Below are 228,897 nucleotides of genomic sequence, written 5' to 3' on the forward strand. Positions count from 1 at the left end.
ACGACACCACCAGCAAGATCAGCAGCGACAAGTCAAGATCACAGTACGACCGTTACGAAAGATCGAGGCTAGTCCCCGGCCGGCCTCCTCGGTCATTTCACGGAGCGTAGGCAGTCTGATGCTCTATGTCACTCACCCGAGCGAGCTAGGTGTGGATGCTCTCGCCGGGTGCTCGCGACCTCGCCGTCGGTCGGCCTGCCGAGGAGTCCGAGGTGGCGTTCGGGCAGTGGGCGGAGTTGGACGAGGCGTTCGCCAGGTAGCGAGCACTCCGAGCTACCGAGGGAACCTCAGCTCGCCGCCAGGACCCGTTCAAACGTGGCGCAGCCTGCCGGTTCCCAGGTCGGCTTGCCCCCGGGCAGACCGAGCCTGCCGTTCTGTCCGATTGCGATCAGGCCCAGGGCGCGCAGGACAGCCCAGCCACGGGCCCGGGTGATGGTCGCTTCGTCGGCCTGCTCATAGGCGTCGAAGAACCGACTCGCCGCGCCGGCAGGCAACAGGATCCAGGCGGCTGAAAGATCGGTCGCGGGATCGCCTGCGCACATCTCGCCGAAGTCGATCACCCCAGCGAGCATCCCGTCCCGGACGACCACGTTCGCCGGATGCAAGTCACCATGCAGCCGGAGCGGCGCGCCCTGCCAGGGCGAACATCGGCAGCCACGTCTGCTCCGTGTGCAGCAGAGCCGGCGCTCGCTCGGTGCGTGGCAAGCGCACGGCCAGCTCCTCCCCGAGGCGCCACAGTTGGTTATCCCAGCCTCCGCTGACGTCACGCAGCTCTAGGTCCGCGAGATCCGGGTGCTGATCCCGCAGCAGCGCACGCACCAGGTCCTGCTCGAACTTCAACTCTTTCATTTGATGATCCTCTGATCACTGGCATGCGCAGGCACGCTAGCCCGGAGCTTTCGTCTGTCCCGACCGCGTCGACGTCCGGGCATGGGTAGAACCCCGATTGTCTTGTTCGCCTGGAGGGATAGAGACCTCAGCAATCCCGGAGGTGGCATGGCCGAGGGGTGGCACGGCTGGATCGGTACGTTCGCTGGCGTGGCCCTCATCACGGTGGCCGTACTGCCGTTGGCCGCGCTGGCGGTGTGGGCTCTGGCACGCCGTCGGAGTGTCACCGGCACCACGCCGGCGTGGGTGTGGCGCACGTCGCTGGCCGAGGTCGGCATCGTCTACGGGACCGTGCCGTGGGTATGGATGATCCTGTTGCCGGGCAGCCAGGCCGGCGCCGTCCCCGGTCGGGTGAGCCAGCCTGGTACCGCTGCGCGACCTGCTCACGATGACGACGGGCCAGGTCGTCGGCAACCTGCTGGTGTTCGCGCGCTGGGGTTCCTCGCCCGCTGCGGTTCGCGGCGCTGGCGTCGGTACCGCGGATCCTGGCGCTCGCGGCGGGCTGCTCGGTCCTGGTCGAGGCCGCGCAGCACGTCCTGCGGCTGGACCGGGTGTCCTCCGTGGACGGCTTACTGCTCAACACCGCTGGCGCCGGGCTGGCCGCGCTGGCGTCGCGCCGCTGGTGGCGCGCTACGGCCAGAGCGTCGTCAGATCGACCTCGATCGGCCCCGGTACCGGGACGCTGAGCCGCCCGCGGTACGCCGGTCAGCGGCCCTGGGCGGTGGCCGAGGCGTACAGGCAGACGGTCGCGGCGGGCGGTCAGGTTGAGGCTCTCGGCCCGACCGTGTTCGGCCCCGACGAAACCGAGCCGGCGGCCGCGGCCGAGGCGCCGACGTCGAGGCCCGGTCGTCAGATCCGGTGCGACGCCCGACGCGCCATCACACAAATACCGGACAGCGAGAAACGTCGGTTCCGCGAGTGACCAACTTAGTGACGACACCCATGCAACCCCGACCCACGAGTGGACGTCGACGGACGATAAATCCTCATCGTGTCTCCCGCAGGAGCAGATCCCACGAGTAGTCAATTGCGTTGACACGGAAGAGGTCACTGGTTCAATCCCAGAATCGCCCAGCCCACATGAAGGCCCCTGATCCACGGAGTCAGGGGCGCGACGCCGGCCTCGATTGCCGACTACGAGCGGGTCGACCTCGCCCCGCTCCCCGAGGCCGACGCGCTGGAGCTGGTGCGGCTGCTCGCCGACGGCCTTCGTCGTTCCAGAGAACGGTTGCTCCGCAACTGCTTGTGTGCTCGAACCCCGAACGCCACGCCGCCCGCGTCCCTCCCTCAAGAATCCCGCGACCCTTCGGGGGTCCGGCAGATGCTCTGTCCCTTTTCCCCAATGGGTCTCATTTTAAATGACGTGATATTTCGGAACGCGTCGGAGGAAATTCCGGGAGCCGCGCTGCATCTCGCGTGGGTTCAGGAGCTTGAGGACGAGTCGCGCGATGTCGTCCGAGGTTTGCTGGCGCTCAATACATACGCTGTCGCCCACGTCCAGTGGGCTCAAGCCGTCATCACGGATTCGGATCACATTGAGACCAGCGGCGATGAGACGGCTCGTCTTGCGGCGGTCGTGGTCGTCTCGGCCGCGGTGCCAGTACGCGCCGTCGTACTCGATCACGAGTCGGAGCTCAGGGACGACGATGTCAACCTCGACGATCGGGCGGGGCAGGCCATCGTGCAGCCTGAGCCGGCGCGCGTCAATGTCAACGGGAAGGTGCTTGCGCAGAGCCCGCTCCAGGGCGATCTCAATGCTCGAGCGGCTCCGCATCGCGCCTTTCGGAGGCCTGGGACCGACCTTCACATACTCCTGGCAGCCCTGGGTGACGTATTTCATCCCCCGCCGGTCGTGCCATGGCTGCCCGTCCGGTGTCGGTAGCAGGCGGGCATCGATTCGGTGCCGCGTCCCGCGTTCAAGGTCAACGAGCACGCTCGGGCCATCGCCATGCTGCTCGCCGGAGATGTCCGAAACGCGATCGGAGTCGGAGAGGATCTCCTCGACCGGCGCCGACCAGAAGATGTCGGCCCCTTGCTTGAGGAAGATCCGGCCCTGTTCGCGCATGCCACGGGGGACCCCTGGGAGAAAGATCAAGCTGATCTCCCTCATCCACCGCGTACGGTCGCCGGGAGCGATGGGCCAGACGAGGTCGTAGCCCACCTGCGCGGGATCGGCGAGGACGTCCGGCCTGCCGAGCACCTGCACGCGGCTCGTCAGCCACCGCCCATCCTCCATCGGCCCGCACCCCCGTTGATCGCCTGCTTCGAGGTCGTCGGGCAGTGGAGCCCTGTTACACGGTTGGCGTGGACCTGTGTGGCGGCTCGCGCGAAGATGACGAGCTGGGGAGCTGAACCGGCGGCTCTGTGCAGCGCGGTGATCGCGTCGCCGTTCACTAAGCGCGTTGAGCTGTCCGCCCGCGGGGTCGAACGCTGCGGTCACCGCTTGGTGTACGGGTGGCAAACTAGTCGGCGCCGCGGAGTATTTGCTCACTTTCGGCGAGTAGCTGCGCGATCGCCTGGGACTCCGCTGCAGCCCCGGCAGACCGATCGGCTTCCTCACGCGAATCATGCAGATCCAAAGTCGACGGGCCTCCGCTGAGCCGCCTCCGGAGCAGCTCTTCCTCTCGCTCCTGGTGAATCCGAGCCTTCAGACTACCTTCAATATCCCTCTGCTGTTGATCTACAGACTGCGCCGCCAGGAGAATCCTGCCAAGGTTCAGGTGCACTTGGTCTAGAGCGTCATTCTCCAGTCCAATCGTTCTGAGTGCCTCGTGGGCTACTCCCGAAAGAGATGGATATGCGGAAGCTCGCTTCGCGTCATCAAGACGCTCGGCAACGGAGACAGTCCTCCGGATCGCCGACCATAGAATTAGCGAGACCCGCCTACCTGGGTCGACGGTGCCATCGCGCCAGGCGGCCACGTCGTTGATAGCTTCCGCAATCTGACACAGCCGCCAGCCGCGTGTGTCGTCCGGCGTGACACGCACGTACACCTCGCACCTGTCCCTGTTGATGGCATGCGCTGCGCTGATCGCACTTGAAAGCCAAAGGATTAGTGTTGCAAGGCACCAAACTGACGCTAGCCCGATTGCACCGCCGACTATGAAACGTGCGATTACCCATCCAGTTGACGGTGCCGTTGCCGCAGACCAAGTCGCGACCAGCAGTCCGGCGGTTATGGCGCTGGACGCAGCGCCGATCCGTGCCGCTTTGCTGATCTGTCCCCGAATATCTCCCCTCGACGTGATCACGTATCTGCCGAGCGGATTAGCGACGATATACCACTCCTCGCTCGCGTTCGAGTTGCGAAACCGGACGAGCGAGAGCTCTGCTTTCGATCCGCCAAGGGCGGAGTTGCTGTGTGCATCGCGCTTCGGCGACACTCCACCTCCCGCGATCAGGGCATGAGAACGCGGTGAACCCTACCCGCAGTACCGACGCCGCCCTCGGCCCGGCGCTGGAGGCCACGGCTGCAGGTCGGGTCCCTGGTGTACGCAGAGGGGCCCTTTCGTAACCGGGTGTCAGACTCTCGCGTGCCGCGCGGCGGGTGCGATGAGCTGGTCGACGGTCAGCCACGGCCTGTGCCTGTGGATCATCCGGTGGCAGTTGCTGCACAGCAGGGCGATGTCGCCGCAGGGGAACGCCCCGCAGCGGTCACCTCGGCCCACGAGAGGATTGGGCCTATGGACGAGCAGTGGCTCACCCGGGTCCAGCAGCTACGTCGCTGGACGCGCGGTGGGGAGCGAGCACCTCACAAGCCGCTGCTGCTCCTGTTCATGCTCGGTCGCCTGCAGAGGGGGCTGACCGGACCGGTGACCTTCATAGACATCGAGGGCCCACTGGCGGCGCTGCTGCGCGACTTCGGTCCGGCCCGCGCCAGCTACCACCCCGAGTTCCCGTTCCACCACCTGACCAGCGACGGCCTGTGGGTAATCAGCGACGCCGCCGGCAAGGACGCGCGTCCCCTGGGCACGGCGGCCGGCAGGTTGCGCTCCGCCGGCGCCGCTGGCCAGGTCGAGGCGGAGTTTGAGCGTGCCCTGATCGCCGACCCGGTCTTGCTGGCCGCGGTCGTGCGGGCGCTCCTGGACGCCAATTTCGCACCCTCTCTGCACGAGGACCTCCTCGCTCGTACCGGCCTCGCGCTCGAGGTCGCAGAGACAGCCGCAGGGCCGGCCGGCCGCCGTCGTGACGCAACCTTTCGGGACCGCATCCTCATCGCCTACGAATGCCGGTGCGCGATCTGTGGCTACGACGGCTGGATCGACGGCGAGGTCATCGGACTGGACGCCGCCCACGTGCGGTGGTGGGCCATCGGCGGTCCTGACAGCGTGGATAACGGCCTGGCCCTCTGCGCGCTGCACCACCGGCTATTCGATCGGGGCGTGCTCGGTCTCGCCGATGACGGCACGGTCATGGTGTCGCAGCTATTCGTCGGCCGTGCACCCGCGGCCCAGGCCCACGTGGTGTCCCTGGCCGGCGCTCAGCTGTACTCCCCGCAGCCGGGACACCCGGCGGTCGCGTCGACACATAGGAGCTGGCACAGCGCCCAGGTCTTCCGCGGGCCGGCCCGGCTGGCGGCGTAGCGGGCCCTGACCGCGACCCGGCTCGGTAGGCATCAGGGCGTGGGCGGCTCCCCGGCGATGACATTTCAATGGGGCCTGGACCGTGGCCGAAACGGTCTGGTGTGGAACAGACGTGGCACTTCCAGCGCATCGAGCCGCTGCAACTGGGAGGATGGCGAACAACCGGGGGAGGCTCAGCGGATCATGACGACGGTTTTGGCGGTGGACCGGCCACGAGACACGCGCCCTGCGTATGGCCCTGCGGCTCAGCGTGCGCGCGTTCGCGGAGCACCTCGGCGTGGCTGTTCGCACCGTCTCGAAATGGAGTCCGGCACCGTCGGCGCCCTGCCGCGGCCGGACACCCAAGCGGTTCTCGACACTGCCCTCAGCCGTGCTGACCGTGCGGCGCAGGAGCGGTTCGCGTTGCTCTGCCGGTCAGGTCGGCATAACAACGGGACAACACCCCCGATTCTGCGGGCCCAGCCCGCTCCGGCGCCCGGCTGCCGCCGGCACGGCCGATCACATCCCAGAACTCCTCGTTCACCTGCGGGAGCAGTGGCACGCGCTGGTCCGCACGGACAACCTCCTCGGACCTCGGTTCGCGCTTGCCGGCGTCCTCGATCAACTCGCGATCATTCAAGAGCTTCTCCGCATGACGACGCGAACTCACCGGGCGGAACTCGTGACGCTCGCCGGAACGTATGCCGAGTCCGCAGCCTGGTTGTACGAGGACGCCGGACAGATGCCGTCGGCTGCGCTCTGGGTCGGGCGAGCGATGGAGTGGGCGCACGAGGCCTCAGACGACCGGCTTCTCGCCATCTGACCACTGCCCGTCAGCGGGCTGACGCGCTCGGTCCGCCCGATGCTGATGGCGTCGAAGGCCCCTTCGCCTGCACCGTCAGCCGGGCTGGTGGCTTCTGGGCGGACACCCACTTCGCCCTGCACGAGCCCCAGCCGACGCTCCAACTCGCGAACCAGGCCATCGCGGCCTTCGAAGCGACACCGCCAGCGCAGCGCAACGTCGGCTCAGAACGGATGGTGCGCTGCGAGCAGGTCAAGGCGCACCTGGCGCTCGGCGAGTTCGACGGCGCCGCCGAGGTCTTCCAGCCGGTCCTCGAGACCGCCGTCGAACACCGTGTTGGGCCGCTATTGCGCCGAGTTGCAGATATCGCCAGTACAGCCCAGCACACCAGCACACACACGAACGAGCTCCGCGCCATCTTCGAAGGCGCAACCGACTTCATCCAGCTTCCCGCACCCGACGCACCCCGAAGCCTTTCATGACCACCGCCGACGACCGCATGATCAACCATTGGTGGTGGCGCCCCGGCTGGAGCATCGGCCGCGCCTTCTACACATGGCACGTCACCTTCGACGAGGGCTCAGCGATACCGAAGCTCGCCGACCGGTACCGGCCAACACTGCAGCAGTTCCCGGGACTCGATGTGCTGCGCACCGACCAACTGCATCTCACGATGCAGGGCCTCGGGTTCGTCGGCGAGGTTCCGGAGGCGGACGTCGCAGCCATCGTCGAGGCCACCCGCCCGGAGCTGGCCGCTCTACCGCCGCGCGTCGCCGAAGCCGGGCCGGCCTATGCCGACTCAGAGACGGTGCAGGTGGCGATCCACCCCGCCGACGAGGTGGCGGAGGTTCGCGCCGCGCTGCGCCGGGGCATCGCCGCAGTCTGGGGGGCGGACAACGTGCCCGAAGACGCCGACAGCTTCCGGCCGCACGTCACCTTTGCCTATTCGAACAGCGACAACGATCGGTTCGAGATCGCCGGTGCCCTCGATAGAATCGGCCCGCTCACGACGAAGGCCACGGTCGGACGGTTGTCGCTGATCCGCCTGCATCGCGACAACCAGGCATACGAATGGACTGAGATCGCCGAGGTGAAGGTCGGTAGGTGACCAATGGCGCGCCCTCGCCCCGCACCGCCGCCTTACGCCTGTCGCATTGCTGCTCAACGCGAACTCGGTGCCGCCGCATGAGCACCCACGAGACTGAGATCGCCGCGATGCAGCGGGCCATCGCGATCTCCGCGCTCGGCATGGGTTCGACGAGACCTGTGGGCTGCGTGATCCTCGACCGGGACGGGACGCCGGTCGGAGAGGGATACCACCGGCGCAAGGGCGAGGCCCACGCCGAGGTCAACGCGCGCGCCGCCGCAGGGCTGAAAGCCACCGGCGGTACTGATCTGGGTTCGTCACACCGAGGAACTACCTGACCCGCCCGTAATTCGCCTTATCCCAAAACCCGCAGATCGAGCGTCGCTCGCCCTGCCCGCAGAGGGCACCACCGCGTGATCGGCGCCGTCGCAGCCGCCACCGGCATGCAGCCGGGCACCGGCGCCACTGCCGCAGCGAAGACCGGCGCGGGGCAGCTCTACGCGGCCGCCGCTCGTACGACACGACGGGGCAGGTGGGCCCGCTGACCTCCGCCGACCACCATTTCGGGGATCACCGCTGCGGCTACCGGCCCGGGTCGCCGCGACCGCGTCGCCCAGGGGCATGGCCACCTGCAGCGTGGGCGATGCTCGCCATCGCGCACGGCCACCGCACCAGCGGGCGGCATGAGGTGCAGTACCCATCCCGGCGGCACTGGTGCGTGCCGAGGGTCCGCTGCACCGCGCCGGGCTGCGCTGCCAGGAACCGGGCGGCGGCGTCGATGCAAGCCGCCACGCTCGCCGTCATCTCACTGTCTGCGTGCATGTCGACTCCGATGGCTCGTGGTGGAAACCGGTCGGCGCGAAGGAGTGGTAAGGGAGGCCGTTCCGCGCCGACCGGAGCTCAGAAGGTCCGCAGGACCGCGGCCGGGTCGTCGAGCCAGACCCCGTGCTTCCGGTCCGGGGTGACGACGAGCCCGAGCCGCTCCCAGCCCGGACGGCCCGCGCCGGCCCAGACCCGGTGGGCGTCCTCGACGTCGGCCCAGATCCGGCGCGGCCCGCCCTGCCGGACCACCCGCAGGCCCCGGGCGTCGGCCGGCTCGACCTCACTCCACGACCCGTCCGCCGCGCTGACCCGCCAACCGTCCAGGCCAGGGCCGTACCGCGTCACGCCGACAACCGGCGAGCGCCCGGCGCTCGCGAGGAACCACGGCACCAGCGCCGTCCACGGATCGGGGTCGACGAACGTGACCGACTCGGCGACCGGACCCGCGCGCTCCCCCGGCGGAGGCGACGGGGCGACGTCGCCGTCACGTGCCGGCATGAACCCGGCCCACCGCGCAAGGAAACGCCCCTCCAGCCGGTCGGGATACCGGCGCAGCAGCACCAGGCTCCCGGCCTGACTCCCGACCTTGACGTCCACCAGCACCAGCCCGCCGTCCGTCAACTGCTCGGCCCAGGCCCACGGCACGGTAGGCACGGAGCAGGTCGCGACGATCCGGTCGAACCGGCCATGCCCCGGCAAACCGAAGCGGCCGTCGGCCGCGACGAGGGTCGGCGCGTACCCGAGCGCGGCGAGCCGCTCCCGAGCCGCGGCGACGAGACCGACACCAATGTCCACCGAGAACACCGACTCGGCACCCAGCCGGTGGCACAGCAGCGCGGCGTTGTAGCCGGTGCCCGTGCCGATCTCCAGCACCCGGTGACCGTCGCCGACGTCGAGCGCGTCGAGCATCCGCACCATCAGCGCGGGCTTGGTCGAGGACGACACCACCGACAGGCGGCCCAACCCGTCCGGCAGCAGCTCGGTGACCAGCGGGGCATCCGCGTAGACCGCGTTGAGCCAGCGGGCGTCGGCGGCGGTGACCGCGACCCAGTCGCCGTCGCGTTGGACGTAGTGGCGGGGCACGAACACGTGCCGCGGCGTCTCCTCGACCGCCGCGAGCCAGCGGGTGTCCCCGACGGTTGTCGTCGCGGCGACCGCCTTCGCCAGCGCCGAGCTTTGCGCCTGCCAGCCGGTCACGGCGTCCGCCCTGCCATCAGGAGGTCCGCGATGGCCGCGGTGATCGGCGCGCCGATCGCGTCCTCGATCCACCCGTACTGGCCGTTCGCGTTGCACTCGAGGAACACCCACCCGCCGTCGGGGGTGACGACGAGGTCGAACGCCCCGTACGCCAGCCCGAACTCCCGGCAGTACCGCACCAGGCCATGCCGCACGTCGTCGGGAAGGGCAGGCCGGCTGTAGGCGAGGTCGCAGTAGGCGGCCCGCCAGTCCACGCGGGTCTCGGCGGACCCGGCGTGGATGCCCGCGGTGAAGATGCGCTCGCCGACTACCACGACCCGCGCCTCGTGGGCCTTGGACACCCACCGCTGGAACTGGTGGGTGGTGATCTCCACGCCGCGAAGGTCGGCCAGATCCGCCTCACCAAGCAGGTGCGTGAACACCGTCGCCCGCCGCGCAGCCTCCACCACCGACGGCGCCCCGAGCGCCTTGTTCACGACCGCTCCCCCACGCGCGAACCGCCGCACCGCCTCGGCATCGTTCGTGATCAGCGTGTGCGGCACCGCCAGCCCGCACCGCACAGCCGCAACGAGCTGTGCCGGTTTGACCGCCGCGTCGGCCACCCGCGCCGGGTGGTTGACCCACAGGACCGGCAGGCTCCCGAGCACCCCGCCGAGCCCGAGCTTCCCCTCCGTGGAGGCCCACTGCCGCTCCACCGGCGTCAGGCTCGACGGCAGCCCGAACGCCGACGACGAGCGATACCAGACCGACCGCACATCCCCGAGCCGCACGACCCGATCCCGCACTCGCAGCGTGCCGTCCCACGCGGCACTCGCGAGGTCGGCGTCGAGCCGGACGGTGTCCGGGAACCAGGCGGTGTCGAGCCGGACCACCGGCACCTCTCGCCGCCCGAGCTCGCGAACCATCCGGTCCGCCGTCGGGTCCCGCTCCGGCGCCAGGACGAGGACCGTCATCAGTCGTTGTCCCAGTCCTCGGAGCTGGGCCCGTCCTCGCCGTCGGTGCTCGACGTCGTGGACGCGGACGGGTCGCCCCAAACGGTGTCGATCAGCGGACAGCCGGTTGCGTCGACCGCGAGCTGGCGGTCGTGGTCGTACATCCATGAGGGAACGACGCGGCCGGGACCGGCGGGGCGGGCGCGGCGCAGGCACCACGGGCGGAGGCCGATGGGTGAGGGGGCGTCCACACCGGACGGGACGAGTGTGGAGCCGGCTAAAGGGAAGCGGGAGTTGGTGGGAGCGAGCAGGTCGCGCTGGTGGGTCATCGGCTTGTCCTCTCTATGGCTGCAACAAGAGCATCGGGCTCCTGGAGCTGCGGAAAGAGGGCACACCGGCGGGCATCCTGGGGCATTCTGTAGTCGTGCCCTCACCGAGGGCGGCCGATAGGCTCGCGCAATGGGAGGCGCCATGGAGCGGAACTTCGAATTGCGCGCGCTGCGGGAGTCACACCCTTCGCCCACGTTCGCCGGCGAACCCATGAGCCGATCCGAACTCGCGGAGGCGGTGAACGCAGAGCTGTGGCGAGCCACAGGCCGCCGCTTTGCCCTCGACGCCCACACCCTCGCCCGCTACGAACGCGGTGCCGTCCGGTGGCCGAACGCCGCATACCGCTCCGCCCTGCGTGCCGTCCTCGGCGCCTCGAATGACGCGGAACTCGGGTTCATGCCGACGCGGCGAGGAGCAAGCGCATCAGCCGAGAATCCGGTTCGCGCAGCAGTGGAAGCCGCCGAAGAATCTGCCGAACTGGACCGCCGCGACTTCGCGCGGGCCGGGTTCGCAGCCTTGGTGACAGGGGTGAACGTCGGACAGCGGGATCCGCTCGACTACGACGAGGAACTCCGGGGCCTCCAAGCGATTGACGTCAATCGCGGGCCGGAAGAGCCGATCATCAACGTCGCGACGCTCCTCCGAAGCATTACCAACGACCTGCGGACGTCGCGCGGCACAGATCGGGCCGCACTCCTCCGCGTCGCGGCACGAGCGGCTGAGTTCGCCGGCTTCCTGCACCGAGACCTGGGCGAACCCGACCGAAGCCTGTTCTGGCACGACAGGGCGATGGACTGGGCGCAGGAGAACCATGACCAACCAATGCAGGCCTACGTCCTCCTGAGGAAAGCCCAGGCTGCGTACGACGGGCGAGATGCGGCGCGAATGCTCGGCCTCGCCCGCGCGGCTCGACGGTTCGAGCGTGTCCTTTCCACAGGTCTCAAGGCCGAGATCCTCCAGCAGGAGGCACGCGGCGAGGCGATGCTGGGTCTCTCCGACCACGGCATCCGGGCGAAGCTCGACGAGGCCAAAGACCTTTTGGCTGGCCCTCGCTCCGAGGAGCCTCATGATGCGCCCGGGAGCCGCTACAGCGGCGCGCTGCTCGACCTGCAGATCGCCGTGTGCCTCACCGAGGCAGGACATCCCCGCCACGCCGTCGGGGCCTACCGCGCATTCCTGAGCAGCCACGACTCGTCGACACGCGACCGGGCGTATTTCTCGACCTTGATGGCGACTGCCCTGGCGCTCTCGGGCGAACCTGACGAGGCGGCCGTGACGGTTTGCGCTGCGCTGGCGGTCGCGATCAAGACAGGATCGCGACGAACCATCCGTGAAGCGAACAACGTGGCAGCCGTCCTGCGGCCATGGCGCAACCGGAGCACGGTCCGCGATCTCGACGCTGCCCTAGCCGACGCGGTCAGTCCGTGAACCAGCAAACGGTCCTGCCGATCACCGCGTGCTGCCACTCCTGCGTCTGCCGCTCGAGGTAAGCGGGGTCGTCGTGCACCGCGAAGCCGTGCTGAGCACCGTCGACCTCCATCAGCTCGTGGCGGGTAGTCAGAGTGGCCGCAGCCGATCGAGACGACTCGACCGGGATGAAGGTGTCGTGTGTGCCGTGCACCAGCAGCGTCGGCGCCTTTACCTGCGCCAGCTCGGCACGGGCATCCACCCAGAACACCTCGTTCAGCAAAGCCCGGCCCAGCTTGAACGACGGCGAGTGCGCGATGTAGCCATCCTCGGTCAACTGGTCGGCGGAAGCGCTGTCGATGCGGTTGCCCGACCAGTAGTCCTTGTCGTCGACGAACCGCTTCTTGTAGTCGAGCAGAGGGTTGAACAGAACGAGCCGCTCGATCAGCTGCGGGTGCCGAGCTGCGAGCATCGCGCAGATCCCGCCGGAGAAGCTGGCGCCGACGACTCCCACGGCCGGCACGCCCGTCTCGGGGATGAGGTATTCGGCTACGGCCCGCACGTCGTTGCCCACCCCAGCAAGCGTGAGGTCCTCCTGCCGGCCGCCACTCATGCCGTGACCACGAAGGTCGAACCGCACGGACGCGACGCCGGCGGCTGCCAGGGCATTCGCGAGCCTGCCGTAGAAGCCGGCCTCCTCCCGCGTGACTCCGCCGCCGTGGACGAGAACAACACCGGCCGCTGGTCGCTCTGGGATCAGCACGGTTGCCGACAGCTCGATCCCGTCCAGGGACCTGATCACCGCGCTCGCGTTGGAGATCGTCACAGCTCCATGGTGCCGCCCCCGGGCCGCGGGGACATGATCTATCGGGTCTCGACCCCGGCGCTGCCAGCGCAGGGTCTTGCCATCCACCGCCAGCACACGGCGCCGACGAGCCAGAGCTGTCCCGACGCACAAGCGCCGCACGAGCGCACCGATCGCGGCGTCGAACCGGTCGGGCTCGACCTTGCTCGAGCACGCGACGGATGGTCGACTCCGACGGGCACCGCCGCTCGGTTCCCAGCGCGGCTGCGACCTTGCCCGGCACGTCGGCGACCCACTCGGCGACCGCGACGAACGAGCGTGCTCCGGCGACGACCGCGCACACCGCCGCGCTGAGCACGACGACCAGTCCGTGACGGACCCCGCGCCGCTTGCGCCGATCAACCCCCCAGCCAGTACTTCTCGCGGGCCGGGGGCGAGTTCGACCGAATCGGGTAACCCCAGCTCGCCCACCTGGTCAGCAACAGCAGCGATCGACAAAGATGCAGACGCGGGCACAGCTCTCTCCGATGATCAAGCTTGGTGTGAGAACCCCAAGATCACCACCAGACGCCCGTACCTCCGCCCGCGTGTCGCCGCAGCTCAGCGCCTCCTCACCGCGACTTTGCCGACCCCCTGCGTTTGGTCCCACGCCAAGCTCGCACACCGGGCGTGCTGACGCCCGCCCGGGCTGGGGATGCTGCAGCGCTGCCGTCATAGACCGATGGATTCCCGGGGCTGGTTGAGTGCAGCGATACGAATTCGTGCGCCGACATCCTCGTCCGGCTCGACTGCCCGCTTGGAGGCGACGATCCGGTCTATGCGCTCGTCATCGGCCTGTGGGCGCCCGTTCAACCGACGCCACCCGATCACCCCGCCGAGGGCGTCGAGCGTCGGCTTGAGCAGGTTGTCGAGGTCCCAGGCGTCGTTGCGGGTGCGCGGCGGCGGGAGCCGGAACTCGATCTCGACTGCGAAGCGGGTCCCGTCCGGTACGTGGCGTGTCCCGACCGCCGCGGCCACCGCGTCCCGCCACGCAGCTTCTGCCGCCGTCGCGAAGGTGGCTGGCCGCGCCGCCACCGCCACGTCGATGACCGAAAGAGCGCTGACGGCGTCGCTGGAGGGATCAGAGGGCGCGGCCGCCGACCGCCCACCGGAGCCGATCAGTAGCGCGGCTCGGCGCAGGGTCGCGCGGATATGTTCCTCGCGCCGCGACCTTTCGGCCGGATCCGGGTGCTGTAGCGCCTGTCGGCTTGGGTGGTAGGTCGAGATCGCCTCGATCCCGCGGGCCCGGATCAACGCGCCGTGCCTGCCGCTGAACAGCTGCCAGGCGGCCTGGGCGTCCTTACCAGCCAGCAGCACCACTCGAAGGCCCGGCATGAGCGCGATCAGCCGACGCAGCGGCTCGACCCCTTCGGCGAGCTGAGTTCTCGAAGGGGTGTCGTTGATGTACCACGGGTAGGCGTTCCACGGGACGACGTCCGCCGGGTCAATCCCGGCCTCGGCGAAGAATCCGCACTGCCGCTCCGCGGTCTGGTCGTCGTTCTCCACCGACAAGAACCCCGACCCCTGCACCCCGGCGGCCATCGGTCCCGGGTCACGCAGGATCGCTAATACAGGCGCGTGCACACCGCGGTACATCGGCGCCACATACGGCGGCCTCCCGGCCGCGGCCTGGGCGCCCAGCTCGTCGACCATGCGGTTAATCGGCTCGATGTGCGTCGCGTACCGATCGCGCCATTGCTCGGCCCGGTAGGCCGGTTCACGCATCCGACGTACCATCGCGAACGCCTCCCCCTCCGCACCTCGGCGGCGGCCAACACCGAGCCCGGGCAGCGTATCGGTAAACCACCCGTACCGGACGAGAACGGACAGCCAGCTGGTCGAGGGCCGCCCGGCCGCGCTCGACCCTGCGCGGCCGAGCTGACCTTGCACCAGCAGATACGTCGAAGGACGCGTGACTTGTACCAGGCAGGACGAACGATCACGAACGAGGAACGAAGCGACGCCCTGCTGCTCTGGGAGTACCACCGACTTGACCACGAGCTGCGACCGTGTGACGCCGCAATTGGCCTCGGGAGCCACGACCTCGGCGTAGCGACATACACCGCCGAGCTGTACCACCGCGGGATGTTCCCCGTAGTCGTCTTTTCTGGCGGTTCGACCCGAACGACACAACACCGGCTTCCACGCGGAGAGGCTGTCCACTACAGGGAGCGCGCCCTGGAACTCGATGTTCCCGAGGCCGCGATCCTCCTGGACCCTCACGCCACGAACACGGGCGCGAACATCATGAATTCGCGGGCGCTCCTCGAAGCCGCAGGCTACCGGCCCCGCTCCCTCTTACTGATCTCGAAGCCGTACGCAGAGCGCCGGACGTTCGCAACGGCGCGGAAGCTATGGCCTGAGATCGACGTCATCTGCGCGTCCATGCCAGTTGGATTCGACGAGTATGTCCGCAGCATCGGCAATGAACGCTTGGTCGTCGACATGATGATCGGTGACCTCCAGCGGATCATCGAGTATCCGGCGCGCGGCTTCACCATCCCGCAGGAGGTGTCCGCCGAGGTGATTGCCGCCTACGACCGCCTCTACGCCGCGGGCTTCGTCAGCCGAGCGGTGCCCCCGGCGTGAACCAGCGGACCGTCTTGTCGATCACGGCCTGCTGCCACTCCTGCGTCTGAGGCTCGAGGCGCTTAGTGGTCATCGCAGTTCCTCTCACTCGATGGGTTCGTGTCGCTCACCGGGCAAACAGCGTGCGCAGCCAACGGGAGCTGGGCCGGCGTCCTGGCTGCACGCGCCTGCCGGACCGCTGCTCCGGGCGGGAAGGTCCGGCCACCTCAGCGGCACAGGACGGACACGGCTTTCCCTCGGGCGCCGCCATCGGCGCCGGAGTGATGAAGCCACCGCAGACAGCGCGCAGCACACCGTTGTCCGCGCGAGCGGCATGCCCATCGGCGACGTGGTGGGTCAGCTGGTCGGCGAACTGATCGGTGACCGGCGTCGTCCAGTGCGGGCTCATCGTCTGGCAGGCCGGACGTCGGCTGCTTCGCGTCCCGGCCTGAGCCGCCGACGCTCGCGAGCCTTGCGGGCGATGGCCGCCACCGAGCACGGCCAACGCGCAGGCCGACTCGAACACCCGCCACACAGACCGCTCGGCAACGGTTGATGGCGAGCCAGCGTCCGCTCCCACCCGCCGACCTGCATCGCAACAAACCGAACCGCAACATCAATCGCGGTCACGGCGTCCTTGCTGCTCCTCATCAACGAACGCCTCGTTCCGCTCTACGGCGCATCGGCCGGATACGTGCACCGAGGAACCGGCCGACGCAAGGGAGGTCGGGCGCGCATCCCGCGCCGTCCGGTGTCACGCGACCAACACCCGAGGACGCAGGGTCAGCTCGGCGATCATCGGCCGTCCTCAGGGGTGGCAGTTGGCACGCGATCAATCGTCGAGCGGCTGGCCTCTTGCCGGAACGGTCCAATGTGGAACGGACGTGGCACTTCCAGCGCACCGAGCCCGGCAAGCTGGAAGGATTGAGCAGGACCGGGGAGGCTCAGCGGATCATGACAACGGTTCGGCGGTGGACCGGCCACGAGACACGCGCCCTGCGTATGGCCCCGCGGCTCAGCGTGCGCGCGTTCGCGGAGCACCTCGGCGTCGCTGTTCGCACCGTCTCGAAATGGGAGTCCGGCACCGTCGGCGCCCTGCCGCGGCCGGACACCCAAGCGGTTCTCGACACTGCCCTCAGCCGTGCTGACCGTGCGGCGCAGGAGCGGTTCGCGTTGCTCTGCCGGTCAGGTCGGCATAACAACGGGGACAACACCCCCGATTCTGCGGGCCCAGCCCGCTCCGGCGCCCGGCTGCCGCCCGGCGCGGCCGATCACATCCCAGAACTCCTCGTTCACCTGCGGGAGCAGTGGCACGCGCTGGTCCGCACGGACAACCTCCTCGGACCCAGGTTCGCGCTCGCCGGCGTCCTCGATCAACTCGCGATCATCCAAGAGCTTCTCCCCATGACGACGCGAACTCACCGGGCGGAACTCGTGACGCTCGCCGGAACGTATGCCGAGTCCGCAGCCTGGTTGTACGAGGACGCCGGACAGATGCCGTCGGCTGCGCTCTGGGTCGGGCGGGCGATGGAGTGGGCGCACGAGGCCTCAGACGACCGGCTTCTCGCCTGGGCACTCTTCCGCCGGAGCCAGCATGCGGCCGCCGACCGCGACGGCCAGCGGACGCTGAACCTCGCTCGCGCCGCGGGCAGGAACGCCACCGCACTGTCCGGTCCGATGCGCGCAGCGATCGTTCAGCAGGAGGCGCACGGGCACGCTCTGGAAGGCGAGGAGCTGATGACCCACCGCGCGCTCGACGACGCACACCGGTGGGCGGCCGACGATGCGGCTGGCGACGCCCGAGGAGGCCACGGCTCGTTCTGCACGGCCGAGTACCTCGAACTGCAGCGCGCCAGTTGCTGGTCTGCGCTTGGCCGACCCGAACGGTCGATCCAGCTGTTCGAGGCCGTCATCCCCACCCTGCCTGCGGTCTACCGCCGAGACCGCGGGGTCGCTCACGGCCGTCTGGCCTACGCGTACATGTGCGCCGGTCAGGTGGAAGGCGCCGCAGAGAGCGGCCGCGACGCGCTGGCGATCGCGCGCAGCTCCGGGTCGATGCGTACGGAGCAGGCCGTCGCGAAACTGGGTCGGCAGCTCGTGCGGCACCGCCGCCTTGCGCCTGTCGCACTGCTGCTCGACGAACTCGGTGCCGCCGCATGAGCACCCACGAGACCGAGATCGCCGCGATGCAGCGAGCCATCACGATCTCCGCGCTGGGCCTCGGCTCGACGAGCCCCAACCCACCCGTGGGCTGCGTGATCCTCGACCGGGACGGGATGCCGGTCGGAGAGGGATACCACCGGCGCAAGGGCGAGGCCCACGCCGAGGTCAACGCACTCGCCGCCGCAGGGCCGAAGGCCGCCGGCGGGACAGCCGTCGTCACCCTGGAGCCCTGCAACCACTACGGCCGCACTCCCCCATGCCACCACGCAATCCTCGACGCGGGCATCGTGCGCGTCATGATCGCGGTGATCGATCCGACGTCCCGGGGGGAGGGCGGAGCCGCGCGCCTTCGAGAAGCTGGGGTCGATGTGGAGGTTGGCCTCCTCGCCGACGAAGCACTCGTCGTCCTCGGGGTTTGGTTGGATGCGCTGACGTCGGGGCGGCCCCGCGTTCGATGGGTCTACGAGAGCGGACCGGACGGCCCGCGCCCCTGGCCTGAGGAGCTGCTTTCGCGGACTGGCCTGCGCGCCGGCAGCGACGCTGTGCTCCACTCGGACGGCCGCGTCGAAGAGGGGATCTCTGGAGCACACGGACCCGGCGCCTTCGCTCTCCCGCACTCGGTCGCGGTCGACGACGCCGCCGGGGCCCTCAATGCGCTCTACGCCGGAGGCGTGCGCTCGCTTGTGCTCCACAGTGGCGCCGAACTCGCCGAACGCTTCCTCAAGCAGCAGCTCGTCGACGGGGTCGACGTGTTCCTCCCGGTGTCGGACCCGTCTGCGCGGGCGCAGCCAGATCCGCCACTGCCGCCTGGGTTCGAGATCCGCACCGTGACACGGCTCGCCTCCAGTCTCGTCCTGCATGCTGAGCGGGCCGAGCCAACCAACCAGTGACCGACACACACCGGCATGCGGTGCGGCTATGTGCAGGCAGTTTCGGCACCTGCTCCCCGAGTTCTGATCCAGTGTGGACGGAGCAATGCTCATGACTTGTGGATCGGCCTCGGGTTGGATGCGAAGGTGCCTTCCCGCGTGATCGACTTCTGGTCATCGAGCAGGCCGGCGCGTCGGGCCGATGAGTTTGCCGGTTACCTGAAGTCTTCCTTGTGACAAGCCCGCCCCCGTCTGCGGATCAGGAAACGCCGGATCCCGGTGTCATGGAGGAGAGATGGAGGCCAGGATGAACAACCCGATTCGGCTGTACATGTCGATGTCGCTCGACGGCTATATCGCCGGCCCGGACGATCGGCCAGGGCAGGAGCTCGGACGCGACGGTGGACGGCTCTTCAACTGGCTCGACGACCGGGAGTCCGACGGTCCGAGCGGCCAGGTCTACCGCGAAGCGCTGGCGACCGGCGCGGTGATCTCCGGCCGTCGGACCTTCGAACTCGCCGGGCGCTGGCAGGGCGATCACCACGACGGCGTGCCGATCTTCGTACTCACCCACCAGGTGGATGACGGGGACGTGCCACCCGGCCACGCGCGTTTCGTCACCGATGTCGAGGACTGCGCCCGTCAGGCTCGCGCAGCCGCAGGGAACCGGCCGGTCATGGTCCATGGGGCGGGGGCGGCCCAAGCACTTCTCCGAGCCGGGCAGGTGGACGAGATGGAGATCCACCTGGTTCCGGTCCTCCTCGGGGACGGTCGACGGCTGTTCGACCACCTGGGTAGCGATCACATCGAACTCGACCTCGTCCGACGGCTCGAGGATCGAGACGTTACGCATCTCCGCTACCGGGTGCATCGACCCGAGGAGGCCGCGTGAAGACGCTCTTCGTCAGCTACCGCGTCACCGACCTGGACCGCTCGCTCGGTTTCTACACCGCCTTGGGCTACGCCGAACTGGGCAGGGTCGAGGTCGGCGACGGGGCTCGCCTCGTGATCCTCAAGTTTCCCGACGAACCGGCGGCCTCGCTCGAACTGGTCCACCGCCCCGACGACGGACCGGTCGACGTGGGCAGCGGTTTCGACCACCTCGCGATCCAGGTGGAGAGGCTCGCCACCACTTTGGAGACGCTGACCGAAGCCGGCCTGAGGCCCGAACCCCTCCAGCACCCGGGCGGCCCTCACGGCCCGAAGACGTCGTGGCTCACGGACCCGGATGGTTACCGGATCGAGTTGGTGGAGTGGCCGTCCGGACATTCCGACGGCCTCACCGCAGCAGACTTCGCCTGAGGCGCCACAGTCTGCGGACTGATGAAGCTTCCCCTCGGCGCGACCGCGGCGCAACGCGAAGCGACATCCCACCCCCCACGGCGACAGCGTGGCTGGTGCTGGGGGCGATCGCGGAGTCGGCTGTGCTTGCACGCCTGCGTCGGGACGCGCGGACCGGTCCGATCCCCGACGGGTCGGCAGGCGCCGCCTCAGTCGACGTTCCGGGTCAGCGGGTCGTCGCCTCGCCCGCGCGCACTCCACCGCCGCGCTTCGCGCCCTTGCGCCGGGCGAACGTGGAGAACACGGCGATCTCGTCCCGGAAGTACCGCCGCAGGAGCACGAGCACGAGCGCCGTCGCGAGGATCCCGGCGAGGGCGGCCAGCACCACTGTGAGGAGGCTGTACCCGAGGGGTCGCACCGCCTCGGTCACGCCGTAGACGGCCAGGAACGCGGCCACTGCGGTGGGCACGTGCTTGAGGTACATCCGCAGGACCGTGCCCACCAGCCCGTCGGCGACCCGGCCGGAGAAGTGCAGCATCACCAAGAAGTGCAGGACGATCGCGACCGAGGCGCCGACAGCGACGCCGTTCACGCCCCACTGCGCCCCGATCGCGCAGCCGACCACCACCTCGGCCGCGTACATCCACTGCCGCCACGCCCCCCGGTAGACCGCACCGGTGGCCCTGGTCAGCGAACCGCTGATCTTGTATGAGGCTCGCGGAAGCAGCACCACCGCGAACACCTGCAGCGGCACCACCACTGCCGACCAACCCTCGCCCAGCACGAGCTGCACCACCTCGGGCGCTAGCACGAACATCAGCACGCTTGCGGGCACCGTCACGAGCGCGACGAGCGACGCCGCCCGCACGTAGGCGTACTGCAGCCGGGCCCCGTCGTCGCGCACCTTCGACATCGCCGGGAACAGCGCCTTGTCCACCGCGCTGCCGATCACGTTGGCGGGCTGCGAGAGCAGGCCGTACGCCCGGTGATAGATGCCCAGGGGCGACGGCCCGAGCATGTTCGCCACGATGAACTTGTCGGAGTTCAGCGCGAACCAGTTGCCGACCTGCGACAGCGAGTAGCCCGACCCGAAGCCGACGAGCCCCCGGATGCTGCGCCATATCGCCACCGGTCCCGCCGGGCGCACCGACGGGCGGGCGAGCCAGAGGTACCCGACCGCGGTGACGAGGGCCGCTGCGATCTGCCCCCACACGATGGACACTGCTCCGTGGCCCTGCACGGCAAGCAGCACACTCACGCCGATGGTGGCCGGACCGAAGGCGATCACGTCGACCACAGCCATCGACCGGAACTGCAACCGCCGCTGCAGGAGCCCGAGCGGCACCGCCGAAACGCCGGCGAGGACCAGGGCCAGCGTCAGGAGCCGGAGCAGGGTGGAGTCGGGGGGCAGCCCGACGAGCACGTTGAACACCGGCGTCATGAGGTGGAGCAGCCCCGCGAGCAGCAGCGACAGGACCACCGAGAACGCGAAGGCCGCCGAGACCTCCGCATCGGTCAGCGTGCGGCGCTGCACCAGCGCCGGGCCCACGCCGAGCTGGCTCACGAGCTGGGTCAGCCCCACCACCAATGCCGCGGCGGTGGCCGAACCGAACTCGGCCGGGGTGAGCAGGCGCGCCAGCAGCACCATCGACACGATCTGGAGCAGGGCCTGGCTCACCGTGCCGGTGAAGATCCAGACGAACCCGCGAACGGTGCGTGTGGTGAGGGACGGCGTCGCCGGTCCCTCGGGAGGGCCGGGACGCTCCGCGCTCATCACACGCGCCCGCGCCGTTGCGTCGCCAGGAACCGGAGGGCCGCGGTCCTGAGGCGGCGCACCTTTCGGTTCGAGGACACCCTGTTCCGCGCGATCGTGGCCGGGCGCGCGCCCAGGAAGTAGCCGTACCAGGCCATCTGGGTCACCACGCGCCGGACGCCGTCGGTGGGGCGCGGCGGTCGCAGCAGGTCCTCGACCGGCAGGCCCGTGACGGCGGGGTGGAACGCTGAGTTGCCCACGCCGTCGCCCACCAGGAGCACCCGGTCGGGCTGGTCGTAGGAGGCGCCGAGCCCTTCCGGAACGCCACGGAAGGTGTACGACGCCGTGACACCCGGGTCCGGATCGCGGCGGTCCTGCAGGAACTCCAGGTCGAGCACACGGAACCCGGCCCGGGGGTCGGACACGAGGTTCTGCGGCGACAGATCGAGCACGAACATGCCGCGCTCGTGCAGCGCCGCGGCGAACTGCGCCAGCGCCCGGGACGCCGCCGGCCGCAGCTGGGCGGTGTTGCGCATGAGGGGAAGGCGGCGCAGGACGTGGCTCCTGTCGTCCTCGTACAGCGGCGTCAGGATCCAGTTGGCCCCGTGCTCCAGCAGACCCGGGACGAGTGGCAGGTCGCTCAGCTCGGTGCGGGCGCGCAGCTCGCGCTCGAAGTAGCGGGACGCTCCGGGCCGGAAGATCTTGCAGACGCTCGGCCCGTGTACGGGGTGGTCCACCACGAACACCCTGGCCCGCCGCGAGAGCCCGGCGGGGCTGAGCGCGCGCACGACCGGGAACGGCACTGTGCACGCGTCGAGCAGGTCGCGCACCTTCTTCTCCAGCCGCTCCGCGAACTCCGGGTCGCCCAGCACGTCGAGGTAGTCCAGCGCCTGCAGCGCGTTGTCGGAGGAGTGCAGCGGGTTGTACTGCTCGGCCTCGCTGAGATCGCGCAGGAGGTGATCCCTGACCTGCGCCTTCGCCGCGGGGATGCGCAGGTTGGGCGCCCACCCGTCCTCGTCGGCTGCGAACCGCGGCGCCACGTCGTACCCGATGACGAACGCGGCGGGCGGCCCCCCGCTGAGCGCCCACGGCCCGCGTTCCCAGTTGCCGCCGCGCAGCGCGTGGCTCGAGACCTCGCGCTGCGCGGGGTCGAGTGTGACCACGTCGAGCACCTCGAAGCCCCGGCGGTCCAGCTCCACCGCGATCTCGGCACTGTGCTCCTCCGCGCGCTCCCGCACCACGAAGACCGCGAGCCCGCGCCACACGGGGTCGATCTCGGGCGGGGTCGCGAAGAAGCGGTCCCGGATCCACCGGTTGCCGGACTTGAGACGCTCCAGGGCGTCGAGGGGCGGGCGCAGGCCGGAGTCGTGCAGGTGCCGGTCCAGCTCCTCGAGGGTGGCCGCCGCGTCTGTGCCGAGCTGCGCCGCGAGGCCGGTGAGGACGGCCCCGTAGTCGTGGTCCGACAGCCTGGGGTCGCCCTCGGCGCCCGGGCCGCTCGCCAGCCCGGAGGAGTACCCCTTGTGGTAGACGGCGTGATAGGCGAGCGAGCGGAAGTGGCGGAGGGGATCCGGCACCCGGTACCCGCCCGGCAGCTCCACCGCGGTCGCGAGCACCTCCCGGGCGAACCGCGGCGGGTAGTACGGGATCTCGCGGAAGTCCGAGCCCGGGAGCCCGCTGACCGAGTAGAGATCGAACTTCTGGCTGGTCCCGCGCGCGGGCCGGTCGACGAGCAGCGTCTGTACGAACTCGAGATCCTCGTCGGCGACGAGGATGTCGACGTCCTCATCGGACTCCACGTTCGGCAGCGTGTCGAACCAGCGCAGCACGACGTAGGAGACGTCCCGTTGGCGAAGGCGCTCGAAGAATGCGTCCAGGGTCAGGTCCGGGACGAGGTACCGGCGAGCAGTGTTCGACCCGATGAGGCGGTGGCGGGCGCGCGTACGCATCTCGCGAGAACGTCGCGCGGCCGCCTCCCGAGTAGCGCGCCGGATGGCGTCGAGGCGCCGCAATGGGCTGACTCGGCCGTCGCTTTCCGCACCGATGACTACTGTTTCCGTCACCATTCCGCCGATCTGTTCGCCACTCGGTCAGGGGTTGTGTCGCTCGAAGGGCAGCTCACGTAAGGGCGAAGTGATCTCGAACACAGGATGTACGAGGGGTTAACGCCGAACGGCGTGATTGCGAGCCTCGGCACGAAGTGTGGTCGCTGTGAAGAGGAGACGAGCATGCACCTGGTACCCGCTCCCCCTCGCGTCGTGCTCCTCGGCCCCGTCGATCTCGCTGTGACCGCCACAGTGGTCGCGCTGCAGGCGCAGGGGCTCAATGCCGAACGGCTCTCCACAGTGGACCCGCCCCTCGTCCTCAAGCGACTGACCGGGTCCGCGCCGGGCATCCTGCTCATCGACATCGACAAGTGGAAGGTCGCCAGCACCGTCCGCACCGCAGTCGCTTCCGGTTGGACCGTCATCGTGCTCGGAGGGGACGCCGACCGGGAGCGCGTCGCCGGTGCCATCGCCGCCGGCGCGGCCGCATGGGTGCCGAAGAGCGCCTCATTCACGAGGCTCCTCGGGTTCGTGCGCAGCGCGACCACCGCCGAGCCGCTCATGCGGGACGAGGAGCGGGCCGACTGGCTCGCCCTGCACCGGAGCACGCAGGCGGTGGTGTCGGACCAGGTGCAGCGGCTCGAGCAGCTCAGCTCGCGGGAGCGAGAGGTGCTGCTGCACCTGGTCGAGGGGCACCGTGCGTCCGAGATCTGCGTCATGCTGTACCTCTCGATCTCGACCGTTCGCACGCACATCCGGTCGATCCTCTGCAAGCTGGACGTCAACTCCCAGGCGCAGGCGGTGGAGGTCTACACGCAGACCGTCCGCCTCTGGCCGCGCTACGCCGCGAGCCCGAAGAGGTACGCGTAGAACGCCACGGTCATGGCGCACAGCAGGAGGACGGCGACGATCTGCCACCGTCGCCGCCTCCACCCCGGGCGGTTGGTCAGGCGCCGGCGGGCCTTCCTCCACCACGACGAGCTGGGCCGTCTCCTCGGCAGCGCCGCCATCGTTCCCCTGGACATTCAGTACGCGCCGCGGCTGTGCAGCACGGCACCGACCGTCTTCCAGAGGATCGAGGCGTCGAGCGCCAGCGTCCAGTTCTCGACATAACGCAGGTCGAGGCGCACCGACTCCTCCCACGAGAGGTCGCTGCGGCCGCTGACCTGCCAGAGCCCGGTCATCCCCGGCCGCACGAGCAGGCGCCGCCGGGCGTCCGGTCCGTAGCTCGCCACCTCGGTGGGGAGCGGCGGACGTGGGCCCACCAGCGACATCGTGCCGCTGAGCACGTTGAACAGCTGGGGCAGCTCGTCGAGGGAGTACTTCCGCAGCACCCGCCCGATCGGGGTGATGCGCGGGTCGGCCCGCATCTTGAACAGCGGGCCCGCCCCCTCGTTCTCCGCCGAGAGCGCCGCCACCCGCGTGTCGGCGTCGACGACCATCGACCGGAACTTGACCATCCCGAACGTCCGGCCGTTCACCCCCACCCGGGTCTGCCGGTAGAACACCGGGCCGCCGTCGAGCCGCACCGCCGCCGCGACGAGCGCGAGGATCGGCAGCGTCAGGAGCAGCAGGACGGCGGCTCCGGCGCGGTCGACGGCGTCCTTCAGGAGCCGGGCCCCGCCGGTGAACCGCGGCTGGCTGAGCCGGAGCATCGGCAGGCCGTCGACCGGGGTGATGTGCAGCCGGGGCCCGGCGATCTCCATCAGACCCGGGTCGACGGCGAGGTCGACGGGAGAGCCTTCGAGCTGCCAGGCGAGCCGCTGGAGGCGGCCGGGTCCCCACCCGGGCGCGGGTGCGACGGCGACGATGCGGTGACCGCCCACCCGGGCCTCACGGCTGACCGCGTCGAGATCGCCGAGCACCGGGACACCCGCAATCGTCGACCCGGTTCCCGATGCGCTTCCCGCCGGGAGGCACGCCCCGGTGACGCGCCACCCGAAGTGCGGGTCGCGGCGCGTGCGGCGGACCAGGTCGGCGACGGCCTGCTCGCTCCCGACGGCCAGCACCGGCACGAGGCAGTTGCCGTGGACGCGCTCGCGGTGCAGCAGCTTGCGCAGCCCGTAGCGGGCGAGGAGGCAGAGGGCGCCGAAGAGTGGCACCACGCCGAAGACCCACGGACGGGCGGAGGAGATCTGCAGAGCGAGGGCCACCAGGCCGAGCACACCCGCGGCACCGACCAGCGCCCGGTACAGGCGCCGGAACTCGGCCGTGCCGGCACCGAGCACCCGCCCGTCCCACGCCCGCACAGACACGAGCGCGAGCACGATCAACAGCCCGGTCGCAAGCCCGGTGATGATCGAGGCGCGTCGCGCATCGCTCGCCGTCAACGGCCCGAGCCCGATCCCGGCGAGGACACAGAGGACGAGGAGTGTGAGGTCGGAGACGACGATCACGGACCGGTAGGTCCGTTCCCACCGGTCCACGCCGTGCGTCGCCTCGGCGGGTGGAACGGGCCGTGCGCCGATTCCGGTGCCGAGCGGTGCCGCATTGGCGGAGAGGGCGCTCGCCGGTTCGGCATTGCCCAGATCGTGTCGCGTGGACATGCAGGCTCCTGCGTTTCAGGGGGGCGGGCCGAGGGCGGGGCGAAAGGGAAGAACATCGACTCGCCGCCGACCACCTCTGTCGGCGCGAGGTGCCGCTCGGCAAGCGACGGCGCCCCGTTACGCGCTTTCCGCAAGCGCAACATGAACTCGTCAACCGTGATGAGTCGATTGCCTAATGGCTAACAGGTGAACATCCGGCGCTGAGTAACCAGTGGCTGCCGCGGAGAACTGGCAGCGGATCGACGTGAGGCGGCGGATGTGGGTGCACGGCAAGGGATGAGCAGCGCGAGTAGCCGCGCCGGAGCCGGGACGGCCGAGGCAGCCGCATGACGCTCCCGGACTACCTGCGGGTCCTGCGGGACCGCTGGCTGATCATCCTGACTGTGGTGATGATCGGCGGTCTGGCCGCCGGTGGCTCGTGGTCTCTCCGTCCACAGGAGTACACCGCGTCGCTCACGATGTACGTCTCGGCGCAGACGGCAGACACGACGAGCTCCGCATACCAGGGCGCCCAGCTGTCCGAGCAGCGCATCACCTCCTACATCGAGGTGATCAACAGCGAACTGCTGCGCGAGGACGTGGCCGGCTACCTCGGCACCGACGACCTCGGCGAGATCGTGGCGTCGAGCAACCCGAACTCGGTGCTCATCCGGGTGGTGGTCACGCACGTCTCCCCGCAGCACGCCGCCGACGTCGCCAATGCGGTGGGGAGCGTCTTCCCCCGCCTGGTCGACCAGCTGGAGCGGCCCGCGAGCCCGGCCGCGATCGCTCCCGTGTCGGTGCGCGTGATGAAGCCGGCGTCGGTGCCCGTGCGGGCGTCGTCGGTGAGCCTCCCGGTGACGCTGGCCATCGGCCTGCTGGGCGGGCTCGCGCTCGGCATCGGAGCGGCAGTGGCTCGCAACGCCCTGGACCGCTCGGTCACCTCCACCGAGCAGCTGCGACAGGCGACGGACGCGCCCAGCCTCGGCACCGTCGCCTACGACGGGGACGTCCCGAAGCGCCCGCTCACCGTGCACGAGGACCCGCAGTCACCGCGGTCCGAGGCATTCCGGGCGCTGCGGACCAACCTGCGGTTCGTCGACGTCGACAACCCGCGCAGCGTCATCGTCGTCACGAGCTCGGTGGCAGGCGAGGGCAAGACCAACACCCTCGCGAATCTCGGGATCGCGCTCGCCTCAGCAGGCCACAAGGTCGTGGTGGTCGAGGCCGACCTCCGCCGCCCCAAGCTGTCCGAGACTCTCGGTCTGGACAACGCCGTCGGTGTCACCAGTGTCCTGTCCGGACAGTTACAGATCGAGCAGGTCATCCAGCGCGGGCCCGGCGGAGTCGATCTGCTCTCCAGCGGTCCGCTGCCGCCGAACCCGAGCGAGATCCTCGCCTCGCGACAGATGCAGACGCTGATCGGCGAGCTCAGGGCGTTGTACGACACGGTGTTGATCGACACCCCGCCGGTGCTCCCGGTCACCGACGCCGCGGCGGTCGCCCCCGCCACCGACGGCGTGATCCTGGTCTGCCGGTACCGCTCGACCACCCGCGACCAGGTGTCGACCGCCCGCGGCGCCCTCAAGTCCGTGTCCGCATCGCTGCTGGGGACGGTCTTGACGATGGCGCCGAGCCGCGGCCCGCAGGCCTACCAGCAGTACCGAAGCTACGAGCGCGACGAGCGGGCCGTGGTGCGGGTCAGCCCGGGCGGCGCGAAGCTCCCGGTCACGCCGCTGCGCCCCACCGTGATCGACGGCGAGGGCGCCGCGCCGCGCAACGGAGCAAGCCGGCCGCGGCCGAGCCCCACGCCCCGTCCGCGGTGACACCCCGCCGGGAGGCCCAGCCAAGCACGGACCACGGCTCGTCTGGAGAACACATGCAGATCGACTACCTGGTTGGCGGACTCAGGATCTCGCTGGGGCCCGACACGATGACTCCCGGACCGGCGAACCACATCGAGAACGCCGTCGGCGCGCTGCGCGCACTCGGCCACGACGTGTCGCTGTACCTCTCGAGCGCCCAGCCGGTGCTCTCGCGGTTCGCCTCCGTCGGCGAGGGCACGGCGGGCGGGTCCCGGGTGCCGCCTCTTGCCGGCGACGCCGTCCGGCTCGGGGCGAGCGCGCTGAACTCGGCGCGGGTCGCGGCGTGGTCGGCCTCGTCCACAGCGGACATCGTGTACGAGCGGGCCGCCGTCCTGACCGACCTGTCCGCGGCGCACCGGAGAGCACGGCCGGGCGGGGCCGTGCGGGTCGTCGAGTCGAACGGGATCTTCTCGCGGGAGACGGCGCACGACCGCAACGCCCTGGCGGCCGAAGGCCTGGCGCGGCGCATCGAGCGTCGTCTCTACCAAAAAGCCGACGTGGTCGTCGCCGTCTCGGAGAACCTGGCCGCCGAACTGCGCGAGTACGCGGCGCTGCCTGACAACAAGCTCCTGGTCGTGCCGAACGGGGTACCGCCGGAGGTCGCCGACCTGCCGCGCCGCACACCCCGCCGGATCATCGGATTCGCCGGCGCCGTGATCGACTGGCAGAACCTCGAGAACCTCGTCCACGCGTTCGCCCGGGTCCGCGCGACGCTGGAGGACGGCGCCGAGTGGCGGGTGCACATCGTCGGCGACGGGCCCGCCCTACCCGCGCTCCACGAGGCCGTCCGCGCCGACGGCATCGGGGACGCCGTGCAGTTCCTGCCCCGGATGTCGCGCACCGACCTCTACGACGAGATGTCCTCGTGGTCGGTCGGCGTCGCGCTGCACCGGCCGTCGTCGAGCCGGACGATGTACCACAGCCCGCTCAAGTTGTACGAGTACGCCGGACTGGGGTTGGCCTGCCTGGTCAGCGCGTCCCCCGACGCGGCTCGGCTGCAGGAGGCGGGCGCCGCGATCACCGTGGTCGAGCCGACCGCCGACGGCATCGCCGCCGCGCTGCACGAGATCATGCGGGCCGGGCAGGTTGACCCCGACGTCGCCCACGCACGTGCTGCATCGGTGCGGCAGGGCCACGGCTGGACCACCCGGATGGAGTCCGTGCTGCAGCGCGTCGAGGAGATCGCCGCGCCGGGGATCAGGTTCGTCCGGCCATGAGCGAGCGGGGCGTGCCGCCGGCGTCCGGTGTGGACACCTGGGCGCCGGTCCCGACGGTCGAGGTGGCCGGGATCAAGGTCGCCGACGCGAGCGTGGAGCAGATCCTCGCGGACGTCCGCCGCGCGGTCCTGGCCGAAGACCGGTCTCCGCAGGTCTACTTCGCGCTCCACGTCGGGGGGCTGAAGCTGGCCTCAGTGGGTGCGTACGTGCAGGCGATGAACTCGGCGCGGATGACCTACGCGGACGGGATGTCCGTTGTGCTGCTCGCGAAGCTCGGCGGCGCACGGCAGATCGAACGCGCCGGCACCACTGACATCGGCGTCCCGATCATCGAGGCGGCTCAGCAGGCGCTCGGACGGCCGCTGCGGGTGGCGCTGATCGGCGGGCCTCCCGGCCTCGCCGAGTCCGCGGGCGAGGCGCTCCGCGAGCGCACGGGATGCGAGGTCTGCCTGACCGCCGAGGGGTACTCCGCCGACTTCGGACCGGTGCTCGCCGAGATCCGCGACCTCGCGCCCGACCTGCTCGTTGTCGGGATGGGCATGCCGACCGAGGCCCATTGGGTCGTGGAGAACCTCCCGGAGATCACCGCCTCGCTGGTGGTGACCTGCGGCGGGTGGATGGGCTTCCTCGTCGGCCAGGAGAGGCGCGCTCCGGTCGCGCTGCAGCGCGCCGGCCTCGAGTGGACCTACCGCCTCGCGCAGGACCCCCGCCGGCTCGTGCGCAGGTACCTCGGCGGCGCCTTCGTCTGGCTCCGCCTCGCGGTGGCGCTGCGCACCGCCGTGATCCGCGGCGTCCCGAGCTTCTGGACGATCCGATCGTAGGGCTGTGGCGTGGCGACTGGTGAGCGGTGGGGGACGACCTCGGCCGACGGCGACGGCGACGGCGCCGCCCCGGCCGGGCCGGACGGCACGTCGGACGACGCGATGGACCGGCGAGCGCGCGCGGTGGGCCGGCTCGTGGCGTGGTACCCGGTCGGCTGGGTGCTGGGGCTCGCGCCCGCGTTCTGGCCGGTCATGGCGGTCGTCGCGCTCGGCGCGGTGTGGCGGACGCGCCTGGACAGGATCTCCAAGGCGCTAGTCGTCCTGCTGATCAGCCTGCTGCTCTCGGTCGGCGTGGGTCTCGTCGCGGGGTACGGGTCCCTGGACCGCGTGGTCGGCTACGCCGCCAACGTCGCGGTGTGGGTCGGCGTGCTCGGCTGCGTCTGCCTCCTCGGCCACGCATCACTCGTGCACCGGACGGCGTTCGTGCGCGCGGCGGCGGTGATGGGCGTCAGCCACACCGTGATCTCCCTCGGGGCCCTCGTGCTCTACCCGACCAGCCTGCCGCTGCCGCTGACCTCGTCGATCGCCGGGAGCCTGCCGGACGGGATCCGCGCGTTCGTCAGCAACAAGCTCGTGGACGAGAGCTGGCTCCACGGCGTGGTGTTTCGGACGATCGGCACGATGGGCCGCCCGACGTGGTCGGGCGCGGTGTCGGCGCTGACGGTCCTGCTGCTCGCCCACCGGTTCGCTGCGAAGTCGCCGCGCGGCAAGGCGCTCGCGGTGCTGGGGATGCTCCTGGCGACGGTCAACGTCTACTACTCGTTCAGCCGCGCCACGGAGATCGCGCTCGTCGTCGCCGTCCTGTACGCGCTGTGCCGCATCGTGTGGCGGCTCCCCGCGTTCGGCCCGCTGATCGCACTGGCCGGCCTGTTCGTGACGAGCGTGCTCGCCCTGGCGAACTGGTCGACGCTGGTGGCCGGACTGGTGGAGGTGGAGAGCGCGCGCGAGGGCTCGTCGGAGACGCGGGGCGCGATCTACGCGGCGACGATCGAGCGGATCGCCGAGCTGCCGTTGCCGGTGCTGGGGTACGGCCTCAAACCCCGGCAGGACGGTCTGGTGGCGAGCGTCGCGACGCACAGCACCTACCTCGGCCTCGTCTTCAGAGCGGGCCTCATCGGGTTGGTCGCGTTCCTCGTGATCCTCGTGCTTTGCTGGAGGTACTGCGGTCGCTCAGAGAGTCCGATACCCCGCGCGATCGTCCTCGTCATCGGGCTGTGGTGCATCCTTGAGGACTTCGACCCCGGCCACCTGGTGCCGGTCTTCCTCGTGGCGGCGCTCTGCCTCGCGTCGACGGGGGCCACCCGGCCCTCGGAGGAACCACCTCGCGGCATACCGGAGCCGCCCCCGGTGATCAGCGCGGTCGGCGCCGGCCTGATTGGAGGTCGAGGATCGGATGAGCGATAGCCGAGCGCGGCGGCGTGCCGACGGTACCGCCCGCAGTCCTCGCAGGCGCCCAGGCCCACGGAGTACCGCCCGCAGTACCGCCCGCAGGAGTGGGCCTTCCGTCGCGCTGAGCGTCGCAGCGCTCCTGGCCGTGTCCGCGGTCGGTTGCGTCTCCACCCCCGGCCCGCCGTCGCAGCCGCAGGGCGCCGACACCGGACTGGCGAAACTGGTGCAGTGCGCGAACGACGGCCAGGATGCCGCGCTGCTGAACGCCACGATCCAGAGCAGCGCGGCGGGTGCCGACATCGCGATCTTCGGCACCTGCTCGCTCACGGAGCCCGTCGAGCTGCGTGGCGGCCGCTCCTACCACGGGCCGGGACGCGACGGCGCGGTCCTGCGGCAGGCCGACGGGGCGAACCTGCCCTACCTCCTCGCCTCGGACAGCTTCGTGGACTCCGCCGACACGACCGGTCGCCCAGTCACTCTGCGCGGGCTCTCGCTGGACGGCAACCGCGAGGGGAACGCCGGTTCGACCACCGACGGCATCGTCGTCCGATCCTGGCAGACCGGCCTCGAGGACCTGCGCATCCGCGACTTCTCCGGGTCCGGCATCCGCATCACGAACATCGGTGAAGGCGGCAAGCCGACGAGCGGCACGCAGGTCAACGGCAGGATCGCCAACAACTTCATCGACGACTCCGGCGTCAGCGGCGTGTACGTGGAAGACGGCGGCAACGCGGTGACGGACTGGCAGCTGCTGGACAACTGGATCGCCGGTTCCGCGGGCAACGCGATCCACCTGGAGAACGCGGCCGGCTGGATGGTCTCCCGCAACCACCTCTACGGAGTCGGTCGCGACGGGATCCGGGCGAACCGCGCCCACGGCACGACGATCAGCGACAACTACATCGAGGGCTTCGGCGAGGGCGCGGCGGGCGACTGGCACGGCATCTCCGTGAGCGCGCAGGGCTCGGCAGGGTCGACCATCGTCGGGAACCGCGTGTTCATGGTCAAGGGGCAGCAGCCGGGGTCGACCTACCGCTACATCCACGTCGACTCGAAGGGCGACGGCGCTGCGCTCGTCGCGGTGAGCGCGAACGTCGTCCGCGGGGACGGCAGCCCCGAGGGGGTCGGGCTCTCGTACACGAAGGGCGGCGGCGGAGGGCTGGCGGTCGCCTCCTCCGGCAACGCCGTCGCCGAGGTGGCGACGACGCTGGACGTCGGCGATGGGGTGACGGTCGGCGCCGGCTCCTGACGCCGGCCGCGCCCGTCAGTCCTCCGAGGTGAGTGCTGCGACAGGGCGCGCAGAGCGGCCGATGCCGATCCATCTCAGGGACGCGCGGCGCAGGACGTCCGGGTCGAGCAGGTTGCGCGTGTCCACGATGATCGGAGCGGCGACCGCATCGGCGATGCGGGACCAGTCGAGCGTCCGGAACTCGGCCCACTCCGTGAGGACCACGACGGCCTCGGCGTCCTTCGCCGCCAGGTACGGGTCGTCCACAACGGTCAGCAGCGAGCGGTCGATCCGCGTCGTGTCGGCGGTGATCCCGGGGTCATAGGCCACCAGGTCCGCGCCGGCCTGCTTGAGCAGCGCCGCCACACCCAGCGCCGGCGAATCGCGAAGATCGTCGGTACCGGCCTTGAACGTCAGACCCAACAGCGCCAGCCGCTTGCGGGTCAGCGAACCCGCCCGCTTACCCGTCACCGCGGTACGGACCTTGTCCACCATCCGCTGGAACTGCCGCGTGTTCGTATCGATCGTCGCCCGCAACAACCGGAACTCGAAATCCGCCGAATCCGCCACCTGCAACAGAGCATGCGTGTCCTTCGGCAGACACGAACCACCCCACCCCGGACCCGGCGACAGGAACGACTGCCCGATCCGCCGGTCATAACCGATGCCCTCGGTCACATCCGCCACATCCGCGTCCAACCGCTCACACAGTTCGGCAAGCGCATTCACATACGACAGCTTCATCGCCAGGAAGCAGTTCGCCGCATACTTGATCATCTCTGCGCTCGCAGCGCTCGTCAGCACCGTCGGCGCACCCAGACGCGCGTACACGGCCGCCACTCGCTCCGCCGCGTCCTGACCGGTGTTCGAACCCACCACGATCCGGTCGGGGTGCAGGAAGTCGTGGACCGCCGAGCCCTCACGGAGGAACTCGGGGTTGCTCACCACGCCGACGTCTGCGCGCTCCAGCAACTCGGCGGTGCGGTCCGCGGTCCCGACCGGCACTGTCGACTTGTTGACGACGACGCATCCCCGAGGTAGTGCGTCACGCGTCTCCTCGATCACGGCCTCGACGGCGGCGAGGTCGGCGATCCCGCCCACCCCCATCGGCGTGGGCACGCACAGGAACATGACCTCGACAGGCGTCCCCTCGCAGGCGAGCTCGTCCAGCGCGGTGCGAGCGCCCACGACGAACGACAGCCGTCCCGCGGCCACACCCTCACTCACCAGCTCCGCGAGGCCGTCCTCGCGGATCCCGATCTCGCCGTTGCGAAGGCGCTCCACCTTGACCTCGTCGACGTCGGCGCAGACCACGCGGTGACCGAGCGACGCCAGGCACGCCCCCGTCGTCAGACCCACATAACCCGTGCCGATCACGGCGATACGACGTACGTACATAGGTTGCAGCTCCTCGGCTACTGGGAAACGGGGTGCGTTCAACCGACGGGCCGCCACGCTGCCCCGCACGTGATGTCTCTGTGGGCGACATGCCGCCGTTATCGCGGTATTGCGCCGGTCATCAGGGTTGATGAGCTGCGTGTTCGGTCACCTGCCGCTGCGCTCCGCGATGCCGAGGGCGTATTCGGGCCACCATTCGCCCTCAGCCGGATCACCGGGGCGGCACGGCCCGTCGGACACCCCCGGACTCGTGATCCACAGCAGGGCCTCGACGCGGGGGTCACCGGTCTGTGTGGTCGGTGGATTGCCGAGCGCGGACTGCTGCGGATTGCACGCTGACGCCGACTCCTCCGTGGTGGAGCCGTCGGCGGGGCCGTTCCGGCTCGTGTCGATCACGAACGGCTTCCCGTCGACCAGGTCGGCCAGCTGGGATCCGACCGAGGTGCTCTCCTCGGTGGACTGAGTGCCGCCGACGTTCACGCTGAACCCGTGCGCGTCCGCGATTCCGCTGCTGCGCAGGCCCGCGGCGAGCCCGTCGAGGTCGGTGCCCGGCTCGACCGGGCCGGCGTCGAGGTAGACGGTGGCACCCGCGGACCCGAGGATGGCCACCGCGTCGCTGAGCAGCCCGTATGCCCGTTCCCGAGCGGCGGAATCGGAACAGGCGAGCGCGCGCGGCACGGCGCCCGGCTCGAGCACCACAGTGGACGACGCGTCCCCCAGACCGCCGACGAGCCCCGCGAGCCAGGCGTGGTACACGTCGGGGTCCGCGGCACACGGGTCATCCGCCAGGGCGGAGGCGACGAGGAGCGGCCGCTTCCGGGCATCAGAGGCACGCCCCACGTACTCCAGCACGTCCCCCGCGATCTGGTCCGGATCGCCGACGGGCCGGAACGGCAGGGGCTGCTCGGCGATCTTACGGAGCTGCTCGGCGTCGGCCGTGCGGCCCGCCGACGACCATTCGCGCACCTGCGCAGCGGCCGCGCTGTCGGGATCGACGAAGAAATCCGTCGTGCCCGGAGTGGCCCCCGGCGATACCAGCTCCGGCTCCGGCTCCGGCCCGGTGGACGCCGCACAGCCGCCGGCCACCAGGACGGTGAGGGCAGCGGTGACGGCGACGAGCGCCGCCCGCGGACGCGATCTCATCGACTCTCCCGAATATGTCGATCCAGTGTCGATCCGAGTGGATGCGTTCATGCCGGGCGCAGGGCGACCACCCACGCGGCGACCGCGCGACCCTCGCTGATCGTCCACTGCTGGTTACCAGTCGCGCCCGCTGCCGGCTGCGGGCGGTACGCCTGCGACGCGATCTGCGCCCCGGTGCTCTGCCACGACAGCGTCCAGCCCGTCGGCGGCGTCGTCAGCGGCGTGGTGCCGTTGGCACCGAGCCCACCGATCAGCACCGCCCCCGGCGAGACCGTGGTCACCCCGGGCACGGCGACGGACGTGCCTGTCGAGCTGAGGTTCGTGGCGCTCGAGACCGCGCTGTCGAACGGGTTCGCGGTGTCGACACCCGTGTACCGGGTGACGCCGCCGTTCCACTTCTCGGCCGACGAGATCGTCCACGTCCAGCTCGTGCCCGCGGCGTCCGCCGCCGTCAGGACCCGGTAGTACCCGAACAGCGACGCCTCGGCCGGACGCAGCTGCGGCACGAACGACGTCCATCCTGCGGGCGCGCCCGAGACCGTCGGCCGGTTGTCCACAGTGAACGTCGCGATCAGGAGATCACCCGCACTCGCGCCCGCCGGCTTGGTCAGCGTCACCGACGTGGTCGCGGGCACCGACACCGCCGTGGTCGATCCCGCCTCCGCGATGCCGGCCGAGGACTGCTGGATGGTGACGACCTGGCTGACGGGGGTGCTGCTCCCGACCGAACTGGTCGCCGTCAGCGACACCGTGTACTCGCCTGCGGCGGCGAAGGTGTGCGACGGGTTCTGCTGGGTGGTCGTGGTGCCGTCACCGAAGTCCCACGACCAGGTGGCCGGGGCGCCCGTCGACGTGTCCGTGAACTGCACCGTCAACGGGTCGGACGGCGACGGGGGCGCGGCCGTGAAGGAGGCCACCGGAGCCTCGGGCCCGGGCGGGCCACCCGGCCGCAGCGCCGTGACCCAAGCGGCGACGGCACGTCCCTCGCTGATGGTCCACACCTGCGCCCCGGTCGGGCCGGGGGTCGGCAGCGAGCGGTACGCCTGCGACGCGGCCTGGGCACCGGTGCTCTGCCACGACAGCGTCCAGCCGCTCGGCGGTGTCGTCAGCGGCGAGGTGCCGTTCGCACCCAGGCCGCCGACCAGCATCGCCCCCGGCGTCGCCGTGGTGACACCGGGCACGCTCACCGACGTGGCCGACGGGCTGAGGTTCGTCGCGCTCGACACCGGCGTGTCGAACGGGTCGGTCGTGTCGACACCGGTGTAACGGGTGATGCCGCCGTTCCACTTCTGCGCCGCCGAGAGCGTCCACGTCCAGCTGGTCGCCGCCGCGTCGGCCTGGGTCACCACGCGGCAGTAGCCGAACAGCGAGGCCTCGGCGGGCCGCAGCGCGGGTACGAACGACGTCCATCCCTGCGGCGCGCCCGCCACCGTCGGCCGGTTGTCCGCGGTGAACGTCGCCAGAAGGACGTCCCCGGGCGCGGCACCCGCAGGCTTCGTCAGCGTGACCGATGTGGTCGCCGGAAGCGACACCGCCGTCGTTGACCCCGCTTCCGCGATTCCCGTGCCCTGCGCGGTCGCGTTCATGACGTGCGTCACCGGATCGCTGCTGCCGAGGGCGTTGGTCGCGATCAACGTGACCGTGTACTCGCCCGCGGCGAACTCGTGCGAGGGGTTCTGCTCGGTCGAGGTGCTGCCATCACCGAAGTCCCACGCCCACGACGTCGGCCTCTGCGTGGAGGTGTCGGTGAACTGCACGGCGAGCGGCGCGATTCCGGACGTCGGAGCCGCGGCGAACCCGGCCGTCGGCGGCGACGTCGGGGGCGCCTCGTCCACCGTGACGACCTGGGTCACCGGCAGGCCGGATCCCGAACCGTTGGTCGCGGTCAGTGACACGCTGTACTCGCCGGTAGCGGCGTAGGTGTGCGAGGGGTTCTGCTCGGTCGAACTGGTGCCGTCACCGAAGTCCCACGCCCACGACGCCGGGTTCTGGGTGGAGGTGTCGGTGAACTGCACGGTCGCCGGGTCCTCGGCGGAAGGGGTCGCCGTGAAGCTCGCGGTCGGCACCGGAGTCACCGGGTCCAGCGTGACGGTCTGCACCAACGGTGGGCTGCTACCTGCCGCGTTGGTGGCCGTCAGGCTCACGGTGTACTGCCCCGCCGCGGCGTAGATGTGGGTCGGGTTCTGCTCGGTCGACGTCGCACCGTCGCCGAAGTCCCACGCCCACGACGTCGGCGTGCCCGTCGACGCGTCGATGAACTGCACGACCAGCGGGTTGCTGCTGGTCGGGGACACCGCGGAGAAGCCCGCGGTCGGCGCCGGCGCGGGCGCCGTCACGGTGACGACTTGGGTCACCGGGGCACTGCTGCCCGTCGCGTTCGTCGCGGTCAGCAACACCGTGTACTGGCCCGCGGCCGCGTACGTGTGCGCGGGGTTCTCCTCGGTCGAGGTGGTGCCGTCACCGAAGTTCCACGCCCACGAGGCGGGGTTCTGCGAGGACGTGTCGCTGAACTGAACGGTCAGCGGGTCCTCCACGGACGGCGCCGCGGTGAAGCCGGCCGTCGGGGCGCTCGCGGCGGGCGTGCCCAGCGACATCTCCGAGTGGTAGTAGCGCCGGGCGAACTGGTCGCTTGCGATCGCCACCAACCCGGTGGTCGCGTTGACCGGGTCCTTCATGGTGCTGACGTTGTTGATCAGCGCGCCAGAGGCGCTCATGAGCGTGCTGCCCCTGCCCGGGGCGAACGAGATGTTGTTCAGCGGCGCGCTCTTGTAGTAGACGGACCCGCCGCTCTCGGTGGACTGCATCACGAACAGCAGTCCGTTCGTGGTGTCGAGCGCGAGCTGCGGGCGGGTCAGGCCGTCGCCGACCGACGCCGACTGCGCGCTCGTCCAGACCCCGGTGCTGCTGCGGGAGAGCACGACGAGGCTCGGGTCGCTGTTCGGGTCGCTGCTGCTGTCACCCCGCGACGTCTTCACGGCGGCGTGCACGCGGCCCTGATCGTCGCCCGAGATGCTCTTGAGGTTGATGTGGTCGTCGGCCATCCGGGTGCCGGCGAGCGGCGACTCGACGGCCCAAGCCGTGTCGGGGTCGCTGTCGAGGTGCACGGCGAACCGGAACGTGCTCGACGCCTGATCCGACCACATGACGCCGATCTTCCCGGACATGCTGACGAGCGCCGAGATGTCGTCGGCGGCCACGTCGGTGTCGGCACCGGTGATACGGAAGGGCGCGGTCCAGGTGGTGTCGGAGGTGGTGGAGTGCGCCACGTAGACCTTCGAGCTGCGCGTGAAGGTGATCCACAGCCGGCTCAGGCTGTCCTGGTCGATCGTGGCCGACTCGGTGCCCCCCGAGCCGGCGGGGGTGACCGGGTAACCCGCGTCGCGCGAGTAGGTGCGCGAGCCGGCGTCGTAGGAGTAGCGGTACAGGCGCACCTGGCCGCTGGTGCCGCTGGTGCGGCTGATGACGTACAGCTTGCCGTCGGTCCACAGCGCATCGCCGGTGCTCGACGCGCGCTCGTCGATCACGGTGCCGGTGTCGCGCCACGTGTGGTCCGGCTCGAGCTCGTACACGTTGACCGTGCCCGCCGGGGTGACCATCAGCGCCCACCAGGACCCGGCGTTGTACCAGAGCTTGCTCTGCGGCTTGTCCGCCGTCGCAGCGGTGGCGCCGCTGCCGTACTGGTGGCCCGGGTAGCTCGTCGGCGTCCCGGGCGCGGCCTGGGCGGAGGTGGCTCCCAGCGGCACCAAGCCGGCCACGAGGGCGACGAGCACGCCGAGTCTGGCCAGGCTGCGCCAGCACGACGCCCGCCGCGTCCGCGGCTCGCTCGACGACGGACCGCGGCCGGGCAGGGGAGCGGATCCCGCACCTCGCGGGATGGAGATCGGCATGGTGCGAGGACCTTCCGTCCGAGGCTGAAGCGTCCCTCGATCCGGGGAGAGGGAGCCTGTCCGCCTGGTCGCGCACCCATCGACCGTCGTTACCTGAACTCATCAGTCCTAATGAAATGACCGCTGAGCGTGAAACACGCCGGTAACCAGCAGCGAAAACGCTCCGGGTCGGGACCGAGCGGCATCAGAGTCGAGCCTCGGCCCGGTGTTCAAGGAACCAGCGGTAGGTGCTCTCGATCCCCTCGCGCAGCGGGATCCGCGGCTCCCAGCCGAGCGCGCGCAGCCGCGTGACGTCGAGCAGCTTCCGCGGCGTCCCGTCCGGCCGCGAGGTGTCCTGCACGATCTCGCCGGCGAACCCGACGACGTCGGCGACCGTCTCGGCGAGCTCCCTGATCGTGACGTCCTCGCCGACGCCGACGTTGATCGTCTCCGGCTCGTCGTAAACGTCGAGCAGGTGCACGACCGCCCGGCCGAGGTCGTCGACGTGGAGGAACTCGCGCCGCGGCGTGCCGCTCCCCCACAGCACGACACTGTCCGCGCCGCTCTCCACCGCCTCGTGGAACCGCCGGAGCAGCGCCGGGAGCACGTGCGAGTTCTCGGGGTCGAAGTTGTCGCCGGGCCCGTACAGGTTCGTCGGCATCGCCGAGATCCACCGCACCCCGTACTGCCGCCGGTGCGCCTGCACCTGCATGATCCCCGCGATCTTCGCGATCGCGTACGCGTCGTTCGTCGGCTCCAGCGCCCCGGTGAGCAGGCTCGACTCGCGGATGGGCTGCTCGGCGAACTTCGGGTAGATGCACGACGACCCGAGGAACAGCAGTCGCTGCACACCTGCGGCGTGCGCCGCGTCCATCACGTTGACCTGGATCTGCAGGTTCTCGGAGAGGAACTCAGCGGGGTAGGTGTTGTTGGCGACGATCCCGCCGACCCGCGCCGCCGCAAGCACGACCGCGTCCGGCCGCGTCGAGAGCAGGTAGTCGAACGTCGCCGCGCGGTCGCGCAGGTCCACCTCTGACGACCGTGCCCCGACGAGGTCCGAAAACCCCGCCGCCGAGAGCGCCCTCCAGATCGCCGATCCGGCCAGGCCGCGGTGCCCCGCGATGTGCACCCGCGCGCTGCGGTCGAGCGCCTCGTTCGTGGCCACCAGTTGGATCCTCTCATCGGGCATCCGTTGCCCGCCGATGAGACCACAGAGACCTGCCACCCCTTCGCCCTCATCAGGATTGGTGACGTTGGCTACACCGAGGTAACCGTTCGTAACGGCGGTCTCCGGGGGCCCGATGACGGGATGCGCACGGCGCAACTGGACTCCCCACCAGTAGCGCAAATCCCCCGTGCCACTGCACCGGCGAGGAGCCATCTCGTGACGATCCATGACATCCGCGCGACCCGCGACGCGCACCGTCTCGAACTCCTCGACTTGATCCCGACGCCGCGCGCCCAGACGTCCACAGTGGACGTGCCCGTTGTGGGGCCCCACGGCGGGCCGCTGCGCGTGCTCGCGATCGGCATCAACTTCGGCCCCGAGCACACCGGCATTGCGCCGTACACCACGCAGCTGTGCGAGTACCTGGTGGAACGCGGGGCCTCGGTCTCCATGTTCACCGGGGTGCCGCATTACCCGGGCTGGATCGTCGACCCCTCCTGCCGCTGGCGCCTGCGTCGGGTGGAGAGGAGGGGCCGGTTCGAGGTACGTCGGCTCCGCCATTACGTGCCGAAGAAACAGACCGCCCTCCGTCGCGCGGCCTACGAGCTGACCTTCGCGCTCCAGGTCGCCCTGCAGCAGCCGAAGGCGCGCCCGGACATCGTCCTCGCCGTGGTCCCGTCCCTGCTAAGTGCGGTCGCGGCGCAGCGCATCGCCGCGCGGGCCGGCGTGCCGCTCGTCGTGTGGGTGCAGGACCTCATGGGCCGGGCAGCCGCACAGTCCGGGATGGATGGCGGAGCGAAAGTGGCCGGCGTCGTGGCCGCGATCGAGAAGCGCGTGCTCCGGCACGCGGACCAGGTGCTGGTCCTCAACTCGCACTTCGCTGAGTACGTCCAGTCCATCGGCGTCGACTCCAGCAAGGTCACCGTTCAGCCCAACTGGACGCACGTGGCCGAGCCGACCGGAGCCAACCGTGAGCAGACGAGGGCACGGCTCGGCTGGCACCCCGATGAGACCATCGTCCTGCACACCGGCAACATGGGCCTGAAGCAGGACTTGGAGAACGTCATCGCGGCGGCGCGACTGGTCGACGAGCGCGGAACGCGCAGCGTCCGGTTCGTGTTGATGGGCGACGGCAGTCAGCGCGAATCCCTGCAGCGGCTGGCTGAAGGCGTCGCAGCCGTCGAGTTCCTGCCACCCGTTCCCTCCGAGGAATACGCCGACATCCTCGCCGCTGCGGACGTCCTGCTGGTCAATGAGCGCGCGTCCTCAGTGGACATGAGCCTGCCGAGCAAGCTAACCTCCTACCTTCGAGCCGGGCGCCCGGTGATCTCAGCGTCGCCCGCGGAAGGCGGGACCGCCGCCGAGGTCAAGCGCTCCGGGGGCGGGCTCGTTGTGGAGCCGGGGAGCCCGCAATCGCTGCTCGACACGGTCGAAAGGCTCGCAACGGATCCTCAGTCGGCGCGCCTCATGGGCCAGCGCGGACGTCTCTATGCTGCGGAGAACCTCGACGCCCAGCGTGCGCTCCGCGCGCTGCTTGGCGCTCTGGGACCGCACCCCGCGGGCGCCAGGGAGCGCGTAGACGCCGCCTGACCGATCGCCCACTGCTGACCTCCTTCGACATATGCGTGGGCCGATGCATTCCAGGTAGTTAGCCCTCACCCATGCACGTCGCACACCCGAGACGCGATCCGGGCCCGCGGCAGACCGACATTCTCGACCACAACCCGAACATCGTGCTCATCTGGGGGTGGCGGGAGAGACGACGGCTCGAACCTAGCCGCGATTCGCGACCGAGGCTGGGTTTGCTGTACGACATGCTCGCTGCCGCGCTTCCCAACACGGATTTCATCGTCGCTCGCCCGACCCGGCCCCGGGACCCAGCAAGTTGGATGCCAAACCAGATCTCTATGCGGGACGCCATCCAGGCGCAGGTGGAGGCGCGCAGTTGGTACGTCGTCCACCCGGTTACCGAGGACGGATCACCGGCACCGGCTACGTAGGCGTGACGACCGGCGAGGGCAACTCGGACATCCGCATCAGCGCCGATCCGATGCACCGGAGCTACGCCGGGCACGCCCACCTAGCGGCCCGCCTCGCTGGGCATCTCCGAGCCTTAGGAGCGGGCTGGCCCAACTGTCGCGGAGCGTTCGTCGCTGGCTGAGTTTCGCGCCGACCCGTACGACCGCCACGAGGGCGGCGTAGTAGTAGAACACCCGCACCCCAGCGCGCAGGTTGTACTGCAGCAGGTCCAATACGAACAAGGCCGCCAGCCCGATGCCGGCGACCTGCAGCAGCACCCGCCCGGCTCCCGGGGCCTTCTCCGCGAGCCGCTGCATTGCACTGAGCGCTAACGCGGCGGTGAACAAGACCCCCACCAACGCAGCCCAGCCGTGCAGCGCTAACTCGCCGATCCCGCTGAACGGCGTGTACTGGTTCAGCCGCAGCAGTGGTCCAATCCGACCCCAGTCGGTCATGCTGCCGGGCAGGGGGTTCAAGCTGATTCCCAGCGACCCCTCGGGCAGGAGCAACCCCGAGGTACCCAGGTGCCCAGCGAGCGGGACTGCAAACAGCACATTGCCGAATGCCGCCGCAAGATCGAATCGGACGAGCAGCCCCGGGTCGCCCGCCAACTGCTCAGCGAAGGGGATCAGACCGGCGCCACGGTTCGAGCGGACCGCGAGCGGCAACTGCAAGAGCATCGGGGTGACCGCGACAACGGCCAGCGCGGCTGGGAGCCGGAGCTTCCGGCGGGTCCCGTCAGGAGCGCGCTGCTGGAGGTACGCGAACAGCAGCAGGATCGGAATCAACGCGAGCGCGCGTGTCCCGATCGCGAACAGGAGCAACACGTACCCAAGCAGCAGCGTGAACGCCAGCAGCCTAGCTCTCCCACGGCGAGCGTCAAAGAGGATGAACGCGAGCAGGCCAACAGCAGCGGGAGCGGTTGCGCTGCCCAGGCTCGTGTAGGTCTGTGCCCCGACCGTGCTCAGATACACCGAACGCGAAACGAGCCCAGACGGTCCATATGCGGCGACCAGCATCGCGGCGGGGAGGAGCGCCGCCAGGATCAATACGACACTGCGGACCTTTGCCACAGCAGCGGCCGCGCCGAGCGGGGCCGGATTCTCGTCCGGCGTCACGGGGCGGAGCACTATCCCGCCCGCGAACACGGCGAGGCTAGCCACGGTGAAGATCGAAGCAGCGCCAGCGTAGATGCTGTCGCTTGTTGGCATCGAGGCCGACACCGCCGCCACAGCTTGGATTTCGCGGTAGAAGAGGAAGCCTGCGACACCGACGAGGTTCAGCGCTCCGACGATCACCGCGGGCAGTGGCACAACAAGCCCGGAGCGGCGCCGCAGCAGGGTCACCTGCAGCCAGGTAATCGCCCCGACCACTCCGAGCACGGCCGTGTACTCGAGTACCTGCGTTCCGGCGGAGGACCCAGCAACGACGGCCAGAAAGGCACCTACACCTCCGGCCGCAACAGCCACGCCGGCTCCGAAGGCAAGCCCTCCGAGTCTGACAATCGTCGATGACGTCACTTCCGCACCGCGCTATCGCCGTCCGGCTGCAGCTGGTTACTCGCGGTATCGAGATTGCCAGGACTTGTGGGCGGCGCTGAGGGCTGCGTCGATGCCACGGCCGTGCTCGGCGACGTGCAGGCCAACCTCGACACGCTCCTCCGAGCACGGATGACACCAACCTGACCGAATTCGGCAGCCCCTCGACACACTGCAGGGGCCGCTCCTCGCGATCGCGGAGGCCGTAGCCGTAGCCGTAGCCGTAGCCGTAGCCGTAGCCGTAGCCGTAGCCGTAGCCGTAGCCGTAGCCGTAGCCGTAGCCGTAGCCGTAGCCGTAGCCGTAGCCGTAGCCGTAGCCGTAGCCGTAGCCGTAGCCGTAGCGATCGCCGCCGACTACGATTCGCCAGCATAGCCCGGTTCACTGTAATCATTCTCCACTATACATGTAACGTCAGCGAGCGCTGAATCTGCACCGGCCCACCGCAGCGCTTACACCTTCCCGGAATACGCAGAACCCACTTCAATGCGTGCCGAACGAAGACGAATCGCGCGAATCCTTAACAGTAGTGCGGCGCATCCGCTAAGATACGCTCCCGTCGCACCGACTGACGCGCCAACCGCCCCGCCAAAATGCGCACCAAGCACAACACCCAGCAGTAGAGCGAACGTCACAGCCGTCTCGGTAATCCCCACGAACCACTCATCGCCCCATGAATGAAGAAACCCCTGCAATATCGCGGCTATGCTCGATGCAAGAATCCCTAGACAAAATATCTGCAACGGTACGACTGCGGCCAAGTAGTCGGAACCAAGTGACCACACGACAGCCTGCTCCGCCATCAGCGAGAGGCCCGCGAGGCCGCATGCCATTACGGTAAGCAAGCTCAGGCATGCAATACCCAAACTTCGCATGCCTCGCCCATCACTTCGGGTTGCATACGGAATGACAAGCGTGCTCAATACACCGGCCAGTAGGCGAAGCGGGCCCATTATTCGAGCCGGAACGCTATATATCCCTCCCGCAAGCCCTCCACTAGCTGCTGTCACGAGCGAAACATCTAACACCCGGGCTTGACCGGACGCGGTATACAGCCAGAATGGGCGAGCTTCGACGATCACCTGCTTGAAGCTAGAGCGACCCCCAGGTTTCACACAGGGCAAAATGAGACCTGCCGTCGCAATAGCACCTATCGCGCTACCTGACGCCAGTCCTATGCAGAAGGCCTCCAAGGGAGGAACTCCGATCACCGCAACGGCGACCATCGCCGCAAGAGCGAGCCCTCTCCGTATCAGCATTGACGCGGCATTAATTGTCGTCCGGCCGTCGGCGGTCGCTATGGCCAATAGTGTTTCCGAGTACTTCTCGGTCGACGCCCATACCGCCAATAGCGTGGTCACCGCCAACCCGTCGATGAAGAGTGACGCTACCGCGATTCCGGCTATCAGCAGAACTCCCACTAGAATCGCCAACGACAGCGCCAACCGGACCGCCGCGCGAACTCGCGGATCAGTGAGATCACGGGCACGAGTTCTCGTGAGATATGGGCCTAATCCGAGATCCAGACCTCCTGCAACGGCGAAAGTCAGGCCCATCATTGCCGATCCCAGTCCTAGTCCTTCAGGGCCAGCCCACCGGGCGAGAAGGACGAGGTTTGCCGCTTGAAGGCCGGCGCCGACCAGCCGACTAGCTAACAACCACGAAAAGTCAATCGAGAGCCTACGACTCATTCCTCACGGACCTAGCTACTCGGAACTACGGGTGAAGTGCTGCACGTATCGGTCTGTAGCTTTCTTCCATGAAAGCCGTTCTAAGCACGCGATACGCCCGTTCTCAGCGATCGTGCGCATCAGATCGGCTCGACCCGCCGCTCGAAGTCCTCGGGCCATTCCGTCCACATCCGGCTCGAACAGGTAAATCTCGCGACCGTGTTCAAATATCGAGGATATCTGTGCAGCTTTGCTGACCAGCACGGGAGCCCCGAGGACCATTGCCTCAACGATAGACTGACCATAGGATTCCCATCGAGCGGGATGCACAACTGCATCTGCCTGACGGTAGAACTCCCAACGGTCGGCGCCCCGAAGTTCATCGCCGACATTAATCCATTGCGCAAGGCCTAATCCAGCAACGATTGCACAAAGCCGCGCCTTGTCTCCACGATGATCTGGCCCTCGCATTTCAATTGTTGGACGTTCTGTAGGCGATATCTCTGCGAGCGCGCGCACCAAGATATCAAGGCCTTTGTGGTGGATATCGAATCGACCCATCCATGCAATGTATCCACCACCGCCTTCCCACTGAACGTTGCCGATCTCCCGTACACCGGTTGGTGCCACTAGAAGGTGAGCGTTCGGCGCTATGTCAACGACGCCCTGGACCTCACCCTCGAAGAATACGTGGACTGCAGACGCTCTCTCGAGTAGTCTCCTCTCAAACCGCGTCCGCACCTTCCCCCACCGAAGATTGTGGCGAATTTCTGGGGCATACACTCCGTGGGCGAGAACCACATACGGAATCCGGCATCGGTTGGCAAGCCAACCAGCAATTAGATTTGATGTGGTCCAACCCTCATGAATGATTAAGGTGTCGCCTTCAGTTAGGTGCTGCGACAAGCCGACTGGGATCATTGATTGTCGGCCTGACCCAAGATGCCGTATGGAAGTGAGGCTGAGATTTTCATTTCCCGCTAGCCTTGGAATGTGCCCAGCCGTCGGGGTTAACACGCGTGTGTGTGAGCTGAGGCCAGCGAGGGCCTCAATCCACATTTCGCGTGAAGGGTTGACTCCGCCGGTGGAGTAGGTTGCCGGCCTTGCGTAATAGTCAATATATCGGCCGAGGGGACGCTGCACATTACGAGATTTCGGAGTGGCATGCCGGGCGGCCCAAGGTAGCCAAGACGGTTCCGCCCACCTCCTCGACCTAACGTGGGGCGTCTTAGAGACTATCGGCAGCTGGCTGACTATCCAACGCAATCGGCTTTTCAGGCGACCCATACGCAGCACTATAAATTCGCCTCCGCATAGATGGTCTCCAGTAGGTCACATACAGCGCGGATGTTAAAGTCGCGGCGCACAGCATCTCTGCTCCGCATTGCTGCCAGCGCCCAGCGGTCCGCGGAAGACAGTATCTCTTGGACCGAGAGCGATAGCTCTTCGGCGCTATGCCCCGTTACGAATGCCGGATCTGCTTTTCGAAGTGAGGACGCCAATCCATTCGATTCCGTGACTACCACTGGCAATCCAACAGACATCGCTTCGAGTACAGCCATCGGAAATGGCTCGTTCTCGCTCGGCAAGACGCACACCTGCGCCTTACGCAGCCTTGAAGCCACGCTTCCCGGCGCAACGGCACCTTCGTACGAGATAGCGTTTCGATAAGGTGAGGCTGCTATTTGATTGCGCACATTCTCCAGGTCGCCTCCATCCGGTCCGACGATAGTGAACCGGGCCTTCACGTACCCACTCAGCAGCCTCTCTGCCATCGCAACAAACTCTGGAACCCTCTTTCGAGGATGTATTCTTCCGCAGTAGAGCACTTCGGGATGGTCATCCTGCGGCCAAACCGCCTGTTCACTTCGTTCAGCCAAGCCGTTAGGCACCCGCATCAAGTTGTGCTGCCGAGGCGAGAGTTCCCGCAAGTTGTCTGCCTCTGCATCCGTCAAGTACAAATGTGCTGCAGCATTGCGGAATATAGCCTTCATCGGGATATCGGATAGGCGACTAAGTATCCGCTTGTCGGGCTTTACCATGCCGTGTGTCTGAATCACTACGCGCTTGCCCATGATTCGACACAAGATGGCAGCAGGGAAAGTCAAGAGATCGCGAGATAGGTGCAGGTGGACGACGTCATACTTGTGAAGGCTGCGAATCAAGCACGCCATAAGCGACGGACTAAACAGTGTAGCAAAACTCTTGCTTCGCCCTAACCTGTAGGCTCGTCTCGCATATACACCGACGCCGGGAACCCGTGCTTCGGCTTTACCGTCCCATCCAGTGTAGAGGTCCACTCGGTTCCCTCGCTGTGCCAGCGCGGCCGCCTGTGCCGTTGCAACGCTGAGGGGACCGCCATATTCGCCGCGTTCACTTAGGTACGCGACGATGTGAGCGATCCTCATACCCCCGTCTCCGAGTCAGCGCTGATAAATCGCTTACCGACGACGTTGCCCGTGGGGATTCCGAACATACTCCCTGCGGGCACAACTCCGTGAACAACTGTATTGGGAAGCACCAGTGCAGACGTTTCTATCACGCTTCCGGCTAGGATGACTGCCCTAGAGGTGAGCCAGGCTCCGTCATGAACTGTGATAGGCGCGCTCGTCGTCGCCATATCAGTCCGGAAGGCGTGACTGCCCGTAGTGATCAGCACTTCCTGCGACACTACGACGTCACTGCCGATCGACAAGGGGGCACGGTTGTGCAACCAAGCACCTTCGCCAATCCAAGTGCGATCTCCTACCCGGAGCTTCCACGGGAACTTTACTCGCACCCGCGGCCTGATCACTACGTCGGAGCCGATCTCTGCGCCAAAGAACCGAAGCGCCGCAACGCGAACACGCGAGCTCGGCTGCAGGGAGTTCGTGACAAGAAGCCATTGAGCCAACCACCAGAGGTAAACAAATGGCCGCGCGCGTCCCCATCCTTTCCCCTCACCTGGCGCATTCCTCAGGTTTATTACTGGAGACATTCCTTCGCTCATGGGTCTATCCATATCCTAGATGATTCGCGTCGACCGGAGCTCGTTTGTGACGGAGGCGCGCCGGACTAATCCAGCCTGCCTGCCGCGCCGAGCGCGATCTCTAGATCCGCATCCACCATGATCTTGGCAATGTCCGGAGTCAGCGTTCTTGGCTTCCATCCGAGCTCATGTGCAGCTTTCGCTGCATCACCGATCAGCGCATCTACTTCCGAGGGTCGTAGATAACGTTCATCGAAGCGGACATACTTTTCCCAATCGAGTCCGGCGTGCTCGAAGGCGAATCCGACGAAATCCCGGACCGTATACGCAGTACCGGTCGCGACGACGAAGTCACTCGGCTCGTCTGCCTGCAGCATCAACCACATCGCCTCGACGTACTCCTTGGCGTACCCCCAGTCCCGCACTGCATCGAGGTTCCCGAGGTACAGCTCGGTGTCGAGGCCGGCCTTGATCCGCCCCACCGCCCGCGTGATCTTCCGCGTCACGAAGGTCTCGCCGCGGCGGGGCGACTCGTGGTTGAACAAGATCCCGTTCACCGCGAACATGCCGTAGGCCTCGCGGTAGTTGCGGGTCATCCAGTACCCATAGACCTTCGCCGCGCCGTATGGGCTGCGCGGCCAGAACGGGGTGTTCTCATCCTGTGGCGGCGGGGTCGCCCCGAACATCTCCGAGCTGGACGCCTGGTAGAAGCGGCAGTCCAGGCCGATCATGCGGATCGCTTCGAGGATCCGGGTGGTGCCGGTGCCCGTGGTGTCCCCGGTGAACTCGGGTTCGTCGAAGCTCACGCGCACGTGTGACTGGGCGGCAAGGTGGTAGACCTCGTCGGGCTGGATCTTCTGCAGCAGGGTGACCAGACGGGAGCCGTCGGTGAGATCACCGTAGTGGAGGAAGAACCGCACACCTTCGAGGTGAGGGTCCTGGTAGATCTGCTCCAGGCGGCCGGTGTTGAAGGTCGAGGCGCGACGGATGAGGCCGTGGACCTCGTACCCCTTCTCCAGGAGCAGTTCGGCGAGGTACGAGCCGTCCTGGCCGGTGACGCCGGTGATCAGGGCTTTCTTCATCAATTTCCCAGGGGAGCCGTGGCGTACGTCCGCGTTGCGCGGCCGACGCCGATCCAGGTGAGCGACGCGCGGCGCAGGACGTCCGGGTCGAGGAGATTGCGAGTGTCGATGACGGTCGGGGCAGCCAGGCCCTCGGCCACGCGCGACCAGTCGAGGCTGCGGAACTCGGGCCATTCCGTGAGCACCACAACGGCCTCGGCGTCCTTGGCTGCGCTGTAGGGATCGTCCACGACGTTGAGGAGCGAGTCATCGATCGCGGCTTGGGCGGCGATGATGCCCGGGTCGTAGCCGACCAGCTCCGCACCCGCCTGCTTCAACAGCGCCGCCACCGCCAGCGCCGGCGAGTCGCGCAGGTCGTCCGTGCCGGCCTTGAACGTCAGCCCAAACAGCGCGAGCCGCTTCTTCGACAGCGAGCCGTCCCGCTTTCCCGTGACAGCCTTGCGGATCTTGTCCACCATCCGCTGGAACTGGCGGGTGTTGGTGTCGATCGTCGCGCGCAGGAGCCGGAACTCGAAGTCCGCCGCGTCCGCCACCTGCAGCAGCGCGTGCGTGTCCTTGGGAAGGCAGGAGCCGCCCCAGCCCGGACCCGGCGACAGGAAGGCCTGGCCGATGCGCTTGTCATAACCGATGCCCTCGGTCACGTCCGCGATGTCGGCGTCCAGGCGCTCGCACAGCTCAGCCATGGCGTTGACGTAGGAGAGCTTCATCGCGAGAAAGCAGTTGGCCGCGTACTTGATCATCTCGGCGCTCGCCGAGTCCGTGAGGACGGTGGGGGCGCCGAGGCGGGCGTAGAGGGCGGCCACGCGTTCGGCGGCGTCCTGCTTGCTCGAGCCGACGACGATTCGGTCGGGGTTGAGGAAGTCGCGCACCGCGGAGCCTTCACGAAGGAACTCCGGGTTGCTTACGACGCCGACGTCGTCGCGCTCCAGCAGTTCGGCCGTGCGCGCCGCGGTGCCCACCGGCACCGTCGACTTGTTGACGACCACGCAACCCGGCGGCAGGACCGCTCGGGTCTCCTCGATCACGGCCTCCACGGCGTTGAGGTCGGCGACGCCGCCCACGCCCATCGGAGTGGGGACGCAGAGGAACATCACCTCGACCGGGGGGCCGTCGGCCTCGAGCTCCTTGAGCGCGGTGCCCGCGCCGACGACGAACGAGAGCCGGCCGGCGGCGACGCCCTCGTTGACGAGCTCGGCGAGCCCGTCTTCGCGGATGCCGATGTCACCGGCCCGCAGCCGCTCGACCTTGATCGCGTCGACGTCGGCGCACACCACCCGGTGGCCCAGCGACGCCAGGCAGGCGCCGGTCGTCAACCCGACATAACCGGTACCCATCACAGCTATGCGACGTGCGAACACAGGACGCAGCCCCCTCGGCTACTCGGTGGTCCGGCCCTCCCCCGTTGGGCCGGTGATTCATCTGCGCGGAGCGCGGCGCGCCCCGGTAGTGCCGGCGGCCTAGCGGCCGTGGCGGAGGGTCGTGCTCGAGCGCCTCGGCGTGCCGGGCGGGATCGTTGGGTTGGGGTGGGACGTGGGTAGCGGGCGGTGCCCGTTGTTCGCGGTGGGCGGCGGCGCGGGCACCACCGGTTGGTCGGTCCGGTAGTACGCGTTGTACTGCGCGTACGCGCGCGGGCCGGTGCTCGGCACCATCGTGAACACGGTGCCCAGCAGCGGCGCGGAGACGGCGTCGAGGGCTTCGGCTGCCGCCACCACCTGTGAGCGGGTCGTCTGCTTGAAGCGGCAGACGAGGATCGCGCCGTCGGTCGCCGGGGCGACGGCCGCCGCGTCGGTCACGGGCAGCAGCGGCGGCGTGTCGATGAGGATCACGTCGTACTGCTCCCGCAGCTCGCCGAGCATCGCCTCCATGTGGCGCGATGCCAGCAGCTCGCTCGGGTTGGGCGGGAGCTGGCCGCTGGCCAGCACGTCGAACACCCCACCCCACGGCTGGATCACCTGCTCGGCACGCACCCGGCCCGACAGCACACTCGTGAGCCCGGCCGTGCGCTCGAGACCGAGGAGGTCGGCCGCCTTCGGCCGCCGCAGGTCGGCCTCGATCACGAGCACCCGGCTGCCCGCCGAGGCCAGCGCGATGGCGAGGTTCACGATCGTCGTGGTCTTGCCCTCGCTCGGCATCGAGCTGGTCACGACGAGGACCTTGCGCGGTTTGTCGACGTCGACGAACTGCAGGTTCGTGCGCAGCTGCCGGAACGCCTCCGACCGCGGTGACTGCGGGTCCTCGTGCACCGTGAGCGGGCGCCTCGGCACCTGCGGGTCGTGCGCGATCGTGCCCAGGTTGGGAGCGCCGGCCGCGTCCCGGAGGTCGTCGGGCGACTTCACGGACGTGTCGAGGGCGTTGCGGGCCAGCGCAGCGCCGACGCCGACGGCGAGGCCGGCGAGCAGGCCGAGCGCGAGCGTTACCGACATCCCGGTGGACGACGGGCTGATCGGCACCGCGGCCGGCTGCACCACGCGGACCGCCACGGCCTGCGGCGCACCCGGCACGACCGGGCGTTCCAGCTCGTCGACCAGGCCCGTGAACACCCTGCCGACCGTGTTGGCCAGCTCCGCGGCGCGTTCGGGGTTCTCGTCGACCACCGCGACGTCGATGAGCACCGAGTCGAGGGCGCTCGTCGCCGTGATCCGCCCGGCGAGCGTCTCGGGCGTCACGGCGAGACCCAGCTGCCGGATCACGTCCTCGCTGACGCGCCTGCTGCTGACCAGCTCGACGTACGACGTGACGCGCTGCTGCGAGAGCTGCGCCCCCTGGTAGGCGGCGCTCGTCGTGTCACCACTCTGCGACGACACGTACATCGTCAGCCGCGCCGTGTACTCGGCCGGGCGGACGAAGAACGCGGCAGCGGCCCCTGCGAGCCCCAGCACGACGGCGATCAGCAGGACGAGCCATTGCTCGCGGAGCACCCGCAAGTAGTCCTGGATCGTCACCGGCCGCCTCCGTTCGTGCTGGTCATCATGCGTCCGGACGGCAGCGGGCGGACGGCGACGCACCGGGACGGGTTCAAGGAACACCAAACGTGACAACCCCGGACGATCACGGCGGAGACTCCCCGAGCAAGTCGCGTGGGTTGCGCTGGGCGTATACCGCTATACCATCCGTACGAACGGCGTCCCACAGTTCGGCCGAGCGCGTCTCGTCGAGGTATACGACCGATTGGGTGCCTTCCCTGCCAAGGCCCCGCACGGGGGCACCGACGAACGTCATGCCGTCGGGGCGCATCCCGCGCATCTCGACGCCGAGCTCGCGGATGCCGCCGTTGCTGAGAGTGTCATCGACGCTGACGGAGCGGCTGACGGCGTCGAGCAGCCGGTAGAGCTGCACCGGGTCGGCGAGCATGCCGCCGGAGACTGCCTTGCTGAGCAGCGCCCGCATGGCGTTCTGCTGCCGCTGGGCCCGGTCGATGTCGCCGCGCGGCAGGTCGTAGCGCTGGCGGACGTAGGCCAGCGCGGCGGCGCCGTCCAGGTGGTTCAGGCCCTGGTGGAACTCGACGCCGTTGTTGCTCGTGGCTCCGGCCACCCGCACGTCGATGCCGCCGACGGCGTCGACCATGGACTGGAAGCCGGCGAAGTCGATCACCGCGAAGTGGTCGACGCGGACGCCGGTCAGTTGCTCGACGGTCTGGATGAGCAACGGCGGTCCGCCGAACGCGTACGCGGCGTTGATCTTGTTCTGGCCGTGACCGGGGATGTCCACCCAGCTGTCGCGGGGGATGGACACCACCGAGGCGCCGGTGCGCTGCGGGTCGAACTTCGCGAGCATCAGGACGTCGCTGCGTTGGGATCCCGCGTCGACGCCCGGCTCCGCCGCCTCGCCCGTCGTCGGCTCCGCGGAACGCGAGTCGGTGCCGACGAGGAGGAACGTCAACGCTTCCGTATCGGCCGGACGGGTGGCGGTGTCAAGACCACGGAACGTGTCAGGCAGACGCGTGACGTTGTTACCCAAACTTTCGGTGACGACGTAAACCGCACCAGCGGCTACGGCCAATAGGAGCAGCGCCGATACCGCCAATCCGAGCAGTACCCGCCGGCCGCTGCGGCGCCGGGCCGTCTGCATCGCGATGCCGTGTGGATCTGTCGGATCGTCGAAAACGAGCAGGTCAGAGCCCTCCGGCTCTGTCGGCGCCACTCGCCTCGAGCTGTCTTGCCGCTCGCTCATCCGCCCCGATCCGCTGGAGTTCGTCCGACTGCCGTCGTGTTGATTTCGCACGGGCCGGGAAGTCGTTACAGATTGTGTCATGCCTCATCAGGACTGATGAGATCTCACCTAGTCGGGTAACGGGCAGTAGGCGGGTGCCGACGAAGGGGCGACAGACTCCCCCTTCGGGTGATCCCGCGCCGTGCTCCCCCCAGACAACGGCGTTGCTGCTGGGATCGCCGTCCTCTCCAGGAGAACGACCCCCGTGTCCACGCACTCCCGCATGCCCTCTGCGGCTGCGCTCCCCTCGCTGCCGCGCCCCCGGCTTCCCCAGCCTCCGGTCGCCCCCGCCGGCCCCGTCATCCCGGCGCCGCGGCCGCCGTACGAGCCGTGGCAGAACCGGTACGCCGTCGCGGTCGCGGTCACCGATGCGGTCCTGCTCGTGCTCTGCGTCGGCGTGGGCATCGCGTACGGCGTCGTCACGCTCGAAGAAGGCGCCGCCCTCGACGCCCACGTCGCCACCGGGCTCATCACGGCGGGGCTGCTGCTCGCCGGACTGGTGTCCGTCCGGGCCTGGGAGCCGCGCATCCTCGGCGCCGGCTCCGGCGAGCTGCAGCGGCTCGTCCGCGCCGTCGCCGGCAGCGCCGTCCTACTCGCCCTCGGCGGCCTCCTGCTGCAGGTCGACTCGATGCGGCCGTGGGTGTTCGTCTGGCTGCCGATCTACGGGGGGTTCGGCCTGGTCTGCCGGTATGCGCTGCGCCGGTGGCTGCACCACCAGCGCGGCCGCGGCCACCTGCTGCTGCCGGTGCTCGTCGTCGGGAGCCACGAGGCCGCCGCCGACCTGATCCGGCGCACCCGCCGCGACCGGCACTTCGGCTGGGACGTCGCAGGCGCCTGCACGCCGACGGGCACCGGCCCGTACGGCGCCACCCACGTGGAGGGGGTGCCGGTCGTCGGCGACCTGTCGTCTGTCGTCGGGGCGGTGCGCGAGACGGGCTACCGCGTCGTCGCCGTGGCGCCGTCGCCGGGGTGGGGACCGCGGCGGCTGCACGAGCTGGCCTGGCAGCTCGAAGGCACGAACACCGAGCTGGCCGTGAACCCCGGGCTGATGGAGATCGCGGGCCCGCGCATGCACATCGCGCCCGTCGACGGGCTGCCGCTCGTCCGGCTCACGCAGCCGCGGTTCACCGGCGGCAGGCGGGTGCTCAAGAACGCCGTGGACCGGGTGGGCGCCGCGTGCGCGCTGCTCGCCATCTCCCCGCTGCTGCTCGCGATCGCGCTGGCCGTGCGCTTCGACGGCGGACCGGCCTTCTACCTGCAGGAACGGGTCGGCGTCGGGGGCAAGCGGTTCCGGATGGTCAAGTTCCGGTCGATGCGGGTGAACGCCGACCGCGAGGTCGCCGCGCTCGCCGCGCACAACGAGGGCGCCGGGCCGCTGTTCAAGATGCGAACCGACCCGCGCGTCACCCGCATCGGCGCCGTTCTGCGCCGCTACTCGCTCGACGAGCTTCCGCAGCTGTTCAACGTGCTCACCGGCTCGATGTCGCTCGTCGGCCCCCGCCCGCCACTGCCCCGCGAGGTCGAGGCGTACGCCGACGATGCTCGGCGCCGGCTGCTCGTCCGGCCCGGCATGACGGGGCTGTGGCAGGTGAGCGGGCGCAGCGAGCTGTCGTGGGAGGAGACCGTGCGGCTCGACCTGCGCTACGTCGAGAACTGGTCGGTGACGCTCGACCTCGCGATCCTCTGGAAGACCGTCAACGCCGTGGTGCGCGGGCGCGGGGCCTACTGACCTGCTCGCTGACCTGCTCGCGGGACGCCGAGGCCGGTTCGCCGTAGCGAACCGGCCCGGCTTTCGATCCCCGCTATCGGGTCCACCAGCCCCAGCGTGGCCGCACCACCACCAGCACAGCGCGGTCCTGACGCGGCGAGTCCGTCACCACCTCCACGTACGCGGCACCACACGCACCGGCGATCACCGGCGCGGCCGCGCGCAGGTCCTGCTGGGTGGTGCCGGCCCGCAGCCACACCCGCACGAGCACGCCATCACCCCGCACCCGGGCGCTGACCAGCCAGGGCGGCCGGCCCGAGCGGTCCGTCACCCCGGCCTGGACCAGCCCGGACCGCACCCGGTGCGGCACCACCAGCACCTGCCCCAGCGCGACCACCGCCCGCCGGACCACCGGCACCACCACGACGACGATCCCGAGTATCACCAGGACGATCCCGGCCACCGTGCTCCCGGCTGCCAGCCACCCGGCCACGAGCAACGCGGCGAGCGCCAGTTCGGCGCGCCAACGGACGAGTACCGCGACCAACCCCGGCCGCCTCCGCGGAGCGGGCAGCAGCCGCCGCAGGTCGTCGTCGGTGGTCAAGACACACCGACGTGCCGACCGGCGATGATCCGGCCGTCGCCGTCGCAGTCCCCGCACATGCGGGCGCCGACGATGCCCGCACCCCCACACGACCCGCAGACGGACACCAGGTCCCAGCGCGGATCGCGGTAACTGCGGTGGAAACGGCGTGGCCGGCGCACCTGCCAGCCGCGGGCGATGGCATCGATGTCGGGGTCCCGGAAGGCCCGGCGGTCGACGGCATCCAACAGGAACATCAGGATCGCTGGAAGTCTTCCTTGGCGAGGTTTACCCTTCATAAGGCTCTGACCTGCCTTCACCTGTGGTCGCACACGGGACGGACGACGAGCTGGGCCAGTCGGTGTTGCAGCACCGGCTGGCGTCCGCGAGGAGCCACGAGCTACTCGCCTTCGGGACGGCGTCGGTCTTCGGGTCGGCGCCTTCCTGGTTTCGAGGCATCGCCGAGACTCTGGTGGGCCGTCGGGGGAACCACCCCCCTTCTGGGTTGGGCGCGGCTGACAGCACCGCCACGTACGGGTTGGTCGCTGGACAACACGCCGAGAATGCTTGCCCCGCGCCATGTACGCGGGTCTAGTCTCACCTGGCATCTACCAGTTAGCAAGGCAGAGACCCCCGACGCGCGCAATTACGGCATGGAGGAAGACCAGTGGGGGTAGTACACGAGCCCAACCCGACAGCAGCTCGTCGGGAGCTGGCGCTCTACTTTCGCACCGTCCGTGAGCAGCGAAAACGAGGTCTGGACGAGCTCGCCGAGTACCTCGCGGTGTCCGAGGCGCAGGCATCCCGCCTCGACAAAGGGGCCCGCGGCCTGCGTCCCGGTGACGTGCGCAGGCTGGCCACGTGGTACGAGCTGCCCAACACCGAACGTGATCGACTACTGGCACTTGCCACTGAGAGCCGCAAGCGAGGCTGGTGGCAGCAGGTGGACCTGCCAGAGTCGTACCGCACGTTGATCGGCATGGAGCAGGCCGCAGACACGATCAACGAGTACTGCCACAGCACGATCCCAGGCCTCCTACAGACTCGGGACTACGCTCGCGCCGCATCTGCGGGCAACGCACCCGACCTGAGCCCTGAGCAGATCGAGATGGCCGTCGACGTCCGTATGCGCCGCCAGGAAGTGCTCGAGCGCGAGCAGGCACCGAGATTGTGGGTGGTCATCGACGAAGCGGCACTTGCGCGAACGACCGGGGGCCCAGCTGTGATGCGCGAGCAGTTCGAACATCTGATCTCGGCGACGCTCCGACCGGGGATCACCGTTCAGATCATCGATTTCGAATACGGCACGCACCCAGGTCACAGTCACTTCATCCTGGTCCGCACGGGCGGCGTGCTGCCCAACCTCGTGTACCTCGAGACGCTGGGACGCGCGGACTCCACGTCGGACAGCGATATCGCACGCTATCGCAGGGTCTGGGAACACCTCACCGCTCTGGCATTGAGCCCGCGCGAGTCGCGCGACCGCATCGAGCGGTACGTCAAGCGGTTAGCGCCTTGACTCTCGCCACAGGTGCGAGCGTTTCTGCAGTATCAGCGAGTTAGACCATCTGACTGCGGCTAACCAATTGACCAATCGCGCGCGCCACGCGGATGCGTGGTGATATGGAACCTCACATGGCACTGTGGTCGAGGGGTAGCCGTAGTTCCTGGGGAGTTCAATGCCGGAGTCCGAGCTACAATGGATCAAGGCGAGCAGCAGCTGGGGCGTAGATGCCTGCGTCGAACTCGCTGCCGACGGCGATCTGGTCGCCGTGCGGCACTCCAGGAATCCCCAGGTAGTGATCCACTACAGCCCTGCCGAGTTCGCCGCCTTCCTCCAGGGTGCAAAGGACGGTGAGTTCGACCATTTGCTCGCCGCGGAACCCGCACGAGTCAACCGCCCGCCCGCACCCGGTTCCGCGGCGGCGCGATGACGTCCACGATCGTCGAGACCGCGTCCAGGATCAGCATGGCCGCTTCGTGGTGCGCCTCCTGCGGTTTCCCCATCGGGTCCGGGATCCGGTCGGCGTCCGGCAGGCTCGGCGGCGAGACTCCCCGCCGCTGACGCACCGCCCCCACCAGCGCGTGCGCCCGCGCCACCGGGTCCGCAGGCAACGCGGCCTGGTCGACCTCCAACGCAAGCCGCGCGAACTCGCGCACGCTGAAGCTCGTGCTGAGCGCGCCGGGCTCGCATTCGATCACCGCCGAGCGGTGGCGGACGTTGGCGCCGAGCACCAGGTGCGCACTGCTGGCCATCTCCGGACGGAGCTGCCGGGCGACGAACCGGTCGGCGGCGGCGAGGTGCAGCCCCCACGGCGACAGCTCGTGGCGGATGCTGGGGTGGATCGCGGAGCCGGCCACCCCTTGCACCCCGGCGCTGCTGACGTCGAACGCGGCGGCCGCCCGGCCACCGAGGCGACCGATCAGCAGGTGCCGGGTGAGGATCTCGGCGAACGGGGACCTGCAGATGTTGCCGGTGCAGACGTAGAGCAGCCGAAACCCGGCCTGCGGCGGCGCCTCCACGTATCCCACCCGACCATCTTCCCGGTCCGGACGCCCGCGTGCTCCATTCGGGGTTGACGCCTACCCCGAACGTCCTCGTCAACGCTGGGTATCCGGTGCGTGAGTCAGCTCGCGCGGCGGCGCGTCTCGCGGTAGAGCGCGACGGCCTGCTGCTGGGAGTTGACCTCCAGCTTCACCAGGATCGAGCGAATGTGCGTCCGCACGGTGCTCATCGCCAGGACCGCCTCGACCGCGATGGCCGCCGCCTTCTGCCCGCGCTCCAGGCGCTGGAGCACCTCGAACTCGCGTTCGGTGAGCCGGTCCAGCGCACGCCTGCCGGCGTCGATCTCCACGAGCGTGGTCCGATGGATGTCGAACCACTGTGCCCGCTCGTCCGCGGACATGCCGCCGCCGTCGGCCGCGACGGCTACCGCGTGGAGCAGGTCGGGGAAGGACGCACTGCGTGGCACCAGCGCTACCGCACCGGCCGCGACAGCGGCGGCCGCTCGCTGCGGCTCGGTGGGCCGGAACACCGCGATCGGGCGCCAGCCACCCTGCGCCGCCGCCGCGACGATCCTGGGCCCGCCGGGGCCGTCGACGTTCACGACCGCCACGCCCCCGGCGCCGGGAGCAAGCGGCAGCGGGTCGTCCGCGCAATGGCCGGTGGCGACGAACCCGTGTGCCCGCAACGCGGGGGTGACGGAAGTCGTGACCAGATCGGAGGGTCCCACCACGAGCACTTGCACCGCCGTCTGCGCTGCAACCTGCACTGCCGTCATCTATCCCCGCGCTTCCAGCGACTCGAGCGGATCCTGTCGCCGACCTGCTCGTTTGGAAGGTGCGCCGTGTTAGCGGGGGCCTGGCCGGATGGTCAGGCTGCATACTGCATGGTCACGCGGCGTGGTCAGGCGGCGCTGGCGCCCAGCCACGGCTCCCACGCCGGCAGCGGCTCGATCGCCAGCACGAGGATGCCCCCGGCCGCGCGGTCGGGTGCCCGCGGCACGGACGCGAGAGACCAGCCCAGCTCCTCGAGCAGCCGGTCGGCCTTCTTCGAGTTGCAGCCCCGGCAGGCGGCGACACAGTTGTCCCAGTCGTGGCTGCCGCCCCGGCTGCGTGGGATGACGTGGTCGATCGTGTCGGCGCGCTTGGTGCAGTACGCGCAGCGCCGCCCGTCACGCCGCAGCACGCCCGCCCTCGTCATCGGGACGGCGCGGCGGTACGGCACGCGGACGTAGCGGGAGAGGCGCATCACCGACGGCGCAGGAACCGTGAGGTTCTCCGAGTGGAAGGCGGCACCACTGATGGTGGCTTCGACGCACTCGGCCTTGCCGGTGAGCATCAGGACGATGGCGCGCTTGGCGGTGACGACCGCTAGCGGCTCGAATGTGGCGTTGAGCAGCAGGACCCTGGACCCCGTCGGGATCACGCTCGGTGCTGGCGCGATCCCCAGTACCGCCCCTGGCTCGGAGTCGGCACCGTTGGGGTCGGGTTGTCGATGCTTCACACGACCACCTCCCTGCGCAGATTCGACCATAGCGAGGAAGGTTTGCGCGAGTGTGATAGGGGCCTCCGACACCCGATGTTCAACCTTCCGAGCAGCGCCCTACCGTCGCCGCGACCCCACGGTGGTCGGATCCCGCGAGCGCTGGACGTGCAGTGTTGTCGCCGCACCAGCCCCCTGTGACCAGCACGTGGTCGATGCGCGGGAACAGCAGCCTCCACTGGCCCACCGACGTCGGCCCGGTCCAGTCGTTGCGCATTGCGTCGACGAGTCCCCCGCCTGCGAGCAGGCGGTTGTAGTCGCCGGTGCGGTCGGGCGTGTTGAGGTCACCGACCACCACCACCGGCAGCCGCTCGGCTGCCACCCGCTGCGCGAGCACGTCGACGAGCCTGCTGTGTTCCGGCGCCGTGGTCTGGAAGGCGCCCTCCGTGGCGTACCAGGGGCGCGGGACGTGCACCGCGTAGAGCACGAAGGGGCCGGCGGGGCCGGCGACCTCCGCCCGCACGCCCGCTAGGTCCGGGCCGGTGAACTCCGTCACGCGGAACGGCAATCGGCTGTAGACGGCGACCCCAGGCCGGTTCCCGTCCCAGAAGCGGTACGGAAAGGCCACGGACAGCGGAGCGGCCAGCCCGTCGTTCATCTCCGAGACCACGAGGACGTCCGGCGCGAGCCCGACCAGTGTGGCGGCGTCGCCCGCGCGTCCGACGTTGGCGCCGACCACCCGCACCGCACTCCCGGGCGCGACCCGGCCGGCGTCGGCGGGCGTCCACGGGAGCACGACCGCTACCGCCGCGAGCACGATCATGGACGCCGCGAGCGCGCGGAGCGGCAACGAGCGCCGCCGGACGAGCGCCGCGAGCAGGGCGACGGCGGCGAGCGCCGGGAGCAGCGTCCAGCCGAGGTCGGAGAGCCAGCCGAGAGCATCGCGGGCGGCGAACCACAGCCACGGCACGAGCGCGAGGGTCGCGGCGGAGCCGAGCCGGATGGCCCTCGTGACCGCGGTCGGCGGCGCGTTCGGGGCCACGACGCAAACCTTAAGCGCCCCCGCAAGGGCCCCCGGCAGCATCCTCGGGCGAGGGTCCTCGGCGAGCGCGGGTCGGCGCTCGGTGGGAGTGCTGGCCACACCCCCCATGCGCCAGGAGACATGGTCGTTTGGCGCGGCGCCCCACGGCAGGGTTCTCACCAGCACAGATGAGAACCAGCCAGGAGCCGTGATGAACCAGCCCGCCTACTCCGTCCCCGATGCCTACGCCGACTTCACACCCCCTCCGCCGCCCCGCCGGTCCGCGGGCAAGATCGCGACGGCGGTCGGCGGCGCCATCGTCGCGCTGGCCGGCCTTGGCGTCGGCGTCTGGTACCTGCTCGCACCCGCGACGCTCGACACGGCGAAGGTCGAGGCCGAGATCGTGCGCGCCACCGTGGCCCTCGGGCTCACACCGACGGGCGTGCGGTGCCCCGGCAGCATCCCTGTTGCGACAGACCGCGTCGACACTTGCTCCGCCACGCTGGAGGGCCAGCAGGTCACCTACACGGTGAAGCAGAAGGACGACGAGGGCAACGTCAACATCAACAGCAGCGGCTTCGTGGTGGTGTCGCAGGTCGAGGCGCTGCTGCGCGAGCAGGTCGGTTCGCAGGCGGGCGTCGAGGTCGTCGCGGAGTGCGCAGGCGGGAGCCGCGTGGTGGTCGGCGGGCCCGGCACCACAGTGGACTGCACCGTGGCCGACGCAGCGAACCCCTCCGACTACGCGGAGTTCACCGGCACGGTGAAGGACGACCAGGGCACGGTCGACTTCGGCTGAGCCCCACCCCCACACGCTAGGAAAGCCACTTTCATTGCGCCAGACGCAGTGAAAGTGGCTTTCCTTGCGTTTCGGTTCGGGTTACGTGCGCGAGCGGCTCTGGATCATGCTCTCAGCAACGCGGTCGACACGCTCCACAGCCGATCGGCACGATCGCGGTCGAGAGCCCACGCCTTGACGCCGTGCGGGTGGTCGGCGAGATCGGCGTCGTTCGGGACCCGGTAGGCCTCCTGACAGTCGTCGAGGTAGTGACCTCCGGAATGGGCGAGTTGCCCGGCGACCGCCGCCACCATGCTCGTCGCCGCACCCTGCTCGACGGTCTTGTACGCGAAGACGCCTGCAGCCTCGGCCGCTGCGAGTGACTCCTTCTGGCGCCGGGTGAAGTTCCGCTGCAGGCCGGTGGCGACGCCACCCGGATTGGCGCTGTTGGCGACGATGCCGTCGCGAGCCCACCGCTGCGTCGCCCCGACGGCGAACAGGGAGTTGGCGGTCTTCGACTGCGCGTAGGCGATCTGGGGGTCGTAGTCGCGCCGCTCGAAGTGCAGGTCGTCGAAGTCGACGTCGGCGCGCATGTGCGCGGTCGAGCTCACCGCCACGATCCGGGCCTCACCTCGATCGGCGGCGCCCTCGGCGAGGGCGCGATGCAGACCGGTCGCCAGGGCGAAGTGCCCGAGGTGATTGGTCGCGAACTGCAGTTCCCACCCCTCCGACGTCCGCTCGAGGCCCCCGGTGACCACGCCGGCGTTGGCGAGCAGAAGGTGCAGCGGCCCGGTCCAGGAGTCGACGAACCGCGCGACCGACGGGCGGTCGGCGAGATCGAGGACTGCCACCGGAGGGGGTGGCGCTCCGACGGACCTCGCGATGGCGCGGGCAGCAGCAGCGCCGGCGCGGACGTCCCGCACCGCGAGTGTGACCTCCGCACCGGCCGCGACCAGAGCGCGGGCCGACTCGACCCCGAGGCCGGACGAGGCACCAGTCACGACCGCGCGGAGGCCGGACAGATCATGTCCCTCCAGCACGTCTGCCGCGGTGCTCGACGCGGTGAACGGTGTGGTGATGAGGCTGGGTGTCGTCACACTTCGACTATACGCACGCTACAAACTCTGCATAGTTCGACAAGTGCGCCTAGGATCTGGCGATGGTCGGTTCGGAGGGACAGGGCGGCGAAGCTGGGCGTCGTGATCATGTGCTGGAGTCCGCGTTGCACACCTTCGCCCGCTTCGGCTACCGGAAGACGTCGATGGAGGAGATCGCCCGCGAGGCTCAGATCTCACGGCCCGGCTTGTACTTCCTGTTCTCCTCGAAGCAGGAGCTGTTTCGGGCCGCGGCGACGCGAGCCCTGGAGTGCGACCTCGCCGCAGTCGAACGGGTGCTCGCGGAGTCGGAGCGACCTTTGCGGAGTCGCGTCGTCGACGCGTTCGACCGGTGGGCAGGCCGCTACGTCGGGCCGGCGCGCGACGTGATGGCCGTCATCGATCACAACCCCGACCTGCTTGGCAGGATCGTCGAGACGGCCCCGGCACGGTTTCGAGAGTTGATCACCGACGCGATCGCGCAGGTCGCGGACCGGCAGTCGGCGGCGGACATCGCGCAGACACTGATCAGCACCTCGCTAGGATTGAAATACCAGGCAGACACCCACGCTTGCTATCTCGCGCGCCTCGCTGTCGCGGTTCGCCTGCTCGTGCCCCAATGAGCCCGACGCGTAGAGGTGGCTCGTCGCTATGCGAGTGGCTCTCCAACCCGCGCATTCCCGCGCAACTCAGCTCTGCCCCCTGCGCGCGACTCGGCGGCTGAGCCAGTGAGCCGTTGCCAACTGGACGATGGGTTGGTCAGGGCGTGTTCGGCGTGGCGTGACCCACGAACGGGTGAAGCTCCTAGTAGACGGGCGATTGCCTAGATCAATCCGCCTCACCAGGAGCTTCACGTGCTGTCCTACCCGTCCGGGATGTCCGTTCGCGGCAGTTCAAACCCTCATGATCACCAGCGCGTGATCAGGTTGGCAAAGGCTCAGTTACCGCTCCCGGACTGCGTAGGTCAGGTGGGTCACCCGCTGCGTCGGCTCCGCGCGGACCTGCTCCAGGGCCACGCGGCCCGCGTCCACGCCCTCGAACAGGCGGATTCCGGAGCCGAACAGCACGGGTGAGAGCGCGATCGAGAACTCGTCGATCAGGCCGGCGTTCACGTACTCCAGAATCGTTGCGCCGCCGCCTGCGATGCGGACGTCTCGGTCGCGGGCGGCCTCGCGGGCCTGGTCGAGCGCGGGCTCGATGCCGTCGTTGACGAAGTGGAAGGTGGTCCCACCCGGCCGCTCCCAGGGGTCACGCTTCTCGTGCGTCACGACGAAGACCGGCGTGTGGAACGGCGCCTCCTCCGGCCACCCCTGCTCGCCGGCGTCGAACATGCGCTTGCCCATCACGCTCGCGCCGGTGCGCTCGAACGTCTCCCGCACGATGTCGTTGTCGCGCCCTTCCTCGCCGCCCTCGCCGAGCTTCAGGTTCTCCCGGAAGAACCGCTGCGGGAATATCCACTGCTGCAGTTCCATCCACTGCTGCCCCATCAAATCATCGAGGGACTCGGGGGCGATGAAACCGTCCAGCGACATCGACACGCTGAAGAACACCTTTCCGGCCATCAGCCCTCACCTCCTTTCCGAACGATCTCGGTGACGTAGGCAGCCAGGTTGCTCAGGGTCTGCTGGCCGCCCTCGATCGCGTGGTACTTCTCGACCGCCTCGTCGCGCAGCTCCTTGGTGGGGAACACCGTGTGCATCTCGATCCGGGTCGCCGCGCCGTCGGGCGCGAACGTGAGGACCGACTCGAAGGCGTTCGGGTCGCCGCGGGACTCACCGTGGAGCAGCGCGATCCGCTCCGGCGGGGCGATCTCGGTCCACGAGATCCACTCCTGGTAGTCCGTCCCGTCCGGTCCGTGCATCACGAAGTCCCACTCCCCGCCGACGCGGAACTCGAACGCCCGCGTGGTGGTGGTGAACCCCTCCGGTCCCCACCATCGCGACAGGTGCCGGACTTCGGTGAACGCCTCGAACACCAGCTCCCGTGGGGCGTCGATGACCCGGGAGATCACGATCTCCCGGTCGGCCGTCGCCGGCTCCGCCCGCGTTTCTTGCCTTGCCCCTGCCATCGGTCATTCCTCCTGCCGTGCCTGCTTGAGGTCCTGCACGTAGGTGTCCAGCCGGTCGAAACTCTCGTTCCAGAACCGCTCGAACCCGCCGGTCCACTCGTGGACCGGCCGCAGCCCGCGGGCGTCCAGGCCGTACAGGCGCTGCTTGCCTGCCTTGCGGTCCCGCACCAGCCCCACCTCCCGGAGCACCCGCAAGTGTTTGGACGCCCCCGGCTGGCTCATCCCCAGCTCCTGGGCCAACTCGGTCACCGGCCACTCACCCGCCCGCAGCAGTACCAGGATCTCCCGGCGCTGCGGCTCGGCGATCGCGTTGAAGACGTCCGACGTCGTCGCTGCTCGTGCCATGGGCGCAATCATATGCCGATATCGGTATGCGTCAAGCCGGAGGAATCAGGCGGGTCTTGTCAGATGACGATCGTGACCCTTGTCAGCGGCTGCGGGCCTGCGACCAGGCGGTGGCCCGCGAGGTGTTCCCCAAGACCCGCGAGCAGCGGTGCAGGTGGCACTCGCTCAGCGCGTGGCGTCCAAGGCCGCCAGGACGTCGGCCACCAGGTCGCCGGGGTCCTCGCAGCCCGCAGAGAAGCGCACCAGGCCGGGGGCTACCGCGTCCCCCCAGCGTTCGCGGCGGTCGGCCGAGCTGCGCAGGCCACCGAAGCTCGTGGCTGAGCCGACCAGCCGGGACGCCTGGAGGAACGCCCCCACCTCGGCCTCCGACGGGAACGTGAACCGCAGCACCCCGTTCCAGCGCCGCATCTGCTTCACGGCCACTGCGTGGGCGGGGTCGTCCGGCCGGCCGGGCCAGCGGACGTCGGTCACGGCCGGATGGTCGAGAAGCGCCTCGACCAGCGCGGCGGCGTTCTCCGCCTGGCGGGCGAGTCGCAGGTCGAGGGTGCCGAGCCCGCGGAGGGCGAGCCACGTCTCCATCGGTCCCGGCACCGCCCCGCCCCGCGCCCTGGCTTCCCGCAGCCGGGCAGCGAGGTCCGGGTCGCGGGCCGTGACGTGCCCGAGCACGACGTCGCCGTGGCCGGACAGGGCCTTGGTGTCGCTCGCGACGGCGAGGTCGGCGCCGAGCGCGAGCGGCTGCTGGCCCAGCGGCGTCGCGGTCGTGTTGTCGACGGCCAGCAGCGCACCCGCCTCGCGGGCCGCGGCCGCCGCCGCCGCGATGTCGGCGACGTCCAGGCCCGGGTTGGACGGCGTCTCCAGCAGCACGAGCGCGGCGCCGTCGAGGACCTCTGGGGTCAGCTCGGCGGTGGTCGGCACCTCCCGGACCTCGACGCCGAGCGGCGCCAGCTCGCCGTGGGCGAGCGCCCGGGCGAGGTAGTAGCCGTCCGACGGCAGGACCAGCGCCCCGGACCGGGCGGTCAGCCGCAGCACCGCCGCGATCGCCGCCATCCCGGACGCGAACACCACACACTCGCCGCCGTCCAGGGCGCCGACCGCGTCCTCCAGCGCACGCCAGGTGGGGTTGTCCGCCCGGCCGTAGTAGTCGGTGGGCAGGGGGTCGCCGGGGACGCCGAGGTGGAACGTCGAGGACAGCACGGGGCCGGGGTGCATGGGTGCGCCGAGGGCGGGCGGGAGGTGCCCACCGTGGACGCAGCGGGTGCCGTCCCCCGCCCGCCCGACGTCGCCCTCGCTCATTCCGGACGGGGGGCGCGGGTGATGAGCTCCTTGCCCATCTCCGCCGCCGACAGGCCTTCGTGGCAGACGCGGCGCACGGCGTCGGCGATCGGCAGCTCGACGCCGTGCCGCTCGGCCAGCGCGCAGATCGACGAGCACGACTTCACGCCCTCCGCCACCTGCCCGTGGTTGGCCGCCTCGGCCTGGGCCAGCGACTCGCCGCGGCCGAGGTGCTCGCCGAACGTCCGGTTGCGCGAGAGCGGTGACGTGCACGTGGCGACGAGGTCGCCGAGCCCGGCCAGCCCGGCGAACGTCATCGGGTCGGCGCCGAGCGCGACACCCAGCCGGGCGGTCTCGGCGAGCCCGCGGGTGATCAGCGAGGCCCTGGTGTTGTCGCCGAAGCCCATGCCCGTCGCGATCCCGCAGGCGAGCGCGATGACGTTCTTGCCCGCGCCCCCCAGCTCGCAGCCGATGACGTCGGTGTTGGTGTAGGTGCGGAAGTAGTCGGTGGTGCACGCCTGCTGGAGCGCGACGGCGCGATCGTGGTCGGCGCAGGCGATCACCGTGGCCGTCGGCTCCTCCTCGGCGATCTCGCGGGCGAGGTTGGGCCCGGAGACCACCGCGATCTGGTCCGTCGGCACGGAGGCGACCTCGCTGATCACCTCGCTCATCCGCTGCAGCGTGCCCAGCTCTACCCCTTTTGCGAGGCTCACGATGGTGCGGCCGGGCGGCAGCAGCGGACGCCAGGCAGCAAGGTTGGCCCGCAGCGTCTGTGACGGCACGGCGAGCACCACCGCGTCGGCGCCGTCGAGCGCTTCCTCCGCGTGGACTGTGGCCGTGAGCTGCGAGGGAAGCGTGATGCCTGGCAGGAACTCGGGGTTGGTGCGGTGCTCATTGATCGCCGTCGCCACCTCCTCGCGGCGGGCCAGCAACCGGACCTCCCGGCCGGCGTCGGCGAGCACCTTTCCGAAGACCGTTCCCCACGAGCCTGCGCCCAGTACGGCGATGCGACGGACGTCGCCGGTCATGAAGCCGTCCCGCGGCGGAAGAAGTCGGAGGGTGCGGGTTCGTCGCGGACGTCGGAGAGCAGGTCGCGCACGCGGCCCATCAGCAAGTCGGTCACCTCTCGCAGCAGGTCCGCGTCCACCGGCTTGCCCCGGTAGGCGGAGAGATCGACGGGTGGCCCGCAGCGCACGGTGATCGGCTTGCGCGGGAGTGGTCGGAACTTGCGGTTGTAGCCGTCGAGCACCTCACGCGTGCCCCAGTGCACCGCAGGCACCACGGGCACGTCCGCCGAGATCGCCAGCCGGGCCACGCCGGTGCGGGCGAGCATCGGCCAGCCCTCCGGATCGCGGGTGATCGTGCCCTCCGGGTAGATCACGACGGCCTTGCCCTCCTGCAGCGCGCGCGTGGCGTCGCGCAGGCTCTGCTGGGCGTCGGTCGACGCCCGGTAGACGGCGATCTGTCCGCTGCCGGTGAGCACCTGCTTCAGCAGCGGGACCTTCCAGAGGCTGTGCTTCGCGAGGAACCGCGGCACCCGGCGGGCCGTGTACACCAACACCCCCGAGTAGAGCGGGTCGAGGTGCGAGACGTGGTTGGCCACCACCAGCACGCCCCCGTCGGCGGGGATGTGCGGCCTGCCCTCGTACCGCGCGCGCCCGAGCAGCCACGCGAGCGGATAGACGACCGCCACCGCGAGGTTGAACCAGAACCCGCCCTTCTCACGCCTTTCCACGCATTCCTCCGCTCCCCTTGAACGCCGAGAGTCTTCCTTGCCCAGCCGCCACCGGTCCACCACAGGGTGCCGGAGTGCACGATGGTCAGGTGGGCTTGATGATGCCGACCGCGGACCTTGTGGTGCCGGTCAAACCTCTCGCCGTGGCCAAGTCCCGGCTCCGTGGCGCCGCCGATCACGGTATCGGCGCGCAGCGGGCGCACGCGCGACTAGCGATGGCGCTCGCGCGCGACACGATCGCGGCAGTTCGCGCCGCCGAAGGTGTCCGCCACCTGATCGTCGTCAGCTCCGACCCGGTGGTGGCCGCCGAGTTGGGCGTCTTCGGCGTGGAGGTGATCCCGGACGGGCCGGTGCCCGGCCTGAACTCCGCGTACGAGCGGGGGGCCGCGCTCGTACGCAAACGCGACCCGGCCGCCGTCGTCGGGGCGCTGCAGGCCGATCTCCCCGCCCTGCGCCCCGCCGAGCTCGACGCCGCGATCGCCGCGGCGCTCACGCTCTTCCGCGCCGGGGCGCAGCGCGCGTTCTCCCCCGACGCCGAGGGCACCGGCACCACGTTCCTGCTGGCCGCGGCGGGTGTGCCGCTCGACCCGCGGTTCGGGGTGAGCTCGGCGCAGCACCACGAGGAGTCGGGCGCCTGCCGGCTGCGCGGCGAGTGGCCGGGCCTGCTCCAGGACGTCGACACCGCCGACGACCTGCGCGCAGCCGCCGACCTGGGGCTCGGGGAGCACACACGCCAGGTCATGGCCCCGACCGTCTGTATCAAGCCGGGCTGACAGGCGGTGACGGCCCGACAACCCCTCGGTGAACCCAAGGGATTGTTCTCAGAGCAGTTGGGTGGCGGTCGGACCGTTGTCGGCGGCGGTGGGCGACAATCAGGCTTGTGGGTGACGATGCGAGGACAACCCCGGAGCCGGGCTCCCGCGAGCCCGCAACCCCCAGGCGCACGGCGCGGACGCGGCGGGCACCGCAGCCGTCCACGCGACGGGTGGCCGCCGCGGCCCGCCCGACGAGCGCCACCAGCGCGGCGGCGAAGGACGCCGAGCCGAAGAGCGGCGCTGCGCAGGGCACCGCCAAATCCGGCATCGGGAAACCCGGCACCCGAAAATCCGATGCAGCGAAATCCAACACCGCGACATCCCGCACCGTGACGTCCGACACTGTGACGTCCGACACCGCGACATCCGGCAATGCGACGTCCGGCAATGCGACGTCCGGCAATGGCACTGCGGCCGACACCGCGACCCGGCGCCCCGTCGGGCAGCCCGGACCTACCGCGGCACCCACTCGCGCGCGCACGGCCAACCCGCTCACGCAGCCGGCGTCATCCGCTGCTGCTGTGGTTCCCGTGAGCCCGCCCGCGCGGACCCCCGCGCCCGTGTCCGAGCTGCCCGACGACCGCTACATCAACCGCGAGCTGTCCTGGCTCGACTTCAACGCCCGCGTGCTGGCCCTCGCCGAGGACCCCAGCCAGCCGCTGCTGGAGCGGGCGAAGTTCCTCGCGATCTTCGCCTCGAACCTCGACGAGTTCTACATGGTCCGGGTGGCGGGGCTGAAGCGCCGCGACGAGACCGGCCTCGCCGTCCGAAGCGCCGACGGCCTCACCCCGCGCGAGCAGCTCGCCCGGATCGCGGACCGCACGCAGGCGATCTCCGAGGCCCAGGCCCGCGTGTTCCTCGACCACGTGAAGCCCGAGCTGGAGGAGGAGGGCATCTGCATCCTGCGGTGGAGCGACCTCACCGAGCAGCAGCGCGCCCGCCTCTCGGCGTACTTCTCCGCGCAGGTGTTCCCGGTCCTCACGCCGCTGGCGGTCGATCCGGCCCACCCGTTCCCCTACATCTCCGGCCTCTCGCTCAACCTGGCCGTCACCGTCCGCGACCCGGACGGGCGCACGGAGCGGTTCGCGCGCGTCAAGGTGCCGAACAACGTGCCGCGGCTCGTGCGGGTCGAGTCCGGCGACGAGAGCGTCACGTTCCTGCCGATCGAGGACCTCATCTCCGCCCACCTGCACGAGCTGTTCACGGGCGTCGAGGTGGCCGAGGTGCACGCGTTCCGCGTGACGCGCAACGCCGACCTGGAGGTGGAGGAGGACCGCGACGAGGACCTCCTCCAGTCCCTGGAACGCGAGCTGGCCCGTCGCCGGTTCGGGCCGCCGGTGCGGCTCGAGGTCACCGACACGATGAGCGATCACGTGCTCGAACTGCTCCTGCGCGAGCTCGACGTCGACCCGCACGACGTCGTGACGGTGCCGGGGCTGCTCGACCTCACCGCGCTGTGGGCCGTGCACGCCGTGGACCGGCCCGACCTCAAGGACGAGACGTGGGTGCCGGCCACGCACCCGGCGTTCGCGGATCGGGAGACCCCGAGGAGCGTTTTCGCCACCCTCCGCGAGGGCGACGTGCTCGTGCACCACCCCTACGACTCGTTCTCCACGAGCGTGCAGCGGTTCATCGAGCAGGCCGCCGCCGACCCGAACGTGCTCGCGATCAAGCAGACGCTCTACCGCACGTCCGGCGACTCCCCCATCGTCGACGCCCTGATCGACGCCGCCGCCGCCGGCAAGCAGGTCGTGACGCTGGTCGAGGTCAAGGCGCGGTTCGACGAGCAGGCCAACATCCGCTGGGCGCGCGAGCTGGAGAAGGCGGGGGTGCACGTCGTCTACGGGCTCGTAGGGCTGAAGACGCACTGCAAGACCTTGCTCGTGGTGCGCCAGGAGGGCTCCACGATCCGCCGCTACTGCCACATCGGCACCGGCAACTACAACCCGAAGACCGCCCGCCTCTACGAGGACATCGGCGTCCTCACCGCCGACCCGACGATCGGCGCCGACCTCACCGACCTGTTCAACTCCCTCACCGGCTACTCCCGGCAGACGTCCTACAGGAGCCTGCTCGTCGCCCCGTACGGCGTGCGGCGCGGCATCGTCCGGCGGATCGAGGACGAGATCGAGGCCCACCGCGCCGGCCGGCCTGCCGGCGTCCGGATCAAGGTCAACTCGCTCGTCGACGAGCAGGTGATCGACGCGCTCTACCGGGCGTCACAGGCGGGTGTGCCGGTGGACCTCGTGGTACGCGGGATCTGCGCGCTCCGGCCGGGGCGGCCTGGGCTCTCGGAGAACATCCACGTGCGCTCGATCCTCGGGCGCTTCCTGGAGCACTCCCGGATCTTCCACTTCGTCTCCGCCGAGGAGTACTGGATCGGCAGCGCCGACATGATGCACCGCAACCTCGACCGCCGGGTCGAGGTGCTGCTCCGGGTGGCCGACCCGCGGCTGGCCAAGCAGCTCGGCGACGTGTTCGACTCCGCGCTCGACCCGGCCACCCGCTGCTGGACCCTGCACGCCGACGGGTCGTGGGAGCCGTCGCCGCCGCCGGACGCCGACGTCCCGCACGTGCGCGACCACCAGGCCGAGATGATGTTGCGGCACGCAGCCACGGCCGTGGCGGAACCCGAATGACCGGACCGAAAATGACCGGACCGAACTCGCGTACGGTCGAGCCCGGCTCTGTCGACGTGCTGGCGGCCGGGGCCGTGCTCTACCGCAGGCGGAACGACGGCGTCGAGCTCGCGCTGGTGCACCGCCCGCGCTACGACGACTGGTCGTTCCCGAAGGGCAAGCTCGACAGTGGCGAGACCATGCCGTTCGCCGCCGTCCGCGAGGTCAAGGAGGAGACGGGCCACGACTGCAGGCTCGCCGCGATCCTCGGCGACGTCCGGTACGCGGTGGCCGACGGCGGCAAGCTCGTGCGCTACTGGGAGGCCGAGTCGCGCGGCGGCGAGTTCACCCCCGGCGACGAGACCGACGAGCTGCGCTGGCTCGATCCCGGCGCGGCGGCGGAACTGCTGTCCTACCAGCACGACGTGGCGGTGCTCGACCGGTTCACCGAGCTGGGCCCGCTCGTCTCGGTGGTCGCGCTCGTGCGGCACGCCAAGGCCGGCAGCCGCAGCCAGTGGGAGGGCGACGACGACCTGCGCCCGCTGTCGGGCTCCGGCCGCGAGCAGGCGCAGCAGCTCGCCCGGCTGCTGCCGCTCTTCGGGCCGGAACGGATCGGGACCGCGCCTCCGCTGCGCTGCCGGCAGACCATCGAACCGCTGGCGGAGGCGCTCGGGCTCCCGATCGCCGAGGAGCCGCGGTTCAGCGAGAAGAACTACTGGAACGAACCGGCCGAAGCGCTCGCGCGCCTGCGACAGATCGCCGCCGAACCGCGCGTCACCGTTCTGTCGAGCCAGGGCGGGGTGATCCCGGACCTCGTCGCCACCCTCGTCGGCGCGGCAGACCTCCCCGGCATCGACCTGAGCGACATCCATGCCCGCAAGGGCAGCACGTGGCTCCTGACGTTCGGGCCGGAGGCGCGGCTGCGGTCGGCGGACTACTACGAGCGCCCCACCGGCTGAACCCGACCCGCACCGGGACGGCGGCCGCCTGAAGAGCAGCGAGGACGAACTGCGCGTTCCGCGTCGGCAACGACGGGTGTGGGGGCGGCGACCTCAGCCGCGGCTCGGGCCTCGTCGGCCTCCAGGGCCGCGGCAGCCGGGCCTACTTCTTGGACTTCGCCTTTTTCGGCTTCTCCGGCTTCTCCAGCTTCACGACCTTGCCCTTCGCGGCCTTCGGCTTCTCCACACTCGCCGCCTTGGCCTGCTTCTCCTGCTTCTCCTGCTTGCCGGCCGTGCCGTTCTTCCCGGCGAACGAGGTGGCGACCTTCGCCTTCCGCGGCTCGGCCGGAGCCTCGGCCACGATGGTCAGGGCAGGGGCGGACGCGGCAGGCGTGGACACTGCGGCGTCGGTCTGCGGGGAACGGCGCGCCGGGCGGGGAGCCGGAGCACCGCCGCCACCCACGGCCGCACGGAAGCCCGCGCCCGGCCGGAACGCCGGGACGGTGGTTGCGGGGACGTCGACGGTCTCGCCGGTGCGCGGGTTGCGGCCCAGACGAGCGGCCCTGGCCCGGCCCTCGAACACGCCGAAGCCGGTGAGCGTGACCGAGTCACCCGATCGCACGGTGTCCACGATTGTCTCGAGCAGTCCGTCCACGGCGGTCGCAGCGGTGCGCCGATCGCCTAGGCGCTCCGCCAGCGCATCCACGAGCTGGGTCTTGTTCATATGTGGACGGTAGATTGCCCCGCTCGCCCGATGCCAGGAGGCTCGCCCCCGTCCCCCACCCCAGGTGCCAGGAACGCCACATATGGGGAAGTTCACCGGTCCGGCCGGATGGGCGCTGGTAGCCGCCTAGCCAAGGGATGGGCGCGTGCCTGGTCACGAAGCGTGACTCTTCTCGGCCGACACGCGTGCTGAATTCCGATCAGCTCCCGTCTATGGTCGCCTTCATTGGTGGGAATTTCCCCACCTGCCGCGACGCTCCCTCAGCGTTCCTCGCGAATCGTCGCCGCAATGTGCGTCGTGTCCGGGCTCGCGCTGTTCCGGTGCGGTCCGTCGACGCAACCCGGCCGGAGAACATGACTGCACTCCGGCCGTGGCGCACGTGGCCTACACCCGAAAGATCACCGACCTGGACGACCTCGGCGGTGTCGACTACGCGGCCCACCTGTTCCAGCCGTTCATCGAGTCGGAGTACGCGGTGCGCCTCACGGTGATCGGGCAGTGCTTCCTTGCCGTGCGGATCAATGCCGGGTCGGAGCGCGCCGCCACCGATTGGCGCTCGGACTACGACAACCTCAGTTATGAGGTGATCGACCTGCCGCCGAGTGTGGCGGCGGGGGTGTCGGCATACATGAAGATGTCCGGGTTGCAGTACGGCGCGTGGGACTTCCTCGCTCAGCAGGACGGGACGTACGTGGCGCTGGAAATCAACCCGGAGGGGAACTACTCGTGGATCGAGGAGGCGACGCCGCTACCGATCAGCGCGTCGATCGCCTCGTTCCTGACCGGAGAGGACCACCCGTGATCGTGGACGCCGGCGACGTCGCGCTGCGGCTCAAACGCCTGGCCGACGAGCTGGAGGAGAAGGGGCGGTTGCGCGACCCCGCGTGGCGGCGGGCGTTCCTGGCGGTGCGCCGCCACGTGTTCGTGCCTCGCTTCTGGCGCGACGAGGAACCGGGCGCGTTCCCCGCCCGCTGGCGGATGATCGACAACGCGACCGTGGATCATCCGGAGTGGCTGGACGCGGTGTACAGCGACCGCACCCTCGCCACCGAACTCACCGGGATTCCCGCGAAGGGTGCGCCGGGGATGCACCCGCAGGTCACCAGCTCGACCACGATGCCCAGCCTCGTCATGGCGATGTTGGAAGCCCTCGACGTGCACGACGGCATGGACGTACTGGAGATCGGCACCGGCACCGGGTACAACGCGGCGTTGCTGTGCGAGCGGCTCGGCGAGGCGCACGTGACCACGATCGACGTCGGCCCGGAACTCACCGCGTTGGCGAGTGTGCGGCTGGATGCGCACGACTACCACCCGCACGTCGTGACCGGCGATGGCGCCGAGGGTGTGTCGGATCGTGCCCCGTTTGATCGGATCGTGGCGACCTGCGGGCTGGATGCGGTGCCGCAAGCGTGGATTGACCAGACCCGCGACGGCGGCAAGCTCCTCGTGAACGTGCTCGGCCCGTGGAACGCGTTTGCGATGGTTCTGCTCACCGTGCACGGCGACACCGCGTCCGGGCCGTTCCTGGCCCAGTCGGGCGGGTTCATGCCGCGCCGGACCGACCCCGAGCGGGCACACGACTACACCGTGGCTGTGCAGCGGGTCGCGTCCGGCCCGGTCGATGAGTGGTACAGCATGCTCGACCCGCAGACGCTCTACACCGATCCGACGTTCGGGTTGATCGCGCAAACCAAGCTCGCCGGGGTCGGCAGCCGACAGATCTACGTGGACGACAGCGAGAACCTCGGTACCGAGATGGCAACCGGCGACGGGACGTCGTGGGCCGTGGTGCACCACAACCGTCACGGTGAGCGCGGCTTCCACGCGTCTCAGGCGGGGCGACGGCGGCTCTGGGATGAGATCGAGGCACTGCACCGCGAGTGGCTTGGTCACGGCCGACCTGCCCACGACCGGTATGGCCTCACCGTCGGCGGCGAGGCGCCGCCGGTCTTGTGGTTGGACGGACCCGACGGCCCGCAGTCGTTCTGACTCAGAACTTCGAGTAGGGGCACAGACGGCCCGCCCCCGTTCTGAGGAGGCGGGCCGTTTTCCGTGTCCGGCCCTACCTGGACGCCGGAATGTGGCTTTCCAGGCATTCGGGACGCCATGCCCCGGGCCGGGCGGGCGTCAGCTCGTTGTCGGCAGCCTGCGCGGGCGGGTCGTCTCGAAGGTCGCGATGTCGTCCGCGTGGCGCAGCGTGAGGCCGATGTCGTCGAGGCCCTCGAGCAGCCGCCAGCGCGTGTAGTCGTCGATCAGGAACGGCACGGTGAGGTCGCGGGCGTGCACCGTCTTCTCCGTCAGGTCGACGGTCACCTCGGTGCCAGGGTCGTTCTCCAGCAGCTTCCACAGCAGCTCGACGTCGGGCTGGGCCACCTCCGCGGCCAGCAGCCCGGCCTTCGCGGAGTTGCCACGGAAGATGTCGCCGAAGCGGGAGGCGATGACAGCCCGGAAGCCGTAGTCCATCAGCGCCCACACGGCGTGCTCACGGGAGGAGCCGGTGCCGAAGTCCGGGCCGGCGACGAGCACGGAGCCGCGGGAGAACGGCTCGATGTTGAGGATGAAGTCGGGCTGCTGGCGCCAGGCGTGGAACAGCCCGTCGTCGAAGCCCGTGCGCGTGACCCGCTTGAGGTAGACGGCCGGGATGATCTGGTCGGTGTCGACGTTGGAGCGGCGCAGCGGGACGCCGATGCCGGTGTGCGTGCTGAACGGATCCATCAGGCGCTCCCATCCGCGAGGTCCTCGGGGGACGACAGGGTGCCGCGCACGGCCGTCGCCGCGGCGACGAGCGGGGACACCAGGTGCGTGCGGCCACCCTTGCCCTGGCGGCCTTCGAAGTTGCGGTTCGACGTGGACGCGCTGCGCTCGCCTGGCGCGAGCTGGTCGGGGTTCATCCCGAGGCACATCGAGCAGCCCGCCGAGCGCCACTCGGCGCCGGCGTCGCGGAACACGGCGTCGAGGCCCTCCTCCTCGGCCTGGAACCGCACCCGCATCGAGCCCGGCACCACCAGCATCCGGACGCCGTCGGCGACCTTGCGGCCCTTGATCACGCCGGCCGCGGCCCGCAGGTCCTCGATGCGCCCGTTGGTGCACGATCCGACGAACACGGTGTCGACCGCCACCTCGCGCAGCGGCGTGCCCGCCTCCAGGCCCATGTAGGCCAGCGCCTTCTCGGCGGCGACGCGCTCGTGCTCGTCGACGATCCGCGCTGGGTCGGGCACCCGCTCACCGAGCGGGACGCCCTGGCCGGGGTTGGTGCCCCAAGTGACGAACGGGGTGAGCGCGTCGCCGTCGATGTGGACCTCGGCGTCGAACGTGGCGTCGGCGTCGGTGCGCAGCTCACGCCACGCTGCGACGGCCTCGTCCCACGCCGCGCCGCTGGGCGCGCGGTCGCGCCCCTTCAAGTACGCGAACGTGGTCTCGTCCGGCGCGATCATGCCGGCGCGCGCTCCCGCCTCGATCGACATGTTGCAGATCGTCATCCGGGCTTCCATCGAGAGGTTCTCGATGACGTTGCCGCGGTACTCGATCACGTAGCCCTGGCCGCCGCCGGTGCTGATCTGCGCGATCATCGCCAGCACGACGTCCTTGCTGGTGACGCCCGGGCGGAGAGTGCCGTCCGCGGAGTTCACGTTGACGGCCATCGTGCGGAAGCGCTTGAGCGGCAGCGTCTGCGTGGCGAGCACGTGCTCCACCTCGGACGTGCCGATCCCGAACGCGAGCGCGCCGAACGCGCCGTGTGTGGAGGTGTGGCTGTCGCCACAGACGACCGTGGTGCCCGGCTGTGTGAGCCCGAGCTGGGGGCCGACGACGTGCACGATGCCCTGCTCGGCATGGTTCATCGGGTAGAGCGGCACACCGAACTCGGCGCAGTTCTTGCGCAGCGTCTCCACCTGGGTGCGGGAAACCGGGTCCGCGATAGGCAGTTCGACGTCGGTGGTGGGGACGTTGTGGTCCTCCGTGGCGAGTGTGAGGTCCGGCCTGCGCACCGGGCGGCCCGCGAGCCGGAGCCCGTCGAACGCCTGCGGACTCGTGACCTCGTGCACCAGGTGCAGGTCGATGTAGAGCAGGTCGGGCTCGCTGCCCTTGCCGCGCCGGACCAGGTGCAGGTCCCAGACCTTCTCCGCCAGCGTGCGTGATGCTCCCACTGCCGGCCTCCTCGCTGGACGTCTCAGATGTCGGGAAGTTAGTATCGCCTTGTGAGACAGCATAGCAGCGGCATCGGCGTCCTGGACAAGGCAGTGGGTGTGCTCCGCGCCGCTGCGGCCGAGCCGTGCGGTCTCGCCGAGCTGTGCGAGCGCACCGGCCTCCCGAGGGCGACCGCCCACCGCCTCGCCGTCGGCCTCGAGGTGCACGGCCTGCTGCACCGTGGCGCGGACGGGCGGTGGCGGCCGGGCCCCACCCTCGCCGAACTGGCGGCGGGCGGCGTCGACCCGCTGCTCGAGGCGGCGAGCCACGTACTGCCGCGGCTGCGCGACATCACCGGGGAGAGTGTGCAGCTCTACCGGCGCGACGGCATCCAGCGCGTCTGCGTGGCGACCGCCGAGCCGAGCAGCGGCCTGCGCGACACCGTGCCGGTCGGCACCCGGCTGCCGATGACCGCGGGCTCCGGAGCCAAGGTCCTCGCGGCGTGGGCCGAGCCTGCGGTGCAGCGCGCGGTGCTTGCCGACGCCACGTTCGGTGAGCGCGTGCTCGTCGACGTGCGCAGGCGCGGCTGGGCGCAGAGCGTGGCCGAGCGGGAGTCCGGGGTGGCGAGCGTCTCAGCTCCGGTACGAGACGGCGCAGGTCAGGTCGTCGCCGCCGTGTCGGTGTCCGGCCCGGTCGACCGAATCGGACGCCGGCCGGGCGTACGCTGGGCTGCGGACCTCCTTGCCGCGGCCGAGGCCCTGCAGCACCGACTGTGACCGTTCGGCGCCCCGGCGAGCAACACCCGCCTGAACGACGGAGTGTCTTGCCGCTAACGTGACCTCAGCTCTGTCCGATCATCACCGAGAGTCGTCGAGCACTGAGACGGGGGACGGCGTTGAGCTATCTGCTCGGCATCGACGTGGGTACCACGCGCACAGCAGCCGCGATCGCGCGGCTGGGCGCGCACCCGGGCGAGACCGAGATCGTCAACTTGGGTGACCGCGCGAGCGCCGTTCCGTCGGTGCTCTACGTCGACGACGACGGCACCATCGTCGTGGGCGAGGCCGCCGAGCGGCGCGCCGTCACCGACCCCGACCACGTGGCGCGGGAGTTCAAGCGCCGGATCGGCGACCCCACCCCGGTGGTCGTCGGGGGCCGCTCCTGGGCCCCCGAGGAGCTGTCGGCGCGGCTGGTCCGCTGGGTCGTCGACCGGGTCACGCAGCGCGAGGGCGGGCGCCCGGCGCGCATCGCCGTGACCCACCCGGCATCCTGGGGCGGCCACAAGAAGGAGCGCTTCGGCAGCGCGCTAGCGGCGCAGGGCATCCCCGTCACGTTCCTCGCCGAGCCGCAGGCGGCTGCGCTGCACTACGCCGCGGCCGAGCGGGTGGAACCGGGATCCACCATCGCGGTCTACGACTTCGGCGGCGGCACGTTCGACGCGGCCGTCGTGCACAAGGACGGCCAGACGTTCAGCCTGCTGGGCCGCCCGGAGGGCGTGGAGCGGCTCGGCGGCATCGACTTCGACGAGGTCGTGTTCGAGCACGTCCTGCAGGGTCTGCCGGAGGCCTTCGAGGGCCTCGACGAGAACGACCCCGCCGTGCTCTCGGCCGTCGCGAGGATCCGGCGCGAGTGCACGGAGGCCAAGGAGGCGCTCAGCAGCGACACCGAGGTGGCCATCCCGGTGTTCACGCCCGCGGGCCAGGGTTCGGTGCGGCTGCACCGCAGCGAGTTCGAGGCCGCCATCCGGCCGCAGGTCGAGGAGACCGTCGACGCGCTGCGCAACGCCATCGCGTCCGCGGGGCTCGAGCCCGCGCAGCTGTCGGCGGTGCTGCTGGTGGGCGGTTCCTCCCGCATCCCGCTCGTCGGCCAGCTCGTCTCGGAGCAGCTGGGCAGGCCGGTCGCGGTCGACGCGGACCCGAAGAACGCCATCGCCATGGGCGCGGTGCTCTCGCTCACGCAGATGGGCACCACGGGCAACGGGCCGATGGCCCCGCAGGTGCCCGCCCCGCGGGTCGGCGGGTCGGCCCGGTTCCCCGTCACCGCGGCGGCACCGCCCTTCGGAGCGGCCCCGTTCGGCACGGCCGCAGGCGCGCAGATGAGCTCCGGAATGCCGCCGGTGCCGGGCCAGCAGGGCGGTGGCGGATACGCGCCGTCCGCGACGGGCACGCACCGGCCTGTCGCCTACGACTCCGGTCCCACCAGTGTCGCCACGCCGCCCACTCAGAAAATGGGAGGCGCGTCGGGCGGTCGGGCAGGCGTCCCGCCCCCGCCCCCGCCGCGACCTGGGTACGGCGAGCCGGAGTACGGCGGCGACCCCTACGAGTACGACCACGCGCCGGAGCCGGCCCCCGGTGGGCGCAGCCCGGCGTTGCTGGTGAGCGTCGGAGGCGCCGCGGCGGCGGTGGCCGTGATCGCCGCGGCGTTCCTGTTGCCGTCGAACTCGCCGGTGCGGGCCGACGCAGCCACACCGCTGGGCAACCCGGCAGCCCCGTCGCAGGTGGTGCAGCAACCGAACCCGGACTCGACGGGCGATCCGTCCGCCCCGGAGACGACGCGGGGGAGCCGTCCGGCACCCGTGCAGCCCACGCGGCCCGCGGCCCCGTCGGCGACCACGGCCCCGCCGGTGACCGCTACTACGCCTCCGGAGACGACCACGCCGCCCGCGGTGACCACCACCACTCCCCCGGCAGCGACCACACCCCCTCCGACGGAGGCGCCGCCGACGACGACGGAGCCAACAGCGGGTCAGCCAGGCCCGGACGGAGCCCCGCCGCCTGCTGCGTTCGGGCCCCCCCGCACCCAAGGCCCGCCGCGCTGATCCACACCGAGGACGCCGGTGCCGCTCGACGCGGTGCCGGCGTTCTTCGTTGTCGCGTCGTTTCAGCAGATCAGCAGATACGAAAAATCCCGTTCCGGCGAACCGGAACGGGATTTCGTTGTAGCCCCGACGGGATTTGAACCCGCGCTACCGCCTTGAGAGGGCGGCGTCCTAGGCCGCTAGACGACGGGGCCATCAGAAACGCTGTATGAGCTTATCAGACCGGATCTGGTGCGTTTCCGCTGGGGTACCAGGACTCGAACCTAGACTAACTGAACCAGAATCAGTCGTGCTGCCAATTACACCATACCCCAAGGGTTCACGTGCATCCGGGTTCCAACTCGTGGAACCGGTGACCGTGCCCTGCGGAGAACACTCTAGCCGAGGCCTCCGGCGCGCTCCAAACCGGCCCTCAGGCGCGCAAGCGACCGCTCACGGCCCAGCAACTCCATCGACTCGTACAGGGGCGGCGACACCGTACGGCCGCTCACAGCCACCCGAACGGGCGCGAACGCCTTGCGCGGCTTGAGCCCCAGCCCGTCGATGAGGGCCTCCTTGAGGGCGTTCTCGATGCTCTCCGTGGACCACTCCGGGAGCGCGTCGAGGCCGGTCAGGGCCGCTTCCAGCACCGGGGCGGCGTCGGCGCCGAGGTTCTTCTCAGCGGCATCGGCCTCCGGGGCGAAGCCCTCCTCGGGCACGAACAGGAAGCGCAGCATGCGGGCGGCGTCCGACAGCACGACGCTGCGCTCCTGCACGAGCGGGGCCGCCGCCGAGAGCAGGGCCCGCTGGTCGTCGGTGAGAGTGCCTGCGATCACACCCTCGGCCTCGAGGTAGGGCTCGACGCGGCGCGCGAACTCCTCGACGGGCATCGCGCGCAGGTGCGCGGCATTGATGGCCTCGGCCTTCTTGAGGTCGAACCGAGCGGTATTGCTCGACACCCTCGTGACGTCGAACGCGGCCACCATCTCGTCCATGCTGAACACATCGCGGTCGTCGGCGATGGACCAGCCGAGCAGTGCGAGGTAGTTGAGCAGCCCTTCCGGCAGGAATCCGCGCTCGCGGTACAGAAAGAGGTTGGACTGCGGGTCGCGTTTGGAGAGCTTGCGGTTGCCCTCGCCCGTGACCAGCGGGAGGTGCCCGTAGCGGAACGGGCCGGTGCCGATACCCACCCGCTGCAGCGCCTCGAGCAGGGCGATCTGCCGCGGCGTGGAGGAGAGCAGGTCCTCGCCGCGCAGCACGTCGGTGATGCCCATCAGGGCGTCGTCGACGGGGTTGGTGAGCGGGTAGAGCGGCGTGCCGTCGCCGCGCGCGAGCACGAAGTCGGGCACCGAGCCGGCCCGGAACGTCACCTCACCCCGCACGAGGTCGGTGAACGAGATGTCGCGATCGGGCATCCGCAGCCGGTACACCGGCGCCTTGCCTCCGGCGCGATACGCGGCGCGCTGCTCGTCGGTGAGGTCGCGGTCGGCGTTGTCGTAGCCGAGCTTCGGGTCCCGCCCCGCGGCGCGGTGGCGGGCCTCGATCTCCTCCGCCGTCGAGTACGACTCGTATACCTCGCCGGCGTCGATCAGCCGCCGCAGCGCGTCGGCGTAGATATCGCGGCGCTCGCTCTGCCGGTACGGGCCGTGGTCGCCGCCCACCTCGGGGCCCTCGTCCCAGTCGAGACCCAGCCAGCGCAGGGCGTCGAGCAGGGCGGCGTAGGACTCGGCGCTGTCGCGGGTCGCGTCGGTGTCCTCGATCCGGAACACGAACCGGCCACCGTTGTGGCGGGCGTGCGCCCAGTTGAACAGGGCGGTGCGGATCAGGCCGACGTGGGGCGTGCCCGTCGGCGACGGGGCGAACCGCACCCTGACGTCGTTCGCTGCGTTCATGATGCGAGCCAGCCTATCGGGGGCTTTCCCCGCACCGGGCACCGGCGCTAGAATTCAACACATGTTGAACAGCGAGCGCACGACCTGCCTCGTCGTCGGCGGCGGCCCTGCGGGGCTCGTCCTCGGCCTTCTCATGGCCCGGGCCGGGGTCGAGGTCACGGTCCTCGAGAAGCACTCCGACTTCCTGCGTGACTTCCGCGGCGACACCGTGCACGCATCCACCCTCACGCTGCTCGACGAGCTCGGGCTCGGCGAGCGCTTCGCCGCGCTGCCGCAGCGCCGCATGGAGCGCGCCCAGGTGCAGCTCGACGAGGGCGTCGCACAGATCGCCGACATGTCCCGGCTGCCCGGAGCGCACCAGCACATCGCGCTGGTGCCGCAATGGGACTTCCTCGACCTCATCGCCGACGCGGCCGAGGAGGAGCCCACCTTCACCCTCCGCCGCAACGCCGAGGCCGTCGGGCTCCTCCACGACGGATCCCGCGTCAGCGGAGTGCGCTACCGCGACCGCACCGACGGCAGCGAGCACGAGCTGCGCGCAAGCCTCACGGTTGCCGCCGACGGGCGGGGTTCGGCCGTCCGGGCGGCGGCGGGGCTGACGCCGCGGTCGTTCGGCGTGCCGATGGACGTGTGGTGGTTCCGGCTGCCGCGCCACGAAAGCGACCCGGTCGGCGGGGTCGCGCGCGTCACCGGCGGCCAGTTCATGGTGCTGATCGACCGCGGCGACTACTGGCAGTGCGCGTTCCTGATCAGCAAGGGCAGCGACGCGGCGATGCGCGCTGCCGGCATCGTGCGGTTCCGCGAGCGGATCGCGGCGCTGCTGCCGTGGATGGCCGACCGGCTCGACGCCCTCGCCTCCCTCGACGACGTGAAGTTGCTGGACGTGAAGCTGGAACGGCTGCGCACCTGGCACCAGGACGGGCTGCTGCTGATCGGCGACGCGGCCCACGCGATGTCGCCGGTGGGCGGCGTCGGGATCAACCTCGCCGTCGCCGACGCCGTGGCGGCCGCCCGCATCCTCGGCCCCGCCCTGCGGTCCGGCGGGATCGTGCCGCGCTCGCTCCTGCGGCAGGTGCAGCGGCGGCGCTGGTGGCCGACGGTCGTGATCCAGGGCGGCCAGCGGCTCGCCCACCGGGCCGTGCTCGGCGGGCGCACCGCGGACGCCGACGCGCTACTGGCCCCGGCACGGGACCTGCCGCCCGTCGGGTTGGGGTCGGTCGGCGACCAGCCGGCCCCGCTTTCGGAGCTGCCGCTCCCCCTGCGGATGCTGCAGCGCTTCCCGGTGCTGCGGGGAGTGCCCGCCCGCCTGATCGCGATCGGCCCGCTGCCGGAGCACGCGCCCGACTGGGCGAGACGGGCGCCCGACCGAGCGACCTCCTGACCGCCGAGATCAGCGGCGGTGCTCGGAGTACTGGTTCAGGAGCGAACGACCTCCTCGTTCTCGCGCACAGCCCTGCTCGCGGTCATTACGGGCGATTCCGGACAGCCGCGTTAACCAGGCTCGACGACCCCACACTGCCCGACCCGGTGGAAGCCGACCCGCTCGTAGACCCGGGTCGCGGTGTCGTCGCCCGCCGCGAGGAACACCACCCGGGCACCGGCCCCCCGCGCCGCGGTGGCCAGCAGCGCCGTGACCGCCGCCCCGATCCCACGCCCACGCGCGCGCTGCGCCGTGCCGATCCCGACCAGCTCCGCCACGTCCCCGGCGCGCTGCACCGAGCCCGCGGCGACCGGCCCGTCGGCGTCGGTGACGAGCAGCCGGGCCACCGAGCCCGCAGCCAGGTCCGCGCGCAACGAGGCAAGCTGGCCGCCCGACACCGCCCCGGGGACCGGTGCCCCGAACGCCGCAGCAGCCACGGCGTTCACGGCATCCGCCGCGCTCGCCAGGTCACCGTCGGCGGGGCCGAGCAGCCGCGCCGAGCAGCCGGGCGGGAGCGGAGCGGGCTCCGGATCGCGATCGAGCACGAGCAGCGGGCACACATGCACCGGCAGGCCGGACGCTGCCACCGCGGCCGTCATCGTCGGGGCCTGCGCCAGCACCCACTCGAAGGCCTCCGGGATCCCGAGCGCGCGCTGGCGGGCCCGCATCCGCTCCACGTCCGCGGCCACGACCGGGGCGCCGCCGGGAACCGGGCGCGCGTAGAGCGGCCAGCCGGGGCCGTTGCGGGTGAACAAGCGCAACGGCCCGTCGTCGACCGCGGTGGCCCACTGCCTCGGCACCGCGTCGCAGAACTCGTCGATCTCCCTGAGCACGTCCACATCGGGAGATCCTGCTCGCGTCAGCGGGCGGCGGCGACCGCGTTCCGCTCACGCAGCGCGGCGAAGGCGAGCGCGTCGACCAGCGCCAGCCACGACGCCTCGACCACGTTGCTGTGCACACCGACCGTCGTCCAGGAACCCGACGGGCCGGTGGACGCCAGCAGCACGCGCGTCACGGCGTCCGTGCCGTAGCTGTCGGAACGGCCGGTCGTGAGGATGCGGACCTTGTAGTCGGACAGCTCCACCTGCGACAGCCACGGGCACGACGGCGTGAGCGCCGCCCGCAGCGCCGCGTCGAGCGCGTTGACCGGGCCGTTGCCCTCCGCCGTCGCGATCTGGCGCTGCCCGTCCGGGAGCACCACGCGGACTGTCGCCTCCGCGACGACCGCGGCGTCCGCTCCGTGCTCGATGATCACGCGGTAGGACTCCAGCGCGAACGGGACGCGCGCGCCGTCGCCCATCGCCGAGCGCATGAGCAGCTCCAGCGAGGCCTCCGCGGCCTCGAACGACCAGCCTTCCGCCTCGCGCTCCTTCACCGTCGCCACCACGGACGACACCGCGTCGGGATGGCCGGCCAGGTCGAGGCCGAGCTCGGAACCCTTGAGCTCGACGCTCGCCCGGCCGGCCATCTCGGTGACCAGCACCCGCTGCCCGTTGCCCACGACCTTCGGGTCCATGTGGTTGTAGAGCTCCGGGTCCACCTTGATCGCACTCGCGTGCAGCCCCGCCTTGTGGGCGAACGCCGACGTCCCGACATATGCCTGGTGGGTGTCGGGAGCGATGTTGGCGATCTCCGCCAACGCGTGCGAGGTGCGGGTCAGCTCGCCGAACGCGCCGTCCGGTAGGACGGGCATGCCCAGCTTGGTCACCAGGTTCCCGACGACGGCGAACAGGTCGGCGTTGCCGGCCCGCTCGCCGTAGCCGTTGGCGGTGCACTGCACGTGCGTCGCGCCGGCCTGCACGGCCGTGACCGAGTTGGCCACCGCCGAGCCTGTGTCGTCCTGGCAGTGGATGCCGAGGCGGTAGCCGGTGCGCGCGGCCACCTCGGTCACCACCTCGGCGATGCCCAGCGGGAGCATGCCGCCGTTCGTGTCGCACAGCACCGCGACGTCGGCGCCCGCCGTCACGCCCGCCTCCAGCACACGCAGCGCCGTGTCCGGGTCGAACCGGTAGCCGTCGAAGAAGTGCTCGGCGTCGAGGAACACCCGCCTGCCCTCGCCGCGCAGGAACGCGACGGTGTCGGCCACCATCGCGCAGTTCTCGTCGACGTCGGTGCGCAGCGCCCGCTCGATATGGCGCCGGTCGGACTTCGCGACGAGCGTGACCACCGGCGCCTGGCTGTCCAGCAGGGCCTTGACCTGCGGATCGGCAGCCGCGGTCGTCCCGGCCTTGCGGGTGGCCCCGAAGGCGACCAGGGCGGCGTGCCTCAGCCGCAGCTCCCCGGCCGCCGCGCGCGCGAAGAACTCGGTGTCCTTCGGCAGCGCGCCCGGCCAGCCACCCTCGATGAACCCGACGCCCAGCGCGTCGAGGTGGCGGGCGACGGCGAGCTTGTCGGCGACGGAGTAGCTGATCCCCTCCCGCTGGGCGCCGTCGCGCAACGTCGTGTCGTAGACGTGGAACGCGTCTCCGAGCGGGGTTCCGGCCGGTTCGGTGCGGGACATCCGGGGGGCTCCTGGGTTCGACGGGCGTGATCGGGCAACAAAAAAGACCCCCCGCGGATGCGAGAGGTCTGCGCGTCGGCTGTGGAACTGTTAGCCGACGCGCCTGTCGATAATGATCACGCAGAGGTGCTGCACGAGGCCGAGCATGCCACGCCGGTCCCAGAAGGTCACGCGACGCTCCCGGATGGTGGGACGTAGGCCCCTCCCCAGGGTCAGGAAAGCCACATTCAGGTCCTGGGGTTCCTGAATGTGGCTTTCCTGATCTTCGCACCGAGCACTAGCTACTCGGGGTGCCTGCGTGGCTGCTCACCAGGGCCGCCAGGCGGTCGCCGATCGACTGGGTGTGGCCCGTGGCGCTGTGGTCGCGGGTGGCCAGGTCGAACGCCACCGCGGCCTCGATGCGGCGGGCCGCGTCGCGGTTGCCCAGGTGGTCGAGCAACAGCGCAACCGAGAGCACCGCGGCCGTCGGGTCGGCGATGCCCTGCCCGGCGATGTCCGGCGCGCTGCCGTGCACCGGCTCGAACATGCTCGGGTTGCGCCGGCTCACGTCCAGGTTGCCGCTGGCGGCGAGCCCGATGCCGCCGGTCACGGCGGCCGCGAGGTCGGTGAGGATGTCGCCGAACAGGTTGTCGGTGACGATCACGTCGAACCGGCCCGGGTCGGTGACCATGTGGATCGTGGTGGCGTCGATGTGCTGGTAGGCCACCGCGACCTCTGGGTGCTCCAGCGACACCTCCTCCACCAGCCGCGACCACAGCCGTCCGGAGTAGGTCAGCACGTTGGTCTTGTGCACCAGCGTGAGGTGCTTGCGCGGCCGGCGCGCGGCCCTCGCGAACGCGTCGCGCACCACCCGCTCGACGCCGAACGCGGTGTTGACACTCACCTCGGTGGCGATCTCCTGCGGGGTGTCCTTGCGAAGAAGGCCGCCGGTGCCGACGTAAGGGCCCTCGGTGCCTTCGCGCACGACAACCATGTCGATCTCGGAGTTGCCGGCGAGCGGTCCGCGCACGCCGGGGTAGAGCCGCGCCGGACGCAGGTTGACGTGGTGGTCGAGCTCGAAGCGCAGCCGCAGCAGCAGCCCGCGCTCAAGGATCCCGCTGGGCACCGACGGGTCGCCGACGGCGCCGAGCAGGATCGCGTCGTGCTCCTGCAGCTCGGTGAGCACCGATTCGGGGAGCAGCTCTCCCGTGGAGTGCCAGCGCGCGGCACCCAGGTCGTAGGTCGTGGTCTCCACGCCGGGCGAGACCTCGTTGAGAACCTTGAGAGCCTCGTCGATGACCTCCGGCCCGATGCCGTCGCCCGGAATGACCGCAAGGCGCATTGCCGATGTCCCCTCTCCATGGCTCCGAAGCAGCCGGGCGCACGTTACCCGCTGCGACGGCGCCGCTCCGCCGTCCACCACCCGATCGCGGTCACCCGCTGAGGTGGAAGTACTGCAGAGGTGCGCCGGCGGATCTCCATCCGGGCGCGACGCACCCCCAAGTGGGCCATTGTGCCGCCCCCTCTGACCGGCCCGGACGCCACCCCGCCCGTGGTCCGGGACGAACCGCCGCAACGGGACAACCGAGGGTCACAGGTGGAGCTCCGATTCCCGGTCCGGACGGACCGGGTGCATGCGGTGACAGCGGGGTGGCCCCGCTGATGCCCAACGTCAGCGGGGCCACCCCGCTGACGTTTCCGGGCTCCCCTGCGGCCGGCCCGTCAGGGGCCAGCCCTCAATCGGTTCGTGGCGCGCGCCGCCGCCCGGGCCGGCTCCCAGATGGCTGCGCACGAGGTGCAGCTCCGCCGCCTCCCACCCCTGGCCCGAGAAGCCCTCCAACGCCTCGACCACCGGCCGCAGGTCCGTCGCCTCGCGCGTCCTGGCCAGGGTGAGGTGCGGGCGGTAGGGCCGCGTCTCGACGGCCAGACGGGCCCGTCGGGCGGCGGCCTGCACCGACGCGGCGAGCCGGCGCAGCGGGTCGACGTCGCCGCGCACGCGCGTCCACAGCACCCGGTCCCCGAACCGCCCCGCCGACGCGAACGACAGGGTGAGCGGGGGGTGCCGGGTCGCGGCCCGCCCGAGCCGCGGCACGAGGTCCTCCCGCTCGCGGTCGCCGACCTCGCCGAGGAACGCCAGCGTCAGATGCCACTGCTCGGGCGGGGTCCAGCGCAGCTCGGGATGCTCGGCCCGCACGCCGCCCGTCGCGGCCACGAGTTCCTCGACGGCGACCGCAGGCGGGGTCAGCGCCACGAACAGCCGCACGTCACCGCCTCCGCGGCGGGACCGGGATGCGGGCTAGGTCTGCGGCCACGACCATGTCGCCGCCGTACACCGCGGCCGCCTCCTCGGCGAACCGCTCCGACTCGGGGTAACGCTGCGAGAAGTGGGTGAGCACGAGCCGGCGCACCCCGCACGCCGCGGCCACCTCCGCAGCCTGGCGCGCGGTGAGGTGGCCGTACTCGCGGGCGAGCGCCTCGTCCTCGGCGAGGAACGTCGACTCGATCACCAGCATGTCGACGCCGTCGGCGAGCGCGTAGACGGCGTCGCAAAGCCGGGTGTCCATCACGAACGCGAACTTCTGGCCCGGGCGCGCCTCGCTCACCTCGTCGAGCAGCACCGTCCGGCCGTCCACGTCCAGTCGCCCGGCCTGCTGCAGCCTGCCGACGTCGGGCCCACGGACGCCGCGGCGCTCCAGTTGCCCGGGCAGCATCCGCCGCCCGTCCGGCTCGACGAAGCGGTAGCCGAACGCCTCGACGGGATGGTCGAGCCGCCGCGCCTCCAGCACCCCGGCCGGCATGACCGCCACCGGCCCGTCCGCCTTCACCGGCTCCTCACGCAGGTCCGCGACCTCCCGATACGCGGTGGCATACCGCAGCCGGGCGAACCAGTGCGCACCCGACGCCGGGTAGTGCGCGTGCACGGGGTGCGCGACGCGGTCGAGCGAGAGCCGCTGCACTACGCCGGGCACGCCGAGGCAGTGGTCGCCGTGGAAGTGCGTGAGGCAGATGCGGGTGACCGCGCTGCTCGCCACCCCCGCGAACAGCATCTGCCGCTGAGTGCCCTCACCGGGGTCGAACAGCAGGCCCTCGGCGTCCCAGCGCAGCAGGTAGCCGTTGTGGTTGCGGTGCCGGGTCGGCGCCTGGCTCGCCGTGCCGAGCACGACGAGCTCGCGCGCCGACACGTGCCCTCACCCACCCCGCGGGCTGCCGTCCCCCGTGTCTCAGTCGTCGAAGGAGATCAGCCGCGTGGTCCTCGCGCCGACCGACGCGCCGATCGGCTCCAGCACGGCCGGGTCGACCGGCCGGTCCACGCGGAGCAGCATGATGGCGTCCCTGCCGTCGGTGGTCTGGCTGATCTGGGCCGCCTCGATGTTGACCGCGGCCTCGCCGAGCAGCGAGCCGACGCGGCCCATCACACCCGGACGGTCGGCGTACTCGAGGAGCACCACCTCGCCCTCGGCACGCAGGTCGAAGTGGCGGCCGTTGACCTCGACGAGCTTCTGCACCAGCGCCCGCCCTGTCAGGGTGCCGGAGACGGTGATCGACTCGCCGTCGGGCATCGCGGCACGCAGCTGCACGACGCTGCGGTGGTTCTCGCTCTCCGGCGCGGTGGTCAGCTCCACGGTGACACCGCGCTCGGCCGCGAGGGCGGGGGTGTTGACGAACGTGACCTGGTCCTCCACGACGTGGGTGAACACGCCGCGCAGCGCCGCGAGCTGCAGCACGGACACGTCCTCCGCTGCGAGCTCACCGGCCACGTCGACGGTGACCGACGTGGGCACCCGCCCGGCCAGGGCGTGCAGCACGGTGCCGAGCTTCTGCACCAGCGGGAGCCACGGCCGCACCTCCTCGCCGACCACGCCGCCGACCTGGACGTTCACCGCGTCCGGCACGAACTCGCCTGCCAGCGCGAGCTGCACGGACTTCGCGACGTCGGTGCCCGCGCGGTCCTGCGCCTCGTCGGTGGATGCGCCGAGGTGCGGGGTGACGACCACCTGCGGCAGCTCGAACAGTGGGCTGGCGGTGGTTGGCTCGGTGAGATAGACGTCGACACCGGCCCCGCCCACGTGGCCGCTGCGCACGGCGTCGGCGAGCGCGTCCTCGTCCACCAGGCCGCCGCGGGCGGCGTTGACGATGAGCACACCGGGCTTCGTGAGGGCGAGCTGGTCCTTGCCGATGAGCCCGAGCGTCTCCGGCGTCTTCGGCAGGTGGATGGAGATCGCGTCGGCGCGGCGCAGCAGGCCTTCGAGGTCGGTGAGCTCGATGCCGAGCTGCGCGGCGCGCGCCGGGGCGACGTAGGGGTCGTAGGCGATGAGCGTGACGCCGAACCCGGCGAGCCGCTGCGCGACGAGCTGCCCGATCTTGCCGAGGCCGACGACACCGATCGTCTTGCCGTTGAGCTCGGTACCGGTGAACGAGCTGCGCTTCCACTGGCCCTGGCGCAGGCTCGCGTCGGCCGCGGGGATGTGGCGCGCGGTGGCCATCAGCAGTGCGACGGCGTGCTCGGCGGCGGACACGATGTTGGAGGTCGGCGCGTTCACCACCATCACACCGCGGGCGGTGGCAGCGGGGACGTCGACGTTGTCGAGCCCGACGCCGGCGCGGGCCACGACCTTGAGCCGGGTGGACGCGGCCAGCGCCTCGGCGTCGACCTTGGTGGCGGAGCGCACGAGGAGAGCGTCGGCGTCGACGATCGCGGCCAGCAGCGCGGGACGGTCGGTGCCGTCCACGTGGCGGATCTCGACCTCGTCACCGAGCATGGCCACCGCGGACGGCGCGAGCTTCTCGGCGAGCAGTACGACAGGGCGGGTGGCGACGGTGCTCACGGCGGTTGCACTGCTCCCGGATCGGCGGCTGGTTCCGTCCTCGATCGTAGATGCGCAGCTCGGCCGGGGTCCCGGCGGCGTGGGCGGGGCGACACACGAACCGGACGAAAGCACCCGCACGGGCGCTCCCTAATCCGGCGACTCGGGCGCACGAATGCCGCGACTCGCGGGTGAACGGCCGCGAGTCGCCGTGTTCGGGTGCGCGAGTCGCTGGATTTGTGTCCCTGTGTCGCGAAGTTCTGCCGGGCAGGCGGGATCAGTGGGCAGGCGGGATCAGTGGGCAGGCGGGATCAGACGGTCGCGGCCCGCATCAGCCCGGCCAGCAGCTCGAAGGACCGGAACCAGCCGGGCCGGTCCACCACGGGGCACGTCACGATCAGCTCGTCCGCGTCGGCGCGGGCCGCGAAGTCCTCCAGGTAGCGGGCGACCTCGTCGGGAGTGCCTGCGGCGGTGTACCGCGTCATCGACCGGATCTCCTCCCCCGCCGGCAGCTCCAGGACGGCCTCGGCCTCGTCGTCGGTGAGTGTGTGGCCGCCACGGCTGACGAACAGCTTCACGCGGTTGCGCTGGACGGCGCGCACCCGCTCGGCGGCCTCCTCGGCGGAGTCGGCCGCGATCACGTTCACGCCCGCCATCACGTGCGGTGCCGAGAGCTGCCGCGAGGGCCGGAACTCGCGGCGGTAGAGCGCGACGGCCTGTTCGAGGGCCTGCGGGGCGAAGTGTGAGGCGAACACGTACGGCAACCCGAGTGCGGCGGCGACCTGCGCCCCGTAGAGCGAGGAGCCGAGGATGTAGAGCGGCACGGCAGTGCCGGCGCCCGGGTAGGCCTGGACACCAGGGACGGCGCTCTCGCCGGACAGGTACGCCTGCAGCTCCTGCACGTCCTGCGGGAACCGGTCGGCGGCCGCGGGGTCGCGGCGGAGTGCGGTCACGGTCTGCTGGTCGGTGCCCGGAGCGCGGCCGAGGCCGAGCTCGATGCGGCCGGGGTGGAAGGTCGCGAGTGTGCCGAACTGCTCGGCGATGACGAGCGGCGAGTGGTTGGGCAGCATGATGCCGCCGGAACCGAGCGTGATCCGCTCCGTCTGGCCGGCCACGTGCGCGATCACCACGCTCGTCGCCGAGGACGCGATCGCGCGCATGTTGTGGTGCTCGGCGTACCAGATGCGCCGGAACCCCCATTCCTCGGCGCGCTGGGCGAGCGTGACGGTCGCGTCGAGCCCGTCCTTGATCGTCTCCCCCTCCCCCACGGTGGCGAGATCGAGGATCGACAACGGCAAGGGCAGGGACACAGCGCAGACCTCTCGCTCGGGGGACAGTCCCTCCAACGTCCCGGCTCCCCGCCTTCTTCCGCTCAAACGCGCGAACGGCGCCCCGTCCCCGCGAGGTGGACGAGCGCCGTTCGTGCGGTGCTGCTCAGAAGGGATCAGACGCGGCTCAGGTGGCCTTACTGCCCACCCAGCTCATCAGGCCACGCAGCTTCTCCCCGACCTGCTCGATCGGGTGCTCCTGGCCCTGCTTCTGCAGGCGGTTGAAGGTGGGACGCCCGTTGTCGTCCTCGGCCACCCACTCCCGCGCGAAGCGCCCGTCCTGGATCTCGGCGAGGATCTGCTTCATCTCCTCCTTCACCGCGGGCGTGATGACACGCGGGCCGCGGGTGAGGTCGCCGTACTCGGCGGTGTCGGAGATCGAGAAGCGCTCGTTGGCGATGCCGCCCTCGTACATGAGGTCGACGATCAGCTTGAGCTCGTGGAGGCACTCGAAGTACGCGATCTCCGGGGCGTAACCGGCCTCGGTGAGCACCTCGAAACCGGTCTGGACGAGCGCCGCGGCACCGCCGCAGAGCACGGCCTGCTCGCCGAAGAGGTCGGTCTCGGTCTCCTCCTTGAACGTGGTCTCGATGACGCCCGCGCGAGCGCCGCCGATGGCCGCGGCGTAGGAGAGGGCGAGCGCCTTGGCGTTGCCGCTCGGGTCCTGCTCGACGGCGATGAGCGCGGGCACGCCCTTGCCGTCGACGAACTGCCGCCGCACCAGGTGGCCGGGTCCCTTCGGCGCCACCATCGCCACGTCGACGTCCGCCGGGGGCTTGATCAGCTCGTAGCGGATGTTGAAGCCGTGGCCGAAGAAGATCGCGTCGCCCGGCTTGAGGTTGGGCGCGATGTCGTCGGTGTAGATGAACCGCTGCTTGGTGTCGGGCGCCAGGATCATGATCAGGTCGGCCTCGGCGGACGCCTCGGAAGGCGTGACGACCCGCAGGCCCTCGTCGGCGGCCTTCTGCCGCGACTTCGAGCCCTCGGGCAGCCCGATCCGCACGTCGACGCCCGAGTCACGCAGCGACAGCGCGTGCGCGTGCCCCTGGCTGCCGTAGCCGATCACAGCGACCTTGCGGCCCTGGATGATCGACAGATCGGCGTCGTCGTCGTAGTAGATGTTCACGCTCATGACGGGTCGCGCATTCCTCTCGGTGGTTTCTCGAACCCGGGACTTCTCTAACGGACGGCGGCCGCGGTGATCGACCGGGGCCCGCGGCCGACGGCCACCATCCCGGACTGCACCATTTCGCGGATGCCGAAGGGCTCGAGGTTCTTCAACAGCGCGCCGAGCTTCTCGGCGGTGCCGGTGGCTTCGATGGTGAGGGCTTCCGGCGTGACGTCGACGGCCTTGGCCCGGAACAGGTTGACGATCTCCAGCACCTGGCTCCGCACCGCGGGGTCGGCCCTGACCTTCACCAGCAGCAGTTCCCGCTGCACCGAGGCGGCCGACTCCAGCTCGACGATCTTGATGACGTGCACCAGCTTGTTGAGCTGCTTGGTGACCTGCTCCAGCGGGAAGTCGTCGACGGCCACGACGATCGTCATGCGCGACACGTCCGGGTGCTCGGTCGGTCCGACGGCGAGCGACTCGATGTTGAACCCGCGGCGCGAGAACAGCCCGGAGACCCGGGCGAGCACGCCGGGCTTGTCCTCGACCAGGACCGACAGGGTGTGCCGCACCATCATGATCGTCCACCCTGCCCCATGGCCTCCGCGGCGACCGCGCCGGTACCGGCGTCGTCAGCTGCGATCTCGTCACCCTCGAACAGCGGCCGGATGTTGCGGGCCGCCATGATGTGGTCGTTGCCGGTGCCGGCCGCGACCATCGGCCAAACCTGCGCATCCGCCCCGACCACGAAGTCGATCACGACCGGACGGTCGTTGATCTCCATCGCCTGGTGGATCACGCGGTCGACGTCGGCCTTGGACTCCGCGCGCAGCCCCAGGCAGCCCATCGCCTCGGCGAGAAGCTTGAAGTCGGGGATGTGGTGCTTGTGCGTGCCGAGGTCGGTGTTGGAGTAGCGCTCCTGGTAGAAGAGGTTCTGCCACTGCCGCACCATGCCGAGGTTGCCGTTGTTGATGATGGCGACCTTGATAGGAATGCCCTCGATGGCACAGGTTGCGAGCTCCTGGTTGGTCATCTGGAAGCAGCCGTCGCCGTCGATGCACCACACGACGGTGTCCGGGCGGCCCATCTTCGCCCCCATCGCGGCGGGCACCGCGAAGCCCATCGTGCCGAGCCCGCCGGAGTTGAGCCACGAGCGCGGCTTCTCGTACTTGATGAACTGCGCGGCCCACATCTGGTGCTGACCCACGCCCGCGGCGTACACGGCGTCGGGGCCGGCGATCTGCCCGATCCGCTCGATGACGTACTCCGGCGAGAGGGAGCCGTCAGCAGGCCAGTCGTAGCCCAGCGGGTAGGTCTTGCGCAGCTCGTCGAGCTGGGCCCACCACGCCGTGAGGTCCGCGGTGCCCGACGCCCGCTCGGCGCGCACGGCCTCGGTCAGCTCGACGATGACCTCCTTGCAGTCGCCCACGATCGGGACGTCAGCGCGGCGGTTCTTCGAGATCTCGGCCGGGTCGATGTCGGCGTGGACGACGGCGGCGTGCGTGGCGAACGTCGAGAGCTGGCCGGTGACGCGGTCGTCGAAACGCGCCCCGAGCGCCACCAGCAGGTCGGCCCGCTGCATGGCCGCCACCGCGGCGACCGTGCCGTGCATGCCTGGCATCCCGACGTGCTGCGGGTGGCTGTCCGGGAACGCGCCGCGGGCCATCAGCGTGGTGACGACCGGGATGTTGGTGAGCTCGGCCAGCTGCTTGAGCTCCTCCCATGCCCTGGCCTTGAGCACACCCCCGCCGACGTAGAGCACCGGGTGCTTGGCCGCGCACATGAGCCGCGCGGCCTCGCGGATCTGCTTCCCGTGCGGCCGGGTCGTCGGCCGGTAACCGGGCAGCTTCATCTCCGGCGGCCAGGAGAACGTGGTCTGCTCCTGCAGCACGTCCTTCGGGATGTCCACCAGCACCGGGCCGGGTCGGCCCGTGGACGCCAGGTGGAACGCCTCCATGATCGCGCGCGGGATCTCCGTCGCGTCGGTCACGAGCATGTTGTGCTTGGTGATCGGCATGGTGATGCCGGTGATGTCGGCTTCCTGGAACGCGTCGGTGCCGATCAGGGCGCGCGACTGCTGCCCCGTGATCGCGACGAGCGGGATCGAGTCCATGTGCGCGTCGGCGATCGGCGTCACGAGGTTCGTGGCGCCCGGCCCCGAAGTCGCCATACAGACCCCGACCTCGCCCGTGGCCTGCGCGTACCCCGTGGCGGCGTGGCCTGCGCCCTGCTCGTGGCGCACGAGCACGTGCCGCACCTTGGTGGAGTCGAGCAGCGGGTCGTAGGCCGGGAGGATCGTGCCGCCCGGGATGCCGAAGACGACCTCGCAGCCCACCTCCTCGAGCGAACGCACGAGCGACTGGGCGCCGGTCATGGGCACCCCGTCGATGCGCGGCGCGGTGGCCCCGGTGTCTACGCGCTGGGCTCCGTCGACGCGGGACGGCGCGCTCGGGGACTGGCGACCCGGAGGCGGCGCCGGCTTCGGCGCCTGCGGCCCGGGAACCGGGCCGGAACGAGGCGTTGCGGTGGTCATCTGCTTGTCAGCTCCGCGGGGAGGTGGGGGTCCGGACATGAAAAAACCCCCGGCCGCCGGGTAGGCGGAACAGGGGTGGCGCGTCGACGACCGAGGGCTGCTCAGGCGTGGACGCGCCTGATAAGTACGAGCACCCGGACAGCGGACATGCCAGCGACGCTAGCCGCCGGATCGAGCGCGCGTCAATTTCCTGGGATCTGAGTACCAGATCGTGGGACGGGATCGGTCGGCCTCGCCGTCGCGGCACAGGCCGGCAAGGTTGCCGACCCGTGCAGACTCGAGGTCTCCAGATCATCTCCGGGCGTCGTCCCTCCGGGGCGGACGCGCCGCCCCCGCACGGGGGTGGCTCAACATGCCTGCAGTCCGTCGAACCTCGCACCGTTCGCGTACTGGTGGGCCACCGTGCCGTTCGGAGGCACGATGAGACATGCGCTGTCGAACCAGAACGCGATAAGTCGGCATTTGTTCCCCCTGCTCGCAGGCACAATGCCCAGAAAGCACTCAGTCCATCTGAGCGAATCGCGGATCGACAGCCGGGTCTCCGCCTTCGCTGACATCCAGGTCGTGCACTGTCCGCAGGAGATCATCGAACTCGGCTCGGTCGATTACCGTGAGCCATTCGGGTTCGAACGTGCCCTCCTCGGCGGATGTGTGCCGCCGCCGCACCCAGTTCACGAGGACGTGACGTGGTCCCACAGAGACGACGCTCCCAGGGTGATCGGGGCGCAACGGGACCGCTGCACGGATGTCCTCCGTGGGAGGCGCCCACTTCACCAGCTGACCCTCTTCCACGCTGTCACTATCACCCCCAGTCGCGCGCACCCAGACCCCGACTCGCGCGCATTCACGCCCCGACTCGCGCACTGCGGTGACCGAGTTGCGGACGGTCAGTGCGCCGTCCCCGACATCGACAGCACCGCCGCGCGTCTGAGTGATCACAGGTTCCTCCGAATCGGTCCGGACTAGAACGGAACCTCGACATCGAGAAGGCCCCTGCCCTTGGCCCGGCGGGACACGGTGCGGCAGAACTCGACGGCGTCGAGCTCGAACTCGGGGCCACCGCTCCCGAACGTCCAGCGGCCGCCGGCCGGACCGGTGAGGGTCAGGGTGCAGCCGCCGCCGTGACGGCCCGCCCACTCGGCGACGACGTCGGCGACGATCACGCCGTCGTGGTCGGGCGTGAGCACGAGGTCGCGCCCGGTGGCCCGGGCGACGTCGATCCGGTGCATCCAGGTGTCGCGGGTGAGGATCGTGTCGAGGAGGAAGCCGACCGTCCAGTGCTCCAGAACGCCGCGGATCTCTATCGGGCCCGGCATCGGCGCCTCGCGCACCTCGACGGGCGCGGCGGCGCGGCCCCTAGCTGCGAGCGGCCCGGCCTCGGCGTACCGGTCCACGATCTCGGCAGGGCTCATGTCCCGCCGTTCCTCGACCTGCAGGCCGGTGAGCGCGTCGATGAAGACACCCCCTCGCCGCGCCGCCTCCTGGTTCTGGCGTTGCTGCTCCTCCGGTGAGGCCGCCATCTCGGCCATGCCCAGGTTGTGCGCGGCCACCTCGCGGACGTCCCACGCGGTGCAGTCGGTGCGCCGCGTCCAGTCCTCCGGTGTGAGCTCGCGCAGGAGGTCGAGCAGGCGCCCGTACTCGGTGGCGGCCAGGCGCATGGCGCGCTCGTGGTCGAGGGCGGAGCGGCGTGGGGCGTACACGTCGGCGTTGGTCATCGGTCCTCCTCCGGGAGGTTCTGGGAGTCACGAGGCAGATGGAGCTCGTTTGCGTACATCTCGACGGCGCGGTCGATGAGCCGGGCCCATCGTGTGCCGCCCGGGTCGTTGGCCCACTGCTGGTCGACCAGCCCGCCGAAGAGCGCCACGAAGAGGTCGACGTCGGCGCCGTCGGTGATGCCGATCGCCGCGAGGCGGACGTGGAGCCGCTCCAGCACGCGCACGGCCGGGGCGTAGCTCTCCGGGCTCGGGGCGAAGTCCGGGATGGTGCGCAGGTTCATCAGCTGGTGACGGGCGAGGTCGGCGACCGCGAAGTCGAAGAACCTGCGCGCGAACATCCGCAGGGCGGCCCGCGGCTCGCTGGGCACTGAGGGCTCATCCGCGTCGACGAGCTGCTCGAACTCGGTCCACGCCTGGCCGAACATCGCGTCGTAGATCGCGTGCTTCGAGTCGAAGTGCGAGTACAGCGACGGCGCCCGCATTCCCACCCGCGCCGCCACCTCGCGCAGCGTCAACGCGGCGATCCCGTGCTCGCGCGCCACCTCCCAGGCGGCACTCAGGATCTCGGTACGCGCACCCTCACGCCGTTTGGTCCGCCAACTCGGCGTAGCTTCCCCTAACACGATTAGGAGTGTGGATTGGGTCACCACCGTTGTCAACGGCCTGCCGGACCGGAATGCGACGATGGCCCGGTGAGCACGCCCGCTCCTGACGCCACCGAGGGCCCCGCCCCGCAAGCCGTCTTCCGGATCTCCCCGCTCGTCGTGCTGGTCGCGCTGACATTCACGGTCTGCGCCACGCCCTTCGCGGGCGGCGCCCCGTTCTTCTGGCTCGTCTACCTCATCCCGATCGGGATCATCATCTGGACGCTGCGCGTGCGCACCACGGTCGACGCGGAGACCGTGGCCGTACGGCGGGTGGTCGGGGGGCGGCGCGTACCGTGGTCGGAGATCAGCTCGCTGCGCCTGCGCGACCGTGCCAGGGTCAGCGCGGTGCTGACCGACGGTGGCGAGCTACCGCTCCCGGCCGTCCACGTCCGCGACCTGCCCCAGCTCGCCGCCGCCAGTGGCGGCAGGCTGCCCGATCCGGCTGGAGAGTGACCTGATGCCGGCCCTCCGTTCCCGTGTGACCACCCATGGCCGCAACGCCGCGGGAGCGCGTTCGCTCTGGCGCGCCACCGGCATGGGCGACGACGACTTCGGCAAGCCGATCGTCGCCATCGCCAACTCCTACACGCAGTTCGTGCCCGGCCACGTGCACCTCAAGGACCTCGGCGACCTCGTCGCGGAGGCGATCCGCGAGGCAGGCGGCGTGCCCCGGGAGTTCCACACGATCGCCGTCGACGACGGCATCGCCATGGGCCACGGCGGAATGCTCTACTCGCTGCCGTCGCGCGAGGTGATCGCCGACGCCGTCGAGTACATGGTCAACGGGCACGCGGCCGACGCGTTGGTCTGCATCTCCAACTGCGACAAGATCACGCCGGGCATGCTCAACGCGGCGATGCGGCTCAACATCCCCACGGTGTTCGTCTCGGGCGGGCCGATGGAGGCCGGCAAGGCCGTGGTCGTCGACGGCGTGGCGCAGGCGCCCACCGACCTGATCACGGCGATCTCCGCGTCCGCGTCGCCGCAGGTCGACGAGGCAGGCCTCGAGCTCGTCGAACGCTCCGCGTGCCCCACGTGCGGCTCGTGCTCCGGCATGTTCACCGCCAACTCGATGAACTGCCTCACCGAGGCGCTCGGGCTCGCGCTGCCCGGCAACGGCTCCACACTCGCCACCCACGCCGCGCGCCGCGAGCTGTTCCTGGAGGCCGGCCGCACGGTGATGGCGCTCGCGAAGCGCTGGTACGGCGAGGACGACGCCTCGGTGCTGCCGCGGTCGATCGCCAACCGCAAGGCGTTCGAGAACGCGATGGCGCTCGACGTCGCGATGGGCGGCTCCACCAACACGGTGCTGCACATCCTCGCCGCGGCGCAGGAGGGCGAGATCGACTTCACCCTGGCCGACATCGACGCGCTGTCGCGGCGGGTTGCGTGCCTGAGCAAGGTCTCGCCGAACTCGAACTACCACATGGAGGACGTGCACCGGGCCGGCGGCATCCCGGCGATCCTCGGCGAGCTGTGGCGGGGCGGGCTGCTCAACGAGGACGTGCACACGGTGCACTCGCCGTCGATGGAGGCGTGGCTCTCGGAGTGGGACATCCGCTCCGGCACCCCCTCGGACCGGGCGATCGACCTCTTCCACGCGGCCCCCGGCGGCGTGCGCACCACGGAGGCGTTCTCCACCGAGAACCGCTGGTCGTCACTCGACACCGACGCCGCGGGCGGCTGCATCCGCGACGTCGAGCACGCCTACACCGCCGACGGCGGGCTCGCCGTGCTGCGCGGCAACATCGCCCCCGACGGCGCCGTGATCAAGACGGCAGGCATCCCCGAGGACATCTGGCGCTTCTCCGGGCCCGCCCGGGTCGTCGAGAGCCAGGAGGAGGCCGTGTCAGTCATCCTCTCGAAGCAGATTCAGCCCGGTGACGTGCTCGTCGTGCGCTACGAAGGCCCGGCAGGCGGGCCCGGGATGCAGGAGATGCTGCACCCCACGGCGTTCCTCAAGGGCGCGGGCCTGGGCGCGAAGTGCGCGCTGATCACCGACGGCCGGTTCTCCGGCGGGTCGAGCGGCATCTCCGTGGGCCACATCTCGCCGGAGGCCGCCGCGGGCGGCGTGATCGGCCTGATCGAGGACGGCGACACCGTGCTGATCGACGTCCGGTCGCGCACGCTGGAGGTGCAGGTCGCAGACGAGGTGCTGGCCGAGCGGCGCGCCAAGATGGACGCGTCCGAGCGGCCGTGGCAGCCGAAGGACCGCGACCGCCCGGTGAGCAAGGCGCTGCGCGCCTACGCGGCTTTGGCGACGAGCGCACACACGGGAGCGGTCCGCCGGGTCCCGTAGCGACTCGCTCATCTGGAGCCGCTCGTCCGGCCGCTACCCGCCGACTCTTGCCGGCTGGAACTCGTGGAGGCCGTCGTCGCCCTCGACGCCCTGGCCAACCGCAGGAGCGGAGGTGACGGCGACGGTCCGCCGGGCCCTCGCCCGGCCACGAGATTCACACCAGATCCCCTAATCCAAGATGGAACAGCCCTCGTGTCCATCTCACGGTCTCCCGGCGCGTAAATGCCACGCGCCCGGCTCAGGCGCGTCATCGGTCGTCGCTGTGGTGGGGGATGTCGTGCAGGAGGTGTCCGGCGAACTGGTGTGCCTCGTCAACCAGGCCCCGCAGATGGTCGCTGGTGATGCGGTAGACCATCCGGCGGCCGTCGCGCCGGGCGTGGACCAGGCCGGCGAGGCGTAACCGCCCGAGGTGCTGCGACACCGAGGACCGGGATGCGGTGACCTGGGCGGTGAGGGTGGTCACGTCCTGCTCGCCGTCGGCCAGCAGCCGCAGCAGGTGCAGGCGGGTGGGATCGGCCAGATGTCGCAGGACATCCGCGGCGAGCACGAACTGCTCGCCCGTTGTTTGCTTTCGCACAGGGCTCGCATCTGCCATGTCGTTGCGCGCGCGCATGGTTGCATAATGCCTCTGAGCTGTGCATCCTGGCAACATGGGACACCCCCACGAGCTCCCGGACTCGCATCACGGCGAACAGCAGCACGGGCACGGGCACGGGCACGGGCATCAGCAAGGTGTGCGGGCGTGGGTGTCGTCGATCTTCCGACCGCACAGCCACGATGCCGCTGACTCGGTCGACTCTGCGCTGGAGTCCAGCGCCGACGGGATCCGCGCAGTGAAGATCAGCCTTCTTGCGCTCGGTGTCACCGCGGTCGCGCAGCTCGTCGTCGTGTTCCTTTCCGGGTCGAGCGCCCTGCTCGCCGACACGATCCACAACTTCTCCGACGCGCTCACCGCCGTCCCGCTGTGGGTCGCCTTCGCCCTCGGGCGCCGGGCGGCGACGCGGCGATACACCTACGGATACGGCCGCGCCGAGGATCTCGCCGGAGTCTTCATCGTCGCGATGATCGCGCTGTCAGCGGTGCTGGCCGGCTACGAGTCGGTGCGCAAACTGATCGACCCGCAGCCGATGACCAACGTGGGCATCGTGCTCGCCGCGGGCGTCATCGGGTTCCTCGGCAACGAGCTCGTCGCGATCTACCGGATCCAGGTCGGGCGCAGGATCGGCTCCGCGGCGCTCGTCGCCGACGGTGTGCACGCCCGGACCGACGGGTTCGCCTCACTCGCTGTGGTAGCCGCCGCCCTGGGTGTGATGGCGGGGTTCCCACTGGCGGACCCGATCGTCGGCATCGTGATCACCGTGGCCATCCTGTTCGTGCTGCGTGGGGCGGTGACGGACATCTACCGCAGGTTGATGGATGCCGTTGATCCCGCGTTGGTCGACCAGGCCGAGGCAGCTCTGCAGGCGGCGCCAGGGGTCGTCGCCGTCGAGTCGCTGCAGCTGCGGTGGACCGGCCACCGCATCCGCGCCGAGGCCGGCGTCGTCGTGGACCCCGACCTCACCCTCGTCCAGGCCCACGACATCGCCCACGAAGTGCAGCACCGCCTCCTGCACGACGTCCCGAAGCTGATGACTGCCACGGTGCACGTCAGCCCCCGGGACACGCTCGGCCACGACCACCACGCCGGTCTGTCTCATCACCCCATCGCCCTGGACAGGGGAGCCGTGTCTGCACCGCTACCGTGACGTCACGGCCGGAGCACCGCGTGGAATCGGTAGGCGTAGTGGATCGATCCGTAGAACTGCACCCGCAGCCCGGACCGGGCCGCGACCTGGCTGAGCTCCGGGAAGTCGTACCACGCACCGAGACGTTTGCGTACCAGTTCGCTGCCGAACCCCAGGAGAGCCGTGGGCAAGGAACGGCGCCTCCCTCCCGTCATATCGCCCCGCGCGTAGGCGAACCGCATCCGTGACCACGGGATACCGCTGATGATGATGGCGCCCCGCGCAGAGAGCATGGTCAGCGCGTTGTCGACGTGATCGGCTAGCTGTGTAGGGCTCCAATACTGCGCGACCTGACTGGAGAAGATCAAGTCGAACTCGTCGTTCGACCGATACGACGGACCGTCGGCGTGCACCAACTCAACGCCGGGGTCGGTTTCGTGGAAGACACCCAGCATCCGCTCGGAGAAGTCGACACCCACGTAGCGGTCGCACTTGTCGAACGCGAGGTGCCGGTGCAGCGCTCCATTGCCGCACCCGATCTCCAACACCCGCGCGGGGAAGGGGTCGGGAAACAGCAGCCGCAGCTCCTCCGCGTACTCGCGATAGTGAGCATCATCCTCTCGGACGTATTGCGGGGTCGTCTTGTCCGCCCAATAGGATTGCCAACGCTCACCCATGATCGTCATGAATCGCTCCTCCACCAGCGCCGTTGGCCGGGCCGCCCGACACATGACCACCCGGTCCCGAGCCCCCGCCTGTGACCTCTCAGGACGCGGAGGCAGGACCACGCAGTCGATCGTCGCTCGAGGACCGGTCCACCCGTCCTCGCTTCGCATGTGGCCTGTTCGCTGACACGACGAGCCGCGACGAGCCGATGCGGGGCGACCTCCTGACCTGCATCTACGAGGAGGACGTTACGAGAGCCAGTGTCAAGACGAGCACAACCGTGAGTAAAGGAGTGGCAAAACAACACTGGCGGGTGATCGGCGATGCTGCCGTCGCCCCCGATGCAGAAACATCTCGTCCAAACGCAGGAGGGAGCCCGGGCATGCGCCGACGCCTCGTGCAGTTCACCGTCGCGGCAGCGGTGCTGGCCGTGGGACTGTTCGGACTTCCGCTCGCCGTCGCCATCGGGCAGGACGCAGAGGCGAACGAACTCCGTCACCTCGAGCGGGTCGCCGAAGCCACCGCACTGGCCGTCGCGACGGACGTCTTCGAGGGTCAGGTCCCCAGCGGTCTTCCCGATCAGGCTGACGACGTCGAACTCGCGCTCTACGACCATCACGGCGCCCTCATCCTGGGCAGTGGCCCGCCCAAGCCGGGACCGCACGTTCAGCGGGCGATGACCGCGCAAGTCAGCGCCGGAGAAGCCGGGGATGCCCTCGTCGTGGCCGTGCCGGTCACGCACGATCGCGACGTCATCGGTGTGGTCCGCGCCGCCACCCCCGCGCTGGCTGTCGCCCGCACCGTGTGGCTGGCGTGGCTGGCGATGGCCGCGCTCGCCGCGACCGCGGTCGGCGCGGTCTACATCGTCGCGAGGAGGCAGGCCCGCACGATCGCCCGGCCGCTGGAGGACCTGTCCCGCGCCGCCCACCGCCTAGGCGACGGGGACTTCAGCGCCCGAGCGGCACCGGCGGCGATCCCCGAGATCGACTCGGTCGGCGACTCCCTGAACTCCACCGCCAGACGGCTCGGAGACCTCGTGCAACGAGAACGCTCCTTCTCCGCGGACGCCTCTCACCAGCTGCGCACACCGCTTGCCGGGCTCCGGCTCGAACTGGAGGCAGCGCTCGACAGCCGCCGCGCCGACGTGACGCCCGCGCTCCTCTCCGCCATCGCCGCGGTCGACCGGCTGGAACAAACCATCGAGAAGTTGCTCGCCCTGGCGAGGGACGACCGGCGCGACGTCGAGCCGATCGACGTGCACAGCGTTCTCGACGAGATCGAGCACGACTGGCTCCGCCGCCCGGCCACCGCGCAGCGCCCCCTACGCATCACGATCGACCCGCAGGCACCCCCGTGCGTGGCGTCGGGCACCGCGGTGCGGCAGGTGCTCGCCGTGCTGCTCGACAACGCCGCCGCGCACGGGGGCGGCGCGGTCACTGTGACCGCCCGCGACGCAGGCGAGGTCTTGGCCATCGACGTATCCGATCAAGGATCGGGCGTGACCGTTCCGGAGTCCGACCTGTTCGTGCGCCGAGCAGACACCGCCCGAGGCCACGGCATCGGGCTCGCGCTGGCGCGCAGCCTCGCCGAAGCCGAAGGCGGCCGCCTCTGGCTCACCAGCGCACATCCCGCCACGTTCACCCTGCTCCTCCCCGGCGCAGACAGCACAGCGGGCCGGGAGCGAGCGCTGTCAATAGCGGCAGATCAGGCTGACTGGTCCAACAAGCGGTAGCGTGCCCGCGCACCGTGACGATCTCCGCGACCGCGCCCCGCTAAGCAGTCTCCCCTAGCTTCCGCCGCAGCCCGGCGATATGGACGTCCAGCGCGGGGGTCGACCCGAATCAGTGCTCGTCCCACGCCTCGGCCATCAGCGTTGCGCGGCTCAACGCGGTTCCGGGGCCCGTCGAGCAGCCGGGCGAGCAGGTCGAACTCCTTCGCCCGCAGAACCAACTCGGGGCCCGCCACAACCGCACGCTGGCGGGCAAGATCGCCGACCGGCTCAGCTGCGTCTCCACCGCGCCGCTCCGACGACACGCTGCACGGCATCGACGTGATCGGCAACGTCGTCTCCGGCTGCGGGTTCTCGTCCCCTCGACCACGGCATCTACGTCAGCCACCCGGGCGGCACGGTGGCCAAGAACATCTCCTGCCGGAAACGCCGGGTTCGGGATCCGCCCGGACAGCCCCATGATCGCGCAGGCACCAGCGCGGACGCGTTCGGCATCGACATCGCCGGCAGCCCCCGGCCCCGCGGCGCCGCCGTGGACCATCGGGGTCTACGAGCAGTGACTCGGCGCCCAACCGGGCGATGTCCCATCGGTTGTGGCGCTTGGAGCGACCCGGTCAGCGCGAGATCGTCGGACACATCCGCCCCTGGCGAAACATCAACCTCACGAAGGTGTGACCGTGGTTGCAGAATCATCGGTGCCGTGGGGGCCGATTCGGGGAAGGGGTGGTAATGGTGAGGCGAGATAGCTTGGTGCGCACGATGGCTGCGGTGGGCGCCGCGATCGTGCTGGGAGGCTGTTCAGGTAACAACGCCGGCCAACCGCCCGCAGCCGGCGGCGGGCAGAGCATGGCCGCGCAGCCCGGCGCGTCGCAGCCAGTCCAGAGCAGTGAGGCCGACTGGAAGCCGGTCGCCGACGCCCTGGGCCGCTCCGGTCAGCTGGCTTCCGCGAACACCGTCTACCGGGTGAGCTTCCCCCGGCGCGACCTGTCGGTGGCCTCGCAGGGGGTGCCTGTCAAGGCGGGGCTGGCGTTGGGCTCCTACGCGGCATTCGCCCGCTACGGCAACGGGACGACGATGGCGATGGGTGACCTGGTGGTCACCGAGGAGGAACTGCCGAAGGTCACCGACGCGCTTCAGCAGAACGGGATCGCGCAGACCGCGGTGCACAAACACCTGCTCGAGCACACCCCGCCGGTGTGGTGGACCCACTTCGACGCCGAAGGTGCGGACCCGGGCGCGATCGCCCGAGGCCTCAAGGCCGCGCTGGACACCACGGACACTCCGCCGGCGGCCCCAGCCGCCCCGCCGGGGCCGATCGACCTGGGCACCGCCGCCATCGACACGGCATTGGGCGCCAAGGGCACCAACGACGGCGGCATCTACAAGTTCACCTTCGCCCGCAACGGCGGGGTGAGCATGCACGGCATGGCCCTGCCCCCGGCGATGGGGGTCACCACCGCGCTCAACTTCCAACCGACCGGTGGCGGGAAGGCCGCCATCAACGGCGACTTCGCCATGACCGCCGACGAGGTGCAGAAGGTGATCCAGGCGCTGCGTGCGGGCGGGATCGACATCGTCGAGCTGCACAATCACGCCTTCGACGACGACCCGCGACTGTTCTACATGCATTTCTGGGCCAACGACGACGCCGCCAAGCTTGCTCAGGCGCTGCATACGGCCGTCGCCGCCCAGAACGTCGCACCGGCGAGCTGACCTTAGACCTCGCCAGCACTACCGGCGCCGGTTGGCGCTGGGCTGGTGAGCGCCTCATGGTTTCCGAGCCGGTGGTGAGGGTCAGGAACTTCGGTGGTCAGTACAGGTAGATGTCGACGAGGAGAGCGCCGAGGCAGCCGAGCAAAGCCACGAGCGCGAGCCGGCGGCCGGGTTCGGTCCGCAGCGGCCCGAGGCCGAGCAGCACGGCCAACGCGGCGAGGGTGAACACGCCGGAGCCGGTGTCCTGCCAGCTGACCGGGAAGACCGGGATGGGCGCGTCGACGAAGAACTGGTTCGCGGCGGTGGCACGGAGGATCGCATTCCATGCCACCGGGCCGGCAATGGCGCCGGCCGCGGTGGTGAGCAGCACACCCGGGCTGCGCTCGCGGCCGATCAGCGCGACGAGCAGGACAGCGAGTAGCGCGGACAGCGCCGCGCCGTAGGCGATGACACCCCAGGGCAGCATCGGGGGCCCTCCAACCGTGGTCGTAGTTGATGGCATCCGGTGTGAGCGGGTTGGGCCGCGACGCCGCGATGCTAAGGGGGATCATGTGACCGGCAGTCCGGCGAGGCTCGCGAGGAGGCCGAGGGCGGCGCACACGCCGAGTGTCCGCAGCACCGACCAGCGGGCGGCGAAGAGGAGCGCCGCTGCCACGGCGGGTGTCGTGGCCGCCCGCGGCGGTCAGCGCCGGGATCCGCCGGGAGGCGAGCCAGCCCAGCAGTGCCGCGGCGGCGATGACGATCGAGAACGGCACCCCGAACGCGGCAAGCGCGACGAACGCCGCGACCGCGAGGCCAATGAGCACCGGGTGGTGCAGGGCCCGGCGCCCGACCCGGATCACGGCCTGGACGACGATCGGGACGACGCGGCGCCGAGCCGGGTGAACAGGGCCGCGACGGCGGTGGCCGCCGAACCCCACATAGAGCGCCGACAGCCCGAGCAGCGCGAACAGGCCGGGTAGCACGAACAGGACCCCGGCGACCAGCCCACCGCGCAGCCCGTTTGAGCAGCCACACGACGTAGATCGCGAGCTGGTGGGCCTCCGGGCCGGGCAGCAGCATGTAGTAACTTAGCGCGTGCAGGAACCGGCGCTGCCCGATCCACCGGTGCTCGTCCACCAGCGCTCGCTGCATGACGGCGATCTGCCCGGCTGCCCGCCGAAGGTCTGCAGTGAGATCGCGAACCAGGCACGCACCGCTGCGCCGAACGGGACCACGTCCGCTCCGCGGCCGGCGGGTGCCCGGTTGGCCCAGCCGGGTCGGCGGTCCGCGGGGGTGCGGTGGCCGGCGCATCGTTGGGCCGCTGCGGCATGTCTGCTCATGCTGGTGCGGGGTCAGGCGGGGGGTCGGCCGAGCAGCGTCGCGCGGCGGTAGTACTCGTAGAGGCCGTCGAACACTGGCCCGGTGATGGCCAGGACCGCCGGGTCGTCGAGGGTCATCGACAGCCCGCGCAGCACGACGTCAAGCCCTGCCGCCTCGGGGGCGTCGAAGCGGTCGTCCTCGATGTCGGCCTCGTGCACCGCCTCGGCCAGCTTCCACAGCACCGGATCGTCCAGCTCGTAGCGGCGCAGGATCGTCTCGAACGTGCAGTCCGGCCCATGGTGGGACAACTCCACCCCACGCATGTCGAACGCGGTCGCATCACGGGGCACCTCGAGCGGGTCCGCCACGAACACGAACTCCGCCTCCGGGTCGATAAACCGGCGGATCAGCCACGCACCCGCCGCCCGATCGATGTGCACCCCGCGCCGGGTCGCCCACCTCATACCAGCTCACCACGCTGGTCGGCGATCACGGCCGCGAGCGCACGCACGGCAGCACGCGCGGTCTCCTTCTGCTCCGGCGGGAAGTAGTCGCGCCGCTCGATCCTGCGCAGCTCACCACGCAACCGCCGCAACACGCCCGCGCGATCAGCAACCGGGCCGATCCGGGCGGCGTCGGCCTCTTGCTCGACCGCGGCGTACTCCATGGCTCGCGCCGCCTGCATCTGCTCGGCCAGCCGGCGCTCCTGCCCCCTCGAGGACGGCACTGCGGTCCACAGCACCGCGCTGCCACCCGCCTGCTCCACGTCGTCTGCCACCCACTCCAACTGCTCCCGGGTCCGCGCATCGGTCGGCAGCGCCACCACGCCGTCCCCGATCTGCGCCACCCCGAGCCGCTTCAACTTCCGCCATATCGCGATCCGCGGCGTCGAGGGCTCCCGCGGTACCCGATAGCACAGCAGAACCCACTCGCCGGCCGCTGGAGCTGTCGCCCCATCACTCATCTCGCCACCTTCCCAGGTTACAATGTAACCACGGTTGCACATCGATCGGAAGGACGCATGCCGGGGTGCCGCCAGACCGGCGGCGGGCTCGCGCGCTAGCGCGCGTTGCTAGGGGCTCGGCGCTGGCAGCTGATCAGCGCGACGAGCACGACAGCGAGCACCGGGAACGGCGCCGCACCATCGTTCGATGACGGCTTCCCGCTCCGCGCCGAGTCGGCCCACCTCAAATCAGCTCACCGCTCTCGTCACGGCTGTGCCTCCTGCCCCAGAGGTTCAGATCGTGATCACATTGACGGCGAGCGCGCACAACGTGGCCAGCGCGCGGACCTGGCGGTAGCGGCCGGCGTCGGCCGGTACCCGCAGGTCGGCGTAGACGCTCAACAACACGAAGACCAGGACAGGGGCGGCCCAGTCGTTGGCCGAGAAGCCCGGCAGCCCATCGTCGTTGAGCGGGCCCATGTTCGCCGAGAGCCGCCACACGGCCACCGCGGCCCCCGACAACACGCCGGCGGCGACCGCGTCCAACCACTCCGCGCGCGGAAAGCGCCACAACCCCACCGCGAGCACCAGCACGACGGTAACGGCGGCGGTGAACAGAATGTGCAGGACGCTGAAGATCATCGCCGGCCGGCCTCGTCGCCGGTGGCCGCGTCGAACTGACGACGGCACCAGGCGTAGAGGGCATCGTAGATGAACATGCCATGCGCCAGCAGCTGATGGTCGTCGGCCTCGACGTCCAGCCCCCCGACGCCCAATGCCAGCAGCCCGACCCCCAGCGGGTCAGTGTGGAGGTCACAGGCGATGCCGGCGGCATGCACGATCTTCGCCAGCCGAACCAGCGCCGGATCCTCCTCGAGGTGATAGGCGGCGATGAGCGTCTCCAACGTGCACAAGTGGCCACCGCCAGGCAGCGGCAGGTGTGAGTAGTCGGCGCCGCAGGTATCGAACGAGTTGCCCTTCAACAATCCCGCCACCTCCAGCACGTTGGCCTCGGGCACGCATTGGAAGACCGCGTCACGGTCGATGAAGCAGCGGATCAGCCACATGCAGGCGATCCGGTCGGTTGCGGGACGGGCCGGGGTGACCCAGTTCATCGGCTCTCCTTCCGCACGCCCGGCACCCTTCGCCGGACTATGATGCAACCATGGTTACACGAATCGCAGCCGTCGGGCCTGCTAGCCGGCCGCCGCTGGGCTGGGGTGACCGATGAGGGTCGCCCGACCCGGCCCCGACGTGCGGCACTGGTGGCGGCGACCTCGGGGGCTGCTGGTCGGTGCCGGTTCGTTGGTCGTGGCAGTGGCGATAGCGGTGGTGGTGGCATTCGTCGTGAACGGCGTGGGTTCGCAACTGCCGCCGCGTTCGGCGCTGCCGCAGCGGATCACCGGTCAGGTGCCGCTGCCCGGCGATGGATCACGCTTCGACTACGCCAGCGTGGACCCCGGGCGAGGGCTGCTGTTCATCGCGCACCTGGGCGCGAGTGAGGTGATCGAGGTCGACCTGCGCGCGCACCGCGTCGTTCGCACGATCCCCAACCTGCCCCAGGTCCACGGCGTGCTCGTCGTGCCCGCGCTGCACCGGATCTACGCCACCGCGACCGGCGCCAACCAGGTGGTCGGACTCGACGAGGACACCGGCGCCGTCGTGACCCGGTCTCCGACCGGCGACTACCCCGACGGGCTCGCGTTCGACCAGCGCCGCGCCGCGATCTGGACCACCAACGAGACCGGCGGGACGGAGACCGTGATCGACGCTGCCACCGGGAACGGCCGCGGCAATGTGGACCTGGGCGGGGAGGTCGGCAACGTGGTCTACGACCCGGCCGCTGATCAAATGTGGGTGGCCGTGCAGGGCCGCAACGACATGGCCGCGATCGACCCGGCCACGCTCACCGTCACCCACCGGATCCCACTACCCGGCTGCGACCACCCCCACGGCCTGACCATCGACCCGGGCAACCGGCTGGGCTTCGTGGCCTGCGATGGCAACGCCGCCCTGCTCACCGTCGACCTCACCACCGGGCAGACCCTCGGCAGCAGTCCCGTCGGCCCACAGCCGGATGTGCTGGCCTACGACCAGACCACCCACCGGCTCTACGTCGCCGCCGAAACCGGCTGGGTCGTGATCCTCGACCTACGCGATCGTCAACTGATCGTGGTCGGGTCCGATCACCTCGCCGACGGCGCGCACGTAGTCGCCGTCGATGAGCTCACCCACCGCAGTTACTACCCCGTACCGGCCGGCGCGGACGGGCACCCCGCCCTCTTGGAGGCAGAGCCTCTCCGGTAGCCCGGCGACATCCGTCGCACCTGGTGAGGGCGCTCACGTCGATCTGCCCGCTGGCCTATGGCGTCGCGGCAACCGACGGGGACTCACTGAGCACGATATGGCCGGGCGCAGACCATCACCGTGCCGTAAGTTCGGAGGCGTTGATGCCGTAGAAGCCTGGCCGGGCTGGGAGTTCTCACCCAGATCCTTCGTCACAATTTCGAAGGCGCGCGAGGTCAGGCTTTATTGATCGAGATGTCGACCGGCCCCGATCCGGGCGCCGTCCATTGATGCGGTGATGGGGAGACGGCCGTGACCGAGACCGCCGATGCGATCGATCTAGATCTGTATCCCAATGAGGCCTCCGATCTCGCGGTCGTGCCGGGCGGGCTGGTGGCTCTCTACGACCAGACCTTCGTGACCGTGCTCGACGAGGGCGTGATCGAGGAGTCGATCGCGATCCTCGGCCATCGTGGCGACGATCCCGTCGAGGGTTGGGAAGCACAGCGGCTGCGGCTCTCAGCCACCGTCCACGCCGGGCGCACCGAGGACGCCGAGGCATGCGACTTCTACGGCGACCACCTGTACGTCTTCGGCTCACACTTCGGCTCCAAGGACGGCCCACTGGAGGCGCGGCGGGCCTGGGTCGCGCGCCTTGCGAAGGCCGACCTGCCGGCAGCGTTCGCAGGCAAGCAGTCGCCGGTCGAGATCGCCCGCAACCGTTTCACCCTGCACCGCGCCATCAACGACCGGCTCCGCGAGTCCGGACTGGCCCTGCGCGAACTCGGGCCGCGGGCGCGCGAACGGCTCATCCTCCGCACCATCGAGCGGGCCGAGAAGAAGCAGAAGGCGTGGGCCGGCCGGGTCCGCATGGACGACCAGCCGATCAACATCGAGGGCATCTGCTTCCTGGCCGACGGCACGCTGCTACTCGGCCTGCGCTACCCGGTCACGGCGGGGGGCGAGCCGATCCTCGTCGAACTCATCGACATCGAGGCCTTTTTCGCTGACCCCGGCGCGCCGCCGGCACTCGGTGCGGTCTGGACCCTCGAGTGCGAGGGCAGCCCGGACGACCCGGTAGGGATACGCGCGCTGCACCGCAGCCCCGACGACCGGGTCCACGCAATCGTCGGCAGCCTCGACGCGCTCGGCAAGGACAGCGCTCTCGTCGCCGACCACCCTGCTGCCGGTCAGGCGCACTGCGAGCACTGGGCGATGCGGCTGCCCGAGCACCGCGGGGGCGGCGGCGTCGAATGCCGCAAGATTCACTCCTTCCCGGGCGAACGGAGCGTCGAAGGCCTGGCCAAGATGCCGTCCGGGCCGTTCCTGTACGTCGTCGACCGCGACCACAACGTGCACCTACGCTTCCTGCTGGCCGAGGACTAGGTTCTGGACGAGGCGGTCAAGAAACACCCTAGCCTTGTCGGAACGCCAACATGGCTCGAACGCATGTTCGCGGAAGCGGACGTCCGGTTGGCGCGCCAGGCTCAGCGCGTCCGCAGCAGCACGTACACCAGCACGCCGACCGCGATGCCGAAGACCATCGCGAGCACGCCCCACGACGCCGGGCGCCGGTGCCATGCCCTGCCGTTGTCGAGGGCGATCCGGCCCGGGCCGGTCAGGACGAGCGCCGCTGCGCCCAGCCCGAGCACCACGTCGAACTCGACGGCGTTCACTCCGGCCGCCGACGTGAGGAAGTAGCCGCTGCTCAGCTTGACCAGCACGGCGTTGATCTTGATCGCGAGCAGCCCGGCCGCCGCGAACGGCGTGACGACACCGAGCACGACGAACGCCCCCGCCACGAGCTCCGCGATCCCGCCCGCCCAGGACAGCGTGGTGGCCTGCTGGTAGCCGTAGGTCTGCAGGGAAGCCGCGAACCCGCCCACGCCGGGGCCGCCCCACAGCCCGAACACCTTCTGCATGCCGTGGGCGAAGAACGTGCCGCCGATCGCGAAGCGCAGGAGCAGCAGTCCGAAGTCGGTGGCGCCGTTCCACGCGAGCGGCCGGAGGTTGGGGCGCGTCGGGGTCGGCTCGGTCGAGCCGAATCCGCCGCTGCCGGAGCCGGGAAGGATCGACGTCGGCTGGTCGCTCATGGGCCGGAGGGTAGCGGTGCCCGGCGATGTCCGCCCCCTTCCGCGCGGCCGGTCGACGATCAGTAGCCCCCCTCCACCAGGTTCGGCGGGCGCTCGCCGCGGGCGTAGGCCGCGATCTGCTCGGCCCCCACCTGGTACGCGCGGCGCAGCCCGCCCGGGACGCTCCCGCCGATGTGCGGGCAGAGGAACAGGCCGGGGGCGGCCCAGAGCGGGTGGTCGGCCGGCAGCGGTTCGGGATCGGTGACGTCCAGCGCTGCGCGCAACCGCCCGCTCGTCAGCTCGGCGGTGATGGCGCCGGTGTCGGCTACGGGCCCGCGCGCCGCGTTGACCAGCAGCGACCCGTCCGGCATCGCCGCGAGGAAGGCCGCGTCGACCAGGCCGCGCGTCTCGTCGGTCAGGGGGACGATCACCACGCAGGCGTCGTGGTCGGGCAGGAGGTCGTGCACCTCGTCGATGCCGTGTACACCCGGCCGCGCCCGGCGCCCGACGAGCGTGGTCTGCACGTCGAACGGCGCCAGCCGGCGCACGGTCTGCTCGGCGACGTCCCCGGCCCCGACGATCAGCACGCGCTTGCCGGCGAGCTCCTCCGTGCGGTGGTAGTCCCAGCGCCGCGCGTCCTGAGCCCGGACGAACTGCGGGAAGTGCCGGTAGACGGCCACCAGAGCCCCGACGATCCACTCGGCGGTGGCGCCGCCGTGCGCGCCCCGGCAGTCCGACAGCGCGACGCCGTCGGGGAGCCGCCCGACCCACGCCTCCGCGCCCGCGGTGAGCAACTGCACCAGCCTCAGCTCGGGGAGCCGCTGCACCACCGGCATCGCCGCGGGCCCGGCGAGAAACGGGGGGATGAGCACCTGCGCCCGCGTGGCCGCGTCGGGCAGGTCACGCTCCGGGTCGTACCGCACGACCTCGATGCCCTCGACGTCCGCCAGAGCCGCGGCGCCCTCCTCGTCCGGGACCAAAACCACGATGTCGCCCATGTGCCGGGACGCTACTCACCGGCCGCTCACCCGGGGCCGCCTAACCTGGCGGGTGTGGGAGGACGGGTGCGGCGCGCGGCCGCCGCGGCGTTGCTCGGGCTGCTGCTCGCCGGCTGCGCCACGTTCCCGGACGAGGGCCCGCGCCAGTGGCGGGAGCAGCTGCAGGGCATGGGCGAGCTGGGCGGGCCGCCGGTCGTGCCCGATCCGCCGACGCCCCCACCCGCCGCGCCGCCCGGCGGTCAGGCCGGGCAGTCCGGGCAGGCACCCCCGCCGCCGACGGGGTGCACGGACCCGGATCCACAGGTCGTCGCGACATGCCTGGGGCCGGTCGGCGCCATCGCGGTGCTACCGGACAGCGTCACCGCGCTGGTCGCCGAGCGCACCACCGGCCGCATCCTGCGCGTGCGCCGCGGGGTCGAGCCGGAGCTGGTCACGACCGTGCCGGTGGACGCGACCGGCGGCGGCGGGCTGACCGGCCTCGTACTCTCGCCGTCCTACATCGAGGACCAGCTCCTCTACGCCTACGTCACGACCCCCCAGGACAACCGCGTCGTCCGGATCGCCCCACGTGAGGGACCAAAGCCGGTGCTCGCCGGCATCCCGAGGGGCACGACGAACAACGCGGGCGCGCTCGCCGTCGACGTCGACGGTTCGCTATTGGTGGCCACGGGCGACGCCGGGAACCCGCAGCCCCCCGGACTCGCAGGCAAGCTCCTGCGCATCAACACCCTCGGCCGCCCCTCGAGCGGCAACCCGGTACCCGGCTCCCCCGTGCTCAGCACCGGCCTGCACTCGCCGGGCGGCATCTGCATCGACCCGGTCACGACGGCCACGTGGGTCACCGACCGCGCCGGCACCCAGGACGTGCTGCACCTCGTCGTCCCAGGACCGCTGCCCCCACCGGCGTGGACGTGGCCGGACCGGCCGGGCGTGGCGGGCTGCATGGCGCAGCCGGGGCTCATCGCCGTCGCGCAGACGGGCGCGGCGTCCCTGTTCGTGCTGCGCCCCAACGAGCGCGGCGTGTTCACCGGCACCCCGGAGACCCTGCTGACCGGCACGTACGGTCGGCTCTCGGCCGCCGCACCCGCCCCCGACGGCCTGCTGTGGCTCGGCACGGTCAACAAGGCGGGTGGGCAGCCGGTGCCCAGCGACGACCGCGTGATCCGCATTCAGCCGCCTGCCGGTGGCGGCCAGAGCCGCGCCTAGGAGCCTCAGCAGGAGTTCAGGGGCAAGGACACGCACAGCCCCGCCCGCAACGCTGCAAAGCCACTCTCGTGCCAACCGGTGGCGTGAAAGTGGCTTTGCAGCAATCAAGCCAGATACAGCAGTCAGCTGCAGCGTTCGATGATCAGCTCACGCACGCGCTTCGCGTCGGCCTTGCCGCCGGTGGCCTTCATGACCGCCCCGACGATCGCCCCCGCCGCCTGCACCTTGCCGCCGCGGATCTTCTCCACGACGTCCGGCTGCGCCGCGAGCGCCGCGTCGACCGCCTCGACGAGCGCGCCCTCGTCGGACACCACTGCGAGACCGCGAGCCTTCACGACGTCGTCCGGCTCACCCTCGCCGGCCAGCACCCCGTCGACGACCTGCCGCGCGAGCTTGTTGTTCAGCTCGCCGGAGGCCACGAGCGCGATCACCCGGGCCACCTGCTCGGGTGTGATCGGCAGCCCCGCGAGCTCCACGCCGCGGGCGTTGGCCTGCTGGGCCAGGTACGCCACCCACCACGAGCGGGCCTCGCCCGCGGGCGCACCCGCCACGACCGTGGCCTCGATGAGGTCGAGCGCACCGGCGTTGACCAGGTCGCGCAGCTCCTCGTCCGACAGCGACCAGTCGCTCTGGAGCCGCCCGCGCCGCTCCCACGGGAGCTCGGGAAGCGTGCCGCGCAGCTCCTCGACCCACTCGGCGGGCGGGGCGATCGGCACCAGATCGGGCTCCGGGAAGTACCGGTAGTCCTCCGCGGTCTCCTTGCGGCGGCCGGGCCGTGTGGTGCCCGTGGCCTCCTCGAAGTGCCGCGTCTCCTGGACGACGCGCTCGCCCGCGAGCAGCACACCAGCCTGCCGCGCCATCTCGAACCGCACGGCCCGCTCGACCGAGCGCAGCGAGTTGACGTTCTTGGTCTCCGACCGGGTGCCGAGCACCCCGGAGCCGCGCGGCGACAGCGAGAGGTTCACGTCGGCCCGCATCGAGCCCTGGTCCATCCGGACGTCGGAGACGCCGAGGGACTTCACCAGGTCGCGCAGCGCCGTGACGTACGCGCGCGCCACCTCCGGCGCCCGCTCCGCCGTGCCCGGGATCATCTTGGTGACGATCTCGATCAACGGCACACCGGCGCGGTTGTAGTCGAGCAGCGAGTACTCGGCACCGTGGATGCGCCCGGTCGCGCCGCCGACGTGGAGCGACTTGCCGGTGTCCTCCTCCATGTGCGCCCGCTCGATCTCCACGCGGAACGTGGAGCCGTCGTCAAGCGGGACGTCCAGGTACCCGTTGACGGCGATCGGCTCGTCGTACTGGGAGGTCTGGAAGTTCTTCGGCATGTCCGGGTAGAAGTAGTTCTTCCGCGCGAACCGGCCCCAGGGCGCGATGTCGCAGTTCAGCGCCAGCCCGATCCGGATCGCCGACTCGACGGCCGTGCGGTTGACCACCGGCAGCGCGCCCGGCAGACCGAGGCAGGTCGGACAGACCTGCGTGTTGGGCTCCGCCCCGAACGTGGTGGGGCAGCCGCAGAACATCTTGCTCTGCGTGTTCAGCTCGACGTGCACCTCGATCCCCAGCATGGGGTCGAAGCGCTCGACGACCTCGTCGAAGTCGACCAGCGTCGGCGCACTCACGTTCTCACCTCCGGAACGCTGTTGATCAGGGGGGCGCCTGCCGCGGCGTTGCGCGCGGCCTCGTAGGCGGCGGCCACCCGGTACATGACGGCCTCACCGAGCGCGGGGGCCATCACCTGCAGCCCCACCGGCAGGCCCTCGGCCAACCCCGACGGCACGGACATCGCCGCGGTGCCCGCGAGGTTGGTGGGGATCGTGGCGAGGTCGTTGAGGTACATCGCCAGCGGGTCGTCGATCTTGTCGCCGATCGGGAACGCCGTGGTGGGCGTTGTGGGCGAGACCAGCACGTCGGCCTGCTCGAACGCGGTGACGAAGTCGCGCGCGATGAGCGTGCGCACCTTCTGCGCCTGCCCGTAGTAGGCGTCGTAGTAGCCCGACGAGAGCGCGTAGGTGCCGAGGATGATCCGGCGCTTGGCCTCGGGGCCGAACCCGGCCTCGCGGGTGGCCGCCATGACCTCCTCCGCCGACGCGCCCTTGTCCACACGAAGGCCGTAGCGCATGGCGTCGAAGCGGGCGAGGTTGGACGAGACTTCGCTCGGCAGGATCAGGTAGTAGGCGGCCAGCCCGTACTCGAAGTGCGGGCAGGACACCTCCACCAGCTCGGCGCCGAGCTTCTCCAGCTGCCGCAGCGCCTGGTCGTACGACGCCCGTACGCCCGGCTGGTAGCCCTCGCCGCCCAGCTCCCGCACCACGCCGATGCGCAGCCCGCGGAGGTCTCCGGTGGCCCCGCGTCGGGCCGCCTCGACGACGGCCGGGACGGGCTGGTCGATCGAGGTGGAGTCGAGCGGGTCGTGCCCGGCGATGACCTCGTGCAGCAGCGCGGTGTCGAGCACCGTGCGGGCGCACGGGCCGCCCTGGTCGAGCGACGACGCGCAGGCGATGAGCCCGTAGCGGGACACGCCCCCGTACGTCGGCTTCGCGCCGACTGTGCCGGTGAACGCGGCGGGCTGGCGGATCGAGCCGCCGGTGTCGGTGCCGATCGCGAGCGGCGCCTCGAACGCCGCCAGCGCGGCCGCCGAGCCGCCGCCCGAACCGCCGGGCACGCGTGTGGTGTCCCACGGGTTGTGCGTGACCCCGTACGCCGAGTGCTCCGTGGACGAGCCCATCGCGAACTCGTCCATGTTGGTCTTGCCCAGGATGGGGATGCCGGCGGCGCGCAGCCGCGCGGTGAGCGTGGCGTCGTAGGGCGGGCGCCAGCCCTCGAGCATCCGCGACCCGGCCGTCGTGGGCATGTCGCTCGTCGTGAACACGTCCTTGAGCGCCAGCGGCACCCCGGCAAGCGGCGACGCCGGGGCGACACCGGCGGCCAGCCCCTCGTCGACCATCGTGGCCGCCTCGATCGCGGCCTCCCCGGCGACGTGCAGGAACGCGTGGACGTCCGCGTCGACCTCGGAGATGCGGTCGAGGTGGGCGCGGGTGACCTCGACGGCGGACACCTCGCGGGAGTGGATCTTCTCCGCCAGCTCGGCCGCGGTCAGGCGGGTGAGCTCCGTGTCGGGGGCGCCCATCAGGCCTCCTCCCCCAGGATCTGCGGCACGCGGAAGCGGCCGTCCTCGGCCGCCGGAGCGCCGGCGAGGACCCGCTCCTGGTCGAGGCACGGGCGCAGCTCGTCGGGGCGGAACACGTTCTGCAGCGGCACGGCGTGCGACGTCGGCGGGATGTCGTCGGCAGCGACCTCGCCCACCCGCGCGACAGCGCCGAGAATCACGTCGAGCTGGCCTGCGAAGACATCGAGCTCCGCGTCGGTGACGGCGAGCCTGGCCAGCCGGGCGAGGTGCGCGACCTCGTCCCGGGTGATCCCCCGGCTCGCACTCGATGCCGCGGTGTCGGCGGACATGTCCCTCCAGGGCGAATACGTTCTCGTGCTTGGATCCGGTGCACCCGTCGGCGCTGGTGGTGACGGGTGCGGCAGGCGCGGTGCCGGTGGCGGGTGCTGGCGCGCGGTAGCCGTGGCGGCACCGGCGCTGACCTCGACCACGAGTCTAGTCCTCGCGACTTTCCGCAGTCCTTGCGGTTATCTGCAAGGGACGTTGATCGGTCCGTCACGCTCTTCTGTTGCGCTGGGGGGCCACTCCCCTGACACAATCTCGCGTCTGGGAGGGTCCTGAACAACTCCGCCCCGTGCAGTAGGGCCGAGTTGTTCAGGGCGCTCCTGGTGCTGCCGCGCGTGCCGCCCGCGGTGGGGGGTGTCGGCGAGAGGACGTGTGGCGTGTCGTTCCTGCTCCGGGTCGTTCTCCCGGACAAGCCGGGCAGTCTCGGAGCCGTAGCAACGGCCCTGGGAAACGCGGGTGCCGACATCCTCGGCGTCGACGTGGTCGAGCGCAGCCACGGCAACGCCATCGACGACCTCGCCGTCGAGCTACCGCCGGGGCGCCCGCCGGACGTGCTGATCACGGCCGCCGAGTCCGTGCCGGGTGTCGAGGTCGAGTCGGTGCGGCCGCACTCCGGAAAGCTGGACACCCACCGCGAGCTGGAGCTGATCGAGGAGATCACCACCGACCCCGATCACGGCCTGCAACTGCTCGCCGACGGCATCCCGCGGATCTTCCGGGCCGGGTGGGCGCTCGTCGTCGAGCGGGAGGGCGACCGGTCCTACCGGCTCGCCCAGAGCACCGCCGCCCCCGAGACGAGCGCGGGGAACCTCCCGTGGCTGCCACTGACGCGGGCCATCGTCGTGGACCCCGAGGTGCACTGGGTGCCGGAGCCGTGGAGCGCGCTCGACACCGAGCTCGCGGCCGCGCCGTTCGGGCTCAAGCAGCGGGTGCTCGTCGTCGGGCGACCCGGCGGGCCCGCGTTCCGGTTGTCGGAGCTGGCGCGGCTCACACACCTGGCGGGGATCGTCACGACGGTGCTCGGTCCAGGAGATGCTGGGACCGCGAGCAGTTAGTGTCGGTCCCATGGACCGGCCGTGGTCGCGCGTGCCGAGCTGGGTGGGAGCCGCGTTGCGGCCGGAACTCGACGGCACGACCGACGACATCATCGCCGCCGTCCGCGCGGAGGTGCCCGACTACGACCGCCCGCTGACCGGGCGCTTCGGGTCGCGGATCACCGAGGGGGTCACGGTCGCGCTCGGGCAGTTCTTCGACCTGCTCGGCCGCGACGAGGCACTCGGCGACTCCACCGTCTACCGCGCGCTCGGGCAGCTGGAGCACCGCGAGGGCCGCACGCTCGCCGCGCTGCAGTCGGCGTACCAGGTGGGCACCCGCACCCTGTGGCGCCACCTCGGGAGCAGCACCACGGCCCGGCAGCTGCCACCGGAAGTCATCTTCAGCCTGGCCGAGGCCCTCTTCGGCTACATCGAGGAGCTGAGCGCGGCGTCCGTGGCCGGGTGGGCGGACGAGGAGACGAGCCAGGCCGGCTCCCTGCAGGCCCGCAGGCACGCGCTGGTCGAGATGCTCGCCCGGCAGCCGCCGCCGGCCCCGGCCGAGGTGGAACGGGCCGCCGCCGCGGCCGGCTGGACCATGCCGGCCAGGCTCTCCGTGCTCGTCGTCGAGGACCCTGTGGCGGTGGCCGCGCGGCTGCCCGGTGCCATCGGCGCCGACCTCGACCCGCTCGGGCTGGTGATCGTGCCCGTGAGCGTCAGTGCCAGGTCGGCGGCCGCCGCGAGCACCGGGCGCGGCGACGACACCGCACGCGCGCCGTGGGCCGACCGCGTCCGGGCCGGGCTGGGCGGGCGGCGAGCGGTGCTCGGCCCGGTCGTGGAGGCCGCACAGGCGCACCGGTCGGCGGCGCTGGCCCAGGCGGCCTGGCCGCTGCACATGGCCGCGCTGCTCGGGCCCGGGTGCGACGCCGCCCTGGTCCGCGCCGACGAGCACCTGCTCGCGCTCCTGCTCGCGGCCGAGCCCGACCTCGCCGCCGCCATGTGCGAACGCTCCCTGGCTCCGCTGCGCGCGCTCCCCGCCGGGGCCGCTGCCCGCGGCGAGGAGACGCTGCGGGCCTGGCTCGATGCGCACGGCGACGTCTCCGCCACGGCCGCGGCGCTACACGTGCACCCGCAGACGGTCAGGTACCGGCTCGCCGGGCTGCGGGAGGCGTTCGGGGGCGCGCTGGACGACCCCACAGCGAGGCTGGAGCTGGCCGTCGCGCTGCGCACGCCGCCGCTGGCCCGCCCGGAACCCGACCGCCCGGCCTGACGGGTCAGCCGGCCAGCCGGATCGGGGTGCCGTTCGCCTGGCGGCGCGCCGGGAGCTGCCGCACGTCGGCGGGCTTCTCGCCGCCGCCGGGGAACGCCAGCCGCACGATCTTGCGCACCACCTTGGCGTACTGCTTGGGCAGCGGGCCCGTCGTGTACGGCAGCCCGTAGCGCTCGCAGATCTCGCGCACGCGCGGGGCGATCTCGGCGTAGCGGTTGCTCGGGATGTCCGGGAACAGGTGGTGCTCGATCTGGTGGCTGAGGTTGCCGGTCATGATGTGGAACAGACGGCCGCCGGAGAGGTTGGCCGAGCCCAGCATCTGCCGGACGTACCACTGGCCCTTCGTCTCGCCCTCGAGCCGCTCCTCCTCGAACGTCTCGGTGCCGTCGGGGAAGTGGCCGCAGAAGATCACGGCGTGCGACCAGACGTTGCGGACGACGTTCGCGGTGAGGTTCGCGGCGGCGGTGTGCAGGAAGCCGGGGCCCGACAGCGCGGGGAACAGCACGTAGTCCTTGGCAAGGTGGCGGCGCGCCTTGCGCCACAGCCCCTTCAGATCCTCCTTGAGCTGCTCCTTCGACTTGCTGCCCTCCTTGACCCGGTCCACCTCGAGGTCGTAGAGGGCGATGCCCCACTCGAAGATCAGGGAGAGGCCGATGTTGGTGAGCGGCTGGATCAGGTCGGCGGGCTTCCACTCCTGCTCCGGCGTGATCCGCATGACCGAGTAGCCGAGGTCACGGTCCTTGCCGCGCACGTTCGTGAACGTGTGGTGCTCGTAGTTGTGCGACTTCTTCCACGACTTGGCCGGGGTGGCGTGGTCCCACTCCCACGTCGTGGAGTGGATCCTCGGGTCGCGCATCCAGTCCCACTGGCCGTGCAGGACGTTGTGGCCGATCTCCATGTTGTCGAGGATCTTGGCGGCCGACAGCGCCGCCGTGCCCGCGATCCACGCGGGCGGGAACAGCGAGAAGATCAGAACACCGCGGCCCGCGACCTCGAGGCCGCGCTGTACGGCGATGACGCGGTGGATGTAGCGGGCGTCGGCCTCGCCGAGGCTGTCGACGATCTCGGCGCGGATCGCGTCGAGCTCGGCTCCGAGTTCCTCGATCTGCTCGTCCGAGAGATGGGCGGCAGCGCTGGGCTTCGTGGAGGGCGTGAAGGTCGGAATGGCCATGAGGATCTCCTAAAGCTCGATCTCGACGTCGCCCGCGGCACCGGAGACACAGGTGCGGACGGGTTCGCCGGGAATGTCGTGCAGGTCACCGGTACGCAGGTCGCGCACCGCGCCGGTGCGCAGCCGGCCGACGCAGGTGTGACAGATGCCCATGCGGCAGCCATTGGGCAGCAGCGCGCCGGCTGCCTCGCCGGCAGCCAGCAGTGGCGTGCCCGGGGCGGTGTCGGTGGTGATCCCGCTGGTCGTGAACGTGACGCGCCCGCCAGGGGCGCCGTCGGCCACCGTGGCCGGCGGGGTGAAGCGCTCGACGTGCAGGGACTCCGGGGCGCCGTGGCGCGCCCAGTGCGCCGCGAGGTCGTCCAGCAGCCCGGCCGGGCCGCAGGCCCAGGCCTCGCGCGCGGGCCAGTCGGGCACCGCGTCGGTGAGCTCCTCCGGGGTGAGGCGGCCCGAGACCGCGGTGTGCCGCTCCACGAGACGCAGCCCCGACGAGTCGGCGAGCGCCCGCAGCTGCGGGCCGAACACGACGTCGGTCGGGGTGCGGTCGCAATGCACCAGCACGGCGCCCGCGAGCGCTTCGGGGCGGTTGGCCGCGAGGTCACGAAGCATCGCCATGACCGGCGTGATCCCGCTGCCGGCCGTGACGAACAGCAGCTTCTCCGGGACCGGCTGCGGCAGGACGAACTCGCCCGCCGGCGGGCCGATCCGCAAGAGCGCGCCGACGGGGGTGCCGTGCGCCAGCACACCCGACACTGCGCCGCGGGGCAACGCGGTGACGGTGATGGCGAGCAGCGGCTCCTCGGGACGTGAGGTGGCCGAGTAGGTGCGCCAGTGCCACACGCCGTCGATCCGCACGCCGACCCCGACGAACTGCCCCGGCCGGTGGACGGGCCACGACCGGCCGGTGCGCAGCATGAGCGTGGTGGTGTCGGCCGTCTCGCGGCGCAGCCCGACCACTCGGGCGTGCGGTTCGCGGGTGGACCACAACGGGTTCAGCGTGCTGAGCAGGTCGTCCGGCAGCAATGGGTGAGTGAACCAGCCTGCCGCGGCTCGCGCCCGCTGACCGAACGTGCCCAAGACTCCCATGGATCCGACGGTATTGCGCGCTTCGCACAGTCGACCACGGCTGCGGCCACGTCCGGTCGGTCAGTTCTTTGGCAGATGCAAAACTCGGACGTCAGACGCGGGTGCCGAGCGCCAACTTCACGAGGTGATCGTTACCGGTGGCCAACCAGCCCTTTGGCGTGACGAGCACGTCCTCGAACCCGATGCGGGTGTCGATCTGCATCCGCATCGCGTACTCCAGCACCGGCCACGCGCCGGACTCCTCGCCGTGCAGCAGCACCGGCACCGGGAGCGTGCCGAGCGCGCGCAGGATGCGCACCCCCTCGGCCACCGCCGTCTCGGGGTTGGACACAGTGGACTCCGCCAGCACGCGGACCGTGCCCGCCGGCAGCCCGGTGGTGCGCAGCGTGACCGCGTCGCCGCTCGTCCAGACGCCCAGTTCCACGCCGATTCCGACCGAGCGAGCCGCATTGCAGACGTCCACCCAGCCCTTCTCGTGGACGTTCACCGAGCACACGTCCGGCTTGCCGACACCCAGGTGGCCCCAGGCCAGCACGGCGTCGATGCGCTTGCGCGGGTCGGGCTGGATCCAGCGGCCGGTGGCGACCCCGATCTCCATGCTCGGCACCTGGGCGCGGATGGCCGCCACCGTGTCGCCGACATAGAGCGGGTCGAGCGTCTCCTGCGCGTCCGGGCCCCTGGGGTGAACGTGCACGGACGTGATGCCCAACTCGGCCACCTCGCGCGCATCGCGGGCGAGGTGGCGCGCCAGCACGGGGAGCGCGGGGTGCGCGTCCGCCGGACGCGACCCGTTGAGCACCGCTTGCAGCACGCTGACACCCCCGTCGAAAGAGTGACCCTCGGATGGCGGATGGTGGGTCCGGCACCGCACGGAGAGACACGGGTAGCGTGATCCTACGTGTCGGGCGCACCACCATCGGGGCTCACCCCTCGACGGTTGCGACCTCCCGGGCGGCCTCCGGTCCACGCTCCAGCAGCACCCGGAAACCGGCCTCGTCGAGCACCGGAACGCCGATCTCCAGGGCCTTGTCGTACTTGGACCCGGGGGCGTCACCGGCGACGACGAACGCCGTCTTCTTCGACACCGAACCGGCCGCCCGGCCGCCCCGCGCCGTGATCGCCTCCTTGGCCTCGTCGCGGGAGTAACCCTCCATCGAGCCCGTGATGACGATCGAGAGGCCGTCGAGCGTGCGTGGCACCGACTCGTCAACCTCGTCGGCCATGCGCACGCCGGCCGCCCGCCATTTCTGGACGACCTCGCGGTGCCAGTCGACCGTGAACCAGTCGCGCAGCGCCGCGGCGATGGTGGGCCCGACCCCCTCCACACCCGCAATCGGCGCCAGGGCCGCGGCCAGCGCCTTCGCCTGGGCGCGCGCGGCCACCCGGGCCGCCCGCTCCGCCGCAGCCGCCTGCTCCTCCGCGGACGGCTCCGGCGCACTCTCGCTCTCCGCCTGCTCGCTCTCCGCCTGCTCGGCCGGAGCGGCGATGCTCTCGTCGGCCGCCGCCTCGTCGGCGGCGTCGCCCGCCGTGCCGTCAGAGGTGATCGCGAGCCCCGCGGCCGCGGTGTCGCGGGCCGCCGCCTCCGCGGCCGACTCGATGGCGTCCATCGACCCGAACTCGCGGGCCAGCGCCTGCGCCGCCGTGGGCCCGACGTGCCGGATCGAGAGCCCGACGAGCACCCGCCACATCGGCCGGTCCTTCGCCTCCTCCAGGTTGGCGAGGAGCTTGTGGCCGTTGGCCGTGAGCTCGCCCGCCTTCGTGCGGAACAGCTCGACGCGCAGGAGGTCCTCGGCCGTGAGCGAGAAGACGTCGCCCTCGTCCTGGACCACACCCGACGTCAACAGCGCAGTGGCGGCCTCGTAGCCGAGCCCCTCGATGTCGAACGCGCCGCGCCCGGCCACGTGGAACAGCCGCTCCCGCAGCTGCGCGGGGCAGGACCGGGAGTTGGGGCAGCGCAGGTCGACGTCGCCCGCCTTCTGCTGCGCAAGCTCGGTGCCGCACTCCGGGCAGTGGGTGGGCATGACGAACTCGCGCTCGCTCCCGTCGCGCAGATCCACGACCGGACCGAGCACCTCGGGGATTACGTCACCCGCCTTGCGGATGACCACCCGGTCGCCGATCAGCACGCCCTTGCGCTTGACCTCCTGCGCGTTGTGCAGGGTGGCGAGCGAGACGGTGGACCCGGCCACGACGACCGGCTCCATCTGCGCGAACGGAGTGACCCGCCCGGTGCGCCCGACGTTGACCTGGATGTCGAGGAGCTTGGTGGTGGCCTCCTCCGGCGGGTACTTGAACGCGATGGCCCAGCGCGGGGCCCGCGAGGTGGAGCCCAGCCGCCGCTGCAGCGCCACCTCGTCGACCTTGACGACGATGCCGTCGATCTCGTGCTCGATGTCGTGGCGGTGCTCGCCCCAGTACTCGACGTGGGCGAGGATCTCGTCGACGCCCTCGAGCACGACGGTGCGCTCCGACACCGGCAGCCCCCACGCGCGCAGCGCGTCGTAACCCTGTGACTGGCGCTCCAGGGTGAAGCCCTCGCGCTTGCCGAACCCGTGGCAGATCAGGCGGAGGTGGCGCGACGCCGTGACCTTGGGGTCCTTCTGCCGCAACGAGCCCGCCGCGGTGTTGCGTGGATTGGCGAACGGCGGTTTGCCCGCCTCCACCAGCGACGCGTTGAGCGCCTGGAAGTCCTCCAGCCGGAAGTACACCTCGCCCCGCACCTCGACGAGCGCCGGCACGGGGAACTCGTCGGTGCCGGTGAGCTGCTGCGGCACCTCCTCCAGCGTGCGCATGTTGAGCGTGATGTCCTCGCCCGTGCGCCCGTCGCCGCGGGTGAGCGCCCTGGTGAGCCTGCCGTTCTCGTAGAGCAGGTTGACGGCGAGGCCGTCGATCTTGAGCTCGCACAGGTAGTGGAGCTTGCCGTCGCCGACGTCGCGCGTGACCCGCTCGGCCCACGCGCGCACCTCGTCGGCGGCGAACGCGTTGTCGAGGCTCAGCATGCGTTCGAGGTGGTCGTGCGCGGTGAACTCGGTGGCGAACCGGCCGACGACCTTCTGCGTGGGCGACTCCGGTGTGACGAGCTCCGGGTACCGCTCCTCCAGCTCCACGAGCTCGCGCCAGAGCGCGTCGAACTGCCCGTCGGAGATCATGGGCGAGTCGAGCACGTAGTAGCGGAACTGGTGGTCGGCGACCTCCGCGGCCAGCCGCGCGTGCCGTTCGCGGACCTCCGGCTCGGGGGTGGCCTGGCTGACGGTATCGGGGCTCACTGACGCAGGTTATCGAGCGGCACCGACATCGACCCATGCCTCGCCCGGTCGGGCAGGGTCGTGAAAGCTGCCGCAACAGGTCGTCGAGGCTGCCCCACCCGCGAGTCGGGGCGTGAGAGCACGCGAGTCGGGGCGTGAGAGCACGCGAGTCGCTGCAAAGGTGTGAGCGAGTCGCCGGGAAAGTGTGCGCGAGTTGCGCGATCTGGCGCGGGGTCACCCACCTGAACAGCGCGACTCGCGCACCCGAATCGAGCGACTCGCGCACCCGAATACTGCGACTCGCGTGCACCCAGGGCCCGACTCGCGTGCACCCAGGCCCCGACTCGCGTGCACCCAGAGCCCGACTCGCGGGGCGGGGGGTCAGGTGTTCTCGGGTGGGTCCAGGAGGGCCTCGCCGATCTCCCTCGAGAGCGTCAGGGCGCGGCGGGCCCAGGTCGGGGTGGCGCCTGCCAGCCCGCAGGTGGGTGTCGGCACGGCTAGGGAAGCCAGGCGTGAGCGGTCGAAGCCCAGCCGGTCGGCCAGCTCGAACAGCGGCTTCGCCAGCTCCCTCGACGTCACCGGCCGCCCGGGGTCGAGCGCCGGAACCACGCCGAGCAGCAGCGGCGTGCCCGCGTCCCAGGCCTCGCCGATCACGTCCAGCGCCGCGGGCAGCGCCGTGTCGCCGCGGAAGGCCGGGTGCGTGGCATCGATTCCGACCCCGGCCACGCCGGCGCCGGCCAGGAGGCTGATCGGCGGGCGGTCCGCGCAGCAGTGCACGACGACCGGCCGGTCCAGGCTCGCGACAAGGTCGCGAAGCGCATCCTGCGCCTCGTTCCGTCCGACGGCCCGCACCGTGCCGTAACCCGACGCCGTGGGCAGCGAGCCGGCGAGCACCGCGGGCAGCGTCGGCTCGTCGAGCTGCACGAGGACCTGGGCGCCGGTGCGCCCGGCGACCTCGGCCGCGTGCGCGCGCAGCCCCTCCAGCAGGCTCGCGGTGAATTCCCGGACGGCCCCGGCGTCGGTCAGCACGCGGTGCCCGGAGTGCAGCTCCACAGCCGCCGCGAGCGTCCACGGCCCGGCGGCCTGCACCTTGACCCACTCGGGCCGGGCGACCTCGCACGCCTCCTCCAGCGCGTCGAGGTCGGCGCGCAGCAGGTCGACAGCCCGACGGTGGTCGTGCCCCGGCCGGGCCGTGACCCGGTACCCGGTGGGCACGACCTCGACGGCGAGGTCGACCAGGAGCCCTGCCGTGCGTCCGATCATGTCCGCGCCCACACCGCGGGCCGGCAGCTCGGGCAGGTACGGCAGCAGCGGGAGCTCACCCACGACGGTCGCGGCGGCCTCCCGCGCATCCGTGCCCGGCATCGAGCCGACGCCGGTGGCGGCACCGTCCGGCCAGCGCGGTGCCGGTTCTGGCGGCGGCTGCTCCCCGGTCGGGCCGGGCACCACCAGCGGGCCGCCGCCGAGCGTCTGCCCTGGCGTCGCCCCGGACAGCCCTGCGGCGGCGAGCGCGGCCGCCACGGCATCGTCGGTACTCACCGCCGGTGTCTACCACCGGCTCGTCGCGCCACACCCGTGGGGCTAGCAGCGCCCTGAACAACTCGGCCCTACTGCGCTACAGGCGGAGTTGTTCAGGACCCTGCTAGCTCTCTTCCGGACGGGTACTGGCACCCTCCCGCGGCCGTTCCCCCGCCGCGACGCTCGGGCGGTGGACCCCGCACGCCTGCGCCGCAGCATCCCCTCCGCCCTCGCGACGGCCGCCGTCACGGCGCTCGCGATCGCCATCGCGGCCGTCGCGTTCGAGGATCGCGCCGCCCCGCACCCCAGCCCACACGGCCACGCGCACGCCACCCCGGGCGCCCAGAGCGTCGCCGACCTCACCGGGCCCCGGGACGGGGTGCCGGACGTCCGGTTCGAGCTGACGGCCAGACAGTCCCAGGTCGTGCTGGACTCCGGATTCTCGACCGACGGCCTCACGTTCAACGGCACCGCGCCGGGCCCCGAGCTGCGGGTGCGGGCCGGGCAGCTTGTGGAGGTCGTGCTGCGCAACGCGGACGTCGCGGAGGGCGTCACGCTGCATTGGCACGGACTCGACGTCCCGAATGCCGAGGACGGCGTCGCGGGCGTGACGCAGGACGCCGTGCCACCCGGCGGCGAGCACCTGTACCGGTTCCGGCCCGAGCAGATCGGCTCCTTCTGGTACCACACCCACCAGGATTCCGCGGGCACCGTGCACCGCGGGCTCTACGGCGCGCTCGTCGTGGAACCGCCCGGCGGCGCGGCCGGGCCGGACGTCGTGCTGCTCGGCCACTCCTGGCTGCGTCCCGGCGCCGACCCGGTGGTGGCGATCGGCACAGGCGACGGGCCATCACGCCGGGACGTCGCACCCGGCACCCGGGTGCGCGCGCGGCTGGTCAACACCGACTCGCGCACCCAGACCTGGGCCGTCGTGGGGGCGCCGTTCACGGTGGCCGCGATCGACGGCACGGACGTCAACGGCCCCACCCCGCTCCACGGCGAACAGCTGCGGGTACCCGCGGGCGGGCGCATCGACGTGGAGTTCACGGCACCCGGCACCGTGGTGCTGGACCGCGGCCCGGCCGTCGGGTTCGGGCAGGACCCGCTGCCTGCGCCCGCCGACGGTCCGGTGTTCGACCCGCTGGGCTACGGCGCGCCCGCCCCCGTCCCGTTCCACGCGGCCGGGCCGTTCGACCGGGAGCTCACGCAGGTGCTCGACACCGTCCGGACGATCCGGCGCGGCGTCCCCAACGTCACCTGGACCATCAACGGGGAGCTGCACCCGCCCGCCGCACCGGTGGCCGAGGGTGAGTTGGTGCGCGTCCGGATCCGCAACGACGGCGACGACGCGCACCCCATGCACCTGCACGGCCACCACGTGCTCGTCCTCTCTCGGAACGGGGTGCCGGCGAGCGGCAGCCCGTGGTGGGCCGACACCGTCGGCGTGGAGCCGGGTGAGGAGTTCGAGGTGGCCTTCCGGGCCGACAACCCGGGGATCTGGATGGACCACTGCCACAACCTCGCGCATGCCGCCGCGGGGATGGTGATGCACCTGTCCTACGAGGGGGTCAGCACCCCCTTCACCGTCGGGACGGGTGCGGGAAACACCCCCGAATGATCGCACGCCACCATGCCTGACCAGCCGGAACGACGTCCCTAGGTTCATCCGTGACGCAAGAACCGATCCCACGGAGGACCTGATGCGCACGACCCGACCCGCCGGAGCCGGCCTCATCGCGGCGGGCCTGCTCGCCGTTCTCGCCGGCTGCAGCGGCGGTCCCACCCCCGCCGCCCCGGCCGCACCGCCGCCCGCGGCCGACGCTGCCTCGGCGACCGCCGCCGTCTGCGGCAGCCTGCTGCGCCTCGACAGTGTCCCCGCGCCGGAGGGTGGGCCGGACGGGCCGCCGCCCGCCGCCGCGGTGAAGGAGTGGGGCGCAGCGACGTCCCCGGCGCTCGACGCGGCGCTGGCGCAGGCCCCCACGGCCCTGACGCCGTCGCTCACCGCGCTGCAGCCGGTGTTCCAGGCCGCGGCCACGCAGGGCACCGGGCCCGACTTCGAGGACCCCGCCTTCACCGGTGCGATCACCGACTACGAGACCTGGGCGCACCAGAACTGCGGCTACCAGCAGGTGGCGCTCACCGGCACCGACTTCCACTTCGACGGCGCCCCGGCCACGCTGGAGGCCGGCCCGGTCAGCATCCTGCTGGCGAACAAGAGCGCAGGCGGCGAGTTCCACGTCGCGCACCTGGCGAAGGCGAAGGACGCGGTCACGACCGTCGAGCAGGTGGTCAACGCGCCGATGGAGCAGCTCATGGAGCTGGTGGAGATCGTGCCCGGGTTCGCCCAGGCCGCGCCCGGCCAGACCGGCGGGTTTCTCGCCGACCTGGAGCCGGGCAAGTACTTCTTGATCTGCCCCGTGGGTGACGAGGGCGAGCTGCCCCACCACGTGCAGGGCATGATCACGGAGGTGACGGTCGCGTAAGAGGACCACGCACTTCCAGCGGGGTGGCTTCGCTGACGTTGAACGTCAGCGGGGCCACCCCGCTGACGTTTCGGTGGCGTCCCTCAGATCGTTTGCGTGATCGTGGCGCTGCCCAGCACCACGTCGCCCTCGTCGTCCGGGCGGTACAGCGCCACCGCTTGGCCGGGGGCGACCCCGCGCAGCGGCTCGTCCAGCTCCACCCGCAGCCCGTCTGGGCCCGACTCGACCACCGCTGCGGCCAGCCCGCCGTGCGCGCGCACCTGCGCCACGCACGCGAACCGGTCGGCGGGCGGCCGGCCTGCGCTCCATACCGGGCGCTCGGCCTCGATCGAGCGGACGTCCAGCGCGTCGGCAGGCCCGACCCGCACGGTGCCGCTCACCGGCTCGATGCCGAGCACGTAACGCGGGCGCCCGTCGGCGGCCGGAGCGGCGACCCCGAGCCCCTTGCGCTGCCCCACGGTGAAGCCGTGCACGCCGTCGTGGCGGGCCAGCTCCATGCCCGTGGCGTCGTCGACGATCGCGCCGGGCCGCGCGCCGAGGCGCTCGCCGAGGAACGCGCGGGTGTCGCCGGAGGGGATGAAACAGATGTCGTGGCTGTCGGGCTTGTCGGCCACCCGCAGCCCGCGCTCAGCCGCCTCGGCCCGCACGGCGGGCTTCGGGGTGTCGCCGATCGGGAACATCGCGTGCTGCAACTGCTCCTGAGTCAGCACCGACAGGACGTAGGACTGGTCCTTGTCGGCGTCGATGGCCCTGCGCAGCTCCCCGGACGTGAGGCGGGCATAGTGCCCGGTGCAGACCGCGTCGAAGCCGAGCGCGAGCGCCCGGTCCAGCAGCGCCGCGAACTTGATCTTCTCGTTGCAGCGCAGGCACGGGTTGGGGGTGCGGCCCTCCGCGTACGCGGAGACGAAGTCGTCCACGACGTCCGCGGTGAAGCGCGCGGCGAAGTCCCAGACGTAGAACGGGATGTCGAGCACGTCGGCGGCCCGGCGGGCGTCGGCGGCGTCCTCCCGGGAGCAGCAGCCGCGGGAGCCGGCGCGCAGGGCGGCGGGCGTCTCCGACAGCGCGAGGTGCACGCCGACGACGTCGTGGCCGGCCTCGACGGACCGGGCGGCGGCGACCGCGGAGTCGACACCGCCGCTCATCGCGGCGAGGACTCTCACGGTCCCACCACCGACGCGTGCTGCCCCGCCCGGCGGGCCCGCTCGACGACCTGGCCGATCACGGCGGCCACGGCATCGACGTCCTCCGCCGTCGTCGTGTGGCCGAGGGAGAACCGCAGCGAACCCCGGGCCGTGGCCTCATCGGCGCCCATCGCGAGGAGCACGTGACTGGGCTGCGCCACGCCCGCCGTGCACGCGGAGCCGGTGGAGCACTCGATGCCGTGGGCGTCGAGCAGCATGAGCAGGCTGTCGCCCTCGCAGCCGGGGAACGACAGGTGCACGTTGCCCGGGAGCCGCGACGGGCCGCCCTCCACCACGCCGGTGCCGCGGTCGCCGTTGAGCGTGGCGTCCGGGACGGCGGCGAGGACCTTGCTGAGCAGGTCGTCGCGGAGCCGGGCGAGCGCGGCCGCCCGGCGGGGGGCGTCGCCGACCGCGATCTCGACAGCCGTGGCCAGCCCGATCACGGCGGGCGTGTCGAGCGTGCCCGAACGGACGTCACGCTCCTGGCCCCCGCCGTGCAGCAGGGGTGTGAGCACGACCTCGCGGCCGAGCAGCAGCACGCCGGCGCCGTAGGGGCCGCCGAGCTTGTGGCCGGTGAGCGTGAGGGCGTCGGCGCCGCTGGCCTGGAAGTCGACCGGCAGCACCCCGACGGCCTGCACGGCGTCGGTGTGCAGCGGCACGCCGAACTCGTGCGCAGTGGCGGCCAGCTCGCGGATCGGGTTGACCGTGCCGACCTCGTTGTTGGCCCACATCACCGAGACCAGCGCGACATGCTCCGGCTCGCGGGCGAGCGCCGCCCGCAGTGTCTCGGGACGGACGCGGCCTTCGGCGTCGACGTCGAGCAGCTCCAGCTCGGCGCCCTCGTGCTCGGTGAGCCAGGCGGCGGCGTCGAGCACGGCGTGGTGCTCGATGGCCGAGACGAGCACCCGAACGCGGCGCGGGTCGGCCGCGTGGCGCGCCCAGAACAGGCCCTTGACCGCGAGGTTGTCGCTTTCGGTGCCACCGGTGGTGAACACCACCTCGGACGGCCGCGCGCCCACGGCCGCGGCGATCCGTTCCCGGGCCTCCTCCACGTCCCGCCGCGCCCGCCGGCCTGCGGTGTGCAGGGAGGACGCGTTGCCGGTGCGGGTCATGGCGTCCGCCATCGCCGCCACCGCCTCGGGGAGCATCGGTGTGGTGGCGGCGTGGTCGAGATAGGTCGCGCGCGGTGTCACATCAGGGCCCGTCCGGTCGTCGATCTGCGCTCCAGAGTAAACGCCGCGCTCCCGGCGGGCCGGGTACCGGCCCTAGAGGAGCGCGCTGAAAAGCTCGGGCCTACTGCGCGACGCCCAGGCAGCCACCTCGCCGCGTTGTCGTCGGGCCCGATACAACAGCGGTATCGGGTCTCTCCTCCGCCTTGCGATGCGGCCACCTGGACGCCGCTCGCTACGGCCGGAGCTTTTCAGCACCCTCCCAGCGAGCGCGCGAAGCACCCTCCTACGCAGCAACCGCCGGCGCCGTCGTCCGCGGCGCACCGCTGACGGGGTGGGGCACTCCGGTGACGCTCGCGACCGCCTCGGCCGCTCGGCGGGCCAGATCCTTGCGGTCGGCTCCCGGCGCGAGCGGGGGCAGCACCGTGAGAGAGCACTCCAGCGCGGGCATCCGCAGCACTCGCATCAGCGCGTCCCAGAGCGTCTCCTCGCCGATGAAGGTCGCGTCGGCCGTCGGGGCACCGCCCGGCGGGCGCAGCACGACCGCCACGGGGACGACCGGCGCGCCCGCGTCGATCGCAGCCTGGAACGCCGCCCGCCGGAACTCGCCTGCCGCCGCTCCGCACCACGTCGTGCCCTCGGGAAACACCCCCACGACGTCCCCCGCGCGCAGCGCGTCGGCCGTGGCGGCGACGGTGGCGGGCAGGCTGCGCAGCCCGGCCCGGTCGACGAAGAGGGCGCCCGAACGCGCGGCGACGCCGCCGATCAGCGGCCAGTCCCGCACCTCCAGCTTGGCGATCATCCGCACCGGGTGTACCGCGCCGACGCCGAGGATCTCGATCCACGACATGTGGTTGGAGACCAGCAGCACACCGCCGCCCGCCACCGACCCCGTGACGCGTAGCCGCACGCCCGAGGCCCGCAACGCCGCCGCGCAGCGGGCGCGCAGCCACCGGACCCGCGCCGAGGGCGGCACGAACGGCGCCATCACCAGCGTCGCCAGCACCACCGCCACCAGCGCCACCATCCGCCAGGCCACCAGCGGGAGCGCCGCGACCGGACCGCGTTCGACGGGCCGGCAGTCAGGGCCGCACGGCGACGTCGGCGCCCAGCCCGTCCACGGAGCCCGCGGGTGCACCCGGACCGTCACGCCCGCTCCTCTCCGGTGCTCGGCGCGGTCGTGCCGTTGCGTGCTCTGCTGAATGGTGACCTCGCAAGCTCGGTCACGAAGCACCGCCGAGGAAGAAGCGGACGTACCGCTCGTCCATGTGGTCGAGCCCGAGCAGGACGTAGAAGTCGGCGCAGTCGAAGTCCGGGTCGTGCGCGGGCGGCCCGCACACCCAGGCACCCAGCCGCAGGTAGCCCTGCAGCAGCGGGGGCAGCTTCACCCGGAGCGGCCTGCGGACGCCGTGGGGGTTCCACGGGCGCAGCGGCTGCACCCGGTAGGGCTCCGGGGAGAGGTGCTTGGCGAGCACGCGATCCCACACGGCGGCGGCGAGCCCGCCCCCGTCGGCCAGCGGGACGCTCGCGCACCCGCCGAGCCAGCGGTTGCCGGTGAGCAGCATGTACCGGGCGATCCCCGCCCAGGCGAGGCCGACGACGGCCCCGTCGCGGTGGTCCGGGTGCACACACGAGCGCCCGGTCTCGACGAGCGACGGGCGCAGCGGCGCCAGCTCGTCGAGCACGAACTCGCCATCGGAGTACATCTCCCCAAGCGCGTGCGCGCGCTGCGGGGGCAGCATGCGGTAGGTGCCGACGATCTCCCCCGAACCGTCCTCGCGGACGACGAGGTGATCGCAATGGGCGTCGAAGCGGTCGACGTCGAGCCCCGGCTCGGGGGTGTGGAGAACAGCGCCGAGCTCGTCGGCGAAGACGCGGTAACGCAGCCGCTGGGCGGCGCGCACCTCGTCGGGGTCGGTGGTCAGCAGCAGGGAGTAGCGGCGGGCCGACGCCGCCTGCGGAGTCCGGGCGAGCACCTGCGACGAGGTCACGCGGACTTGGTACGTCCCGGAAGCAACACCGGGCACCGCGCGAGCGGAAGCGGGAGTGGAGATGCGGTGAACACGCCGGGGCGGTATCGATCAGCGATCGGCGCGGGCCGTTCCGCGCCGCGGGTGCTCACGCGTGCCGATCGTGCATGGCCAGGCGCTCCGGCCGGACTGCGCGCCGCCGGAACACACCGCACATCGGCCCGACCCGTCGTCCACGTGCGCGGCGAGGAGCCGCTCGGCCAGGCCCGGCTCGGCGGCGATGAAAGGCGGAGAGTGGATGGTCGCTCGTCATCGGGCGCGCCCGCCGGTCAGCTCGCGTGGCCGTCGCGGCTGGGTCACGCGCCCGCGCGGTGTCCTCACACACCCGTCGGGGTGCGGTTGCCCTCGCGGGCCGCGGCGCTGTCGCGGCTGAAGGTCCGCCGACCGGCCCGCCACAGCGCAGCGCCGATGAACGTCGTACCCGAGACGGTGCCCAGCGCCTCTGTCAGCGGCTTGCCGACTTCGATGGTGGGGCTCGGCAGGCCGAGCGCGGCGGCGGGGGTCGTGGAGACGAGGTCGACCGCCGCGCCGAGGCCGACGACCCCGGCTTGTGCGACGGCGGGGGGCCGCCTGCAGTGCGAAGGGCAGGTAGTCGCTGCACAGGATGTCGCAGCCGGCAGCCGCGACTGCGTCCGCGACCAGAACGTTTCCAGGTCCTGCCCCACGCCGTGCCGAGTAGGCACGGCCTACTCGTTCGTCCTTCTCTCCGCCCGATCGATAGGGTGGCAGCGGCCGCGCGGGCGTCGCCGACACCGGCCCGGTACGAATCAGTTTCGGCCAGAGCGGTTGCGTCCAGATGACAGATGTCGTCCCCGGCCGCCGTGGCGCTCCTTCACACCACACACGCTCGCCACCGATCCGTCTCCACCGGCCTGGCTAGGGCGTCGCCACCTGGCGGTGACTCCGGCGGTAGGCGGTCGGGGTGGTACCGAGCTCGCGGCTCATGTGCAGACGCAGGTTGGCGGCGCTGCCGATCCCGCAACGCAAGGCGATCTCGTCGACCGTGAGCCGCGTCGCCTCCAGCAACCGCTGGGCCTCGAGCAGGCGCTGGCCGCCGAGCCAACGCATCGGGGTCATCCCGGTCACGTCGCGGAACCGCCGGACGAACGTGCGCGGTGTCAACCCGGCGTGCCGGGACAAGAGGTTCACCGTCAGCGCGCGGTGCATCTGGCTGACGGCCCAGTCGCACGTCTCACCGAGACCGTCCGCTTCGGGCAGCGGGAGGCGGGCGTACTGCGCCTGGCCACCCGGCCGGTGGACTGCGACGACCATGCGGCGGGCCACGTCCGCCGCGACGGCGGCGCCGTAGTCCTGCCGCACCAGGTGCAGGCACAGGTCGATCCCGGCGGACAGGCCCGCGCTGGTCAGGATCGAACCGGAGTCGACGTAGAGAACCTCCGGATTCAGCCGTATGCGGGGGAAGCGGCGCCGGAAGGCGTCCGCCTCCTGCCAGTGCGTGGTCGCGGCACGGCCGTCCAACAGACCGGCCGCACCGAGTGCGAACGCCCCCACGCAGACCGACGCGACACGTGCTCCCAGGGCGGCCGCGCGGGACAGGGCGTCGAGCGTCGCCGGGGAGGGGTCCGTCAGAGGGTGGAAACCCGGGACGATGACGGTGTCCGCAGTCCCGAGGACGTCGAGGCCGTACGGGGCTTCGACGGCGAACCCGGTCGTCGACGGCACATTCCCCGGCTCCTCGGCGCAGACCACGAAGGAATACCGTTCGCGTTCGTCGCGATGGCCGAAGATCTGCGCCGCGATGGACAGGTCGAACGCGACTACGTCGGGGATCGCGAGCGCGGCCACTCGGTGCGGAGTCACTCCCACGGCACCGAGGTTATGCCTCCGGACGACGCCCCCACCTCCGACGCGCGAGATCGCTGCACCCGGCTGCCAGGTGTGCTCCGCCGAGCGGTGCGGCGGAGGGCCGGCCGGGAACGGTGCGGTGGCAGCAGCCTCGCGAATGTTGGCAGTCCTGCCCCTCGTCGGCCGCGCTCGCCGCGACGATCCTGAAAGTCGTGAGCAACCTCGACGAACTGCTGGACAACAACACCCGCTTCGCTGCGACCGATCTGCGCGAGCACCAGCCGGTGATCCCGTTCATCCCGAACAAGCAGGTCTACATCCTCACCTGCATCGACCCCCGGGTCGAACCGTCAGACGTCTTCGGTCTCACGCTGGGTGACGCCATCGTCGCGCGCACCGTGGGCGGGCGGGTCACTCCCGCCGTGCTCGAGGATCTGGCCTGGATCAGCTACCTGCACGAGGTCAAGACCCCGGACGCCGACTGGTTCGAACTCGCCGTCGTGCACCACACCGACTGCGGATCGGCCCTGCTCGCCGACGAGTCCCTGCGCCACGACTTCGCCCAGCGCACCGGATACGACGACGCCGAGTTGGCTGGGCGGGCTGTGCTCGACCCCGCCCGCACCGTGCCCGGCGATGTCGAGGCCATCGTCAGCGCACCGCAGGTATCCGGGAAGATCAGAGTGTCCGGCTACGCCTACGACGTCAAGACCGGCCAGATCACCCGGATCACCCCACCCCGCAGCCGCGACACCGCCTGACGCGCGACCGCTCCGGCCAGGCCGCCCCCTGCATGAGCAACGAGGTCGGTTCCCGGATGCCGCGTTCGAGTGATGAGACCGGGTGTGGCACTGCCTGGTAGTTATGACTAATCCAGCGACTCAGCCAGTTAATGCCAGGTCGGACCGCTGATCGCCTAGCGTCGTCGCCATGGCGGACAGGGAACTGCTGACCACTGCGCAAGCGGCGCGGTCGCTCGGCATCTCGACCCGCACCCTCGTCCGGTACGCGGAGCGCGGCTACATCAAGCCCGAGATGACGTTGCCCTCCGGGCACCGCCGGTGGGTCTCGGAGGACATCCGGCGCCAGCTCCGAGAGCTAGGCCAGCGCGGCGAGGAGAACTAGCCCGGACTCTCTGGCCCCGGGCCTCCGGACGTTGAAGAGAGCAACCCGGCGCCGGGGCGTTCGGACCCCGGCCGGCACACGTCCGCGGACCGGTACCGCGGCTCATCGACCCGCACCCTATGTGCGCAGTCGAAGATCCACACCGTGTGCACTACGTGTGCACAGGCCGTCCCAACGGCGGTAATCCGTGGCTCCGGCTGTCCCGTTGCGTCCCGTCGTGGTGCGCGTTGTCCCTGGTAGGTAGGCTGTCCCCGGAAAGCAGCACGTCAGGCGGGGTGCCATGCAGAAAAGCCACTTTCATCGCGTCTGGCGCAATGAAAGTGGCTTTCCTCGCAGTGGGTCGGGGGTCTCAGCCCTTGCGCTTCGCGACCTCTTCCGTCAGCTGCGGGGCCACCTTGAACAGGTCGCCCACCACCCCGTAGTCGGCGATCTCGAAGATCGGCGCCTCCGGGTCCTTGTTCACCGCGATGATCGTCTTCGACGTCTGCATCCCGGCCCGGTGCTGGATCGCCCCGGAGATCCCCAGCGCGATGTACAACTGCGGGGACACCGTCTTCCCGGTCTGCCCCACCTGGAACTGGTGCGGGTAGTACCCCGAGTCCACCGCGGCCCGCGACGCCCCCACCGCCGCGCCCAGCGAGTCGGCCAGGGCCTCGACGACCGCGAAGTCGTCCGCGGACCCGACACCACGGCCGCCGGAGACCACCACCGACGCCTCGGTCAGGTCCGGCCGGTCACCACCGGTGATCGGCTCCCGGCTCGTGACGGTCGCGCTGCGACCCGCGCCGGCGGGCACCTCGACCTGCTCCTCCGCACCCGCACCGGGCGCCGGCTCCGCGTCCACCGAGCCCGGCCGCAGCGTGATCACCGGGTGCCCGGTGGTGGCCTTCGCCTCGGCGATGAACGCACCACCGAACACGGAGTGCGTGGTGCCCTCCGGGGAAACGGCGACCACGTCACCCAGCAGCCCCGAACCGGTGCGCACCGCCACCCGACCGGCGATCTCCTTGCCGTCCGCGGACACCGCGATCAGCACCGCCGCCGGATCCTTCGACTCCACCAGCGCCGACAGCACCGACACCTCCGGCGACAGGAACTCGGCCGAGTCGGTCTCCGCGACGTAGATCTTCTCCGCGCCGTACTCCTTGAGCCCGTCGGCCAGCTTGCCCGCGGTCCCTGCGGGGCCCACCACCACCGCGGACGGCTCCCCCAGCCCGCGCGCCGCGGTCAGCAGCTCGAACGTGCTCTTCTTGTTCTCACCCTCGAGGTGGTCGACGAGGACCAGCACCTCAGCCATGAGTCGTCTCCTCTACTCGTCGAACCGGTCAGATCAGCTTCTGCGAGACCAGGAACGCGGCGATCTTGCTGCCGCCATCGCCCTCGTCCTCGACCTTCTCCCCCGCGCTCTTGGGCGGCTTGGGCTGCGACGAGGTCACCGTCGAGAGCGCGCCCGCCAGGCCCACCTCGGACGGGTCGATCCCGGCATCGGCCAGCGACAGCGTGGTCACCGGCTTCTTCTTCGCCGCCATGATCCCCTTGAACGACGGGTACCGCGGCTCGTTGATCTTCTCGCCCACCGACACCACGGCCGGGAGCTCCGCGGTCAGGACCGTGACCCCGTCGTCGGTCTCCCGCTTCACGGTGACCGAGGAACCGTCCACGGTGATCTCACGGGCATGCGTCAGCGCCGGCAGCCCAAGCACGTCGGCGACCATCGCCGGCACCGCCGCCGACCGCCCGTCCGAGGCCTCGTTCCCCGCCAGCACCAGGTCGAACTCCACGGTGCCGATCGCCTTCGCCAGCGCCCGCGCGGTCTGCACCGCGCACGAACCGTGCAGCGCCTCGTCCGACAGGTGCACCGCCTTGTCCGCACCCATCGACAGGGCCTTGCGGATGGCGTCGGTGGCCCGGTCCGGGCCCATGGTCAGCACCGTGACCTCGGAACCGTCGCCCGGACCGACACCGGCCTCCTTCAACTGCAGCGCCGCCTCGACCGCACGCTCGTTGATCTCGTCCAGCACCGCATCCGTGGCACCCCGATCCAACGTCCCGTCGGAGCCGTCCAGCTTCCGCTCCGAATAGGTGTCGGGCACCTGCTTGACCAGCACGACGATGTTCATCGGACCTCTTCGACCTCCTGCCACGGCACGGGCTCGGGCGCAACGCCCGCTCGCCGCCGACAATGCCACCGCGGGAGGTGGTTCGGCGTGACGGACGCCCGGTTCGGGACATTGTTACTGGCGGGTATCCTCGCGGCAAACGTCCAGTGGGTGAGTCTTCTCACCCGTGGCCACCGGCATCCGGCACGGAGTGTGATCGCCCAGGCGGATCGGGTAACTTCGGACGAATGGCACTCATGCGGCGTATCCGCGCATTCCTCTCCAGCCCCCAGGGCAGGCGGCTCACCGACCAGGGCCGCCGCATGGCCGCCGACCCGCGTAACCGCGAGCGCGCCCGGAGGCTCCTCGCGCGCCTTCGCCGTCGCTGACTCCGGCGCCCGACCGCCGGTTCGCGACAGGAGGCCGCTGACGGGTGACGCCCGGTGTTGCGGGGGACGGACGGCGCCCGGCCCGATAGGGTCCGGCCACCGTCGACCCCGCGGAGCCGCCCATGTCCGTCACGGTGAGGGCCTCGGCGCGGGCGTCCCCTAGCAGGCCGGAGCTTCGATGATCGTGACCGGTTTCGACGACCGCCAAGGCTGCGGCTACGTCCTCAGGACGGGCGCGGACGCGTCCGAGGCCCTGCCGGGCGGTCAGGACCTGCGGCACGAGGGGAAGGTCGCGCGGATGACGGCGGAGCTCGCCGCCGCACTCCGCGACGCGCTCGCGAACAACCCGACCGCGATGCTCGGCTGGCAAGGCCCGCGCGTTCCGCTGACGTTCGACGACGCCACCCTGCTCGCCTGGCTCACCTACGACGTGGGTGGCGTGATCGCCGTGCGCAACCCCCCGCCCCCGCACCCGAGAGCGCCCCGCCCGACGGTCTGACTCGACGGGACGCCCGGGGAGTCACGCCGTCCCGGTGGGCAGGACGCAGGCAGGCGCCGGCAGCGGCACCGAGCCGACAGTCGTGCCGCGCCCGGTCTCCCGGTCCACGCGCAGCGCCGTGAGCGTCGACGCCTGCTGGTCGGCCACGACCACGAGCGCGGCGTCGGTCTCCGTCACCGGCGGCAGCACCGCGAAGTGCCGCGGCCACCGCGCCAGGGGTGTGTCGGCGAGATGCTCCAACCCGGCGTCCCCCTCCGCCACGGCGAAGGTCGAGAGCACGTCCACGCCGCGCACAGCGACGAAGAGCCGGGTGCCGTCCGGGCTCAGCGCGAGGTGCGAGGGCTGGTGGTGCCCGGGGGTGGCCGTGGCGTCGTACCGCGCGCGGACGGCGCCGCTCTCCGGTGAGAGCACGTACAGGCCCGCGTCGAGCTCCGTCACGACGACCACCGCGTCGCCGACGGTCACGAAGTGCCGGGGCCCTGCTCCCAGCGGGAGCCGCGCCGCGGTCCCAGCCGGAGAGACATCGCCCGAGCGGGGGCGGTAGCGGCGCAGCTCGTCGGTGCCCAGGTCGGACACCCACACCTCGTCGCCGACGATCCCCACGTAGTGCGCGTGCGGACCCTCCTGGCGATCGCTGTCCGGCCCGCGACCGGTGTTGCCGTACGTCTCGGGCCCACCGGCGAACCCCCCGTCCGCCGCGAGCCCGAACGTCGTGAGGTGGCCGCTGCCGTAGTTGGCGACGTGCAGCGTGCCGGACGTGGCAAGCGCGTGGCACGGGAGAGCGCCGCCCGTCGGCCGGGTGTCGAGCGGCACGAGCCCATCGGCGGAGACCGCGAACGCCGTCACGGCACCCTCGTCGAGCTCGGCGACCGCGTAGAGCGTGCGACCGCTCGGGTGCAGCGCAAGGAACGACGGCGCCGGCGTCTCGACGACGAGCCGCGGGTCGGAGAGCTCGCCCGTGGCCGCGTCGACACCGACCCGCCAGATCCCCTCCCCGCTGCCGGCCACGCCGGCGTCGGGGTACGTCCCGATCCAGAGGGAACCACTCATGCGTCGCCGCGCCAGCCGTGCGCGGGCACGAAGCCCAGCAGGTCGCGCGCCAGCGTCGTGTCGAAGAGCGACGCGTCGGGCTCCAGCGGTCCCCTGATCGAGGTCTCGGGGTGGTACTTGGCCATCAGCGCCGCCGCAGGTTCCCACGTGCTCGAGTCGGGCGCGGCGATGTTGAGCACGTGGTGCCCGGTGAGCCCGGAGGTGAGCACCGCGAGCACGGCCCGCGCGGCGTCCCGCGTGTCGAGCCACGTCCACAGCTCGCTCCGGCCGCCCCCGACGTCGTCGCGGACCTGGGCCAGCCGATTCGCGAGCCGCTCGCCGTCGCCCACGAACGGGAACCGCAGGAGCGTGGTCGGGATCCCCCACCGGCGGGTGGCGAACGCCCCGACCTCCTCGGTCATGACCTTCGACAGCCCGTACGAGTCGATCGGGACGCACGGCTGCGCCTCGTCGATGGGCGCGTAGGGCGGGGAGAGATCCCGTTCCGCCCAGGCGTAGCCGTAAGCGGACGCGCTCGACGCCGCCACGGCCGTGCGCAGCCCGGCGCGCCCCGCGCCGTCGAGCACGAGGTAGGCCGACTGCACGTTGTGCGCGAGGGTCACCTCCTCGGGCGCCTGCCCGGGCGCGGGGATCGCAGCCAGGTGCACCACGGCGTCGACGCCGTCGAGGCACTCCGCCACGAACCGTGCGTCGCACATGTCCCCGACGAGCACCCGGCCACCTGCCCCGGACTCGACCCGGTCCGCCGCGACCACCCGCATCCCGGCGCCCGCGAGCACGAGCACGACGACCCGGCCGATCACACCCGCCGCCCCCGTGACGAGGACGGTGTCACCCACCCCGACCTCCCGGTGGGGGTCGCGCAATCCTGAAGTGCCGTCGTTCATCCCTTGACCGCTCCGACGAGTCCGTTGACGAAGTACCGCTGGGCGCTGAGGAACAGGATGATGATCGGGATCACGACGATCAGGGCACCCGCCATCAGGGTGTTGTACTGGATGGTCTGCTCCGACCGCAGCGCCTGCAGCGCGATCGGCAGCGTGTACGCCGAGGCGTCGTTGAGCGACACCCGGGTGAGCAGGTACTCGTTCCAGGTCGGGATCGCCGTGAGCAGCGCGATCGTGACGAGCGCCGGCCGCGCGAGCGGCACGTAGATCGTCGCGAAGATCCGGAACTCCCCGGCCCCGTCGACGCGAGCGGCGTCCCGCAGCTCGTCGGGCACGGCGTCGAAGGCGTTGGTCAGGAGCAGGATCGCGAGCGGAGCCGTGCCGTTGACGAACGGCAGGATCAGCCCGAAGTGTCCGCCGAGGATGCCGAGGTGGTTCTCCAGCAGCACGATCGGCAGGAGCGTCACGGCGGCCGGCACGAACAGCAGCACGAGGAACAGTCGGTAGAGCGCCGTCCGCCCGGGAAAGTCGATCACCGCGAATGCGTAGGCGGCGGCCGAGTAGACGACCACGACCCCAAGCGTGGTGAAGAAGGTGACGCCCACGCTGTTGAGGAAGTAGCCGAAGAAGTTGAGCCGGTCCCAGGTGTCGACCAGCGTGGCCAGCGTCGGGCTGCGCGGGATGAGACCCGTGTTGCCGATGATCTCCTCCCGCGTCTTCAGCGCGGCCGAGACCATCCACAGGAACGGGTAGAGGCTCACCACGGCGTAGCCGGCGAGGAGCACCCCGACGACAACGCGCGCGACCGCGCGGCCGCCGGACCCCCGACGCGGGGTCGCTGGGGCGACCGGGGCCTGGGGTTGGTCGACGAGTGTCGCTGTCACCGGAGCCTCCGCAGCATCCGCTGGTTGACCAGGGCGATCACGAGCGCGACCAGGAAGAGCATCCAGCCGAGCGCGCTGGCCAGGCCCAGGGTCGGGGCGAGTTCGGACAGGAACGCGAGCCGGTAGGTCTCCAGCCCGAGCACGTTCGTCGCGTCGCCCGGACCGCCGTTGGTCGCGATGAGGAAGACCTGGAACCCCTGCAGCGCGTCGCGCAGGTTGAGCAGCACGACGATGGCCGTCGTGCCGGTCAGCAGCGGCCAGACGACACTTCGGTTGGTGCGCCACCAGCCGGCGCCGTCGATCTTCGCCGCCTCCAGCAGGGCGGGGTCGATCGCCTGCAGGCCGGCCAGGTACAGCAGCATCGCCACCGGCACCGCCGTCCACACCATCACCACGATGAGCGCGGGCAGCGCCGTCGCCGGGTTGCCGAGGAAGCCCTGTGGCTGCTGCAGGGAGCCGAGGCCCAGCGCGCCGAGGACGCCGTTGATGGCCCCGTTGGGCTCGTAGATGTACTGCCAGGCGAAGTAGATCGCGATCCCGTTCGTCACGTACGGGATGAAGTAGACGGAGCGCAGCACGGTCCGCAGCCGGGTGACCGAGTTGAGGATCACCGCCAGCGGGAAACTCACGGCCACCGTCAACAGCGGAACCGCGATCATCACCCACAGCGTGTTCAGCGCCGCCGCGCGCACGGGCGGGCCGTACACGGGGCTTCCGCCCAGCAGGTCGATGTAGTTCTCCAGGCCGACCCAGATCCAGCGCGGCGAGAAGCCGTTCCAGCGCGCGAACGAGAGCGTGAACCCGTACGCGATCGTGTAGACGCCCATGACGGCGAACAGCAGGAGCGCGGGCGCGACGAACGCGTAACCCCACGCCTTCTCCCGCCTCCGGAAGTGCGGCCCGCGGCCGGCGCGGCCCAGAGGGGACACCGCGCCGGCCACGGCCTCGGAGGAAGCCGCTGTCACCGCTCCTCGGACCAGTAGGAACCGAGAAGGTCGGCGAGGTCGTGCCCGGCGCCCTCCGCGTCCCGCTGCTGCAGCGGCGTGTAGTTCATCAGCACCTCCCCGACCCGGCCGGAGTCGTACGCGCCCGGCCGGTAGGCCGTGTACCCGGGGTTGTAGGCGGTCTCGCCCTCGCCGAGGGAGGCGACCATCGTGCCGAGCACCGGCCCGAGCACCGTGCCCGCGTCGTTGCCCAACTCCGTCGGCGGCACGTCGAGCGCGTCGCGGGCGAACTGCGTGGCGACGCCGGGATCGGCGAGGTGGCGCAGCCACTGGAGGGCGGCGTCCTTGTGCTCCGTGGTCGCCGAGACCGACAGGCCGGTCAGCGCGAACGGCGCGAGGCTCAGGTCGCTCACGGCCCCGCCCGAGGGCGCCGGGATCGGGAACGTCACCAGGTTGTTGAGGTCGAACCCGTTCTGGGCGAGGAACGCGAGGGTGAACGTCCCGCCGACGAGGAACGACGACCGGCCCTGCGCGAACGCGATGTCCGCCGAGTCGATGTCGAGGGTCTGGGTGCCGGGCATCCAGTACGGGGTGATCTGGCCGTAGGCCTGGAGCACCCGCGTGCCGTTCGGCGACGCCCAGTTGACCGCGGGGTCGTTGCTGAAGAGGGCCTCGAACGGCTGCTTGCCGAGCATCCCGTACGCCATGGGCTGCATGACCCACTCCAGCCCGGTGGACGGGGACTGGAGGCCAAGGCTCAGGCCGCCGTCCTGGGGGCGGGCACGCTTCACGGCGTCGAGCGCCGCGACGAAGTCCTCCCACGTCTTCGGGGCCTCGGTGATCCCGGCCTCGGCGAGCCGCTCGCGGTTGGCGTAGACGATGCCGAAGGTGCCGATCGTCAGCGGCACGCTGAACCGCTGTCCCTGCTCCACACCTGCCGTCTTCGACCCTGACGCCAGCGACTGCTGGTAGTACTGCTCGGTGACGGTGCCCTCGCCCGCGACGGCGGGCCGGTAGTTGGCCGTCCAGTCGGCCGGGACGTCGTCGGAGAGGTCCTCGAGCAGCCCGGCGCCGCCGAACGTGAAGTCGTCGCCGTTGGTGTGCGTCTCCAGCACGTCGGGCAGGTCACCGGTGTTGGCGGCGGCCTGCACCCGCGCCAGGAACGTGCTGTCCGGGGTGACGGCCTCGACGTTGACCGCGACCCCGGTCTTGTCCTGGAAGGTGCGCGCGGCGTTCTGCAGGGCCGAGAGGTGGGACTGCTTGAAGGTCCACATGGTGAGCGTCGTGCCCGGGGCCGCCCCGCCACCGCCGCCCCCACTCCCGCACGCGGCAAGGGTTCCGGCGAGGGCGAGCGCGGCCGCGAGGCCGACGAGCGGGCGTGGGGTACGACGTCGGTGTCGGATCACGTGTCGAGCCTCCGAATCGGGGGCGGCTGCCCTTGACGGCGCCACTGGCTGGGAAGGTAAATCAAATCGATGTACGGTGTCAACGATCTCGACGAGAGGCTCCTCATGACCGCACACGCGACCCCTGCACCGACTCCTGTCCTCGCCCCCGCGCCCTGGCTCCACGGGTCGTCGCGGCGGTTGCGCGTGACGGCCGTCCGCACGTTCCTGTGCGCCCCGCAGGGCTGCCCGTACGTGATCGTCCGGGTCGAGACGAACGAGCCCGGCCTCTACGGGCTGGGCTGCGCGAGCGACCCGCAGCGGACCGTCGCGATCCGGTCGGTCGTCGACGACTACCTCGGCCCGATGCTCGCCGGGCGCGACCCGTCCGACATCGAGGACGTCCACCGGCTCCTGCTGAACAGCGGGTACTGGCGGGGTGGGTCGATCGCCAACAACGCCCTTGCCGGCATCGACGTGGCGCTGTGGGACATCAAGGGCAAGGTCGCGGGCATGCCGCTGCACGCGCTGCTCGGCGGCCGCGCCCGGGAGTACGCCGACGCCTACACCCACGTCGACGGCGACGACGCGGCGGAGATCGCCGAGGCCGTCCTCGCCGCCCACGAGCGCGGGTACCGGCACGTGCGCGTGCAGGTCGCGGTGCCCGGCACCGACACCTACGGCACCGCCCCCGCCGACGCCGCCGAGGCCGAACGCAGGCGGCTGCGGGCGGGGAGCTGGGACAGCACCTCCTACCTGCGGCACGTTCCAGGCGTACTCGTGGACGTGCGCGAGCGGGTCGGCGCCGGCGTGGAACTGCTGCACGACGCCCACGAGCGCCTGACCCCGTCGCAGGCCCGCCAGCTCGTGCGCGCGGTGGAGGACGCCGGGCTGTACTTCCTGGAGGACGCGCTCGCCCCTGAGGACGCGGCCCACTTCGCGCAGCTGCGGGCGGCCGGGTCGGTGCCGCTGGCCGTCGGCGAGCTATACAGCGAAATCGGCCAGTACCTCCCGCTGCTGGAGCAGCGCGTGATCGACTTCGCGCGCATCCGCATCCCCACGCTCGGGGGACTCACGCCGACCCGCAAGCTCGTGGCCGCGTGCGAGCTGTTCGGCGTCCGCACCGCGCCGCACGGCCCCGGCGACGTCTCCCCCGTCGGGCAGGCGGCGAACGTGGCCCTGGACGTCAGCTCCCCCGCGTTCGGCGTGCAGGAGGCGGCCCGGTTCACCGATGCGACGCTGGAGGTCTTCCCGGGGGCACCGGTGCCGGAAGGCGGGAAGCTGTACCCGTCGGACCGGCCCGGCCTGGGTGTCGATTTCGACGAGTCGGCCGCGCGCCGCCACCCGGTGACGGCCCCGCTGGAGCACGACAGATGGGCCCTGCTGCGGGCAACGGACGGCAGTGCCCACCGCCCCTGACCCGACCGCACACACCCTGCCGGCACCTCCCAGATCGTCGACGCTGTGCGCCGTCCGGGGACGGTGGGTGCGGTCAGGCGGTGCTCGTGATCATCGTCAGCAGCGCCTCCGTCGCCGCGCTCCGGCGGCGGTCCGCGGACACGGCGATCGCGATCTCGAACGCCAGGTCCGGTACGTCGACCGGGACCCCGGCGACGTCGGAAAGGTCCTCCGCCACGGAGGCGGGCACCAGTGCGACCGCGAGGCCGTGCCGCACGAACTCGACCACGGTGGCGGTGTCGTTGACCTCGTAGGTGATCGTCCGCCGCAAGCCCGCCGCCGCGAACGCGCGGTCGGTGACCAGCCGCATGCCCCAGCCCGCCGGCAGCTCGGCGAACGCCTCCTGCGTGAGGTCGTCCAGGCTGACGCGGGTGGCACCGCAGAGCCGGTGGTCGGCGGAAACCGCCAGCACGAAGGGTTCGCGCCACAGCGGCGTGAGGGTCAGCCCCGGCGCGGCGCGCGGCGCGAGCGCGATGAACGCCAGGTCGAGCCGGCCCTCCCGCAACTGCTCCGCGGCCGTGGTCGACCCACCCGCGTGCCGCACCTCGAGCGCCACACCCGGGTGCTGTGCGCGAAACGTCGCCAGCACCCGCGGGACGTGCACGGGCCGCATCACGGGCGCCTGCAGGATGCCGAGCCGGACGGTTCCCCGCAGCCCGCCCCTGACCTGGTCGACGGCCTCGCGCGCCGCCGCGGCCGCTGCCAGCGTCGCCCGGGCCTCGGGGAGCAGGGCGCGCCCGGCGTCGGTCAGGTCCACGCGATGGGTGGTGCGCGCGAAGAGCGGCGCTCCCAGCTCCCGCTCCAGGCTGCGGATCCCGGACGAGACCGCCGACTGCACGACGTGCAGCCGCTCCGCGGCGCGCGTGAAGCTGGTTTCCTCGGCGACTGCGACGAACGTCGCGAGCTGGCGCAGCTCCACGGCGGTCATCGTCACGGGCGATAACGGTGTGCGTCAATGTTCGTAGCAGGAAATGACCGGGATGCCGAGACTGGAGAAGTGACCACCTCCATCGGCAGGCGCCACGGTCTAGGTTTCTGGGCCATCGCGTACGCGTTCCTCACAGTAATGGCGTTCAGCACGGTGCCGACGCCGCTCTGGTCGCTCTACCGCGAGCGGAACGGCATCTCCGAGTTCGTGGTGACACTCGTGTTCGCGGCCTACGCCGTCGGCGTCGCGGTCAGCCTGTTCCTGGTCGGGCACCTCTCCGACCGGTACGGCCGCCGCCGGGTGATGGTGCCGGCGCTCGTGGCGTGCATCCTCGCGGCCGTCGTCTTCCTCGTCTGGCCCTCGCTGCCCGGGCTGGTGCTGGCACGCCTGGTGTCCGGGATCGGGATCGGCGCCGCCACTGCGACGGCGACCGCGTGGCTCGCCGAGCTGCACTCGGCGCACCGTCCGGGCGCACCGGCTCGGCATGCCCAGCTCGTGGCCACGTCCGTGAACATCGGCGGCCTCGGCGTCGGCGCCCTCGTCTCCGGGATGCTCGCCCAGTGGACCGGCTCCCCGCTCACCGTGCCGTACGAGGTGTTGCTCGTACTGCTGGGCGTCGCCGTCGCGATCGCGCTGGTGACGCCGGAGACGCGGGAGGCCCCCGTTCCCCTGCCGCCCTACCGCCCGCAGCGCGTGGCCGTGCCGCCGCAGCAGCGCGGCCGATTCCTCGCCGCCGCGGTCGGCGCAGCAGTCTCCTTCTCCGCCTTCGGGCTCTTCACCTCGCTCGCGCCCAGCTTCCTGGCCGACGAGCTGCACGAGCCGTCGCTCGTCGTCGCCGGAGCGGTGTCGTTCGCGGTATTCGGCGCAGCCGTGTTCGCGCAGGCCGTGACCCGCACGACGCGCGGGATGCTGGTGGCGGCCGTGCCGATCCTGCCCGTCGGGCTCGTGTTGCTCGTCGTGGCCGTGTGGCTGCCCGCGCCGAGCCTGGCCGTCTTCATCGCCGGCGGCGTGCTCGCCGGAGCCGGGGCCGGGCTGATGTTCCGGGGCGCGGTCAACACCGTCTCGGCCATGGCGAGCCCGGATCGGCGCGCCGAGGCGCTCGCCGGCCTCTTCCTGGCCGCCTACATCGGGCTCGCCGGACCGGTGATCGGCCTCGGCCTCCTGACGCTCGTGATCTCGCAGCAGGCCGCCCTGCTCGTGTTCTCCGTGCTGCTCGCCGCCGCGGTCGCCGCCGCCGCACCGGCGCTGCTGCAGCGCTCCGCCGCGCCCCCGCCCGTGCGCGAGCGCGCGCACGTCTGACGCGGCTCAGGCCAGCAGGAGGCTCTGCGGCTGCGCCGACAGCGCCTGGTCCAGCACCAGGCACGCCGCCCCGATCGCCCCGACGTCGTCGCCGACAGCCGTGCTCGCGACCACCGTCTCGTGCATCTTCTCCACGAAGGGCGAGCCGGCGACGATCGGTGTGATCACGGCGAGGAACCGGTCGGCGAGGTGGGGCCAGATCGGGCCCCCGAACACGATCATCTCGGAGTCGACGAGGGTGGCCGCCGCGCAGACGCCGAGGCCCACCTTCTGCGCCCAGGCGTCGATGATCCCGACGGCCGTGGCGTCGCCGCCGTCGGCAAGCGCCGCCAGCTCGCGCAGTGCCGACTCGGCGTCCCGGGGTCCCTCGGGGGTGCGGTCGGTGCCGAGCACGCCCCGCACGATCGCCTCGTCGACGAGGGCCCGTGTCGTGCAGTTGGCGTCGAGGCCGCCCACCTCGCCCGCGTTGCCGGAGGAGCCGCGCAGCACCACGTCATCGACGACGATGCCCATCCCGGACCCGGTGCCGAGGTAGAAGAAGAGGAAGTTGCCGGAGTTCGCGGCGACCCCGGCCCACCGCTCGGCGATCGCGGCCGCGATGACGTCCTTGTCCATCACCACAGCGAGCCCGGTCGCGGCGGTCAGGTGATCGCGCAGCGGCACCGTGCCCCAACCGTCCAGCTGCGGCGGATCCACGACCGAACCGGACGTGACGTCGATCGGACCGGGCACGGCGATGCCGAGGCCGAGCAGCCGCCCGCGGTCGATGCCGGACTCCTCGATCAGCGCCGTGACGGCGGCGCCCATCTCGGCGAGTGTCTCCTCCTGGTCGACGACCTTCGGCGTCGGGCGGCGCATGCGATGCACGACCTGCCCGAGCAGGTCGAGCACCACGTAGGTGACGACCGCCGGGTCGAGATGCACGCCGATCGCGTAGCGGCCGCCCGGGTCGACCTGCAGGACGATCCGGGGTTTGCCGGCCCGGCCACTCTTCTTGCCGGTCTCCCGCACGAGCCCGCGATCCAGGAGCCTGCGGCAGATGTTCGAGACGGTCTGGGCGGAGAGCCCGGTCGCCGTGGCCAGCTCGACCCGGCTCACCCCGTCGGGAGCGCGGCGGATCGCGTCGAGCACGACGGACTCGTTGAAGTCGCCCATGCGCGGGAGGTTGGTGCCGCGCCTGACGGTCGTCTGCTCGGCCGGCCCCAAAGCCCTCACGAAGCCTCCCAAACGAGGACGCCCAGCAGCGGCGTCACACCGAACCCCCCGTGGAACATCTCGGCGCCCGCGCCTCCCTGCGAAGAGGATGCAGCACGCCGCGCACCACGGCCGTTGGCGCCGGCAGCGCGTCGAGCCCGGGGTAGCGCGTCGCGGGTGCGGACGCGTCGGTGCGGCGCGATCGCACCCGCCACGTGGAACCTCCATGCCTCGTCGGCGGGACCGCCGCGGTGGACGCGGACCGCCCAACCCACCCGGCAGACTAGCGTAAATCGAACTGATTAACTAACTCGGCGCTCGTCACACCCTCGTCCGTGGGCAGGATGATCGGGTGGATATCGCGGATTTCGTCGCCGGGCTGCCGAAGTGCGAGCTGCACCTGCATCTCGAGGGCACCCTCGAACCGGACCTCAAGCTCGCCCTCGCCGCCCGCAACGGCATCGACATCGGGCAGACCACCGTCGAGCAGGTGCGCGAGACGTACCGGTTCGACTCGCTGGCCTCGTTCCTCGCCGTCTACTACCCGGCGATGGACGTCCTCGTCACCGAGCAGGACTTCTACGACCTCGCCTACGCCTACCTCACGAGGGCGGCGGCGCAGAACGTGCGGTACGCCGAGGTGTTCTTCGACCCGCAGGTGCACGTGGGCCGGGGGGTGCCCTTCGAGAGTGTCGTGCGCGGCTACCACCGGGCCCTGCAGGACGCGGAGCGCGGGCTGGGCGTCGCAGGCGCCTTGATCATGTGCATCGTCCGCGACCTTCCGGCCGACAGCGCGATGGCAACGCTGGAGGCCGCCCTCCCCTACAAGGACCTGATCCTCGGCCTGGGGCTGGACTCCGACGAGCGCGGCAACCCGCCCGCCAAGTTCGCCGAGGTCTTCTCCCGGGGCCGTGCCGAGGGGTTGCGGCTGACCATGCACTGCGACATCGACCAGCAGAACACCACCGAGCACATCCGCCAGGCGCTGGAGGACATCGGCGTCGAACGGCTCGACCATGGCACGAATATGGTGGAGAACCCGCGGCTCGTCGAGATCGTCCGGCAGCGCGGCCTCGGCCTCACCTGCTGCCCGATCTCCAACAGGTTCGTCACCGGCGACACGAAGGCCCCCGTGATCGCTGCGCTCCTGCGCGACGGCATCCGCGTCACCGTCAACTCCGACGACCCGGCCTACTTCGGCGGGTACGTGGCCGAGAACCTCGTCACCCTCGCCTTGGCGGCCGACCTCACGCAGGCCGAGCTGGTGCAGCTCGAGCGCAACGCGTTCGATGTCGCCTGGCTCCCCGACGACCGCCGCGCGGGCTACCTCGCCGAGCTCGACGCCTACGCCGCACAGGCAGGCGCGTGAACCGTCACGTGGCGCGGGTGGTCGCGACCAGCCAGCGCCAGCGGCGCCGGTTCGCGACGGCCGCGACGAGCACGACGAGGAGCACGACCACCGCGGCCCACTCCGGCCAGGCGAAGGACGCGCCCACCACTGCGGCGGCGAACAGAAACAGCTCGATCCCGATGCGCACGGGCCCGCTGACCGCCCGGCCGCCGACCCGGTGCTTGTCGCCCGGCACGTTGAAGGTGGCCGGGAGCGCGACCAGCACCACGAGCACCACCACGGCGAGGACGACGGACACCCGGCTCGCCGCCCACGGAGCGGCGACCCACGCGGCGATCTCAGCGAGGAAGCGGGTCGCCGAACCGAGTGGGGAGTCGACCGCATCTGGGCTGCGACCTGTCATCGGGCGATCGTAGGGACTGCCGTCGCCGGTTTCCGGGCCGGCAGGGTGCGGGCTGTCCAGGTCCCGCGACGGCGGGCCGTGCCGTCCGCACGGCCCGCCGTCCCGGATCACACCCCGAACGGCGCCGCGTACCGGATCTCGCCCGAGGGCACCGGCGCGGTCGGGTCGAGCGCGAGTGCCATCAGGTTCTCGTCCGGCACCTCGAACGCGGCCGAGATGCCGAGAGGCGACGCCATGGTGAACCCGAACCTCGGGTAGTACTCCGCGTGCCCGAGCACCACGACGAGGTTCTCGCCGAGCGCCCGCGCCCGGTCCAGCCCGGCGCGGATGGCAGCGGACCCCGCACCCGCGCGCTGGTGTGCGGGTGCGACGGCGCACGGGCCCAGCGCGAGAGCCGGGGCACCGCCGACGTGGCAGCGGGTGAGCAGCGAGAATCCCGTCACCGCGCCCTCCGGGGCGACGGAGAGCCAGGACAGCTCGGGCAGCCATGCCGGGTCGGCGCGCAGCGCGTCGACCAGGTCGGCTTCCAGCGGTGTGGGGAACGCGGCGAGCGTGACGTCGCGGATGGCCGCGCGGTCGCTCGCCCCGTTCTCCGGGCGGGTGGCCCAGGTGGTCATGCCGTCTTCTCCTGTTCGGTGGTGACCGGCCGGAGCGCGTAGCCGGTGTACTGGAACTCGCCTCCGTGGTCGCGGCGCATCGCGATCTCCCGCAGCGTCGCCTCGGCGGCGGCCGCGAAGGCCGGGTCGCCGGACGCACGCACCAGCGCGGTGCGCCGGGGCAGGATCGCGGTCAGCTCCGGCCGGTCACCGGGACGCAGCCACATAACTGGTCAAATATGACCAGGTGGCCGGAGGGGCGCCCATGGCACGTGTGCCGTTGAACCCGGTGCCGAACGCGACCGCGACGCGGCCTGGCGCCAGCGCGGCCAGCATGGCCGCGCCGGAGGCGTTGACCATCGGGTGGCGCAAGGTCGGGACGAGTACGTCTGGGCCCAGACCGATCCGCTGGGTCCGCCCCGCGGCCAGGGCCAACATCGCCCAGACGTCCGGGCTTTGCGCGGGGGTGTCGAACAACCACGCGCGCCGATAGCCCAGCGTTTCCGCCGCCGCGATGTGCTCGGGTGAGCGTAACGAGGTGGCGAACTGGCAGGAGATCTCCATCGGGTTGCTCCGTGACGCGGGAGAGTTCGTCCGCGGCATCGTCAGATGGATTCCTGGCGGTCTTCGGGGAAGGTGTCGCCGAACATAGGCAGCCCGCTCGCCGACGCCTCGCGGGACACCTCGTCTTCGATGACGTCCCAGTGCTCGGCGAGCACGCCGTCGCGCACCCGCACGGTGTCCACCACGATCCACGGTGCCGGCTGGTCGTGCCCGGAGAAGCGGCCCCGGAGCATGACCATGTCGCCCTCGGCCATGATCAGCTCAGTTTCGTGGCGCAACGTGTCGGGCAGGGCCCTGACCAGGTCGAACAGTCCGTCCCGACCAGGTGGGATGTGCGCGCTGTGCTGGATGTAGTGCGGCGACCAGTAGGTTTCGGCGCGCGCGTAGTCGCGCCGGTTGAACAGCGTGTCGAACGCGTCAAGTACGAGCTGTTTGTTCTGTTCGGGCGTGGTCATGGTGGGCTCCGATCGGGGGGCGTGCTGGCGCGCGCCGAATTCAGTGCGCCCAAGCGTCGAGGCGGACCCGCCGACCCGTCGAACTAGTCACTCATTCGGCCCATCCTGCGTCTGTGAAGATCGAAACATCACAATGTCGTTCGACATCGTTGCCGCCCACGGCGCCGCGATGTCAAATGTCGAGCGAAATTGAGATCTTGGGCCCTGCTGCTCAGGTCCGCGACACTAGCGGCGTGGGTCTGGGGCGGGCGTTCCGTGGCTGGTCCATGCGATGTCGTCAACCGCCAGCCACGGTTCGCCGGCCACCCGGCTGGGCCGCGCCGGGCGTGCGACGTCCCACGCAGCCGCATCGTCACGTTCGTCCACGGTGGACCGCATCGCCACATGCTATGCGGGCCGGCTGACCGGAACATTTGTCCAAGCCGCCGGCGCCCGCGCTCGCGCTCATCGACTCCGGGCCCCGTACGGACGCCTTCATCTCCGGTGGGCTTGTTGGCCAGCTCTTGTGAGACGGTGCCCAGCGTGAGATCCCACTACTCGGCCAGATCCCGCAACTCATCCATGCGGTCCTCCGCCGGGCTCGAGAAGGAGAGTGGCGGCGCACGGCGATGACCACCACAGTACGAGCAGGTCAAGGCAGCATTCTTCCCCTCACGGGCGAGCGCACGGTGCCGGGCGTCGCCGAGGAGAACTACTGGTTCCGCCGCCACGAGGCGGTCTACGCCGCGCTGCGGGACCGGTGCGCCGGGGCCGTGGTGCTGGAGGCCGGGTGCGGCGAGGGATACGGCGCCGACCTGCTCGCCGGCGTCGCCGCGGCCGTCCTCGCCCTGGACTACGACCCCGTCACGGCCGCGCACGTCGCCCGCCGCTACCCCCGGGTCGGCGTGGCGAGGGCCAACCTGGTGGCGCTCCCGGTGCGCGACGACGGCTGCGACGCGGTGGTGTCGTTACAGGTGATCGAGCACCTGTGGGAGCAGGAGCGGTTCCTGCGCGAGTGCCGCCGGGTGCTGCGGCCGGGTGGGGCACTGTTGATCTCGACGCCGAACCGGCTCACCTTCTCCCCCGGGCGGGACACCCCGCTCAACCCGTTCCACACCCGCGAGCTGGCCGCGGCCGAGCTGGCCGAGCTGGTCACCGACGGGGGATTCGCCTGCGTCGAGGTGCTCGGGCTGCACCACGGCCCCCGGCTGCGCGAGCTGGACGCGGCCCACGGCGGCTCGGTTGTCGACGCCCAGGTCGAGGTGGCGCTCACCGGCGGGGTCTGGCCGGAGCCGCTCCTGCACGACGTGAAGACGGTGACGAGTGCCGACTTCGAGCTGCACGGTGAGGACCTGGACGCGAGCCTGGACCTGGTGGTGCTCGCCGTCCGCCGCGGATGAGCCCCGGTACCGTCACCGCGATGGGCCGAGTGGGTGCGTTCTGCCTCGTGCTGCACAGCCACCTGCCGTGGCTCGCGCACCACGGGCGCTGGCCGGTCGGCGAGGAGTGGCTCTACCAGGCGTGGGCGCACGCGTACCTGCCCGTGCTCGACGTCGTGCGGCGGCTGGCCGCGGAGGGCAGGCGCGACCTCCTGACGCTCGGGGTCACGCCGGTGCTCGCGGCCCAGCTCGACGACCCGCACAGCCTGCGCGGGGTGCACGACTGGCTCGGCGGCTGGCTGCTGCGGGCGCACGGAGCCGCGCCCCGGCTGCCTGCCCTGGCCGCGCGGGAGCACAGGCTCGCCACGGGGGCGCTGCAGGTGTTCGAGCGCGACTGGCGCCACGGCGCGTCGCCGCTGCTGCGCGGCCTGGCCGACGCCGGCGCGATCGAGCTGCTCGGGGGCCCGGCGACGCACCCCTTTGCCCCGCTGCTGCTGCCCGAGGTGCGCACGTTCGCGCTGGAGACCGGGCTCGTGGACACGGCGATCCGGCTCGGCGCGCGGCCCGCCGGGATCTGGGCGCCGGAGTGCGGATACGGCCCCGGCATGGAGCACGAGTACGCCGCGGCGGGCGTCCGGCGGTTCCTGGTGGACGGCCCGGCGCTGCACGGCGACACCGCCCTCGCCCGCCCGGTCGGCACGTCGGACGTGCTGGCTTTCGGCCGCGACCTCGACGTCACCTACCGGGTCTGGTCGCCCCGCTCCGGCTACCCGGGAGGGCGCGACTACCGCGACTTCCACACGTTCGACCACCCCTCGGGGCTCAAGCCCGCGCGGGTGACGGGCCGGGGCGTCGAACCCGAGCACAAGCGCCCCTACGACCCGGATCGCGCGGCGGCGGCCGTAGCCCGGGACGCCGCGGACTTCGTGTCGGTCGTCCGGGAACGGCTGCTGGAGGTGCGGGAGCGGCTGGGCCGGCCGGGACTCACCGTGGCGGCGTTCGACACGGAGCTGTTCGGGCACTGGTGGCATGAAGGGCCCGCGTGGCTGGAGGCCGTGCTGCGGGCGCTCCCGGCGGCAGGAGTGCACGTCACGACGCTGCGCGGCGCGGTCGACGCCGGGCTGGTGGGCGAGCCGGTGGAGGTGCCGCCGTCGTCGTGGGGGTCGGGCAAGGACTGGCGGGTGTGGGCGGGCGACCAGGTGACCGACCTGGTCGCGCTGAACGAGGGGGTGCAGAAGGCACTGCTCGACGCGACCGGCCGGCCGGCCGGCGCCACCCGCGACCCGGTCCGGGACGCACTGGCCCAGCAGGCGCTGCTCGCCCTGTCGAGCGACTGGGCGTTCATGGTCAGCAAGGACTCCGCCGCCGGGTACGCCCGCGACCGCGCACACGGCCACGCCGAGCGGGTGGAGGAGCTCGCGGGACTGCTGGCGGCCGGCCAGGAGCGCCCGGCGGCCCACCTCGTCGCAGGCTGGGGCGCGATGGACTCCGTCTTCGGGCACGTCGACGCGAGGCTGCTCGGGAGCCCGCGCATTACCCACCGGTAGGTTCGCTCCGTGCGTGTGCTGATGGTCTCGTGGGAGTACCCGCCGGTGATGGTCGGCGGCCTCGGCCGGCACGTGCACTCGCTCGCGACGGAGCTGGTCGCGGCCGGGCACGAGGTCGTGGTGCTCTCCCGGCAGCCCACAGGCACCGACGCCGCCACGCACCCGAGCGTCGAGGAGGTGCTCGACGGCGTCCGCGTGCTGCGGGTGGCGGAGGACCCGGCGCACCTGGAGTTCGAGCGGGACATGGTGGCCTGGACGCTCGCGATGGGCCACGGGCTGCTGCGCGCCGCGCTCACCCGGCTCTGCCCGGGATGGCGGCCCGACGTCGTTCACGCCCACGACTGGCTCGTGGCGCACCCGGCCATCGCGCTCGCCGATGTGCTGGAGGTGCCGCTCGTTGCGACGATCCACGCCACGGAGGCCGGACGGTACTCGGGCTGGCTGTCCTCACCCCTGAGCCGGCAGGTGCACTCCACCGAGTGGTGGCTCGCCCGCCGCGCCGACACGGTGATCACCTGCTCGGCCGCCATGCGGGACGAGGTGGCCGAGCTGTTCGACCTCGACCCCGGCCCGATCGCGGTGCTGCGCAACGGCATCGCACCCCGTGGCTGGCGGGCCGCGCCGGGCATGGTGGAGGCCGCCAGTCGCCGGTACGCCCCGCGCGGGGAGCCGCTGCTGCTCTACTTCGGGCGCCTGGAGTACGAGAAGGGGGTGCAGGACCTGATCGCTGCGATGCCGCGGATCCGGCGCGCCAATCCGGGCACGCGGCTGCTCGTGGCGGGCACGGGCACCGCAACCGACATGCTCGTGGAGACCGCGCGCACGCACCGCGTGCGGCGCAGCGTGCGCTTCCTGGGGCACCTGCCCGACGCGGAGCTCGCCGCGCTGCTGATGGCGGTGGCCGCAGTGGTGCTGCCCAGCCGCTACGAACCGTTCGGGATCGTCGCGTTGGAGGCCGCCGCGGCGGGGGCGCCTCTCGTGGCGTCGACGGCGGGCGGGCTGAGCGAAGTAGTGCTGGACGGCGAGACCGGCCTGTCGTTCGCCCCTGGCGACGTGGCCGGGCTGGCGGAGGCGGTGGGTACGGTGCTGGCCGATCCCGTGGCGGCGCGGGCCCGCGCGGCCGCGGCGACGGCGCGGCTGGCGAACGACTTCAGCTGGTCGGAGGTGGCCGTCAGCACGGCCGCGGTGTACGCCGCATCCGTGTACACGGCAGCCGCGGCCGGCGGGCCGATCGAACTGGGCCGGCCCAAGATCCCGACCGGCAACGTCTTCGGGCGCTGACCCTCGTCAGGCAGCGTCGCCGTGCAGTGTCTCCAGCGCGGAACGGTCCGCGAAGAGATCGTCGAACAGGTCGTCGCGCACGTCCCCGGCCGCGTCGGCCGCGGACATGTACTCCTCATCGAGCGCCTCGAGGCGCCGTACCGTGTCATCCTTCATCGGGCAGCTCTTCCTCGCCTGTGACCTTGCCTTGCTTCCGTGTGTATACAACGTGCAAGGTTCTGGCCTTGTTTCCGATCTTGGCGCAGCTCACATCGATTCGGCCGCCGTTCATCTCCCCGACCGGTGAGTTGATCCCCGCGAACCGGCCTCGACCAGCGAAGACGCGGGTTCCCACGGGGCGGGGCGGATCATGTCGCCGCCTCTCCGACGGAGATCAACACGGGTCCGCAGGCGTTGCAGCGCCCCTAAGGAGACCGGGCTAGCACGGTCGGCGTAGTCCTGCGATGAGGAGCTCGACCAGTCGCCGCGCGTCGTAGCGGGGGTCGCTGTCCGCGCCTATGCAGAGGTTCCCGACGCCGCGCATGAGCTCGTAGGCCTTCAGGTCGGAGCGAATCTCGCCCGAACCGGCTGCAGCGTCGAGCAGCTGGGTGCACACGGGCACGAGGCGGTCGAGGAAGTAGGCGTGCAGCGTGTCGAAGCCGGCGTTGTCGGACTGCAGCACGGCAGCGAGTCCGTGCTTGGTGACCAGGAAATCAACGAAGAGGTTGATCCATCGCCCTAGTGCAGCGTGAGGAGTTGCGCTGGTCGCCAGCAGGGCTGGACCGGCCTCGGCGCAGGCCTCGACCTGGTGCCGGTAGACGGCGATGATGAGATCCGCTCGAGTCGGGAAGTGGCGGTAGATCGTGCCCATCCCGACGCCGGCCTTGGCCGCGATGTCGCGTACCGGCGCTTCCACGCCTGACGTGACGAAGACCGCGGCGGCCGCGCCGAGCAGAGTCTCCTCGTTACGCCGGGCGTCCGCCCGCTTGGACCGGGCTGCGTGCCCTGCGCCCTCGTCGCTGTCGTTCACCGCGCCGCTCCCTCCGCTACCGAGATTTGCCAAACGGAACAACGTTCCGTACCGTTACCGGAGCAAGGTTCCGTTTGCTCATGATGCCAGAGCAGAGGCCCGACACCAAACCACGCAATGCCACCACGCTTCACCCGCGATGGAGGAAAACAGTCATGCAGTACCGCACCTTGGGCCGCACCGGTGTGCAGGTCAGCTCCCTCGCGCTCGGCGCGATGAACTTCGGCAAGATCGGGCGCACCACCCAGGACGAGGCCACCGCTATCGTCGACGCCGCCCTCGAGGCCGGGATCAACCTCATCGACACCGCCGACATGTACAGCGGTGGCGAGTCGGAAGAGATGGTCGGCAAAGCCATCGCCGGACGCCGCGACGACATCGTGCTGGCCACGAAGGCGAGCATGCCCATGGGCGACGAGCGCAACCATCAGAGCAGTTCGCGCCGCTGGTTGGTCACCGAGTTGGACAACAGCCTGCGCCGTCTCGGTGTCGACCACGTTGATCTCTACCAGATCCACCGGTGGGACCCGAGCACCAGCGACGAGGAGACGCTGTCGGCTCTGACCGACCTGCAGCGCGCGGGAAAGATCCGTTACTTCGGCTCCTCGACTTTCCCCGCATACCGCCTCGTGCAAGCCCAGTGGGCCGCCAGCGAGTATCACCTGAGCCGTTACGTCACCGAACAGCCCAGCTACTCGATCCTGCAGCGCGGGATCGAGACCCACGTGCTGCCCGTGACTGAGCAGTACGGGCTTGGTGTGCTGGTGTGGAGCCCGTTGGCCTCGGGCTGGCTGTCGGGCGCGATCCGCGAGGGCCAGGAAATCACCACCAACCGCTCAACGTTCATGCCGCAACTCTTCGACGCCGCCATCCCCTCCAACCGGGCCAGGCTCGACGCAGTCGAGCAGCTGGCCAAAGTCGCCGCCGAGGCCGGTCTGACCATGATCCAGCTCGCGCTCGGATTCGTGACCGCGCATCCCGCCGTGACCAGCGCGATCATCGGCCCCCGAACGCTGGACCACTTGAACTCCCAGGTCGCCGCCGCTGACACCGTGCTCTCCCCCGACGTGCTCGATGCGATCGATTCCATCGTCGCTCCCGGTGTCGACCTGGCCGCACACGAGAAGAACGACACCCCTCCCGCCTTGCTCGACCCATCACTGCGGCGCCGCTGATGCACCCCACTCCGGCGCTGCCGATGTCGAAAGGACCAACGGCCCCGATGCCGCACACCCCCCGGCCTCGCTTCGGGATCATGACCGCCCCGTCACAGGTCGACTACCACGACGTCCTGCAGGTCTGGCGCGAGGCGGACACGATCCCGGAGATCGAGCACGCATGGCTGTTCGATCACCTCATGCCGATCTTCGGCGACCCGAGCGGACCGGCCTACGAAGGCTGGACACTGCTCTCCGCCCTCGCCGCACAGACCCGCCGACTGCGCCTCGGGCTGCTCGTGACCAGCAACCGCTTCCGGCCGCCCGCCATGCTGGCCAAGATCGCCGCGACCGTCGACATCGTCTCCGGCGGACGGCTCGACTTCGGTATCGGCGTCGGCTCACGACCCAGCCACCCGCTGGCCCGGCACGAGTACGAAGCACACGGCCTGCCCTTCCACGACACCGCCCACGCGGTGGGGAGCCTCGCGGAAGCGTGCACGGTGATCCGGCGGTTGTGGACCGAGGCCGAACCGTTCGACTTCCACGGCACCTACGTCCAGCTCACCGGAGCGTTCGGCAACCCCAAACCCGTCCAGGGCCCCCATCCGCCGATCCTGATCGGTGGCCGCTCGGCCGCGACGCTGCGCGTGGCCGCCGAGCACGCCGACCTGTGGAACATCCCCGGCGGCGACATCGACGACGTCGTCCGCCGCAGCGCACTGCTGGACCGCTACTGCACGGAGATCGGTCGGGACCCCGCCTCGATCACCCGCTCGATCCACCTGCAGGTCTCCTACGACCAGCCCAGCATCACCCGGGACGCGATCGGCGAAGCGATCGACGCCGGCTTCCGCCACATCGTCCTCGGACTGCCGGCGCCCTACCCCGCCGACGTCACACGGTGGGTCACCGACGAGCTCATCATCACGTCGGCCTACTACGACAGCCCGATCTGAGTCCGGCTGTAGTGGCTCCCTGAGCATTCGTGCGTCACGACCCGCTGTCACAGGAATCTTCTACGGTGGATCCAGGTTCAGCTGCGCCCCGGCCGGTGTGGGTCGGCCCGCTGGCGGGCTGGGCGATTCCGAGTGCCGGGTCCACCACCGCAAGTGGGCCGTCGGTGACGGCACCGGTCGCGATGTCTCCGGAGTGGGCGGCCGACTCGGCGATCCAGCCTTTCGCGCAGATGAGCGTGATGATCAGGGTCAGGACTTGCGTAGAAGATGAGGTACGAGGAGAACAGCAGCGAGGTGTCCGAGGTGCCGTTGAGCCAGACCGCGACGAAGGGCGCCGTTCCGCCGAGCGCCGAGGCCGAGATGTTGTAGGACAGCCCGCCCGCCGTCACGCGGATACCGGCGGGGAAGATCTGGCTGATGGCGAGCAGCGCCGGTCTGGCTGATGGCGAGCAGCGCCGGCACCGCGAGGATCCCCTTGCATGCGCCCAGGATCGCGGCGCCGAGGAATCCTCCGGCCACTCCGCTGCCTGCGATCGCGTAACCGGGGACGTGAGCTGGCGTCATTTCGCCTCGTCTGCGTGCGGCGCGCCCAGCTTTCCCCACTCCTTCAAGCGGCGCCTGATGGACCGGTCGGCAACACGTAGACACTCTGGTTAAGGCTGTCAGTCGGGGAGCGGGCGGCCCTTCGTCTCGGGTCCGGCGATCAGAGCGAACACCAGGCCGAGGACGTAGATCGACCCGATGGCCAGGGCGGCGGTGGCGATCCCGCCGAGGCCGCCGACGATCGACCCGGCCAGCAACGCCCCGGCCGCGGCGAACACTCGGCTGACGTTGAACACGACGGTGATCGCGCTACCCCGCAGGTGCGTGGGGAACAGCTCGCCCGGATAGGTGGCCATCCAGCCCATCTGACCGAGCGTGAAGAATCCGTTGATCGCGATGACGAGAGTGAGCACGCCGAGCGAGGAGTAGTGGATGCCGAAGAGCACCCAGGTCAGGACCAGCGCCCCTGCGAAGTAGGAGAACAGGGCCCAGCGGCGCCCGAGCGTGTCCGCGAGGACACCCCAGACCAGCCAGCCCACGACTCCGCCCACGTTGTAGGCGACGACGATGAGTGTGGTCGTCGTCGGTGCGGCACCCGCCGCCTTGACCGCGGCGCCTGCGTAGACAGGTACCCAGGTCGACACCGCCCACCAGCCGACGAGGCTGGCGGCGGACAGTGCGAGAAGCTTCAGCATCCGGCTTCGGCTGGTGGGATCGCTGAACAGCCGGCGAAGGGTGAAGGTCGTGAGCGCGCGTTCCTGAGCCTCGAGTGTCTCGCCGCTACGGGCTCGCGCGATCGCGGCGCGCCGTCGCTTGTCGGCGTCCTGCCACATCGGCGACTCGCCGACGCGGCGACGTACGAACAGCACGATCAGTGCGGGCAGCCCGCCGATGGCCAACATCCAGCGCCAGGTGCCGGGCTCGGTCGGTCCGAGCATCCAGAACACCCCGGTCGCGACGAGGAAGCCGACGCCGAACGCGCACTGCAGCAGGGCAACGCCGCGGCCGCGGGTGTGGTCGGACCAGGTCTCGGCGATGAGCGCGCTGCCGGGCCCCCACTCGGCGCCCATCCCGAGTCCGGCGATGATCCGCAGCACCAGGAAGATCGCGAAGTTCGGTGACAGGGCGGCCAGGCCGGTGGCGATGGCGTAGGTGAGGATCGAGACCATCAGCACGCGGCGGCGGCCGAAATAGTCGATGAGCACGCCGGATGCGAGCCCGCCGACGGCCCAGGCGATCAGCTGGACGGCGAGGATCGTGCCGAAGTAGAGCGGCGAGGCACCCTGCCCGACCAGGTCGGTGACGACCAGGCCGCCGACCAGGACGATCGAGTAGGTCTCGAACCCGTCGAGCATCCAGCCGAGCCACGCGGAAGCGAAGTTCGCGCGGCGGACCTTCGCCGTACGGGTCTTGACGGTATGGGGAAGGCCCGTTCTGGTGTCGGTTGCGTCGTCCTCGGTAGAGAGCGCGTCGGTGGGGCTCATGGCCGCTTGTCCGTCTCGATCCAGGCGACGAGCCGCTCCACCGCGTACTCGCCGAAGTCCTTGGCCGGCCGCGTGGCGTCGGGCGACTTGGCCTCGCGCGCGAACTCCTTGAGCAGCCGCAACGCCGACGGGTCGCGGCCGGCGAGCTCGTCGACGGTCCGTCGGGTGACCGCGTCGAGATCCGCCTCGGCGACGACCCTGCTGATCAGACCGAGCGAGAGCGCTTCGGCGGCGCCGAGCCGGCGGCCGGTGAGGACGAGGTCGTCGGCGACCTTCGGCGGAACGTGCCGGTACAGGTAGGTCAGCACCACCAGTGGCGGCAGGCCTGCGGCCAGCTCGTCGAACCCGAGGACCGCGGTGTCCGCGGCGATGGCGAGGTCGCTGTGCAGGGCGAGGCCGGTGCCGAAACCGAGGGCGCGGCCGCGCACCGCGGTCACGCTGATCCCCGGAAAGGAGCTGAGCAGGTCGTTGGCGCGCAGGATGAGCCGCAGGTTGTCCGCGCGGCTCACCCCGGCGACGCGCTCGCCCTTGTCCCGGCCCAGGGTCAGGTCGGGACCGGCGCCGGTCAGCAGGAGGACGGGCGCGGCCGAGGCGTGGGCCTCCTCGAGCGCGTCGATGAACGCGCGCATCGCGGCGTAGGTGAGGGTGTTGGCGTGGTCGGGGCGGTTCAGGGTGATCCGGGCGACGGCGCCGGCCACCTGGAAATCGACGTCGGAGCTGGGGGGCATGTCACTTCCAGGGCTGTGAGGGGTGGGGTGGGAGGCCGAGGTTGACCCGCAGGGTGGCGCCCGCGTAGTCGTGCTGGAACAGACATCGCTTGCGCAGCAGCGGCAGGACGTGGTCGACGACACTGTCCAGGCCGGTGGGGAAGGCGTCGATCATGAGGTTGAAGCCGTCCGCGCCCCCGGCGGTGAACCAAGCTTCGGCGGTGTCGGCGATCTCCTCGGGGGTGCCGACCACCTGTAAGTGGCCGCCGCCGTTGGCGTACAGCAGCTCGCGGACGGTCAGTCCCTCGCGGGTGGCGAGCTCGACGGCGGCATCGCGGAAGCCGTGCGAGCCGCGGAAGGCGCCGTTGGTCCGGATCAGCTCGACCGGCAGTGGCTCGTCGAGACGCAGCTCGGTGACCGGCACCCCGACGCGCATGGCGAGTTTCTCCAGCTCCGGCCCGATCCCGCGCAGCTCGTCGAGCGCCTCCTTGCGCGCTCGTGCCTCTGCGGTCGTGCTGCCGACGACGGGGAGAAGACCGGGCAGCACCTTGATCTCGTCGGGGGAGCGGCCGTGGGCGGTGGCGCGGCGGCGGATGTCCGCGCGGAAGGCCGTGGCCGCTCCGAGGGTGTTCTGCGCGGTGAACACGACGTCGGCGTAGCGGGCGGCGAGCTCGCGGCCACCTTCGGATGCGCCGGCCTGGAAGATCACCGGGCGGCCCTGTCGGGAGCGCGGCAGCGTCGAGGGGCCGCGGACGGCGAAGTGCGGGCCGCGGTGGTCTAGGACGTGGACGCGTGCCGGGTCGACGAACACGCCGCTCGCCTTGTCGCCGACCGTGGCGTCGGGTTCCCAGCTCTCCCAAAGATCTATGACGACGTCGAGGAACTCTTCGGCGCGGGCGTAGCGCTCCTCGTGTGGGGGGAGCGGGGTACCGCCGAAGTTCCCGGCGACGGCGGGCACGAACGTCGTGACGGCGTTCCAACCGGCGCGGCCGCGGCTCATCGCGTCGAGGCTGGCGAACCGCCGGGCAAGGTTGAACGGCTCGTTGAAGGTCGTCGAGGACGTTCCTACCAGGCCGATCCGGTCGGTGTGTGCGGCCATGACGGCGAGCACGACGGCTGGATCGAGCGCGCCCAGGTTGGGCCGGGCGAAGCGCTCCTCACTGACGTCGAGGGTGTCGGCGAGGAAGATCGCGTGCAGCGCGCCGGCCTCCCCGGTGGTCGCGATCTGCGCGTAGTAGTCGGGGTCGGCGTAGTCGAACGGGTCGCCGTCGCGCAGCCGCCATGCGCCGTGGTGCATGCCCAGCCCCATGACGGTGGCGGTCAGGATCATCCGCTCGTTCATGGCAGGTGTCAGTCCCTCAGTCCGCGGGTCTTGAGTAGTGGCAGCACTGCCTCGGAGAAGTACGCGAGCTCCGGTTCGTAGTCGTAGAAGCCGAGCTGCACGCCGTCGAACCCGGCGGCGTGCAGCCGGTCCAAGCTTTCGGCGATCCGCTCCGGGCTGCCGACGATCTGCAGGTGCCCGCCCAGAGCCCGGTCCGCCAGTACGTGCTGCGGCCAGGCCTGGCTGTCTCCGGTGGTGTGCCGGGCGTGGTAGTTGGCCAGCGAGGCGTGGTCGGCGTGGGCGACGATCTCGTCGCGGTAGGCGAGGGCTTCCTTGTCGGTGTCCCGGCAGATGACCAGCGGGAAGATGATGATCTTGACGTCGCGGCCCTGGGCTCGCGCCGCTGCCTTGATTACGGCGACGTGCGCGGGCAGGGCATCGATGGCGCCGTCGAAGTCCGCGCCGGCGGGGCTGGAGGTGAACACGATGTCGGCGTGCTGCCCGGCGAAGGCGTATCCGGCCGGGGAGCCGCTGGCCGCCACCAGGATCGGTCGCCCGTAGCGAGGGCGGGGCGAGACGTAGGCGTCGCGGAGGGAATAGAACTCGCCGTCGTAGGTGAGGTTCTCCCGACCGGCCCAGAGGTCCTCCATGATCGAGGTGAACTCGTCGGCCATGTCGTAACGGCGGTCATGGTCGATCCGGTCCATGCCGAACATCGGGGGTTCGCCGGTCGCGTAGCCGGTGACGATGTTGAGTCCGTAGCGGCCGCCGGCGATGTGATCGGCGGTCGCGGCGAAGCGGGCCAGGTGCAGCGGGTGCCAGTTGCCGTAGAGCACGTGCACGGTGGAGATCGACAGGATCGACGACGTCGTGGTTGACAGCGCGACTGTCGAGATGAACGGGTCGAGGAAGTTCTCCCGGTAGTGCTGTTCGCCGCCAAAACCGCCTTTGCCGACCCATTGCTGCAGGCCGAACACGAACTCGAAGCCGGCCGCCTCGGCCAGCTGGGTGAGGTGGCGGTTGTACTCGAAGTCCCACCGCGTGTCCCGGGGCAGGGTCGACTGGGAGAACGCGCCGGTCTGCAGGGGTAGAAACAGCCCGAGCATCAGCGGCTGGCGCGCGGCCCGGGAGAGCGGGCTCTCCGGGTCGTCGAGTGGCGAGGGGACGCGGTCGAGGGGCCGGGGTGGGGTCGGCATGGAGGCGGCTTTCGCTCGGTGGTCGGGTCGGCTGTTCAGATCTCAGCGAGGATGCGGGCAGGGCCGGCGTCGCCGCCGAGGATCGCGAGCGGGAACGCACGCAGCCGCACTCGGCGGCCGCCGAGCCCGTCGAGGTTGGTGAGGTTCTCGGCGATCAGGACCTCCGCGCCCAGCAGCGTGCGGTGCACCGGAAAGTCGAAGCCCTTGCCGCGGCGGTGTACGGGCAGGTCCGGTGTGATCATGTCGACGCCGACGAACGGGATGCCCCGCTGCACGGCCCAGGCGGCGAGCTCGGGAGACAGGCTCGGATGGTCCGCATAGTCGGGGCTGGTGAACTTCTCGCTCCACCCGGTGGCGATCAGCAGAAACTCGCCGCGCTGCGGTGCAGGGCCGCCGGCGAGCACGTCGTCGACGGTGATCTCCTCGCCCGGCTTGCGGTCGACCTCGGCCACCACGGCGGTCCCTTCGAACCGCTCGACTGGGATCTGGTCAATCGATTTCCCGCCCGCAACGACATGCGAGGGTGCGTCGACGTGCGTGCCGACGTGCAGGGCGAGAGTGATCGCGCTGATGTCCATGGGGGCGCCGTCGGCGATCGAGGTGATCTGGTGCCGCTCGACCTCGGGCAGGATCGGGATTTTCGGCATCCCGGGCCAGATCTGGTGGGACAGGTCGACCAGGCTCATTGGGCCGTCTCCTTCATGGTGTCAGCGGGGGTGTCGGTGAAGTGGTTGAGGAGCTCCCACTTGGCGAGGAACCCGCGCAGCTCGTCCAGACAGGCATCGTCGAGCCCGGACCAGGGCCAGACGGGGTCGCCGAGCTCGCAACCCATGAGGGCCGCGGCGGCCTTGACGGCGGGCAAGAAGCCCAGGCCGGTCCACCGGCCGGGGAACTCGGCGAAGAACAGGGCCAGCCGCGCCGCCTCGTCGAGCTCGCCGGCCTCGACGTGCGCGAAAAGCCGCGAGGCGATCGGAAGTCCGGGGGTCGGCAGCATCGCACCGCTGCCACCGAGGGTGAGCGTGCTGAACAGCAACTCCATATTCGTGTAGACGTGCGCCGCGCCCTGGATGCGATTGACCAGGCCGAGCAGCTTCCCCACGTCGCGGGAGGTCTCCTTCAGGGCGACGACGTTGGGGTGGCTGCAGATCCGGGCCATCGTGTCGACCGAGAGATCCACCCCGAGGCGCGGGTTGTTATAGAGCAACACGGGAACCGGGCTGGCATCAGCCAGTGTCGAGAACCATCTGCACGCCTCGTCCGGCGTTGGTGGCGCGCCCCAGGGCTTCGGGCTCGCCACAGCAACGGCGACCGAGGCGCCCCGCCGGGAGATCTCCGTCGCCAGGGCGATCGATTCGCGCAGCGAGGCGCTGGACACTCCGGCGATCACCGGGACATCCATCGGCAACGTTTCCCGGGCCGCGTCTACCAGTGCCAACCGCGCCGCCCGGCCCAGCACCTGAAACTCCTGACTCTCGACTGCGCCGACCGTCACCGCGACTGGAGCGGCCGCACCCAATGCGCGGAGCTGGAAGCCGAACCGGCCCTTGTCGACCCGCACGGTGTCCCGCACGAACGGGGTCAGCGCGGCCACCACGAGCCCTCGGCGCAGCACGACGTCAGCCCTCATCGAGGTACCTCTCTAGGGATGTGGCCGATCAGGCCACAGACGGGGCCGCCGCAGCGGACTTGAAGAAGCGCCGGAGCCCGGGGCGTGGCCCGGTGGCGAACGGCGTCGAACATGGGGTCGAACGTGGGGATGTCCCGATTCACGGGGCGGGACGGGGCGGGGCGGCGGAAGTCAGCCGCAATGCGGACCGGGACGACAGCTACGGCACCCGCGGTCCCCGCGAGTGTCGCGGGGCCGGGACAGAACGCTGCGCTGAGAAATGTGCCGTACGCCCACGATCCCTCCTCACCCGTCGTCGTTCACCCGGTCCCGAACGACAGTAAGCGCCGGAGGCGCACCGGCGCAACCGTGTGTCAACATGTGTCTCCACGCGAACACGCGAGTGTCTCAGCGACTAGGAGTGCGGACACGTGCCATAGGATGAGCACGTCGGACCCGGACCACGATGCATCCGGCTGGAGAAGGGGGAGCAGTGGCCGCGCCCACGCAGGTGAACACCGGAGAGTCGCAGTACCTGGTGCTGCGGGACGAGATCGTCGGCGCTGCGCTCCCGCCCGGGACGACGTTGCTAGAGACCGCACTCGCCTCCCGGCTAGGAGTCGGCCGAGCCCCTGTTCGCGAGGCGATCCTGCGCCTGGAGTGCGACGGGCTGGTCGTCCGCACGCCGCGCGGGCCACAAGTCCGGACCTTGACGGCTCCAGAGGTCGTCGAGATCTACCAGGCCCGCATCGCCCTCGAGGCCGAGGCCGCGGCCTCCGCCGCAGCACATCGCTCCGCGCTCGACCTCGCCCGCCTCCGGCACGTGCACGAAGAAGCGCAGCAGACCGAGGACCCCATGCAGATCCGGAAGCTGCACGGCCGCTGGCACGCCATGCTCCGACAGGCCTCCCACAACCCGACGATCACCGAAATTCTCGAGCGGCTGGCCCTGCAGCTTGCGCTCTATGACGGCGTCGACATGTCTCGCAACCCTAACCTCGAGTCGTCCGACGACGAGCACACCGAAGTGCTCGAGGCGATCTCCGCCGGAGACCAGGACCGGGCCCGGGCACTGCTGCGGGCACATCTCGAACGCACCCGCGACGTGCGAATCGCCGCGTTGGTACGGGAAGAGGCCTCCACCGCCTGAAGCATGGACCGCAGATGACCGGCGACAGAAGCGCGGTGCGACCTGCGTGAGGTCCGGTCCCGACCGTCGCTGATCAGTCAGTCGCAGACCTCGACAGCGTGTGTCTGCCGAATCTGGCCTGATCGAATCAAGCGCGCTGCCTCTGGCGGCGCTCGGGCCGGCTGCGCCGGTCCCGCCGACTGACAGCGGCCACGAGAAAATGGCTCTGGCGCACTTTGCGTGATCCAGGGCCCCCATCCGCCGATCCTGATCGGTGGGCGCTCGGCCGCGACGCTGCGCGTGGCCGCCGAGCACGCCGACCTGTGGAACATCCCCGGCGGCGACATCGACGACGTCGTCCGCCGCAGCGCACTGCTGGACCGCTACTGCACGGAGATCGGTCGGGACCCCGCCTCGATCACCCGCTCGATCCACCTGCAGGTCTCCTACGACCAGCCCAGCATCACCCGGGACGCGATCGGCGAAGCGATCGACGCCGGCTTCCGCCACATCGTCCTCGGACTGCCGGCGCCCTACCCCGCCAACGCCACACGGTGGGTCACCGACGAGCTCATCATCACGTCGGCCTACTACGACAGCCCGACCTGAGTCGGCAGTAGTCCTAGGAGCTCCGCGCCTCATCGAGCCGCTGGCGCACGGCCACGTCGGTCTTGCGCGCGATGTCGGCGAGCGCGGCCCGCTCCGCGGCGGCCGCGTCGTAATCGGCAAGCCGGTCCCGCACCACCCGCGCCGGGGCGCCCACCGCGATCGAGTACTCCGGGATGTCGCCGCGGACCACGGCGTGCGCGCCGAGCACCGAGCCCCTCCCGACCCGCGTGCCGCGCAGCACGGAGACCTTGACCCCGATCCAGCAGTCCGGGCCGATGCGCACGGGCGTCTTGACGATGCCCTGGTCCTTGATCGGCATGTGCACGTCGCTCGTGCGGTGGTCGAAGTCGGTGACGTACACCCAGTCGGCGATGAGCGTCGAGCCGCCGATCTCGACGTCGAGGTAGCAGTTGACGGTGTTGTCCTTGCCCATCACGACCTTGTCGCCGATGCGCAGCGACCCCTCGTGGCAGCGGATCGAGTTGCCGTCGCCGATGTGCACCCAGCGCCCGATCTCCAGGCGGCCGTAGCCCGGTCGCGCGTGCAACTCCACCCGCTTGCCGAGGAAGACCATGCCGCGCAGCACGACGTGCGGGTTGGCGAGCCGGAAGCGCAGCAGCCGCCAGTACCGCACGAGGTACCAGGGCGTGTAGGCGCGGTTGCGTAGCACCCAGCGCAGCGAGGCCATCGTCAGGAACCGGGCCTGGTGTGGGTCCCGACGCAGGGCCCGGCCCCAGCGGTCGCGCAGGGGCGCACCCCACATGCTGGTCATGGCGTGACCCTAAAGGCGGGTTTCCAGGCCCGCCGCCGGCCCCGGCCGCCGCGTTTCGGCGCCGTCCGCGGCCGGGTAGCCGTCGCTGTGACCGAGAGCGCACCGAGCGGCCAGGAGAACGAGGAGGACCGCGTCGTCTCCCGCCGCATCGACAACCCGACGCAGGCCGGACCCGCCGACGAGCGGGCCTACCGGGCCGCCGACCGCACACCCGAAGCCGAGGCCGGCGACCCTCCTGGCGACTCCCCCGGCGACACGAGCGAGCCCACACGCTCCGAGTGACGCACGGCGCCTTGCGCCCGGCTCCCTGAGCGACAATCGTCCGACGTGTGGCCCCGCTGATCGTGGACACCGACCCCGGCGTCGACGACGCCGTCGCGATAATGCTCGCGCTGGCGTCCCCCGAGGTGGAACTGCTCGCGGTCACCACCGTGTTCGGGAACGTCCCGCTCGCCAAGACCACCACGAACGCCGGTCGGCTCCTCGCGCTGTGCGACCGGTCCGACGTGCCGCTGGGCGTCGGCGCGGCCCGCCCCCTGGTGCACCAGCAGCGGGAACGCGCGGAGACGTGGCACGGCGGCGACGGGCTCGGCGGGCGGGCGGCCGAACTGCCGGCGCCTGGAGCAGACCCGGACCCGCGGGGCGCGGTAGAGCTGATGGCGGCGGCGCTGCGGGCGTCGGTGGAACCCGTGACGATCGCGCCGATCGGGCCGCTCACGAACGTCGCACTGCTGCTCGCCGTGCACCCGGAACTGGCGCCGCGGATCGAGCGGATCGTCTGGATGGGTGGCGCGCTCGGCGGTGGCAACAGCACGACCATCGCGGAGTTCAACGCCTACAGCGACCCGGAGGCCGCGCACCGCGTGCTCACGCAGGCGGACGTGCCGGTGACGATGGTGCCGCTCGACCTCACCATGCGCTGCCCGGCAGGCCCCGACTGGCTGGACGCGCTGGCCGACGGCGGCCCGCGCTGCGCGGAGCTGGCGCAGGTGATGGCCCACTACCGCGCCGCCTACCGCACCCGCCACGGGCGGGACGCCGTGGCCGTGCACGACGCGGTCGCGGTGCTGGAGGCGATCGTGCCGGGCACGCTGAAGACCACAGCCATGCCGCTCCAGGTGGCCTGCGACCTCGGGCCCGCCCGTGGGGCCACGGTGGCGGTGCAGGGCGAGAGCGCACCCGTTCACGTCGCGCTGGACGCCGACCACGGCGCCGTGCTCGGCGAGATCCTGGAGCGCCTGCGCCGCCTCTGACCGATTCGTCTCGTACTGTCTCTGCGACTCGTCGGCCTCGGTGTCCGAGGGAGTTCCGGGGTGTGCTCTTACGCGGCGAGGTGGGGGAGCGGTTTTCGGCGCGGTCTTCGGTCCGGGTCGCCTCCACCTCTGGGCTCACTCGGCGCGCTGTCCGAGACGGAGGACGCTCAGGTAGCGACGTGATGCTCGGTCGTCCATCCGCGTGCGGATGCGCTCGGCGATTGCGTCGAGCAGGGGCCCACGGACGTCGTGGTCGAGCCTCCGGTACAGCGACGTCGTTCGAAGGAGATCGGCAAAGCCGTCCCCGTTGAACCACTGAACGGTCGGGTACCAGCGCACGATCGTTGGGCCGAACAAGCCGCCGGGATCGTCGACCAGTCCCCAACCCTCGTCGGTTGTGCGCACGTCGTCCTCGAGTGGCGGATGACCCCAGTCGGGGTTCTCGGGGAAAAACCGCTCATGAAGATCGGCGGTCTCGGCGTATACTTCCGGCTCGCCAGGCCGACGGACAACAACGTTGCCGAGCAACGCAACCCATCCTTCGGTATAGAGCACGTCGTGTGCACGCTGCCAGCCAATCGACGGGTCGACCCAGTGCCACGCCGACGCAGCCACGAGGACATCGAAGCGCCGACCGCGGTCGTCCCAATCCTCGAACGTCGACGTCTCGACGTCGACGTTGCGGAAGTTGGCGGTTCGTTGGCGAGCGAGTGCGACCATTCCCGCGCCCGGCTCGACGGCGGTCACTGAGCACCCGAGCGCTGCCAGCGAGCGCGTGGCCTGGCCGGTACCGCACCCCACCTCAAGCACCGACGCCTTCTCGTCCATGCGGGTAATGGTGACGAGGTCCGCGAACAGCTCGTCGGGGTATCTCGGTCGGACCCGGTCGTAGAGCTCTGGCACTTCGTTGAACACTCGACCGAGGTCACGTCGATCCGGGCCTGCCATCGCACCATCCCGCCGAAACTGTCGCCGACGTACCGATCCTGGAAAAGCCTACTGTTTCAAACAGCAGCTCCTCGACGGCGCCGTGCCGGGTTCTTCTGCCTGCTCCGACAGGTCAGGAATCGGCTAACGGACACCGGTCCCGCAGATCTTCCCCCATGGCACAGACGCGGCGATCGGGAACGGCGAGGTCCGGTTCCGCGAACGCGACTCTCGCCCGAGACGTTCGCCGAGCAGAGCCGCTGCCGCTGACGGTCAGACAAGTTCGGGCGCGAGGAGCGTGGCGATCTCCGCCGCCGTGCGGAGCGCAACCACCGGCACACCCGCGTGCTCGACGACGAGCGCCGGTGCCACGTCCGGGGCGACCAGGCCCGCGTCCTGCAACTCACGGGTGACGCGGGCCACCGGCGTCGCGAACGCCCGCAGCGCCGTCTCGTCGGGCGGGAGGAGCCCGTCGACCTCGTCGCGCTCGACTCGGCCCCCGTTCGCCGCAGCCGCGCGGATCAGCGCCGCCTGCTCCGGGCTCTCGGCGTCCAGGCGCTCGAACAGGGCCGTGACACCCGCGGCCGTCCAGACCGAACCGGCCGCCGTGGCGGCGACCTGTTCCGCGTCGGCCACCGACTCCCTGCGCACCTGTACCGCGAGCGCCGCTGCCCGGCGCAGCAGGTCGGCGGGCCGCATCATGAACAGCCGCCCGCCCGCCTCCGCGGCGAACTCCGCCACCAGCTCCACCCGAGGCCCGATCAGGTCGGGGCCGTAGCGCCACCACCAGTCGGCCTTCTGGTCCGCCGTGACGATGAGCAGGTCCGTGCCGCGGGACCGGGCCTCCTCGACGGCTTGGCGCCAGACGAGGTAGTCGCCGGTCGGTCCCTCAGGCAGGGTCGATCCGGCCTTGTCGGCGTCGCGGTAGCCGGGCGGCTGCCGGCGGGCGATCCGGGCGATCCCGTCCGCCACGGCCGCCTCCCAGTCGGCCGGCTCGTCGGCCCGCCCGACCCTGCCGTCGAGGAGAGTCTCCAGGGCGCGGAGCACGGGCTCGTCCATGGCCGCGCGGGTGAGGTCGAGCTCGGCCGGCGCGTGGGCCTGGAGCGCCCCGGCCAGCTCGGCGTGCAGCTTCTGGATGCTCTCGACCAGACCCTCGCGCTCGGCCGCGGCGACCACAGTGGATCTGGCCCAGCGCCGGACCGTCTCGACGCTCGCGTTGCGCTGCTCGGCGAGCGCCGCCACCGCCTGCTCCGCGGCGGTGCTCCGGCCCGCGATCACACTCAGCCGGTTGCGCCAGAACTCGCGCATGACCTGGTGGGGCACCCACAACCGGTCGCCGAGCCCGCCCGCGACGCCGAGCAGGTCGTCGCGGGTGCTGTCGTTGTAGCGGTACAGATTGAGCAGCACGTTCGTGTCGAGGACGACCAGCGCGGAGCGGAGCGCGTCGTCGAGCTGCGCGTCGGAGGGCACCCGGAACCCGGGGAAGTCGTCGAAGATGCCGCCGCCGGGCCCTCCCCTCACGCGAGGCCCTGCTCGATCGCGTAGCGCACCAGCGCCGCGCGACTGTGCAGGCGCAGCTTGCGCAGCACGTTCTGCACGTGGTTCTCCACCGTGCGCGGGGAGAGCACGAGCCGCGACGCGATCTGCCTCGCGGTGAGGCCCTCGACGACGAGCAGCAGCACGTCGGCCTCCCGGTCGGTGAGCTGCCGGGCGCTGCCCCGTCCGTCGGGCCGGCTGCCGAACGCCTCCAGCACGACGTCGGCGAGCCCAGGGCTGAACACCGCCTCCCCGCGGGCCGTGCGCCACACCGCGACGGCCAGCTCAGCGGGGGTCGCGGGGGCCACCAGGTGGCTCGTGGCGCCGGCCCGCACCGCGGCGAGCACGGCGTTGTGGTCGGCCGAGGCGGTGAGGGTGAGCACGGGAGTGGGGCGCACCGCCGTGACGACGGACGCGACCGCGGCGAGCCCGTCCGGGCAGCCGTCCAGCTCCACCACGACGACCGCGGGCGCCGCCGCGGTGACGAACCCGAGCGCGCCTGGAGCGGCGACCACGCCGAGCAGCTCGACGCCGGCGCGGGCCAGCGCCACCGCCGTGTGCGGCGCCGCGCCTGCGGCCGTAGCGGCCGTGACGAGCACCGCGGTGACCGGCGCTGCGTTCGCGTGCTCGTTCATCGCCCTCCCCGGCTGCGCGCTCCCCCGCTGCTCCAGCCGGCCCCGATGCCGGGTGATCATGCGCGGGATCCTCCCAAGGAGGGACGCCCTGCGGACGCTTTTCCGAATCGTCCACCCGTTCGGCGCATGACTGATCACCGACAGTGACTCAGTCGTCGGCCAGGCCTCGCTCGATGGCGTAACGGATGAGCTGCGCGCGGTTGTGGAGCTGCAGTTTCCGTAGCGTGTTCTGCACGTGCGACTCGACCGTGCGGTGCGAGACCGTCAGCCGCTCCCCGATCTGCCGGGCCGTGAGTCCTTTCGCGACCAGCCGGAGCACCTCCGTCTCCCGGTCCGTGAGCGCGGGCGCGGCAGAGTCAGGGCCGTCCGGCGTGCCGGCCAGGCGCCGGTACTCGCCCAGCACCAGGCCGGCGAGGCCGGGGGTGAACACCGGGAATCCGTCTGCGGTGCGCTGCACCGCGGCGAGCAGCTCTTCGACGCTCGCAGACTTCACGAGGTAGCCCGTCGCACCGGCCTTCACCGCGTCCAGGACGTCGGCGTGCTCGCCACTGGCCGAGAGCACGAGCACCCGGGTCTCGGGCAGCACGGCGAGGATGCCCTCGATGGCCTGCACACCCGATCCGGAGCCGAGGTTCAGGTCCATCAGCACAACCTGCGGCCGCACCGCGCGGGCTATCCGCACCGCGGCGTCGGCGTCCGGAGCGGTGGCGACGACCTGCAGCCCCCGCTCGGTGAGATCGCGGGCCACCCCCTCCCGCCAGATCGGGTGGTCGTCGACGACCATCACCGTGATCACGTCGCTCACCTCGCCCCCACCCGCGGCACGCGCACGATCCACTCCGTCCCCCGGCCCAGGCCGGTATCGCAGGCGAGCGTGCCGCCCAGGTCGAGCACCCGCCCGCGCATCGACCGCTCCACCCCGAGCCGCCCCTCCGCCACAGCCGCCGCGAGCCGCCCGTCGGGAATGCCGGGGCCCTCGTCGCGCACGCTGATCTCCACGCCGTCGCCCAGATCCTCCAGCAGCACCCAGGCGCACGCGTCCGGGCCCACGTGCACGGCCACGTTCGCCAGCGCCGCCCCGACCACCGCCACCAGCTCGTCGACGGCGTGGGCGGTCAGCTCCACGGGGTGCGCCGGAGTCGAGACGGTGGTCCTCGCCGTGCCGAGCATCCGCAGCGCGGCGGCGAGGTCGCGGTGCCCGTTGCCGTCGACCGGGGCCGGGCCGGTGGTCAGCAGGGTGCGTAGCGCGATCTCCTGCTCCCCGGCGAGCGAACCCAGCTCCCCGGCAGGCCCGCCCACCTCCGCCCCGCGCCGCCGCACGAACCCGAGCACCTGCAGCACCCCGTCGTGCACGGCACGCGCGAGCCGTTCCCGCTCCGCCATCGCCGCCTCCGACGCGATCGCGCGGCGCAGCCGCTCGGCGGAGTGACGCAGCACGGTGGCGGCGTAGCCGATCGTCAGCCCGGCGAGCACCAGCAGCTGGATGTCGGCGACCTCGGCGCGCCAGTCGGCCTGGAACAGCACAAGCGCAGTCGATACGGCGACCGCCCCGGCCAGCCCGCCACGGACGCCGTAGGCGAGGGCGCACGCGAGCACCGCACCCGGCGTCCAGATCGAGCCCATCACCGGCGCGTCCCCCGCCAGCTGCGCGGGCGTCTGCACCAGCGGGGTGGTGGCCATCAGCGCGACCGTGACCCCGAGGTCGACGATCGCGACGCGCCCCTTCAGGTCCCGCTCACCGGGCAGGCCCACGACGTAGGCGTAGCCGGTCAGCGCGGTCCACACCGCCATCACCACGAGCCCCGCGACCACGCCCGCGGGTGCGGCGTACTCGTCGAGGGCGGCCAGCGCGACGGCCGCCGCGCTCACGAGCGTCAGAACGCGGTAGACGAGCAGCCCGCGCCAGAGGGGTTCGAGCGGGCGCTCGACGTCGGTGGCCGATGTGGTCACAGGGGCATCCTCGCCGACGGGAGCGCCGTCGAGATCGGTAGTACTACCGAGCCCTCGTCCCGGTCACCAGCGCGTTGTAGTACCACGCCCGCGGCACCACCCGGGAGAGCACGTTCTGGTCGAGCCAGGACAGCCGCTGCCACGAGCGGTAGGCGAACATCGCCCAGCCCATCCCGAGCTTCCCCGGCGGCACCGCCGCCTCGAACGTCCGCACCGGCCAACCCAGCATCGCGGCCGTGAACTCCTCGGTGACGACCCGCGCGTCGAGCGCCCCGGCCCGCCGCGCGGTGTCCTCGAGCGCGGCCGGGTCGAAGACGTGGACGTCGACGACCGCCTCCAGCGCCGCGGCCCGCGACGACTCGTCCAGCTCCTCCTGCGGCCGCCGCCAGCCCTGGAGCGGGGGCAGCCGCGTGATGGTTGTGGCCGCCTTCCACGTCAGCGCGCCGAGGCGGCGGGCATAGAAGTCGCCGATCTTCGTCGGCTCGCCCGCGAACACGAACCGCCCGCCGGGCCTGAGCACCCGCAGCACCTCGCGCAGCGCCAGCTCGACGTCCGGGATGTGGTGCAGCACCGCATGCCCGACGACGAGGTCGAACGTGGCGTCCTCGTACGGGATGCGCTCGGCGTCGGCGACCCGCCCGTCGACGTCCAGGCCGAGGCGCTCGGCGTTGCGCAGCGCGGCCCGCACCATGCCGGGCGACAGGTCCGTCACCGACCCGCGCTCGGCCACCCCGGCCTGCATGAGGTTGAGCAGGAAGAACCCGGTGCCGCAGCCCAGCTCCAGCGCCCGCCCGTACGGCCACCCGGCCTCGCCCGCCGCGTGGCGGAAGCGGTCGGCGGCGTAGCTGATGCAGCGCTCGTCGTAGGAGATGGACCACTTGTCGTCGTAGCTGCCCGCCTCCCAGTCGTGGTAGAGCACGTTGGCAAGCTTGCGGTCGTGCCGCGCCGCCTCGACCTGCTCGGCGGTGGCGTGCGGGTTGGGCGCCGGGTCCGTACTCATGGGTAGGGAGGCTAGCGGCCGGAGAACTGCGCCTTGCCCGGCCCGTTCGCCACGAACGACTCCATCCCGGTCCGCCGGTCGTCGGTGGCGAAGAGCGCGGCGAACAGGTCGGCCTCGATGTCGAGCCCGGTGCGGAGGTCGACGTCGAGGCCGCCGTCGATGGCCTTCTTGGCCGCGGCGAGCGCCACCGCGGGGCCGTCGACGAACTGCTCGGCCCAGCGCCGCGCCGTGGCGTAGACGTCGTCGGCCGGGACGACCTCGTCCACCAGCCCGATCGCCAGTGCCTCGGCGGCGGTGACCATCCGGCCGGTGAAGATCAGGTCCTTCGCCCGCGACGGGCCGATCAGCCGCGCCATGCGCTGGGTACCGCCGCCGCCGGGGATGATCCCGAGCAGGATCTCGGGCTGACCGAGTTTGGCGTTGTCGCCGCACACCCGGCGGTCACAGCCGAGCGCCACCTCCATGCCGCCGCCCAGGGCGTAGCCGGTGATCGCTGCGACCGTCGGCTTCGGCACCTCCGACAGCGCGCCGAAGCACGCCGAGAGCCTGCGCGCGACGGGCGCCATGTCGGCGTAGGACAGCCCGACCATCTCCTTGATGTCGGCGCCGGCGGCGAACACCTTCTCCCCGCCGTACACGACGACCGCACGCACGTCGGCGCGCCGGGCCGCCTCCTCCGCGCAGGCCTTGAGCTCCTCCTGCACCTGCCGGTTGAAAGCGTTCATCGGTGGCCGACCCAGCCGGATGGTACCGACACCGCCGTCGACCTCGAGCCTCACGAACTCAGTCACGAGACGACCCTAGATCAAGCAGCGCCTCCAGCCCGGGTTCCGCAAAGCCACATTCATCGCATCAGGAACGCTCGGGACCTGAACGAGCCTTTCCTGAACCTTGCGAGGGGGCCTACTTGAGCCACGCCGTGTAGCGGCCACGCCGGCGTTGGACGCCCAGGGGGATGCCGAAGGTCGCGCTCAGGTTCCCCTCGGTCAGCACGTCTTCCAGCAGCCCGGCGGCCACCACCCTGCCCTCGCGCAGCAGCAGGCCGTGGCTGTAGCCGACCGGGATCTCCTCGACGTGGTGGGTGACGAGCACCGACGCGGGGGCGTCCGGGTCGGCGGCCAGCGCAGTGAGCCGCCCGACGAGGTCCTCACGGCCGCCCAGGTCGAGCCCGGCGGCGGGTTCGTCGAGCAGGAGCAGCTCGGGGTCGGTCATCAGGGCCCGCGCGATGAGGGTGCGCTTCCGCTCGCCCTCCGACAACGTGCCGTACTCGCGCGCCGCGAGCCCCGAGACGCCCAGCGCGTCGAGCAGGTGGTCGGCGCGGTCGGTGTCGGTCGAGTCGTAGCGCTCCCGCCACCGGCCGAGCACCCCGTACCCCGCGCTCACGACCACGTCGCGCACCGTCTCGTCGTTCGGCACCCGCATGCCCAGGTTCGCCGACGTGAGCCCGATCCGCGTGCGCAGCTCGAACACGTTGACCCGGCCCAGTCGCTCGCCGAGCACGTGCACGGAGCCGGCGGTCGGGTGCAGCTCCGCGGCAGCCATCCGTAGCAGCGTGGTCTTGCCCGCCCCGTTGGGGCCGAGGACGACCCACCGTTCGTCCAGCTCGACGGCCCAGTCCACGTCGTGCACAAGTGTCGTCTTGCCACGACGTACCGACACGCGGTCCATCCGGACGACCAGATCGGAAAGATCGGCCTGATCAGGTCGGCTACGCGCGGTGAGGAAGGACTCAGAGTGTGATTCGGGCGCTGCCACGGGCTCTATCCTCGCCGATCGTGCTGGTCTTCCCACTGGGTGCCCACGCCGATGACGCCGGGGCCCGCTTCGCTGTGGCATCCACCAGCGCGGACGCGATCGAAGTGTGCCTGGTGGACGGTCCGGACGGGGCCCTGTCGGAGCGGCGCGTGGCACTCACGGAGCGCACCTTCGGCGTCTGGCACGGGTACGTCGACGGGGTGCGGCCCGGGCAGCGCTACGGGTACCGCGTGCACGGCCCGTACCGACCGTTGGACGGGGTGCGTGCCAACCCGGCGAAGATCCTCGTCGACCCGTATGCCCGGAGGATCACCGGCCGGATCACGAACCTGCAAGCGGCCCGCGGCTGGGTCGACGACCCGATGACGGGCACCCTCAACACGATCGACTCGCTCGGCCACGTGCCCCTCTCGGTGGTCACCGGGCCCGACCCGGTGGCGCCGCTCATCCGCCCGGATGTGCCGTGGTCGGAGACGGTGATCGCCGAGCTGCACGTCCGGGGTTACACGAAGCAGCACCCCGACGTGCCGCCCCTGCACCGCGGCACCTACCTCGGGCTCGCGCACCCAGCCGTCGTCCAGCACCTGTGCCGGCTCGGCGTCACCGCGGTGGAGCTGATGCCGGTGTGCGCGATCGCGGACGAACCGCCGCTGGTGGAAGGCGGGCGCACCAACTACTGGGGCTACGCCACGCTGGGCTTCCTCGCCCCGCACGCGGGCTACGCGAGTGTGCCCGGCGCGGAGGTCGAGGAGTTCCGCACGATGGTCGCGGCCCTGCACGCGGCCGGCATCGAGGTGATCCTCGACTTCGTGCCGAACCACACCGCCGAGGGTGGCGTCGGTGGCACCACGCTCTCCTACCGCGGTCTCGACGCCCCGGCGTACTACTCGCTCGGCGGTAACGGCCACGACGCCGACATCACCGGCACCGGCAACACCCTCGACTCCGGGTCACCCACGGTGATCCGGCTGGTGTGCGACGCGATGCGGCACTGGGTCACGTCCTACGGCGTGGACGGCTTCCGCATCGACCTCGCGAGCGTGCTGGGCAGGCCGCGGTCCGGCACGTTCGACCCGAACGCCCCGCTGCTCACGGCCATCGCGGTCGATCCTGTGCTGTCGCGCACCAAGCTCATCGCCGAGCCGTGGGATGCCACCGGCGAGGGCTACCGCGTCGGCGGGTTCGGCGTCGCCTGGTCGGAGTGGAACGGCCGGTACCGCGATGCCGTCCGCGACTTCTGGCGCGGCCACGGCAGCATCGGCGAGGTCGCCTCCCGGCTGACCGGCAGCTCCGACCTCTACAAGCTGTCCGGCCGCAGGCCGTGGGCGTCGGTCAACTTCGTCACCGCGCACGACGGATTCACGCTGCGCGACCTCGTCTCCTACGAGCGCAAGCACAACGAGGCCAACGGTGAGCGCAACCGCGACGGCACCGACGACAACCGCTCGCAGAACTTCGGGGTCGAGGGTGAGACGACCTCACCGGTGATCGCCGAGCGCAGGCTCGCCGCGGCCAGGGCGATGCTCGGCACGCTCCTGCTGTCCACCGGCACGCCGATGCTGCTCGGCGGCGACGAGCTGTGGCGCACCCAGGGCGGCAACAACAACGCCTACTGCCTCGACGACCCCACGTCGTGGGTGGCGTGGCCGGACGACACCGCTGCTGCCTCGCTCACCGCGTTCGTCGGGCGGGTCACGGAGATCCGGCGCAGCTCGCCCGCCCTTCACCGGGACCGGTTCTACCGCGACGGCGAGGTGCTGTGGTGGCACCCGTCGGGGCGGCGGCTGGGCGGCCACGACTGGCACGACGGCAACCTGCACAGCCTGGGCCTGCTGCGCGGCGAGTGGCTGCTGCTCCTGCACGCAGGCGGGGACGCGATCCCGGCCACACTGCCGGCAGGCGGCCCGTACACACCGGAGCTGGACAGCACGAGACCCGGCGGTGTGCCGGTGAGCGACCGGGCGGTCCCGGGGGGCACGACGATCACCCTGCCGCCCCGGTCGCTCCTCCTGCTCCGGCAACCCTGAGAGTTTTGCCAGAAAGGCAAAGTTGCCGGACAGGCAAATATCGGCGTACGCTGGTGGTGTGACCAGGGGCACCGACGGGCTGCGCGAGCGCAAGAAGCGCGCCACCCGCATCGCGCTGAGCTGGGCGGCCATCCGGCTGGCCGTCGAGCACGGCGTGGACGGCGTGCGTGTGGAGGACATCGCCGAGTCGGCCGGGGTGTCGCTGCGCACCTTCCGCAACTACTTCTCGAGCAAGGCCGAGGCGATCGCCGCCCGGCACGCCGACCGCGCCATGCTGATCGCCGAGGAACTGCGCGCGCGGCCGGCCGACGAGCCGCTCTGGACAGCCATCACCGCCGCGGTTCTGGCCCGCTTCGCCGTCGACCTCGACGGGGCAGGCGAACGGGGCACCAGCACCGAGCCCGACCAACAATGGATCGCCGGGGTACGCCTCATGGTCAGCGACCCCGCGCTGCAGGGTGAGCTGCAGAAGGCGAACGCCGCCGCGCAGGCCGCGCTGGCCGAGGCGATCGCCGAACGCACCGCTACCGGACCGAACGAGATCGGTCCGCAGCTCGTCGCCGCGGCGGTCGGCGCCGCCCTCACGGTGGCGACCGACCAGTGGATGCGGACCGACCCACCGACCTCACTCGCCGCGCTGCTGCGCGAGGTGCTGCAGCGGCTCGAATCCGGCCTGCCCATTCCCTGACCGCAGAACCCACACCAAATGCTCAGCACCCCGGGCGACCCGCTCCCGGGCCGGTCCGCCATGCCCGTCCCACGAGGAGATCCGTCATGCCCGCTGACCTGCCCACCGACGTCGTCATCGCCGGGGCCGGCCCGAACGGGCTCATGCTCGCCTGCGAGCTGGGCCTGGCCGGCGTCCGTCCGGTTGTGCTCGAACGACTGCCCGCGCCGGGCACCGAGCCCCGCGCGAACGGCCTGGTCGGCCAGGTGGTGCGGATGCTCGACCGCCGCGGCCTCTACGAGCGGCTCAGCGGCTCGACCCATCCGCCGCAGCCGACCTCGCAGTTCCCCTTCGGGGCCATGAGGCTCGACCTGACCGTGCTGGCCGGCAACCCGCTGTACACCCTGCCCGTCCCGCAGGCTCGCGTCGTCGAGGTGCTCGTGGAGCGCGCGAACGAGTTGGGCGTCGAGATCCGGTGGGGCCACGAGCTCACCGGGCTGAACCAGGACGGCGACGCCGTCACGGTCGGCGTCACCGGCCCGGACGGCTCGTACGAGCTTCGCGCTCGATACCTGGTCGGCGCCGACGGCGGGCACAGCCCGACGCGCAAGCTCGCAGGCATCGGCTTCCCCGGCGTCACGACCGACCAGACGGTCTCGCGGACCGCGCATGCCACCGTGCCGGCCGAATGGGTCGACCCGGCCACCGGTGCGCTGGACGTGCCGGGCCACGGAACCATCCCGCCGTTCATGCACCACCGCACCGACAGCGGCCTCTTCGTGTTCGCCCCGTTCCCCGGCCGCACGCCCATGGTCACCACCGTCGAGTTCGACCGACTCGGCAGCGACCGCCCGATGACCCTGGGCGAGATGCGGGAGAGCGTCCGGCGGGTCCTCGGGGCCGAGGTGCCGCTCGGCCCGCCTGACGACGAGGGACCGCACGTGCTGCGCCGTCTGGAGGGCGGCAACAGCCGCGTGGCCGACCGGTTCCGGGACGGCCGGGTGCTGCTGGTCGGCGACGCCGCCCACGTGCACTCGGCGATCGGCGGGCCGGGCCTGAACCTAGGCCTGCAGGACGCGGTCAACCTCGGCTGGAAGCTCGCCGCGGAGGTCGGTGGGGACGCCCCGGCCGGACTCCTCGACACGTACGAGGCGGAGCGGCGGCCGGCCAGCCGCCGGGTCCTCATGCACACCCAGGCGCAGTCCGCGCTCATCGCGCCGGGCAGCGAGGTCACCGCCCTGCGGGAGCTGTTCACCGAGCTTCTCGCCGACCCGCAGACCGTCGCACACATCGCGGGCCTGATGTCGGGCGCCGACATCCGCTACGACATGGGGGCCGCGGCCACGCACCCGCTGGTCGGGCGGTGGGCACCCGACATGCTGCTGGACGTGGACGGGCGCGGCTCCGTCCGGCTGGTGGAGCTGACCCGCACCGCGCGGCCGCTGCTGCTGGACCTCACCGACGGAGCGTCCGTGGCGGCGGCAACGGCTCGCTGGACAGGTGACTGGGCCGGCCGGCTCGACGTCGTCACGGCCCGCCCGCAGCCTTCGGGCGTCCCGGCGACCGCCTTGCTCCTGCGCCCGGACTGCTATGTCGCGTGGGCGTCGGCCGCGCCGCGTCCCGACACGGCGGAGCTGACCGCGCTGGCGGACGGGGTGGGCCGGTGGTTCGGCGGCCGCCTTCGGACGGTGGCCTGACCGAGGGCCTCGGCCCGAGCCCGCGCGGGGTACCGTGCCACCGTGCCCCGATACGACTTCCGCTGCCGCGAGTGCGGCTCGACGTTCGAGGTCAGCCGCCCGATGAGCGAGGCGAGCGACCCGGCCGCCTGCCCTGCGGGCCACGGCGACACGGTCAAGCTGCTCACCACGGTGGCCGTCGGGGGGCGGGCGTCGGGCTCCGCAGCGCCCGTCCCGGCGGGCGGCGGCGGGTGCTGCGGAGGCGGCTGCTGCGGCGGCGGCTGACCTTCGTCACGAGGAGCTGAGTCGCCGGGTGGCCCGGCGGGCGTACCAGATGTTCCAGCCGATCAGCGCGCCGAAGGTCACGACGCTGAGCGCCTCGGAGACCCCGACCATCACGCTGATCGGGAGCGCGTAGATCAGCGGCACCCGCACCAACGCCTCGAGCAGCAGCCCGGCTCCCCAGACGGTGGAGCTGAGCCGGTGCGCGTGCCGCGCGCCGGGGTTGGTCCGGTACTGCTCGTCGATCTCAGCGGCGCGCTCCGGCTGGAAGCTCTTCGACGCCGCGAGCGTCAGCGGCCTGCCGACCAGGGACGTGGCGAGGAACACCAACCCGACGGCGCCCGTGATGATCGAGTTCTTGAGCAGCACGAACTCGGCGTCACCGGTGACCAGCGCGAGCAGCACGCCCAACCCGAACACGACGAGCATCACCGTCGCGAACGGGTTCAGCACGCGCTCCCGAACCATGCCCACGACGATCCGCACCCCGGCCAGCAGGGTCGCCGCGAGCAGAGCGGTCCAGTCACCGACACCCAGCAGGTGAAGACCGTAGTAGGCGACCAGCGGCAGTCCGACGTCCCAGGCGAGGCCGCGCAGCATGCCGGCAGCCCGGAACGGCGAGGACGACGACCTATCCATCGTTACGCTCATGCCCGTCCCACCTCGATGTCGTCGATCCACGAGCCGTGGAAGCCCGCAGGCACCCCCCGCGGCAGCGCCACCGCGGCGACGGGCGGACCCGCGACGTCGGTCGCGTCCAGCACCAGCAATTTCGAGGCGCTTCCGTCGCGCCGGGTGGTGATGGTGAGGAGCCAGCCGTCGTCCTCGGCGCGCCCCGCGACGCCCGACGGGACGAAAACCGCCTCGCCCGCGACGGTGGCTGTGCCCAGATCGTGCTCGGCGACGGATCCGTGCTCGGCGTCGAACTTGACCACGCCCGCGCGACCGCCCGAGTCTGCGACCGCGTAGCGGTAGCGCGCCGGTCGGCCGACCCGTGCGTCGTCGACGGTCGGGAACTCCACACCACGGTCGTGCAGCGGCGTCTCCGTCACTGCTCCGGTCGCCGGGTCGAGCACCCACCGGTGCAGCCGGGCGGCACCGGTCGCGGCGGCGTCGGCGGCGAGCCCGGCCGGGTCGTGGCCGAGCCCGTCCCACATGGCGACGGCGTCGGCGGCGGCGTAGCGGGCGGCGTCGAGCACCACCCGGCCTTGCGTGTCGGTGTGGGCGTTGCCGACGTGGAAGACGTAGGACGGGTCGACGTCGAACCAGCGGACCTCGCCGGGCCGGTCCAGGGGCATGACCCCGAGCCGGGCGCCGTAGGCGTCGTCCCAGCCGAACGGCATGCCGTTCGCGAGCCGGTCCATCGAGAAGGTTATCGGCAGGTCGAGGAACACCGCGTGCTGATCGGTGATCGCGAAGTCGTGCATCATCGTCGGTCCGGGCACCGCGATCTCGGCGCTGGTCACCAGCTCACCCTTCGCGGAGAGCCGGTGGTAGGTGAGGTACGGCGGCATGACCCCGTAACCGAAGAAGTGGAGCTCGCCGGTGACGGGGTCGCACTTCGGGTGCGCGGTCATCGCCGTCGTGAGGCGCCCGTCGAAGTCGCAGGGCCCGACCGTGGCGAGCTCCGGGGTCAGCACGTGCGGGAAGCTGCTCTCGACCAGGGCCATGATCTTCCCGGCATGCGCGATCACGTGGGTGTTCGCCACGCCGACGCTGCGGTCGACCGTGCCGTCCGGACGAATCATGGACCCGCCCTCGAGCGCGGCGGTGCGCACCCAGCGGTTGCGGTACCACTCCGCGCGCCCGGCCCGCAGCCGGATGCCGTGGACCATGCCGTGGCCGGCGAACCAGTGCGGCGACGGCTCCCCCGGCAACGGGTTGGGCCCGTTGCGCAGATAGCGCCCGGTCAGCTCGGGCGGCAGCGCGCCCTCGACCGGCAGCTCCCTCGCGTCGATCTCGTCAGGCACCGGAGCCAGGTGACCGGTGACGTGCAGTGGTGTGGTGGTGCTCATCTCTCTCCCCGTTCGTCGTTCGGATGAACCCGAGGATGCACCTTCCAAAACCAACATGTCAACTATGACATGTTGAGGTTGTCAGGTACGGTCGGGACATGTCATTGCCCCACGCGTTGCTGGGCCTGCTCGCGGTCCGGCCGCGCAGTGGTTACGAGCTCACGAAGGAGTTCGAGGGCTACCTCGGCCGCTACGCCTGGCAGGCCGGGCACACGAGCATCTACCCGGAGCTGGGCAAGCTCGCCGTGCGCGGGCTCGTCGAGGTGACCCACGAGGGTCCGCGCGGCAGCCGCACCTACGCCGTCACCCCCGCCGGGCGCGAGGAGCTGCGCGCGTGGCTGACCGCCCCGCCGAGCAGGAGCGGAAAGGTCCGCAACGAAGAGGTGCTGCGGATGTTCCTACTGTCCGCGCTCGACCCTCCGGACGCGCTGAGCGTGCTGCGCCGGATCGCCGACGAGGCCGCCGCCGGCTTGGCGGACCTGCGAGCGGTGCGTGAGGTCACCGGGCCGCCGGTGCCCGGCCCCGAGGGTTTCGGGATCCTCGCAGCCGAGTTCGGGCTGCGGCAGTACGAGGCCGTGCACGGCTGGGCGCTGTGGGCAATCGAACAGCTCGAACAGCACGCCGAACCGGCCGGTTCGGAGGCACCCGCCGAGAGCTAGGCAAGCACGACCTTGCCCAGCTCGGCGGGTGCGGCCAGCAGCGGGTGCGCGGGCAGCACCCGCACGGTGTAGCCCGTGAGGCCCGCGTGCGGGAGCTTCACCACCGACTCGAACCGGTCGCCCATCCCATCGGCCTCACCGACGTGCTCCATCGCGACGGTGACGGTGTCGGCCAGGTCGTCGCTCTCGCCGACCCGCCCCACCACAGCCTCGACGGTGACGTCCTCCGGGCTCAGCCCACCCAGCTGCACCGCGGCACGCACGGTCATCGGCGCCCCGACCTCAGGGGTGTCCGGCAGCCCTGACGCGTCCACCCCGGTGATCCGCAGCTGCGACCACGCGGCGTTGAGCCGCTGCCGGTAGGCCGCGAGCTCCTTCGCCGGGCCGAAGTCGTCGCCGCTGATCCGGGCGGCCGCCCTGGCGGCGGGCGCGTACCAGTCCTCGACGTACTCGCGCACCATGCGGGTGGCCTGCACCTGCGGGCGGAGCGTGGTGAGGGTGTGGCGCACCAGCTCCACCCAGCGGGATGGCACCCCGTCGGTGCGCTCGTAGAACGCCGGTGCCACCTGGGTGGCCAGCAGCTCGTAGAGCGCGTTGGCCTCCAGATCGTCGCGCTTGACCGGGTCCTCGATCCCGTCGGCGGTCGGGATGGCCCAGCCGTTGGCGCCGTCATACAGCTCGTCCCACCAGCCGTCGCGGATCGAGAGGTTGAGCCCGCCGTTGAGCGCGGACTTCATCCCCGACGTGCCGCACGCCTCCAGCGGGCGCAGCGGGTTGTTCAGCCACACGTCGCAGCCCCAGTAGAGGTAGCGGGCCATCGACATGTCGTAGTCGGGCAGGAAGACGATCCGATGACGCACGGCGGGGTCGTCGGCGAACCGGACGATCTCCTGGATGAGCGCCTTGCCGCCGTCGTCGGCGGGATGGCTCTTGCCCGCGACCACGAGCTGCACCGGACGGTGCGGGTCGAGCAGCAGGTCACGCAGCCGGTCCTGGTCGCGCAGCATCAGCGTGAGCCGCTTGTAGGTCGGCACGCGGCGCGCGAACCCGACGGTGAGCACCTCGGGGTCGAAGACGTGGTCGGTCCAGCTCAGCTCCGGCGTGGACGCGCCACGCTGCAGCCACGCCTCCCGCACCCGGCGGCGCACCTCGGCCACGAGGCGGGAGCGCAGGGCCCCGCGCAGCTCCCACAGCATCTCGTCGGAGACAGGCTCGCGGGGGCTGAGCGTGGCGCCGAAACCGGCGTCGCCGAGAAGCGCCGTGACCTCACGCGCCTCCCAGGTGGAGCCGTGCACGCCGTTGGTGACCGAGCCGATCGGCACCTCGCCCGCGTCGAAGCCCTCCCACAGCCGGCCGAACATGCCCCGCGACACCGCGCCGTGCAGTCGCGAGACACCGTTGGCTCGCTGGGCCAGGCGCAGCCCCATATGCGCCATGTTGAACATGTTGGGGTTGTCCTCGGCGCCGAGCGCGAGCACGCGGTCCATCGGCACACCAGGCAGCAGCACTGAGTCGATGCCCGCTTCGCTGTCGCTCCGCGGGGCAGCGAAGAAGTGCTGCACCATGTCCACGGGGAACCGGTCGATGCCGGCGGGCACCGGCGTGTGGGTGGTGAACACGGTGCCGGCCCGCACCGCGGCGACCGCCTCGTCGAAGCTCAGCCCGTTGCGCTCGCTCAGCTCGCGGATGCGCTCCAGCCCGAGGTAGCCGGCGTGTCCCTCGTTGGTGTGGAAAACCTCCGGCTCGGGGTGCCCGGTCACCGCGCAGAACGCCCTTACAGCCCGCACGCCGCCGATCCCGACGAGGATCTCCTGGACGATCCGGTGGGACTGGTCGCCGCCGTAGAGCCGGTCGGTGACGCTGCGTAGGTCGGGCTCGTTCTCCTCGATATCGGAGTCGAGAAGCAGGAGCGGAACGCGGCCGACGGCCGCCTGCCAGACGCGTGCCTTCAGCTTGCGCCCGCCCGGCATCGCCACCTCTACCAGCACCGGTGCGCCGCCTGCGTCGGTGAGGAGCTGCAGCGGGAGGCCCTGCGGGTCGAGCACCGGGTAGTGCTCGAGCTGCCAGCCGTCGAGCGAGAGGGACTGCCGGAAGTAACCGGACTGGTAGAGCAGCCCGACACCGATGAGCGGCACCCCGAGGTCGGACGCGGCCTTGAGGTGGTCGCCCGCCAGCACACCGAGGCCGCCCGAGTAGTTCGGCAGCACCTCGCTCACGCCGAACTCCATGGAGAAGTAGCCGACGGCGGCGGGCAGCGACGGGTCGTCCTCGCGCTCCATCTGGTACCAGCGCGGCTCGTCCAGGTACGTGGCGAGGTCGTCGGCCAGCTCACGGACCGTGACGACGGTGTCGGCGTCCTTCGCGAGCTCCTCGAACCGCGCCGAGCTGATCTCGCCCAGCAGCCGGACCGGGTCGTGCCCGGCCCGATCCCACGCGTCCCCGTCGAGCGTCGCGAACAGGTCCTGGGTGGGCGGGTGCCAGCTCCACCGCAGGTTTGTGGCGAGGGTCTGCAGCGGTGCCAGCCCGCTGGGCAGCTGAGCACGGACGGTGAACCGGCGAAGCGCTCTCACAAAACAGACCATCTCATATGCCGGACAGGGAGGTGCGCTTCCGTGACCGGTGCCCGCACTCGGGGCGAGCCGGCCGCGACACATCAGGGGACGAACTTTTCACAGGCCTGGAGATTCGCCCGGAATAGGGCAGGATCGGCCGCGGACGACTGCGGTGACGACGGGTTCCGACGCTTCGGTGACCATCGTGTGAACGGCGGCGACCCGTTCTGATCGAGGACCGAACGGGTAGGTAGTTTTGTGACTTCACTGACGCGCGTGCAGCTGGGGGTGTGCCGATGACCGGTCGGCTCGGGATCGATGACGTCACACCGACCGTGAGCGGTGGACGCCATCCGAGCAAGGCCGTCGTCGGCGAGGTCGTCCCGATCAGTGCCACGGTGTGGCGCGAGGGACACGACGCCGTGGCGGCCAACGTCGTGTGGCGCCGCATCGGCAGCCGCGGCATGGCCCACCACGTCCGGATGACGCCGACGGGCACCGGCACCGACCGGTTCACCGCCACCGTCGTGCCGGACGAGCCGGGCCTGTGGACGTTCCGGGTCGACGCCTGGAGCGACCCGTGGTCCACGTGGCGGCACACCGTCACCGTCAAGCTGGACGCCGGGCAGACCGCCGAGGAGCTGGCCAACGACCTGGAGGTCGGGGCCCGGCTGCTGCAACGCGTGGGCCGCCGCCCCGGCGAGCGCCCGCACCGCGACCTGCTCTTCGGCGCCGCCAACGCGCTTCGCGACACCGCGCTCCCGCTGCACGCGCGCGTCGCGCCTGCGCTGTTCCCGGCCGTCGAGAAGATCATGGCCGAGCGTCCCGTCCGGGAGCTCATCACGCGCGGGCGGCCGCAGCAGATCTACGTCGACCGCGAGCGCGCGCTCTACGGCTCGTGGTACGAGTTCTTCCCCCGCTCCACCGGCGGCCGCGACGAGAACGGCCGCGCGGTGCACGGCACGTTCGTCACGGCGGCGAAGGAGCTGGACCGCGTCGCGGCGATGGGCTTCGACGTGGTCTACCTGCCGCCGATCCACCCGGTCGGCATGGTGCACCGCAAAGGCCGCAACAACAGTGTGAACGCCGGGTCCGGCGACGTCGGCTCGCCGTGGGCGATCGGCTCGGCGGAGGGCGGCCACGACGCCATCGACCCGGAGCTCGGCACCCTCGAGGACTTCGACGCGTTCGTGCAGCGCACCCAGGACCTCGGCATGGAGGTGGCCCTGGACTTCGCGCTCCAGTGCGCCCCCGACCACCCCTGGGTGGCCGAGCACCCCGAGTGGTTCACCGTGCGCCCCGACGGCACCATCGCCTATGCGGAGAACCCGCCGAAGAAGTACCAGGACATCTACCCGATCAACTTCGACAACAACCCGGAGGGCATTTACGCCGAGTCGCTGCGGGTTGTACTCCATTGGGTGGAGCACGGGGTGCGGATCTTCCGGGTGGACAATCCGCACACCAAGCCGCCGAACTTCTGGCACTGGCTGATCTGGCAGGTGAAGTCCCGCTACCCGGACGTGCTGTTCCTCGCCGAGGCATTCACGCGGCCGGCGCGGCTGTTCGGGCTCGCGCGGCTCGGGTTCACCCAGTCCTACAGCTATTTCACCTGGCGCACCACGAAGGCCGAGCTCACCGAGTTCGCCCTGATGCACGCCGAGCGGTGCGACGAGGCCAGGCCGAACCTGTTCGTCAACACCCCCGACATCCTCCACGAGTCGCTGCAGACCGGCGGGCCGGGAATGTTCGCCATCCGCGCCACCCTGGCTGCGACGATGGGGCCGACGTGGGGCGTCTACTCCGGCTTCGAGCTGTTCGAGTCGGAGCCGGTCCGGCCGGGCAGCGAGGAGTACCTCAACTCCGAAAAGTACGAGCTGCGCCCCCGCGACTACGCACACGCGCTCAACGAGGGCCGTTCGCTGGAGCCTTACATCACCCGGCTCAACGAGATCCGTCGCGCGCATCCGGCGCTCCAGCAATTGCGCGACATTCACTTCCACGACGTCAACAACGACCAGATCATCGCGTATTCCAAGACCGATCCGGCCACCGGCGACACCGTGCTCGTGGTGTGCACGCTCGACTCGTACAACGCGCAGGAGGGCACCACCACCCTCGACATGCCCGCGCTCGGCGTCGACTGGAACGACGGCATCACCGTTCACGACGAGGTGAGCGGCGAGGTCTACCAGTGGGGCCAGTACAACTACGTGCGGCTGGAGCCCTGGAACCACGTGGCGCACATCTTCCGGGTTCGGCCGACGGCCGGCTGACCGTCGCGTCCGGCGGTCAGCGTGGTGAGTACAGCCAGGGTTCGCGCAGGTCGTAGTACCGCACGTCCTGCATGATCCGGTTCCCCTCGCGCAGCACCTCCGCCACCTCCGGCGGCGGTTCCTGCTGCTCGGTGATCCGCGCCTCCTCCTCGGAGACGAAGTAGACGACCCGCGTGAACGCGCCGTCCTCGCCGTCGTGGATGCAGGAGAGGATGCCCAGGAGGTCGGGGCGCAGGTCCGAGAACCGCTTGTCGAACACGCTCACCACCTCGCGGACCCGGGCGATGTCGTCCGTGCGGCCCTGGATGACCTGCACGAAGCCGGCCTGGTCGGACCCGCCGCCGCGCGCGACGTCCGCCTGGCTGCAGTTGTGGAACACCGTCTCGCCTGCGAACAGCTTGGACATCGCGGACCACCACTCGCCCTGCTGCGTCCGCCCGCTGTTGCGCTGCGCCGACTCGGCCGACTCGAACCGGGCGACGCCGACGAACGTGCCGTCCTCAGTGACTCCCGCCGTCGTGCCGAGCCAGCCCTCTGCGCCGGGAGCGAGCCGCTCCACCCAGTCGTCGAGGAGCTGCCGGACCTGCCGTGCGTCGGTGACCTGCCCCTGGAACACCTGTCCGAACACAGTCCTCTCCTTCCCGGAAGGGACGGCCCAGGGTCCTCCCTCACCGGGTGGGCGACCAGGCCTGCGAACGTGCCCGCACGGCGACGCCCGGTGAGGTGCGGTGTGCAGGGCTCAGTCGGCGAGCACGGGCTTGGCGACCGGAAGGCCCTTGAGCGTCACGCCAGGCGCCGCCACCAGGCCGCTGACCTCGACGTCCGCCGGCTCGCGCCAGCGTAGGTCCGCGAAGTCGGCGACGACGGCGCCGGTCAGGTCGACGGGGCCGTCGAACTGCACGTCCCGCAACGAGACGCCGGCGTCGAACCGGGCGCCGGCCAGTTCGAGCCGGCCGCGGAAGACGTCTCCGGTGAACATCGCCCGCCCGCAGAACTCGGTGCCTGCGAGCCGCGTGATGCCATAGAACGTCGCCCGCCGGACGAGCAGGCCGCCCACCCGCCTGCGCCGCAAATCGAGGTACTCGAGCGTCGCGCCTGTGAGATCGAGGTCATAGCGGGGCCCGTCGGTGCCGGCGGCCGGGAGGAGCTCCAGCAGCACCCGCTGGGCGGTCAGCCGGACCTGGCGCTCGCGGTCGTCGGCCGTCTCCTCCGCCGACAGCCTGCCGCGGGCGGGCTCGGCGAAGTCGTTGCGGTCGGGGTCGGCGCCCGACCGCTCGTACGCGTAGTGGAAGAACGGCCGCCGCAGGTAGGCGCACAGCACGTCGATCACCGTCTGGGTGTACGACGGGGTGCTCCTGGCCAGCCCGGCGAGCGCGTGCATCGCGCCCACCCGCACCTGGTCGGCGTCCTGACCGAGCATCTCCACCGCCTTCGCGAAGCGCTCGTTCGTGATCCGCCCGCCCTCCAGCCGCAGCCGCTCCTCCTCGACGGCCTGCCGGTCCTCCTCCACCCGGCGGCGGCGGTCGTTGAGCCACAGGGCGTAGAGCGCGACGAGCGACGCCCCGGCAAGCCCGCCCGTGCGCAGCCCCTCGGAGACCCCGGCACCCGGGTCTGCCGCGAGCACCCACGCGGAGATCCCGGCTGTCGCGCCGGTGGCGAGGACGAGCGTCCCGGTCAGCATCAGCGCCTGGCGGCGGCGTCCTGTCGGTGGCACGTGATCATCGTGCCGGACGTGCCAGGGAATACGACGACGCCGCCGTGCGTCCAACATGCCGACGCTGATCGGACCCCGAACGTGTGAAGCGCGGGAGGCACGTCCGACGGTTCTTGATCAGGTGCTCCGGCTACCCTCACGGTTACCGCCGTGCCTCGTCATGCGCCTGGGCCAGACGCCAGGTAAGACTGGTCCGTGCGCCCTCCGCCACTCCGCCCGGTAGGAACGCGATCCCCCATGTCGATCGACACCTCGGCCGCCGAGGCCCAGAACCCTGCGGGGCACCCCGCAGACGAACAGCTGCCCGAGAGCTCCTCCGACGACTTCGGCCATGCCAGGACCCTGGACGTCGACCACGACTGGTTCAAGCGGGCCGTCTTCTACGAGGTGCTCGTACGCGCGTTCTCCGACTCGAACCGCGACGGCACCGGGGATCTGCGCGGCCTCACCGAGAAGCTGGACTACCTCCAGTGGCTCGGTGTCGACTGCCTCTGGCTGCCGCCCTTCTACGACTCCCCCCTCCGCGACGGCGGCTACGACATCCGCGACTTCCGCGCGGTGCTCCCGGAGTTCGGCACGGTCGACGACTTCGTCGTGCTGCTCGACGAGGCCCACAAGCGCGGCATCCGCGTCATCACCGACCTCGTCATGAACCACACCTCCGACCAGCACTCCTGGTTCGAGGAGTCCCGCCGCAACCCGGAGGGGCCCTACGGCGACTTCTACGTCTGGGCGGACGACGACTCGGGCTACCCGGACGCGCGGATCATCTTCGTCGACACCGAGTCGTCGAACTGGACCTACGACCCGGTGCGCGGCCAGTTCTACTGGCACCGGTTCTTCTGCCACCAGCCGGACCTGAACTACGACAACCCTGCCGTGCAGGACGCGATGATCGAGGTCCTCAGGTTCTGGCTCGACCTCGGCATCGACGGCTTCCGCCTCGACGCCGTGCCGTACCTGTTCGAGCGTGAGGGCACGAACTGCGAGAACCTGCGGGAGTCGCACGAGTTCCTCAAGCGCTGCCGCAAGGTGATGGATGTCGAGTACCCCGGACGGGTCATGCTCGCCGAGGCCAACCAGTGGCCGTCCGACGTCGTGGAGTACTTCGGTGACCCCGACAGCGGCGGCGACGAGTGCCAGATGGCGTTCCACTTCCCGCTGATGCCACGCATCTTCATGGCGGTGCGCCGGGAGAACCGCTTCCCGATCTCGGAGATCCTGGCCCAGACCCCCGCCATCCCCTCGGGCGCCCAGTGGGGCATCTTCCTGCGCAACCACGACGAGCTGACGCTCGAGATGGTCACCGACGAAGAGCGCGACTACATGTACGCGGAGTACGCCAAGGACCCGCGGATGAAGGCCAACATCGGCATCCGCAGGCGGCTCGCCCCGCTCCTCGAGAACGACCGCAACCAGCTCGAGCTGTTCACGGCGCTGCTGCTGTCGCTGCCCGGTTCACCCGTTCTGTATTACGGTGATGAGATCGGTATGGGCGACAACATCTGGCTGGGCGACCGCGACGCCGTTCGCAGCCCCATGCAATGGACACCGGACCGCAACGCCGGTTTCTCCACGTCCGACCCCGGACGGATGTACCTGCCGATCATCATGGACCCCCTTTACGGCTACCAGGCGGTCAACGTCGAGGCGCAGGTCAACTCCACCACCTCGCTGCTGCACTGGAACCGGCACATGATCGAGGTCCGCAAGCGCCACCCCGCGTTCGGTCTCGGCGACTACAGCGAGCTCGGCGGCTCCAACCCGTCGGTCCTCGCGTACGTGCGGTCCTACGGCGATGACGTCGTGCTCTGTGTCAACAACATGTCGCGATTCCCGCAGCCGGTGGAGCTCGACCTCTCCGCGTGGCAGGGTCGCGCTCCCCACGAGTTGACCGGAGGTGTGCCGTTCCCGCGGATCGGGGAACTGCCCTACCTCCTCACCCTGCCCGGACACGGCTTCTACTGGTTCTCGATCACCCCCGCGGAGGAGTCTGGATGAGTTTGGACGAGGAGCTCCCCGCTCTGCTGCCCGACTGGCTGCCTAGGCAGCGCTGGTTCGGCGCGAAGGGCCGACCTGTCCGGTCCGTCGCCGTCACTTCCAGCACGCCGCTGGCGACGGAAGGGGAACCGCTCCTCGACCTGCTCATCGTCGCCGTCACCCTCGACGACGACTCGTCCGTCCAGCACTACCAGCTCGTGGTTGGGCGCCGTGAGCACCTACGCGGGGACCTGGAGCACGTCGTCATCGGCCAGGTGGGCGACCACCTGGCCTACGACGGGATGTGGGACTCCGCTGTCACCGACCGGCTCCTCGAGTACATCCGCGACGGGCGCACGTTCGGCGACCTCCGGTTCACGCCGGAGCCCGGAGCGCACATCGCCGAGAGCGGGCCGGGCCGGGTGCTCGGGGTGGAGCAGTCGAACACCTCGGTGTCGTGGCGCGACCAGTCGATCCTCAAGCTGTTCCGGCGTGTGCTGCCCGGCGTCAACCCCGACCTCGAGCTGCACCGGGCCCTGCGGTCGGTGGGGAGCAACGAGGTCGCCGCGCTGCAGGGCGCGATCGAGGGTGCGTTCGACGGCGCACCGGTCACGCTGGGGGTGCTTCAGGACTTCGCCGCCAACTCCGCCGACGGCTGGGCGATGGCGCTCGCGAGCGTGCGGGACCTGCTCGCCGAGGGCGACCTGCGCGCCGACGAGGTGGGCGGTGACTTCGCGGCGGAGGCCTCTCGCCTCGGCGAGACCATCGCCGTGGTGCACGCGGAGCTGAGGAGCGCTCTCGGAGAGAGCGAGGGCGACCCGCGCCTGCTCGCCCGCATGTGGCAGGAGCGGCTCACGTCCGCGACGGGCGCGGTACCGGCGCTGAGCCGCCACGAGCGCGCGATCCGGGCCGTCTACAGCGAGGTCGAGGCGATGACGGGCATGATCCCGACCCAGCGCGTCCACGGCGACCTGCACCTCGGCCAGACCCTGCGCACGCCCTACGGCTGGCTGGTGATCGACTTCGAGGGCGAGCCGGCCGCCCCGCTGGAGGAGCGCGTGCGGCCCGACTCCGCACTGCGCGACATCGCCGGCATGCTCCGCTCGTTCGACTACGCGGCGTTCCACCAGCTCTCCCAGTGGGAACCGTCCGGCGACTGGACCGACCCGGACCACGACTCGCAGATGACCTGGCGCGCGAACGAGTGGTCCGAGCGCAACCGCTCGGCGTTCTGCGACGGCTACACGCTGCGCGCCGGCGCCGACCCCCGCGACCAGGCCGTCCTCCTGCGCGCGTTCGAGCTGGACAAGGCCGTGTACGAGACGCTCTACGAGGCGCGCAACCGGCCGGGGTGGGCCCCGATCCCGCTGGCCTCCATCGCCCGGTTGACCGCCGAGGCGCAGACGGACGCCGGCGTCTGAGCCGTCCCCGCGTGTAACGGCCCGGCGCTCCGCGGCGCTGTGGGAGCGGACGGTCGGTGCGGCGCTCCCCCGTGCTCACGCCCCTCCGTCCCTCGACAGGACGTGGAGGACGAGTGCGCGCTGCCGCGGGCGAGGTGGTCCCGCCGCCGGCCGGCGCCGCCCTGGACGAGGCGCTGCGCGCTGCGTCCGGCGGCGACGAGGCCGGCTTCGTAGCCCTGTACCGCGATCTGCAACCACGGCTGTTGCGGTACGCCACGGCGCTGGTCGGGGCGGAGGCAGAGGACGTCACGGCCGAGACCTGGCTACAGGTGGCCAGGGACATGCGCGGCTTCCAGGGTGACCTCGACGGATTCCGGGGCTGGGTCAGCACGATCTGCCGCAACCGCGCGATGGACTGGGCGCGCACCCGGACGCGGCGTCCGGCCGACGTGACCGGGACGGACCTGCTCGCCGAGTACCCGGACCGCGACGACGCGTACGGCGAGGCTGTGGAGGGGATGGCGACCCAATGGGCGATGGCCCAGATCCTCGCCCTGCCCCGGACCGAGGCGGAGGCCGTCCTCCTGCGCGCGGTGGTCGGTCTCGACGCGACGACCGCGGGCAAGGTGCTCGGCAAGCGCCCCGGCACGGTACGGGTGGCCGCGCACCGCGGCCTCAAGAAGCTGGCTCAAACGATCAAGAACGACCGATGGACCGCAGGTGAGAAGCGTGGGTAACGGTTTGCGACGACGCGGCGCTGGACGGCACGAGATGCGCACCTCGACCCCGGACCGGTTGACCTCGGCCACCGCAGAGCAACTGCTCGACGGTGGCGCGGGTCCAGCCGGTCTCCACCAGCTCCTCGCCGCGGCCGCGGGCCCCGGCACGGCGGGCGAGCTGGCGGGCGAGGCGGCCGCGGTGGCCGCCTTCGTCGACGCGCCCCGCGCGTCCCCGCTCCCCAGCGCACCCCCCCGGAGACAGTCAATGCTCAGCACCGCCCTGTCCAAGATCCTCGCCGCGAAAGCGGTCGCCGCCGTGGTCCTGCTCGCCGGCGCGACCGGCGGCGTGGCGCTCGCCGCAACCGTGTCCGGCCCGCCGTCGGCCCCGCCGGCAGACCCGCCGGCAGCGACCCGCACGTCGACGCCCACACCTTCGGCAGCCGCCGAGGACCACCACGAGCCAGGAGCGCGAGGGCCTGCCGCCGACCAGCCGGACGCCACCGCGTCTGCCTCGCCCCAGCCGTCGCTCGCGGGTCTGTGCACCGCGTGGGCCGCAGGCGCCACCGACAACCCCGGCGCCGCCGCGGACAACCCGGCATTCGGCTCCCTCGTAAAGGCTGCGGGCTCGCCGGACAAGGTGCCCGGCTACTGCGCCGACCTGGCTGGCACCGACCAGCCCGCGCAGCCCAGCACTCCGCCGGGCCAGGACAGCGACCGCCCGCACGGCCGGTCCGCCGACGCGCAGGACGGCGCCACGCACCCCGGGGTTCCGCCCACCGCCGCTCCCGGCAACCCCGACCACCCCGCCGGGCCTCCCACGGACACCGCGAGGCGAGGCGGCGAAGTGCGCGACAACGGTACGCGTCCCGAGCCGGCCGACCAGGGCCGGAACGGCTGACAGGCACTCCAACAACCCCAGCCCCCGACCGGCCATCAGCCGGCCGTCGCGCCCCGGTACTCAGGTGGCGGCGACGGCATCCCGAACGGGTCCCGGCCCACCCCCCTCAGGGCCGGGACCCGTTCTTATGCGCGCACCGGCGAATCAGACACGATCGACCGACATCGGCACCTGATCGTTGTGCCCAGGGTCAGCGACCCGGGGCCTTGCGCAATAGGGTGCGCAGGTGGATCGCGAGGAGAACGGCACCCAGACGATCAGCGAGCGCGTCGACCCCTGCCCGCCCGATCTGCACGCGGTCGACCGGCTGCTGGGCGGAGCACATCACGACCCGCACTCCGTGCTGGGCGCGCACCCGCGCCCGGACGGCACCGTCGTCCGCGTGCTGCGCCCGCACGCGGACGGCGTGAACGTCGTCCGAGCGGGCGGCGAAGAGGTTCCGCTGGTCAGAGTGCACGACGCCGGCCTGTTCTCCGGCTTGGTGCCCGGTCCGCCCTCCGACTACCGCCTGGCGGTGCGCTACGGCGACCGCGTCGACCACGTCGACGACCCGTACCGGTGGCTGCCGACGCTCGGCGAGATCGACCTGCACCTGATCGGCGAGGGCCGCCACGAACGGCTGTGGGACGTCCTCGGGTCCCACGTCCGGACCTACGACACCCCCTCGGGGCCGGTCACCGGCACGAGCTTCGCCGTGTGGGCGCCGACCGCGCAGGGCGTGCGCGTCACCGGCGACTTCGACGGCTGGTCCGGCTGGGCGCACCCGATGCGGGTGCTGGGCAGCTCGGGCGTGTGGGAGCTGTTCGTGCCGGGCATCGAACCGGGCACGCGCTACAAGTTCCGCATCCTCGGCAAGGACGGGCGGTGGCGCGACAAGGCCGACCCGATGGCGTTCCGCACGGAGATCCCGCCCGCCACGGCGTCCGTCGTGGACGTCGCGCGGCACGAGTGGGGCGACGAGGTGTGGATGGCCGGGCGGGCGCTGCGGCAGGCGCACGCCGAGCCCATGAGCGTCTACGAGGTGCACCTGGGCTCGTGGCGCCAGGGGCTGGGGTACCGGGAGATCGCCGAGCAGCTCGTCGAGTACCTGGACGAGACCGGCTTCACGCACGTGGAGCTGCTGCCCGTGGCCGAGCACCCGTTCGGCGGGTCGTGGGGCTACCAGGTCACGTCCTACTACGCGCCCACGGCGCGGTTCGGCACCCCCGACGACTTCCGCTACTTCGTCGACCACCTGCACCAGCACGGCTACGGCGTCATCGTCGACTGGGTTCCCGCCCACTTCCCGCGTGACGAGTGGGCGCTCGCGAAGTTCGACGGCACCCCGCTCTACGAGCACGCCGACCCGCGCCGGGGCGAGCAGCCCGACTGGGGCACGCTCGTGTTCGACTTCGGGCGCACGGAGGTACGCAACTTCCTCGTCGCCAACGCCCTGTACTGGCTGGACGAGTTCCACATCGACGGCCTCCGGGTCGACGCCGTGGCGAGCATGCTCTACCTCGACTACTCCCGCCCTGAGGGCCAGTGGCTACCCAACGTGCACGGCGGCCGGGAGAACCTCGACGCCGTCGCGTTCCTGCAGGAGATGAACGCCACCGTCTACCGCAAGCACCCCGGGGTCGTCACGATCGCCGAGGAGTCCACGGCCTGGCCCGGCGTCACCCGCCCGACCCATCTCGGGGGCCTCGGCTTCGGGTTCAAGTGGAACATGGGGTGGATGCACGACACGCTCGACTACGCCGGGCGCGACCCCATCTACCGGGGCTACCACCACAACCAGATGACGTTCTCGCTGATGTACGCGTTCAGCGAGAACTTCGTGCTGCCGCTGTCGCACGACGAGGTGGTGCACGGCAAGGGCTCGCTGTGGACGCGGATGCCGGGCGACGCCTGGAACAAGGCGGCGAACCTGCGGGCGCTGCTCGCGTACATGTGGGCCCACCCCGGCAAGCAGCTGCTGTTCCAGGGTGGCGAGTTCGGCCAGGAGCGTGAGTGGTCGGAGGCCCGCTCGCTCGACTGGGACCTGCTCGACGAGCCGCTGCACGCGGGCGTGAAGGCGCTGGTCGGTGACCTGAACCGGACCTACCGCTCCCAGCCCGCCCTGTGGACGAAGGACTTCACGCCGGAGGGCTTCTCCTGGATCGACGCCAACGACGCGTCCGGCAACGTGCTGAGCTTCCTTCGCCATGGCCTCGACGCCGACGGCAAACCGACGGTTCTCGCGTGCGTCGCGAACTTCTCCGGGAGCCCGAAGCAGGACTACCGGGTCGGCCTGCCGTTCGCCGGGCGCTGGCGCGAGGTCCTCAACACCGACGCCGCGGCGTACGGCGGCTCCGGCGTCGGCAACCTGGGCGCCGTCGAGGCCGAGCAGCAGATGTGGCACGGGCGCCCGGCGTCCGCGGTGCTGCAGCTGCCCCCGGCTGGTGTGCTGTGGCTGGTGCCGGAGCCGTTCGAGGGCGCGGTGCGCCGCCGGTCGACCACATCGGCTGCCGTCCCTGCGGAGGTGGACCCGCTGCTCGCCGAAGCGGCCACGCGCCCGGAGGACGAGGTCGTCGACAGTGCCCCCGCGGCCCCGGTCACCGACGACGCTCCCGCCGTGGCGCTGCCGCAGCCCGACGTCGTCGAAATCATGCACGGCGACCCGGTGCTCGTGGACCCCGAGTTCGACGACGATCTGGCGGCGGTCGCGCCGATAGCCCCGGACGCGTCCGGGTCGGCGGCTCAGGCCTCCAACGAGGACGTGGTGTGGGAGGAGCCCGCGGTCGCGGCGCCACCTGGCGCCGAACGCCCCGCCACCTCCGCGACCGGCTCGCCAGGGGACCTCGAGTCCGGCGCCGACGACAGCAGCGCCACCCAGTAGCCGAGCAGGATCACGCAGTACAGCGACCGGGCGAGGCCGGCGCCGAGGCCTTCGGGCGGCCACTCCGCGTTCCATGACACCGGCACGACGGCCACCGCGAGCGCCACCGCGGTGACGGCGCCCCGGCCCAGCACGGCCAGCACGAGCACACCTGGCCACAGCAGCATCAGGTAGTTGTGCCAGGCGATCGGGGAGAACAGCAGCCCGGCCGCGAGCACGGCCCACGGTGCAGTTCCGGCCGGATCGATCCGGTCGCGGTTGCGGCCCATCCAGACGAGAGTGCCGACGAGCACCGCGGCCCCGAGCAGCATGCCGACGACCGACGGGACCCCGAAACGCACGGCGAGCCCGGGCAGCGAGGCGTTGTCCACGGTGTCCGGTACCGGCTCGGTGACCGCGATGCGAAGCCACTCGAACCCGCTCGACGGGCCCGCGACGAGCACGCCGAGCAGCGTGGCGCCGGCCGCGGACAGCAGGCCGGCCCGCATGGGCACCCAGCGGCGCTGCACCGCGGGAAGCAGCAGCAGCGGCGCGAGCGACGGCTTGAGTGCCACCGTGACCCCGTACAGCACGGCCGCGAGCACCGGATGGCCGCGCCGCTCCGCGATCCAGCCGGCCGCCAGCCCCACCAGAAGCAGCGGGTAGATCTGGCCGAGCACGAGCGTGCCGTGCAGCGGGGAGGACGCGAGCACGGCGAGCGTGGCGAGCGCCGTCGCGGTGCGGGAGAGCCGCAGCTCGCGGGCCACGGCCAGCACCGAGGCGACCACGAGCAGCAGTGTCAGCACCGCGAAGACCCGGTACGCGGTGAGCGCGTCGAGCCAGGCGAACGGCACGAGCAGCACCGTCAGCAGCGGCGGGTTGAGATTCGTGAGCTTCGCCGGGGTGTCGTAGATGTCGGCGCCCTGCGTGAGTGCCACGGCAGAGTGCCAGAACGTGTCGAAGTCGACGTGCAGCTCGCGCATGTCGGTGGACGGCAGCAGCGTGACCAGCGCATCCGGGTGCCGGACGTGCAGCACGACGGTCGCGACGACCGACGCCAGCACAAGTAGCCCGGCCACCGCCCAGCGCGCGAGCGTGGGGCCCCGCCCGGGCCCGCCCGAGACGGGCCGGGTCACTTCCTCCAGCGCACACACGGGGCTTGACGTTATCCCGCCCCGCTGAGTTCGGCCGAACCGCTCCCCCGCGCAGCGGCGTCAGGTCATGATGACGCGGTGACGGTCCCCTCCCGCCGGCGGTTCGCCCGTGCCGGCCTGAGCGGGGTGATCGCTTGACCGCGGACGGGTGGCCGAGCAGGGTGGGGGCCGTGGACCTCCGCCGTGCCGAGCTGCTGCGGTGGCCGCTGTACGGCCAGTGCTACGACCGGGGCGACGCCGACTGGTGAATGCGGGCGCTGGACCCGCCCTTGCACGGTCGTCCCCGGAGGTCTCCGACCCATGTCCCCGTCCGCCGTGTCCCCGTCCGCCGTGTCCCCGTCCAGCGTGACGGCGTTCGTCGCCGCACTGCCCAAGGTCGAGCTGCACCTGCACCTCGTCGGCTCCGCCTCGCTCGACACCGTCCTCACGCTCGCCCGCCGCCACGCCGGTGGAGACCGCCAGGCCGGAGACGGGGTGCCGACCGACCGCGAGGACCTGGGCCGGTTCTACGCGTTCACCGACTTCCCGCACTTCCTTGAGGTCTACCGGCAGGTGAACCTGCTCGTCACCACCGGCGCCGATGTCGTGACGCTCCTCGACGGGCTCGCCGCCGAGCTGGCCGCCCGCACGGTCCGGTACGCGGAGGTACAGGTCACGCCCGTCCGCAACCGCATGTCGGGGATCGGCTACGCCGACCTCGCCGCCGCCCTCGCCGACGGGCGGATTCTAAAGGAGCGCCCTGAACAACTCGGCCCTACTGCGCGACGCCCAGGCAGGCACCTCGCGGCGTTGGACGATCGGACCGATACAACAGCGGTATCGGCCCGATCCTCCGCCTTGCGATGCACCCACCTGGACGCCGCTCGCTACGGGCGGAGTTATTCAGGACCCTCCTTGCCCGCGAGCACCACGGGGTGGAGCTGGGCTGGGTGTTCGACGCCGACGCCGCACTCGGGCCCGCGGGCGCCCAGGAGACCGTCGACTTCGCGGTCGGCCACCGCCCCGAGGGCACGGTCGGCATCGGGCTCGGCGGCCCGGAGCGCGGGATCCGCCGCGCCGACTTCGCCCGCGCCTTCCGGCGTGCGGTGGCCGAGGGTCTGCACAGCGTGCCGCACCCGGGCGAGACGGTAGGGCCGGACGAGGTCTGGGCCGCTGTCACCGAGCTCGGCGCCGAGAGAATCGGGCACGGCATCGGCGCCGCGGCCGACGCAGCGCTGATGGAGCACCTCGCGGCCCACGGCATCACGCTCGAGGTCTGCCCGATGTCGAACGTGCGCACCGCGGCGGCGTCGTCGCTGGCCGAACATCCGCTGCCGGTGCTGCTGGCCGCGGGGGTGCAGGTGACGCTGGCGACCGATGACCCCGGCATGTTCCACACCGACCTGAACACCGAGTACCAGATCTGCCACGACGTGTTCGGCCAGGGGATCCCCGAGCTGGCCGAGATCGCCCGCACCGGGGCGCGGGCGGCGTTCTGCGCACCGGAGCTGCGCGACCGGACTCTCGCCGAGATCGATGCCGTCGCCGCAGCTCACGGCGCCGCGGCGAGGCAGGAATGAAGGCGGGCGGGATGCGGTCCTAGAACAGGGCGCGGGCGAGTGCGCGGCGAGCGGCGCTCACGCGCGCGTCGTCGGCCGGGAACAGCTCGAACAGGCCGACCAGGTGCTCACGAACGCGGTCGCGGTCCTCGTCGGACGTCCGCGCCACGGTCTTCACCAGCCGGTCGAACGCCGCCTCCACGTTGTCGCCGGCGAGCTCGGCGTCGGCCGCGGCGAGCTGGGCGTCCACGTCGTCCGGGGCCGCGTCGGCCCGCGCGATCGCCGAGGGGTCGGCGCTCTCCGCCCTGGCGAGGAAGCGCACCTGCGACAGCGCGGCCGCCGCCTGCTCGTTGGTCGGCTCCTCCGCCAGGATCTGCTGGTACGCCTCCTCCGCCGCGGCGTAGTCGCCGCGTTCGAGGGCGTCCTCCGCCGCGGTGAAGCGCGGGTCCTCCGGATCCTCGACGGGCTCGGCGTCCGGCGCGCCACCCGCCTCGGCCTCCGCGATCGCGGGCATCCGGTCGCGAAGCGCGTCGAGGAGCGCGCTGATCCACTGCCGGACCTGCGGCTCCGGGAGCGCCCCGTTGAACGCGTCGACCGGCTGGCCCCCGACGACGGCCACCACCATCGGGATGGACTGCACGCCGAAGGCCTGCGCGATGCGCGGGTTGGCGTCGACGTCGACCTTGGCGAGCACCCAGGCGCCGTTAGCGGCCGCGGCGAGCCGCTCCAGCACGGGCGAGAGCTGCTTGCACGGCCCGCACCAGGTGGCCCAGAGGTCGACGACCACCGGCACCTCGAGCGAGCGCTCGAGCACGTCCGCCTGGAAGGACTGCTCGGTGACGTCGACGACGAACGGGCTCCCTGTATCACCGCCGTCCGACTGCTGTGGCGCCGCCTGCTGGCGGGCGGCGGCGTCCGAGCGGGCCTTCAGCGCGGAGAGGTCGACCGCACCGGCCAACGTGCGCGACAGTGCGGCTGTCTGGGCCGCCTGACGAGGATCGGGTCGGGACACGGTGCTCATCCTGCCACCGGATGCCCCGTGCGTCCGCTTCGCCCACGGCTCGCGTTCAGCCCGCCTGCACGAGCGGCTGCAGCCCGATCGGGTTGGCCGCGAGGAAGGCGTCGCCGGCGAGGATCGCGTCGACAACCGGCCTCGGCCGGGTCGAGGCCCGCCGTGAGCAAGGCCGCGACGTGCCCGTCACCATGCCGTGAACAGTAGGACGCCCGGCGATCTGCCGGAAAGGTCAGCCGATCCGGTCGACTTCTCGCGCTTCCGATTACCGCCAGTCGTGCACGGAGCCCGATTCGCCGGGTGCGGAGCGCAATCGGTCACCGGACCGGCGGAGCACCAGACGACCGAGCCAATCGTTGATTATTCGTGAGTGACCGGACGGTCGCTCTGCGTAGACATCGGCCCAGCCGCGATTCGCGGCTTCCCCTCTCGAAGGAACTTGCATGAGCACGGAGAACACCATCGCCGAACGCCTGCTCGAGGACGCCCGCAAGAGGACCGCCAAGAACGAGAGCCCGACGCTGGGCAAGGCGGCCCTCATCGTGGGCGGCATCGCGCTGCTCGTCAGCTGGATCTCGATCCTCGGCTGGATTTTCGGCGCCATTGCCATCGGCCTGGGCGCGACCGCCGTGCGCCGTCCGGTGTCGGCGAGGCAGGCCAAGATCGCCATGGCGCTGGGCGGCGCGGCCGTCCTGATCGGCGTCTTCTTCTACACCCTGAACGTCGCGATGCGCTGACGCTCCCGCCGAGCGTCTTTCCCGCGACCGGGCCGCACCTCGCGGCGCGGCCCGGTCGGATGGCTGTCATTCCTCGCCGAGCACCGACTCGACCCGGTCGACCTTCGACTGCATCTGTCCGCTGTAGCCGGGCCGGATGTCGGCCTTGAGCACCAGGCTGACCCGGGGCGCGCGCGCCTGCACGGCCTCGACCGCCCGCTTGATCACGTCCATCCCTTCGTCCCAGGTCTCGGACTCGATCGTGGTGAACATCGACGTGGTCTCGTTGGGAAGCCCGGACTCGCGGACGACCCGGACGGCGTCCGCCACGATGTCGCTCACGCTGTCGGTGGCGAGTCCGGCAGGGGCGATGCTGAAGGCGAAGAGCATGACAGCAGCCTGCCCCAGCGCCGTCCCGCCCCGCGACCCCCTGATCAACCCGACCGGACCCGGACCCGAGCCGGCCGGAACCGGGCGCCGCTCGCAACCCCGGCGGCCCACCCCGACAGCCGCGAAACCAACGGAGGCGCCCACCTTTGCTAGCGTCGCCGGTCATGGCCAGTCGGGAGCCGCTACCGTTCGACCCGATCCTGCGCGCCGCGGTGCTTTGGGAGGAGCGGATCGGCCCCGCGCGCACGATGGCCGCGGTGACCAGCGTGATGCGTGTGCAGCAGATCCTCCTCTCAGCAGTGGACGGCGCCCTCCGGCCGCACGGCCTCACGTTCGCGCGGTACGAAGCGCTGGTGCTCCTCACCTTCTCCCGCACGGGCAAGCTGCCGATGCGTGTGATGGGCGAACGACTTCAGCTCCACCCGACCAGCGTGACCAACATCGTCGACCGGTTACAGGCCGACGGTCTCGTGCGTCGCATCCCGCACCCGACCGACCGGCGGGCCACGCTGGTGGAGATCACCGAGCGCGGTTCTGCCCTCCTCGAGGACGCCACGAAGTCGGTGACGGCCATCGACTTCGGCATGAGCGGCCTCAGCGTGGAGCAGGAGTCGCAGCTCACCGAGCTGCTCGGAAAGGTGCGGCGGGCAGCGGGCGACTTCACCTGAAACCGGGCGCCGCCACGGCGGCGCCGCCCCAGGAGCGCACTCCAACCGCTGACGTCACCCGTGGCCGACGCCGCTCCACGTGCTGCGCTCATTCGAGCGAGCCGTCGGGCGGCGTGCCGTGGCCACGGTCGCCGGGTGGTCGGGGACGGCGCGCGGCGCTGCCCGGCCACGCCCGCATCGTGCGGCCGCGCTCGGCCCGGCGCGCCCGCCTGGCCCGCCGGATCCTGCGCCGCTCCCCGCCACCGGCCACCCGCCGCGCAGTGCAATAGCCGGTGACCGCCCCGCCCGCTGAACCGGCCAGCGCGCTCACCGAACACGTCATGAGATCCATGCCCCGCCCTCCATAATCATCACTGTTGACGCCCTGTTGCGGCAACGCGGTTGACACTAGACGCCGGGTCCGACAATCTCGGACGAACAGGACGCCGGCGGGCCGATACGGCGCCGCCACCAGGGAGGGTCGAGATGTCCGGGGAAACCGGAGGGATGAGCGCAGCGGGCGGGCCCGGTGCGCTGCGCGCGGCACGCGCGGCCCGGGGCTGGTCACAGAGCGATGCCGCGCGCCGGCTGGCCGCGCTCGGGGAGGCCGCGGGCGCCCCGGTCGCGGCGGCGCCGAGCCTCAAGACGCTGCTCTCCCGCTGGGAGAACGGCCACGCGGTCCCCGAGCCGCAGTACCGCGCACTTCTCGGCGAGCTGTACGAACGCACCCCGGCCGAGCTGGGCATCGCGGGCGCTGCTGCCGATCCCGCGGCCGTCGGCGCCCGGGAGCGTCTGCTGGCAGCGCTAGCGGCGGCGGCCGCCGTCCGGCAGGCGGGCATGGAGTCGTGGTGGCAGCAGCTCGCGGCCGCCACGCGGCTGGACGACGAGTTCGGGGCCGCGGGAGCGGGCGAGCTGGTCCGCGCACAGGCCGATCAGCTCGACGAGACCCTCACCCACACCACCGCCACGGCGCAGCGGGCGGCCGTGGCCGCGGTGCTGGCCTGGACCACCGCGCTCGCGGGAGCGCAGGAGCTCGACCGGGGCCGGCCCGACCATGCCTGGCTGCGCTACGAGCGGGCCCGCGCCGCGGCCCGGGAGGCGGAGGTGCCCGCCGCCGAAGCCGTCGCCGTGGCGGGCCAGGCCGCGGTGCTGGTCGACGTGGGTGAGGCCGCCACCGCCGTCGAGGTCGTCGACGCCGCCGGGCCGTTCGCTTCCGACGCCGCCCAGACGTGGCTCGCCGCTGCCCGTGCCGTCGCGCGAGCAGCGGCGGGCGACGCCGAGGAGGCTCGGGCCGCGATTCCAGCGGCCGTCCCGACGGCCGACGCCCTCCGCCCGGACGGGCGCCCGGTCGTCGAGCTCGCCGACCTGCACCGCTGGCACGGCCGCACCCTCGTCAGCCTGGGCGACGCAGGGGCCGCCGTCCGGCCGCTGGAGCAGGCTCTTGCGGCCCGGCCCCGCTCGGCTCGCCATCGCGCCGCCGTGCACGCCGATCTCGCGCTGGCGCTTGCGGCCGAGCAGCCGCAGATCGCGGCCGGCCACGCGCGCACGGCCCGCGAGATCGCCACGGGCATCGGCGCAGAGCGGATCATCGCCCGGCTGTCCGCGCTCCACAGGGAACGGTGAAGGGGCGGTGAGCATGGAACGCGCACATCGCGCGCCGGGCTCCGCTCAGTCCCGTCCCAGCTCCGCCACCAGCTCGTCGGCCGCGCAGTACGGGTCCAGCTCGCCCGCCACCACCCGCGCCGCGAGCTTCGGCAGGCCGAGCGCGCCGCGCAGATCCCCGATCCGGGCCCGCACCTGCTCCAGGGTGATCGCCTGGATCTCGGCCGCTGCGCGGGCGAGCCGGCGTCTGTTGCGTTCACCGCTCTGGTCGAGCCAGCGGCGGTGTGCGTCGAGCGCACCCACCAGGTCGGCCACACCCTCCCCGCGCACAGCCACGGTGCGCACCACAGGGCGTTCCCACCCGCCGTGGGCGGGCTGCTCGCCGAGCATGAGCATGTGCCGCAGGTCCCTCACGGTCTGGGCGGCGCCCTCGCGGTCGGCCTTGTTCACAACGAACACGTCGGCCACCTCGAGGATGCCCGCCTTCGCGGCCTGGATGCCGTCGCCCATGCCCGGGGCGAGCAACACCACCGTGGTGTCGGCGAGCCCCACCACCTCCACCTCGGACTGCCCTACCCCCACCGTCTCCACGAGCACCACGTCGCACCCGGCGGCGTCGAGCACGCGCAGCGCCTGGGGGGTCGACCAGGCCAGCCCACCGAGGTGGCCGCGGGTGGCCATGGAGCGGATGAACACACCCTCGTCCGTGGCGTGCTCGCCCATCCGCACGCGGTCACCCAGCAGAGCTCCGCCGGAGAACGGTGACGATGGGTCCACGGCCAGCACGCCCACTCGCCGGTCCTGCGCCCGCAGAGCTGCGACCAGCGCGGACGTCGAGGTCGACTTGCCCACGCCCGGTGGCCCGGTCACCCCCACGACGTGCGCGCGGCCGGTATGCGGGGCGAGCGCCTGTGCCACCTCACGCAGGCCCGGCCCGTCGTCCTCGACCAGGGAGATCAGCCGCGCGACGGCCCGCTGCTCGCCGAGCCGGGCGCGGTCCACCAGGTCGGGCACGTCGACCGGGCGCGCCATTCCGGTGCGGTCAGCTCGCCGCCGGCACGCGGATGATCAGGGCGTCACCCTGACCACCGCCACCGCACAACGCCGCCGCGCCGATCCCGCCGCCCCGGCGGCGCAGCTCCAGCGCGAGGTGCAGCGCGATGCGGGCGCCGGACATGCCGATCGGGTGGCCGAGCGCGATGGCACCGCCGTTGACGTTGACCTTGTCGGGGTCGATGCCCAGCTTCTTCGTGGACACCAGGCCCACCGCGGCGAAGGCCTCGTTGATCTCCACGAGGTCGAGGTCGGCGACGTCGATGCCCTCCTTGGCGCACGCCTTCTCGATGGCGTTGGCCGGCTGCTCGTGCAGGCTCGCGTCCGGGCCGGCCACCACGCCGTGGGCGCCGATCTCGGCGATCCAGGGCAGGCCCAGCTCCTCCGCCTTCGCCTTGCTCATCACCACCACGGCAGCGGCGCCGTCGGAGATCTGCGAGGCCGAGCCCGCCGTGATCGTGCCGTCGGACGAGAACGCGGGACGCAGCTTCGCGAGGCTCTCGCCCGTGGTGTCGCCCCGCACGCCCTCGTCGGTGTCCACGATCTTCGGCTCGCCCCTGCGCTGCGGCACGGTCACGGGCGCGATCTCGTCGGCGAACGTCCCGTTGGTGGCGGCCTTGGCGGCGAGCTGGTGCGAGCGGGCCGCGAACCCGTCCTGCTCCTCGCGGGTCAGGCCGTAGCGCGAGTTGAACTTCTCGGTGGAGGCACCCATGGCCATCTGGTCGAAGGCGCAGAACAGGCCGTCGTGGGCCATGTGGTCGAGCATCGTGACGTCGCCGAACTTGAACCCGTCGCGCGACCTGGGCAGCAGGTGCGGCGCCTGCGTCATCGACTCCTGCCCACCGGCCACCACCACGTCGAACTCACCTGCGCGGATGAGCTGGTCCGCCAATGCGATCGCGTCGACACCGGAGAGGCAGACCTTGTTGATGGTCAGCGCGGGCACGCTCATGGGGATGCCGGCACCTGCTGCGGCCTGCCGGGCGGGGATCTGCCCGGCGCCCGCGGTGAGTACCTGCCCCATGATCACGTACTCGACCTGCTCCGGGGCCACCCCGGCCCGCTCCAGCGCGGCCTTGATCGCCACGGCGCCAAGCTGCGCACCACTGAAGTCCTTGAGCCCACCCGACATCTTCCCCATCGGGGTGCGGGCGCCTGCGACGATCACGGATCCGGACACGGCTGACCTCCAGCGGCTGCGGCGGGGTGCATCGACGATACCCGCCGGTAGGACGAAAGTTCGCGGTCCGCGGCCCGATCATGTCCGTGACGCCTCGCACTAGCGATCCTGGAGCACGTCAGGGCGGTCGCGGCTACATTCCGGGCATGGGAGAGCACACAGTTCTGGCGGTCGACCACGTGGGCATCGCCGTGGCAGACCTGGACGCGGCCATCGACTGGTACGGCTCGATGTTCGGGCTGGTGGCCACACACACCGAGACCAACGAGGAGCAAGGCGTGCGCGAGGCCATGCTCTCCGCGCCGGGCGACGCGGGCGCGGCGGTGCAGCTCCTCGCGCCGTTGCGCCCGGACTCCGCCATCGGCAAGTTCCTCGACCGCAACGGCCCCGGCATCCAGCAGATGGCCTACCGCGTGGCGGACATCGACGCGAGCTGCGCGGCGCTGCGGGAGAAGGGCGCGCGGCTGCTCTACGACGAGCCGCGGCGGGGCACTGCCGGTTCGCGCGTCAACTTCGTACACCCGAAGGACGCGGGCGGCGTGCTCGTTGAGCTGGTGGAGCCCGCATCGGAGTCGCCGCACTGACCACCCGCACTGACCAGTGGGCCTGGTCACGCGGCGGGACGGCATGGGACGGGCCACGGCGGTTACCATACCGCGCAGTAGGTCTTGGGATACCAAGCAACACGATTTGAGCCAGCGGAGGCCGACCGTGCAGGAGATCCTCGACGCCATCCTCGCCGAGCAGTACGACGCGCTCGCCGGCCTCGCCGTGCCGGACCACTACCGGGGCGTGACAGTGCACGCCGACGAGGCGGAGATGTTCGACGGCATCCCGTCGCACGAGAAGGATCCGCGCAAGAGCCTCCACCTCGACGAGGTGCCCACCCCCGAGCTGGGACCAGGCGAGGCGATCGTGGCGGTGATGGCCAGCGCCATCAACTACAACACCGTCTGGACGTCGATCTTCGAGCCGATTTCGACCTTCGAGTTCCTGCGTCGGTACGGGCGGATCTCCTCGCTCACGAAGCGGCACGACCTGCCCTACCACGTGGTCGGCTCCGACCTGGCCGGTGTGGTGCTGCGGACGGGCCCTGGCGTCAACGCGTGGAAGCCCGGCGACCAGGTCGTCGCGCACTGCCTGTCGGTCGAGCTGGAGAGCCCGGACGGCCACGACGACACCATGCTCGACCCGCAGCAGCGCATCTGGGGCTTCGAGACGAACTTCGGCGGCCTGGCCGAGCTCGCACTGGTCAAGTCCAACCAGTTGATGCCCAAGCCCGCGCACCTGACGTGGGAGGAGGCCGCCTGCCCCGGCCTGGTCAACTCCACCGCGTACCGGCAGCTCGTCTCGCACCACGGGGCCGGGATGAAGCAGGGCGACACCGTGCTGATCTGGGGCGCGTCGGGCGGGTTGGGTTCGTACGCCACGCAGTTCGTCCTCAACGGCGGGGCCATCCCGATCTGCGTCGTCTCGTCGCCCGCCAAGGCCGAGATCTGCCGGGCGATGGGCGCGGAGTTGATCATCGACCGGAATGCGGAGGGTTACCGCTTCTGGTCAGACGAGCACACCCAGGACCAGAAGGAGTGGAAGCGCTTCGGCGCGAAGATCCGCGAGCTGACCGGAGGCGACGACCCGGACATCGTGTTCGAGCACCCGGGCCGGGAGACCTTCGGCGCGAGCGTGTACGTGGCCAGGCGGGGCGGCACCATCGTCACCTGCGCCTCCACGTCGGGTTACGAGCACACCTACGACAACCGCTATCTGTGGATGAACCTCAAGCGGATCGTGGGCTCGCACTTCGCGAACTACCGCGAGTCCTACGAGGCCAACCGGCTGATCGACAAGGCGCTGATCCACCCCACGCTGTCGAAGGTGTACCCGCTCGGGGAGACCGGCCGGGCCGCGATGGACGTCCACGGCAACACCCACCAGGGCAAGGTGGGGGTGCTCGCGCTCGCACCCGAGGAGGGGCTCGGGGTGTCCGACCCGGAGAAGCGCGAACGGCACATCGACGCGATCAACCGCTTCCGCGGCGTCTGAATCGGGCAGGCCTCAAGGAGTGGTCGCATTCACCACGGAGCGTGCTCGCGGACGCCGTTCGGGGCTCGCCCGGTACGGTGAGCCCATGGCCGGACAACCCTCTTCATCCTCGTCTGACACCGGCTTCGAGGTCGTCCGCAGGGGCTATGACCAGGGGCAGGTCGACGCCCATCTGCGCAGGTTGGACGCCGAGGTGAGCATCCTCGTCGCCGATCGGGACGCGGCACTCGCGCAGGCCGTCCAGCTCGCCAGCGACCTTGACGAGGCCCGGGTGCGCGCTGAGAAGCTGCGCGCCCAGGTACGTGCGCTCGCGAGCCCGCAACAGAGCGCGCAGACCACGAGCGAGCGCATCCGGACGATGCTCCGGCTGGCCGAGGACGAGGTCGCCGAGATGCTCGGCCGCGCCGAGACCGACGTCAACCGGCGCACGAAGGAGGCCGACGCGCAGGCCGCGCAGCTCCTCGCGGCCGCCCGCGAGGAGGCCGACCGCCTCCAGAACGAGGCCAGAACCGAGGCCGAGCGGTTGCAGCAGGAGATCGCGCACACCCGCAAGACGCTCGCCGCCGAGCACGAGGCCGACGTGCGCAAGTTCGCCGCGGAGCGGGCCGCTGCCGAGCGGGAGCACGCGGCGCTCGTCGCCGCGACGGCCGAGGAGCGGGCCAAGGCCTGGGCGACATCGGAGGCCGAACGCACTCAGGTGGAGGAGGACTTCACCATCGCGATGGACCAGCGCCGCGCCGAAGCCATCGCGGCGATCGCGGCCGAGCGGGCCGCCGCGCGCACCGAGATCGAGGAGCGCCGCGAGGCCGCCGCCGCCCAGGCCAGGGAGATGCTTGCGGCGGCCGAAACACAGGCCCAGGCCCTAATCGCCGCGGCCGAGCACCGCACCGCCGAGCTGCTGGTCGCGCGCACGCGCATCGCCGAGCAGCTCGACAGCACCCGCATGGTGCTGGAGGAGATGATCACCACGCTGGCCGCGGCGCCCGCCGTCCCGGTGCCCGCCACCCGCAAGACCCCCGCCGCTCCGAAGCCCGCCGCCCCTCCGGAGACCGCCGCCGCTCCGGAGCCCGGCACGGGCGACGGCACTGCCAACGGCACCGGCCACCGCCCGAGCCCGAGGCCGCACGCGCGGGCCAGCGCCCCCAGCTGACCCCGTCAGCGGCGCCGCCCCGGGCGGCGCCGCCCTCGTGCCGCCCAGCATGCGACGTGCCAATGCCTCCGGTCGGCCACGGAGCCCCACTCCTCAGCGGGCCACGTCACGACGTGGCCCGTGCCGGCGCGGATGAGCTGGTCGCAACCAGGACAGCGGTAGTCCTTCGTGGACGACGAGCCGGAAACGCTGCGCACCACCCATTCGCCGTCCGGCCCGCTCTCGCGGCGGGTGAGCTCGGCCGAGCGCAGGGGCACATGCTCGGGCCGTCTGGGCCGGTTGGCGCGGGGCACGGAAGCAGAACGCGTCAGCGGGCGGCGTAATCGCGGAAGCCGTGGCCGGTCTTGCGTCCCAGCCGCCTCGCCATGACGAGGTGTTCGAGGAGCGGGGCCGGTGCGAACCCGGAGAGCCGGAACTCCTGGTAGAGCGAGCGTTCGATGGCGAGCGAGACGTCCAGCCCGACCACGTCGAGCAGCTCGAACGGGCCCATCGGCAGCGCACAGCCGGTCTTCATCGCGGCGTCGATGTCGTCTGCGGTGGCGTACTGCGCCTCCAGCATCTTCACGGCGTCGTTGAGGTACGGGAAGAGCAGCGCGTTGACGATGAACCCGGCGCGGTCGCGGCACGAGACGGGCACCTTGCCCAGCCGCGCGCACAGCGCCAGCGCGGTGGCCGCGACGTCGGGGGCGGTGGTGATCGTCGAGACGACCTCGACGAGCTTCATCACCGGCGCCGGGTTGAAGAAGTGCAGGCCCACCACGTCGCCGGGCCGGGACGTGGCCGCGGAGCACTCGACGACCGGCAGCGACGACGTCGTGGTGGCGAGCACGGCGCCGGGCTTGCAAACCTCGTCGAGCGCGGCGAAGACGGCCCGCTTGACGTCCAGTTCCTCGGCGACGGCCTCGACCACCAGATCGGCGTCGCCGAGGTCCTCGAGCCGGGTGGTGCCGGTGATCCGTGCGATGGCGGCGTCGCGCTCCGCCTCGTCGAGCTTGCCGCGCACCACGGCCTTGTCGAGGGACTTGCGGATCGCGGCGAAAGCGCCGTCAACCTTGGACTGGCTGCGGCCGCGCACCACGACGTCGAATCCGGCCTTGGCGAACACCTCGACGATGCCGGACGCCATAGTGCCGGTGCCGACCACGCCGACGCGCTGGACGTCGCGCACGGGGGTGTCCTCCGGCACGACGCCGGCCGGCGTGAGCGCGTCGGGCACGACCTCCGAGCTGTGCGGCTTGGCGTAGGTGTAGAAGCCGCGGCCGCTCTTCCGGCCGAGCAGCCCGGCGGTGATCATCTGCTTGAGCACGGGGGCAGGCGCGTGCATCTGGTTGCGCGACTGCCGGTACATCGTGTCGAGGATCTCGTACGAGGTGTCGAGCCCGATGAGGTCGAGCAACGCGAGCGGGCCCATCGGATACCCGCAGCCATAGCGCATCGCCGCGTCGAGGTCCTCGCGGCTGGCGTAGCGCGACTCGTACATGCGCGCGGCGTGGTTGAGGTAGCCGAAGAGCAGCGCGTTGGCGATGAATCCAGCGCGGTCGCCGATCACGACCGGAACCTTGTCCAGGGTCGCGGCGAACTCCTTGACGTCGTCGATCACGTCATGCTCGGTGACGACCGTGCGCACGACCTCCACCAGCCGCTGCACCGGCGCGGGGTTGAAGAAGTGCATGCCGACGACGCGCCCGGGGCGCCCGGTGCGGACCGACAGCTCCGTGATCGACAGCGAGGACGTGTTGGACGCCAGGATCACATCGGGCCGGCAGACGCGGTCCAGCTCGGCGAGCACGGCAGTCTTGAGCTCGCGGCTCTCCGGCACCGCCTCCACCACCAGGTCGGCGTCGGCCATGGCGGCGAGCGATGTGGTCGTGGTGATGCGCCCGAGCAGTTCGTCCGCGTCCTCCCGGGTGATCTTGCCTCGGCCGACAGCCCGCGCCGTGGACGTCTCGAGGTGCACCCGCCCGCGCTCGACGCCCTCCGCGTCGGCCTCCGCCGCGATCACCTGCAGCCCGTGGCGCGCGAACACCTCGACGATCCCTGCGCCCATCGTGCCCAAACCGACAACTCCGACCGTCCGGAACTCGCGTGCCACGCTGCAACCTCCACCAGAGTCGACTGCTTGGGAAACCACCCGATCCTCGCATCCCCGTGGGATTCGTGGGCTGTGAGCGCTACCTCCCGTACCGCAGCCGGACGAGGCCGACCAGCACCTTCATCGTCTGCGACGTGCGCCGGAAGCTGGTGACGGGCACCGGGAGCGGGAAACGCTGGCGCGCGACGGCCTGCGGCCGGGTGAACTCCCGCAGCCCGTCCTCTCCATGGATCCGGCCGAACCCGGAATCGCCGACCCCGCCGAACGGCAGGCCGGGGATCCCGGCGAAGGAGATCACCCCGTTGACCGACACCATCCCGCAGCGCAGCCGCGCGGCGATCTCCTCACCGCGCGCCCGGGAGAAGACCGTGGCGCCCAGCCCGTAGCCGGTGCCGTTGGCGAGGCGCACGGCCTCGTCGACGTCGGGCACGCGGTTGACGACGAGCAGCGGCCCGAACGTCTCCTCGGTGACGGCGGTGCTGTCCTCGGGGACGTCGACGATCACAACCGGCTCCACGAACGGCTCCCGCACGGACTCGGCGCCGCCCACGACGGCCCGCCCGCCCTTCGCCAGCGCGTCCTCCACATGGCGGCGGACGACCTCGGTCTGGGCCGGCATGGTCATCGGGCCGAAGTCGCCGCCGGAGCCGGAGCGCAGGCGGCGGGCCTTGGCCACGACCTTCGCCGTGAACTCCTCAGCGACGGCCTCGTGCACATAGACGCGCTCGACACCCACGCACGTCTGCCCGGCGTTGGACATCCCGCCCCATACTGCGGCGTCCGCGGCCGCCTCCAGGTCGGCGTCCACGTCGACGATCAGCGGGTCCTTGCCACCGCACTCGATCAGTACCGGCGTAAGCGTCTCGGCGCAGGTGGCCATCACGCGCTTGCCGGTTGCCGTCGAGCCCGTGAACGCGATCTTCCCGACGCCGGGCGCCCGGCAGAGCGCGGCACCGGTCTCCCCGAAACCGGTGACGACCTGCAGCAGCGGCCTGCCGTCGACGATCTCGGCGAGCGTGTCGGCCAGCGCGACCCCCACGCCGGGCGTGAGCTCGCTGGGCTTGAAGACGACCGCGTTGCCGGCGGCGAGCGCGTAGGCGATCGAGCCCATCGGCGTGAACACCGGGTAGTTCCACGGCCCGATCACGCCGACGACGCCGATCGGCCGGTAGGTGAGGCTCGCGGCCTGGTTGCCCATCAGCAGACCGGGCGCGACGCGCCTGCGCCCGAGCACCCTGGCGGCGTGCTTCGCGGCCCAGTCGAGGTGGTCGACCGCCAGCACCAACTCGAGCCGCGCGTCGTCGAGGGGCTTGCCCGTCTCCTCCGTGACGACGCGCGCGAGGTCGTCGAGCTTGCGCACGAGCACCTTCCGCCACTCGCCGAGCAGCCGGCGGCGCTCCGCGTGGCCGAGATCACCCCACCACTCCGCGGCGGACTCGGCGCGTGCCACAGCGGCCTCGACGGCGCCCGCGTCGTGTACCGGGTGGGTGCCGACGACATCGCCGGTGCGCGGGTCGAGCGACTCGAAGGTGGCCGGGACACCACTGACATCGGCGGCGGACGCTTCGGCGGCGGTCATGGGGCCAGCGTATGGGCGGCGCCCCGACCCGTGCAGGCCGACGGCGGCGCGTACGGGCCGCCCCAGGCCGGCGCAGCGGGTGACGAGCCCGGCGAGCTCAGAAGAGCCGCAGGTCCTTGCTCTCAGTGCCACGAAGCGCGTCGTAGTCCACGGCGACGCATCGGATGCCCCGGTCCTCGGCCAGCGTGCGGGCCTGCGGCTTGATCTGCTGGGCCGCAAACACCCCGGAGACCGGCGCGAGCAGCGGGTCGCGGTTCATGAGCTCCAGGTACCGGGTGAGCTGCTCGACGCCGTCGATCTCACCGCGTCGCTTGATCTCGACCGCCACGGACGCCCCGCCGGCATCGCGGCAGAGCAGGTCGACCGGCCCGATCGCGGTCATGTACTCGCGCCGTACCAGCGTGTAGCCCTCGCCGAGGACGTTGGGGTGCTCGGCCAGCAGCTCCTGCAGGTGCGCCTCGACGCCGTCCTTGACCAGCCCGGGGTCGACGCCCAGCTCGTGCCGGGAGTCGTGCAGCACCTCGTCGATCGTGATGACGAGCGACTCGTCGGCCTTGTTGCGGACGGTCCACACGCCCGGCTGCTCCTCCAGCCAGCAGGGCGGGCTCATCCAGTTCAACGGTTTGTAGGCGCGGTCGTCGGCGTGGACGCTCACCGATCCGTCGGACTTGACCAGCAGCAACCGCGGCGCCATCGGCAGGTGTGCGGTGAGCCGGCCGACGTAGTCCACCTGGCAGCGAGCGATGACGAGGCGCACTCGGAGGAGAGTAGATGCTCGTCGGATCAGCTGACCTCCGGCGGGGCGTTGCGGGCGGCGAGCGCGGCTCCGTTCGCGGCCAGTGCCGCACGCAGCTCGGGCGGGTCGAGCGCCTCCACCTCACCGCCCAGCACAGTGAGCTGCCCCGCCGCGACCGTGATGCCCTCGACGTCGAGCTCGACTTCGCGCCAGCCCGCGGCGTCCGGCGGGCCGGCGTGCGCGACGGCGCGCAGCCCGGCGTCCGGGTCGGCCACGTGCGGAAGCATCTTCAGCCCGCGCGGGCCGAGTCGCAGCCGAACCGTGGATCGCAGCATCTGCCCCTCGAACCGGCTCGCCGCGCCGGCCCACCATTCGGCCAGGTCGAAGTTCGGCGGTCGCTCGAACCCCTCGCCGGTGGGCTCGGCGCTCGTGATGCGGTCGACGCGGTAGGTCAGGACGACGTCCCGGCTCCGGGAGGCGACGTACCACGTGCCGGCCTTCAGCACGAGCCCGAGCGGCTCGATGGTGCGCTCCACGTCGTCAAAGCGGCGCCGGTAGGTGACTCTCAGCGTCCGCTGCTCCCACACGGCCTCGGCCACCGCGGCGAGCTGGGTGACCTGCTGCGGCGTGTGGAACCAGCCGGGCGCATCCAGGTGGAACCGCTCCGCCACGCTCCGCGCGTGCTCCCGCAGCTCGGCCGGGAGCGTCGCGAGGAGCTTCGCCTGCGCCCCCGCCAGTGCCGCACTCATCCCCAGCTCCGCGAGCACCTGGGGAGCGCCGACGGCGAAGATCGCCGCCGCCTCGTGCGCGGTCAGCCCGTCGAGGCGGGTGCGCCAGCCGTCGAGCAGCCGGATGCCGCCGCCGCGTCCCGGCTCCGTGTACAGCGGGACGCCCGCCTCGGAGAGCGCGGCGACGTCGCGGTAGACCGTGCGTTCCGAGACCTCCAGCTCGTGCGCCAGCTCCGCCGCCGTCGCCCTGCGCATGCGCTGGAGCGTGAAGAGCAGGGTGACCAGCCGGGACGCGCGCACCCCGCGATCGTGCCCGATCCGGGCGCCCGGCACGCTGTCCGTGTGGAGACGCTCAGCAGCCGCCAGGTCTATGCGAACGCGTGGATGTCCGTCCGCGAGGACGCCGTGCGACGCGCCGACGGCACCGAGGGCATCTACGGCGTGGTCGACAAGCCCACGTTCGCGCTGGTCATCCCCCGCGACGGCGACCGGCTGCACCTCGTGGAGCAGTACCGGTACCCGGTGCAGCAGCGCGAGTGGGAGTTCCCCGCAGGTACCGCGCCCGGCCGCGGCGAGGTGGATCCCGCCGTGCTCGCCGCCCGGGAGCTGCGCGAGGAGACGGGCCTGGTCGCCGGGCGGATGGAACAGATCGGGAAGCTCCACCTCGCGCCGGGTACGTCGAGCCAGCGCGGCAACGTGTGGCTCGCCACGGACCTGACAGCGGGCCCGCCGCAGCGCGAGGCGAGCGAGCAGGACATGCGCACCGCCTGGTTCACCACCGCCGAGCTGGAGAAGATGGTGCAGGCCGGGGAGATCACCGACTCCCCGACGCTCGCCGCATACCTGCTGCTGCAGCTCCACGACCGCCGATCTTGACCGGGCGGCCCGGGCACCGGCACCCTCCCCCGCATGGATCTGCGGGAGACCGACGAGCAGCAGCTGCTGCGCTCCTCGGTCGCGGCGATGGCCGCGAAATACGGCCACGGCTACATGCTCGAGAAGGCCCGAACCGGCGGTAAGACCACCGAGTTGTGGGCCGACGCGGGCGCCGCGGGCTACCTCGGTGTCGCGGTACCTGCGGAGTACGGCGGGGGCGGCGCCGGGATGGTCGAGCTGTCGATCGTCGCCGAGGAGATCGCCGCGGCCGGGTGCCCGCTGCTGCTCATCGTGGTGTCGCCGGCCATCGCGGCCACCGTGATCGCGACGAGCGGCACGGCCGAGCAGAAGGAGCGGTGGCTGCCCCGGTTCGCCGACGGCTCGGTGCGGATGTCGTTCGCGATCACCGAGCCGGACGCCGGCTCCAACTCCCACCGCATCACCACCACCGCCCGACGCGACCCGGCGGGCGGCTGGCGGCTCTCGGGCACCAAGTACTACATCTCCGGTGTCGACGAGACCGACGCGACGCTGGTCGTCGCCCGCCTGGAGGACGCGGCCTCTGGCACGCTGCGGCCGGCGATGTTCATCGTGCCGACCGACACGCCCGGGATGACGTTCCAGCCGATCGACATGGCGATCCACAGCCCGGAGAAGCAGTTCACCGTGTTCTTCGACGACGCCCACCTCCCGGACGACGCACTGGTCGGTGGCGAGGAGGCGGGGCTCGCAGCGCTGTTCGCCGGGCTCAACCCCGAGCGAATCACGGTGGCGGCCTACTCGAACGGCCTCGCCCGGTACGCGCTGCGCAAGGGCGTCGACTACGCGAAGGACCGCACGGTGTGGAAGGCGCCGATCGGCAGCCACCAGGCGATCGCGCACCCGCTCGCGAAGGCGCACGTCGAGGTGGAGCTGGCCCGGATGGCCACGACCCGCGCCGCATGGTTCTACGACGCGGGCGACCACGCCGCCGCGGGCGAGGCGGCCAACATCGCGAAGTACGCCGCCGCGGAGGCCGCGATCAACGCCGTGGACGCCGCGGTGCAGGCGCACGGCGGCAACGGCATGTCGATGGAGTACGGGGTGGGCACCCTCATCGGCGCGGTGCGCGCAGCGCGGATCGCGCCGGTGAGCCGGGAGATGATCCTCAACTTCATCTCCCAGCACACCCTGGGCCTGCCGAAGTCCTACTAGCGGTAGCAGTAGGAGTCGGACGAGGCGTCACCGCCCTGCAGCCGGATCTGGTGCACCCGCAGGCCCCGGAACTCGTCCCCGTGCGGGAAGAACCGCTCATCGACGGTGAGCCCGCCGTCCGCTCCCGCGTCCAGCTTGGCCATCCATGCGCCGACCCCGTCGGGGTAGAACTGCTCGTCCCACGCTCCGTAGAGCGAGTTGGTGAAGTAGACCCGCCTGCCGTCGCGGCTGACTTCGACCATCTGCGGTCCGCCCGCGAGGGGCAGGTCGGGCTCGGCCGGGTGCGGGGTGCGGCCGACGATGCCGCCCATCCGGACGGACCCCACCTCCATCGGGTGTGCGGGGTCCGAGACGTCGAACTGCTTCAGCTCTCCGGTCCCCCAGCAGGAGACGTAGAGGAACCGGTCGTCCACGGAGAGGTCGATGTCGGTGATGAGCGGCGGCACGGCGCTGAATGGCTTGAGCGCGGGCGGCAGCTGTTCGGGATCAGCGGGCTCGGGCGGGATCGTGATGACCTTCTCGGCCTTCCATTCCGCGCCGTCGCGGTACCACCGCCAGATCGACCCGGACAGGTCCTCGGTGGATATCACCACCCCGACGAAGCCCCAGGTCGCCTCCGGGTCGTGGGACGGGCGCACCTCGAGCGGCATCTGGTGCTGCGCGCCGAGGTCGACGCGCTGCACGTGCCGGCCCTCCGCGAGGTCCCAGAAATGGAGCGCATGGCCGTACTTCCCGCCCAGCAGCAGCTCAGGGACGAGTCCGTTCTCGATCATCGACGGGCTGCCCCACTCGCTGGAGATCAGCGTGTTCTGGTTGAGATGCCACCAGGCGTCGTAGGCGAAGTGCTGCGGGCCGCGGTCGGTCTCCCAGCGGCGCAGGACGTCGAACGTGGAGTGGTCCAGCAGCGCGATTCCGCCGGGGGCGTCGGCGTCGCCCTCGGGGCCGCCGATGCAGGTCAGGAACACGCCGTCAGGCCCGCAGTGCATGGTGTGCGGGCGTGAGTAGCCCGCCTTGGCCGACAGCTCCTTGGCGCTGATCGTCTTGACGACGCGCGGGGCGTGGGGGTCCGGTTGGGTGTCGAGCACGGTGATGTCCGACGACCGCAGGCCCGGCACGAGCAGATACCGGCGGGCGAGTCCTGACATGTCGTGGCCCTCGTGCCGCAGCGCGCTCGAGCAGGCGTTCCAGCCGAAGTGGTGCAGCTCGTGTCCGGTTCCGGGAACGTCCGTCCAGCCGACCACCCTGCCGTAGGTGTCGGACTCCGGATTCACGTCGACCACGGTCATCGCATCGTGCTTCTGCGCCGCCCGGTCGAACGCGACGACGTAGGCCAGCTGCTCCGGCGGAGCGGCGGCGGCCTCGGCGGCCGAGCGGTAGAACGTCGGATCCATCGTCGACTGGGTCATACCGTGCCTCCTCGTCCTGATTCTTCGGGCTGACCGCGGTCGCGATCGGATCGAATCGGGGCAGGCCGACCGTCGCTTGCCGGCAACGACGCTCGGAACGGGCATTTCTAGCAACGCACCCACGGCCGCACAATGCCCCGCCCGCCGCGCCCGGTCGGCATTCGGTCGAGTCCGCGCTGAGCCCGAGGCTTCGACTTGCTGACGAGAGCATCGTGCTCAGCTCGCGACCAGGTGTGGGAGAGGCTTACGCCGGGGTCTTCGCTCCGGGTCGATCCACCCAGGCGGGACGAACTCCGGTAGCCCATCCCGGATGCGCACGATCCACTCCGAGTGGTGCAGCAACCGATGGTGCACCCGGCACGCCATTACGAGGTTCTGCAACGCGGTCGGCCCGCCCTCCTGCCACCCGACGACGTGGTGCACCTCCGACCACGACGGCGGCCGTCCACAACCTGGGAACTCACACCCACCCCCGCGCGCAGCCACCGCGCGGGACCGCATCGAACATGACGGCGTCATCGAACCGGCCCTTCACCGTGCCGCCGGGGCGACCGCGGTGCCGGATCAGGTGCAGCTCGTTGACCTGCGGCGGCGGCCGGTCATCCGGCTCGGCCCCGTCCTGATCCAACGCCTCCACCAGCGCGGTACCCCACACCAGCAGCTCCGAGGGCGTGTACTCGTCCGCCTTCGCGGCGATCTGAACCTCGGCATCAGCCCACACCTCCGGCGCCAGCCGGTCCGCCGCAGGACTGCCCAGCACCCGGGCCACCACCTCGACATGCCGCAGCCCCGCCCGACCCGCCGCGAACACCTCCGCCGTGGCCGGCAACCGAGCCGGAAGCTGCGAACCATCCAGACCCGTCCGCGGACACACCTGCTCGGCGGCAACAACCCGCCGCCGGGCCTCGAACCGCTCCCACCCCAGCAGATCACCCAGCGCCCCGGCCACCGACTTGTAACCGCGCTCAGCGAACACACCCTGTCGATCCAAAACGGCCACCAGAGCGACCGCGGCCCGATCCATCCGCCGCGCCATCCGCTCCGACGCCGCCAGCGCCGCGATCAACTCATCCGCCCCGGCACCCGGCCCGAGCGCGTCCAGCGCGTCAGCCGCCTCGTCGAGGAGGCGGTTCACGGCGGCGACCGAACCGGTGGACACGCCTCCATACTAGTCGAACATCCGTTCGAGCACAGGCAGTTATCCACAGGTCAGGCTCGTCGTTGCCGACGGCGCCGACGCCGGGCGTGCCAGTCGGCGCGCAGCCAGCGCCACCACATCACGGTGTCCGAGTCCTCCCGCCACCGCGCACGACCCCGCGCGGCAGGCAACGCCACGGACCGGCGCAGCTTCCCCAACTCCACCCGCGACCGCCTCGGCGCCTCCAGCGTGACGAGCCACGCGTCCTCCGGCAGCTCCACCGAGTGCTGCTGGTCGGGAACCACGTCGATCGGCCGCCGCAACAGCACGCTCCCGTCACTGGCACGAGCGGTCAGCACCACGGTCGTACGCGGGCGGCCCGGCCAAGCACGATTCACCGCTCGCGCCGACCGGCGGCAGCGACCTCGGCGGCCCGCCGCAGCGAACACGGCCACACGTACCGACCCGCCTGCCCGCCGCCCGTACACGCACGGCAATGCCCGGATCCGTCGTCCCGGTGGTCGTCGTAGAGCCGCTGGGCCATCCCGGGCTCGGCTGAGATGAATGCGACGAGGTCGGCTGGGATCCCCACTGCCCGGACGCTAGAAGCGATCCGTGGCCAGACGGGTACAGAACGTACCCATACCCGTTCGGGCGATCTAGACAGCGATCCCGACGTCGGAAGCCAGTCGCCTGACTTCATCGGCCATCCCAGTCGGTGGCTTCGCCACTAACGCGATAGCCATCTCTCGCGCGTACGAGTTGAAGCGCACTGTCTCCGGGGCGGTGTTGGACGCGGCCACCAGGTGCGCGTAGGTGGCCGTGAAATCGTTCTGTTGGTAGTGCGCTCTGGCAACTTCGACCAGGTGCCTGCTCCGCCTGGCAATGCTCGGTATCGACGCCGCATCGAATCGGTTGGCTCGCCGGACCGCGTCGCCGGACCGTCTCAGCTCCACGTCGAGCGTGACCCCATGCGCGTTCATCACCGCCTGGCTGAATGACGACTGCGTGTGCCGGTACGCCCGCCCCAGTTGGTCGGCGACCTTGTTGGCGCGGTCCCAATATGACCAGGCAAGCCCATACTTCCCGCGGCGCGCGTGGACGTATCCGGTCTCGAACGTCAGCGCTGCCCACATACCGCGCCAGTCGTCCGGAGCGGTGTCGCTCTGCAGATGCGGCTCGAGTTGCCGGGCCCCGTCCTCGGACACCGAGATTGCCTCATCCCAGCGGCCTGCATCTCGGAGCGCCTGGGTCAGTGCCCAGGCGCCACCAGCGATGAGATTCGGGTCGTCAGCTTCCTGAGCTTCTGTCAGCGCCCGGTCGGCAACCAGCCACACGAGCTCCGGAGCAGGCTGGTAGGCGACGTAGAAGTCCGCGAGCTGGTAAACCCCGGCGAGCACCTTGCGGGCCGCACGCCGTTCCTCGCCGCGCGCCGCCTTGACCGCTTGCTGCGCATCCCGGACGAGCGCGGGGAGGACCGCACCAACCGCGGTGCGGTGGTCGGGGGTGGAGTGCCGGATCGCCCAGGCCTGTTCCAGCCGCATCGCGAGATGACGCGACCTGACCGGCTGGACCTCCGACTGCACCAGCCGGTAGTCAGTGAGAGCAGCGCGTACCGCGCCCAGGGCCGAGTGGGCTTCGCTCGTGAACGACTCGACAGGCACGGCAACCCCGTTGCCGGTCAGCTCGGCCAGGTCTGCTACCCCGAGCGCTCGTGCAAGACCGAGCAGGAGCGGAAGTCGCGGCGTCTGGAGCCTGCCGTTCTCGACGGCCTTGACCCACTCGGCGCTACGGCCGACCAGGCCGCCGAGAACCGCACGGCTCATGCCCGCCTGTTCGCGAAGCCTCCTGATCCGCTCCCCGGTCGACCCCTCCAGATCGTCGGCCACGCCGACCCCCTCCCACCCAAGGCGCCGGACACAACGGTACCGGCGAAGGGCGGGCCAGGCCCCCACCCGACCCGCCCCTACTGCATCGGCGCGCCAAGCCGCACCGGAAGCCTCGCCACCTTCCGCATCCCGGGCACCTGCTCCCACTCCAGCTCGGGCTCCGCCAGCGCCAGGTCCGGGAAACGCTCGAACAGCGCCCGCAGCGCCACCTCCCCCTCCTGCCGGGCGAGAGCGGCGCCGAGGCAGTAGTGGAGGCCGTGCCCGAACCCGACGTGCCCCTCACCGCGCCCGGACGGGCGGCGGGTGACGTCGAGCCGCTCCGGGTCGGTGTACTCGCGCGGATCGTGGTTCGCCGACACCAGCACGGTCTGCACCACCTCCCCGCGCGTGAACTGATGTCCCGCGATCTCGGCGTCCTCCGCGACGTAGCGGATCTGCGTGACCTGCACCGGGCCGCACCAGCGCATCAGCTCGTGCACGGCGCCGGGCCACAGTGACGGGTCGGCGCGCAGCAGGGCGAGCTGGTCGGGGTTCTGGAGCAGCGCGATCACGCCGGCGTCGATGAAGTGGGCCGTGGTCTCGTGGCCGGCGAACACGAGCGTGAGCACCATGGTGATCAGCTCGTCCTCGCTGAGCTGGTCGTCGCCCTCGTCGCGGACGTGGACGAGCGCGGTGAGGAGGTCGTCGGCGGGCTCGGTGCGGCGGTGCACGATGAGGTCCCGAATGTGGGCGACCATCGCGTGCATGGCGCCCGGCACGGCCTCGGGGTTGTCCATCCGCGTGAGGACCGCGCCCCACTCCTTCCAACCGGGCCGGTCCGCCTCCGGCACGCCGACCAGCTCGCAGATCACCGTGATCGGCAGCGGGTAGGCGAACTGCTCCTTCAGGTCGGCTGGGTCGGTGAGGCCGTCGAGCAGTTGGGCGGTGATCTCCTCGACCCGGGGCCGGAGGTCGTTGATCCGGCGCACCGTGAACGCGCGCGAGACGAGCTTGCGAAGCCGCTGATGGTCTACGCCGTCGGAGTCGAGGATCGTTCGAGTGATGAAGTGGGCGTATTCGGCCGGGACGCCGATCTGCGCCAGCAGGTTGTCGCGGATGTTCTCCGCGCCGACCCCCGGCACGGATTCCGGCGAGTTGACGAACCGCGGGTCGCTCAGCACGGCCCGCACGTCCTCCTGACGCGTGACGAACCACAGCGGCGAGCCGTCGGGTGCGCGCCCACGCACGACCGGCCCCTGCTCCCGCAGCCGGTTGTATCCGCCGACGGGATCGGCGATCAGTTCCGGGTCCATCATGCTCGGTTCGACGGACGCGGTCATTGTTGCTCCGTTCTCGGCACCTGGGACGTCCGGGGTCACCGGCCGCGAGGGCGCCATTCGTCGTGGTCGATGTGGTCCAGAAGCGATCGGTAGAGCTGGGCGACGGCCGGGGCGACGCGCGCCAGCTCGGCGGCGGGCGGCTCCGGCACCTGGATGGCGGCGGCAATGGCGCGTTCCAGGAGGTCTGCGCGTTCCTCGACCGCGAGGGGAGGTGGCCTGTGCGAGCCGCTGAACCCGTCGACGACGATGAAGCCGGTGGCGATCGCGTCGAACGTGTAGCGCATTTCGGGCAGCGTCAGGTCAGCGCGCAGGCAGCCCGCCTCCCGCAGCAGCCGCAGGTGCTCGTCGAGCACGTGGTCTCTGTGCGCGGTCAGCTCACCGATGGTGTCGGCAGCCTCGTGGGCGAGCCTGCCGAGGATCTCGACGTCGGAGAGGTACATCGCCCGCAGTACCGGATCGGCACTCAGCTCCAGGTAGAGCGTGCGGACGAGCCGCGCGGGCATGGCGTGCTCCGGGTCCGCCTCCGCCCGCTGGGCCGCCCGCTCGGCCACCCCGGCCTGCGCCCGCAGCAGCACGGCGAGGAAGAGCGCGTCCTTCGTGCGGAAGTGCAGGTAGACCGTGCCCTTGCCGATGCCTGCGTGGCGGGCGACCTCGTCGATCGTGACTCGCTGGTACCCCCACCGAACCAACAACTCACCCGCGGCATCGAGCACCCGCCCGACACGCGCCCCGGCGACGTCCGACCCCGCCACGCTCCCCCTCCTGACCGGTTGACCAGATTTGCGCATCTGGTCAACAAGTCAGGACGCTACCACGACCTCAGCGCGTCAGGTAGCGGAAACTCCGCACTCAGCACCTCGGGCCGCAACGCCGCCGCGGCTACCGTTGGCCCATGGCCAACTACGAGCACCTGCTGGTCAAGCAGGACGGGGACACGGTCCGGATCACGATGAACCGGCCCGAGCGGCGCAACGCGCTGTCGGAGGGCCACCTGCGCGAGCTGCTGCACGCCTTCGAGACGGCCGGGAGCAGCGACGCCACCGGGATCGTCCTGGGCGCCGAGGGCAAGGCGTTCTCCGCGGGCCACGACTTCGCCGACGTCGCTGCCCGTGACCTCGCGGGCGTGCGCGACCTGCTGCGGCTCTGCACACAGGTCATGCGCACGATCCAGGAGGTGCCCCAGGTCGTGGTCGCGCGCGTCCAGGCGATCGCGACGGCGGCGGGCTGCCAGCTCGTGGCGTCGTGCGACCTCGCGGTGGCGGCGGAGTCGGCGCGCTTCGCCCTCCCGGGCGGCAAGGGCGGCTGGTTCTGCCACACGCCGGCCGTGCCCGTGGCCCGCAACGTCGGGCGCAAGCGGCTCATGGAGCTGGCGCTCACCGGCGACCCCATCGACGCGGCCACCGCCGCCGAGTGGGGCCTGATCAACTACGCCGTGCCGGACGCCGAGCTGGACGAGCGCGTCGACGACCTGCTGGCGCGCGCCACCCGCGGGAGCCGCTTCGGCAAGGGTGTCGGCAAGCAGACCCTCTACGCCCAGCTCGACCGGCCGGAGGCCGACGCGTACGCCATCGCGATCGAGGTGATGGCGTCGCTGTCGCAGAGCCCCGGTGCCCGCGAGGGCATGGCGGCGTTCCTGGAGAAGCGGCAGGCGGTCTGGCCGGACTGAGCCGGTCCGCATCAGCGACGCGCGCCAGTTGACTGAGCTGATGCCTACGATCGACCGGAGGTACCTGTGTTCTCCGGCGGCACCGGACCGCACCCCCATCTCGACTTCACGTCCGGCCGAGCCTTGCATGAGGCCCTTGATGAGGGCGTCGAGTCCGATCAGCTCCGCTGACGACGCACCCGCAACGCTGGACGAGGACTTCGCCCGCTTCCCATCTACCCGTCACGTACTCCTGCGCCCGTAGACGAGCCTCCGCATCAGCGCGGCGGCGACGG

The 228,897-nt window shown here is 71.2% G+C and carries 212 protein-coding genes, 2 tRNA genes and 5 pseudogenes (1 of these 219 only partly in view); 82 read left to right on the forward strand and 137 right to left on the reverse strand.

What is annotated here, in order from left to right:
• Positions 1 to 287: 287 nt before the first annotated feature.
• On the reverse strand, positions 288 to 590 hold the full coding sequence (locus tag ABD143_RS19835; protein WP_343980309.1) for a phosphotransferase: 303 nt from the start codon (positions 588 to 590) through the stop codon (positions 288 to 290).
• Between the two features lie 16 nt (positions 591 to 606).
• Positions 607 to 849, reverse strand: coding sequence for a hypothetical protein (locus ABD143_RS19840; protein WP_343980312.1), 243 nt, complete (start codon positions 847 to 849; stop codon positions 607 to 609).
• A gap of 524 nt (positions 850 to 1,373) precedes the next feature.
• Here ABD143_RS19840 and ABD143_RS38480 point away from each other — a divergent pair.
• Entirely contained in the window at positions 1,374 to 1,574 is a 201-nt protein-coding gene (locus ABD143_RS38480) for a hypothetical protein (protein ID WP_343981069.1), read from the forward strand.
• Between the two features lie 668 nt (positions 1,575 to 2,242).
• Here the strand turns inward: ABD143_RS38480 and ABD143_RS19850 are convergent.
• Both ABD143_RS19850 and ABD143_RS19855 read right to left on the reverse strand, forming a co-directional pair.
• Positions 2,243 to 3,124, reverse strand: coding sequence for a DUF559 domain-containing protein (locus ABD143_RS19850; protein WP_343980316.1), 882 nt, complete (start codon positions 3,122 to 3,124; stop codon positions 2,243 to 2,245).
• A 226-nt stretch (positions 3,125 to 3,350) separates the two neighbouring features.
• Entirely contained in the window at positions 3,351 to 4,271 is a 921-nt protein-coding gene (locus ABD143_RS19855; protein WP_343980319.1) for a hypothetical protein, read from the reverse strand.
• Between the two features lie 300 nt (positions 4,272 to 4,571).
• Here ABD143_RS19855 and ABD143_RS19860 point away from each other — a divergent pair, with 300 nt between their 5' ends.
• From ABD143_RS19860 to ABD143_RS19880, 5 genes are all read left to right on the forward strand, one after another.
• Positions 4,572 to 5,471 carry a phosphorothioated DNA-binding restriction endonuclease gene (locus ABD143_RS19860; RefSeq protein ID WP_343980322.1) on the forward strand — a complete coding sequence of 300 codons (900 nt, stop codon included), beginning with the start codon at positions 4,572 to 4,574 and terminating at the stop codon, positions 5,469 to 5,471.
• 232 nt (positions 5,472 to 5,703) lie between these two features.
• Positions 5,704 to 6,273 carry a helix-turn-helix domain-containing protein gene (locus ABD143_RS19865; RefSeq protein ID WP_343980324.1) on the forward strand — a complete coding sequence of 190 codons (570 nt, stop codon included), beginning with the start codon at positions 5,704 to 5,706 and terminating at the stop codon, positions 6,271 to 6,273.
• Entirely contained in the window at positions 6,231 to 6,734 is a 504-nt protein-coding gene (locus ABD143_RS19870) for a hypothetical protein (RefSeq protein ID WP_343980327.1), read from the forward strand. The genes ABD143_RS19865 and ABD143_RS19870 overlap by 43 nt, the downstream gene beginning before the upstream one ends.
• Positions 6,731 to 7,360 carry a 2'-5' RNA ligase family protein gene (locus tag ABD143_RS19875; RefSeq protein WP_343980330.1) on the forward strand — a complete coding sequence of 210 codons (630 nt, stop codon included), beginning with the start codon at positions 6,731 to 6,733 and terminating at the stop codon, positions 7,358 to 7,360. The genes ABD143_RS19870 and ABD143_RS19875 overlap by 4 nt, the downstream gene beginning before the upstream one ends.
• Positions 7,361 to 7,437: 77 nt before the next feature.
• Complete coding sequence (locus tag ABD143_RS19880) at positions 7,438 to 7,677, forward strand: hypothetical protein (protein ID WP_343980333.1); 240 nt, start codon at positions 7,438 to 7,440, stop codon at positions 7,675 to 7,677.
• 562 nt (positions 7,678 to 8,239) lie between these two features.
• Here the strand turns inward: ABD143_RS19880 and ABD143_RS19885 are convergent.
• Genes ABD143_RS19885 through tgmA form a run of 3 tightly spaced genes read right to left on the reverse strand, consistent with a single transcriptional unit; the run spans position 8,240 to position 10,619 of the window.
• The gene (locus ABD143_RS19885; protein WP_343980336.1) at positions 8,240 to 9,358 is read right to left on the reverse strand and encodes a methyltransferase domain-containing protein; all 1,119 of its coding nucleotides are present in this window, start codon (positions 9,356 to 9,358) and stop codon (positions 8,240 to 8,242) included.
• A complete protein-coding gene (gene tgmB / locus ABD143_RS19890; RefSeq protein ID WP_343980338.1) occupies positions 9,355 to 10,311 on the reverse strand; it encodes an ATP-grasp ribosomal peptide maturase in 957 nt (318 codons plus the stop codon). The genes ABD143_RS19885 and tgmB overlap by 4 nt, the downstream gene beginning before the upstream one ends.
• Complete coding sequence (gene tgmA / locus ABD143_RS19895; protein WP_343980341.1) at positions 10,311 to 10,619, reverse strand: putative ATP-grasp-modified RiPP; 309 nt, start codon at positions 10,617 to 10,619, stop codon at positions 10,311 to 10,313. Before tgmA ends, tgmB begins: the two co-directional genes overlap by 1 nt.
• Before the next feature lie 142 nt (positions 10,620 to 10,761).
• On the opposite strand from tgmA, the gene ABD143_RS19900 reads away from it, so the two are divergent.
• A complete protein-coding gene (locus ABD143_RS19900; RefSeq protein WP_343980344.1) occupies positions 10,762 to 12,048 on the forward strand; it encodes an NsdA family TPR-like regulatory protein in 1,287 nt (428 codons plus the stop codon).
• Here the strand turns inward: ABD143_RS19900 and ABD143_RS19905 are convergent.
• The 3 genes and pseudogenes from ABD143_RS19905 to ABD143_RS19910 form a co-directional block, all read right to left on the reverse strand.
• Entirely contained in the window at positions 12,038 to 12,853 is an 816-nt protein-coding gene (locus ABD143_RS19905; protein WP_343980347.1) for an alpha/beta fold hydrolase, read from the reverse strand. The two genes, ABD143_RS19900 and ABD143_RS19905, sit on opposite strands and share 11 nt — an antisense overlap.
• A gap of 193 nt (positions 12,854 to 13,046) precedes the next feature.
• Positions 13,047 to 13,220, reverse strand: a pseudogene (locus tag ABD143_RS38265) (transposase family protein); the annotation flags it as partial.
• A gap of 323 nt (positions 13,221 to 13,543) precedes the next feature.
• A complete protein-coding gene (locus tag ABD143_RS19910) occupies positions 13,544 to 14,911 on the reverse strand; it encodes a hypothetical protein (RefSeq protein ID WP_343981098.1) in 1,368 nt (455 codons plus the stop codon).
• 30 nt (positions 14,912 to 14,941) lie between these two features.
• Between ABD143_RS19910 and ABD143_RS19915 the strand changes: the two genes are divergently transcribed.
• The 5 genes from ABD143_RS19915 (at position 14,942) to ABD143_RS19935 (ending at position 19,773) form a co-directional block, all read left to right on the forward strand.
• Entirely contained in the window at positions 14,942 to 15,460 is a 519-nt protein-coding gene (locus ABD143_RS19915; protein WP_343981071.1) for a YdcF family protein, read from the forward strand.
• A gap of 534 nt (positions 15,461 to 15,994) precedes the next feature.
• Entirely contained in the window at positions 15,995 to 17,599 is a 1,605-nt protein-coding gene (locus ABD143_RS19920) for an NsdA family TPR-like regulatory protein (RefSeq protein WP_343980350.1), read from the forward strand.
• The gene (gene ribD / locus ABD143_RS19925; protein WP_343980353.1) at positions 17,596 to 18,492 is read left to right on the forward strand and encodes a bifunctional diaminohydroxyphosphoribosylaminopyrimidine deaminase/5-amino-6-(5-phosphoribosylamino)uracil reductase RibD; all 897 of its coding nucleotides are present in this window, start codon (positions 17,596 to 17,598) and stop codon (positions 18,490 to 18,492) included. Before ABD143_RS19920 ends, ribD begins: the two co-directional genes overlap by 4 nt.
• A 286-nt stretch (positions 18,493 to 18,778) precedes the next feature.
• Complete coding sequence (locus ABD143_RS19930; protein ID WP_343980355.1) at positions 18,779 to 19,363, forward strand: dihydrofolate reductase family protein; 585 nt, start codon at positions 18,779 to 18,781, stop codon at positions 19,361 to 19,363.
• Entirely contained in the window at positions 19,360 to 19,773 is a 414-nt protein-coding gene (locus ABD143_RS19935; RefSeq protein ID WP_343980358.1) for a VOC family protein, read from the forward strand. The genes ABD143_RS19930 and ABD143_RS19935 overlap by 4 nt, the downstream gene beginning before the upstream one ends.
• A gap of 205 nt (positions 19,774 to 19,978) precedes the next feature.
• Here the strand turns inward: ABD143_RS19935 and ABD143_RS19940 are convergent, their stop codons facing one another.
• Entirely contained in the window at positions 19,979 to 21,526 is a 1,548-nt protein-coding gene (locus ABD143_RS19940) for a lipopolysaccharide biosynthesis protein (RefSeq protein ID WP_343980361.1), read from the reverse strand.
• A complete protein-coding gene (locus ABD143_RS19945; RefSeq protein ID WP_343980364.1) occupies positions 21,526 to 23,451 on the reverse strand; it encodes a hypothetical protein in 1,926 nt (641 codons plus the stop codon). Before ABD143_RS19945 ends, ABD143_RS19940 begins: the two co-directional genes overlap by 1 nt.
• Positions 23,452 to 23,730: 279 nt before the next feature.
• On the opposite strand from ABD143_RS19945, the gene ABD143_RS19950 reads away from it, so the two are divergent.
• Positions 23,731 to 24,417: a helix-turn-helix transcriptional regulator gene (locus tag ABD143_RS19950; protein WP_343980367.1), complete on the forward strand. Its 687-nt coding sequence runs from the start codon at positions 23,731 to 23,733 to the stop codon at positions 24,415 to 24,417.
• Between the two features lie 155 nt (positions 24,418 to 24,572).
• On the opposite strand, the gene ABD143_RS19955 is transcribed toward ABD143_RS19950, so the two are convergent.
• Entirely contained in the window at positions 24,573 to 26,093 is a 1,521-nt protein-coding gene (locus ABD143_RS19955; protein ID WP_343980370.1) for a sugar transferase, read from the reverse strand.
• 326 nt (positions 26,094 to 26,419) lie between these two features.
• On the opposite strand from ABD143_RS19955, the gene ABD143_RS19960 reads away from it, so the two are divergent.
• The 5 genes from ABD143_RS19960 (at position 26,420) to ABD143_RS19980 (ending at position 32,613) form a co-directional block, all read left to right on the forward strand.
• Positions 26,420 to 27,898, forward strand: coding sequence for a tyrosine-protein kinase domain-containing protein (locus ABD143_RS19960; protein ID WP_343980372.1), 1,479 nt, complete (start codon positions 26,420 to 26,422; stop codon positions 27,896 to 27,898).
• Positions 27,899 to 27,951: 53 nt separating this feature from the next.
• Entirely contained in the window at positions 27,952 to 29,154 is a 1,203-nt protein-coding gene (locus ABD143_RS19965; RefSeq protein WP_343980375.1) for a glycosyltransferase, read from the forward strand.
• A complete protein-coding gene (locus tag ABD143_RS19970) occupies positions 29,151 to 29,975 on the forward strand; it encodes a WecB/TagA/CpsF family glycosyltransferase (protein WP_343980378.1) in 825 nt (274 codons plus the stop codon). Before ABD143_RS19965 ends, ABD143_RS19970 begins: the two co-directional genes overlap by 4 nt.
• 9 nt (positions 29,976 to 29,984) lie before the next feature.
• Complete coding sequence (locus ABD143_RS19975) at positions 29,985 to 31,379, forward strand: O-antigen ligase family protein (protein WP_343980381.1); 1,395 nt, start codon at positions 29,985 to 29,987, stop codon at positions 31,377 to 31,379.
• A gap of 130 nt (positions 31,380 to 31,509) precedes the next feature.
• Positions 31,510 to 32,613 (forward strand): right-handed parallel beta-helix repeat-containing protein, encoded by a 1,104-nt coding sequence (locus ABD143_RS19980; RefSeq protein WP_343980384.1) that lies wholly within the window; start codon positions 31,510 to 31,512, stop codon positions 32,611 to 32,613.
• A gap of 15 nt (positions 32,614 to 32,628) precedes the next feature.
• Here ABD143_RS19980 and ABD143_RS19985 read toward each other — a convergent pair whose 3' ends face one another.
• From ABD143_RS19985 to ABD143_RS20000, 4 genes are all read right to left on the reverse strand, one after another.
• Positions 32,629 to 33,990, reverse strand: a complete 1,362-nt coding sequence (locus tag ABD143_RS19985; protein WP_343980388.1) for a UDP-glucose dehydrogenase family protein — start codon at positions 33,988 to 33,990, stop codon at positions 32,629 to 32,631.
• A 147-nt stretch (positions 33,991 to 34,137) separates the two neighbouring features.
• Positions 34,138 to 35,133 carry a glycoside hydrolase family 6 protein gene (locus ABD143_RS19990; RefSeq protein WP_343980390.1) on the reverse strand — a complete coding sequence of 332 codons (996 nt, stop codon included), beginning with the start codon at positions 35,131 to 35,133 and terminating at the stop codon, positions 34,138 to 34,140.
• A 47-nt stretch (positions 35,134 to 35,180) separates the two neighbouring features.
• Positions 35,181 to 39,020: a PKD domain-containing protein gene (locus ABD143_RS19995; protein WP_343980392.1), complete on the reverse strand. Its 3,840-nt coding sequence runs from the start codon at positions 39,018 to 39,020 to the stop codon at positions 35,181 to 35,183.
• A 184-nt stretch (positions 39,021 to 39,204) separates the two neighbouring features.
• Entirely contained in the window at positions 39,205 to 40,164 is a 960-nt protein-coding gene (locus ABD143_RS20000) for a GDP-L-fucose synthase family protein (protein ID WP_343980395.1), read from the reverse strand.
• A gap of 27 nt (positions 40,165 to 40,191) precedes the next feature.
• Between ABD143_RS20000 and ABD143_RS20005 the strand changes: the two genes are divergently transcribed.
• Positions 40,192 to 41,757, forward strand: a complete 1,566-nt coding sequence (locus ABD143_RS20005) for a glycosyltransferase family 4 protein (protein WP_343980397.1) — start codon at positions 40,192 to 40,194, stop codon at positions 41,755 to 41,757.
• A gap of 446 nt (positions 41,758 to 42,203) precedes the next feature.
• Here ABD143_RS20005 and ABD143_RS20010 read toward each other — a convergent pair whose 3' ends face one another.
• The 7 genes from ABD143_RS20010 to ABD143_RS20040 all read right to left on the reverse strand — a co-directional run bounded on the left by ABD143_RS20010 (position 42,204) and on the right by ABD143_RS20040 (position 53,321).
• Positions 42,204 to 43,655, reverse strand: a complete 1,452-nt coding sequence (locus ABD143_RS20010) for a hypothetical protein (protein ID WP_343980400.1) — start codon at positions 43,653 to 43,655, stop codon at positions 42,204 to 42,206.
• Between the two features lie 1,773 nt (positions 43,656 to 45,428).
• A complete protein-coding gene (locus ABD143_RS20015) occupies positions 45,429 to 46,679 on the reverse strand; it encodes a glycosyltransferase (RefSeq protein WP_343980402.1) in 1,251 nt (416 codons plus the stop codon).
• 8 nt (positions 46,680 to 46,687) lie between these two features.
• On the reverse strand, positions 46,688 to 47,800 hold the full coding sequence (locus ABD143_RS20020) for a glycosyltransferase (RefSeq protein WP_343980405.1): 1,113 nt from the start codon (positions 47,798 to 47,800) through the stop codon (positions 46,688 to 46,690).
• A 646-nt stretch (positions 47,801 to 48,446) separates the two neighbouring features.
• Positions 48,447 to 49,442: a GDP-mannose 4,6-dehydratase gene (gene gmd, locus ABD143_RS20025; RefSeq protein ID WP_343980408.1), complete on the reverse strand. Its 996-nt coding sequence runs from the start codon at positions 49,440 to 49,442 to the stop codon at positions 48,447 to 48,449.
• A complete protein-coding gene (locus tag ABD143_RS20030; RefSeq protein ID WP_343980411.1) occupies positions 49,442 to 50,800 on the reverse strand; it encodes a UDP-glucose dehydrogenase family protein in 1,359 nt (452 codons plus the stop codon). The genes gmd and ABD143_RS20030 overlap by 1 nt, the downstream gene beginning before the upstream one ends.
• A gap of 99 nt (positions 50,801 to 50,899) precedes the next feature.
• On the reverse strand, positions 50,900 to 52,384 hold the full coding sequence (locus tag ABD143_RS20035) for a tyrosine-protein kinase domain-containing protein (protein ID WP_343980414.1): 1,485 nt from the start codon (positions 52,382 to 52,384) through the stop codon (positions 50,900 to 50,902).
• Between the two features lie 106 nt (positions 52,385 to 52,490).
• Positions 52,491 to 53,321, reverse strand: a complete 831-nt coding sequence (locus ABD143_RS20040; RefSeq protein WP_343980417.1) for an LCP family protein — start codon at positions 53,319 to 53,321, stop codon at positions 52,491 to 52,493.
• A gap of 553 nt (positions 53,322 to 53,874) precedes the next feature.
• On the opposite strand from ABD143_RS20040, the gene ABD143_RS20045 reads away from it, so the two are divergent.
• Positions 53,875 to 55,380, forward strand: a complete 1,506-nt coding sequence (locus ABD143_RS20045) for a sugar transferase (RefSeq protein WP_379659895.1) — start codon at positions 53,875 to 53,877, stop codon at positions 55,378 to 55,380.
• Positions 55,381 to 55,453: 73 nt separating this feature from the next.
• Here the strand turns inward: ABD143_RS20045 and ABD143_RS20050 are convergent, their stop codons facing one another.
• Entirely contained in the window at positions 55,454 to 55,963 is a 510-nt protein-coding gene (locus tag ABD143_RS20050; RefSeq protein WP_343980422.1) for a hypothetical protein, read from the reverse strand.
• Complete coding sequence (locus tag ABD143_RS20055; RefSeq protein ID WP_343980425.1) at positions 55,960 to 56,199, reverse strand: hypothetical protein; 240 nt, start codon at positions 56,197 to 56,199, stop codon at positions 55,960 to 55,962. Before ABD143_RS20055 ends, ABD143_RS20050 begins: the two co-directional genes overlap by 4 nt.
• A 410-nt stretch (positions 56,200 to 56,609) precedes the next feature.
• On the opposite strand from ABD143_RS20055, the gene ABD143_RS20060 reads away from it, so the two are divergent.
• Together ABD143_RS20060 and ABD143_RS20065 are read left to right on the forward strand one after the other, a co-directional pair.
• Entirely contained in the window at positions 56,610 to 57,461 is an 852-nt protein-coding gene (locus ABD143_RS20060) for a helix-turn-helix domain-containing protein (RefSeq protein ID WP_343980428.1), read from the forward strand.
• A gap of 160 nt (positions 57,462 to 57,621) precedes the next feature.
• Positions 57,622 to 57,876 carry a DUF397 domain-containing protein gene (locus tag ABD143_RS20065; protein ID WP_343980431.1) on the forward strand — a complete coding sequence of 85 codons (255 nt, stop codon included), beginning with the start codon at positions 57,622 to 57,624 and terminating at the stop codon, positions 57,874 to 57,876.
• On the opposite strand, the gene ABD143_RS20070 is transcribed toward ABD143_RS20065, so the two are convergent.
• From ABD143_RS20070 to ABD143_RS20085, 4 genes are all read right to left on the reverse strand, one after another.
• Entirely contained in the window at positions 57,836 to 58,474 is a 639-nt protein-coding gene (locus ABD143_RS20070) for an arsenate reductase/protein-tyrosine-phosphatase family protein (RefSeq protein WP_343980434.1), read from the reverse strand. The two genes, ABD143_RS20065 and ABD143_RS20070, sit on opposite strands and share 41 nt — an antisense overlap.
• 95 nt (positions 58,475 to 58,569) lie before the next feature.
• A complete protein-coding gene (locus tag ABD143_RS20075; RefSeq protein ID WP_343980437.1) occupies positions 58,570 to 59,223 on the reverse strand; it encodes a helix-turn-helix transcriptional regulator in 654 nt (217 codons plus the stop codon).
• A 125-nt stretch (positions 59,224 to 59,348) separates the two neighbouring features.
• Entirely contained in the window at positions 59,349 to 59,948 is a 600-nt protein-coding gene (locus ABD143_RS20080) for an HNH endonuclease (protein WP_343980441.1), read from the reverse strand.
• Positions 59,949 to 60,027: 79 nt separating this feature from the next.
• Positions 60,028 to 60,969, reverse strand: coding sequence for an endonuclease/exonuclease/phosphatase family protein (locus tag ABD143_RS20085; RefSeq protein WP_343980444.1), 942 nt, complete (start codon positions 60,967 to 60,969; stop codon positions 60,028 to 60,030).
• A gap of 190 nt (positions 60,970 to 61,159) precedes the next feature.
• Between ABD143_RS20085 and ABD143_RS20090 the strand changes: the two genes are divergently transcribed.
• Positions 61,160 to 61,744: a DUF4333 domain-containing protein gene (locus tag ABD143_RS20090; RefSeq protein ID WP_343980447.1), complete on the forward strand. Its 585-nt coding sequence runs from the start codon at positions 61,160 to 61,162 to the stop codon at positions 61,742 to 61,744.
• 104 nt (positions 61,745 to 61,848) lie between these two features.
• Here ABD143_RS20090 and ABD143_RS20095 read toward each other — a convergent pair whose 3' ends face one another.
• Positions 61,849 to 62,820: an SDR family NAD(P)-dependent oxidoreductase gene (locus ABD143_RS20095; protein WP_343980451.1), complete on the reverse strand. Its 972-nt coding sequence runs from the start codon at positions 62,818 to 62,820 to the stop codon at positions 61,849 to 61,851.
• Positions 62,821 to 62,882: 62 nt separating this feature from the next.
• Between ABD143_RS20095 and ABD143_RS20100 the strand changes: the two genes are divergently transcribed.
• Positions 62,883 to 63,440: a TetR/AcrR family transcriptional regulator gene (locus ABD143_RS20100; protein ID WP_343980454.1), complete on the forward strand. Its 558-nt coding sequence runs from the start codon at positions 62,883 to 62,885 to the stop codon at positions 63,438 to 63,440.
• Positions 63,441 to 63,758: 318 nt separating this feature from the next.
• Here the strand turns inward: ABD143_RS20100 and ABD143_RS20105 are convergent, their stop codons facing one another.
• The 6 genes from ABD143_RS20105 to ABD143_RS20130 form a co-directional block, all read right to left on the reverse strand.
• Positions 63,759 to 64,379 carry a dihydrofolate reductase family protein gene (locus ABD143_RS20105; RefSeq protein WP_343980456.1) on the reverse strand — a complete coding sequence of 207 codons (621 nt, stop codon included), beginning with the start codon at positions 64,377 to 64,379 and terminating at the stop codon, positions 63,759 to 63,761.
• Positions 64,379 to 64,885 (reverse strand): SRPBCC family protein, encoded by a 507-nt coding sequence (locus tag ABD143_RS20110; protein WP_343980459.1) that lies wholly within the window; start codon positions 64,883 to 64,885, stop codon positions 64,379 to 64,381. Before ABD143_RS20110 ends, ABD143_RS20105 begins: the two co-directional genes overlap by 1 nt.
• Before the next feature lie 3 nt (positions 64,886 to 64,888).
• Positions 64,889 to 65,230, reverse strand: a complete 342-nt coding sequence (locus ABD143_RS20115) for an ArsR/SmtB family transcription factor (protein WP_343980462.1) — start codon at positions 65,228 to 65,230, stop codon at positions 64,889 to 64,891.
• A gap of 165 nt (positions 65,231 to 65,395) precedes the next feature.
• Complete coding sequence (locus tag ABD143_RS20120; RefSeq protein ID WP_343980465.1) at positions 65,396 to 66,523, reverse strand: cystathionine gamma-lyase; 1,128 nt, start codon at positions 66,521 to 66,523, stop codon at positions 65,396 to 65,398.
• Positions 66,520 to 67,530, reverse strand: a complete 1,011-nt coding sequence (locus tag ABD143_RS20125; RefSeq protein WP_343980468.1) for an NAD(P)H-dependent glycerol-3-phosphate dehydrogenase — start codon at positions 67,528 to 67,530, stop codon at positions 66,520 to 66,522. The genes ABD143_RS20120 and ABD143_RS20125 overlap by 4 nt, the downstream gene beginning before the upstream one ends.
• Complete coding sequence (locus ABD143_RS20130; RefSeq protein ID WP_343980471.1) at positions 67,527 to 68,237, reverse strand: lysophospholipid acyltransferase family protein; 711 nt, start codon at positions 68,235 to 68,237, stop codon at positions 67,527 to 67,529. Before ABD143_RS20130 ends, ABD143_RS20125 begins: the two co-directional genes overlap by 4 nt.
• A 98-nt stretch (positions 68,238 to 68,335) precedes the next feature.
• On the opposite strand from ABD143_RS20130, the gene cofC reads away from it, so the two are divergent.
• The 3 genes from cofC to ABD143_RS20145 all read left to right on the forward strand — a co-directional run bounded on the left by cofC (position 68,336) and on the right by ABD143_RS20145 (position 72,629).
• A complete protein-coding gene (gene cofC, locus ABD143_RS20135; RefSeq protein ID WP_343980475.1) occupies positions 68,336 to 69,010 on the forward strand; it encodes a 2-phospho-L-lactate guanylyltransferase in 675 nt (224 codons plus the stop codon).
• A gap of 371 nt (positions 69,011 to 69,381) precedes the next feature.
• A complete protein-coding gene (locus tag ABD143_RS20140) occupies positions 69,382 to 71,691 on the forward strand; it encodes an RNA degradosome polyphosphate kinase (protein ID WP_343981073.1) in 2,310 nt (769 codons plus the stop codon).
• Positions 71,692 to 71,702: 11 nt separating this feature from the next.
• Positions 71,703 to 72,629: an NUDIX hydrolase gene (locus ABD143_RS20145; protein ID WP_343980478.1), complete on the forward strand. Its 927-nt coding sequence runs from the start codon at positions 71,703 to 71,705 to the stop codon at positions 72,627 to 72,629.
• Between the two features lie 142 nt (positions 72,630 to 72,771).
• Here the strand turns inward: ABD143_RS20145 and ABD143_RS20150 are convergent, their stop codons facing one another.
• Complete coding sequence (locus tag ABD143_RS20150; RefSeq protein WP_343980480.1) at positions 72,772 to 73,332, reverse strand: HU family DNA-binding protein; 561 nt, start codon at positions 73,330 to 73,332, stop codon at positions 72,772 to 72,774.
• A gap of 370 nt (positions 73,333 to 73,702) precedes the next feature.
• Here ABD143_RS20150 and ABD143_RS20155 point away from each other — a divergent pair, with 370 nt between their 5' ends.
• Together ABD143_RS20155 and ABD143_RS20160 are read left to right on the forward strand one after the other, a co-directional pair.
• Positions 73,703 to 74,134, forward strand: coding sequence for an MvdC/MvdD family ATP grasp protein (locus tag ABD143_RS20155; protein WP_343980483.1), 432 nt, complete (start codon positions 73,703 to 73,705; stop codon positions 74,132 to 74,134).
• The gene (locus tag ABD143_RS20160; protein ID WP_343980486.1) at positions 74,131 to 75,324 is read left to right on the forward strand and encodes a methyltransferase domain-containing protein; all 1,194 of its coding nucleotides are present in this window, start codon (positions 74,131 to 74,133) and stop codon (positions 75,322 to 75,324) included. Before ABD143_RS20155 ends, ABD143_RS20160 begins: the two co-directional genes overlap by 4 nt.
• 138 nt (positions 75,325 to 75,462) lie before the next feature.
• Here ABD143_RS20160 and leuD read toward each other — a convergent pair whose 3' ends face one another.
• Both leuD and leuC read right to left on the reverse strand, forming a co-directional pair.
• Positions 75,463 to 76,050, reverse strand: a complete 588-nt coding sequence (gene leuD, locus ABD143_RS20165) for a 3-isopropylmalate dehydratase small subunit (RefSeq protein WP_343980489.1) — start codon at positions 76,048 to 76,050, stop codon at positions 75,463 to 75,465.
• On the reverse strand, positions 76,050 to 77,480 hold the full coding sequence (gene leuC, locus ABD143_RS20170) for a 3-isopropylmalate dehydratase large subunit (protein WP_343980492.1): 1,431 nt from the start codon (positions 77,478 to 77,480) through the stop codon (positions 76,050 to 76,052). Before leuC ends, leuD begins: the two co-directional genes overlap by 1 nt.
• A 51-nt stretch (positions 77,481 to 77,531) precedes the next feature.
• On the opposite strand from leuC, the gene ABD143_RS20175 reads away from it, so the two are divergent.
• Positions 77,532 to 78,236 (forward strand): IclR family transcriptional regulator, encoded by a 705-nt coding sequence (locus ABD143_RS20175; protein ID WP_343980495.1) that lies wholly within the window; start codon positions 77,532 to 77,534, stop codon positions 78,234 to 78,236.
• Positions 78,237 to 78,355: 119 nt separating this feature from the next.
• On the forward strand, positions 78,356 to 80,278 hold the full coding sequence (locus ABD143_RS20180; RefSeq protein WP_343980498.1) for an Hsp70 family protein: 1,923 nt from the start codon (positions 78,356 to 78,358) through the stop codon (positions 80,276 to 80,278).
• A 121-nt stretch (positions 80,279 to 80,399) separates the two neighbouring features.
• On the opposite strand, the gene ABD143_RS20185 is transcribed toward ABD143_RS20180, so the two are convergent.
• From ABD143_RS20185 to gltX, 3 genes are all read right to left on the reverse strand, one after another.
• Positions 80,400 to 80,472, reverse strand: a tRNA-Glu gene (locus tag ABD143_RS20185).
• Between the two features lie 48 nt (positions 80,473 to 80,520).
• Positions 80,521 to 80,592, reverse strand: a tRNA-Gln gene (locus tag ABD143_RS20190).
• Between the two features lie 63 nt (positions 80,593 to 80,655).
• Positions 80,656 to 82,149, reverse strand: coding sequence for a glutamate--tRNA ligase (gene gltX / locus ABD143_RS20195; RefSeq protein WP_343980500.1), 1,494 nt, complete (start codon positions 82,147 to 82,149; stop codon positions 80,656 to 80,658).
• A 61-nt stretch (positions 82,150 to 82,210) separates the two neighbouring features.
• Between gltX and ABD143_RS20200 the strand changes: the two genes are divergently transcribed.
• Positions 82,211 to 83,530: an FAD-dependent oxidoreductase gene (locus ABD143_RS20200; protein WP_343980503.1), complete on the forward strand. Its 1,320-nt coding sequence runs from the start codon at positions 82,211 to 82,213 to the stop codon at positions 83,528 to 83,530.
• A 110-nt stretch (positions 83,531 to 83,640) separates the two neighbouring features.
• Here the strand turns inward: ABD143_RS20200 and ABD143_RS20205 are convergent, their stop codons facing one another.
• From ABD143_RS20205 to ABD143_RS20265, 13 genes are all read right to left on the reverse strand, one after another.
• Positions 83,641 to 84,408, reverse strand: coding sequence for a GNAT family N-acetyltransferase (locus tag ABD143_RS20205; RefSeq protein WP_343980505.1), 768 nt, complete (start codon positions 84,406 to 84,408; stop codon positions 83,641 to 83,643).
• Between the two features lie 20 nt (positions 84,409 to 84,428).
• The gene (gene cimA / locus ABD143_RS20210; protein WP_343980508.1) at positions 84,429 to 86,069 is read right to left on the reverse strand and encodes a citramalate synthase; all 1,641 of its coding nucleotides are present in this window, start codon (positions 86,067 to 86,069) and stop codon (positions 84,429 to 84,431) included.
• A 277-nt stretch (positions 86,070 to 86,346) separates the two neighbouring features.
• A complete protein-coding gene (locus ABD143_RS20215; RefSeq protein ID WP_343980510.1) occupies positions 86,347 to 87,390 on the reverse strand; it encodes a 3-isopropylmalate dehydrogenase in 1,044 nt (347 codons plus the stop codon).
• Positions 87,391 to 87,720: 330 nt separating this feature from the next.
• Positions 87,721 to 88,311: an RNA 2',3'-cyclic phosphodiesterase gene (thpR, locus tag ABD143_RS20220; protein WP_343980513.1), complete on the reverse strand. Its 591-nt coding sequence runs from the start codon at positions 88,309 to 88,311 to the stop codon at positions 87,721 to 87,723.
• Between the two features lies 1 nt (position 88,312).
• The gene (locus ABD143_RS20225; protein ID WP_343980516.1) at positions 88,313 to 89,230 is read right to left on the reverse strand and encodes a ribonuclease Z; all 918 of its coding nucleotides are present in this window, start codon (positions 89,228 to 89,230) and stop codon (positions 88,313 to 88,315) included.
• Positions 89,231 to 89,269: 39 nt separating this feature from the next.
• Complete coding sequence (gene serA / locus ABD143_RS20230) at positions 89,270 to 90,874, reverse strand: phosphoglycerate dehydrogenase (RefSeq protein ID WP_343980519.1); 1,605 nt, start codon at positions 90,872 to 90,874, stop codon at positions 89,270 to 89,272.
• A 290-nt stretch (positions 90,875 to 91,164) separates the two neighbouring features.
• Complete coding sequence (locus ABD143_RS20235) at positions 91,165 to 92,157, reverse strand: LLM class flavin-dependent oxidoreductase (RefSeq protein WP_343981077.1); 993 nt, start codon at positions 92,155 to 92,157, stop codon at positions 91,165 to 91,167.
• 151 nt (positions 92,158 to 92,308) lie between these two features.
• Positions 92,309 to 93,313, reverse strand: a complete 1,005-nt coding sequence (ilvC, locus tag ABD143_RS20240; protein ID WP_343980523.1) for a ketol-acid reductoisomerase — start codon at positions 93,311 to 93,313, stop codon at positions 92,309 to 92,311.
• 47 nt (positions 93,314 to 93,360) lie between these two features.
• On the reverse strand, positions 93,361 to 93,867 hold the full coding sequence (ilvN, locus tag ABD143_RS20245) for an acetolactate synthase small subunit (RefSeq protein WP_343981080.1): 507 nt from the start codon (positions 93,865 to 93,867) through the stop codon (positions 93,361 to 93,363).
• Positions 93,867 to 95,825, reverse strand: a complete 1,959-nt coding sequence (locus ABD143_RS20250) for an acetolactate synthase large subunit (RefSeq protein WP_343980526.1) — start codon at positions 95,823 to 95,825, stop codon at positions 93,867 to 93,869. The genes ilvN and ABD143_RS20250 overlap by 1 nt, the downstream gene beginning before the upstream one ends.
• 501 nt (positions 95,826 to 96,326) lie before the next feature.
• Positions 96,327 to 96,764 (reverse strand): hypothetical protein, encoded by a 438-nt coding sequence (locus ABD143_RS20255; RefSeq protein WP_343980529.1) that lies wholly within the window; start codon positions 96,762 to 96,764, stop codon positions 96,327 to 96,329.
• A gap of 23 nt (positions 96,765 to 96,787) precedes the next feature.
• The gene (locus ABD143_RS20260; protein WP_343980532.1) at positions 96,788 to 97,540 is read right to left on the reverse strand and encodes a maleylpyruvate isomerase family mycothiol-dependent enzyme; all 753 of its coding nucleotides are present in this window, start codon (positions 97,538 to 97,540) and stop codon (positions 96,788 to 96,790) included.
• Positions 97,537 to 98,163 carry a TetR/AcrR family transcriptional regulator gene (locus ABD143_RS20265; RefSeq protein ID WP_343980535.1) on the reverse strand — a complete coding sequence of 209 codons (627 nt, stop codon included), beginning with the start codon at positions 98,161 to 98,163 and terminating at the stop codon, positions 97,537 to 97,539. The genes ABD143_RS20260 and ABD143_RS20265 overlap by 4 nt, the downstream gene beginning before the upstream one ends.
• 69 nt (positions 98,164 to 98,232) lie before the next feature.
• On the opposite strand from ABD143_RS20265, the gene ABD143_RS20270 reads away from it, so the two are divergent.
• Both ABD143_RS20270 and ilvD read left to right on the forward strand, forming a co-directional pair.
• Positions 98,233 to 98,640 carry a PH domain-containing protein gene (locus ABD143_RS20270; protein WP_343980538.1) on the forward strand — a complete coding sequence of 136 codons (408 nt, stop codon included), beginning with the start codon at positions 98,233 to 98,235 and terminating at the stop codon, positions 98,638 to 98,640.
• A 4-nt stretch (positions 98,641 to 98,644) separates the two neighbouring features.
• Entirely contained in the window at positions 98,645 to 100,486 is a 1,842-nt protein-coding gene (ilvD, locus tag ABD143_RS20275; protein ID WP_343980541.1) for a dihydroxy-acid dehydratase, read from the forward strand.
• 247 nt (positions 100,487 to 100,733) lie between these two features.
• On the opposite strand, the gene ABD143_RS20280 is transcribed toward ilvD, so the two are convergent.
• Positions 100,734 to 101,099 carry an ArsR/SmtB family transcription factor gene (locus ABD143_RS20280; protein ID WP_379659887.1) on the reverse strand — a complete coding sequence of 122 codons (366 nt, stop codon included), beginning with the start codon at positions 101,097 to 101,099 and terminating at the stop codon, positions 100,734 to 100,736.
• Between the two features lie 37 nt (positions 101,100 to 101,136).
• On the opposite strand from ABD143_RS20280, the gene ABD143_RS20285 reads away from it, so the two are divergent.
• Positions 101,137 to 102,231 carry a cation diffusion facilitator family transporter gene (locus ABD143_RS20285; protein ID WP_343980547.1) on the forward strand — a complete coding sequence of 365 codons (1,095 nt, stop codon included), beginning with the start codon at positions 101,137 to 101,139 and terminating at the stop codon, positions 102,229 to 102,231.
• 2 nt (positions 102,232 to 102,233) lie between these two features.
• On the opposite strand, the gene ABD143_RS20290 is transcribed toward ABD143_RS20285, so the two are convergent.
• Positions 102,234 to 102,896, reverse strand: a complete 663-nt coding sequence (locus ABD143_RS20290; protein WP_343980550.1) for a methyltransferase domain-containing protein — start codon at positions 102,894 to 102,896, stop codon at positions 102,234 to 102,236.
• A gap of 362 nt (positions 102,897 to 103,258) precedes the next feature.
• Here ABD143_RS20290 and ABD143_RS20295 point away from each other — a divergent pair, with 362 nt between their 5' ends.
• Positions 103,259 to 104,608: a HAMP domain-containing sensor histidine kinase gene (locus ABD143_RS20295; RefSeq protein ID WP_343980553.1), complete on the forward strand. Its 1,350-nt coding sequence runs from the start codon at positions 103,259 to 103,261 to the stop codon at positions 104,606 to 104,608.
• 765 nt (positions 104,609 to 105,373) lie between these two features.
• Positions 105,374 to 106,318, forward strand: a complete 945-nt coding sequence (locus ABD143_RS20300; RefSeq protein ID WP_343980557.1) for a DUF1259 domain-containing protein — start codon at positions 105,374 to 105,376, stop codon at positions 106,316 to 106,318.
• Positions 106,319 to 106,415: 97 nt separating this feature from the next.
• Here ABD143_RS20300 and ABD143_RS20305 read toward each other — a convergent pair whose 3' ends face one another.
• The 6 genes and pseudogenes from ABD143_RS20305 to ABD143_RS20330 all read right to left on the reverse strand — a co-directional run bounded on the left by ABD143_RS20305 (position 106,416) and on the right by ABD143_RS20330 (position 109,678).
• Complete coding sequence (locus ABD143_RS20305) at positions 106,416 to 106,784, reverse strand: hypothetical protein (RefSeq protein WP_343980560.1); 369 nt, start codon at positions 106,782 to 106,784, stop codon at positions 106,416 to 106,418.
• 304 nt (positions 106,785 to 107,088) lie between these two features.
• Positions 107,089 to 107,611: pseudogene (locus ABD143_RS38270) on the reverse strand (chromate transporter); the annotation flags it as partial.
• 41 nt (positions 107,612 to 107,652) lie between these two features.
• Entirely contained in the window at positions 107,653 to 108,084 is a 432-nt protein-coding gene (locus tag ABD143_RS20315) for a chromate resistance protein ChrB domain-containing protein (protein WP_343980565.1), read from the reverse strand.
• Positions 108,081 to 108,584 carry a Chromate resistance protein ChrB gene (locus ABD143_RS20320; protein ID WP_343980568.1) on the reverse strand — a complete coding sequence of 168 codons (504 nt, stop codon included), beginning with the start codon at positions 108,582 to 108,584 and terminating at the stop codon, positions 108,081 to 108,083. The genes ABD143_RS20315 and ABD143_RS20320 overlap by 4 nt, the downstream gene beginning before the upstream one ends.
• 273 nt (positions 108,585 to 108,857) lie before the next feature.
• The gene (locus ABD143_RS20325; RefSeq protein ID WP_343980571.1) at positions 108,858 to 109,205 is read right to left on the reverse strand and encodes a hypothetical protein; all 348 of its coding nucleotides are present in this window, start codon (positions 109,203 to 109,205) and stop codon (positions 108,858 to 108,860) included.
• Positions 109,202 to 109,678 (reverse strand): chromate resistance protein ChrB domain-containing protein, encoded by a 477-nt coding sequence (locus tag ABD143_RS20330; RefSeq protein ID WP_343980574.1) that lies wholly within the window; start codon positions 109,676 to 109,678, stop codon positions 109,202 to 109,204. The genes ABD143_RS20325 and ABD143_RS20330 overlap by 4 nt, the downstream gene beginning before the upstream one ends.
• A gap of 112 nt (positions 109,679 to 109,790) precedes the next feature.
• Here ABD143_RS20330 and ABD143_RS20335 point away from each other — a divergent pair, with 112 nt between their 5' ends.
• Together ABD143_RS20335 and ABD143_RS20340 are read left to right on the forward strand one after the other, a co-directional pair.
• A complete protein-coding gene (locus ABD143_RS20335) occupies positions 109,791 to 110,870 on the forward strand; it encodes a YncE family protein (RefSeq protein ID WP_343980577.1) in 1,080 nt (359 codons plus the stop codon).
• 291 nt (positions 110,871 to 111,161) lie between these two features.
• On the forward strand, positions 111,162 to 112,235 hold the full coding sequence (locus ABD143_RS20340) for a hypothetical protein (protein WP_343980580.1): 1,074 nt from the start codon (positions 111,162 to 111,164) through the stop codon (positions 112,233 to 112,235).
• 101 nt (positions 112,236 to 112,336) lie between these two features.
• On the opposite strand, the gene ABD143_RS20345 is transcribed toward ABD143_RS20340, so the two are convergent.
• Together ABD143_RS20345 and ABD143_RS20350 are read right to left on the reverse strand one after the other, a co-directional pair.
• Positions 112,337 to 112,942: a DoxX family protein gene (locus ABD143_RS20345; protein WP_343980583.1), complete on the reverse strand. Its 606-nt coding sequence runs from the start codon at positions 112,940 to 112,942 to the stop codon at positions 112,337 to 112,339.
• Between the two features lie 59 nt (positions 112,943 to 113,001).
• Positions 113,002 to 113,919 carry a 2-hydroxyacid dehydrogenase gene (locus ABD143_RS20350; protein ID WP_343980586.1) on the reverse strand — a complete coding sequence of 306 codons (918 nt, stop codon included), beginning with the start codon at positions 113,917 to 113,919 and terminating at the stop codon, positions 113,002 to 113,004.
• 54 nt (positions 113,920 to 113,973) lie between these two features.
• On the opposite strand from ABD143_RS20350, the gene ABD143_RS20355 reads away from it, so the two are divergent.
• Positions 113,974 to 115,125 (forward strand): PQQ-dependent sugar dehydrogenase, encoded by a 1,152-nt coding sequence (locus ABD143_RS20355; RefSeq protein ID WP_343980589.1) that lies wholly within the window; start codon positions 113,974 to 113,976, stop codon positions 115,123 to 115,125.
• A 122-nt stretch (positions 115,126 to 115,247) separates the two neighbouring features.
• Here ABD143_RS20355 and gatB read toward each other — a convergent pair whose 3' ends face one another.
• Genes gatB through gatC form a run of 3 tightly spaced genes read right to left on the reverse strand, consistent with a single transcriptional unit; the run spans position 115,248 to position 118,584 of the window.
• A complete protein-coding gene (gatB, locus tag ABD143_RS20360; RefSeq protein WP_343980592.1) occupies positions 115,248 to 116,747 on the reverse strand; it encodes an Asp-tRNA(Asn)/Glu-tRNA(Gln) amidotransferase subunit GatB in 1,500 nt (499 codons plus the stop codon).
• A complete protein-coding gene (gene gatA, locus ABD143_RS20365) occupies positions 116,744 to 118,255 on the reverse strand; it encodes an Asp-tRNA(Asn)/Glu-tRNA(Gln) amidotransferase subunit GatA (protein WP_343980595.1) in 1,512 nt (503 codons plus the stop codon). Before gatA ends, gatB begins: the two co-directional genes overlap by 4 nt.
• Entirely contained in the window at positions 118,255 to 118,584 is a 330-nt protein-coding gene (gene gatC / locus ABD143_RS20370; protein WP_343980598.1) for an Asp-tRNA(Asn)/Glu-tRNA(Gln) amidotransferase subunit GatC, read from the reverse strand. Before gatC ends, gatA begins: the two co-directional genes overlap by 1 nt.
• 372 nt (positions 118,585 to 118,956) lie before the next feature.
• Here gatC and ABD143_RS20375 point away from each other — a divergent pair, with 372 nt between their 5' ends.
• Positions 118,957 to 119,634, forward strand: coding sequence for an ACT domain-containing protein (locus tag ABD143_RS20375; RefSeq protein WP_343980601.1), 678 nt, complete (start codon positions 118,957 to 118,959; stop codon positions 119,632 to 119,634).
• Positions 119,635 to 119,644: 10 nt separating this feature from the next.
• Entirely contained in the window at positions 119,645 to 120,880 is a 1,236-nt protein-coding gene (locus ABD143_RS20380) for a PucR-like N-terminal domain-containing protein (RefSeq protein WP_343980604.1), read from the forward strand.
• A 4-nt stretch (positions 120,881 to 120,884) separates the two neighbouring features.
• Here ABD143_RS20380 and ABD143_RS20385 read toward each other — a convergent pair whose 3' ends face one another.
• The 5 genes from ABD143_RS20385 to ABD143_RS20405 all read right to left on the reverse strand — a co-directional run bounded on the left by ABD143_RS20385 (position 120,885) and on the right by ABD143_RS20405 (position 127,744).
• Positions 120,885 to 122,051, reverse strand: coding sequence for a fatty acid desaturase family protein (locus tag ABD143_RS20385; RefSeq protein WP_343980607.1), 1,167 nt, complete (start codon positions 122,049 to 122,051; stop codon positions 120,885 to 120,887).
• Between the two features lie 9 nt (positions 122,052 to 122,060).
• Positions 122,061 to 123,134 carry a ferredoxin reductase gene (locus tag ABD143_RS20390; protein ID WP_343980611.1) on the reverse strand — a complete coding sequence of 358 codons (1,074 nt, stop codon included), beginning with the start codon at positions 123,132 to 123,134 and terminating at the stop codon, positions 122,061 to 122,063.
• A gap of 91 nt (positions 123,135 to 123,225) precedes the next feature.
• Entirely contained in the window at positions 123,226 to 123,945 is a 720-nt protein-coding gene (locus tag ABD143_RS20395) for a 3-keto-5-aminohexanoate cleavage protein (RefSeq protein WP_343980614.1), read from the reverse strand.
• Between the two features lie 112 nt (positions 123,946 to 124,057).
• Positions 124,058 to 126,400 carry an NAD-dependent DNA ligase LigA gene (gene ligA, locus ABD143_RS20400; RefSeq protein ID WP_343980618.1) on the reverse strand — a complete coding sequence of 781 codons (2,343 nt, stop codon included), beginning with the start codon at positions 126,398 to 126,400 and terminating at the stop codon, positions 124,058 to 124,060.
• A 360-nt stretch (positions 126,401 to 126,760) separates the two neighbouring features.
• Positions 126,761 to 127,744 carry a uroporphyrinogen decarboxylase/cobalamine-independent methonine synthase family protein gene (locus ABD143_RS20405; protein WP_379659896.1) on the reverse strand — a complete coding sequence of 328 codons (984 nt, stop codon included), beginning with the start codon at positions 127,742 to 127,744 and terminating at the stop codon, positions 126,761 to 126,763.
• A 343-nt stretch (positions 127,745 to 128,087) separates the two neighbouring features.
• On the opposite strand from ABD143_RS20405, the gene ABD143_RS20410 reads away from it, so the two are divergent.
• Together ABD143_RS20410 and ABD143_RS20415 are read left to right on the forward strand one after the other, a co-directional pair.
• Positions 128,088 to 129,515 (forward strand): multicopper oxidase family protein, encoded by a 1,428-nt coding sequence (locus ABD143_RS20410; protein WP_343980621.1) that lies wholly within the window; start codon positions 128,088 to 128,090, stop codon positions 129,513 to 129,515.
• 82 nt (positions 129,516 to 129,597) lie between these two features.
• Positions 129,598 to 130,380: a hypothetical protein gene (locus ABD143_RS20415; protein ID WP_343980624.1), complete on the forward strand. Its 783-nt coding sequence runs from the start codon at positions 129,598 to 129,600 to the stop codon at positions 130,378 to 130,380.
• An 83-nt stretch (positions 130,381 to 130,463) separates the two neighbouring features.
• Here ABD143_RS20415 and mnmA read toward each other — a convergent pair whose 3' ends face one another.
• From mnmA to ABD143_RS20445, 6 genes are all read right to left on the reverse strand, one after another.
• On the reverse strand, positions 130,464 to 131,540 hold the full coding sequence (gene mnmA, locus ABD143_RS20420; RefSeq protein WP_343980627.1) for a tRNA 2-thiouridine(34) synthase MnmA: 1,077 nt from the start codon (positions 131,538 to 131,540) through the stop codon (positions 130,464 to 130,466).
• Positions 131,537 to 132,685: a cysteine desulfurase family protein gene (locus tag ABD143_RS20425; RefSeq protein WP_379659897.1), complete on the reverse strand. Its 1,149-nt coding sequence runs from the start codon at positions 132,683 to 132,685 to the stop codon at positions 131,537 to 131,539. Before ABD143_RS20425 ends, mnmA begins: the two co-directional genes overlap by 4 nt.
• A gap of 331 nt (positions 132,686 to 133,016) precedes the next feature.
• A complete protein-coding gene (locus ABD143_RS20430) occupies positions 133,017 to 133,880 on the reverse strand; it encodes a lysophospholipid acyltransferase family protein (RefSeq protein ID WP_343980630.1) in 864 nt (287 codons plus the stop codon).
• Between the two features lie 73 nt (positions 133,881 to 133,953).
• Positions 133,954 to 134,721 (reverse strand): GNAT family N-acetyltransferase, encoded by a 768-nt coding sequence (locus ABD143_RS20435; RefSeq protein ID WP_343980633.1) that lies wholly within the window; start codon positions 134,719 to 134,721, stop codon positions 133,954 to 133,956.
• A gap of 356 nt (positions 134,722 to 135,077) precedes the next feature.
• Complete coding sequence (locus ABD143_RS20440; protein WP_343980635.1) at positions 135,078 to 135,443, reverse strand: hypothetical protein; 366 nt, start codon at positions 135,441 to 135,443, stop codon at positions 135,078 to 135,080.
• Between the two features lie 193 nt (positions 135,444 to 135,636).
• Positions 135,637 to 136,581: a GlxA family transcriptional regulator gene (locus ABD143_RS20445; protein WP_417715281.1), complete on the reverse strand. Its 945-nt coding sequence runs from the start codon at positions 136,579 to 136,581 to the stop codon at positions 135,637 to 135,639.
• Between the two features lie 197 nt (positions 136,582 to 136,778).
• Between ABD143_RS20445 and ABD143_RS20450 the strand changes: the two genes are divergently transcribed.
• Both ABD143_RS20450 and ABD143_RS20455 read left to right on the forward strand, forming a co-directional pair.
• Positions 136,779 to 137,327, forward strand: coding sequence for a carbonic anhydrase (locus tag ABD143_RS20450; protein ID WP_343980641.1), 549 nt, complete (start codon positions 136,779 to 136,781; stop codon positions 137,325 to 137,327).
• 169 nt (positions 137,328 to 137,496) lie between these two features.
• The gene (locus ABD143_RS20455; protein WP_343980645.1) at positions 137,497 to 137,691 is read left to right on the forward strand and encodes a MerR family DNA-binding transcriptional regulator; all 195 of its coding nucleotides are present in this window, start codon (positions 137,497 to 137,499) and stop codon (positions 137,689 to 137,691) included.
• Positions 137,692 to 138,040: 349 nt separating this feature from the next.
• Here the strand turns inward: ABD143_RS20455 and ABD143_RS20460 are convergent, their stop codons facing one another.
• The gene (locus ABD143_RS20460) at positions 138,041 to 138,988 is read right to left on the reverse strand and encodes an electron transfer flavoprotein subunit alpha/FixB family protein (RefSeq protein ID WP_343980648.1); all 948 of its coding nucleotides are present in this window, start codon (positions 138,986 to 138,988) and stop codon (positions 138,041 to 138,043) included.
• A gap of 28 nt (positions 138,989 to 139,016) precedes the next feature.
• A complete protein-coding gene (locus tag ABD143_RS20465; protein WP_343980651.1) occupies positions 139,017 to 139,811 on the reverse strand; it encodes an electron transfer flavoprotein subunit beta/FixA family protein in 795 nt (264 codons plus the stop codon).
• A 227-nt stretch (positions 139,812 to 140,038) separates the two neighbouring features.
• On the opposite strand from ABD143_RS20465, the gene ABD143_RS20470 reads away from it, so the two are divergent.
• Complete coding sequence (locus ABD143_RS20470; protein ID WP_343980653.1) at positions 140,039 to 140,179, forward strand: hypothetical protein; 141 nt, start codon at positions 140,039 to 140,041, stop codon at positions 140,177 to 140,179.
• Between the two features lie 178 nt (positions 140,180 to 140,357).
• Positions 140,358 to 140,678, forward strand: a complete 321-nt coding sequence (locus tag ABD143_RS20475; RefSeq protein ID WP_343980656.1) for a hypothetical protein — start codon at positions 140,358 to 140,360, stop codon at positions 140,676 to 140,678.
• A 21-nt stretch (positions 140,679 to 140,699) separates the two neighbouring features.
• Here the strand turns inward: ABD143_RS20475 and ABD143_RS20480 are convergent, their stop codons facing one another.
• From ABD143_RS20480 to ABD143_RS20500, 5 genes are read right to left on the reverse strand one after another with little or no spacing between them, the layout of a single operon-like run.
• Positions 140,700 to 141,728, reverse strand: a complete 1,029-nt coding sequence (locus ABD143_RS20480; protein WP_343980659.1) for a lactonase family protein — start codon at positions 141,726 to 141,728, stop codon at positions 140,700 to 140,702.
• Positions 141,725 to 142,567 (reverse strand): NAD-dependent epimerase/dehydratase family protein, encoded by an 843-nt coding sequence (locus ABD143_RS20485; protein ID WP_343980661.1) that lies wholly within the window; start codon positions 142,565 to 142,567, stop codon positions 141,725 to 141,727. Before ABD143_RS20485 ends, ABD143_RS20480 begins: the two co-directional genes overlap by 4 nt.
• 44 nt (positions 142,568 to 142,611) lie before the next feature.
• Positions 142,612 to 143,499: a carbohydrate ABC transporter permease gene (locus ABD143_RS20490; protein WP_343980664.1), complete on the reverse strand. Its 888-nt coding sequence runs from the start codon at positions 143,497 to 143,499 to the stop codon at positions 142,612 to 142,614.
• Complete coding sequence (locus ABD143_RS20495; RefSeq protein ID WP_343980667.1) at positions 143,496 to 144,464, reverse strand: carbohydrate ABC transporter permease; 969 nt, start codon at positions 144,462 to 144,464, stop codon at positions 143,496 to 143,498. The genes ABD143_RS20490 and ABD143_RS20495 overlap by 4 nt, the downstream gene beginning before the upstream one ends.
• The gene (locus ABD143_RS20500) at positions 144,461 to 145,849 is read right to left on the reverse strand and encodes an ABC transporter substrate-binding protein (protein ID WP_343980670.1); all 1,389 of its coding nucleotides are present in this window, start codon (positions 145,847 to 145,849) and stop codon (positions 144,461 to 144,463) included. The genes ABD143_RS20495 and ABD143_RS20500 overlap by 4 nt, the downstream gene beginning before the upstream one ends.
• 105 nt (positions 145,850 to 145,954) lie before the next feature.
• Between ABD143_RS20500 and ABD143_RS20505 the strand changes: the two genes are divergently transcribed.
• Positions 145,955 to 147,247 (forward strand): enolase C-terminal domain-like protein, encoded by a 1,293-nt coding sequence (locus ABD143_RS20505; RefSeq protein ID WP_343980673.1) that lies wholly within the window; start codon positions 145,955 to 145,957, stop codon positions 147,245 to 147,247.
• A gap of 73 nt (positions 147,248 to 147,320) precedes the next feature.
• Here the strand turns inward: ABD143_RS20505 and ABD143_RS20510 are convergent, their stop codons facing one another.
• On the reverse strand, positions 147,321 to 148,214 hold the full coding sequence (locus ABD143_RS20510) for a LysR family transcriptional regulator (protein ID WP_343981088.1): 894 nt from the start codon (positions 148,212 to 148,214) through the stop codon (positions 147,321 to 147,323).
• A gap of 69 nt (positions 148,215 to 148,283) precedes the next feature.
• Between ABD143_RS20510 and ABD143_RS20515 the strand changes: the two genes are divergently transcribed.
• Positions 148,284 to 149,513 carry an MFS transporter gene (locus ABD143_RS20515; protein ID WP_343980676.1) on the forward strand — a complete coding sequence of 410 codons (1,230 nt, stop codon included), beginning with the start codon at positions 148,284 to 148,286 and terminating at the stop codon, positions 149,511 to 149,513.
• Positions 149,514 to 149,519: 6 nt separating this feature from the next.
• On the opposite strand, the gene ABD143_RS20520 is transcribed toward ABD143_RS20515, so the two are convergent.
• A complete protein-coding gene (locus tag ABD143_RS20520) occupies positions 149,520 to 150,728 on the reverse strand; it encodes an ROK family transcriptional regulator (protein ID WP_343980679.1) in 1,209 nt (402 codons plus the stop codon).
• A gap of 331 nt (positions 150,729 to 151,059) precedes the next feature.
• Here ABD143_RS20520 and add point away from each other — a divergent pair, with 331 nt between their 5' ends.
• Positions 151,060 to 152,076, forward strand: a complete 1,017-nt coding sequence (gene add / locus ABD143_RS20525) for an adenosine deaminase (RefSeq protein ID WP_343980682.1) — start codon at positions 151,060 to 151,062, stop codon at positions 152,074 to 152,076.
• Positions 152,077 to 152,080: 4 nt separating this feature from the next.
• Here the strand turns inward: add and ABD143_RS20530 are convergent, their stop codons facing one another.
• The 5 genes from ABD143_RS20530 to ABD143_RS20550 all read right to left on the reverse strand — a co-directional run bounded on the left by ABD143_RS20530 (position 152,081) and on the right by ABD143_RS20550 (position 154,076).
• Positions 152,081 to 152,461, reverse strand: coding sequence for a DUF2568 domain-containing protein (locus ABD143_RS20530; RefSeq protein WP_343980685.1), 381 nt, complete (start codon positions 152,459 to 152,461; stop codon positions 152,081 to 152,083).
• A gap of 107 nt (positions 152,462 to 152,568) precedes the next feature.
• Positions 152,569 to 153,078 carry a GNAT family N-acetyltransferase gene (locus tag ABD143_RS20535; protein ID WP_343980688.1) on the reverse strand — a complete coding sequence of 170 codons (510 nt, stop codon included), beginning with the start codon at positions 153,076 to 153,078 and terminating at the stop codon, positions 152,569 to 152,571.
• Complete coding sequence (locus tag ABD143_RS20540) at positions 153,075 to 153,284, reverse strand: hypothetical protein (protein WP_343980691.1); 210 nt, start codon at positions 153,282 to 153,284, stop codon at positions 153,075 to 153,077. The genes ABD143_RS20535 and ABD143_RS20540 overlap by 4 nt, the downstream gene beginning before the upstream one ends.
• On the reverse strand, positions 153,265 to 153,621 hold the full coding sequence (locus ABD143_RS20545; protein WP_343980694.1) for an LLM class flavin-dependent oxidoreductase: 357 nt from the start codon (positions 153,619 to 153,621) through the stop codon (positions 153,265 to 153,267). The genes ABD143_RS20540 and ABD143_RS20545 overlap by 20 nt, the downstream gene beginning before the upstream one ends.
• A 41-nt stretch (positions 153,622 to 153,662) precedes the next feature.
• Positions 153,663 to 154,076: a nuclear transport factor 2 family protein gene (locus tag ABD143_RS20550; RefSeq protein WP_343980697.1), complete on the reverse strand. Its 414-nt coding sequence runs from the start codon at positions 154,074 to 154,076 to the stop codon at positions 153,663 to 153,665.
• Positions 154,077 to 154,684: 608 nt separating this feature from the next.
• On the opposite strand from ABD143_RS20550, the gene ABD143_RS20555 reads away from it, so the two are divergent.
• The 3 genes from ABD143_RS20555 to ABD143_RS20565 are packed head-to-tail and all read left to right on the forward strand — an operon-like array spanning position 154,685 to position 158,262.
• Positions 154,685 to 155,455 carry a class I SAM-dependent methyltransferase gene (locus tag ABD143_RS20555; RefSeq protein ID WP_343980700.1) on the forward strand — a complete coding sequence of 257 codons (771 nt, stop codon included), beginning with the start codon at positions 154,685 to 154,687 and terminating at the stop codon, positions 155,453 to 155,455.
• A 20-nt stretch (positions 155,456 to 155,475) separates the two neighbouring features.
• Positions 155,476 to 156,981, forward strand: coding sequence for a 1,4-alpha-glucan branching protein domain-containing protein (locus ABD143_RS20560; protein WP_343980704.1), 1,506 nt, complete (start codon positions 155,476 to 155,478; stop codon positions 156,979 to 156,981).
• A 9-nt stretch (positions 156,982 to 156,990) separates the two neighbouring features.
• Positions 156,991 to 158,262, forward strand: a complete 1,272-nt coding sequence (locus ABD143_RS20565; RefSeq protein ID WP_343980707.1) for a glycosyltransferase family 4 protein — start codon at positions 156,991 to 156,993, stop codon at positions 158,260 to 158,262.
• 6 nt (positions 158,263 to 158,268) lie between these two features.
• Here ABD143_RS20565 and ABD143_RS20570 read toward each other — a convergent pair whose 3' ends face one another.
• Positions 158,269 to 158,418: a hypothetical protein gene (locus ABD143_RS20570; protein ID WP_343980710.1), complete on the reverse strand. Its 150-nt coding sequence runs from the start codon at positions 158,416 to 158,418 to the stop codon at positions 158,269 to 158,271.
• Positions 158,419 to 158,680: 262 nt separating this feature from the next.
• Positions 158,681 to 159,271 carry a TetR/AcrR family transcriptional regulator gene (locus ABD143_RS20575; RefSeq protein WP_343980713.1) on the reverse strand — a complete coding sequence of 197 codons (591 nt, stop codon included), beginning with the start codon at positions 159,269 to 159,271 and terminating at the stop codon, positions 158,681 to 158,683.
• A gap of 155 nt (positions 159,272 to 159,426) precedes the next feature.
• Between ABD143_RS20575 and ABD143_RS20580 the strand changes: the two genes are divergently transcribed.
• Positions 159,427 to 160,446 (forward strand): aldo/keto reductase, encoded by a 1,020-nt coding sequence (locus tag ABD143_RS20580; protein ID WP_343980715.1) that lies wholly within the window; start codon positions 159,427 to 159,429, stop codon positions 160,444 to 160,446.
• A gap of 80 nt (positions 160,447 to 160,526) precedes the next feature.
• Positions 160,527 to 161,387, forward strand: a complete 861-nt coding sequence (locus ABD143_RS20585; RefSeq protein WP_343980718.1) for an LLM class flavin-dependent oxidoreductase — start codon at positions 160,527 to 160,529, stop codon at positions 161,385 to 161,387.
• 662 nt (positions 161,388 to 162,049) lie between these two features.
• Here the strand turns inward: ABD143_RS20585 and ABD143_RS20590 are convergent.
• The 6 genes from ABD143_RS20590 to ABD143_RS20615 are packed head-to-tail and all read right to left on the reverse strand — an operon-like array spanning position 162,050 to position 168,265.
• Positions 162,050 to 163,414, reverse strand: coding sequence for an MFS transporter (locus ABD143_RS20590; RefSeq protein WP_343980721.1), 1,365 nt, complete (start codon positions 163,412 to 163,414; stop codon positions 162,050 to 162,052).
• Positions 163,411 to 164,142, reverse strand: coding sequence for an enoyl-CoA hydratase/isomerase family protein (locus tag ABD143_RS20595; RefSeq protein ID WP_343980724.1), 732 nt, complete (start codon positions 164,140 to 164,142; stop codon positions 163,411 to 163,413). The genes ABD143_RS20590 and ABD143_RS20595 overlap by 4 nt, the downstream gene beginning before the upstream one ends.
• Position 164,143: 1 nt before the next feature.
• The gene (locus ABD143_RS20600; protein ID WP_343980727.1) at positions 164,144 to 165,463 is read right to left on the reverse strand and encodes an LLM class flavin-dependent oxidoreductase; all 1,320 of its coding nucleotides are present in this window, start codon (positions 165,461 to 165,463) and stop codon (positions 164,144 to 164,146) included.
• A gap of 8 nt (positions 165,464 to 165,471) precedes the next feature.
• Positions 165,472 to 166,638 (reverse strand): LLM class flavin-dependent oxidoreductase, encoded by a 1,167-nt coding sequence (locus tag ABD143_RS20605; protein WP_343980730.1) that lies wholly within the window; start codon positions 166,636 to 166,638, stop codon positions 165,472 to 165,474.
• Between the two features lie 35 nt (positions 166,639 to 166,673).
• Entirely contained in the window at positions 166,674 to 167,324 is a 651-nt protein-coding gene (locus ABD143_RS20610; protein WP_343980732.1) for a cyclase family protein, read from the reverse strand.
• Positions 167,321 to 168,265 (reverse strand): dihydrodipicolinate synthase family protein, encoded by a 945-nt coding sequence (locus ABD143_RS20615; RefSeq protein ID WP_343980735.1) that lies wholly within the window; start codon positions 168,263 to 168,265, stop codon positions 167,321 to 167,323. Before ABD143_RS20615 ends, ABD143_RS20610 begins: the two co-directional genes overlap by 4 nt.
• A gap of 472 nt (positions 168,266 to 168,737) precedes the next feature.
• Here ABD143_RS20615 and ABD143_RS20620 point away from each other — a divergent pair, with 472 nt between their 5' ends.
• Positions 168,738 to 169,394, forward strand: a complete 657-nt coding sequence (locus ABD143_RS20620; RefSeq protein ID WP_343980738.1) for a GntR family transcriptional regulator — start codon at positions 168,738 to 168,740, stop codon at positions 169,392 to 169,394.
• Between the two features lie 222 nt (positions 169,395 to 169,616).
• Positions 169,617 to 169,982: pseudogene (locus ABD143_RS20625) on the forward strand (LLM class flavin-dependent oxidoreductase); the annotation flags it as partial.
• 13 nt (positions 169,983 to 169,995) lie between these two features.
• Here the strand turns inward: ABD143_RS20625 and ABD143_RS20630 are convergent.
• Positions 169,996 to 170,754, reverse strand: coding sequence for an acyltransferase (locus tag ABD143_RS20630; RefSeq protein ID WP_343980741.1), 759 nt, complete (start codon positions 170,752 to 170,754; stop codon positions 169,996 to 169,998).
• A gap of 3 nt (positions 170,755 to 170,757) precedes the next feature.
• Here ABD143_RS20630 and ABD143_RS20635 point away from each other — a divergent pair, with 3 nt between their 5' ends.
• Positions 170,758 to 171,036 (forward strand): hypothetical protein, encoded by a 279-nt coding sequence (locus ABD143_RS20635; RefSeq protein WP_343980744.1) that lies wholly within the window; start codon positions 170,758 to 170,760, stop codon positions 171,034 to 171,036.
• 47 nt (positions 171,037 to 171,083) lie between these two features.
• Entirely contained in the window at positions 171,084 to 172,007 is a 924-nt protein-coding gene (locus ABD143_RS20640; protein ID WP_343980747.1) for a nucleoside hydrolase, read from the forward strand.
• A 135-nt stretch (positions 172,008 to 172,142) separates the two neighbouring features.
• On the opposite strand, the gene ABD143_RS20645 is transcribed toward ABD143_RS20640, so the two are convergent.
• From ABD143_RS20645 to ABD143_RS20680, 8 genes are all read right to left on the reverse strand, one after another.
• A complete protein-coding gene (locus tag ABD143_RS20645) occupies positions 172,143 to 172,955 on the reverse strand; it encodes a class I SAM-dependent methyltransferase (protein ID WP_343980750.1) in 813 nt (270 codons plus the stop codon).
• Positions 172,956 to 173,207: 252 nt separating this feature from the next.
• Positions 173,208 to 174,455, reverse strand: a complete 1,248-nt coding sequence (locus tag ABD143_RS20650) for a PIN-like domain-containing protein (protein WP_343980753.1) — start codon at positions 174,453 to 174,455, stop codon at positions 173,208 to 173,210.
• Positions 174,452 to 175,165 carry a response regulator transcription factor gene (locus ABD143_RS20655; protein WP_343980756.1) on the reverse strand — a complete coding sequence of 238 codons (714 nt, stop codon included), beginning with the start codon at positions 175,163 to 175,165 and terminating at the stop codon, positions 174,452 to 174,454. Before ABD143_RS20655 ends, ABD143_RS20650 begins: the two co-directional genes overlap by 4 nt.
• An 88-nt stretch (positions 175,166 to 175,253) precedes the next feature.
• Entirely contained in the window at positions 175,254 to 175,889 is a 636-nt protein-coding gene (locus tag ABD143_RS20660; protein ID WP_343981090.1) for a response regulator, read from the reverse strand.
• Between the two features lie 17 nt (positions 175,890 to 175,906).
• Positions 175,907 to 177,055 (reverse strand): MacS family sensor histidine kinase, encoded by a 1,149-nt coding sequence (macS, locus tag ABD143_RS20665; protein WP_343980760.1) that lies wholly within the window; start codon positions 177,053 to 177,055, stop codon positions 175,907 to 175,909.
• 43 nt (positions 177,056 to 177,098) lie between these two features.
• Positions 177,099 to 178,055 (reverse strand): class I SAM-dependent methyltransferase, encoded by a 957-nt coding sequence (locus ABD143_RS20670; protein ID WP_343980763.1) that lies wholly within the window; start codon positions 178,053 to 178,055, stop codon positions 177,099 to 177,101.
• A gap of 11 nt (positions 178,056 to 178,066) precedes the next feature.
• A complete protein-coding gene (locus tag ABD143_RS20675; RefSeq protein WP_343980766.1) occupies positions 178,067 to 178,846 on the reverse strand; it encodes an enoyl-CoA hydratase/isomerase family protein in 780 nt (259 codons plus the stop codon).
• A 112-nt stretch (positions 178,847 to 178,958) separates the two neighbouring features.
• Positions 178,959 to 179,723 (reverse strand): ABC transporter ATP-binding protein, encoded by a 765-nt coding sequence (locus tag ABD143_RS20680; protein WP_343980769.1) that lies wholly within the window; start codon positions 179,721 to 179,723, stop codon positions 178,959 to 178,961.
• A 107-nt stretch (positions 179,724 to 179,830) separates the two neighbouring features.
• Between ABD143_RS20680 and glgX the strand changes: the two genes are divergently transcribed.
• From glgX to ABD143_RS20700, 4 genes are all read left to right on the forward strand, one after another.
• Complete coding sequence (glgX, locus tag ABD143_RS20685) at positions 179,831 to 181,837, forward strand: glycogen debranching protein GlgX (protein WP_343980772.1); 2,007 nt, start codon at positions 179,831 to 179,833, stop codon at positions 181,835 to 181,837.
• Positions 181,838 to 181,895: 58 nt separating this feature from the next.
• Entirely contained in the window at positions 181,896 to 182,525 is a 630-nt protein-coding gene (locus tag ABD143_RS20690) for a TetR/AcrR family transcriptional regulator (protein ID WP_343980775.1), read from the forward strand.
• Positions 182,526 to 182,611: 86 nt separating this feature from the next.
• On the forward strand, positions 182,612 to 184,201 hold the full coding sequence (locus tag ABD143_RS20695; protein WP_343980778.1) for an FAD-dependent monooxygenase: 1,590 nt from the start codon (positions 182,612 to 182,614) through the stop codon (positions 184,199 to 184,201).
• A 42-nt stretch (positions 184,202 to 184,243) separates the two neighbouring features.
• Positions 184,244 to 184,465: an FmdB family zinc ribbon protein gene (locus ABD143_RS20700; RefSeq protein WP_343980781.1), complete on the forward strand. Its 222-nt coding sequence runs from the start codon at positions 184,244 to 184,246 to the stop codon at positions 184,463 to 184,465.
• A gap of 6 nt (positions 184,466 to 184,471) precedes the next feature.
• Here the strand turns inward: ABD143_RS20700 and ABD143_RS20705 are convergent, their stop codons facing one another.
• Together ABD143_RS20705 and ABD143_RS20710 are read right to left on the reverse strand one after the other, a co-directional pair.
• Positions 184,472 to 185,101: a VC0807 family protein gene (locus ABD143_RS20705; protein WP_343980784.1), complete on the reverse strand. Its 630-nt coding sequence runs from the start codon at positions 185,099 to 185,101 to the stop codon at positions 184,472 to 184,474.
• 8 nt (positions 185,102 to 185,109) lie between these two features.
• Positions 185,110 to 186,477 (reverse strand): carotenoid oxygenase family protein, encoded by a 1,368-nt coding sequence (locus tag ABD143_RS20710; RefSeq protein ID WP_343980787.1) that lies wholly within the window; start codon positions 186,475 to 186,477, stop codon positions 185,110 to 185,112.
• Between the two features lie 98 nt (positions 186,478 to 186,575).
• Here ABD143_RS20710 and ABD143_RS20715 point away from each other — a divergent pair, with 98 nt between their 5' ends.
• Positions 186,576 to 187,136: a PadR family transcriptional regulator gene (locus tag ABD143_RS20715; RefSeq protein ID WP_343980791.1), complete on the forward strand. Its 561-nt coding sequence runs from the start codon at positions 186,576 to 186,578 to the stop codon at positions 187,134 to 187,136.
• Here ABD143_RS20715 and glgP read toward each other — a convergent pair.
• Positions 187,133 to 189,706: an alpha-glucan family phosphorylase gene (gene glgP, locus ABD143_RS20720; RefSeq protein ID WP_343980793.1), complete on the reverse strand. Its 2,574-nt coding sequence runs from the start codon at positions 189,704 to 189,706 to the stop codon at positions 187,133 to 187,135. The two genes, ABD143_RS20715 and glgP, sit on opposite strands and share 4 nt — an antisense overlap.
• A 278-nt stretch (positions 189,707 to 189,984) precedes the next feature.
• Here glgP and ABD143_RS20725 point away from each other — a divergent pair, with 278 nt between their 5' ends.
• A complete protein-coding gene (locus ABD143_RS20725; RefSeq protein WP_343980796.1) occupies positions 189,985 to 191,964 on the forward strand; it encodes an alpha-1,4-glucan--maltose-1-phosphate maltosyltransferase in 1,980 nt (659 codons plus the stop codon).
• A gap of 16 nt (positions 191,965 to 191,980) precedes the next feature.
• Here ABD143_RS20725 and ABD143_RS20730 read toward each other — a convergent pair whose 3' ends face one another.
• Positions 191,981 to 192,592: a hypothetical protein gene (locus ABD143_RS20730; RefSeq protein WP_343980799.1), complete on the reverse strand. Its 612-nt coding sequence runs from the start codon at positions 192,590 to 192,592 to the stop codon at positions 191,981 to 191,983.
• A 111-nt stretch (positions 192,593 to 192,703) separates the two neighbouring features.
• Positions 192,704 to 193,678, reverse strand: a complete 975-nt coding sequence (locus ABD143_RS20735) for a pentapeptide repeat-containing protein (RefSeq protein WP_343980802.1) — start codon at positions 193,676 to 193,678, stop codon at positions 192,704 to 192,706.
• A 237-nt stretch (positions 193,679 to 193,915) separates the two neighbouring features.
• Between ABD143_RS20735 and treS the strand changes: the two genes are divergently transcribed.
• The 5 genes and pseudogenes from treS to glgB all read left to right on the forward strand — a co-directional run.
• Positions 193,916 to 195,679, forward strand: a complete 1,764-nt coding sequence (gene treS / locus ABD143_RS20740; RefSeq protein ID WP_343980804.1) for a maltose alpha-D-glucosyltransferase — start codon at positions 193,916 to 193,918, stop codon at positions 195,677 to 195,679.
• Positions 195,676 to 197,079, forward strand: coding sequence for a maltokinase N-terminal cap-like domain-containing protein (locus ABD143_RS20745; protein ID WP_343980807.1), 1,404 nt, complete (start codon positions 195,676 to 195,678; stop codon positions 197,077 to 197,079). Before treS ends, ABD143_RS20745 begins: the two co-directional genes overlap by 4 nt.
• Positions 197,080 to 197,192: 113 nt before the next feature.
• Positions 197,193 to 197,795 (forward strand): RNA polymerase sigma factor, encoded by a 603-nt coding sequence (locus ABD143_RS20750; RefSeq protein WP_343980810.1) that lies wholly within the window; start codon positions 197,193 to 197,195, stop codon positions 197,793 to 197,795.
• Positions 197,796 to 197,829: 34 nt separating this feature from the next.
• Entirely contained in the window at positions 197,830 to 198,675 is an 846-nt protein-coding gene (locus tag ABD143_RS20755) for a hypothetical protein (RefSeq protein WP_343980816.1), read from the forward strand.
• A 256-nt stretch (positions 198,676 to 198,931) separates the two neighbouring features.
• Positions 198,932 to 201,121: pseudogene (gene glgB, locus ABD143_RS20760) on the forward strand (1,4-alpha-glucan branching protein GlgB); the annotation flags it as partial.
• A gap of 275 nt (positions 201,122 to 201,396) precedes the next feature.
• Here the strand turns inward: glgB and ABD143_RS38275 are convergent.
• Entirely contained in the window at positions 201,397 to 202,650 is a 1,254-nt protein-coding gene (locus ABD143_RS38275; protein ID WP_379659890.1) for a glycosyltransferase family 87 protein, read from the reverse strand.
• A gap of 318 nt (positions 202,651 to 202,968) precedes the next feature.
• Here ABD143_RS38275 and ABD143_RS20770 point away from each other — a divergent pair.
• Together ABD143_RS20770 and ABD143_RS20775 are read left to right on the forward strand one after the other, a co-directional pair.
• Positions 202,969 to 203,379: pseudogene (locus ABD143_RS20770) on the forward strand (adenosine deaminase); the annotation flags it as partial.
• A gap of 203 nt (positions 203,380 to 203,582) precedes the next feature.
• Positions 203,583 to 204,227 carry an adenosine deaminase family protein gene (locus ABD143_RS20775; RefSeq protein WP_343980819.1) on the forward strand — a complete coding sequence of 215 codons (645 nt, stop codon included), beginning with the start codon at positions 203,583 to 203,585 and terminating at the stop codon, positions 204,225 to 204,227.
• Positions 204,228 to 204,246: 19 nt separating this feature from the next.
• Here ABD143_RS20775 and ABD143_RS20780 read toward each other — a convergent pair whose 3' ends face one another.
• Both ABD143_RS20780 and ABD143_RS20785 read right to left on the reverse strand, forming a co-directional pair.
• On the reverse strand, positions 204,247 to 205,227 hold the full coding sequence (locus ABD143_RS20780) for a tetratricopeptide repeat protein (RefSeq protein WP_343980822.1): 981 nt from the start codon (positions 205,225 to 205,227) through the stop codon (positions 204,247 to 204,249).
• A gap of 46 nt (positions 205,228 to 205,273) precedes the next feature.
• Positions 205,274 to 205,411, reverse strand: a complete 138-nt coding sequence (locus tag ABD143_RS20785) for a hypothetical protein (RefSeq protein WP_343980825.1) — start codon at positions 205,409 to 205,411, stop codon at positions 205,274 to 205,276.
• A gap of 250 nt (positions 205,412 to 205,661) precedes the next feature.
• Here ABD143_RS20785 and ABD143_RS20790 point away from each other — a divergent pair, with 250 nt between their 5' ends.
• Entirely contained in the window at positions 205,662 to 205,955 is a 294-nt protein-coding gene (locus ABD143_RS20790) for a hypothetical protein (protein WP_343980828.1), read from the forward strand.
• Positions 205,956 to 206,021: 66 nt separating this feature from the next.
• Here the strand turns inward: ABD143_RS20790 and ABD143_RS20795 are convergent, their stop codons facing one another.
• On the reverse strand, positions 206,022 to 206,324 hold the full coding sequence (locus ABD143_RS20795) for an MTH1187 family thiamine-binding protein (protein WP_343980831.1): 303 nt from the start codon (positions 206,322 to 206,324) through the stop codon (positions 206,022 to 206,024).
• Between the two features lie 164 nt (positions 206,325 to 206,488).
• Between ABD143_RS20795 and ABD143_RS20800 the strand changes: the two genes are divergently transcribed.
• Positions 206,489 to 206,992 carry a MarR family winged helix-turn-helix transcriptional regulator gene (locus ABD143_RS20800; protein WP_343980833.1) on the forward strand — a complete coding sequence of 168 codons (504 nt, stop codon included), beginning with the start codon at positions 206,489 to 206,491 and terminating at the stop codon, positions 206,990 to 206,992.
• A gap of 88 nt (positions 206,993 to 207,080) precedes the next feature.
• On the opposite strand, the gene ABD143_RS20805 is transcribed toward ABD143_RS20800, so the two are convergent.
• Positions 207,081 to 207,323 (reverse strand): hypothetical protein, encoded by a 243-nt coding sequence (locus ABD143_RS20805; protein WP_343980836.1) that lies wholly within the window; start codon positions 207,321 to 207,323, stop codon positions 207,081 to 207,083.
• A gap of 134 nt (positions 207,324 to 207,457) precedes the next feature.
• On the opposite strand from ABD143_RS20805, the gene ABD143_RS20810 reads away from it, so the two are divergent.
• Positions 207,458 to 208,594 carry a hypothetical protein gene (locus ABD143_RS20810; protein WP_343980839.1) on the forward strand — a complete coding sequence of 379 codons (1,137 nt, stop codon included), beginning with the start codon at positions 207,458 to 207,460 and terminating at the stop codon, positions 208,592 to 208,594.
• Positions 208,595 to 208,639: 45 nt separating this feature from the next.
• On the opposite strand, the gene meaB is transcribed toward ABD143_RS20810, so the two are convergent.
• Positions 208,640 to 209,605, reverse strand: a complete 966-nt coding sequence (gene meaB, locus ABD143_RS20815; protein WP_343980842.1) for a methylmalonyl Co-A mutase-associated GTPase MeaB — start codon at positions 209,603 to 209,605, stop codon at positions 208,640 to 208,642.
• 10 nt (positions 209,606 to 209,615) lie between these two features.
• Complete coding sequence (locus tag ABD143_RS20820; RefSeq protein WP_343980845.1) at positions 209,616 to 210,806, reverse strand: acetyl-CoA C-acetyltransferase; 1,191 nt, start codon at positions 210,804 to 210,806, stop codon at positions 209,616 to 209,618.
• Between the two features lie 146 nt (positions 210,807 to 210,952).
• Here ABD143_RS20820 and mce point away from each other — a divergent pair, with 146 nt between their 5' ends.
• The 3 genes from mce (at position 210,953) to ABD143_RS20835 (ending at position 213,999) form a co-directional block, all read left to right on the forward strand.
• The gene (gene mce / locus ABD143_RS20825; RefSeq protein ID WP_343980848.1) at positions 210,953 to 211,390 is read left to right on the forward strand and encodes a methylmalonyl-CoA epimerase; all 438 of its coding nucleotides are present in this window, start codon (positions 210,953 to 210,955) and stop codon (positions 211,388 to 211,390) included.
• Between the two features lie 127 nt (positions 211,391 to 211,517).
• On the forward strand, positions 211,518 to 212,849 hold the full coding sequence (gene ccrA / locus ABD143_RS20830; protein ID WP_343980852.1) for a crotonyl-CoA carboxylase/reductase: 1,332 nt from the start codon (positions 211,518 to 211,520) through the stop codon (positions 212,847 to 212,849).
• 85 nt (positions 212,850 to 212,934) lie between these two features.
• Positions 212,935 to 213,999: a hypothetical protein gene (locus ABD143_RS20835; protein ID WP_343980854.1), complete on the forward strand. Its 1,065-nt coding sequence runs from the start codon at positions 212,935 to 212,937 to the stop codon at positions 213,997 to 213,999.
• Positions 214,000 to 214,004: 5 nt separating this feature from the next.
• Here the strand turns inward: ABD143_RS20835 and ABD143_RS20840 are convergent, their stop codons facing one another.
• The 5 genes from ABD143_RS20840 to ABD143_RS20860 all read right to left on the reverse strand — a co-directional run bounded on the left by ABD143_RS20840 (position 214,005) and on the right by ABD143_RS20860 (position 219,434).
• Positions 214,005 to 214,292 (reverse strand): hypothetical protein, encoded by a 288-nt coding sequence (locus ABD143_RS20840; RefSeq protein WP_379659892.1) that lies wholly within the window; start codon positions 214,290 to 214,292, stop codon positions 214,005 to 214,007.
• 14 nt (positions 214,293 to 214,306) lie between these two features.
• On the reverse strand, positions 214,307 to 216,091 hold the full coding sequence (locus ABD143_RS20845; RefSeq protein ID WP_343980861.1) for a 3-hydroxyacyl-CoA dehydrogenase family protein: 1,785 nt from the start codon (positions 216,089 to 216,091) through the stop codon (positions 214,307 to 214,309).
• Between the two features lie 79 nt (positions 216,092 to 216,170).
• The gene (locus ABD143_RS20850) at positions 216,171 to 217,670 is read right to left on the reverse strand and encodes an aldehyde dehydrogenase family protein (RefSeq protein WP_343980864.1); all 1,500 of its coding nucleotides are present in this window, start codon (positions 217,668 to 217,670) and stop codon (positions 216,171 to 216,173) included.
• Positions 217,671 to 217,767: 97 nt separating this feature from the next.
• Entirely contained in the window at positions 217,768 to 218,427 is a 660-nt protein-coding gene (gene nucS, locus ABD143_RS20855) for an endonuclease NucS (protein WP_343980866.1), read from the reverse strand.
• 26 nt (positions 218,428 to 218,453) lie between these two features.
• Complete coding sequence (locus ABD143_RS20860) at positions 218,454 to 219,434, reverse strand: helix-turn-helix transcriptional regulator (protein WP_343980869.1); 981 nt, start codon at positions 219,432 to 219,434, stop codon at positions 218,454 to 218,456.
• Positions 219,435 to 219,476: 42 nt separating this feature from the next.
• Here ABD143_RS20860 and ABD143_RS20865 point away from each other — a divergent pair, with 42 nt between their 5' ends.
• Both ABD143_RS20865 and ABD143_RS20870 read left to right on the forward strand, forming a co-directional pair.
• Positions 219,477 to 220,010, forward strand: coding sequence for an NUDIX domain-containing protein (locus tag ABD143_RS20865; RefSeq protein WP_343980871.1), 534 nt, complete (start codon positions 219,477 to 219,479; stop codon positions 220,008 to 220,010).
• 33 nt (positions 220,011 to 220,043) lie between these two features.
• Positions 220,044 to 221,204: an acyl-CoA dehydrogenase family protein gene (locus ABD143_RS20870; protein WP_343980873.1), complete on the forward strand. Its 1,161-nt coding sequence runs from the start codon at positions 220,044 to 220,046 to the stop codon at positions 221,202 to 221,204.
• Here the strand turns inward: ABD143_RS20870 and ABD143_RS20875 are convergent.
• The 8 genes from ABD143_RS20875 to ABD143_RS20905 all read right to left on the reverse strand — a co-directional run bounded on the left by ABD143_RS20875 (position 221,201) and on the right by ABD143_RS20905 (position 227,708).
• Positions 221,201 to 222,610, reverse strand: a complete 1,410-nt coding sequence (locus tag ABD143_RS20875; protein WP_343980876.1) for a selenium-binding protein SBP56-related protein — start codon at positions 222,608 to 222,610, stop codon at positions 221,201 to 221,203. The two genes, ABD143_RS20870 and ABD143_RS20875, sit on opposite strands and share 4 nt — an antisense overlap.
• Positions 222,611 to 222,826: 216 nt before the next feature.
• Positions 222,827 to 223,129: an HNH endonuclease signature motif containing protein gene (locus tag ABD143_RS38280; protein WP_379659893.1), complete on the reverse strand. Its 303-nt coding sequence runs from the start codon at positions 223,127 to 223,129 to the stop codon at positions 222,827 to 222,829.
• Positions 223,071 to 223,769: a DUF222 domain-containing protein gene (locus ABD143_RS20880; protein ID WP_343980880.1), complete on the reverse strand. Its 699-nt coding sequence runs from the start codon at positions 223,767 to 223,769 to the stop codon at positions 223,071 to 223,073. Before ABD143_RS20880 ends, ABD143_RS38280 begins: the two co-directional genes overlap by 59 nt.
• A 50-nt stretch (positions 223,770 to 223,819) precedes the next feature.
• Positions 223,820 to 224,110 carry a hypothetical protein gene (locus tag ABD143_RS20885; RefSeq protein ID WP_343980882.1) on the reverse strand — a complete coding sequence of 97 codons (291 nt, stop codon included), beginning with the start codon at positions 224,108 to 224,110 and terminating at the stop codon, positions 223,820 to 223,822.
• A gap of 32 nt (positions 224,111 to 224,142) precedes the next feature.
• A complete protein-coding gene (locus tag ABD143_RS20890) occupies positions 224,143 to 224,340 on the reverse strand; it encodes a hypothetical protein (RefSeq protein ID WP_343980885.1) in 198 nt (65 codons plus the stop codon).
• 67 nt (positions 224,341 to 224,407) lie between these two features.
• Complete coding sequence (locus ABD143_RS20895) at positions 224,408 to 225,637, reverse strand: helix-turn-helix domain-containing protein (RefSeq protein ID WP_343980888.1); 1,230 nt, start codon at positions 225,635 to 225,637, stop codon at positions 224,408 to 224,410.
• 77 nt (positions 225,638 to 225,714) lie between these two features.
• Positions 225,715 to 226,956: a cytochrome P450 family protein gene (locus ABD143_RS20900; protein WP_343980890.1), complete on the reverse strand. Its 1,242-nt coding sequence runs from the start codon at positions 226,954 to 226,956 to the stop codon at positions 225,715 to 225,717.
• A gap of 35 nt (positions 226,957 to 226,991) precedes the next feature.
• Positions 226,992 to 227,708, reverse strand: a complete 717-nt coding sequence (locus ABD143_RS20905) for a TetR/AcrR family transcriptional regulator (protein WP_343980893.1) — start codon at positions 227,706 to 227,708, stop codon at positions 226,992 to 226,994.
• Between the two features lie 140 nt (positions 227,709 to 227,848).
• Between ABD143_RS20905 and ABD143_RS20910 the strand changes: the two genes are divergently transcribed.
• Positions 227,849 to 228,622: an enoyl-CoA hydratase-related protein gene (locus ABD143_RS20910; protein WP_343980896.1), complete on the forward strand. Its 774-nt coding sequence runs from the start codon at positions 227,849 to 227,851 to the stop codon at positions 228,620 to 228,622.
• Positions 228,623 to 228,844: 222 nt separating this feature from the next.
• Here ABD143_RS20910 and ABD143_RS20915 read toward each other — a convergent pair whose 3' ends face one another.
• Positions 228,845 to 228,897 carry the 3' end of a hypothetical protein gene (locus tag ABD143_RS20915; protein WP_343980899.1) on the reverse strand. Its footprint extends 151 nt past the window's final position, so only the last 53 of its 204 coding nucleotides appear in the window; its start codon lies beyond the right edge, outside the window; it ends in the stop codon at positions 228,845 to 228,847.

The organism is Pseudonocardia aurantiaca, assembly GCF_039526725.1.
In the GTDB taxonomy this organism is placed as follows: Bacteria; Actinomycetota; Actinomycetes; order Mycobacteriales; family Pseudonocardiaceae; genus Pseudonocardia; species Pseudonocardia aurantiaca.

Coding starts and splice junctions, on each gene's coding strand:
- ABD143_RS20715 (WP_343980791.1), top strand. CDS start 186,576: ATGTCATTGCCCCACGCGTTGCTGGGCCTGCTCGCGGTCCGGCCGCGC.
- tgmA (WP_343980341.1), bottom strand. CDS start 10,619: ATGACCCACCAGCGCGACCTGCTCGCTCCCACCAACTCCCGCTTCCCT.
- cofC (WP_343980475.1), top strand. CDS start 68,336: ATGATGCCGACCGCGGACCTTGTGGTGCCGGTCAAACCTCTCGCCGTG.
- ABD143_RS20380 (WP_343980604.1), top strand. CDS start 119,645: ATGGACCGGCCGTGGTCGCGCGTGCCGAGCTGGGTGGGAGCCGCGTTG.
- ilvN (WP_343981080.1), bottom strand. CDS start 93,867: ATGGTGCGGCACACCCTGTCGGTCCTGGTCGAGGACAAGCCCGGCGTG.
- ABD143_RS20710 (WP_343980787.1), bottom strand. CDS start 186,477: ATGAGCACCACCACACCACTGCACGTCACCGGTCACCTGGCTCCGGTG.
- ABD143_RS20260 (WP_343980532.1), bottom strand. CDS start 97,540: ATGACCAACGCCGACGTGTACGCCCCACGCCGCTCCGCCCTCGACCAC.
- ABD143_RS20540 (WP_343980691.1), bottom strand. CDS start 153,284: ATGTGGCTGCGTCCCGGTGACCGGCCGGAGCTGACCGCGATCCTGCCC.
- ABD143_RS20065 (WP_343980431.1), top strand. CDS start 57,622: ATGCCGGAGTCCGAGCTACAATGGATCAAGGCGAGCAGCAGCTGGGGC.
- ABD143_RS20505 (WP_343980673.1), top strand. CDS start 145,955: ATGACCGCACACGCGACCCCTGCACCGACTCCTGTCCTCGCCCCCGCG.
- mce (WP_343980848.1), top strand. CDS start 210,953: ATGGGAGAGCACACAGTTCTGGCGGTCGACCACGTGGGCATCGCCGTG.
- ABD143_RS20105 (WP_343980456.1), bottom strand. CDS start 64,379: ATGGCCGGAAAGGTGTTCTTCAGCGTGTCGATGTCGCTGGACGGTTTC.
- ABD143_RS19860 (WP_343980322.1), top strand. CDS start 4,572: ATGGACGAGCAGTGGCTCACCCGGGTCCAGCAGCTACGTCGCTGGACG.
- ABD143_RS20590 (WP_343980721.1), bottom strand. CDS start 163,414: ATGAGCCCCACCGACGCGCTCTCTACCGAGGACGACGCAACCGACACC.
- ABD143_RS20125 (WP_343980468.1), bottom strand. CDS start 67,530: ATGACCGGCGACGTCCGTCGCATCGCCGTACTGGGCGCAGGCTCGTGG.
- ABD143_RS20335 (WP_343980577.1), top strand. CDS start 109,791: ATGAGGGTCGCCCGACCCGGCCCCGACGTGCGGCACTGGTGGCGGCGA.
- ABD143_RS20850 (WP_343980864.1), bottom strand. CDS start 217,670: ATGACCGCCGCCGAAGCGTCCGCCGCCGATGTCAGTGGTGTCCCGGCC.
- ABD143_RS20425 (WP_379659897.1), bottom strand. CDS start 132,685: ATGGCGGACGCCATGACCCGCACCGGCAACGCGTCCTCCCTGCACACC.
- ABD143_RS20020 (WP_343980405.1), bottom strand. CDS start 47,800: ATGAGGATCGCTCACATCGTCGCGTACCTAAGTGAACGCGGCGAATAT.
- gatC (WP_343980598.1), bottom strand. CDS start 118,584: ATGTCCGCCGACACCGCGGCATCGAGTGCGAGCCGGGGGATCACCCGG.
- ABD143_RS20570 (WP_343980710.1), bottom strand. CDS start 158,418: ATGAAGGATGACACGGTACGGCGCCTCGAGGCGCTCGATGAGGAGTAC.
- ABD143_RS20595 (WP_343980724.1), bottom strand. CDS start 164,142: ATGCCCCCCAGCTCCGACGTCGATTTCCAGGTGGCCGGCGCCGTCGCC.
- ABD143_RS20145 (WP_343980478.1), top strand. CDS start 71,703: ATGACCGGACCGAACTCGCGTACGGTCGAGCCCGGCTCTGTCGACGTG.
- ABD143_RS20475 (WP_343980656.1), top strand. CDS start 140,358: ATGATCGTGACCGGTTTCGACGACCGCCAAGGCTGCGGCTACGTCCTC.
- ABD143_RS20535 (WP_343980688.1), bottom strand. CDS start 153,078: ATGACCACCTGGGCCACCCGCCCGGAGAACGGGGCGAGCGACCGCGCG.
- ABD143_RS20755 (WP_343980816.1), top strand. CDS start 197,830: ATGCGCACCTCGACCCCGGACCGGTTGACCTCGGCCACCGCAGAGCAA.
- ABD143_RS20795 (WP_343980831.1), bottom strand. CDS start 206,324: ATGCTCTTCGCCTTCAGCATCGCCCCTGCCGGACTCGCCACCGACAGC.
- ABD143_RS20100 (WP_343980454.1), top strand. CDS start 62,883: ATGGTCGGTTCGGAGGGACAGGGCGGCGAAGCTGGGCGTCGTGATCAT.
- ABD143_RS19970 (WP_343980378.1), top strand. CDS start 29,151: ATGAGCGAGCGGGGCGTGCCGCCGGCGTCCGGTGTGGACACCTGGGCG.
- ABD143_RS20580 (WP_343980715.1), top strand. CDS start 159,427: ATGCAGTACCGCACCTTGGGCCGCACCGGTGTGCAGGTCAGCTCCCTC.
- treS (WP_343980804.1), top strand. CDS start 193,916: ATGTCGATCGACACCTCGGCCGCCGAGGCCCAGAACCCTGCGGGGCAC.
- ABD143_RS20900 (WP_343980890.1), bottom strand. CDS start 226,956: ATGACCGCGTCCGTCGAACCGAGCATGATGGACCCGGAACTGATCGCC.
- ABD143_RS19920 (WP_343980350.1), top strand. CDS start 15,995: ATGGCGAGCCAGCGTCCGCTCCCACCCGCCGACCTGCATCGCAACAAA.
- ABD143_RS20660 (WP_343981090.1), bottom strand. CDS start 175,889: ATGGTCGTCGACGACCACCCGATCTGGCGGGAGGGGGTGGCCCGCGAT.
- ABD143_RS19875 (WP_343980330.1), top strand. CDS start 6,731: ATGACCACCGCCGACGACCGCATGATCAACCATTGGTGGTGGCGCCCC.
- ABD143_RS20655 (WP_343980756.1), bottom strand. CDS start 175,165: ATGATCACCCGGCATCGGGGCCGGCTGGAGCAGCGGGGGAGCGCGCAG.
- cimA (WP_343980508.1), bottom strand. CDS start 86,069: ATGTCCCGCACCGAACCGGCCGGAACCCCGCTCGGAGACGCGTTCCAC.
- ABD143_RS20115 (WP_343980462.1), bottom strand. CDS start 65,230: ATGGCACGAGCAGCGACGACGTCGGACGTCTTCAACGCGATCGCCGAG.
- ABD143_RS20545 (WP_343980694.1), bottom strand. CDS start 153,621: ATGGAGATCTCCTGCCAGTTCGCCACCTCGTTACGCTCACCCGAGCAC.
- ABD143_RS19900 (WP_343980344.1), top strand. CDS start 10,762: ATGGAGCGGAACTTCGAATTGCGCGCGCTGCGGGAGTCACACCCTTCG.
- ABD143_RS20530 (WP_343980685.1), bottom strand. CDS start 152,461: ATGACAGGTCGCAGCCCAGATGCGGTCGACTCCCCACTCGGTTCGGCG.
- ABD143_RS20280 (WP_379659887.1), bottom strand. CDS start 101,099: ATGCGCGCGCGCAACGACATGGCAGATGCGAGCCCTGTGCGAAAGCAA.
- ABD143_RS20645 (WP_343980750.1), bottom strand. CDS start 172,955: ATGGCAGGCCCGGATCGACGTGACCTCGGTCGAGTGTTCAACGAAGTG.
- ABD143_RS20835 (WP_343980854.1), top strand. CDS start 212,935: ATGGCCGGACAACCCTCTTCATCCTCGTCTGACACCGGCTTCGAGGTC.
- ABD143_RS20295 (WP_343980553.1), top strand. CDS start 103,259: ATGCGCCGACGCCTCGTGCAGTTCACCGTCGCGGCAGCGGTGCTGGCC.
- gatA (WP_343980595.1), bottom strand. CDS start 118,255: ATGGGCGCCCCCGACACGGAGCTCACCCGCCTGACCGCGGCCGAGCTG.
- ABD143_RS20550 (WP_343980697.1), bottom strand. CDS start 154,076: ATGACCACGCCCGAACAGAACAAACAGCTCGTACTTGACGCGTTCGAC.
- ABD143_RS20785 (WP_343980825.1), bottom strand. CDS start 205,411: ATGGTGACGGGCACGTCGCGGCCTTGCTCACGGCGGGCCTCGACCCGG.
- ABD143_RS20330 (WP_343980574.1), bottom strand. CDS start 109,678: ATGAACTGGGTCACCCCGGCCCGTCCCGCAACCGACCGGATCGCCTGC.
- ABD143_RS20415 (WP_343980624.1), top strand. CDS start 129,598: ATGCGCACGACCCGACCCGCCGGAGCCGGCCTCATCGCGGCGGGCCTG.
- ABD143_RS20605 (WP_343980730.1), bottom strand. CDS start 166,638: ATGCCGACCCCACCCCGGCCCCTCGACCGCGTCCCCTCGCCACTCGAC.
- ABD143_RS19850 (WP_343980316.1), bottom strand. CDS start 3,124: ATGGAGGATGGGCGGTGGCTGACGAGCCGCGTGCAGGTGCTCGGCAGG.
- ABD143_RS38280 (WP_379659893.1), bottom strand. CDS start 223,129: ATGACGCCGTCATGTTCGATGCGGTCCCGCGCGGTGGCTGCGCGCGGG.
- ABD143_RS19985 (WP_343980388.1), bottom strand. CDS start 33,990: ATGTACGTACGTCGTATCGCCGTGATCGGCACGGGTTATGTGGGTCTG.
- ABD143_RS19880 (WP_343980333.1), top strand. CDS start 7,438: ATGAGCACCCACGAGACTGAGATCGCCGCGATGCAGCGGGCCATCGCG.
- ABD143_RS19865 (WP_343980324.1), top strand. CDS start 5,704: ATGGCCCTGCGGCTCAGCGTGCGCGCGTTCGCGGAGCACCTCGGCGTG.
- ABD143_RS20305 (WP_343980560.1), bottom strand. CDS start 106,784: ATGCTGCCCTGGGGTGTCATCGCCTACGGCGCGGCGCTGTCCGCGCTA.
- ABD143_RS20405 (WP_379659896.1), bottom strand. CDS start 127,744: ATGCCGGGCACGGATGCGCGGGAGGCCGCCGCGACCGTCGTGGGTGAG.
- ABD143_RS20875 (WP_343980876.1), bottom strand. CDS start 222,610: ATGACCCAGTCGACGATGGATCCGACGTTCTACCGCTCGGCCGCCGAG.
- ABD143_RS20610 (WP_343980732.1), bottom strand. CDS start 167,324: ATGAGCCTGGTCGACCTGTCCCACCAGATCTGGCCCGGGATGCCGAAA.
- ABD143_RS20630 (WP_343980741.1), bottom strand. CDS start 170,754: ATGACCAGCATGTGGGGTGCGCCCCTGCGCGACCGCTGGGGCCGGGCC.
- ABD143_RS19995 (WP_343980392.1), bottom strand. CDS start 39,020: ATGCCGATCTCCATCCCGCGAGGTGCGGGATCCGCTCCCCTGCCCGGC.
- ABD143_RS19945 (WP_343980364.1), bottom strand. CDS start 23,451: ATGCGTACGCGCGCCCGCCACCGCCTCATCGGGTCGAACACTGCTCGC.
- ABD143_RS20015 (WP_343980402.1), bottom strand. CDS start 46,679: ATGGGTCGCCTGAAAAGCCGATTGCGTTGGATAGTCAGCCAGCTGCCG.
- ABD143_RS20045 (WP_379659895.1), top strand. CDS start 53,875: ATGCCCTCTGCGGCTGCGCTCCCCTCGCTGCCGCGCCCCCGGCTTCCC.
- ABD143_RS20600 (WP_343980727.1), bottom strand. CDS start 165,463: ATGAACGAGCGGATGATCCTGACCGCCACCGTCATGGGGCTGGGCATG.
- ABD143_RS20555 (WP_343980700.1), top strand. CDS start 154,685: ATGACCACCACAGTACGAGCAGGTCAAGGCAGCATTCTTCCCCTCACG.
- ABD143_RS20615 (WP_343980735.1), bottom strand. CDS start 168,265: ATGAGGGCTGACGTCGTGCTGCGCCGAGGGCTCGTGGTGGCCGCGCTG.
- ribD (WP_343980353.1), top strand. CDS start 17,596: ATGAGCACCCACGAGACCGAGATCGCCGCGATGCAGCGAGCCATCACG.
- ABD143_RS20585 (WP_343980718.1), top strand. CDS start 160,527: ATGACCGCCCCGTCACAGGTCGACTACCACGACGTCCTGCAGGTCTGG.
- ABD143_RS20350 (WP_343980586.1), bottom strand. CDS start 113,919: ATGGGCGACATCGTGGTTTTGGTCCCGGACGAGGAGGGCGCCGCGGCT.
- ABD143_RS20215 (WP_343980510.1), bottom strand. CDS start 87,390: ATGCGCCTTGCGGTCATTCCGGGCGACGGCATCGGGCCGGAGGTCATC.
- meaB (WP_343980842.1), bottom strand. CDS start 209,605: ATGGCGCGCCCGGTCGACGTGCCCGACCTGGTGGACCGCGCCCGGCTC.
- ABD143_RS19840 (WP_343980312.1), bottom strand. CDS start 849: ATGAAAGAGTTGAAGTTCGAGCAGGACCTGGTGCGTGCGCTGCTGCGG.
- ABD143_RS20390 (WP_343980611.1), bottom strand. CDS start 123,134: ATGGGAGTCTTGGGCACGTTCGGTCAGCGGGCGCGAGCCGCGGCAGGC.
- ABD143_RS20290 (WP_343980550.1), bottom strand. CDS start 102,896: ATGACGATCATGGGTGAGCGTTGGCAATCCTATTGGGCGGACAAGACG.
- ABD143_RS19940 (WP_343980361.1), bottom strand. CDS start 21,526: ATGAGCGCGGAGCGTCCCGGCCCTCCCGAGGGACCGGCGACGCCGTCC.
- ABD143_RS20465 (WP_343980651.1), bottom strand. CDS start 139,811: ATGAACATCGTCGTGCTGGTCAAGCAGGTGCCCGACACCTATTCGGAG.
- ABD143_RS20805 (WP_343980836.1), bottom strand. CDS start 207,323: ATGGATCTCATGACGTGTTCGGTGAGCGCGCTGGCCGGTTCAGCGGGC.
- ABD143_RS20910 (WP_343980896.1), top strand. CDS start 227,849: ATGGCCAACTACGAGCACCTGCTGGTCAAGCAGGACGGGGACACGGTC.
- ABD143_RS20725 (WP_343980796.1), top strand. CDS start 189,985: ATGACCGGTCGGCTCGGGATCGATGACGTCACACCGACCGTGAGCGGT.
- ABD143_RS20320 (WP_343980568.1), bottom strand. CDS start 108,584: ATGAGTGATGGGGCGACAGCTCCAGCGGCCGGCGAGTGGGTTCTGCTG.
- ABD143_RS20780 (WP_343980822.1), bottom strand. CDS start 205,227: ATGAGCACCGTGTCCCGACCCGATCCTCGTCAGGCGGCCCAGACAGCC.
- ilvD (WP_343980541.1), top strand. CDS start 98,645: ATGCCGGCCCTCCGTTCCCGTGTGACCACCCATGGCCGCAACGCCGCG.
- leuD (WP_343980489.1), bottom strand. CDS start 76,050: ATGGATCCGTTCAGCACGCACACCGGCATCGGCGTCCCGCTGCGCCGC.
- ABD143_RS20120 (WP_343980465.1), bottom strand. CDS start 66,523: ATGAGCGAGGGCGACGTCGGGCGGGCGGGGGACGGCACCCGCTGCGTC.
- ABD143_RS19930 (WP_343980355.1), top strand. CDS start 18,779: ATGAACAACCCGATTCGGCTGTACATGTCGATGTCGCTCGACGGCTAT.
- ABD143_RS20455 (WP_343980645.1), top strand. CDS start 137,497: ATGGCGGACAGGGAACTGCTGACCACTGCGCAAGCGGCGCGGTCGCTC.
- ABD143_RS20745 (WP_343980807.1), top strand. CDS start 195,676: ATGAGTTTGGACGAGGAGCTCCCCGCTCTGCTGCCCGACTGGCTGCCT.
- ABD143_RS20695 (WP_343980778.1), top strand. CDS start 182,612: ATGCCCGCTGACCTGCCCACCGACGTCGTCATCGCCGGGGCCGGCCCG.
- ABD143_RS20870 (WP_343980873.1), top strand. CDS start 220,044: ATGGATCTGCGGGAGACCGACGAGCAGCAGCTGCTGCGCTCCTCGGTC.
- ABD143_RS20150 (WP_343980480.1), bottom strand. CDS start 73,332: ATGAACAAGACCCAGCTCGTGGATGCGCTGGCGGAGCGCCTAGGCGAT.
- gltX (WP_343980500.1), bottom strand. CDS start 82,149: ATGAACGCAGCGAACGACGTCAGGGTGCGGTTCGCCCCGTCGCCGACG.
- ABD143_RS20325 (WP_343980571.1), bottom strand. CDS start 109,205: ATGATCTTCAGCGTCCTGCACATTCTGTTCACCGCCGCCGTTACCGTC.
- ABD143_RS20055 (WP_343980425.1), bottom strand. CDS start 56,199: ATGTTCCTGTTGGATGCCGTCGACCGCCGGGCCTTCCGGGACCCCGAC.
- ABD143_RS20680 (WP_343980769.1), bottom strand. CDS start 179,723: ATGGACCGCGTGTCGGTACGTCGTGGCAAGACGACACTTGTGCACGAC.
- ABD143_RS20460 (WP_343980648.1), bottom strand. CDS start 138,988: ATGGCTGAGGTGCTGGTCCTCGTCGACCACCTCGAGGGTGAGAACAAG.
- ABD143_RS20790 (WP_343980828.1), top strand. CDS start 205,662: ATGAGCACGGAGAACACCATCGCCGAACGCCTGCTCGAGGACGCCCGC.
- ABD143_RS20315 (WP_343980565.1), bottom strand. CDS start 108,084: ATGAGGTGGGCGACCCGGCGCGGGGTGCACATCGATCGGGCGGCGGGT.
- ABD143_RS20800 (WP_343980833.1), top strand. CDS start 206,489: ATGGCCAGTCGGGAGCCGCTACCGTTCGACCCGATCCTGCGCGCCGCG.
- ABD143_RS20075 (WP_343980437.1), bottom strand. CDS start 59,223: ATGACGGCAGTGCAGGTTGCAGCGCAGACGGCGGTGCAAGTGCTCGTG.
- ABD143_RS20200 (WP_343980503.1), top strand. CDS start 82,211: ATGTTGAACAGCGAGCGCACGACCTGCCTCGTCGTCGGCGGCGGCCCT.
- ABD143_RS19955 (WP_343980370.1), bottom strand. CDS start 26,093: ATGTCCACGCGACACGATCTGGGCAATGCCGAACCGGCGAGCGCCCTC.
- ABD143_RS19990 (WP_343980390.1), bottom strand. CDS start 35,133: ATGAGATCGCGTCCGCGGGCGGCGCTCGTCGCCGTCACCGCTGCCCTC.
- ABD143_RS20250 (WP_343980526.1), bottom strand. CDS start 95,825: ATGACCACCGCAACGCCTCGTTCCGGCCCGGTTCCCGGGCCGCAGGCG.
- ilvC (WP_343980523.1), bottom strand. CDS start 93,313: ATGAGCGTGAACATCTACTACGACGACGACGCCGATCTGTCGATCATC.
- ABD143_RS19950 (WP_343980367.1), top strand. CDS start 23,731: ATGCACCTGGTACCCGCTCCCCCTCGCGTCGTGCTCCTCGGCCCCGTC.
- ABD143_RS20670 (WP_343980763.1), bottom strand. CDS start 178,055: ATGAGTACGGACCCGGCGCCCAACCCGCACGCCACCGCCGAGCAGGTC.
- ABD143_RS20705 (WP_343980784.1), bottom strand. CDS start 185,101: ATGGATAGGTCGTCGTCCTCGCCGTTCCGGGCTGCCGGCATGCTGCGC.
- ABD143_RS19960 (WP_343980372.1), top strand. CDS start 26,420: ATGACGCTCCCGGACTACCTGCGGGTCCTGCGGGACCGCTGGCTGATC.
- ABD143_RS20090 (WP_343980447.1), top strand. CDS start 61,160: ATGAACCAGCCCGCCTACTCCGTCCCCGATGCCTACGCCGACTTCACA.
- ABD143_RS20480 (WP_343980659.1), bottom strand. CDS start 141,728: ATGAGTGGTTCCCTCTGGATCGGGACGTACCCCGACGCCGGCGTGGCC.
- ABD143_RS20560 (WP_343980704.1), top strand. CDS start 155,476: ATGGGCCGAGTGGGTGCGTTCTGCCTCGTGCTGCACAGCCACCTGCCG.
- tgmB (WP_343980338.1), bottom strand. CDS start 10,311: ATGACGGTCCTCGTCCTGGCGCCGGAGCGGGACCCGACGGCGGACCGG.
- ABD143_RS20470 (WP_343980653.1), top strand. CDS start 140,039: ATGGCACTCATGCGGCGTATCCGCGCATTCCTCTCCAGCCCCCAGGGC.
- ABD143_RS20810 (WP_343980839.1), top strand. CDS start 207,458: ATGTCCGGGGAAACCGGAGGGATGAGCGCAGCGGGCGGGCCCGGTGCG.
- gmd (WP_343980408.1), bottom strand. CDS start 49,442: ATGAAGAAAGCCCTGATCACCGGCGTCACCGGCCAGGACGGCTCGTAC.
- ABD143_RS20345 (WP_343980583.1), bottom strand. CDS start 112,942: ATGAGCGACCAGCCGACGTCGATCCTTCCCGGCTCCGGCAGCGGCGGA.
- ABD143_RS19965 (WP_343980375.1), top strand. CDS start 27,952: ATGCAGATCGACTACCTGGTTGGCGGACTCAGGATCTCGCTGGGGCCC.
- ABD143_RS20110 (WP_343980459.1), bottom strand. CDS start 64,885: ATGGCAGGGGCAAGGCAAGAAACGCGGGCGGAGCCGGCGACGGCCGAC.
- ABD143_RS20385 (WP_343980607.1), bottom strand. CDS start 122,051: ATGGCCATTCCGACCTTCACGCCCTCCACGAAGCCCAGCGCTGCCGCC.
- ABD143_RS20285 (WP_343980547.1), top strand. CDS start 101,137: ATGGGACACCCCCACGAGCTCCCGGACTCGCATCACGGCGAACAGCAG.
- ABD143_RS20510 (WP_343981088.1), bottom strand. CDS start 148,214: ATGACCGCCGTGGAGCTGCGCCAGCTCGCGACGTTCGTCGCAGTCGCC.